This window comes from Micromonospora sp. WMMD956, from assembly GCF_029626125.1.
GTDB classification, from domain to species: Bacteria; Actinomycetota; Actinomycetes; order Mycobacteriales; family Micromonosporaceae; genus Micromonospora; species Micromonospora carbonacea.
In genome coordinates this window covers 363,047-593,732 of sequence record NZ_JARUBI010000005.1, presented here as the reverse complement: position 1 = coordinate 593,732, position 230,686 = coordinate 363,047, and the positions used below count along the sequence as shown (strand labels likewise).

Annotated in this window: 189 protein-coding genes, 1 tRNA gene and 2 pseudogenes (2 of these 192 cut by a window edge); 116 read left to right on the top strand and 76 right to left on the bottom strand. The window is 74.1% G+C overall.

Annotation, left to right across the window (positions count from 1 at the left end):
* The 4 genes from trpB to O7628_RS02760 all read left to right on the top strand — a co-directional run.
* Nucleotides 1-386, top strand: partial view of a tryptophan synthase subunit beta gene (gene trpB, locus O7628_RS02775; protein WP_278128120.1) — the final stretch only. Its footprint begins 850 nt before the window's first position; the window shows 386 of its 1,236 coding nt (coding positions 851-1,236); its start codon lies off the left edge, out of view; it ends in the stop codon at nt 384-386.
* 3 nt (nt 387-389) lie between these two features.
* Entirely contained in the window at nt 390-1,193 is an 804-nt protein-coding gene (trpA, locus tag O7628_RS02770) for a tryptophan synthase subunit alpha (protein WP_278128118.1), read from the top strand.
* Between the two features lie 237 nt (nt 1,194-1,430).
* A complete protein-coding gene (lgt, locus tag O7628_RS02765) occupies nt 1,431-2,558 on the top strand; it encodes a prolipoprotein diacylglyceryl transferase (protein WP_278128116.1) in 1,128 nt (375 codons plus the stop codon).
* Between the two features lie 14 nt (nt 2,559-2,572).
* A complete protein-coding gene (locus O7628_RS02760) occupies nt 2,573-3,760 on the top strand; it encodes an FAD-dependent monooxygenase (protein ID WP_278128115.1) in 1,188 nt (395 codons plus the stop codon).
* Between the two features lie 28 nt (nt 3,761-3,788).
* Here the strand turns inward: O7628_RS02760 and O7628_RS02755 are convergent, their stop codons facing one another.
* On the bottom strand, nt 3,789-4,640 hold the full coding sequence (locus tag O7628_RS02755) for a GNAT family N-acetyltransferase (RefSeq protein ID WP_278128113.1): 852 nt from the start codon (nt 4,638-4,640) through the stop codon (nt 3,789-3,791).
* A 144-nt stretch (nt 4,641-4,784) separates the two neighbouring features.
* Here O7628_RS02755 and gltB point away from each other — a divergent pair, with 144 nt between their 5' ends.
* Nucleotides 4,785-9,449, top strand: a complete 4,665-nt coding sequence (gltB, locus tag O7628_RS02750; protein ID WP_278128111.1) for a glutamate synthase large subunit — start codon at nt 4,785-4,787, stop codon at nt 9,447-9,449.
* Nucleotides 9,442-10,947: a glutamate synthase subunit beta gene (locus O7628_RS02745; RefSeq protein ID WP_278128108.1), complete on the top strand. Its 1,506-nt coding sequence runs from the start codon at nt 9,442-9,444 to the stop codon at nt 10,945-10,947. The genes gltB and O7628_RS02745 overlap by 8 nt, the downstream gene beginning before the upstream one ends.
* A gap of 159 nt (nt 10,948-11,106) precedes the next feature.
* Here O7628_RS02745 and O7628_RS02740 read toward each other — a convergent pair whose 3' ends face one another.
* Entirely contained in the window at nt 11,107-14,034 is a 2,928-nt protein-coding gene (locus O7628_RS02740) for an AAA family ATPase (protein WP_278128106.1), read from the bottom strand.
* Between the two features lie 557 nt (nt 14,035-14,591).
* Between O7628_RS02740 and O7628_RS02735 the strand changes: the two genes are divergently transcribed.
* Nucleotides 14,592-15,479: a hypothetical protein gene (locus O7628_RS02735; protein ID WP_278128105.1), complete on the top strand. Its 888-nt coding sequence runs from the start codon at nt 14,592-14,594 to the stop codon at nt 15,477-15,479.
* Between the two features lie 63 nt (nt 15,480-15,542).
* Here O7628_RS02735 and O7628_RS02730 read toward each other — a convergent pair whose 3' ends face one another.
* Nucleotides 15,543-17,096, bottom strand: coding sequence for a M1 family metallopeptidase (locus tag O7628_RS02730; RefSeq protein WP_278128103.1), 1,554 nt, complete (start codon nt 17,094-17,096; stop codon nt 15,543-15,545).
* 195 nt (nt 17,097-17,291) lie between these two features.
* Between O7628_RS02730 and O7628_RS02725 the strand changes: the two genes are divergently transcribed.
* From O7628_RS02725 to O7628_RS02715, 3 genes are all read left to right on the top strand, one after another.
* Entirely contained in the window at nt 17,292-18,119 is an 828-nt protein-coding gene (locus tag O7628_RS02725; RefSeq protein ID WP_278128101.1) for an SGNH/GDSL hydrolase family protein, read from the top strand.
* Between the two features lie 192 nt (nt 18,120-18,311).
* Nucleotides 18,312-20,858 (top strand): FtsK/SpoIIIE domain-containing protein, encoded by a 2,547-nt coding sequence (locus tag O7628_RS02720; protein WP_278128099.1) that lies wholly within the window; start codon nt 18,312-18,314, stop codon nt 20,856-20,858.
* A 3-nt stretch (nt 20,859-20,861) separates the two neighbouring features.
* Complete coding sequence (locus tag O7628_RS02715; RefSeq protein WP_278128097.1) at nt 20,862-21,725, top strand: hypothetical protein; 864 nt, start codon at nt 20,862-20,864, stop codon at nt 21,723-21,725.
* 32 nt (nt 21,726-21,757) lie between these two features.
* On the opposite strand, the gene O7628_RS02710 is transcribed toward O7628_RS02715, so the two are convergent.
* Nucleotides 21,758-22,714 (bottom strand): FAD-dependent oxidoreductase, encoded by a 957-nt coding sequence (locus tag O7628_RS02710; RefSeq protein ID WP_278128095.1) that lies wholly within the window; start codon nt 22,712-22,714, stop codon nt 21,758-21,760.
* Nucleotides 22,715-22,816: 102 nt separating this feature from the next.
* On the opposite strand from O7628_RS02710, the gene O7628_RS02705 reads away from it, so the two are divergent.
* Nucleotides 22,817-23,701 carry a LysR substrate-binding domain-containing protein gene (locus O7628_RS02705; RefSeq protein ID WP_278128093.1) on the top strand — a complete coding sequence of 295 codons (885 nt, stop codon included), beginning with the start codon at nt 22,817-22,819 and terminating at the stop codon, nt 23,699-23,701.
* Between the two features lie 95 nt (nt 23,702-23,796).
* Entirely contained in the window at nt 23,797-24,225 is a 429-nt protein-coding gene (locus O7628_RS02700; protein ID WP_278128091.1) for a hypothetical protein, read from the top strand.
* Between the two features lie 440 nt (nt 24,226-24,665).
* Here O7628_RS02700 and O7628_RS02695 read toward each other — a convergent pair whose 3' ends face one another.
* Nucleotides 24,666-25,232, bottom strand: a complete 567-nt coding sequence (locus O7628_RS02695; protein WP_278128089.1) for a hypothetical protein — start codon at nt 25,230-25,232, stop codon at nt 24,666-24,668.
* 864 nt (nt 25,233-26,096) lie between these two features.
* On the opposite strand from O7628_RS02695, the gene O7628_RS02690 reads away from it, so the two are divergent.
* A complete protein-coding gene (locus O7628_RS02690) occupies nt 26,097-26,930 on the top strand; it encodes an SAM-dependent methyltransferase (RefSeq protein ID WP_278128087.1) in 834 nt (277 codons plus the stop codon).
* Nucleotides 26,931-27,033: 103 nt separating this feature from the next.
* On the opposite strand, the gene O7628_RS02685 is transcribed toward O7628_RS02690, so the two are convergent.
* Entirely contained in the window at nt 27,034-27,192 is a 159-nt protein-coding gene (locus O7628_RS02685; RefSeq protein WP_278136458.1) for a DNA-binding protein, read from the bottom strand.
* A gap of 33 nt (nt 27,193-27,225) precedes the next feature.
* On the opposite strand from O7628_RS02685, the gene O7628_RS02680 reads away from it, so the two are divergent.
* Together O7628_RS02680 and O7628_RS02675 are read left to right on the top strand one after the other, a co-directional pair.
* A complete protein-coding gene (locus O7628_RS02680) occupies nt 27,226-27,477 on the top strand; it encodes a hypothetical protein (RefSeq protein WP_278136457.1) in 252 nt (83 codons plus the stop codon).
* A complete protein-coding gene (locus tag O7628_RS02675) occupies nt 27,474-27,818 on the top strand; it encodes a hypothetical protein (protein WP_278128085.1) in 345 nt (114 codons plus the stop codon). Before O7628_RS02680 ends, O7628_RS02675 begins: the two co-directional genes overlap by 4 nt.
* On the opposite strand, the gene O7628_RS02670 is transcribed toward O7628_RS02675, so the two are convergent.
* Nucleotides 27,739-28,503: a class I SAM-dependent methyltransferase gene (locus O7628_RS02670; RefSeq protein WP_278128083.1), complete on the bottom strand. Its 765-nt coding sequence runs from the start codon at nt 28,501-28,503 to the stop codon at nt 27,739-27,741. The genes O7628_RS02675 and O7628_RS02670 overlap by 80 nt on opposite strands.
* A gap of 363 nt (nt 28,504-28,866) precedes the next feature.
* Here O7628_RS02670 and O7628_RS02665 point away from each other — a divergent pair, with 363 nt between their 5' ends.
* From O7628_RS02665 to O7628_RS02655, 3 genes are all read left to right on the top strand, one after another.
* Nucleotides 28,867-31,035: a M48 family metalloprotease gene (locus tag O7628_RS02665; protein ID WP_278128081.1), complete on the top strand. Its 2,169-nt coding sequence runs from the start codon at nt 28,867-28,869 to the stop codon at nt 31,033-31,035.
* Nucleotides 31,036-31,049: 14 nt separating this feature from the next.
* Complete coding sequence (locus O7628_RS02660) at nt 31,050-31,493, top strand: hypothetical protein (protein WP_278128080.1); 444 nt, start codon at nt 31,050-31,052, stop codon at nt 31,491-31,493.
* A 241-nt stretch (nt 31,494-31,734) separates the two neighbouring features.
* Complete coding sequence (locus tag O7628_RS02655) at nt 31,735-32,490, top strand: alpha/beta fold hydrolase (RefSeq protein WP_278128078.1); 756 nt, start codon at nt 31,735-31,737, stop codon at nt 32,488-32,490.
* A gap of 38 nt (nt 32,491-32,528) precedes the next feature.
* Here O7628_RS02655 and O7628_RS02650 read toward each other — a convergent pair whose 3' ends face one another.
* The 3 genes from O7628_RS02650 to O7628_RS02640 form a co-directional block, all read right to left on the bottom strand.
* Entirely contained in the window at nt 32,529-33,401 is an 873-nt protein-coding gene (locus O7628_RS02650) for an aldo/keto reductase (RefSeq protein ID WP_278128077.1), read from the bottom strand.
* A gap of 66 nt (nt 33,402-33,467) precedes the next feature.
* Nucleotides 33,468-35,072, bottom strand: a complete 1,605-nt coding sequence (locus tag O7628_RS02645) for a GMC family oxidoreductase N-terminal domain-containing protein (protein ID WP_278128075.1) — start codon at nt 35,070-35,072, stop codon at nt 33,468-33,470.
* A 42-nt stretch (nt 35,073-35,114) separates the two neighbouring features.
* Complete coding sequence (locus tag O7628_RS02640; protein ID WP_278128073.1) at nt 35,115-37,589, bottom strand: GAF domain-containing SpoIIE family protein phosphatase; 2,475 nt, start codon at nt 37,587-37,589, stop codon at nt 35,115-35,117.
* Between the two features lie 175 nt (nt 37,590-37,764).
* Between O7628_RS02640 and O7628_RS02635 the strand changes: the two genes are divergently transcribed.
* From O7628_RS02635 to O7628_RS02625, 3 genes are all read left to right on the top strand, one after another.
* Nucleotides 37,765-38,121, top strand: a complete 357-nt coding sequence (locus O7628_RS02635; RefSeq protein WP_221487087.1) for a YciI family protein — start codon at nt 37,765-37,767, stop codon at nt 38,119-38,121.
* Between the two features lie 287 nt (nt 38,122-38,408).
* Entirely contained in the window at nt 38,409-39,857 is a 1,449-nt protein-coding gene (gene pyk / locus O7628_RS02630; protein WP_074474391.1) for a pyruvate kinase, read from the top strand.
* The gene (locus O7628_RS02625; RefSeq protein ID WP_074474390.1) at nt 39,854-40,738 is read left to right on the top strand and encodes an acyl-CoA thioesterase II; all 885 of its coding nucleotides are present in this window, start codon (nt 39,854-39,856) and stop codon (nt 40,736-40,738) included. The genes pyk and O7628_RS02625 overlap by 4 nt, the downstream gene beginning before the upstream one ends.
* A 27-nt stretch (nt 40,739-40,765) precedes the next feature.
* On the opposite strand, the gene O7628_RS02620 is transcribed toward O7628_RS02625, so the two are convergent.
* Together O7628_RS02620 and O7628_RS02615 are read right to left on the bottom strand one after the other, a co-directional pair.
* On the bottom strand, nt 40,766-42,553 hold the full coding sequence (locus O7628_RS02620) for an extracellular solute-binding protein (protein WP_278128069.1): 1,788 nt from the start codon (nt 42,551-42,553) through the stop codon (nt 40,766-40,768).
* Entirely contained in the window at nt 42,550-43,887 is a 1,338-nt protein-coding gene (locus O7628_RS02615) for a serine/threonine-protein kinase (RefSeq protein WP_278128067.1), read from the bottom strand. Before O7628_RS02615 ends, O7628_RS02620 begins: the two co-directional genes overlap by 4 nt.
* A gap of 233 nt (nt 43,888-44,120) precedes the next feature.
* Here O7628_RS02615 and O7628_RS02610 point away from each other — a divergent pair, with 233 nt between their 5' ends.
* Both O7628_RS02610 and O7628_RS02605 read left to right on the top strand, forming a co-directional pair.
* Nucleotides 44,121-44,591, top strand: a complete 471-nt coding sequence (locus tag O7628_RS02610; protein WP_074474387.1) for an Rrf2 family transcriptional regulator — start codon at nt 44,121-44,123, stop codon at nt 44,589-44,591.
* Between the two features lie 121 nt (nt 44,592-44,712).
* Nucleotides 44,713-45,861 carry a sulfite exporter TauE/SafE family protein gene (locus tag O7628_RS02605; protein ID WP_278128065.1) on the top strand — a complete coding sequence of 383 codons (1,149 nt, stop codon included), beginning with the start codon at nt 44,713-44,715 and terminating at the stop codon, nt 45,859-45,861.
* A gap of 4 nt (nt 45,862-45,865) precedes the next feature.
* On the opposite strand, the gene O7628_RS02600 is transcribed toward O7628_RS02605, so the two are convergent.
* The gene (locus O7628_RS02600; RefSeq protein WP_278128063.1) at nt 45,866-47,284 is read right to left on the bottom strand and encodes a pyridoxal-dependent decarboxylase; all 1,419 of its coding nucleotides are present in this window, start codon (nt 47,282-47,284) and stop codon (nt 45,866-45,868) included.
* Between the two features lie 223 nt (nt 47,285-47,507).
* Between O7628_RS02600 and O7628_RS02595 the strand changes: the two genes are divergently transcribed.
* Nucleotides 47,508-49,790, top strand: coding sequence for a cellulose binding domain-containing protein (locus tag O7628_RS02595; protein WP_278128062.1), 2,283 nt, complete (start codon nt 47,508-47,510; stop codon nt 49,788-49,790).
* Nucleotides 49,791-50,013: 223 nt separating this feature from the next.
* Here O7628_RS02595 and O7628_RS02590 read toward each other — a convergent pair whose 3' ends face one another.
* The 3 genes from O7628_RS02590 to O7628_RS02580 all read right to left on the bottom strand — a co-directional run bounded on the left by O7628_RS02590 (nt 50,014) and on the right by O7628_RS02580 (nt 53,205).
* Nucleotides 50,014-51,024 (bottom strand): LLM class flavin-dependent oxidoreductase, encoded by a 1,011-nt coding sequence (locus tag O7628_RS02590; RefSeq protein WP_278128060.1) that lies wholly within the window; start codon nt 51,022-51,024, stop codon nt 50,014-50,016.
* A complete protein-coding gene (locus tag O7628_RS02585) occupies nt 50,996-52,582 on the bottom strand; it encodes an MFS transporter (protein ID WP_278128059.1) in 1,587 nt (528 codons plus the stop codon). Before O7628_RS02585 ends, O7628_RS02590 begins: the two co-directional genes overlap by 29 nt.
* Before the next feature lie 143 nt (nt 52,583-52,725).
* A complete protein-coding gene (locus O7628_RS02580) occupies nt 52,726-53,205 on the bottom strand; it encodes an Lrp/AsnC family transcriptional regulator (protein WP_074474382.1) in 480 nt (159 codons plus the stop codon).
* Nucleotides 53,206-53,307: 102 nt separating this feature from the next.
* On the opposite strand from O7628_RS02580, the gene O7628_RS02575 reads away from it, so the two are divergent.
* Nucleotides 53,308-54,486, top strand: coding sequence for a PLP-dependent transferase (locus O7628_RS02575; RefSeq protein ID WP_278128056.1), 1,179 nt, complete (start codon nt 53,308-53,310; stop codon nt 54,484-54,486).
* A gap of 46 nt (nt 54,487-54,532) precedes the next feature.
* On the opposite strand, the gene O7628_RS02570 is transcribed toward O7628_RS02575, so the two are convergent.
* Together O7628_RS02570 and O7628_RS02565 are read right to left on the bottom strand one after the other, a co-directional pair.
* Complete coding sequence (locus O7628_RS02570) at nt 54,533-55,282, bottom strand: transcriptional regulator (RefSeq protein WP_278128054.1); 750 nt, start codon at nt 55,280-55,282, stop codon at nt 54,533-54,535.
* 32 nt (nt 55,283-55,314) lie between these two features.
* A tRNA-Leu gene (locus tag O7628_RS02565) sits at nt 55,315-55,391 on the bottom strand.
* A 94-nt stretch (nt 55,392-55,485) separates the two neighbouring features.
* Between O7628_RS02565 and O7628_RS02560 the strand changes: the two genes are divergently transcribed.
* From O7628_RS02560 to polA, 8 genes are all read left to right on the top strand, one after another.
* Nucleotides 55,486-56,106, top strand: a complete 621-nt coding sequence (locus O7628_RS02560) for a response regulator (RefSeq protein WP_074474379.1) — start codon at nt 55,486-55,488, stop codon at nt 56,104-56,106.
* A gap of 87 nt (nt 56,107-56,193) precedes the next feature.
* On the top strand, nt 56,194-57,552 hold the full coding sequence (locus O7628_RS02555; RefSeq protein ID WP_278128053.1) for a hypothetical protein: 1,359 nt from the start codon (nt 56,194-56,196) through the stop codon (nt 57,550-57,552).
* A 264-nt stretch (nt 57,553-57,816) separates the two neighbouring features.
* Nucleotides 57,817-58,986, top strand: coding sequence for a branched-chain amino acid ABC transporter substrate-binding protein (locus O7628_RS02550; protein WP_278128052.1), 1,170 nt, complete (start codon nt 57,817-57,819; stop codon nt 58,984-58,986).
* 94 nt (nt 58,987-59,080) lie between these two features.
* On the top strand, nt 59,081-60,031 hold the full coding sequence (locus O7628_RS02545) for a branched-chain amino acid ABC transporter permease (protein ID WP_278128051.1): 951 nt from the start codon (nt 59,081-59,083) through the stop codon (nt 60,029-60,031).
* Nucleotides 60,028-61,182 carry a branched-chain amino acid ABC transporter permease gene (locus O7628_RS02540; protein WP_278128049.1) on the top strand — a complete coding sequence of 385 codons (1,155 nt, stop codon included), beginning with the start codon at nt 60,028-60,030 and terminating at the stop codon, nt 61,180-61,182. Before O7628_RS02545 ends, O7628_RS02540 begins: the two co-directional genes overlap by 4 nt.
* Nucleotides 61,175-62,095 carry an ABC transporter ATP-binding protein gene (locus O7628_RS02535; RefSeq protein WP_278128047.1) on the top strand — a complete coding sequence of 307 codons (921 nt, stop codon included), beginning with the start codon at nt 61,175-61,177 and terminating at the stop codon, nt 62,093-62,095. The genes O7628_RS02540 and O7628_RS02535 overlap by 8 nt, the downstream gene beginning before the upstream one ends.
* Nucleotides 62,085-62,795: an ABC transporter ATP-binding protein gene (locus O7628_RS02530; protein WP_074474374.1), complete on the top strand. Its 711-nt coding sequence runs from the start codon at nt 62,085-62,087 to the stop codon at nt 62,793-62,795. The genes O7628_RS02535 and O7628_RS02530 overlap by 11 nt, the downstream gene beginning before the upstream one ends.
* 129 nt (nt 62,796-62,924) lie before the next feature.
* Complete coding sequence (gene polA / locus O7628_RS02525) at nt 62,925-65,633, top strand: DNA polymerase I (protein WP_278128046.1); 2,709 nt, start codon at nt 62,925-62,927, stop codon at nt 65,631-65,633.
* Nucleotides 65,634-65,721: 88 nt separating this feature from the next.
* On the opposite strand, the gene O7628_RS02520 is transcribed toward polA, so the two are convergent.
* The 4 genes from O7628_RS02520 to O7628_RS02505 all read right to left on the bottom strand — a co-directional run bounded on the left by O7628_RS02520 (nt 65,722) and on the right by O7628_RS02505 (nt 67,499).
* Entirely contained in the window at nt 65,722-66,072 is a 351-nt protein-coding gene (locus O7628_RS02520) for a DUF3140 domain-containing protein (protein ID WP_278128045.1), read from the bottom strand.
* Nucleotides 66,059-66,280 (bottom strand): DUF2945 domain-containing protein, encoded by a 222-nt coding sequence (locus O7628_RS02515; RefSeq protein ID WP_074474371.1) that lies wholly within the window; start codon nt 66,278-66,280, stop codon nt 66,059-66,061. The genes O7628_RS02520 and O7628_RS02515 overlap by 14 nt, the downstream gene beginning before the upstream one ends.
* A 41-nt stretch (nt 66,281-66,321) precedes the next feature.
* Nucleotides 66,322-66,588 (bottom strand): Uma2 family endonuclease, encoded by a 267-nt coding sequence (locus O7628_RS02510; RefSeq protein ID WP_278128042.1) that lies wholly within the window; start codon nt 66,586-66,588, stop codon nt 66,322-66,324.
* Nucleotides 66,589-66,710: 122 nt separating this feature from the next.
* Nucleotides 66,711-67,499 (bottom strand): class I SAM-dependent methyltransferase, encoded by a 789-nt coding sequence (locus O7628_RS02505; RefSeq protein WP_141723748.1) that lies wholly within the window; start codon nt 67,497-67,499, stop codon nt 66,711-66,713.
* A 430-nt stretch (nt 67,500-67,929) separates the two neighbouring features.
* On the opposite strand from O7628_RS02505, the gene rpsA reads away from it, so the two are divergent.
* Together rpsA and coaE are read left to right on the top strand one after the other, a co-directional pair.
* Complete coding sequence (gene rpsA, locus O7628_RS02500; protein WP_074474370.1) at nt 67,930-69,423, top strand: 30S ribosomal protein S1; 1,494 nt, start codon at nt 67,930-67,932, stop codon at nt 69,421-69,423.
* 672 nt (nt 69,424-70,095) lie between these two features.
* On the top strand, nt 70,096-71,280 hold the full coding sequence (gene coaE / locus O7628_RS02495) for a dephospho-CoA kinase (protein WP_278136186.1): 1,185 nt from the start codon (nt 70,096-70,098) through the stop codon (nt 71,278-71,280).
* Between the two features lie 34 nt (nt 71,281-71,314).
* Here the strand turns inward: coaE and O7628_RS02490 are convergent, their stop codons facing one another.
* A complete protein-coding gene (locus O7628_RS02490) occupies nt 71,315-73,093 on the bottom strand; it encodes a hypothetical protein (protein ID WP_278128039.1) in 1,779 nt (592 codons plus the stop codon).
* A 312-nt stretch (nt 73,094-73,405) separates the two neighbouring features.
* Between O7628_RS02490 and uvrB the strand changes: the two genes are divergently transcribed.
* Nucleotides 73,406-75,514, top strand: coding sequence for an excinuclease ABC subunit UvrB (gene uvrB, locus O7628_RS02485; RefSeq protein ID WP_178065788.1), 2,109 nt, complete (start codon nt 73,406-73,408; stop codon nt 75,512-75,514).
* A gap of 100 nt (nt 75,515-75,614) precedes the next feature.
* Nucleotides 75,615-76,568, top strand: coding sequence for a helix-turn-helix transcriptional regulator (locus O7628_RS02480; RefSeq protein WP_074474366.1), 954 nt, complete (start codon nt 75,615-75,617; stop codon nt 76,566-76,568).
* 367 nt (nt 76,569-76,935) lie between these two features.
* Here O7628_RS02480 and O7628_RS02475 read toward each other — a convergent pair whose 3' ends face one another.
* Nucleotides 76,936-77,229 carry an antibiotic biosynthesis monooxygenase gene (locus tag O7628_RS02475; protein ID WP_278128036.1) on the bottom strand — a complete coding sequence of 98 codons (294 nt, stop codon included), beginning with the start codon at nt 77,227-77,229 and terminating at the stop codon, nt 76,936-76,938.
* A gap of 460 nt (nt 77,230-77,689) precedes the next feature.
* On the opposite strand from O7628_RS02475, the gene O7628_RS02470 reads away from it, so the two are divergent.
* Nucleotides 77,690-78,688 (top strand): TerC family protein, encoded by a 999-nt coding sequence (locus O7628_RS02470; RefSeq protein WP_278128034.1) that lies wholly within the window; start codon nt 77,690-77,692, stop codon nt 78,686-78,688.
* Nucleotides 78,689-78,751: 63 nt separating this feature from the next.
* On the opposite strand, the gene O7628_RS02465 is transcribed toward O7628_RS02470, so the two are convergent.
* Together O7628_RS02465 and O7628_RS02460 are read right to left on the bottom strand one after the other, a co-directional pair.
* Nucleotides 78,752-79,783, bottom strand: a complete 1,032-nt coding sequence (locus O7628_RS02465; protein WP_278128032.1) for an NlpC/P60 family protein — start codon at nt 79,781-79,783, stop codon at nt 78,752-78,754.
* A gap of 32 nt (nt 79,784-79,815) precedes the next feature.
* Nucleotides 79,816-80,910, bottom strand: a complete 1,095-nt coding sequence (locus tag O7628_RS02460; RefSeq protein ID WP_278128031.1) for a dipeptide epimerase — start codon at nt 80,908-80,910, stop codon at nt 79,816-79,818.
* Nucleotides 80,911-80,954: 44 nt separating this feature from the next.
* On the opposite strand from O7628_RS02460, the gene O7628_RS02455 reads away from it, so the two are divergent.
* Nucleotides 80,955-81,752, top strand: coding sequence for a tyrosine-protein phosphatase (locus O7628_RS02455; protein ID WP_278128029.1), 798 nt, complete (start codon nt 80,955-80,957; stop codon nt 81,750-81,752).
* 434 nt (nt 81,753-82,186) lie between these two features.
* On the opposite strand, the gene O7628_RS02450 is transcribed toward O7628_RS02455, so the two are convergent.
* Both O7628_RS02450 and typA read right to left on the bottom strand, forming a co-directional pair.
* On the bottom strand, nt 82,187-83,050 hold the full coding sequence (locus tag O7628_RS02450) for a serine hydrolase (RefSeq protein ID WP_278128027.1): 864 nt from the start codon (nt 83,048-83,050) through the stop codon (nt 82,187-82,189).
* Nucleotides 83,051-83,107: 57 nt separating this feature from the next.
* Entirely contained in the window at nt 83,108-84,976 is a 1,869-nt protein-coding gene (gene typA, locus O7628_RS02445; protein ID WP_074474361.1) for a translational GTPase TypA, read from the bottom strand.
* 137 nt (nt 84,977-85,113) lie between these two features.
* Here typA and O7628_RS02440 point away from each other — a divergent pair, with 137 nt between their 5' ends.
* Complete coding sequence (locus O7628_RS02440; protein ID WP_278128023.1) at nt 85,114-86,532, top strand: DedA family protein; 1,419 nt, start codon at nt 85,114-85,116, stop codon at nt 86,530-86,532.
* 81 nt (nt 86,533-86,613) lie between these two features.
* Here the strand turns inward: O7628_RS02440 and O7628_RS02435 are convergent, their stop codons facing one another.
* Nucleotides 86,614-88,767 (bottom strand): efflux RND transporter permease subunit, encoded by a 2,154-nt coding sequence (locus O7628_RS02435; RefSeq protein ID WP_278128021.1) that lies wholly within the window; start codon nt 88,765-88,767, stop codon nt 86,614-86,616.
* 181 nt (nt 88,768-88,948) lie between these two features.
* Here O7628_RS02435 and O7628_RS02430 point away from each other — a divergent pair, with 181 nt between their 5' ends.
* Entirely contained in the window at nt 88,949-89,464 is a 516-nt protein-coding gene (locus O7628_RS02430) for a MarR family transcriptional regulator (RefSeq protein WP_178067651.1), read from the top strand.
* A 132-nt stretch (nt 89,465-89,596) separates the two neighbouring features.
* Here O7628_RS02430 and O7628_RS02425 read toward each other — a convergent pair whose 3' ends face one another.
* A complete protein-coding gene (locus O7628_RS02425; protein WP_007462771.1) occupies nt 89,597-89,800 on the bottom strand; it encodes a cold-shock protein in 204 nt (67 codons plus the stop codon).
* A gap of 182 nt (nt 89,801-89,982) precedes the next feature.
* Here O7628_RS02425 and O7628_RS02420 point away from each other — a divergent pair, with 182 nt between their 5' ends.
* Both O7628_RS02420 and O7628_RS02415 read left to right on the top strand, forming a co-directional pair.
* Nucleotides 89,983-90,756 (top strand): 50S ribosomal protein L11 methyltransferase, encoded by a 774-nt coding sequence (locus O7628_RS02420; RefSeq protein ID WP_278128000.1) that lies wholly within the window; start codon nt 89,983-89,985, stop codon nt 90,754-90,756.
* A gap of 10 nt (nt 90,757-90,766) precedes the next feature.
* On the top strand, nt 90,767-91,390 hold the full coding sequence (locus O7628_RS02415) for a VTT domain-containing protein (protein ID WP_278127999.1): 624 nt from the start codon (nt 90,767-90,769) through the stop codon (nt 91,388-91,390).
* 27 nt (nt 91,391-91,417) lie between these two features.
* On the opposite strand, the gene O7628_RS02410 is transcribed toward O7628_RS02415, so the two are convergent.
* A complete protein-coding gene (locus O7628_RS02410; RefSeq protein WP_278127997.1) occupies nt 91,418-92,071 on the bottom strand; it encodes an MBL fold metallo-hydrolase in 654 nt (217 codons plus the stop codon).
* 7 nt (nt 92,072-92,078) lie between these two features.
* A complete protein-coding gene (locus tag O7628_RS02405; RefSeq protein ID WP_278127996.1) occupies nt 92,079-92,795 on the bottom strand; it encodes a maleylpyruvate isomerase family mycothiol-dependent enzyme in 717 nt (238 codons plus the stop codon).
* 179 nt (nt 92,796-92,974) lie between these two features.
* Between O7628_RS02405 and rsgA the strand changes: the two genes are divergently transcribed.
* From rsgA to O7628_RS02390, 3 genes are all read left to right on the top strand, one after another.
* Entirely contained in the window at nt 92,975-94,033 is a 1,059-nt protein-coding gene (gene rsgA / locus O7628_RS02400; RefSeq protein WP_278127994.1) for a ribosome small subunit-dependent GTPase A, read from the top strand.
* 283 nt (nt 94,034-94,316) lie between these two features.
* Nucleotides 94,317-97,262, top strand: a complete 2,946-nt coding sequence (uvrA, locus tag O7628_RS02395) for an excinuclease ABC subunit UvrA (RefSeq protein ID WP_074474354.1) — start codon at nt 94,317-94,319, stop codon at nt 97,260-97,262.
* Between the two features lie 217 nt (nt 97,263-97,479).
* Complete coding sequence (locus O7628_RS02390) at nt 97,480-97,950, top strand: Rieske (2Fe-2S) protein (protein ID WP_278127991.1); 471 nt, start codon at nt 97,480-97,482, stop codon at nt 97,948-97,950.
* A 51-nt stretch (nt 97,951-98,001) separates the two neighbouring features.
* Here the strand turns inward: O7628_RS02390 and O7628_RS02385 are convergent, their stop codons facing one another.
* The gene (locus O7628_RS02385; RefSeq protein WP_278127989.1) at nt 98,002-101,247 is read right to left on the bottom strand and encodes a penicillin acylase family protein; all 3,246 of its coding nucleotides are present in this window, start codon (nt 101,245-101,247) and stop codon (nt 98,002-98,004) included.
* Nucleotides 101,248-101,473: 226 nt separating this feature from the next.
* Here O7628_RS02385 and O7628_RS02380 point away from each other — a divergent pair, with 226 nt between their 5' ends.
* From O7628_RS02380 to O7628_RS02370, 3 genes are all read left to right on the top strand, one after another.
* Nucleotides 101,474-102,829 (top strand): jacalin-like lectin, encoded by a 1,356-nt coding sequence (locus O7628_RS02380; RefSeq protein WP_278127987.1) that lies wholly within the window; start codon nt 101,474-101,476, stop codon nt 102,827-102,829.
* Between the two features lie 10 nt (nt 102,830-102,839).
* On the top strand, nt 102,840-104,792 hold the full coding sequence (uvrC, locus tag O7628_RS02375) for an excinuclease ABC subunit UvrC (protein ID WP_278127986.1): 1,953 nt from the start codon (nt 102,840-102,842) through the stop codon (nt 104,790-104,792).
* Between the two features lie 138 nt (nt 104,793-104,930).
* On the top strand, nt 104,931-107,162 hold the full coding sequence (locus O7628_RS02370; RefSeq protein ID WP_278127984.1) for a S8 family serine peptidase: 2,232 nt from the start codon (nt 104,931-104,933) through the stop codon (nt 107,160-107,162).
* A gap of 20 nt (nt 107,163-107,182) precedes the next feature.
* On the opposite strand, the gene O7628_RS02365 is transcribed toward O7628_RS02370, so the two are convergent.
* A complete protein-coding gene (locus tag O7628_RS02365) occupies nt 107,183-107,677 on the bottom strand; it encodes a hypothetical protein (protein ID WP_278127982.1) in 495 nt (164 codons plus the stop codon).
* 139 nt (nt 107,678-107,816) lie between these two features.
* On the opposite strand from O7628_RS02365, the gene O7628_RS02360 reads away from it, so the two are divergent.
* From O7628_RS02360 to O7628_RS02350, 3 genes are all read left to right on the top strand, one after another.
* The gene (locus tag O7628_RS02360) at nt 107,817-108,671 is read left to right on the top strand and encodes a helix-turn-helix transcriptional regulator (protein WP_278127980.1); all 855 of its coding nucleotides are present in this window, start codon (nt 107,817-107,819) and stop codon (nt 108,669-108,671) included.
* A 23-nt stretch (nt 108,672-108,694) separates the two neighbouring features.
* Complete coding sequence (locus O7628_RS02355; protein ID WP_278127979.1) at nt 108,695-108,898, top strand: DUF397 domain-containing protein; 204 nt, start codon at nt 108,695-108,697, stop codon at nt 108,896-108,898.
* Between the two features lie 65 nt (nt 108,899-108,963).
* A complete protein-coding gene (locus O7628_RS02350) occupies nt 108,964-109,863 on the top strand; it encodes an SWIM zinc finger family protein (protein ID WP_278127977.1) in 900 nt (299 codons plus the stop codon).
* A gap of 100 nt (nt 109,864-109,963) precedes the next feature.
* Here O7628_RS02350 and O7628_RS02345 read toward each other — a convergent pair whose 3' ends face one another.
* Nucleotides 109,964-110,956: a hypothetical protein gene (locus tag O7628_RS02345; RefSeq protein WP_278127975.1), complete on the bottom strand. Its 993-nt coding sequence runs from the start codon at nt 110,954-110,956 to the stop codon at nt 109,964-109,966.
* A gap of 522 nt (nt 110,957-111,478) precedes the next feature.
* Here O7628_RS02345 and rapZ point away from each other — a divergent pair.
* The 8 genes from rapZ (at nt 111,479) to O7628_RS02305 (ending at nt 118,638) form a co-directional block, all read left to right on the top strand.
* Entirely contained in the window at nt 111,479-112,432 is a 954-nt protein-coding gene (gene rapZ / locus O7628_RS02340; protein ID WP_278127974.1) for an RNase adapter RapZ, read from the top strand.
* Nucleotides 112,429-113,457, top strand: a complete 1,029-nt coding sequence (yvcK, locus tag O7628_RS02335) for a uridine diphosphate-N-acetylglucosamine-binding protein YvcK (RefSeq protein ID WP_278127972.1) — start codon at nt 112,429-112,431, stop codon at nt 113,455-113,457. Before rapZ ends, yvcK begins: the two co-directional genes overlap by 4 nt.
* Nucleotides 113,458-113,511: 54 nt before the next feature.
* On the top strand, nt 113,512-114,492 hold the full coding sequence (gene whiA / locus O7628_RS02330; protein ID WP_074474344.1) for a DNA-binding protein WhiA: 981 nt from the start codon (nt 113,512-113,514) through the stop codon (nt 114,490-114,492).
* A gap of 315 nt (nt 114,493-114,807) precedes the next feature.
* A complete protein-coding gene (gap, locus tag O7628_RS02325; protein WP_043967506.1) occupies nt 114,808-115,812 on the top strand; it encodes a type I glyceraldehyde-3-phosphate dehydrogenase in 1,005 nt (334 codons plus the stop codon).
* On the top strand, nt 115,809-117,008 hold the full coding sequence (locus O7628_RS02320; protein WP_278127967.1) for a phosphoglycerate kinase: 1,200 nt from the start codon (nt 115,809-115,811) through the stop codon (nt 117,006-117,008). The genes gap and O7628_RS02320 overlap by 4 nt, the downstream gene beginning before the upstream one ends.
* A complete protein-coding gene (gene tpiA / locus O7628_RS02315; protein ID WP_074474342.1) occupies nt 117,008-117,799 on the top strand; it encodes a triose-phosphate isomerase in 792 nt (263 codons plus the stop codon). The genes O7628_RS02320 and tpiA overlap by 1 nt, the downstream gene beginning before the upstream one ends.
* Nucleotides 117,800-117,894: 95 nt before the next feature.
* A complete protein-coding gene (secG, locus tag O7628_RS02310) occupies nt 117,895-118,161 on the top strand; it encodes a preprotein translocase subunit SecG (protein ID WP_043967510.1) in 267 nt (88 codons plus the stop codon).
* Between the two features lie 132 nt (nt 118,162-118,293).
* Nucleotides 118,294-118,638, top strand: coding sequence for an RNA polymerase-binding protein RbpA (locus tag O7628_RS02305; RefSeq protein ID WP_178065764.1), 345 nt, complete (start codon nt 118,294-118,296; stop codon nt 118,636-118,638).
* A gap of 97 nt (nt 118,639-118,735) precedes the next feature.
* Here the strand turns inward: O7628_RS02305 and pgl are convergent, their stop codons facing one another.
* The 6 genes and pseudogenes from pgl to tkt all read right to left on the bottom strand — a co-directional run bounded on the left by pgl (nt 118,736) and on the right by tkt (nt 126,000).
* Entirely contained in the window at nt 118,736-119,506 is a 771-nt protein-coding gene (pgl, locus tag O7628_RS02300) for a 6-phosphogluconolactonase (RefSeq protein ID WP_278127962.1), read from the bottom strand.
* Nucleotides 119,507-119,623: 117 nt separating this feature from the next.
* A complete protein-coding gene (locus tag O7628_RS02295; protein WP_074474339.1) occupies nt 119,624-120,640 on the bottom strand; it encodes a glucose-6-phosphate dehydrogenase assembly protein OpcA in 1,017 nt (338 codons plus the stop codon).
* A 31-nt stretch (nt 120,641-120,671) separates the two neighbouring features.
* Nucleotides 120,672-122,186 carry a glucose-6-phosphate dehydrogenase gene (gene zwf / locus O7628_RS02290; protein WP_074474338.1) on the bottom strand — a complete coding sequence of 505 codons (1,515 nt, stop codon included), beginning with the start codon at nt 122,184-122,186 and terminating at the stop codon, nt 120,672-120,674.
* A 124-nt stretch (nt 122,187-122,310) separates the two neighbouring features.
* A pseudogene (locus tag O7628_RS02285) lies at nt 122,311-122,607 on the bottom strand (glucose-6-phosphate isomerase); the annotation flags it as partial.
* A gap of 58 nt (nt 122,608-122,665) precedes the next feature.
* A complete protein-coding gene (gene tal / locus O7628_RS02280; protein WP_278127960.1) occupies nt 122,666-123,844 on the bottom strand; it encodes a transaldolase in 1,179 nt (392 codons plus the stop codon).
* Nucleotides 123,845-123,861: 17 nt separating this feature from the next.
* Nucleotides 123,862-126,000: a transketolase gene (gene tkt / locus O7628_RS02275; protein ID WP_278127959.1), complete on the bottom strand. Its 2,139-nt coding sequence runs from the start codon at nt 125,998-126,000 to the stop codon at nt 123,862-123,864.
* 264 nt (nt 126,001-126,264) lie between these two features.
* Here tkt and O7628_RS02270 point away from each other — a divergent pair, with 264 nt between their 5' ends.
* From O7628_RS02270 to O7628_RS02260, 3 genes are all read left to right on the top strand, one after another.
* Complete coding sequence (locus tag O7628_RS02270) at nt 126,265-127,224, top strand: heme o synthase (RefSeq protein WP_278127957.1); 960 nt, start codon at nt 126,265-126,267, stop codon at nt 127,222-127,224.
* Between the two features lie 252 nt (nt 127,225-127,476).
* On the top strand, nt 127,477-127,812 hold the full coding sequence (locus O7628_RS02265; RefSeq protein ID WP_278127956.1) for a hypothetical protein: 336 nt from the start codon (nt 127,477-127,479) through the stop codon (nt 127,810-127,812).
* An 8-nt stretch (nt 127,813-127,820) separates the two neighbouring features.
* Nucleotides 127,821-128,738: a hypothetical protein gene (locus O7628_RS02260; RefSeq protein WP_278136185.1), complete on the top strand. Its 918-nt coding sequence runs from the start codon at nt 127,821-127,823 to the stop codon at nt 128,736-128,738.
* Nucleotides 128,739-128,852: 114 nt separating this feature from the next.
* On the opposite strand, the gene O7628_RS02255 is transcribed toward O7628_RS02260, so the two are convergent.
* Nucleotides 128,853-129,803: a COX15/CtaA family protein gene (locus O7628_RS02255; RefSeq protein ID WP_278127955.1), complete on the bottom strand. Its 951-nt coding sequence runs from the start codon at nt 129,801-129,803 to the stop codon at nt 128,853-128,855.
* Nucleotides 129,804-130,042: 239 nt separating this feature from the next.
* Between O7628_RS02255 and O7628_RS02250 the strand changes: the two genes are divergently transcribed.
* The 10 genes from O7628_RS02250 (at nt 130,043) to O7628_RS02205 (ending at nt 138,638) form a co-directional block, all read left to right on the top strand.
* Nucleotides 130,043-130,708, top strand: a complete 666-nt coding sequence (locus tag O7628_RS02250) for an ArsR family transcriptional regulator (protein ID WP_278136184.1) — start codon at nt 130,043-130,045, stop codon at nt 130,706-130,708.
* Entirely contained in the window at nt 130,705-132,135 is a 1,431-nt protein-coding gene (gene sufB, locus O7628_RS02245; protein WP_278127953.1) for a Fe-S cluster assembly protein SufB, read from the top strand. Before O7628_RS02250 ends, sufB begins: the two co-directional genes overlap by 4 nt.
* Before the next feature lie 49 nt (nt 132,136-132,184).
* Entirely contained in the window at nt 132,185-133,384 is a 1,200-nt protein-coding gene (gene sufD, locus O7628_RS02240) for a Fe-S cluster assembly protein SufD (protein WP_278127951.1), read from the top strand.
* Entirely contained in the window at nt 133,384-133,728 is a 345-nt protein-coding gene (locus tag O7628_RS02235) for a non-heme iron oxygenase ferredoxin subunit (protein ID WP_074474329.1), read from the top strand. The genes sufD and O7628_RS02235 overlap by 1 nt, the downstream gene beginning before the upstream one ends.
* A complete protein-coding gene (gene sufC / locus O7628_RS02230) occupies nt 133,728-134,501 on the top strand; it encodes a Fe-S cluster assembly ATPase SufC (protein ID WP_074474328.1) in 774 nt (257 codons plus the stop codon). The genes O7628_RS02235 and sufC overlap by 1 nt, the downstream gene beginning before the upstream one ends.
* 6 nt (nt 134,502-134,507) lie before the next feature.
* Nucleotides 134,508-135,812, top strand: coding sequence for a cysteine desulfurase (locus tag O7628_RS02225; protein WP_074474327.1), 1,305 nt, complete (start codon nt 134,508-134,510; stop codon nt 135,810-135,812).
* Nucleotides 135,812-136,285 (top strand): Fe-S cluster assembly sulfur transfer protein SufU, encoded by a 474-nt coding sequence (gene sufU, locus O7628_RS02220; RefSeq protein ID WP_074474326.1) that lies wholly within the window; start codon nt 135,812-135,814, stop codon nt 136,283-136,285. Before O7628_RS02225 ends, sufU begins: the two co-directional genes overlap by 1 nt.
* On the top strand, nt 136,282-136,725 hold the full coding sequence (locus O7628_RS02215; protein WP_074474325.1) for a metal-sulfur cluster assembly factor: 444 nt from the start codon (nt 136,282-136,284) through the stop codon (nt 136,723-136,725). Before sufU ends, O7628_RS02215 begins: the two co-directional genes overlap by 4 nt.
* A gap of 463 nt (nt 136,726-137,188) precedes the next feature.
* Nucleotides 137,189-137,812 (top strand): LysE family transporter, encoded by a 624-nt coding sequence (locus O7628_RS02210; protein ID WP_278127945.1) that lies wholly within the window; start codon nt 137,189-137,191, stop codon nt 137,810-137,812.
* A 184-nt stretch (nt 137,813-137,996) separates the two neighbouring features.
* Nucleotides 137,997-138,638, top strand: a complete 642-nt coding sequence (locus tag O7628_RS02205; RefSeq protein WP_278127943.1) for an acVLRF1 family peptidyl-tRNA hydrolase — start codon at nt 137,997-137,999, stop codon at nt 138,636-138,638.
* A gap of 121 nt (nt 138,639-138,759) precedes the next feature.
* Here O7628_RS02205 and O7628_RS02200 read toward each other — a convergent pair whose 3' ends face one another.
* Both O7628_RS02200 and O7628_RS02195 read right to left on the bottom strand, forming a co-directional pair.
* The gene (locus O7628_RS02200) at nt 138,760-139,815 is read right to left on the bottom strand and encodes a polysaccharide deacetylase family protein (RefSeq protein ID WP_074474322.1); all 1,056 of its coding nucleotides are present in this window, start codon (nt 139,813-139,815) and stop codon (nt 138,760-138,762) included.
* Between the two features lie 144 nt (nt 139,816-139,959).
* On the bottom strand, nt 139,960-140,877 hold the full coding sequence (locus O7628_RS02195) for a neutral zinc metallopeptidase (RefSeq protein WP_278127941.1): 918 nt from the start codon (nt 140,875-140,877) through the stop codon (nt 139,960-139,962).
* A 243-nt stretch (nt 140,878-141,120) separates the two neighbouring features.
* Here O7628_RS02195 and O7628_RS02190 point away from each other — a divergent pair, with 243 nt between their 5' ends.
* Nucleotides 141,121-142,725, top strand: coding sequence for an ABC-F family ATP-binding cassette domain-containing protein (locus O7628_RS02190; protein WP_074474321.1), 1,605 nt, complete (start codon nt 141,121-141,123; stop codon nt 142,723-142,725).
* Nucleotides 142,726-142,924: 199 nt separating this feature from the next.
* On the opposite strand, the gene O7628_RS02185 is transcribed toward O7628_RS02190, so the two are convergent.
* Nucleotides 142,925-143,527, bottom strand: a complete 603-nt coding sequence (locus O7628_RS02185; RefSeq protein WP_278127938.1) for a cadmium resistance transporter — start codon at nt 143,525-143,527, stop codon at nt 142,925-142,927.
* A 204-nt stretch (nt 143,528-143,731) separates the two neighbouring features.
* On the opposite strand from O7628_RS02185, the gene O7628_RS02180 reads away from it, so the two are divergent.
* The 3 genes from O7628_RS02180 (at nt 143,732) to O7628_RS02170 (ending at nt 146,904) form a co-directional block, all read left to right on the top strand.
* A complete protein-coding gene (locus O7628_RS02180; protein WP_007072022.1) occupies nt 143,732-143,959 on the top strand; it encodes a helix-turn-helix domain-containing protein in 228 nt (75 codons plus the stop codon).
* 46 nt (nt 143,960-144,005) lie between these two features.
* On the top strand, nt 144,006-144,773 hold the full coding sequence (locus O7628_RS02175) for an enoyl-CoA hydratase/isomerase family protein (RefSeq protein WP_278127936.1): 768 nt from the start codon (nt 144,006-144,008) through the stop codon (nt 144,771-144,773).
* 151 nt (nt 144,774-144,924) lie between these two features.
* Entirely contained in the window at nt 144,925-146,904 is a 1,980-nt protein-coding gene (locus O7628_RS02170) for an ABC transporter ATP-binding protein (RefSeq protein ID WP_278127934.1), read from the top strand.
* Between the two features lie 24 nt (nt 146,905-146,928).
* Here the strand turns inward: O7628_RS02170 and mug are convergent, their stop codons facing one another.
* The 6 genes from mug to O7628_RS02140 form a co-directional block, all read right to left on the bottom strand.
* Complete coding sequence (gene mug / locus O7628_RS02165) at nt 146,929-147,504, bottom strand: G/U mismatch-specific DNA glycosylase (protein WP_278127933.1); 576 nt, start codon at nt 147,502-147,504, stop codon at nt 146,929-146,931.
* Nucleotides 147,504-148,265: an SDR family oxidoreductase gene (locus O7628_RS02160; protein ID WP_074474318.1), complete on the bottom strand. Its 762-nt coding sequence runs from the start codon at nt 148,263-148,265 to the stop codon at nt 147,504-147,506. The genes mug and O7628_RS02160 overlap by 1 nt, the downstream gene beginning before the upstream one ends.
* Before the next feature lie 70 nt (nt 148,266-148,335).
* Nucleotides 148,336-148,797, bottom strand: a complete 462-nt coding sequence (locus O7628_RS02155) for a hypothetical protein (protein WP_278136183.1) — start codon at nt 148,795-148,797, stop codon at nt 148,336-148,338.
* Between the two features lie 104 nt (nt 148,798-148,901).
* On the bottom strand, nt 148,902-149,726 hold the full coding sequence (locus O7628_RS02150; RefSeq protein ID WP_278127930.1) for a DUF692 domain-containing protein: 825 nt from the start codon (nt 149,724-149,726) through the stop codon (nt 148,902-148,904).
* Nucleotides 149,723-150,640, bottom strand: coding sequence for a TIGR04222 domain-containing membrane protein (locus O7628_RS02145; protein WP_278127928.1), 918 nt, complete (start codon nt 150,638-150,640; stop codon nt 149,723-149,725). Before O7628_RS02145 ends, O7628_RS02150 begins: the two co-directional genes overlap by 4 nt.
* 64 nt (nt 150,641-150,704) lie before the next feature.
* Nucleotides 150,705-151,277: a TetR/AcrR family transcriptional regulator gene (locus tag O7628_RS02140; protein WP_074474316.1), complete on the bottom strand. Its 573-nt coding sequence runs from the start codon at nt 151,275-151,277 to the stop codon at nt 150,705-150,707.
* 231 nt (nt 151,278-151,508) lie between these two features.
* Here O7628_RS02140 and O7628_RS02135 point away from each other — a divergent pair, with 231 nt between their 5' ends.
* Nucleotides 151,509-152,153 (top strand): HAD family hydrolase, encoded by a 645-nt coding sequence (locus O7628_RS02135; protein WP_278127926.1) that lies wholly within the window; start codon nt 151,509-151,511, stop codon nt 152,151-152,153.
* A gap of 217 nt (nt 152,154-152,370) precedes the next feature.
* Nucleotides 152,371-153,318 carry an RIO1 family regulatory kinase/ATPase gene (locus O7628_RS02130; RefSeq protein WP_278127925.1) on the top strand — a complete coding sequence of 316 codons (948 nt, stop codon included), beginning with the start codon at nt 152,371-152,373 and terminating at the stop codon, nt 153,316-153,318.
* Nucleotides 153,319-153,407: 89 nt separating this feature from the next.
* On the opposite strand, the gene O7628_RS02125 is transcribed toward O7628_RS02130, so the two are convergent.
* Nucleotides 153,408-153,653, bottom strand: a complete 246-nt coding sequence (locus O7628_RS02125; protein WP_178065742.1) for a DUF2630 family protein — start codon at nt 153,651-153,653, stop codon at nt 153,408-153,410.
* Between the two features lie 105 nt (nt 153,654-153,758).
* Between O7628_RS02125 and O7628_RS02120 the strand changes: the two genes are divergently transcribed.
* From O7628_RS02120 to O7628_RS02085, 8 genes are all read left to right on the top strand, one after another.
* Nucleotides 153,759-154,673 carry a GNAT family N-acetyltransferase gene (locus tag O7628_RS02120; protein WP_278127922.1) on the top strand — a complete coding sequence of 305 codons (915 nt, stop codon included), beginning with the start codon at nt 153,759-153,761 and terminating at the stop codon, nt 154,671-154,673.
* 224 nt (nt 154,674-154,897) lie between these two features.
* Nucleotides 154,898-156,214: a cytochrome P450 gene (locus O7628_RS02115; RefSeq protein WP_278136182.1), complete on the top strand. Its 1,317-nt coding sequence runs from the start codon at nt 154,898-154,900 to the stop codon at nt 156,212-156,214.
* Nucleotides 156,211-157,125: a terpene synthase family protein gene (locus O7628_RS02110; RefSeq protein WP_278127920.1), complete on the top strand. Its 915-nt coding sequence runs from the start codon at nt 156,211-156,213 to the stop codon at nt 157,123-157,125. Before O7628_RS02115 ends, O7628_RS02110 begins: the two co-directional genes overlap by 4 nt.
* Before the next feature lie 19 nt (nt 157,126-157,144).
* Nucleotides 157,145-158,830, top strand: a complete 1,686-nt coding sequence (locus O7628_RS02105; RefSeq protein ID WP_278127918.1) for a prenyltransferase/squalene oxidase repeat-containing protein — start codon at nt 157,145-157,147, stop codon at nt 158,828-158,830.
* A 97-nt stretch (nt 158,831-158,927) separates the two neighbouring features.
* Nucleotides 158,928-161,576 (top strand): nitrate- and nitrite sensing domain-containing protein, encoded by a 2,649-nt coding sequence (locus tag O7628_RS02100; protein ID WP_278127916.1) that lies wholly within the window; start codon nt 158,928-158,930, stop codon nt 161,574-161,576.
* Nucleotides 161,577-161,683: 107 nt separating this feature from the next.
* Nucleotides 161,684-162,106 carry a roadblock/LC7 domain-containing protein gene (locus O7628_RS02095; RefSeq protein ID WP_007072006.1) on the top strand — a complete coding sequence of 141 codons (423 nt, stop codon included), beginning with the start codon at nt 161,684-161,686 and terminating at the stop codon, nt 162,104-162,106.
* Nucleotides 162,107-162,111: 5 nt separating this feature from the next.
* On the top strand, nt 162,112-162,498 hold the full coding sequence (locus O7628_RS02090; RefSeq protein ID WP_043967572.1) for a DUF742 domain-containing protein: 387 nt from the start codon (nt 162,112-162,114) through the stop codon (nt 162,496-162,498).
* Nucleotides 162,479-163,087 carry an ATP/GTP-binding protein gene (locus O7628_RS02085; protein ID WP_074474310.1) on the top strand — a complete coding sequence of 203 codons (609 nt, stop codon included), beginning with the start codon at nt 162,479-162,481 and terminating at the stop codon, nt 163,085-163,087. Before O7628_RS02090 ends, O7628_RS02085 begins: the two co-directional genes overlap by 20 nt.
* 62 nt (nt 163,088-163,149) lie before the next feature.
* Here the strand turns inward: O7628_RS02085 and O7628_RS02080 are convergent, their stop codons facing one another.
* A complete protein-coding gene (locus O7628_RS02080) occupies nt 163,150-166,005 on the bottom strand; it encodes an aconitate hydratase (protein WP_278127913.1) in 2,856 nt (951 codons plus the stop codon).
* A gap of 237 nt (nt 166,006-166,242) precedes the next feature.
* Between O7628_RS02080 and O7628_RS02075 the strand changes: the two genes are divergently transcribed.
* Entirely contained in the window at nt 166,243-166,902 is a 660-nt protein-coding gene (locus tag O7628_RS02075) for a DedA family protein (RefSeq protein ID WP_074474308.1), read from the top strand.
* A 76-nt stretch (nt 166,903-166,978) separates the two neighbouring features.
* Here the strand turns inward: O7628_RS02075 and O7628_RS02070 are convergent, their stop codons facing one another.
* Nucleotides 166,979-167,983, bottom strand: a complete 1,005-nt coding sequence (locus O7628_RS02070; RefSeq protein WP_278127910.1) for a glycerophosphodiester phosphodiesterase family protein — start codon at nt 167,981-167,983, stop codon at nt 166,979-166,981.
* A 406-nt stretch (nt 167,984-168,389) separates the two neighbouring features.
* Nucleotides 168,390-168,593, bottom strand: coding sequence for a hypothetical protein (locus tag O7628_RS02065; RefSeq protein WP_278127908.1), 204 nt, complete (start codon nt 168,591-168,593; stop codon nt 168,390-168,392).
* Nucleotides 168,594-168,641: 48 nt separating this feature from the next.
* Here O7628_RS02065 and O7628_RS02060 point away from each other — a divergent pair, with 48 nt between their 5' ends.
* The 4 genes and pseudogenes from O7628_RS02060 (at nt 168,642) to pulA (ending at nt 176,397) form a co-directional block, all read left to right on the top strand.
* The gene (locus O7628_RS02060) at nt 168,642-169,400 is read left to right on the top strand and encodes a hypothetical protein (protein ID WP_278127907.1); all 759 of its coding nucleotides are present in this window, start codon (nt 168,642-168,644) and stop codon (nt 169,398-169,400) included.
* Nucleotides 169,401-169,421: 21 nt separating this feature from the next.
* Nucleotides 169,422-169,739 (top strand): annotated as a pseudogene (locus O7628_RS02055) (hypothetical protein); the annotation flags it as partial.
* A gap of 143 nt (nt 169,740-169,882) precedes the next feature.
* Nucleotides 169,883-170,638, top strand: coding sequence for a cellulose binding domain-containing protein (locus tag O7628_RS02050; RefSeq protein WP_074474301.1), 756 nt, complete (start codon nt 169,883-169,885; stop codon nt 170,636-170,638).
* A 257-nt stretch (nt 170,639-170,895) separates the two neighbouring features.
* Nucleotides 170,896-176,397 (top strand): pullulanase-type alpha-1,6-glucosidase, encoded by a 5,502-nt coding sequence (pulA, locus tag O7628_RS02045; RefSeq protein WP_278127904.1) that lies wholly within the window; start codon nt 170,896-170,898, stop codon nt 176,395-176,397.
* 102 nt (nt 176,398-176,499) lie between these two features.
* On the opposite strand, the gene O7628_RS02040 is transcribed toward pulA, so the two are convergent.
* On the bottom strand, nt 176,500-178,104 hold the full coding sequence (locus O7628_RS02040) for a hypothetical protein (protein WP_278127903.1): 1,605 nt from the start codon (nt 178,102-178,104) through the stop codon (nt 176,500-176,502).
* A gap of 549 nt (nt 178,105-178,653) precedes the next feature.
* Nucleotides 178,654-180,135 (bottom strand): aminopeptidase P family protein, encoded by a 1,482-nt coding sequence (locus O7628_RS02035; protein WP_278127902.1) that lies wholly within the window; start codon nt 180,133-180,135, stop codon nt 178,654-178,656.
* 112 nt (nt 180,136-180,247) lie between these two features.
* Between O7628_RS02035 and asnB the strand changes: the two genes are divergently transcribed.
* The gene (gene asnB, locus O7628_RS02030) at nt 180,248-182,209 is read left to right on the top strand and encodes an asparagine synthase (glutamine-hydrolyzing) (protein ID WP_278127900.1); all 1,962 of its coding nucleotides are present in this window, start codon (nt 180,248-180,250) and stop codon (nt 182,207-182,209) included.
* Nucleotides 182,210-182,336: 127 nt separating this feature from the next.
* Here asnB and O7628_RS02025 read toward each other — a convergent pair whose 3' ends face one another.
* Nucleotides 182,337-183,452, bottom strand: coding sequence for a lytic polysaccharide monooxygenase (locus O7628_RS02025; RefSeq protein ID WP_278127898.1), 1,116 nt, complete (start codon nt 183,450-183,452; stop codon nt 182,337-182,339).
* 360 nt (nt 183,453-183,812) lie between these two features.
* Between O7628_RS02025 and O7628_RS02020 the strand changes: the two genes are divergently transcribed.
* A complete protein-coding gene (locus tag O7628_RS02020; protein ID WP_278127896.1) occupies nt 183,813-184,748 on the top strand; it encodes a carbohydrate kinase in 936 nt (311 codons plus the stop codon).
* A 34-nt stretch (nt 184,749-184,782) separates the two neighbouring features.
* Here O7628_RS02020 and O7628_RS02015 read toward each other — a convergent pair whose 3' ends face one another.
* Both O7628_RS02015 and O7628_RS02010 read right to left on the bottom strand, forming a co-directional pair.
* Entirely contained in the window at nt 184,783-185,613 is an 831-nt protein-coding gene (locus O7628_RS02015) for an MBL fold metallo-hydrolase (RefSeq protein ID WP_278127895.1), read from the bottom strand.
* Nucleotides 185,610-186,035 (bottom strand): hotdog domain-containing protein, encoded by a 426-nt coding sequence (locus O7628_RS02010; protein ID WP_278127893.1) that lies wholly within the window; start codon nt 186,033-186,035, stop codon nt 185,610-185,612. Before O7628_RS02010 ends, O7628_RS02015 begins: the two co-directional genes overlap by 4 nt.
* Before the next feature lie 221 nt (nt 186,036-186,256).
* Here O7628_RS02010 and O7628_RS02005 point away from each other — a divergent pair, with 221 nt between their 5' ends.
* Nucleotides 186,257-187,303, top strand: a complete 1,047-nt coding sequence (locus O7628_RS02005) for a phosphatase PAP2 family protein (RefSeq protein ID WP_278127891.1) — start codon at nt 186,257-186,259, stop codon at nt 187,301-187,303.
* Nucleotides 187,304-187,339: 36 nt separating this feature from the next.
* Here the strand turns inward: O7628_RS02005 and O7628_RS02000 are convergent, their stop codons facing one another.
* The 3 genes from O7628_RS02000 to O7628_RS01990 form a co-directional block, all read right to left on the bottom strand.
* Entirely contained in the window at nt 187,340-188,701 is a 1,362-nt protein-coding gene (locus tag O7628_RS02000; RefSeq protein ID WP_278136181.1) for a PH domain-containing protein, read from the bottom strand.
* A gap of 137 nt (nt 188,702-188,838) precedes the next feature.
* Nucleotides 188,839-189,489, bottom strand: a complete 651-nt coding sequence (locus O7628_RS01995; RefSeq protein ID WP_278127889.1) for a PH domain-containing protein — start codon at nt 189,487-189,489, stop codon at nt 188,839-188,841.
* A gap of 22 nt (nt 189,490-189,511) precedes the next feature.
* A complete protein-coding gene (locus tag O7628_RS01990; RefSeq protein ID WP_278127887.1) occupies nt 189,512-189,742 on the bottom strand; it encodes a hypothetical protein in 231 nt (76 codons plus the stop codon).
* A gap of 246 nt (nt 189,743-189,988) precedes the next feature.
* Here O7628_RS01990 and O7628_RS01985 point away from each other — a divergent pair, with 246 nt between their 5' ends.
* The 7 genes from O7628_RS01985 to O7628_RS01955 all read left to right on the top strand — a co-directional run bounded on the left by O7628_RS01985 (nt 189,989) and on the right by O7628_RS01955 (nt 197,458).
* Nucleotides 189,989-191,107: a MoxR family ATPase gene (locus O7628_RS01985; RefSeq protein ID WP_278127886.1), complete on the top strand. Its 1,119-nt coding sequence runs from the start codon at nt 189,989-189,991 to the stop codon at nt 191,105-191,107.
* Between the two features lie 41 nt (nt 191,108-191,148).
* Complete coding sequence (locus O7628_RS01980; protein WP_256095427.1) at nt 191,149-192,114, top strand: DUF58 domain-containing protein; 966 nt, start codon at nt 191,149-191,151, stop codon at nt 192,112-192,114.
* Nucleotides 192,111-193,061: a VWA domain-containing protein gene (locus O7628_RS01975; RefSeq protein ID WP_043967613.1), complete on the top strand. Its 951-nt coding sequence runs from the start codon at nt 192,111-192,113 to the stop codon at nt 193,059-193,061. Before O7628_RS01980 ends, O7628_RS01975 begins: the two co-directional genes overlap by 4 nt.
* A gap of 853 nt (nt 193,062-193,914) precedes the next feature.
* On the top strand, nt 193,915-194,619 hold the full coding sequence (locus O7628_RS01970) for a beta-ketoacyl-ACP reductase (RefSeq protein ID WP_043967618.1): 705 nt from the start codon (nt 193,915-193,917) through the stop codon (nt 194,617-194,619).
* A gap of 69 nt (nt 194,620-194,688) precedes the next feature.
* Nucleotides 194,689-195,459: an enoyl-ACP reductase FabI gene (gene fabI, locus O7628_RS01965; RefSeq protein WP_278127883.1), complete on the top strand. Its 771-nt coding sequence runs from the start codon at nt 194,689-194,691 to the stop codon at nt 195,457-195,459.
* 134 nt (nt 195,460-195,593) lie between these two features.
* Complete coding sequence (locus O7628_RS01960; RefSeq protein ID WP_178065715.1) at nt 195,594-196,622, top strand: ferrochelatase; 1,029 nt, start codon at nt 195,594-195,596, stop codon at nt 196,620-196,622.
* Nucleotides 196,574-197,458: an HAD-IIA family hydrolase gene (locus O7628_RS01955; RefSeq protein WP_278127880.1), complete on the top strand. Its 885-nt coding sequence runs from the start codon at nt 196,574-196,576 to the stop codon at nt 197,456-197,458. The genes O7628_RS01960 and O7628_RS01955 overlap by 49 nt, the downstream gene beginning before the upstream one ends.
* 21 nt (nt 197,459-197,479) lie before the next feature.
* Here the strand turns inward: O7628_RS01955 and O7628_RS01950 are convergent, their stop codons facing one another.
* Nucleotides 197,480-198,274 carry a hypothetical protein gene (locus O7628_RS01950; RefSeq protein WP_278127878.1) on the bottom strand — a complete coding sequence of 265 codons (795 nt, stop codon included), beginning with the start codon at nt 198,272-198,274 and terminating at the stop codon, nt 197,480-197,482.
* Between the two features lie 209 nt (nt 198,275-198,483).
* On the opposite strand from O7628_RS01950, the gene O7628_RS01945 reads away from it, so the two are divergent.
* Entirely contained in the window at nt 198,484-199,299 is an 816-nt protein-coding gene (locus O7628_RS01945) for a DUF3097 domain-containing protein (RefSeq protein WP_278127876.1), read from the top strand.
* 88 nt (nt 199,300-199,387) lie between these two features.
* On the opposite strand, the gene O7628_RS01940 is transcribed toward O7628_RS01945, so the two are convergent.
* Complete coding sequence (locus O7628_RS01940) at nt 199,388-200,707, bottom strand: serine hydrolase domain-containing protein (protein WP_278127874.1); 1,320 nt, start codon at nt 200,705-200,707, stop codon at nt 199,388-199,390.
* Nucleotides 200,708-200,819: 112 nt separating this feature from the next.
* Here O7628_RS01940 and O7628_RS01935 point away from each other — a divergent pair, with 112 nt between their 5' ends.
* The 3 genes from O7628_RS01935 to O7628_RS01925 all read left to right on the top strand — a co-directional run bounded on the left by O7628_RS01935 (nt 200,820) and on the right by O7628_RS01925 (nt 203,386).
* A complete protein-coding gene (locus O7628_RS01935) occupies nt 200,820-201,290 on the top strand; it encodes an NfeD family protein (protein WP_278127873.1) in 471 nt (156 codons plus the stop codon).
* A 5-nt stretch (nt 201,291-201,295) separates the two neighbouring features.
* The gene (locus tag O7628_RS01930) at nt 201,296-202,402 is read left to right on the top strand and encodes an SPFH domain-containing protein (RefSeq protein ID WP_074474282.1); all 1,107 of its coding nucleotides are present in this window, start codon (nt 201,296-201,298) and stop codon (nt 202,400-202,402) included.
* Nucleotides 202,403-202,561: 159 nt separating this feature from the next.
* Entirely contained in the window at nt 202,562-203,386 is an 825-nt protein-coding gene (locus O7628_RS01925) for a hypothetical protein (RefSeq protein WP_278127870.1), read from the top strand.
* Between the two features lie 19 nt (nt 203,387-203,405).
* On the opposite strand, the gene O7628_RS01920 is transcribed toward O7628_RS01925, so the two are convergent.
* Nucleotides 203,406-205,148 (bottom strand): RICIN domain-containing protein, encoded by a 1,743-nt coding sequence (locus O7628_RS01920; RefSeq protein ID WP_278127868.1) that lies wholly within the window; start codon nt 205,146-205,148, stop codon nt 203,406-203,408.
* Nucleotides 205,149-205,382: 234 nt separating this feature from the next.
* Between O7628_RS01920 and O7628_RS01915 the strand changes: the two genes are divergently transcribed.
* Nucleotides 205,383-207,572, top strand: coding sequence for a transglycosylase domain-containing protein (locus tag O7628_RS01915; RefSeq protein WP_278127867.1), 2,190 nt, complete (start codon nt 205,383-205,385; stop codon nt 207,570-207,572).
* Between the two features lie 89 nt (nt 207,573-207,661).
* Here the strand turns inward: O7628_RS01915 and O7628_RS01910 are convergent, their stop codons facing one another.
* Both O7628_RS01910 and O7628_RS01905 read right to left on the bottom strand, forming a co-directional pair.
* The gene (locus tag O7628_RS01910) at nt 207,662-208,279 is read right to left on the bottom strand and encodes a thymidylate kinase (protein WP_278127866.1); all 618 of its coding nucleotides are present in this window, start codon (nt 208,277-208,279) and stop codon (nt 207,662-207,664) included.
* A gap of 195 nt (nt 208,280-208,474) precedes the next feature.
* Nucleotides 208,475-210,322 carry a thiamine pyrophosphate-requiring protein gene (locus tag O7628_RS01905; RefSeq protein WP_278127864.1) on the bottom strand — a complete coding sequence of 616 codons (1,848 nt, stop codon included), beginning with the start codon at nt 210,320-210,322 and terminating at the stop codon, nt 208,475-208,477.
* Nucleotides 210,323-210,442: 120 nt separating this feature from the next.
* Here O7628_RS01905 and O7628_RS01900 point away from each other — a divergent pair, with 120 nt between their 5' ends.
* The 3 genes from O7628_RS01900 to O7628_RS01890 all read left to right on the top strand — a co-directional run bounded on the left by O7628_RS01900 (nt 210,443) and on the right by O7628_RS01890 (nt 214,650).
* On the top strand, nt 210,443-211,261 hold the full coding sequence (locus O7628_RS01900; RefSeq protein WP_278127861.1) for an RNA methyltransferase: 819 nt from the start codon (nt 210,443-210,445) through the stop codon (nt 211,259-211,261).
* Nucleotides 211,262-211,339: 78 nt separating this feature from the next.
* Nucleotides 211,340-212,791 carry an argininosuccinate synthase gene (gene argG, locus O7628_RS01895; RefSeq protein ID WP_074474275.1) on the top strand — a complete coding sequence of 484 codons (1,452 nt, stop codon included), beginning with the start codon at nt 211,340-211,342 and terminating at the stop codon, nt 212,789-212,791.
* A 77-nt stretch (nt 212,792-212,868) separates the two neighbouring features.
* The gene (locus O7628_RS01890) at nt 212,869-214,650 is read left to right on the top strand and encodes a PucR family transcriptional regulator (RefSeq protein WP_278127858.1); all 1,782 of its coding nucleotides are present in this window, start codon (nt 212,869-212,871) and stop codon (nt 214,648-214,650) included.
* A 13-nt stretch (nt 214,651-214,663) separates the two neighbouring features.
* Here O7628_RS01890 and O7628_RS01885 read toward each other — a convergent pair whose 3' ends face one another.
* Nucleotides 214,664-216,010: a hypothetical protein gene (locus O7628_RS01885; RefSeq protein WP_278127856.1), complete on the bottom strand. Its 1,347-nt coding sequence runs from the start codon at nt 216,008-216,010 to the stop codon at nt 214,664-214,666.
* 87 nt (nt 216,011-216,097) lie between these two features.
* Between O7628_RS01885 and murD the strand changes: the two genes are divergently transcribed.
* A complete protein-coding gene (gene murD, locus O7628_RS01880; protein WP_278127855.1) occupies nt 216,098-217,456 on the top strand; it encodes a UDP-N-acetylmuramoyl-L-alanine--D-glutamate ligase in 1,359 nt (452 codons plus the stop codon).
* On the opposite strand, the gene O7628_RS01875 is transcribed toward murD, so the two are convergent.
* From O7628_RS01875 to O7628_RS01865, 3 genes are all read right to left on the bottom strand, one after another.
* Nucleotides 217,453-217,881, bottom strand: a complete 429-nt coding sequence (locus O7628_RS01875; RefSeq protein ID WP_278127853.1) for a DUF6114 domain-containing protein — start codon at nt 217,879-217,881, stop codon at nt 217,453-217,455. The genes murD and O7628_RS01875 overlap by 4 nt on opposite strands.
* Before the next feature lie 25 nt (nt 217,882-217,906).
* The gene (locus O7628_RS01870; RefSeq protein ID WP_074474272.1) at nt 217,907-218,536 is read right to left on the bottom strand and encodes a DUF6230 family protein; all 630 of its coding nucleotides are present in this window, start codon (nt 218,534-218,536) and stop codon (nt 217,907-217,909) included.
* 235 nt (nt 218,537-218,771) lie between these two features.
* Entirely contained in the window at nt 218,772-219,584 is an 813-nt protein-coding gene (locus O7628_RS01865; RefSeq protein WP_278127852.1) for a TetR/AcrR family transcriptional regulator, read from the bottom strand.
* A gap of 474 nt (nt 219,585-220,058) precedes the next feature.
* On the opposite strand from O7628_RS01865, the gene O7628_RS01860 reads away from it, so the two are divergent.
* Complete coding sequence (locus O7628_RS01860) at nt 220,059-220,730, top strand: Tat pathway signal sequence domain protein (RefSeq protein WP_278127851.1); 672 nt, start codon at nt 220,059-220,061, stop codon at nt 220,728-220,730.
* Between the two features lie 69 nt (nt 220,731-220,799).
* Here the strand turns inward: O7628_RS01860 and O7628_RS01855 are convergent, their stop codons facing one another.
* Entirely contained in the window at nt 220,800-221,846 is a 1,047-nt protein-coding gene (locus O7628_RS01855; RefSeq protein WP_278127850.1) for a hypothetical protein, read from the bottom strand.
* A gap of 69 nt (nt 221,847-221,915) precedes the next feature.
* Here O7628_RS01855 and O7628_RS01850 point away from each other — a divergent pair, with 69 nt between their 5' ends.
* Entirely contained in the window at nt 221,916-222,560 is a 645-nt protein-coding gene (locus O7628_RS01850; RefSeq protein ID WP_278127848.1) for a hypothetical protein, read from the top strand.
* Between the two features lie 40 nt (nt 222,561-222,600).
* Here O7628_RS01850 and O7628_RS01845 read toward each other — a convergent pair whose 3' ends face one another.
* Entirely contained in the window at nt 222,601-223,455 is an 855-nt protein-coding gene (locus O7628_RS01845) for a phytanoyl-CoA dioxygenase family protein (RefSeq protein ID WP_278127847.1), read from the bottom strand.
* Nucleotides 223,456-223,465: 10 nt separating this feature from the next.
* Nucleotides 223,466-226,897, bottom strand: coding sequence for an NB-ARC domain-containing protein (locus tag O7628_RS01840; RefSeq protein ID WP_278127846.1), 3,432 nt, complete (start codon nt 226,895-226,897; stop codon nt 223,466-223,468).
* A gap of 295 nt (nt 226,898-227,192) precedes the next feature.
* Here O7628_RS01840 and O7628_RS01835 point away from each other — a divergent pair, with 295 nt between their 5' ends.
* Complete coding sequence (locus O7628_RS01835; protein WP_278127845.1) at nt 227,193-227,318, top strand: hypothetical protein; 126 nt, start codon at nt 227,193-227,195, stop codon at nt 227,316-227,318.
* Here O7628_RS01835 and O7628_RS01830 read toward each other — a convergent pair.
* On the bottom strand, nt 227,300-227,842 hold the full coding sequence (locus O7628_RS01830) for an NUDIX domain-containing protein (protein ID WP_278127844.1): 543 nt from the start codon (nt 227,840-227,842) through the stop codon (nt 227,300-227,302). The genes O7628_RS01835 and O7628_RS01830 overlap by 19 nt on opposite strands.
* Before the next feature lie 177 nt (nt 227,843-228,019).
* Between O7628_RS01830 and O7628_RS01825 the strand changes: the two genes are divergently transcribed.
* Nucleotides 228,020-229,324: an aminotransferase class III-fold pyridoxal phosphate-dependent enzyme gene (locus O7628_RS01825; RefSeq protein WP_278127843.1), complete on the top strand. Its 1,305-nt coding sequence runs from the start codon at nt 228,020-228,022 to the stop codon at nt 229,322-229,324.
* Nucleotides 229,321-230,686: the 5' portion of a CoA-acylating methylmalonate-semialdehyde dehydrogenase gene (locus O7628_RS01820; RefSeq protein ID WP_278127842.1), read on the top strand. 146 nt of this gene lie beyond the right edge of the window; the window shows 1,366 of its 1,512 coding nt (coding positions 1-1,366); it begins with the start codon at nt 229,321-229,323; the stop codon falls past the right edge of the window. Before O7628_RS01825 ends, O7628_RS01820 begins: the two co-directional genes overlap by 4 nt.

Below are 230,686 nucleotides of genomic sequence, written 5' to 3'. Positions count from 1 at the left end.
GCACCTCCGGGGTGCTGCACGGCGCGCGCACCTACGTGCTCCAGAACGCCGACGGGCAGACCATCGAGTCGCACTCCATCTCGGCCGGTCTGGACTACCCGGGCGTCGGGCCGGAGCACGCGTGGCTGCACGACAGCGGCCGGGCGAGCTACCTGCCGGTGACCGACGCCGAGGCGATGGCCGCGTTCGAGCTGCTCTGCCGCACCGAGGGGATCATCCCGGCGATCGAGAGCGCGCACGCCCTCGCCGGCGCGCGCAAGATCGCCCCGGGGCTCGCCGCCGAGCTGGGCCGGGAGCCGGTCATCCTGGTCAACCTCTCCGGCCGCGGCGACAAGGACGTGCACACCGCCGGCGAATACTTCGGCATCCTCGACAAGGAGCAGTGACTCGTGAGCCGCATCGGGGTCGCGTTCGACAAGGCCCGGGCCGACGGGCGGGCCGTGCTGGTGGGCTGCATGCCGGCCGGCTTCCCGACCGTCGAGGGCAGCATCGCGGCCATGAAGGCGATGGTCTCCGCCGGCGTGGACGTCATCGAGCTGGAGATTCCCTACTCCGACCCGGTGATGGACGGTCCGGTCATCCAGAAGGCCAGCGACATCGCCCTGGCCGGCGGCGTGCGCACCGCCGACGCGCTGCGCATCGTCGAGGCGGTCGCGGCCACCGGCGCGCCGGTGGTCACCATGACCTACTGGAACCCCATCGAGCAGTACGGCGTCGACGCCTTCGCCCGGGACCTCGCGGCGGCCGGCGGCACGGGCCTGATCACCCCCGACCTGATCCCCGACGAGGCCGACGAGTGGCTGGCGGCCTCGGACGCGCACGGCCTGGACCGCACCTTCCTGGTCTCCCCGTCGTCGACGGACGCGCGGCTGCGGATGACCGCGGAGCACTGCCGGGGCTTCGTCTACGCCACCGCCATCATGGGCGTCACCGGCGCCCGGTCGCAGACCTCGGAGGCCGCGCCGATCCTGGTCTCCCGGCTGCGCGAGGTGACCGACCTGCCGGTCGGCGTCGGGCTCGGCGTCGGCACGGGCGCGCAGGCCGGCACCGTCGCCGGGTACGCCGACGGCGTGATCGTCGGCAGCGCCCTGATCCGCTGCCTGCTCGACGCGCCCGACCCGACCGCCGGCCTGACCGCCCTGCGGGCGCTGAGCGCCGAACTGGCCGAGGGCGTCCGCCACCCGCAGCGCTGACCGCCCCGCCCGGCGCTGACCCGCCCCGCCCTCCGCGCCGCCCCGCCTGACCCGCCCCGCCCTTTGCCGCTCCGCGCCGTGCTCCGCCGCCCCGCGCCGCTCCGCCCGGCACCGCTCGCGCGCGCCGTGCGGGGTGAGAAGGGGACCCTTCTCGACCCCAGGCGTTAACAAGGGGCCCTTCCTTGCACCCGGCCCGGGGTGCCGCCGGGGCGGTGGGCGGCGGTAGCGTGTGCAACCGTGACCCTCGTCTCCACGATCCCCCAGGCGGCCCTGCCGAGCCCCAGCACGGCCGTCTGGCAGCTCGGCCCGCTGCCGCTGCGGGCGTACGCGCTCTGCATCATCGCCGGCATCGCGGTGGCCTGCGTGGTGACCGAGCGCCGGCTGCGCCAGCGCGGCGTCGCCCCCGGCGCGGTGCTCGACATCGCCGTCTGGGCGGTGCCGACCGGCATCATCGGCGCCCGGATCTACCACGTGATCACCTCGCCGGAGAAATACTTCGGCGCGGGCGGCGAACCGCTCAAGGCGTTCGCCATCTGGGAGGGCGGCCTCGGCATCTGGGGCGCGGTGGCGGGTGGGGCGCTCGGCGCGTGGCTCGCGGCCCGTCAGCTCGGCATCCCGTTCGCGGTGGTGGCCGACGCGCTCGCCCCGGGGCTGCCGCTCGCGCAGGCCGTCGGCCGGGTGGGCAACTGGTTCAACAACGAGCTCTACGGCGGCCTGACGACCCTGCCGTGGGGGTTGCAGGTGCACGACATGGATCCCCGCAACCCGGGCCACGCCAAGGTCGTCGACGGCGAGCCGGTGCTGCTGCCGGGGCTCTACCATCCGGCGTTCCTCTACGAGGCGCTGTGGAACGTCGGCGTCGCCGCGCTGGTCCTCGTCCTCGACCGGCGGCTGCGCCTGGGCCGGGGGCGGGCGTTCGCGCTCTACGTCATGGGCTACACGGCCGGCCGGTTCTGGATCGAGCTGATGCGCACCGACGAGGCCAACCACATCCTCGGCCTCCGGCTCAACGTCTGGACGGCCGCGCTGGTCTTCGTCGGGGCGCTGGTCTACTTCCTGCGCGTGCGCGGGCCCCGGGAATACCTCGTCCCGCTGGGCGGCCCCGCCCCGGCCCCGGTCCCGACGACCGGGGGCGACGTGTCCCAGGTCGACCTGTCCGAGCGGGAGGCCGGCGCGCGGGCCGCCGCCCCGGCGGGCTACCGGGTGGTGAGCGAGGAGCAGTTCCGCGCGTACGAGGAGACCGGGGCCGTCCCCGACGACCCCACCGCGACCGGCGACGCCGACGGTGGGGCAGCCGGGCCCGACGGGGCGGGCGACGAGGCGGCCGGGGCCACCGGCTCCCGCGCCGCCGACCGCGAGAGCTGAGCGGGAGGGCCGGCATGCGTACCGCGGTGGTGGTCGGCGCCGGCATCGGCGGCCTGGCGGTCGCCGGCGCGCTGGCCCGGTCCGGCTGGCAGGTCACCCTCCTGGAGCGCGCCGACCGGGTCCGCCCGGACCCGACGGCCGTCGTGCTCTGGCCCAACGGGGTACGCGCGCTGCGCGCCCTCGACCTCGGCGCGGGGCTCGACGCGATCGCCACGCCGCTGCCCGACGGCGGCGTACGCCGCCCCGACGGGCAGTGGCTGGTGCAGCCCCGCCCCACCCCGGCCGACCGGATGCCCGTCGTGGTGCACCGGGAGGACCTGCACGACGCCCTGATCGCCGGCCTCGGCGAGCGGGTGGAGCTGCGCACCGGCGTGTCGGTGCGCACGGTGCGGGCCGAGCCGGGCCAGCGCCCGTCGGTCGGCGACGGGCGGCAGCGCTTCGAGGCCGACCTGGTCGTCGCGGCCGACGGCACCGACAGCGAGATCCGCCGACAGCTGGCCCCCGAGTCCCGGGTGGTCAGCTCCGGCTGCGCCGCCTGGCGGGCGGTGATCCCCTGGTACCGCGCGCCCCGGCTGCCGGCCGACGCGCCGGTGGGCGGGGAGACGCTGGGGGCCGGGTACCGCTTCGTGGCCGCCTCGCTGGGCGAGCGCGGCTCGTCGGGCGCGTCGAGCCGGGGCGGCATCTACTGGGTGGCCACCGCCGCGGGCGCGCCCCGCCCGGAGCCGCCGGAGACCCAGCTCACCCTGCTGCGCCGCTGGTACGCCGGCTGGCCCGCGCCGGTCGGCGAGCTGCTCGACGCCACCGACCCGGCCGACCTGGTGCAGCAGGAGATCCGCGAGCTGCGCCCGCTGCCCCGCTCGTACGGCTTCCCGGCCGGGCCGGGCGGGGTGGTGCTGCTCGGCGACGCCGCGCACGCCATGCCCCCGCACCTCGGCCAGGGCGCGTGCCTCGCCTTCGAGGACGCCGCCACCCTCGCCTCGCTGCTGCGCGAGTCGCGCCTGCCGGACGCGGTCGCCGCGTACGACAGGCTGCGCCGGCCCCGCGCGGCGACGGTGGTGCGGCAGACCCGCCGGATGTCGGCGGTGCTCCAGGCGCGGGGCCGGCTCGCCCTGCGGGCGCGCGACGCCGCCCTCGGCGCGATCAGTCCCCGCCTGCTCTCCGGCGCGGCGGCCTCCGCCGCGCAGTGGCGTCCCCCGTCCTGACGGCGCGCCCCCGCCGGCCGGCCCGGCGTCAGATGATCGCGGCGGGCTCGGCGATGCAGGCGGTGCCGATCCGGCGGAAGCCGACCCGCACGTAGACGCGGGCGATGTCCTCGCTGCCGGCGGAGAGAAATACCAGGTCGGTGCCGGCGGCGCGCAGCGCGTGGGCGAGGGCGGCGGTGACCGCCGCGCCGAGCCCCCGGCGGCGGGCGGCCGGCAGGGTCGCCACCCCGGCGATCTCGGCGGTGTCGCCGACCCGCATCGCCATCCCGCTGGCCAGCGCCCCCTCGCCGGGGGCCTCGGCGAGCGCGGACAGCCGCCGGCCGTCGGCGATGCGCGCCCGCTCCTCCTCCAGCGCGGCCACGTCCAGCTCGGTGATCGCCGCGTCCCGCTGCGCCGGGCCGGCGTCGCCCCGGGCGGTGCCCGCGGCGGCGAAGCCCACGACGGCGACCGCCCGGCGGGCGGCCACGTCGGCGGCGAGGCCGGGGGAGGCCGCGTCGAGCAGGCGCACCGGCACGGCGGCGAAGCCGCCCGGGTCGGCCAGGGCGGCCGGGTCGAGGACCATCAGCGGGGCCTCCAGGACGGTCAGCCCGGCCGCGCGGGCCACCGCGAGCAGGTCCGGGTTGCGCTCGTGCACCCACTCGAACGCCTCCGGCAGGCCGAGTTCCCGCTGCCGCTGGCGCACTGCGGTAATGTCGGCCACGGAGGGCGGCCCGGCGGCGTCGAGGCGGGGCCGCGCGTAGAACGGCCATCCCTCCCCTTCCCGGACGAACAGGACGAGGGGGCCGTGCTCCTCCGCGCGGGCCACGTCGCGGGGCACGGCGTCGTAGAACCGCTCCAGCCGGTCGAACGTCACGGTCGTCTCAGCGCGTACGTGATCCACCGCGCGAGACTACCTTCCCAGGATCTGGAAGTGTGATCAATCTGAACTGGCCTTGCGCGCCCACCCCTAACGTAGACTCAATAGACCCATAAGGGCCGACGTCGTCCCGACCATGATCCAACCTGAGTGACGACAGGAGGCCCGGTGGCCTTTCCGTACCCTCTCAGCCAGCAGTCGGCCCCGCCCGCGGCCGGGCTGTACGACCCCGCGCACGAGCACGACGCGTGCGGGGTGGCGTTCGTGGCGGACCTGTACGGCCGGCGCTCCCACTCGGTCGTCGCCAACGGTCTCGGCGCGCTGCTCCGGCTGGACCACCGGGGCGCCCGGGGCGCGGAGCACAACACCGGCGACGGCGCGGGCATCATGATCCAGGTGCCGGACGCGTTCCTGCGCGAGGTCGTCGACTTCCCGTTGCCGCCCGCCGGGGAATACGCCACCGGCCTGGTCTTCCTGCCGACCGACGACGACGCGGAGGCGCGCGCCCGCCGGGTGCTGGAGAAGTACGCCCTGGTCGAGGGCGCCGAGGTCCTCGGCTGGCGGGACGTGCCCACCGACCCGAGCGGCCTCGGCGAGACCGCCCTGGCGGCGATGCCCCGGGTGCGGCAGGTCTTCCTGGCCGCCCGCCGGCTCACCGACACCCCCGCCGGCCCGGCCGGCTCGCCGCTGTCCGGCCTCGACCTGGACCGGGTGGCGTTCTGCGTCCGCAAGCAGGCCGAGCGGGAGACCGCCGAGCGGGGCGTGCCGGCCTACTTCCCGTCGCTGTCCTGCCGGACGATGGTGTTCAAGGGGATGCTCACCCCCGACCAGCTCCCCGAGTTCTTCCCCGACCTGACCGACGGGCGGGTCGACAGCGCCATCGCGCTGGTGCACTCCCGGTTCTCCACCAACACGTTCCCGTCGTGGCCGCTGGCCCACCCGTACCGGATCATCGCCCACAACGGTGAGATCAACACGATCCGCGGCAACCGCAACTGGATGCAGGCCCGCGAGGCGCTGCTGCGCAGCCCGAACCTCCCCGGCAACATCCGCCGGGTCTTCCCCGTGTGCACCCCGGCGGCCTCCGACTCGGCGAACTTCGACGAGGTCCTGGAGCTGCTGCACCTGGCCGGGCGCAGCCTGCCGCACGCCGTGCTCATGATGATCCCCGAGGCGTGGGAGAACGACCCCGGCATGCGCGCCGACAAGCGCGCCTTCTACCGGTTCCACGCCAGCCTCATGGAGCCGTGGGACGGGCCGGCGTCGGTCGCGTTCACCGACGGCGAGGTCGTCGGCGCGGTGCTGGACCGCAACGGGCTGCGCCCGGGGCGCTGGTGGCGCACCGCCGACGGCCTGGTGGTGCTCGGCAGCGAGGCGGGCGTGCTCGACCTCGACCCGGCCACCGTGGTCGCCAAGGGCCGGCTCCAGCCGGGCCGGATGTTCCTGGTCGACACCGTCGCCGGCCGGATCGTCTCCGACGACGAGATCAAGACCGAGCTGGCCGCCGCCCAGCCGTACGCGGAGTGGCTGCACGCCGGGCTGATCGACCTGGGCGACCTGCCGCCGCGCGAGCACATCGTCTACACCCACGACTCGGTGCGCCGCCGCCAGCAGACCTTCGGCTACACCGAGGAGGAGCTGAAGATCCTGCTCGCCCCGATGGCCCGCACCGGGGCCGAGCCGCTCGGCTCGATGGGCACCGACACCCCGATCGCCCCGCTGTCGACCCGGCCGCGGCTGCTCTACGACTACTTCCACCAGCTCTTCGCCCAGGTCACCAACCCGCCGCTGGACGCCATCCGCGAGGAGCTGGTGACCAGCCTCCAGCACACGATCGGCGCGGAGGGCAACCTGCTCGACCCGGGCCCGGCGAGCTGCCGGCAGATCGTGCTGCCCGGCCCGGTGATCGACAACGACGAGCTGGCCAAGATCCTCTCCATCGACGAGGACGGCGACCTGCCCGGCTTCAAGGCCGTGCGGGTCTCCGGGCTCTACCGGGTCCGCGACGGTGGGGCCGGGATCAAGGCGCGGCTCACCGAGATCTGCCGGCACGTCTCCGAGGCGATCGAGGACGGCGTGCGCATCCTGGTGCTGTCCGACCGCGACTCCAACGCCGACCTCGCCCCGATCCCGTCGCTGCTGCTCACCGCCGCCGTGCACCAGCACCTCGTCCGCGAGCAGACCCGCACCCAGGTGGCGCTGGTCGTCGAGTCCGGCGACTGCCGCGAGGTGCACCACGCGGCCGTGCTGATCGGCTACGGCGCCGCGGCCGTCAACCCCTACCTGGCCTTCGAGTCGGTCGAGGACATGATCGCCACCGGCGCCCTGACGGGCGTCGAGCCGGCGAAGGCGGTGCGCAACTACGTCAAGGGGCTCGGCAAGGGCGTCCTGAAGATCATGTCCAAGATGGGCATCTCGACCGTGTCGTCGTACTGCGGGGCGCAGGTGTTCGAGGCCGTCGGCCTGGACGCCCGCCTCGTCGAGCGCTACTTCCGGGGCACCCCCAGCACCATCGGCGGGGTCGACCTGCACGGCGTGCACGCCGAGGTGGCCGCCCGGCACTCGCTGGCCTGGCCGGCGCCGGGCGCGGCGGCGACCGACCGGCTGGAGGTCGGCGGCGAATACCAGTGGCGGCGCGAGGGCGAGCTGCACCTGTTCAACCCGGAGACCGTCTTCCTGCTCCAGCACGCCACCCGCAGCCGCCAGTACGACGTCTTCCGGCAGTACACGGCCAAGGTCGACGAGCTGGCCGCGAAGGCCGGGTCGCTGCGCGGGCTGTTCACCCTGCGCACCGGCGTCCGGCCGCCCGTGCCGCTCGACGAGGTCGAGCCGGCCAGCGAGATCGTCAAGCGGTTCGCCACCGGCGCGATGTCGTACGGGTCGATCTCCGCCGAGGCGCACGAGACCCTGGCCATCGCCATGAACCGCCTCGGCGGCAAGTCCAACACCGGCGAGGGCGGCGAGGACGTCGACCGGCTGCACGACCCGGCCCGCCGCTCGTCGGTCAAGCAGATCGCCAGCGGCCGGTTCGGCGTCACCAGCGAATACCTGGTCAACGCCGACGATCTCCAGATCAAGATGGCGCAGGGCGCGAAGCCCGGCGAGGGCGGGCAGCTGCCCGGCAACAAGGTGTGGCCGTGGATCGCCCGCACCCGCCACGCCACCCCCGGGGTCGGCCTGATCTCCCCGCCGCCGCACCACGACATCTACTCGATCGAGGACCTGGCGCAGCTCGTCCACGACCTCAAGTGCGTCAACCCGGCCGCCCGGGTGCACGTCAAGCTGGTCAGCGAGACCGGCGTCGGCACCGTCGCGGCCGGCGTGGCCAAGCTCAAGGCCGACGTCATCCTCATCTCCGGCCACGACGGCGGCACCGGCGCGTCCCCGCTCAACTCGCTCAAGCACGCCGGCACCCCGTGGGAGCTGGGCCTGGCCGAGGCGCAGCAGACCCTGCTGCTCAACAAGCTGCGCGACCGGGTCACCGTGCAGGTCGACGGCCAGCTCAAGACCGGCCGGGACGTGCTGGTCGCGGCCCTGCTCGGCGCGGAGGAGTTCGGCTTCGCCACCGCCCCGCTCATCGTCGAGGGCTGCGTGATGATGCGCGTCTGCCACCTCGACACCTGCCCCGTCGGCATCGCCACCCAGAACCCGGTGCTGCGCGAGCGGTTCACCGGCCGGCCGGAGTTCGTGGAGAACTTCTTCCTCTTCCTCGCCGAGGAGGTCCGGGGCTACCTCGCCGAGCTGGGCCTGCGCTCGATCGAGGAGGCGATCGGGCAGACCGAGCTGCTCGACGTCGTGCCGGCCATCGACCACTGGAAGGCCCACGGCCTCGACCTCGGCCGCGTCCTGCACCTGCCGGAGCTGCCGGCCGACGCCGCCCGGCGCGGCGTGCGGGCCCAGGAGCACGGCCTGGAGCTGGCGCTGGACAACGAGCTGATCGCCCTCGCCCAGCCGGCGCTGACCGACGGCACGCCCGTGCGGGTCGAGGTGGCGGTGCGCAACGAGCACCGCAGCGTCGGCGCGATGCTCGGCGGCGAGGTCACCCGCCGCCGCGGCGGGGCCGGCCTGCCCGCCGACACCATCGAGTTCCTGCTGCGCGGCACCGCCGGGCAGTCCTTCGGCGCGTTCCTGCCCAGCGGGGTCACCCTGCGGCTGCACGGCGACGCCAACGACTACGTCGGCAAGGGGCTCTCCGGCGGCCGGCTCGTCGTCCGCCCGGACGCCGCCGCGCCGTTCGTCGACGGCGAGGCCGCGCCGGGGGAGCGGGCCGAGGACCAGATCATCGCCGGCAACACCATCCTGTACGGGGCCACGGCCGGCGAGGTATTCCTGCGCGGCCGGGTCGGCGAGCGGTTCGCCGTGCGCAACTCGGGCGCGGTGGCGGTCGTCGAGGGCGTCGGCGACCACGGCTGCGAGTACATGACCGGCGGCACGGTGGTGGTGCTCGGCGAGACCGGGCGCAACTTCGCCGCCGGCATGTCCGGCGGCACCGCGTACGTGTGGCGGCTCGACGAGCGGCGGGTCAACACCGAGCTGGTCGACCTGTCCCCGCTCAGTGACGAGGAGTCCGACCGGCTGCACGAGCTGGTGCACCGGCACTTCGCCGAGACCGGCTCGGCGGTCGCCGAGGCGCTGCTGAAGCGCTGGCCGGAGGCGGTGGAGGAGTTCACCGCGGTGGTGCCCCGGGACTACCGCCGGGTGCTGGAGATCATGCGGGCCGCCGAAGCCGCCGGCCACGACGTCGACGACGCGGTGATGAGCGCGCTGAGCGCGCCGGCCGCGCCGGTGCCGCCCGCCACGCGGGTGGTCGCCCAGGAGGTGGCTCGTGCCTGACCCGAACGGTTTCCTGCGCTACGACCGGCGGCTGCCCGCGCGCCGGCCGGTGCCGGTGCGGATCTCCGACTGGCGGGAGGTGTACCCGCCGGCCGGCGAGACGCTGATCCGCGAGCAGGCCACCCGCTGCATGGACTGCGGCATCCCGTTCTGCCACGACGGCTGCCCGCTGGGCAACCGCATCCCGGACTGGAACGACCTGGTCCGCACCGGCGGCTGGGACGCCGCGGTGGAGTCGCTGCACGCCACCAACAACTTCCCCGAGTTCACCGGCCGGCTCTGCCCGGCGCCCTGCGAGGCCGCGTGCGTGCTCGGCATCGGCGGCGGCCAGCCGGTCACCATCAAGCAGGTCGAGGTGGAGATCGCCGACGCGGCGGCGCGGGCCGGCCTCGCGCCGCGTCCGGCGGCGGCCCCGACCGGCCGGTCGGTCGCCGTGGTCGGCTCCGGACCCGCCGGCCTGGCCGCCGCCCAGCAGCTCGCCCGCGCCGGCCACGCCGTGACGGTGTACGAGCGCGACGACGCGATCGGCGGCCTGCTCCGCTACGGCATCCCCGACTTCAAGCTGGAGAAGCAGCACATCGACCTGCGGCTGGCCCAGCTGGAGGCCGAGGGCGTCCGGTTCCGCACCGGCGTGGACGTCGGCGTCGATGTGACCGCCGAGCAGCTGCGCGAGGCGCACGACGCGGTGCTGCTCGCCTGCGGCGCGTTGCAGGGCCGGGACACCCCGGAGACGCCGGGGCGGGCGCTGCGCGGCGTGCACCAGGCGATGGCGCACCTGGTCGCCGCGAACCGCGTCGTCGCCGCCGCCGGTGAGGGCCGGCCGGCCCTCGCGGTGCTGCCCGACGGCACCCCGATCGACGCCGCCGGCAAGCACGTGGTGATCATCGGCGGCGGCGACACCGCCGCGGACTGCCTCGGCGTGGCCCACCGGCAGGGCGCGGCCGGCGTACACCAGCTCGACCTGTACCCCGAGCCGCCGCACGCCCGCGACGCCGCGCGCGACCCGTGGCCGACCTGGCCGTGGATCCTGCGCAACTACCCGGCGCACGAGGAGGGCGGCGAGCGGGTGTTCGCCGCCGCCGTGCAGGAGTTCGTCGACGACGGCACCGGCCAGGTGCGCGCCGTGCGCATCGCCGAGGTGACCGTCGAAAAGCGTGGCGGCCGGCGGATCGTCACCGCGGTGCCCGGCTCGGAGCGGGAGCTGCCGGCCGACCTGGTGCTGCTGGCGATCGGCTTCGAGGGCACCGAGGAGCAGCCGCTGCTGGCGCAGTTCGGGGTGGCCCGCAACGCCCGGGGCGCGATCGACGCCCGGCCGGACTGGCAGACCGACGCCGACGGCGTCTTCGTCGCCGGGGACATGCACCGGGGCGCGTCGCTGATCGTCTGGGCGATCGCCGAGGGGCGGGCGGCGGCCGCCGCGATCCACTCCTACCTGGGCGGGGTGGGCGAACTGCCCGCCCCGGTCGACCCGGCGCGGCAGCCCCTCGCTGCCCGCTGACGAGTCGCGCTTGTCGGGCCGGGCCCGGGCATCGGCCCGACAAGCGGAGTCTGCCTCAGGCGGTGCCTGTAGAGCTGATGTCGTAAACGAGTCAGGGACGTCGCCCCGACAAGGCGTGCCCGCCGTTCTAACCGGTCGTTTGCTGTAGTCGGATGGTGCCTACCCGGTGCGGTTGCGGAGGAAGATGGCACTGGCATGCACGCGGGTGCGTACCCGCAGCTTGTCGAAGATGTGCGCCACGTGCACGCCGATGGTGCGTTCGCTGATGAACAGCCGCTGGCCGATCTCCTTGTTGGTCAGGCCCTCGGCCACGGCGGCGAGCACCTCGCGTTCCCGGGCCGTCAGCATCGCCAGCTCGTCGTCGGAGGGTTCGGCCCCGGGCACCAGCCGCGCCTCGGCGTCGCCGCCCCGCTCGCCCAGACTCACCCTGGTTCGGGAGGCCAGGGTGCGGATCTCGGTGCTCAGCGGTTCCGCGCCGAGGGCCTGCGCCACCTGGTACGCCTCGCGTAGCAGCCTGCCGGCGGTGGCGGTGCGGCTGCGGCGGGCCAGCAGCGCCTCGGCCTGCCGCAGGCGGGAGTAGGCCGCCGGGTAGGGGTGGTGGCGGCGGTCCCATTCGGTGACCGATCGGGCCCACAGTTGCGGGTCGCTGCCGTCGAGTCGGCTGACTTCGGCCTCGCACAGGGCCAGGAACCCGTCGACGACGTTGCGGACCGGCCGGGCGGCGTGTTCGCTCTTGCGGGCCACCCGCTCGGCGACCTCGCGTAGCCGGCGTACCGCCGTGGTGTCCACCGGGGCGCGGGCGGCGTGCGCCTCGGCCTCGGCGCGCAGCCCGTGCCAGACCAGGGCGGCGAGGATGCCGACGTCGTCGGAGCGGATCTCGGTGAGGCCGCGTTGCACCGCCTGCCGGGCCAGGTCGTGCCGGCCCTGCCACATCGCCAGCTCGGCGCGGAGGGTCAACAGCGGGATGACGTGCCGGGCCCCGCCGCCGGCCAGCACGGTGGCCACGGCCTCCAGGTCGCGGTCGGCGGCGGCGATGTCGCCGTAGCCGACCCAGAGCCGGCAGCGGGCCAGCAGCAGCTCGACGGCGTCCGCGCCGGACGGGCGGTGCCGCAGCGCCGCCGCGACCACCTTCTCCGCCTCCGCCCACTGTCCCACCCGGAACAGCCCGTTGGTGGCGATGGCCAGCAGCCGGGTCTCGTAGGTGCGGCCCAGGCCCAGCTCGGCGACCCGCTCGGCGCCCCGGCGGGCCACCACCACCCCCTCCTCCAGGATGTTCAGCGGCCCGGTCAGCAGTTCCGCCAGGTGCAGGTAGGCGCAGGCCACGTCCTCGGGGCGGCCGGCCCGCTCGGCGGTGTCGAGGGCCTCGCGCATGACGGCCAGCCCGGCGTCCGGGTCCTCCAGGTATGCCTCGCTGAAGCCCAGCGCCATGCTGGCCAGCACCACCTCGGAGACGGACCCCTCCACCTGCGCGGCCAGCTCCAGGGCCTCCCGGGCCCGCTCGCCGGCGTCGGCGTAGCGGCCCAGGTGCAGCAGCAACTCGGCCAGGTGCGCGGCGGCCGTCGCCCGCTCCCGGGGGGTGCAGTCGGCGGCGGCCAGGGCCCGCCGGTACTCCGCCTCGGCGGGCGCGGACCGGCCGGCGGCAGCCAGGTAGCGGGCCCGCCGGATCCGAAGGGTGGCCGTCGGCGGCGCATCCGTCCGATCCGCCAGCTCCTCCAGCAGGGACAGCGCCCGGGCGTGCTCGCCGCAGTGGTGGGCCGCCTCGGCGGCGTGTGCCAACATCATGGCCCGGTCGATGCCTGTGTGGTCGTTGGCGTCGGCCAGTTGCAGGGCCAGCGACCAGTGGCGGTGCGCCTCGGCGTAGCCGTGCAGCCGCTCGGCCTCCTGCGCCGCCGCGACCGCCGCCGGCAACGCCCGCGCCGGCTCCCCCGCCAACCGCCAGTGGTGCGCCAGCCGCGCCTGGTGCAGCTCCGCCGGAGCCGTCGTCAACGCCTCCGCGTAGCGGCGGTGCAGCGCCGAGCGCTCCGCGGGCAGCAGCTCGTGGGCGAGCACCTCCGCCACGAGCCGGTGCCGCAGCCGGTAGCCGTCGTCGTCACCCACCAGGAACCGGTGCGCCACCGCCGCCCGCACCGCCTCGATCAGCTCCCCCTCCGGCAGCCGCGTCACCTCCGCCAACAGCCAGTGCGGCACCGGCTCCACCCCGGCGGCCACCGCGTGCACCACCGCGTGCGCGGCCTGCGGCAACGCGTCCATCCGGGACAGGAACACCTCCCGCAGCGTCTCCGACAGCCCGTCGCGCCCCTCGCGCAGGTCCCGCGCGAGCTCCTCCACCACGAACGGGTTCCCGCCACTGCGCTGCCACAGCGACTCCGCCAACCTTGCGTCCAGCGGCCCGCCCAGCACCGCCGCGGCCAGCTGCTCGGTGCCCGCCCGGTCCAGCGGGGCGAGGTCGACCACCCGCACCGACCGCAGGCGGCGCAGCTCGGTCAGCACCCGCCGCAGCGGATGCGTGCCCTGCAACGACTCCGCCCGCACCGCCGCCAACACCGACAACTGGAGGTCGCCGAGCCCGGCCAGCAGATAGAGCAGCAACTGCCGGGTGCTGCGGTCGACCCACTGCAGATCGTCGAGCACCAGCACCAACGGGCGCCCCTGGGCCACCAGGTGCAACCCCCGGGAAACCCGCTCCACCAGCCCTTCTGCCCGGTCTGGACCCCAGGGCTCCTCGGTGAACAGCTGGAGAAGCCCCCGCACCGCCGACGCAGTTCTCGTGTCCCAGTCGGGCAGCTCCATGTCCAAGCGGCGTAACGCCTGATGCACCGGGTGCATCGGGGATGCGTTGCCGATGTCGAGGCATGCGCCGGTGAGCACGAGCGCGCCCGCAGCGCGAAACCGATTCCCTGCCTCGCGCAGCAGCCGGGTCTTGCCCACCCCGCTCTCGCCCGTGACGAACACCGCCGCCGTCTGCCCCGGACCCGCGCCGTCGAGCAGCACGGACTGTAGCGTCGTGAGGTGATCGGCGCGGCCGACAAGGGACGTGGTGGTGGTGTCGTCGCTGTCCGCCCCGGTGGTGGTCGATCCGTCGATCAACGCGAGCCAGAGCCGATGAAGGCGTTCTTCGTCCTCGGGACGAGGCGACAATGACTTAGCTATCTTTGCCAAAATCTGCCACGAGGGTATGCGCTTGCCACTGATCGCCTCAGCCACCGTCGTGTGGCTCACGTCGCCCAGTTGTCGCGCCAGCGACCTGGCGCTCGGCGCACCGGCGAGCCGGTGAAGGTTGGCCAGTTCACGGGCGAGGGTCTTTTCGGCGGAGCTGCGGCTCTCCTGGGAACTTGCGATCATCTGCCCTCGTTGCGCGTCTACAATCCACTTTGTAGGCTACCTAAGTAGTAATCTTACGTCGCCTGACACGGTCCTCCCAGGTGTTGTCGGCTGATCGACACGCTACGGTTGCCGGCTCGTCCGGCGGGCTCCTTGACGCACTTCGGCACCGATCCGACCACCGTAACAAGACGACCGGCTTTTGATCATGAAGGACACCCGGAGGTTCGAGGATGCTGCGACGCAACCGACCTGCTGCCAGCACCGGCCTCCGGTTGGTCCCTCGCCAGCCAGGAGAGGCGCGGAGGGCACATGGCGCGGTGTTGACCAGCGAGCAGAGCGTCCTGCTCGACGAGGTCTGGCGCTTCCTGACAACCAAGGATCGGTGGCCGACGTTCGCCGAACTGGACCGTCGGCTGTACCGGGAACACGGGCTACAGGCCGATGCGATTCTTCCAGCGCTGCCGTCCGGGCTCGTCCGGGGCGCGAGGGCCAACGGGTCGGCCCCGTTTGTCGATTCCTCGGAGGTGGCCCTCACCACAGCTGGAGTGCATGCGACCGGGCGTGCGCACCGCGAGATCACTCTCTTTCTCGCGGTCGTCCGCTATGCCGCCGACCTGGAGCGCGAGTACGAGCCGCCGCTCGACCGCCCGGAGGATCGGCCCCGGCTGACCTCCGCGGCAGTCGCCCGACAGTTCAACCTGGACGAAGCCGGCTGCGGCGGTCTGCTGCTCCGGGTCGGAGCGATCCTCGCTGCTGAGCGATGGGGATGGAGCGGCTCCTCCGTAAGCGGCAGCACCTGGGCCTTCGAGGTGGACCGGGGGGTCCGTCGCTTCACGGCGGTGCCGGACTTGCAGACGTACTTCCAGCGTCAGGGCGAAGGCGAGCGGGAGTCGAGGCGGGGAGTAGGCCCGTTGCGCCAACCCCCACCCGCTGCCGGGCGCGAGGCGGCAGCTCCGGTGGATCCGACGGGATCGTCGGGCCTGCTGTTGAACGTGCTCGCGGTAGCCCTGACCGCAGCTGGTGTGGCTGTCGCCGGCCTCCAGGTCCACTGGGAACCGATGCGGAGCCTCCTGCTGATCGTGGCGATCACGGCACCCGTGTTGGTGTGGCACCGCTGGCGGATTCGTCGTCGGATCAGCGACGCACTGTTGATCAGCTTCCTCTGCGTGGGTGCGGCGGCACTCGTCGTCTCTTTCGTCATCGCCTGACCAGGCGGGTAGGAAACGGGTGCGGGTGTCGTGGCCAACCGCTGACACCCGCACCCGGTCTTCTCAGTGGGCGAGCAGCTCGTGGGCCTCGTGGACCTTCGCCCACGACTTCGGCTTGACCGGGGCGGCCGGGGCGGCGGCGCGGGCCGCCGAGCCGGCCGCCGTCAGCTCCGGGCGGCCCTTGGTGAACAGCCAGGTCGTGAACAGGGCGTCGAGGTCCTTACCGGAGACCTGCTCGGCGAGGGCCTGGAACTGCGCGATCGTGCCGTTGCCGTGGCGGTGGGCGGCGGTCCACGCCGGCAGGATGCGGAAGAACGCCGCGTCGCCGACGGCCAGCCGGAGCTGGTGCAGGGTCATCGCGCCCCGGTCGTAGACCGCGTCGTCGAAGACGTTGTTCGCGCCCGGGTCGCCCGGCGGCACCTGCCAGAACCCGTCGTCGGCCGGGTAGCTGGCGTAGGTGAAGTCGAACCACTCCTGCGCGGTGCCCTCGCCCTGCTCCTCCGACCAGAGCCACTCGGCGTAGCTGGCGAAGCCCTCGTTGAGCCAGATCTGGCTCCAGTCGGCGACCGAGACCGAGTCGCCGAACCACTGGTGGGCGTTCTCGTGCACGACCACGTAGGTGTTCGACCCGCGCCGCCAGAAGCCCGACCCGTACACCGAGCGGGTCTGCGTCTCCAGGGCGAAGCCGATGCTGTTGGCCGGGGCGGCGACGCCGCCCTGCGCCTCGAACGGGTACGGCCCGAAGATCCCGCTCTCCCAGTCGACGATCTCGGCGGTGCGTTCGATGCTGGCCCGCGCGGCCGGCCCGAGCGAGCCCAGCGTGGTGCTGTACGCGTTGACGACCGGCAGCCCGTTCGGCGCGGTGTCGGTGACGATGTCGTAGTCCCCGATCGCGAGGAACGCCAGGTACGTCGCGCCCGGCGTGGCGCTGCGCCAGCCCCAGCGCGTCCGGTTGCCGGGCTCGGCCAGCGGCGGCCGGGGCTGCACGCCGTTGCTGACGACCTCGACGCCGGTCGGCACGGACACGGAGACGTCCCAGGTGGCCTTGTCGCTGGGGTGGTCGTTGCTCGGGTACCACCACCAGGCCGACTCGGGCTCGTTGACGGCCAGCGCCCCGTCGGTCGTCTTCGTCCAGCCGGTCCAGCCGTCGACGCGGGTCTGCGAGGGCACACCCGCGTACTGCACCACGATGGTCAGGGACTGGCCCGAGACGATCGGGCGGGGCGCGGCGATCACCAGCTCGTGGGCGCCCTCGCGGGCGAAGACGGCCGGGTAGTTGTTGACCTTGACCGACTGGACGCCCAGCACGAAGTCCAGGTTGAACCGGGTGAGGTCCTGGGTGGCCCGGGCGAGGATCGTGGTGGTGCCGGAGAGCTGGTCGGTGGCGGGCTCGTAGCGCAGCCGGATGTCGTAGTGGTCGACGTCGTACCCGCCGTTGCCGTAGTCGGGGAAGTAGCTGTCGCCCAGGCCGGGGCTGCCGGGCCCGGGGGCGGCCGGGGCGGCTGCCGGCCGGCCCCAGCCCGATCGGGCGGCGGCGTGGCCGGGTGTGCCGGCCGCGACCGCGCCGGCGGTGGAGACGGTCAGGGCGGCGATGGCCGCCGCGAGAACGCGTCGCACGGAATGGACTCCCTCCGTCGGGTGTACGCCGGCCAACCTAATCGACAGATGTAAACGGGTGTGTCCCGGTGGGCGGTCCACGCCCTATTCCCTCGATGGAAATGTTTCGATAGCATTACCGACCAGTAACCACCACCCCTGGGCCACGCGCGCGGTTCCGAGGATCCACCACCCCTGCCCCCGCGGAGGTTCCCCATGCCCCACCGCCCGCTGGTCCGCGCCCTGACCGCGCTGACCGCCCTGCTCGCCGCGACCCTCGGCGCGGCGGCCGCCCCTGGCGTCGCCCAGGCCGCCCAGGCCGCGAAACCCGCCCGAGCCGCCGCCGCGGTCAACTACGTGGCGCTGGGCGACTCCTACTCCTCCGGCGTCGGCGCCGGGCCGTACGACCTGTCCACCTGCCTGCGCAGCGACAAGTCGTACGCCCCGCTCTGGGCCGCCGCCCACCAGGTCGCCAGCTTCGCGTTCCCCGCCTGCGGCGGCGCGGTCACCGCCGACGTGATCAACAAGCAGGTGAACGCGCTGAGCGCCAGCACCACCCTGGTCACCATCACCATCGGCGGCAACGACGCCGGCTTCGTCGACGTCATCACGAGCTGCCGGTTCGGCAGCACCAGCACCTGCGAGGGCGCGGTGGACGAGGCCAGGGCGTTCGCCGCCACCGAGCTGCCCGGCCGCCTCGACCGCACCTACGCGGCGATCCGCGCCAAGGCCCCCAACGCCCGGCTCGTGGTGCTCGGCTACCCGCGCCTGTTCGAGACGACCTCCTGCGGCGCGCTGGCGATGAGCGCCTACAAGCGCACCATCATCAACGAGGCCGCCGACCTGCTCGCCTCGATCACCGCCGGCCGGGCCGCCGCGGCCGGGGCCACCTTCGCCGACGCCCGCCCCTACTTCGCCGGGCACGGCGTCTGCGCCGCCGTGCCGTGGATCCACGACGTCACCGGCGTCATCGAGGCGTACCACCCGAAGGCCGACGGCTACCGGCTGGGCTACCTGCCGGCGCTCACCGCCGTCACCGGCTGACCCCGCGCCCTGCGGAGACGGCCGGCGGCCGGCGGGCCCCGCCTCAGGCCCCGCCGCCGGCCCACCACCGGCCCCGCCGGCCGCCCCGGCGGGGCCGGTGCGCGCGCCGTCGCGGCGGACTGTCCCACGCCGCCGCGCGTCCGTTAGGGTTCGCTGGACCAGACGGCCATCGCGCGTGGGGGGCAACAGAGGGTGGGCAGGCTCGCGTCGGCGTACGGTCAGGCGGTCGCCGCCCATCGGCAGGCCCGCGAGCGGCTCGACCGGGCCCGCCGGTCGCTCGGCGCGCCCGGCCCGGCCGCCCCCACCGCCGCCGACGTCGTCGCCCGGCTGGCCGCCGTGGGCGGGCGGCTCGCCGCCCCCGCCCCCGGGGTCACCGCGCTGACCGGCGCGCCCGCCCCGATCCGCGTCGGCGAGGCGACCACCCTGGACGGTGGCTTCCCCGTGCTCGTCCCGCTCGGCGGCGGCTGCCACCTCACCGTCGACGCCGACGCCCGCGACCCGCGCGTCGGCGAGCTGCTGCGCGCGGTGGTGCTGCGGCTGCTCGCCACCGCCCCGCCCGGCACGGTCCGGGTCGCCGGGATCGACACGGTGGCCTTCGGGGCCACCTTCCTGCCGCTGCGCCCGCTGCTCGACGCCGGGGTGCTCGCCCCGACCGCCACCACCGCCGCCGAGGTCGCCGCGCTGCTCGACTCCGCCGAGCGGCACGCCCGGGCCGCCCAGGCGGCCGCCCCGGCCGCCCGCGAGCTGCTGGTGCTGGTCGTCGCCGCCGCGCCCGGCCCCCGCGAGCTGGCCCGGCTCGCCGCGCTCACCCACGCCGGGGCGTCCGCCGCGGTCTGCGTGCTGCTCGCCGGCCACCGCGCCGCCGCCGGCCAGCAGGGCCCCGCCGGCTCCGACGCGCCGCCGCCGGGCGCGGCCACCGCGCTGCGCCTGATGCAGCGGTACGCCCACGTCGGCGACCCGCCCGGGCACCCGTTCAGCGCCGACGGCTCCGGGCTGGCCGCCCCCGTCGTGCTCGACGGCGACCTGCCGCCGGCCACCGTGGCCGCCCTCGCCGCGCACCTCGCCCCCGCCGCCCGCCGCGACACCCCGCCCGCCTTCGCCGACCTGCTGCCGGCCCGCCGCTGGGCGGCGACCAGCGCCGCCGGGCTGTCCACCGTGGTCGGCCGGGCCGGGCGGCAGCCGGTCACCGTCGCCTTCGACGACGCCACCCCGCACTGGCTGGTCGCCGGCCGCACCGGTGCCGGCAAGACGGTGTTCCTGCTCGACGCCCTCTACGGGCTGGCCGCCCGCTACGCCCCCGACCAGCTCCAGCTCTGGCTGCTCGACTTCAAGGAGGGCGTCAGCTTCACCGAGTTCGTGCCCACCGAGCGGGACCCGTCCTGGCTGCCGCACGCCCGCGTCGTCGGCATCGAGAGCGACCGGGAATACGGCCTGGCCGTGCTGCGGGAGCTGCGCCGGGAGCTGAACCGGCGGGCGACCGTCCTCAAGCGGCACGGCGTCACGAAGCTCGCCGACCTGCCCCGCGACGCGGCGGTGCCCCGGATCGTGGCGGTCGTCGACGAGTTCCAGGTGCTGCTCGCCGGCACCGACGCCCTCGCCCGCCAGGCCGTCGACCTGCTGGAGGAGCTGGCCCGCAAGGGCCGCTCGTACGGGGTGCACCTGGTCCTGGCCAGCCAGTCCACCGCCGGCATCGAGTCGCTGTACGGCCGCGCCGAGGCGATCTTCGGGCAGTTCCCGTTGCGGGTGGCCCTGCCGGGCGGCGGGGGAGTGCTCGACGCGCTCAACACCGCCGCCGACGCGCTGCCGATCGGCGCGGCCGTGCTCAACACCGCCGCCGGTGCGGCCGGGGCCGACACCGTGGCCCGCTTCCCCGACGCGTACGCGGCCCGCGCCGAGCTGGCCCGGCTGCGCCACGAGCTGTGGCGCGAGCGGCCGGTCGGCTCCGCCGCGCCCACCGTCTTCCGGGGCTACGATCCGGCGCGGGCCGACGACGATCCGGCCCTCGCCGCCCTGCGCCCCGGCGGCGGGCCCCCGGTCGCCCTGGTGGGCCGCGTCGTCGACGTGGCGAACAGCCCCGCCTCGTTCACCCTCGACGCCACCCCGGGCCGGCACCTGGCCGTGGTCGGCACCTCGACCGTCGGCGCGGAGGTCCTGCGCGCCGCCGCGCTGGGCCTCGGCCGGCAGCACGCCCCCGGCGGGGCCCGGTTCCTGCTCGCCGGGCTGGTCGCCGCCGCCGACCCGGTGGTCGACGGGCTCGCCGCCGCGCTGGCCGCCGCCGGCCACCCGGTGCAGCGGCTCGACCCGGCCGCCCTGCGCGACCGGATCGCCGCCCTCGCCGCCGCCCGGCCCGCCGGTGGCCGCACCTACCTGGTGGTCTTCGGTGCGGACGCGGCCTCGGCCGCCCTCGCCGGCACCGACCCGACCACGTTCCGCTCCGGCCTGGACGACCTGCGCGCCCTGCTGCGCGAGGGCCCCGGCCACGGGGTGCACCTGCTGGGCTGGTGGCGGGGGCTGCGCCGGCTCGCCGACGACCTCGGCGGGACGCACCACCGCGACGACGTCGCCTGCCTGGTCGCGTTGAACGTCCCCGGCGCGGAGCTGGGGCTGCACCTGGGCGAGCACGACCTCGCCTACACCCCGCGTCCCGACCGGGCGCTGCTGGTGGACCGGCACGACCAGCGCACCCGGCTGATCGTGCCGTTCACCGGGCCGGGACACGAGATCGACGAGGAGCGCTGAGCCGTGGCCACCTTCGCCGAGTACGCCGCCCTGGCCCGGCAGCTCGCCGACCAGCGCCGCGAGACCGACCGGGACGCCGTCGCCGCCGACCGCCACCGTTCGGCCCTGCGCGCGACGCTCGACCAGCTCACCCGACGCCTCGACGCCCAGTCCCACCGCCTCGACCAGCTCGGCCGGGCCGCCGGCGTCACCGCCGACCCGCCGGCCGCCCCGGGCGCGCGCCCCGCCTCGCCGACGGTGTCGCCGGCAGGGACCGGGGCGGGGGCGTCCGGGGCGGGGGCGTCCGGCGGGCGGGCCGGTGGGTCGCCGGAACCGGGGACGGCGGGGGCCGGCGGCGCAGCCGCCGCGCCGGGGCGGCCGGGCGTCGGGGCGTACCCCCGGGGTGGGACGACCGGCGCGGTGGTGGCGGTGCCGGCGGCGGCCGGGGTGCCCGCGCCCCGCGCCGGGGGCGTCGACCCGGGCGCGGAGCTGGCCGAGGCGCGGCGGCTGGCCGACGAGGCCGACCGGCTGATCGGCGTCACGGAGACCGTCGGCCGCCGGCCGCCGCTGCTGCCGGCGTGGTCGCCGCTGGCGCGGGCCCTGGCCGTCTACGCGGCGTGCGCGGCTGCCGGCGTCGTGCTGGCGATGGTGCTGCTCGGCGTCGCGGGGGTGGTGGCCAGCCCGGGGGCCGTCTACGTGGCCACCTGCGGCGCGCTGCCCGTGCTCTGCTTCGTCGCCGGCTACCTGGTGCTCGGCCGGTGGGGGCGGCCGGCGCTGGGCGCGGACGGGCCGCCGCCCCGGTTCGTGCCGCTCGGCTTCGTGACCTGCGTGCTGCTCATGCCGCTGGCCTACTGCGGCTACCTGGTGCTGTTCCGCCTGCTGGGCTGAGCCCAGCCCGGGTATCGCCTCGCGCGGGGCGGTCAGCCGGCCAGGGCGAGGCGGGCCACCTCGGCCGCGCACCCCCAGGACAGGGTGACCCCCGCGCCGCCGTGCCCGTACGCGTGCACCAGCCGGCTCCCGGCGGGGCCCGTCGGCTCGACCGCCACCCGGGGACCGCCGTGCCGGGCCGGGCGCAACCCGATCCGCTCGCCGAGCACCGGCGCGCCGGCCAGCTCCGGCACGAGCGCCACGCACCGCCGCCGGATCGCCGCCGCGGTCTCCGGGTCGGGCCCGGTGTCCCACACCCCCGGCTGGTACGTGCCGCCGAGCACCACGTCGTGCCGGCGCGGGTGCACGTAGGTGATCCCGGCCGGGTCGTCCTCGTCGCGTACCGACGTGGTCAGCCCCGGGTTCGCCACCAGCACCAGGTGCCCGCGCACGGGGTGCACGGCGGGGTCGGTGGCGAGCCGGCCGGCGGCCAGCCCGGTCGCGTTGACCACCGTCGGGGCGACGTCGAACGCCTCGGCGAGGTCCCGCACCCGGCGGCGCAGCACCCGCCCCCCGCCGGCGGTGACCCGCCCGGCCAGCCATCCGAGGTACGGCGTCATCTCCACCGCCGGCGCGGTGAACCGCAGCACCGCCGTGTACGGCGGCTCGGCCGGCCCGGCCACCAGGTCCCCGGTGGCCGCCGCCCACCACGGGGGGCCCTGGTAGGGGTGGCGCAGCAGCATCCGCGTCGGCCGGGCCACCACCCCCGGCACGCCCGCCCCCGCCTGGCGGGTCAGCTCCGCGTGGGTCTCGCCCGCCCAGCGCAGCACCCGGGGATCCGCGTCGGTGTGCGTCGGGTACCACACGGCGGCGGCCACCGTCGACACCGTGTCCGCCGGGTCGTCCGCCGCCAGCACGGTCACCCGCGCGCCCCGCTGCTGGAGGGTCACGGCGGCGGTCAACCCGATGATCCCGCCGCCGACCACCACCACGTCCGCCCGCTCCGCCATCGTCCGCTCCTCCTGTCGTCGTTCGGATCGTGGCCGGCCGTCCGGGCGGGTGTCCAAGACGGAACCGGGCGGGCGGCGATAGGCGGCGCTTATGATCCGGGGGTGGACGCCTGGTCGGACCTGCGCCGGCTGCGCTACTTCGCCGTGCTCGCCGAGGAGCTGCACTTCACCCGGGCCGCGGCCCGCCTGCACATCGCCCAACCGGCGCTCAGCCAACAGATCCGCGCCCTGGAACGCCAGCTCGGCGTGGCGCTGGTGCACCGCACCAGCCGGGGCTGCGCGCTGACCGAGGTGGGGCGGCGGGTGGCCGCCGAGACCGTCCGGCTCCTCGCCGACGTCGACGCCGGCGTCGCCCGCATCCGCAGCCTGGTGCAGGGCCGGGGCGGGCGGCTGCGGCTCGCGTACACCCGGTCGGCACGCGGCGGCCCGGTGGACGCGCTGGTGGCCCGGTTCCGCGCCGCCCACCCCGACGTGGAGGTCGCCGCCGAGACCGCCTGGACCGCGCCGAACGTCGCGGGGCTGCTCGCCGGCCGGCTCGACGCGGCGTTCGTCCGCCCGCCGGTCGACGAGCCGGCGCTCGCCTGCCGCACCGTCGACACCGAGGAGCTGCTGCTGGCCCTGCCGGCGGGGCACCCGCTGGCCACCGGCCGCCGCCGGATCACCCGGGCCGAGGTGGTGGACCTGCCGGCCGTCATGTGGTCCCGCGCCAACGGCCCCGGCATGTTCGACCGGACCATCGCCCAGGTCTGGCCGCACGGCGGCTTCCGGCTGGTCCGGCAGGAGCCCGACGACGAGCAGCTGCTGCGCGCGGTGGCGCAGGGCGACGTGGTCGCGGCCGTGCCCGCCGGTCGCGCGCGGGCGTTGAAGGTGCCGGGGGTACGCCTGCGCCGGTTCGCCGCGCCGACCCCCACGGTGGACGTCGCCCTCGCCTGGCACCGCGACACCACCAACCCGGCCGTCCACGCCCTCGTGGCGCTCCTGGACTGATGCTTCGATGGAGACCCTGGACAGTTGCCGTCCGCTGTGGACGATGATTGTCCAAGATTCGGCGTGAGCGCCGGATCGGGCGAGGGGAGGCGTCGATGAGCGGAGACCTGGGCGGGTTCCTGATCGGGTACGTGCCGGCGGGGGTCGACGGAGAGGTGTCCGACTTCGCCAGCGAGTGGGAGGGGGTGCGTTTCCGGACCCGGGTGTGGGAGCGGCAGGTGGCGGAGGGCTGGCGCGTCGACCTGCGGGTGCACGTCCTGCACGGGGGCCGGCTGGGCACGCTCGACGAGTTGCGGGACTTCCTCGCCGACTACCACGAACGGGACGCGGCGACGTGGCCACTCACCGAGTTCACCGAGGGCGGCGTGACCGGCCTCGTCGGCGACGGCGAGGCGTTCCGGCTGGTCGAGCCCGGGGTGGCCGTCGACGTGCGCGCCGACCCGGAGCAGGTGCCCGAGCCGGAGCTGCGGGCCGTGGCAGCGGGGGTCCGACCCGCTGCCACCCCGGAGCGCACCGCAGGCTGATCACTTTCCGTGAGACGTGCGGGGCTGCGGGCGGCGGCGCACGGTGCGTGACTCTTCGTGAGGACCCGCCGACCGTGCAGGACTTCCCGTTCCTCCTTTGCTCTGCACCCACTCGCGCAACACTGCAGTCCAGCTCTGCACATAGCGTTTCGTGGATCAATGCGGGGTCGAGCGACAGGCTACCGCGCGTGACTGTTGCGCATGCGGGTGCAGAGCAAAGGGTTTCGCACGGGGGTGTGGGCGCCGAGCTGCTGTGGTCACATTCCGCAGCGGCCGACGGCCATCCCCGTCCCGACCGTCCGGGGTCGGCTGGTCGCGGGCCGGGATCGTGAGTTGTGAGTCGTGGGCCGCGTGGGTCGTGGGCCGCGTGGGTCGTGAGCGGCGGGTCGTGGCTGCTGGGTGTGGGTCGCGAATGGTGGCCGTGGGGCGGCGCGGCGGGGTCAGCCGGGCAGGTCGGCCAGGCAGGTCAGCCAGAGCTGGTAGCCCGCAGGTGCGCTCCCGGCGGCCTCCCGCGTCAGCCGCAGCTCCTCCAGCGCCCGGTCGGCGTCACCACGTTCCGCCGCCGCGCGGGCCAGGTCGAACCGGTCGGTGACGAAGGCCGACAAGCGCCGGAGGTGGTCCGCCGCCGCCGCGGCCCGGGCCTGCAACTCGTCGGCCGGGCGCTGGCCCGCGTCGCCCTGCCCGGCGGCGGGGAGGCCCACGGCGGTCGGCGTGGGGATCGCGTGGACGCTGTCGTCCTCCCGTTGTGGGGGATGGCCGTGGCGGATCGCGCCGAGCCCGGCCAGGGCCGTCAGGTCGCTGAGCACCTGGTCGCACAGGAGCGCGGCGACCCGGTCGAGGGTGTGCCCCACCTGGTCGGGAGCGCCCTCGGCGAGCTGGCCGTCGAGCTCGGCGGTCAGGCAGGTGAGCTGTTCGGACACCCCGGCCAGGCCCTCCGCCAGGAAGGCGATCTCGTCTTCGAGCCGCTCCAACACCTCGTCGGCGGTGCTGAGAAGGCTGTCCCGCATGGCTCTCCCGGTCGTGTCGGTCCACAGTGATCGCGAAGAATCCTGACTCATCAACGGATGAAGATCGTCGATAGTTCTCGTGAGTTTCTGTCGGATACCCGATACGTCGGCGGTGGGCGAATATGGGCATCTCCTCATATCCTGTCGTGTTCACCGTGGCGGACCACCGCTGCTGGTCTGGTAGGGCGCCGACGCGGAATCGCCCGGCTGCGTCGACGCCCAGGCCGCCATGGTCAAGACGCGCGGCTTCGGCGAGGCGCTGGCCCGCGACCCGGTGCGGCGAACGGGAGCCCGGGCCCAGGTCGCCACGTTCGTGCACCAGGTGCAGGCGCTCGACGCCGACGGGGCACCCTCGTTCCGCACGTCCACTCCGCCGGGCAGGACGAGCAGTCGCCCGCGGCAAGGTCACCTCGACATCACGTGGCTGAAGGGCCTCTCTGGAGGATGCCGCCGCGCCGCTGCCGCCCGAGGTGATCGCCCCCGGGGATCGTCTGGAGTCTCCAGGCGGCGGTGCGCGAGTTCGCCGCCACCGCCCGAAGAACTCGGAGTCCGTGCATCAGGAGTCGACGATGAGTAACGAGGTTCAACTAATCAGTGACGGCGATGGGCTGGCGTCATCGGGGACCCGGGAGCTGTCGAACTCCTCTTCGTCTCTGGGGTCTGCCGGCGAATTACCTCAAACTGCAACGGCTCGGGCGTGCTCTTCGCGCGGAGAAGGTCCGACCGCGAGCGGGGCTGCCGAAAGAATGTCCGCTCAGTCAAATCGATGGCGGACACATCATCGCAATATCTGTGGTTGTCGGACTATCATGTGGCGGGCCGGCGAGCCGGTCCCGCGCCGTGGCAACCTCCGAAGGGGCTCGAATGACGGCAATCGCCAACCGCCTGGATGGGGCGGTAGCTGACGTGGAAAACGCCAATATCGCACGCATTTACGATTACTATCTGGGAGGGCTCTACAACTTCGCCATCGACCGGCAGAAGGCGGAGCGCATCAAGCTGACGCTGCCCAGCGTCGACCTGCTGGCTCGCGGTAACCGGGACTGGCTGCGCCGATCCGTGCGATATCTGGTGGCGCAGGGGGTGGAGCAGTTTATCGACATCGCGGCGGGTCTGCCGACTGCCAACAATACGCACGAGGTGGCGCACGCGCTCAACCCACGCGCGCGGGTAGTTTATGTGGACAACGACCCGTCGGCCGTCGTCCACGGCGAGGAAATTCTGGCGAAGGAGCCGCTCGTCGCCATGGCGGAAGCCGACGGGATGCACCCCGAACAGGTGTGGGCACACCCGGCAGTCCGCGATTTGATCGATTTGTCGCAGCCGGTGGGGATCATCCTGGGTGGGCTGCTCGTGTTCGTACCCGACGAGGATGATCCGAAAGGGCTCGTCGCGGCGTACCGGGAAGCCCTGGCGCCTGGCAGTTACCTCGCGATCTCCCACCTCACGGCCGACACGGTGGACGCGGAAACGAGAGCACAGGTCGACCGAATGGTCGCCGCCTACCAGGCCGGGGTCGGCGCGACCCTCCACGTGCGGGACGAGGCGACGTTCGCGTCCTGGTTCGAAGGTATGGAACTGGTGGATCCGGGGGTGACCCTGATGGCGGACTGGCGTCCGGACCCGGGTCTGGACGTGGATGCCCAGACGCCGTCGCGGCAGCTCGGCTACGGCGCGATGGGCCGGATCGCCGGCTGATCCGTGACTACGCGCTCGTGTTCGGCATGCGCACAGGCCGGGTAGGCGGCGTTGCGGGATGGACCGCGCCCCGCCTGCCCGGCCGGCGTCTGGGCCGGGAGGCTCACTCCGGGGTGTCGTCCTCGGTGGGGCGCGGCTGGCGGTACTTCCTGATCCACTCTTCGACGTCCTCGGCCAGCCACACCTTCATGCCGCGTAGCTCCTGGTAGGGCTTCGGGAAGGTGGGATACCGGGCGAGCTGCTGGAACCGCTGCCGCGACACGCCCAGGCGCTCTGCGATCTCGTAGGGCCCCGAGTGTCCTACAAGGAGTACCTGCTCGCCACCGCCCTGACCCTGGTCTGTCGGCACAAGCCCGTGTGGTCGTGGGTTCGGTGGCGGTACGTCTGCGCGTGCGGCAACGAGCTGCCCTGCCGGCACCGCCACCGCCTGCCGATCAGCCACCGGCACTGGCCGCACGGGCCGGAGCCCGAGGAGGGGGCGGGGGACTGGGGGGCGGACCGGTCCGGGGACGACGGTGCGGGCGGCGGCGCGGGTGGGAAGCCGTGAGCGCGGCGCGTGATGTCGCCGATGACTCAGCTCCCTATGCCCCGACCGAAGCCCTGCTGCGGGCCGGGACGCTGCTGCACGTGGCCCGGGCGGCGAGCCCGCAGTTCGTCCAGCCGATCTTCTTCCGGCTGATCCGCGTGCACGCCGACTGGGTCACCTACCACGACTGGACCTGGCTCGACGGCTACCAGATCGACGCGCGGGGCGACGCGGTCGCGCGCCGCTCGATCTTTGTGCAGCCGGCTGGGCTGCGGGTGCTGGCTAGTCTGCCGGCTCCGGCGGGCGGCGGGCGAGCAGGGAGAACGCGTTCGGCAGCCGCCCGGACCAGGCCGCCGCCGTGATTCCGCCCGGCCGCCAGAACGGTTCGGGGTGTTCGGCCAGGTGGAGCAGCTCCAGCCCGGCGGCGAGCACCGCGCCGACGATTTCCCCCAGGGTCCACTGGAATTCCACCGCCCCGTTTCCCGGGAACGTGTCGTTGACGAAGCAATCACCGAAGTAACTCCGGTCGGCCCGGATCCGGGGCTCGTCGGCGTCCCAGCTCCACAGGGCGGCCGCCGGGTGTGCCTCGTACACGAACAGGTGGCCCGCCGGCCGCAGCAGCCGGGCGACGTCGCGCGCCCAGGCGGCCAGGTCCCGCATCCAGATCAGCGCGCCCTTGCCCGTGTAGACCAGCTCCGCGCAGCCGTCGCGCAGCGGAGCGCCGGGGAGTTCGGCGACCACGTACCGGCAGGCCAGACCCAGGGTGGCGGCACGCCGGTGCGCCGCGCCGGTCGTCACCGCGCTGTAGTCGACCCCGATCACCGTACGCGCGCCGGCCGCGACCAGGGCCACGTCGTCGAGGCCGTGGCCGCTCTGTAGGTGCACCACCACCGGCGCGGCGCGCAGCAGCGGGCGCAGCAGCTCGATCTCGGACGGGTGCAGCGACGTGCCCTCCCGCGCCTCGCGCAGCAGGCCGTCGTGCTCCCGGACGTACTTCCCGGCGGCGGTCTCCCAGGCGGCCCGGTTGCGTCGCACGGCGTCGTCCACGGCGAACAGTGTCGATGTCTCCGCCCAATATGGCGAGCGGTTTTCACCTTCCGTCGGAACTCCATTGTCGGCCGTCCCTGACTCCGGTCACGAACCATTGTCGGTAATCTGCTGGCGAGATCCACTATGGACGGGTAACGTGCTGCGTCGTCGTCGGCTCCCGTTCATGGGATCGGCGGCTCTCATCGCACCTGCGCAATTCCTCCGACGGTCGGCCGAGCCGCCCGTCCGATACGCCGTGCCCTTATCCGTTCCCCCTCGCCACCCGTTCCGCGGTGGCGGTCGAGCCGAGGAGCCGCCGTGCGCGACCCGGACGCTGACCCGCACGTCAGACCTGCCGCAGCCGACACACCGGCTGCGCCCGTGACACCCACCGACCCCGCGCCCGCCGCCGGGGGCGGGGGCCCCTCCGGCCTCGCGCAGCGCTTCGCCGCCCGGCCCCCGGGATACCCGAGCGTGCTGGTCTGGCTGCGCGCCGGGGTGCTGCGCGACTGGCGCGGCGTGCTGGGCGCGTTCCTGGCCACCTGGTTTTACGTGCCCGCCGCGCTGCTCCTCGGGGTGTCGTGCGCGATCGTGGCCGGCGTGGCCGGCATCGTCAACGGGGGCGGCAACCTCGGCGAGGTGCTGCCGGAGCCGGTGCGGGACGCCCCACTCGTCGGCTCGCTGCTCGACGCGTTCCTCGCCCGCTCCGGCGGGGTGCTCGGCAGCTTCGTCGGCGTCGCGTTCGGCTTCCTCGCCGGCTTCCTGTTCGTGCTGGTCTGGCCCTGGCTCGACGCGTTCGACGAGCCGGCGAACCTGTTCACCGGCCTGGCCGGGATGGTGGGCGCCGCCGCGCTGATCGGCGTGCTTTACACCCTGTACCGGATCATGTGGGAGCCGCGCCTGCTGGCCGTCTCGGGCGCGCGCCGGCTCAGCCGCCGCGAGGCCGAACGGCTCCAACCCGTCCTGCACGACTGCGCGCGTGCCCTCGGCCTGCCCACCGTGCCCCGGCTGCTCATCGAGGACGACCCGGTGCTCACCAACGCCCGCGCGTACGCCCGGCACGTGGTCGTCACCACCGGCCTGCTCGACGAGCCGGACGAGAACGTCGCGGCGTTGCTCAGCCACGAGCTGGTGCACTGGCGCACCGGCGACGAGGTGACCAGCGCGTTCGTCCGGGGCGTGGCGCTGCCCCTGGTGCTGCTGCACGCCGTGCCGACGTGGCTGATGCGCACCTTCCCGCATCCGGCGACCAACTTCGTGGTGTTCGTCTTCTTCTGGCCCGTGCTGCTCACCATGAAGTACGTGGTGCTGCCGCTGCACTCGCGCGACGTGCGGGCCGCCGAGTACCGCGCCGACGCGGGCGCGGTGCTCGCCGGCCACGCCCAGGGCCTGCGGGACATGCTGGAGCGGCGCAAGTCGTTCGAGAGCGGGCGCAGCGGCTGGGACGAGGCGGTCTGCGCCACGCATCCGGCGTCCGAGCTGCGGCTGGACCGGCTGGAAGCGCTCACCCCGGCGGCTGCCGACGGCGTCGTCGCCGCCCCGGTGACCGCCGAGGGCCTGTTCGGGCGGCCGGGGGCGGTCGCGTCCCCACGGGCGATGCTGGTGGCCGGCGCGCTGGCCCTGGCCTGCGCCTTCGGCGGCACCCTGCTCGGGGTGACGCAGTGGGCCCTGTTCCGCCCGGCGCAGGCCGTCGACGGCTACTTCTCGGCGTTGGCCGACCACGACGCCCGGGCGGCCCTGGAGCTGGTGACCCCCGACGCGCGGTCGGCGGTCGGCGACGTCGACCGGCTCGCCGCGTTGGTCGAGGCGGAGGGCTACCAGCCGCCCGACGACGTGGATGTGCTCTCGGTCGACCGGGACGGCGACGAGGCGACGGCGAAGGTCGAGTTCACCCTCGCCGGCCAGCGGGTGCCGGCCGAGCTGTCGCTGCGCCGGGAGGAGTCGGCGACGCTGGGCCTGTTCCACGAGTGGCGGCTCACCGGCGGGCCGGTAGCGCTGGGCGTCCCCGGTGGGCAGGCGGGCCTGACGGTCAACGGGGTGCCGGTCGAGACGCCCCCGGAGGGGGACACCCTCGCGCTGCTGCCCGGCGTCTACACGGTCGGCGGGCAGAGCACGGTGCTCGCGGAGACCCCGGCGCAGGCCGTCGCCATCGTCCCCGGGATGGACAGCGCGGGCCAGGTGCGGCTGGAGCCGGTGCTGGCCCCGGGCGCGCGGGAGGCGGCCGAGGCGGAGGTGCGCAGGCACCTGGACGACTGCGCGGCGCAGAAGGTGGCGGCCCCGGAGGGCTGCCCCTTCCGCTACTACAACGGCAGCACGGTGAAGAAGATCGCCTGGAAGATCACCGAGTACCCGCGGATCGCGGTGGAGCTGACCGGCCCCGCCACGGCCCGGGTGTCGACCCCGTACGACGCGCAGGGGTCGGTGCTGGCGACCGGCACCACCGACGGCTACTTCGGGGCCAGCCCGTTCAGCGACGACGACTCGTTCGGCGTCGAGGGCGTCCTGTCGGTGGTCGACGGCAGGATCACGTTCCTGCCCAACGGCGAGTGAAGGAGAGCGACCACGTGACGGAGAGCTCGACGGGGGCGTCGGCCGGGGCGCGGCAGCCGGTGCGGCTGGTGCTGACGCCGCGCGCCGCCCGGCCGCCCCGGGTGCCGCTGCTGAGCTGGATCCACCAGCGCCCCGAGTTCCGCGCCGCCGTGCGCGCCGCCGGGGGCGGGCGCTCCGGCGGGCGGCCCGGGTTCAGTGACGCCGTGATCATCGCGGTGGTGGCGCAGGCGCTGCTGCCGGGGCTGTTCAACCTGTTGCAGAGCTGGGTGGACCAGCAGCGCACCGAGGTGAGCGTCCGGGTGCAGGCGGGGGAGTCCGAGGTGGAGATCCAGGTCAACGGCCGCACGGACGCCACGAAGCTGATCGACCAGGCGACCCGGGCGCTCCGCCAGGCGGCCCAGTCCGGCGAGGCTGCCGGGTCCGGCAAGGCGGCCGGCGAGGTGGGCGCTGGCGGGTAGCCAAGATCATGTCGGGGAGGTGGTGGTATCCACGGGGGATTGATACCGCCACCTCCCCGACACGAAGTCGATCATGAGTTCGGGTCGCCGGAATTCGCGCTGGGCGCGACATTCTGTTACTCACGCGTAACTTTTCATTGACGTGACTGGATTGCCGGCCCCATCATCTTTCCACGATCGATCGGAACGCTCTCGCCTCCACCCGGCCCCCGCCGGGACACCCCCACCAGGAGGTGCAGCCATGCTGCTCCGGAAGATCCTCGTCGCCCTCGCCGCGTCCACCGCCACCGCCGCCGCGCTGGCCGCCCCGTCCCCGGCCGCCGCCCGGGCCGCCGCTGCCGGCAACCCCGTCATCGTCGTCGCCGGGCTCAGCACCCCCGCCCTCGGCTACGAGCCGCTCGCCGCCCGCCTGCGCGCCGACGGCTTCCGGGTGTCGATCTTCCAGCTGCCCGGCCTCGGCCTCGGCGACATCGCCGACTCCGCGCGGGCCTTCGGAACGTACGTCGACCAGGTGCGCGCCAGCACCGGAGCGGCCCGCGTCGACCTCGTCGCCCACTCCGAGGGCGGCCTGGTGTCCCGCTATCTCATCCGCAACCTCGGCGGCGGCACGAAGGTGGGCCGGTACGTCAGCCTCGGCACCCCGCACTACGGCACCTACGTCGCCGACATCGCGAAGTTCCTCGGCCTCGGCAGCTGCCTCGGCATCGTCGCCTGCCAGCAGATGGCGATCGGGTCGAGCTTCCTCACCGCGCTCAACGACGGCGACGACACCCCGGGCGACGTGCGGTGGACGGCCGTGCGCACCCTCCAGGACGAGCTGGTCCGGCCCGTCGACAACGCGACCCTCGCCGACGGGGCGACCAACGTGCTCATCCAGTCGTGGTGCCCGCTGCGGCTCGTCGGGCACCTCGGCCTCGTCCTCGACGGCACGACGTACACCGTCGTGCGGGGCGCGCTGACCGACTCCCCGGTGCGCCCCGACTGCTACGCCCTCTGACTCTGGCCCACGGGCGCCCTCGGGCCCCGCGCGCCGGCTCAGGCCGCCTTCGCGAGGGCCGCGTACTCGTCGTCGGTGAGCTGCACCTGGGCGGCGGCCACGTTCTCCTCCAGGTGCGCCACCGATGACGTACCCGGAATGGGGAGCACGACCGGCGAGCGCCGCAACAGCCAGGCGAGCGCGAGCTGCGCGGGCGTCGCGCCGTGGTCGGTGGAGATCGCGTCCAGCGGGCCGCCCGGCTTCGCCAGGTTGCCGGTGGCGATCGGGAACCACGGGATGAACGCCAGGTCGTTGCGCTCGCAGTGGTCGAGCACGTCCTCCGCGCTGCGGTCGGCCAGGTTGTAGAGGTTCTGCACCGACACGATCGGCGTGATCCGGCGGGCCTGCTCGATCTGCGCGACGGTCACCTCGGACAGCCCGATGTGCCGGATCTTGCCCTCCTGCTTCAGCAGCGCCAGCTCGCCGAGCTGGTCGGCCAGCGGCACCTTCGCGTCGATGCGGTGCAGCTGGTAGAGGCCGATGGCCTCCAGGCCCAGGTGGCGCAGGCTCAGCTCGCACTGCTGGCGCAGGTACTCCGGCCGGCCCACCGGCCGCCAGTCGCCCGGCCCGGAGCGGGTCAGCCCGGCCTTGGTCGCGACGACCAGGTCGTCGGCGTACGGGTGCAACGCCTGCCGGATCAGCAGCTCGGAGACGAACGGCCCGTACGAGTCGGCGGTGTCGATGAACGTTACCCCCAGCTCGTACGCCCGGCGCAGCACCCGCACCGCCTCCTCCGGGTCCCGCGGGTCGCCCCACACGCCCGGCCCGGTGAGCTGCATCGCCCCGTAGCCGAGCCGGTCGACCTGGAGGTCGCCGCCGATCCGGTAGGTGCCGGAGGCCTTCGCGGGCTGCCTGCCAGCGTCGTCACCCATGAGTCGAACCCCAATCCTGTGCGTGTCGTCCGGTCGATTGTGCTCCCGTACCCGGCCCGCCCGGAGTCAGTCGGCCAGGATCAGGTCGGCCGCCCGCCAGGCCAGCGCCATCACCGGCGCGTTGAGGTACCCGGACACCAGCACCGGCAGCACCGAGGCGTCCACCACCCGCAGCGCGTCGACGCCGCGTACCCGCAGCCGGGCGTCGACGACGTGCTCGTCGGAGGGGCCCATGCCGCAGGTGCCGACGGCGTGGTAGCCGCAGTAGCCCAGCGCCAGCGCCGCCTCGACGATCTCCCGGTCGCCGCGCACGGCCGGGCCGGGCACCGTCTCGGCGGCGATCCGCCCGGCGACCGGCGCGGTGGCGAACAGCTCCCGCATCCGGCGGAACGCGTCCACCAGGACCCGCCGGTCGTGCCCGGTGGCGAAGTAGTTGGCCACGATCCGCGGCGGCGTGCCCGGGTCGGCCGAGGAGATGGCCAGGCTGCCCTCGCTGTCGGGCCGGGTGACCGTGCACAGCCCCATCATCCCCGCCTCCGTCTCCAGCTCCAGCGCGTGACCCGGCCGGGGCGGGGCCGCCGAGAACGGCGCGACCAGCAACTGGGCGTCCGGGTGGTCGACGTCCGGGGCGGACCGGATGTGCGCCCCCACGTCGTGCACCGGCAGGCTCAGCGGGCCCCGCCGGGTCAGCGCGTAGCGCAGCGTGGCCAGGCCCTGCCCGAGCAGGCTGCCCAGCATGTGGTTGTAGCCGCCGTCGCCGACCAGCCGGAACTGCACCGGCGCCGACCGGTGCTCGCGCAGGCCGAGGCCCACCCGGGGGCGGTCGAGCAGCACGTCGACGCCGGCCCGGCGCAGCGTGTCGGCGGGCCCGATGCCCGACACCTGCAACAGCTGCGGGCTGGCGATCGCCCCGGCGGCGAGGATCACCTCCGCCGAGGCCGCGTAGTCGACGGTGCGGCCGCCGCTGCCGGCCCGTACGCCGATCGCCCGGCCGCCGTGCACCAGGATCCGCCGCACGGCCGTGCCCACCGCGACGGTCAGGTTCGGCCGGTCCCGCACCGGGTGCAGGAACGCGTCGGCGGCGCTGACCCGGCGGCCGTCGCGGATGGTCGCCGTGACGTACCCGATCCGCTCGTCCTCGGTGGCGTTGAGGTCGTCGGACCGACGCCAGCCGAGCGCCTGACCGGCGGCGATCACGTCCTCGCAGAGCCCGTCGGTGCCGGTCGCCGTCGACAGCCGCAGCGGCCCGCCGGCCCCGCGCGCGGGCGACGCGCCCAGCGGATGGTCCTCCAGCCGGGTGAAGACCGGCAGCATGGTGTCCCACCCCCAGCCGGGGTTGCCGAGGCGTTCCAGGCCGTCCCAGTCGAGGCGGTCGCCCCGGCCGTAGACCATGCCGTTGAGGGAGCTGGACCCGCCGACCAGCCGGCCGCGCTGCCACACCTCCCGCCGCCCCGGCGCCGCCTCGGCCGGGTAGTGCCAGGCGGTGCGCCGGTCGTCCATCAGCCGGCTGAACGCCTTCGGGATGCGCACGAACGGGCTGCGGTCCCACCCGCCGGCCTCGACCAGCAGCACCCGGGTCGCCGGGTCCGCGCTGAGCCGGTTGGCCAGCACGCACCCGGCCGCGCCCGCGCCCACCACGACGTAGTCGAACTCCTCCACGCGATCCCTCACTCACCACCGGTTACGAGAATCCCTCAGAAGGTAGTGGCTTGATCACTGTGGGGGAAAGGGCGTGGGGGAACGGGCGGCCGGGTCGACGTGCCGCAGCACCACCAGCGCCTGGTCGTCCTCGGCTCCGGCCAGCCTGCCCAGCAGCGCGTCGGCGACCGCCTCCACCGGGGCGTCGCGGACCGCGTCGACCACGCCGCACAGCTCCGCGAGCCCCGCGTCGTACGTCCGCCCGCGCCGCTCCACCAGCCCGTCGGTGTACGCCACCAGCAGGTCACCGGGCCGGAACGGCACCGTCGTCACGGCCACCGGCTCCCGCACCATGCCCAGCGGCAGCGAGGCGGCCGTCTCGATCGGCGTCGGCGTCCCGCCGGAACGCGCGAGCACCGGGTGCGGATGGCCGACCCGGGCCACCGCCGCCTCGCCCGCGGCCGGGTCGACGACCATCGCCACGCAGGTGCCGAGGAACCCCGCGCCGATCAGGTCGGTCAGCCGGGGGAAGACCTCGCCCAGCGGCACCCCGAGCCGGATCAGCGTGTTCACGATGGTGCGCAGCTGCGCCATGTCGGCGGCGGCCTCGACCTGGTGGCCGACCACGTCGCCGACGACCACGGCCAGCCGGTCGCCGTCGAGCCGGATCAGGTCGAACCAGTCGCCGCCGAGGTGCATGCCGCTGACCGCAGGCCGGTAGCGGGTGGCGACGTCCAGGGTGGGCGGCGCGGTCCGCGCCGAGGTGCGCAGCCGCCCGGCCAGCCGGGTCACCAGGTCGTGCTCGGCGGCGGCCAGCCGGGTCCGCTCCAGGGTCTGTTCGCACAGGTCGGCGACGGTGTCCAGCAGGGCCAGGTCGCTCTCGCGCAGCGGGCGTCGCCGGGGCCAGCCGAACCCGAGCGCGGCGATCGGCCGGCGCTGGGCGTCGAACAGCGGCAGCGCGACCGTGGTCACCATGCCGTGTGCCCCCGCCGTGTCGGTCCCCTCCGGGAACCGGTCGGCGAACTCGGCCCGGTCGTGGATCACCACCCGCTCCCCGGTGCGCAGCGCGGTGGCCAGCGGACGGGGGTCGTCGACCGTCATCTCGTCGTACGCGGCAAGCAGCCCCGCCGGCACGTCCTCGCCCGCCCACAGCCGCAGCCGCCGCCCCTGGCCGGGCACCGCCAGCCCCGGCAGCCGCGCCCCGAGCACGGCGGGCGCGCCGGCGAGGACGACCCCGATCGCCTCCGTGGTGGAACGGGTGGCGCTGAGCCGCGCGGCGAAGTCCGCCATCAACTGCGCCGAGCCGGTCAGCTCGGCCCGCTGCAACGCCTGGCTGACCAGCCCGGCGACCGCGTCCAGCAGGGTGCGCGGCTCCTCGTCGGCGGCCACCGGGTGCGCCCAGCGCACGTCCACCGCGCCGAGCGCGCCGCCGTCGGCGTAGCGCAGCGGGAGGGCGGTCCCGCCGTCCCCGTCCCTCGTGGCGGCGACGGCGACCGGCGCGTTGTGGCGTACCGCGCGGGCCAGCGGGTCGTCGGCGGCCAGGTCCAGCCGGCCGGGCCCGCCGTCGCCGGCCACCTCCAGCACGACCGCGCCCGGGTCGGCCGTCGCCACGCGCAGCGCGCCGGCCCCGAGCAGCGCCGGGGCGGTGCGGCACACCACGTCCACGATCCCCGCCCGGCCCCGGGCGAAGCTCAGCGCGCCCGCGAGCCGGGCGAACGCCTCCGCCTGACGCAGCGTGCGCCTGCGGTCGTCGACCTCCCGGGCCGCCGGGGCGTCGGCCCGCGGCGCGGAGCCGGCGGGCCGGGGCGACGGCACCGGCCGGCCGCCGACGCCGGGCATGCCCCCGCCGGCCGGTGGCTCCGCGGTGGCCGGCGCGTCGGCGGCGCGGGAGGGGCCCGCCGTGGCCGGCGCGTCCGGGGCGTGCGGGCTCACGGTGACCGCCGTGAGGACCCCGCCGGGCGTGCCCGACTCGTCGATGACCGGGCTGTGGGCGAAGGTGAGCCGCCGCCCGCCGGCGGGGCCGTCGCCGCCCGGCGGCGACCACCGCGCCGGGCGGGTGACGGTCGCCCCCGCCAGGACGTCGCGCAGCACGGGGCCGAGCACGTCCCAGCAGCCCGGCCAGACCTCGGCGCCCGGTCGGCCGAGCGCCGTGGGCCCGGCGTCGCCCAGCAGGGGCAGGCACGCGTCGTTGTGCAGCACCACCAGCTCCCCGCCCCAGCACAGCAGGACGGGAACAGGGGAGCGCAGGCAACTGGCCACGGCGGTGCGCAGGCTCTGTGGCCAGGCGTGCACGGGGCCCAGCGGGGTGGCCGCCCAGTCGTGGCGGGCGACGCGGACGCCCGTCTCGCCGGCGGCGGCGAAGACGGCCCGCCAGTGCGCGTCGTCCGCCCGTCGCTGGGCCGGCTGCCGGCGGCGACGCACGGTCGGGCCCGGGGCATCGTCGGCCCGCTGCGCGTCGTCCGCCCGCTGCGCGTCGTCCGGCGGCGGCCCGGCGGGCGGGGACGTCGTCCCCCCGCGGCCTCCGCTCGCTGCCCCCGGCACCGTTGCCATCCCCTCGGACCGTACCAGCGGGCCCGGCCCGTCACCCCGGGGCGATCCGGCGGCTGCCGCCCGGCAGTTGCGCCGAGCGGCCCCGGCGGCGGGGCGGCGCGTGCGAGGCTGGGTCGGGGCGGGTCCGCGGGCGGGGCGCGGGCCGGCAGCGGGGCAGGGGGACGCCGTGACCGGGATGCCGCAGGTCGACTTCGCGCTCGACACCTACGAGTGCATCGTGCTCTACCCGGGCCCGTCCGGGCGGGCCCTGCCCGACGAGACGGTCCAGCGGTTGCAGGCCGAGCACACCGAGCACATGCGCGCGTTGCAGCGGCGGGGGATCGTCCTGGTCGCCGGCTCGATCGACGGCCCCGGGCGCGAGCCCGACCCGCCGATCGGCTTCGGCCTGGCCCGCACCGGCTCCGTGGACGACGTGCGCAGCGTGATGGAGGCCGACCCGGCGGTGCAGGCGGGGCTCTACGCGGTCGACGTGATGACGTTCCTCTGCCCGGCCGGGTCGGTGGAGTTCCCGCTCGCCCGCATGCAGAGCTGACCGCCCGGCCCGCCGGGGGCCGCTGTCGTGATCGTGACGGCGGTCACCGGCCGCGCGCTGCTAGCGTCGGCCCCGGCGGCGGGGAGCGCGCCCATGGGAGGTGACACCGGGCGGTAGGATTCCCGGCGCGCGGTCGCCGATGCCCGCCGACACACGACGACTCCGGACGATGCCTCCGGTGCGGTTTCGCCCGATTTCCCTGCCCGGGGCGAGACGCGTCGTCGGATCCTGTTCCGAAGTCCGAAAGGGGTCGGCCCGCAGACCGACCCGGAGGAGAGACTAGCCTGATGGGCGTGACACGCCGCGCGAAGATCGTCTGCACCCTTGGCCCCGCCACCTCGTCACCGGAGCGCATCCGGGGGCTCGTCGACGCGGGCATGAACGTGGCGAGACTCAACTTCAGCCACGGCAGCCACGCGGACCACGAGGCGGTCTACCGACTCGTCCGCGAGGCCGCCGACGCCGCCGGCCGGCCGGTGGCCGTGCTCGCCGACCTCCAGGGCCCGAAGATCCGGCTCGGCCGGTTCGCCGACGGCCCGCACGAGTGGCGCACCGGCGACTCGGTCGTGATCACCGGGGACGAGGTCCTCGGCACGAAGGAGCGGGTCTCCTGCACCTACCGCAAGCTGCCGCAGGAGGTGAAGGCCGGCGACCGGCTGCTCATCGACGACGGCCGGGTGGCCGTCGAGGTCAGCGAGGTCGTCGGCAACGACATCCGCTGCCTGGTCACCGAGGGCGGCCCGGTCTCCAACAACAAGGGCGTCTCGCTGCCGAACGTGGCGGTCAGCGTCCCGGCCCTGTCGGACAAGGACGCCGAGGACCTGCGCTTCGCCCTCGGCCTGGGCGTCGACATGATCGCCCTGTCCTTCGTCCGCTCGGCGGAGGACATCAAGCTCGTCCACAACATCATGGACGAGGAGGGCGTCCGCCGCCCGGTGCTGGCCAAGGTCGAGAAGCCGGAGGCGGTCGACCACCTGGAGGCGATCGTCCTGGCCTTCGACGGCGTCATGGTCGCCCGCGGCGACCTCGGCGTCGAGCTGCCGCTGGACCAGGTCCCCCTGGTGCAGAAGCGCGCCGTGCAGCTGTGCCGGGAGAACGCCAAGCCGGTCATCGTGGCCACCCAGATGCTCGACTCCATGATCGAGAATTCGCGGCCGACCCGCGCCGAGGCGTCCGACGTGGCCAACGCGGTGCTCGACGGCGCGGACGCGGTCATGCTCTCCGGCGAGACCAGCGTCGGTAAGTACCCGGTGCTCACGGTCAGCACCATGGCCAAGATCATCACGACGACCGAGGCCGGCTCGATCGGGGTGCCCCGCCTCCAGCACGACCCGCGCACCCACGGCGGGGCGCTCACCGTCGCCGCGTCCTCGATCGCCCGGGCCATCGGCGCGAAGGCCCTCGTCGCCTTCTCGCAGACCGGCGACACCGTCAAGCGGCTCAGCCGGCTGCACTGCGACCTGCCGCTGTGGGCGTTCACCCCGGTGCCCGAGGTGCGCAGCCAGCTCGCCCTCTGCTGGGGCGTCGAGACGTTCCTGATGCCGTTCGTCGAGCACACCGACGACATGTTCCGCCAGGTCGACCAGGCGCTGCTCGGCCTCGACCGGGCCAACCCCGGCGACTACGTGGTCATCGTCGCCGGCAGCCCGCCCGGCACCCCCGGCTCCACCAACACCCTGCGGGTGCACCAGCTCGGCTCGCTGGTCGACGCGGCGTCCGCGCGGGCGTTGCAGTGACCGACGGGGCGACCGTCGGCCAGGCGGCCGTCGACCAGCTGCTGGAGGTCCTCGACCTCGAACACACCGGCGCGATGGCCTTCCGGGGGATGAGTCCCCCGGTCGGCCCGCAACGGGTGTACGGGGGTCAGGTCGCCGGTCAGGCCCTGGTCGCCGCCGGCCGCACGGTCGCCCCCGAACGGTTCGTCCACTCCCTGCACGGCTACTTCGTCCGCCCCGGCGACCCGGCCGAACCGATCACCTACCAGGTGGAGAACGTCCGCGACGGCCGGTCGTTCTCCGTGCGCCGGTCGGTGGCGCTCCAGCACGACAAGCCGATCTTCTTCATGTCGGCGTCGTTCCAGCGGCACGAGGAGGAGGGGCTCGACCACCACGCCCCCACCCCGCCCGACGTGCCGGCCCCCGACGACGTGCCCACCATGAGCGACCGTCTCGCCCGCTACCCCGAGCGGCTCGGCATCTGGGGGCAGATCCCCCGCCCGATCGACGTGCGCTACGTCGGCGAGCCCGGCTGGGTCCGCCCCGGCGACCGCCCCGCCGACCCCCACCAGCGGGTGTGGATGCGCATCGACGGCAAGCTCCCCGACGACCCGCTGCTGCACGCCTGCGCCCTGACGTACGCCTCCGACCTGACCCTGCTGGACTCGGTGCTGTCGGTGCACGGCGAGGTCTGGGGCCCCGGCGGCGTGGTCGGCGCGAGCCTCGACCACGCCCTGTGGTTCCACCGGCCGTTCCGGGCCGACGAGTGGTTCCTCTACGACTGCTGGAGCCCGTCGGCCTCCGGCGCCCGGGGGCTGGCCACCGGCCGGATGTTCACCACCGACGGCCGGCACATCGCCAGCGCCGTGCAGGAGGGCCTGCTGCGCCGCGTCGGCGGCTGAGGCGGCCCCCGCCCGCGGCGCGGCTGGTCAGAAGCTGCTGACCAGCTTCACGAACGCCTCGTCGATCGTCGCCGGGTCGGTGGCGTCGAACGCCTTGCCGGCGCTGGCCCCGGCGATCCGGTCCAGCGCGGCCAGGTCCGACTCCCGGTCGAACGCCACGCAGAAGACCTTCACCGGCCGGTCCGGGTCCAGCTCGATGTCGGCGAGCAGCCGGTCGAGGTCGTTGTCCTTCGGGTACTCGTTCTTGCCGTCGGTGAGCACCACCACCGCGTTGATCCGGTCCGGGTCGTAGTCGGCGAGCAGCCGGCGGTGCGCGGCGCGGACCGTCGCGTACAACGCGGTGTTGCCGCCCACCCGCAGCCCGGTGAGCCGGCGCGCGAACGCGGCCCGGTCGTACGGGCCCAGCCGGACCTCCTCGCTGTACGGCTTCCCCGGCCGCTGCGGCGTCTCCGACGAGAACGACCACAGCGCCACCCGGTCGGCGGAGTTGAGCAGGCCGACGCCCCGGTCGACGGCGGTGGTGGCCACCTGGAACCGGGTGCGGCTGCCCACCTTGGCGTTCATCGAGCCGGAGGTGTCCACGGCGAGCAGGATGTTCGCCTTCTTGCGCAGCGTGCCCCAGCCGCGCAGGATCGCGTCGACCACCTCGGGCGCCGGCGGGTCGAAGTAGGTCAGTTGCCCGTCCGCGCCGCCCCGGACGGCGGCGGTCAGCGCGTCCGACGCCCGCCGCTCGTGGTCGCGGAAGCCGAGGTCGGCGAAGCTGCGCTGCTGCGGGTCGTCCTGGAGGAAGGCCAGGAAGTCCTGGGCCGCCGCCTGCTGCGCCGCGTCCGCCGAGGGCAGCACGACGTACGGGTGGTCGAGGTTGAACGTGCCCTCGCTGGGGTGCACCGCCACCAGCGGCACCCGCGGCTTCCGCCCCGGGGTGGGGCTGAGCTGCCCCTCGTTGTACTGGTAGACCAGCTCCTCCTGCACCACGACCGCGCTCATGTCCCGGGCCCGCGCGTCGCCGGCCGCGCCCAGGCCCGCCCCGCCCAGGTCCGCCTCGGCGAGGTCGCGCAGCAGGTCCACCGAGTCGTCGCTGTAGTGCGACACGTTCGCCTCGATCCGGCGCACGAACTGGGTCACCGCGGGCTTCGCCAGGTCGGCCTTCGTCAGGTCGCTGGAACGCCGCACGGCCGCGTAGTAGGTGGCGATGGTGGCCGCCAGCCCCGACGTGGACAGGTTCGGGTTGTCCTTGCCGAAGGTGAACCGGCCCCACTCGGGCCGCCCGAAGGCCGCCCAGCCGGCGTCGCCGGAGAGCCCGAGGACGTCCGCCCAGCCGAGCTTGCCGCGCTGGCGCACCAGCTCGCCCTTCTCCAGCGGCATCGCGATGACCAGCGGGCTGTTGGCGATCGACGGGTACCGGCCGGGGGTCTGCGCCGCCCGGCCCGCCTGCTCGTCGAGCAGCCGCAGCCGGCCCGTCCACAGCGACGACGTCGGCAGCCACACCTGCGGGGCCGGGACGCCCGGCTGCCGGCCGGACCAGTTCCCGGCCGCCAGGGCCTCCATCGCCTTGCCCGAGTTGAGCCCGTGCACGGTCACCTCGGCGCAGCGCCCGGCGAAGCGCCGGTCGGCGGCGTTGTACCGGGCGGCGAGCTGGGAGACGAGGTCGGCCTTCTCCGTCGAGGAGTTGACCTCCAGCGCCACGCACCCGGAGCGGTCCGGGCCGGTTGCGGGCCGCACGATCACGTACGCCGCGGCGATGACCGCGAGGCCGGCGACGACGGCCACCGAGTACGGCAGCCACGGCCGGGCGGAACGCTGGCCGGCGGTCAAGGGCTCCTCCAGGGGTACGGGTCGGACGGGGGTTGCGGCGGCGCGCCGCCGCCCTCCCCGGGCGGGGCGGCGGCCGGCGGCAGCGCCGTGGCGACGAGCAGGCGCACGCCGTAGACCACGACGAAGGTCACCGCCCCGACGGCGGCGGCGGTGCCCACGGCGGTGGACGCGACGTATGCCACGGCGCCGCCGACCGCGCCGAGGAAGATCGCCGTGGAGACGCCCCACGCGTCGGTGGACTCCCGGCGCAGCCGCCGCGCCCAGCGCTCGGGCCGCGCACCGTACGCCACCGCCGGCCCGTACGCCGCAGCCGTCGGCTCGTGTGTCGTCTGCCCATATGCCGTCGGCTCGTACGCCGTCGGCTCGTACGCCGCCGGGCCGTCCGGCTGCTGGGCCGGCTGCCACGCCGCCGTCGGCGGCGGTTGCCAGGCCGCCGGGGCGGGCGGCGGCGGCTGGCGGGGGACCGGCTGGGTGGCCGCCGCGTCGGTGCCCTGTTGCAGGGCCGCCCGGAGCGGCACCGGCGCGCCACCGTGCCCCAGCAGCCGCAGCAGGACCTGGTCGGCCGGCGGCCGGGCCCGGTGGTCCTTGGCCAGGCACTCGGCGACCAGCTCCGCCAGCGGGCCGGAGAAGCCGGCCAGGTCCGGCGGATCGTGCAGCACCCGGTGCAGCACCGCCGCGACCGCCCCGGTGCCGAACGGCGGGCGGCCCGTCGCGGCGTACGCGATGGTGGCCGCCCAGGCGAACACGTCGCTGGCGGGGCCCACCTCGTCGTCGCGGAACCGCTCCGGCGCCAGGTACGCGGCGGTGCCCATGATCCGGCCGGTCACCGTGGCGGTGACGTCGAGCGCCCGGGCGATGCCGAAGTCGATCACCCGGGGGCCGTCCGCGCCGAGGACCACGTTGTCCGGCTTGAGGTCGCAGTGCACCACGCCGGCCTGGTGGATCGCGGCGAGCGCGGTGGCGGTGCCCACGGCCAGCCGGTGCAGGACGTTGCCGGCGAGCGGGCCCCGCTCCTGGACGTGCCGGTGCAGGGTCGGGCCCTCGATGTACTCGCTCACCACGTAGGGCGGGTCGTCGTCGACGTCGGCGAAGAGGATCTGCGCGGTGCAGAACGGCGCGACCCGGCGGGCGGCGTCGATCTCCTTGGCGAACCGGGCCCGGGCGCGCGGGTCGGGCGGCGCGGAGAGGTCGAGCATCTTGACGGCGACCAGCCGGCCCTGCCGGTCGCGGCCCAGGTAGACCACGCCCTGCCCGCCCGAGCCCAGCCTGCCGAGCAGCTCGTAGGGCCCGGCCCGGCCCGGATCCCGTGGACCGAGCGGAGTGGTCTCCGGCATCGCTGTGGCTGCCCCCATCGCCGCTGGCGGTCCCGACCGCGTGGCGTCCGGGCGGTCGGCGTCGATCCGTCGACACGGGTATGGTGCCACGCCCGCGCCACCGTCGGAGCGGGCCGGTGGGCCGGCGGTCCGCCCCGTGGGACGGCGCGTGGGACGCCCTGGCGGCCCCGGTTCCCCCGTTCGGATGAGGGGCGGCAGCCCGGCCGGGCGGGCGGGCGGCTAACCTGACCGGCATGCGTCTCTCCGCCCGGGTCGACTACGCCCTCCGCGCGGCCGCCGAGCTGGCGGCGGTCGCCGACGGCGGGGGCGCCGTGCGGTCCCGCCCGGTGACCGCCGAGCAGATCGCCAAGTCCCAGGAGATCCCGCCGAAGTTCCTGGAGAGCATCCTGTTGCAGCTGCGCCGGGGCGGCGTCGTGCACGCCCAGCGCGGCCCCGAGGGCGGCTACTGGCTGGCCCGGCCCGCCGCCGAGATCTCGCTCGCCGAGGTGATCCGGGTGATCGACGGGCCGCTGGCGCACGTGCGCGGGCAGCGCCCGGAGCAGCTCGGCTACCGGGGAGCGGCCCGCGCGTTGCAGGACGTGTGGATCGCCCTGCGGGCCAGCGAGCGGCAGATCCTCGAGCTGGTCACCGTCGCCGACGTGGCCAACGGCACCCTGCCCGAGCGGGTCAGCGAGCTGGCGGCCGACCCGGGCGCCTGGAGCTGACCCGCGACCCCACCCGTCGCAAGCGTCCCGACATTTAACCGATAGGGACTTGACCCGAGGCCGTCTCGTGCCGCATTGTCGACCAAGTCGATAGGAGATGCCGAAAAGTCAGGGGGCGCTCGTGCGCAAGCTGTTGGTCCTCGCCCTCGTCGGGCTCGTCGCGCAGTTGGTCGACGGTTCGCTCGGCATGGCGTACGGGTTGACCTCGTCGACCCTGCTGCTGGTGGCCGGGGTCGCCCCGGCCGCGGCGTCGGCGTCGGTGCACCTGGCCGAGATCGGCACCACGCTCGCCGCCGGGGTGGCCCACTGGCGCTTCGGCAACGTCGACTGGCGGGTGGTCGCCCGCATCGCGCTGCCCGGCGCGGTGGGCGCGTTCGCCGGCGCCACCTTCCTCAGCTCGATCTCCACCGAGGCCGCGGCGCCCTGGATGGCCGCGATCCTGTTCACCCTCGGCGCGTACCTGCTGGTGCGCTTCTCCCGGCCGCTGCGCGCCAGCCGCGCCGCCGGGCCGCTGCGCGCCCGCTTCCTCGGCCCGCTCGGCCTGGTCGCCGGCTTCGTCGACGCCACCGGCGGCGGCGGGTGGGGCCCGGTCGCCACCCCGGCGCTGCTGGTCTCCGGCCGGATGGAGCCCCGCAAGGTCATCGGCTCGGTCGACACCTCCGAGTTCGTCGTCGCGGGCGCGGCCAGCGCCGGCTTCCTGATCGGCCTCGGCACCGAGGGCTTCCTGCTGCCGACCGTCGCCGCCCTGCTCATCGGCGGCCTCATCGCCGCCCCGATCGCCGCCTGGCTGGTGCGGATCGTCCCCGCCCAGCTCCTCGGCGCGGTCATCGGCGGCGTCATCGTGCTGACCAACGCCCGCACCCTGGTGCGGGCCGGCGAGCTGCCCGGCGGCGTCCAGTGGACGGTCTACGCGTTGCTGGCCGCCGGCTGGGTCGCCGCCGTCGTGCTGGCCGTCCGCGCGCTGCGCCGCACCCGCCGGGCCCGCGCCACGGTCGCGGCGGCCCTCGCCGACCAGCCCGCCGCCGACCAGCACCCCCTGGCGCAGCCCGTGGCCGACCAGGCCGTCGCTGAGCAGCCCGTCGCCGACCAGTCGACCCCGGCCCCGCTGGCCCCGGCTCCGGCCCCGGCCCAGTCGATCCCGACCCAGCCGGTCCAGTCGATCCCGACCCAGCCGGTCCAGTCGATCCCGACCCAGCCGGTCCCGCCGGCACCGGCCCAGCCGACTCAGCCGACCACCGACCAGCCCGCCGCCGCCCCGGTGGCCGGCTGACGGCTCACCCCGCCGCCGAGGCGATCAGCTCCCAGGCGTCGTCCACGTGGGCCTGCGTGGTCAGCGGCGAGCCGATCGCCAGGCGCAGGGTGAACCGGCCGGCGACCCGGGTGTGGGTGAGGAACACCCGGCCGGTGGCGTTGACCTTCTCCAGCAGCCCGGCGCTCGCCTCGTCGCCGGCGGCGAGCCGGAAGCAGACCAGCGAGAACGGGTGCGGTGCGGCGAGGACGAACCGGTCGTCGGCGCGGACCCGGGCGGCGAACCGGTCGGCGAGCGCCACGTGCGAGCGCACGTGCGCCCGTAGCCCCTCCACCCCGTACCAGCGCAGCACGAACCACAGCTTCAGGGCGCGGAACCGCCGGCCCAGCGGCACCTGCCAGTCCCGGTAGTCGACGACGGCCCCGGAGTCGCTGGCCGCGTTGCGCAGGAACTCGGGCAGCACCGTCAGCGCCGCCACCAGCTCCGCCGAGTCGGCCACCCAGAACGCGTCGCAGTCGAAGCCGGTGAGCAGCCACTTGTGCGGGTCGAAGCAGTACGAGTCGGCGTGCTCCAGGCCGGCGTGCGACCAGCGCAGCTCCGGGCAGACCGCCGCCGCGCCCGCGTACGCGGCGTCGACGTGCAGCCAGACGCCGTACTCCGCGCAGATCGCGCCGATCTGCGGCACGGGGTCGACGGCGGTGGTGGAGGTGGTGCCGATCGTGGCCACCACGATCGCGGGCACGTCGCCGGCCGCGAGGTCGGCCCGGATCGCCGTCCGCAGCGCGTCGGGGTCCATGGCGAGGGTCCCGGGGTCGGCGGCGACTACCCGCACCCCGTCGCGGCCCAGCCCGGCGATGCGGGCCGCCTTCTCGATCGACGAGTGCCCCTCGGTGGACGTGTACGCCCGGTAGCGGCGGTCGACCCCCACCTCCCGCCAGCGGCCCCCGCTGGCCCGGTGCAGCGCGGCGAGGGTGGCCACCAGCGTCGCCGAGGACGCCGAGTCCTGGATCACCCCGCCGCCGGGGCCGGTGGAGCGGAACCGCTCGGGCAGGCCGAGCAGCCCCGCCAGCCAGTCCAGCATCACCGTCTCCAGCTCGGTGCAGGCCGGCGCGGAGGCCCAGAGCATGCCCTGCACGCCGAGCCCCGCGCTGACCAGGTCGCCCAGGACGCTGGGGCCGGAGGTGTTGGCGGGGAAGTAGCCGAAGAAGCCGGGATGCTGCCAGTGGGTCAGCCGGGGCGCGACAAGCGCGTCGAGGTCGGCCAGCAGCGCGGAGACCGGCTCGCCGTGCGCGGTGGGCCCCGCCGGCAGCGCGGCGGCCACCGCGCCGGGCGGGTCCTGCGAGGTCACCGGGCGCTGCCCGAGGGTGGCCCAGTAGTCCGCGATCCAGTCGACCACGGCGTGCCCGGCGCGGCGGAACTCCTCGGGGTCCATGTGCTCAGCCATCCGACGAGTCGACCAACTCGCCCGGGCGGACGCAAGGGACCGGGACGTTGTTGCGGCGGGGAAAGCGGTGTCCTAGCATCCCAGGGGCGCGAGCCGAACCATGGACGTCGATGCGATGTCCGATCACCGCCGCCAGCGCGGCGGACGCGACCCGGCGGCCAAGGGCAGGCTGCCGGGGCCGACGCGTCGCCGTGCCCGCCCGACCTCCCCCGGAGGCACCCCCGTGCACCTGACCGCATCCCGCCGCACCCTCCTGGCCGCCGCCGTCGCGGCCACCACCCTCGCCGCCGGCGCACTCGGCACCGTGGCCGCCTCGGCCGCCGCCGCCGGCTGCCGCGTCGACTACAAGATCAGCAGCCAGTGGGGCGGCGGCTTCGGCGCCGACGTCACCGTCACCAACCTCGGCGACCCGATCAACGGCTGGGCCCTCACCTGGTCCTACACCGCCGGCCAGCAGGTCACCCAGGCGTGGAACGCCACCGTCACCCAGTCCGGCGCGCAGGTCACCGCCCGCGACGCCGGCTACAACGCCGCGCTCGGCACCAACGGCGCCGCGAACTTCGGCTTCAACGCCTCCTGGAACGACAGCAGCAACCCCGTGCCGGCGAGCTTCGCCCTCAACGGCACCACCTGCACGGGCGGCACCGCCCCCACCACCACGCCCCCGACGACCGCCCCGCCGACGACCCCGCCGCCGACGACGCCGCCACCCACCACTCCGCCGCCGACGACCCCGCCCCCCACCGACCCGCCCGCCGGGGCCAAGCAGCTGGAGGACCTCGACCGGGGGCTGATCAGCGTCCGCTCCGGCAGCGGCAACCTCGTCTCCTGGCGGCTGCTGGGCACCGAGACCTCCGGGGTGTCGTTCAACCTCTACCGCGGCTCCACCAAGGTCAACGCCAGCCCGATCACCGGCGCCACCAACTACCTCGACGCCGGGGCGGCGGCCGGCTCCGCGTACACCGTGCGGGCCGTCGTCGGCGGCGCGGAGCAGGCGGCGTCCGCGCCCGCGCTCCAGTTCGCCAACGGCTACCTCGACGTGCCGTTGCAGGTCCCGCCGGGCGGCACCACCCCCGCCGGGGAGGCCTACACCTACTCGGCCAACGACGCCAGCGTCGGCGACCTCGACGGCGACGGCGACTACGAGATCGTCCTCAAGTGGGACCCGTCCAACAGCAAGGACAACTCGCAGTCCGGCTACACCGGCAACGTCTACGTCGACGCGTACACCCTCACCGGCGCCCGGCTGTGGCGCATCGACCTCGGCCGCAACATCCGCGCCGGCGCCCACTACACCCAGTTCCAGGTGTACGACTACGACGGCGACGGCGACGCCGAGGTGGCCATGAAGACCGCCGACGGCACCCGCTCCGGCACCGGCCAGGTCATCGGCTCGTCGTCGGCCGACTACCGCAACTCCAGCGGCTACGTCCTGTCCGGCCCCGAGTTCCTCACCATGTTCGACGGCCGCACCGGCGCCGCGGTGTCCACCGTCAACTACGACCCGCCGCGCGGCACCGTCTCCTCCTGGGGCGACAGCTACGGCAACCGCGTCGACCGGTTCCTCGCCGCCACCGCGTACCTCGACGGCCAGCGTCCCTCGCTGGTCATGGCCCGGGGCTACTACACCCGCGCCGTCGTCGCCGCCTGGGACTTCCGCAACGGCGCCCTCACCAAGCGGTGGACGTTCGACTCCAACTCCTCCGGCAACTCCGCCGCCGCCGGCCAGGGCAACCACAACCTGTCCGTCGCCGACGTCGACGCCGACGGCCGGCAGGAGATCGTCTACGGGGCCGCCACCATCGACGACAACGGCCGCCTGCTGTACTCCACCAACAACGGCCACGGCGACGCCCTGCACGTCGGCGACCTCGACCCGAGCCGCTCCGGCCTGGAGGTCTTCAAGGTCGACGAGGACGGCAGCAAGCCCAGCTCCTACTTCGCCGACGCCCGCACCGGCCAGGTCATCTGGTCCACCCCCGCGTCCGGCGACAACGGCCGCGGCGTCTCCGGCGACATCTGGGCCGGCAGCCCCGGCGCCGAGTCCTGGTCGGCGGCGGTGAGCTACCTGGCCAACACCCGGGGCCAGAACGTCGGCCGCAAGCCGTCGTCGACGAACTTCCTCGCCTGGTGGGACGGCGACCCGGTCCGCGAGCTCCTCGACGCCACGAAGATCGACAAGTACGGCACCTCCGGCGAGACCCGGCTGCTCACCGGCAGCGACGTGGCCGCCAACAACGGCACCAAGGCCACCCCGGCGCTCTCCGGCGACATCCTCGGCGACTGGCGGGAAGAGGTGATCTGGCGCACCGGCGACAGCCGCGCCCTGCGCATCTACAGCACCCCGACCCAGACCAGCACCCGGATCTACACCCTCATGCACGACCCGCAGTACCGCGCCGCGATCGCCTGGCAGAACACGGCCTACAACCAGCCGCCGCACCCGGGATTCTTCATCGGAGACGGCATGGGCAACCCGCCCACGCCCAACATCTACCTGCGCTGACCGCGCTTAGGTAAGGTGGCAGGCACCGGGCCGCAGCCGCGGAATCCGCACAGCTCCGGCCCGGTGCACCACACCGCAGCACCCCCGACCCGTCCCGACCGGGGAGTGCCGTACCACCACCGGAACCAAAGTTACGCGGCGACCGCAACGCACCGGTGACGCCGGTATGAAGATCGTGTTTCGGGCGTTTCCAACCGGGTCCACCCCTACCGGCCCACCGGGTTCACCCCTGCCGGCGCAACCCGCCCGCCACCTTCTCGGCGACCAGCTCGAACGAGCGCACCCGGTCCGCCCCGTCGTACACCATCGACGTCAGCATCAACTCGTCCGCGCCGGTCCGCGCCAACAACTCCGTCAACTGCCGGCCCACCGTCTCCGGCGAGCCCATCGCCTGCCCCTCCCGCCGCTGCACGACGAACTCCCGCTCCGCCGCCGTGTACGGGTACGCCGCCGCCTCCTCCGGCGACGCCAACGGCTGCGGCCGCCCCGAACGCAGCTTCAGGAACGCCAGCGCCGACGGCCCCGCCAGCCACTGCGCCCGCTCGTCGGTCTCCGCGCAGATCGTGTTCACCGCCACCATCGCGTACGGCTGCGACAGCCACCGCGACGGCCGGAAGTGCTGCCGGTACAGCGCCAACGCCGGCAGCGTGTGCTGCGCGCTGAAGTGGTGCGCGAACGAGAACGGCAGCCCCAACAGCCCCGCGAGCTGCGCGCTGAACCCGCTGGAGCCCAGCAGCCACACCTGCGGCTGCTCGCCCCGCCCCGGCGTCGCCACGATCGGGCCCGCGTGCTCGCCGGTGAAGTAGCCCATGAGGTCGGCCAGCTCCCGGGGGAACCCCTCGGCCGACAGGCCCTCCATCGTCCGGCGCAACGCCAGCGCCGTCACCTGGTCGGTCCCCGGCGCCCGGCCGATGCCCAGGTCGATCCGGCCCGGGTGCAGCGCCTCCAACGTGCCGAACTGCTCGGCCACCACCAGCGGCGCGTGGTTGGGCAGCATCACCCCGCCCGAACCCAACCGGATCGTGCTCGTGTGGGCGGCCAGGTGCGCGATCAGCACCGCCGGCGCCGAACTCGCGATCGCCGGCATGTTGTGGTGCTCGGCCACCCAGAACCGCCGGTAGCCCAGCTCCTCGGCCCGCCGGGCCAGCTCGGTGGTGTGCCGCAGGGCCTCGCCGGCCGTGGAGCCGGCGGCGACCGGGGCGACGTCAAGGACTGACAGAGGTACGTCGATCACGGCTGGAACCAACCCCGGCGGCACCCGGATTGTTCCCGCCCGCCCCGCCGCCGCCCGCCCCGCCGCCGTCCGGGAGCCGCCCGCCCGCCCCGCCCCGCAGCAGCCCGAGCACGAGCAGGCCCGCCCCGATGCCCACCCCGGCCGCCACCGCGAAGCTCGCCCGTACCCCGCCCACCGCCGCCGCCCGCGTCGCCCCCGCCAGCAGCTCCCGCCCCTCCGGCGGCACCGACCCCAGCAGGCCCGGGGCCCGCCCACCGGCGACGGCATGGGCGACCCCCGCCGCGTCGGCGACCCCCCGCGCGTGCAGGACGCCCCGCGCCCCCGCCGCGAAGACACTGCCCAGCGCGGCGATGCCGAAGGCGAACCCGAGCTGCCGGCAGGTGTTCACCGCGCCGGCCGCCATCCCGCCCCGCGCCGCCGGCACCAGCGACATCGCCACCGCGCCCAGCGTCGGCGTCGCCAGCCCCACCCCCACGCCGATCACCGCCCCACCCGGCACCAGCACCGGCCAGCCCGCCGCCCCCCGCGCCAGCACCGCCGTCACCGCGCTGCCCACCCCCACGCACAGCAGCCCCACGCCGATCACCAGGCCCGGCCGCCGGCCGTGCAGCGCCCGCCCTGACACCGCCGACACCACGAACGCCACCACCGACATCGGCAGCCCGGTCAGCCCCGCGCCGACCGGCCCCAACCCCAGCACCGACTGCAACCAGATCATCGAGTACGCCAGCGGCGCGAACGCCGCGAACGTCAGCAGCAGCCCCGCCAGCAGCACCGCCACGAACGCCCGGTCCCGCAGCAGCGCCAGGTCGAACAGGGGCTGCCGGACCCGCCGCTCCACCACGGCGAACCCCGCCAGCAGCACCGCCGCCGCGCCCGCCGACACCCACACCACGGCGTCCGACCAGCCCGCCCCGGCCGCGCGGATCAGCGCGTACGTCGCGCAGCCCGCCGCCACGGCGAACACGACCACCCCGCCGACGTCCACCCGCCCACCCGCCGCCGGGCGGCCCGCCGGCAGCGTCCGCGCGCCCAGCCCGAGCGCGACCGCGCTGACCGGCAGGTTCACGAAGAAGATCCAGTGCCACGACACGCCCTCGGTGAGCAGCCCACCCAGCACCGGACCCACCGCCGCCGACGCCCCCGACACCGCGCCCCACACCCCGTAGGCGGTGCCCCGGTCCCGACCCGCGTACGCCCCGTCGAGCAGCGCGAACGTCGTCGCGAACATCGCCGCCGCGCCGAGGCCCTGCGCCGCCCGCGCCGCGACCAGCGCCCCCGCGCCGGGCGCGAGCCCGCACGCCAGCGACGACGACGCGAACACCACCACCCCCGCCAGGTACGTCACCCGGTGTCCGACCCGGTCGGCCACCGCGCCCGCCCCCAGCACCAGCGCCGCCAGGGCCAGCGCGTACGCGTCGACGACCCACTGCACCGCGCCGAACGACGCGTCGAGGTCCCGCACCATGTCCGGCAGCGCGACCGTCACCACCGTCACGTCGACCAGCAGCATGAACGTGCCCAGGCAGACCGCCGTCAGGGGAAACCATCTGCGCATGCCGACACCCGCGTCTCTCCCGGCCCCGCGCGACCGCCGGTGGGCCGGTGCGCCTCACCCCGTACAACGCGGCCGGCCCGGTCACGTCACCGGCCCATCGGCGCACCCGCCCTGGCCCGCCGGCCGTCCCGCCGGTCCCGCACTCAGCCCGCGCCGCGCACCTGCTCGAAGATCAGGCTCGTCTGGGTGTGCTGCACCGCCGGATCCACCGCCAGATGGTCGAGCACGAAGTCCCGCAACGCGTCCCCGGACGCGGCCCGCACGTGCAGCACGTAGTCCTCCGCGCCCGCCACGTGGAACACCGACACCACCCCCGGCAGCCGCACCGAACGGGCCCGGAACGCGTCCACCGCCGCCCGCTCGTGCGCCGTCAACCGCACCGACACCAACGCCTGCAACGGCAGGCCCACCGCCGCCGGGTCCACCTCCGCGTGGAACCCCCGGATCGCCCCGCACTCCCGCAGCGCCCTCGTGCGCGTCAGACAGGTCGACGCGGCCACCCCCACCCGCTCGGCGAGGGCGTTGTTCGGCAGCCGGCCGTCCGCCGCCAGCTCGGTCAGGATCGCGCGGTCGACGTCGTCCAGGGCGGCGAAGGGCCGCACATCATTCGGTGCAACGGGCATCCACCCATCCTGCTCCGAATCACTGCGTAACTGAAGGTCGACTCACAGAATCTTCTGCGGATCTATTGCCTGGATCCGCCACTATGTTCGACGCTTCCGGGCATGCCCAGCGCCGTGGACCCCCGCAACGTCGACACCGCAGCCGTGCACGCCGGCCGCGCCGACCTCGCCGCCCTCGGCGTCCACGCCCCGCCCATCGACCTGTCCACCACCAACCCGCTGCCCTCGGTCGCCACCGGCGGCGAAGCCTACGAACTCCTCGCCACCGGCAACGCCCTCCCACCCGGCGACAGCGCCGTCTACCAGCGGCTCTGGAACCCCACCGTCGCCCGCTTCGAGACCGCCCTCGCCGAGCTCGAAGACACCCCCGCCGCCGTCGCCTTCGCCAGCGGCATGGCCGCCCTCACCGCCACCCTGCTCGCCGCCACCCGCGACGGCAACCGCCACGTCGTCGCCGTCCGCCCCCTCTACGGCGGCACCGACCACGTCCTCGCCACCGGCCTGCTCCACACCGACGTCACCTGGGCCCGCCCCGACCAGGTCGCCGCCGCGATCCGCCCCGACACCGCCCTCGTCGTCGTCGAGACCCCCGCCAACCCCACCCTCGACCTCGTCGACATCGCCGCGCTCGCCACCGCAGCCGGCGACACCCCGCTGCTGGTCGACAACACCGTCGCCACCCCCGTGCTCCAGCGGCCCGCCCGGCACGGCGCCGCCCTCGTCCTGCACAGCGCCACCAAGAGCATCGGCGGCCACGGCGACGTCCTCGCCGGCGTCGTCGCCTGCGACGAGGACTGGGCCGCCCGGCTGCGCCAGGTCCGCGCCCTCACCGGCGCGATCCTGCACCCCCTCGGCGCGTACCTGCTGCACCGCGGCCTGCAGACCCTGCCCCTGCGGGTGCGCGCCCAGTCCGCCGGGGCCGAGAAGCTCGCCGCCTGGCTCGCCCGGCACCCCGCCGTCGCCCGCGTGCACCACCCCGGCCTCGACGACCCCACCGGGCTCGTCGGCCGGCAGATGACCGGCACCGGCAGCCTGCTCGCCTTCGAGGTACGCGGCGGCGCGCCCGCCGCCGCCACCGTCGCCGCCGCCTGCCGGCTGATCACCCACGCCGTCTCCCTCGGCGGCGTCGACACCCTCGTCCAGCACCCCGCCTCGCTCACCCACCGGCCCGTCGCCGGCGACGCCCGGCCCGCCGGCGGGCTGCTGCGCCTCTCCGTCGGCCTGGAGGACCCGGAGGACCTGCGGGCGGACCTGGCGCAGGCGCTCGCCGCGCTCGGCTGACCGCTGCCGCTGCCGCTGCCGGACGCCGACGCCCCGCCCCGGCCGGTCAGGACTTCGGGCCGACGTGCCGGTCCAGCACCGCGACCGCCTCGCGCCGGGCCACGGACAGCGAGTTGGGGCGGTTCATCCGCCAGGCGACGCCGAGCAGGCCCAGCGCCCACTGGCAGAGCCCCATGATGTCGGCGGACTCGTTGCTGAACAGGTAGCGCGGGTAGACGTAGCCCCTGCCGCGCATGGTCACCCGGTTGGTCACCCGGCAGCCGTCGGAGTGGAACAGGCCGCGCGCGAAGTCCCCGGGGCGGGCGGCGACCAGCGCGCGCTGCCAGTCGGCGAGGACGATCGGCCGCTCGTGCTTCTTGCCCGGCCCGTGCTGCGGCAACAGGCACGGCCAGTGCACGCCACTGCTCTCCACCGAGACACACCCGCGTTTGGGGATCCGCTGCACCTTCGCGGCGAGCACGGCGAGCATCGCCTGCTCGCACAGATCGATCAGGCGGGGATAGGCGGCGGTGCAGGCGATGCGGAGAACCGGCGCCTTGCCGGCTATGGCGAGGTGCCCGTCGCCCAGGTAGAGACCGAGCAGGTAGGGGTAGGCGGCGGGGTCTGTCGGATAGCCGACCTCGGGTGAACAGCGGAAGCAACGCTTCGCCGTGCCGACGACGGCCCGCTCGGGACGGTCGACGCACCAGTGCCACACGGTGTTGTAGGGCAACGAGAGGGCCCGGGCCACCGCTCGGATGTTGTAGCCGTTCGCGCGAAGCTCACGGGCCCGAGCCCGCACCTGGGGTGGATGCATGGGACCATGGTCGAACGCCTGTGCGACAGTTTTGGTGCCCCCGGTGGGATTCGAACCCACACTGTATGCAGTTTGAGTGCATCGTCTCTACCGGTTGGACTACAGGGGCCTTCCATGATTCGGCCCTGACAGACTACCCACTACGCTAGGGACGGCGACACCCGGCACGGCGGGTGTCGGGCGCAGACTGGTGGGAGTGGCTCGTGGCCGAGACGCAGACGGATGCCGAGCGCAGGCGGGTGTTGATCGCCGAGGACGAGGCGCTCATCCGGCTCGACCTGGCCGAGATGCTCGTCGAGGAGGGCTACGAGGTCGTCGGGGAGGCCGGCGACGGCGAGACCGCCGTCCGGCTCGCCGAGGAGCTGAAGCCCGATCTGGTGATCCTCGACATCAAGATGCCGATCATGGACGGGCTGGCCGCCGCCGAGCGGATCGCCGGCGCCCGGATCGCCCCGGTGATCATCCTGACCGCGTTCAGCCAGCGGGACCTGGTGGAGCGGGCGCGGGCGGCCGGCGCGATGGCGTACCTCGTGAAGCCCTTCCAGAAGAGCGACCTGGTGCCGGCCGTGGAGATCGCCCTGTCGCGCTACTCGGAGATCGCCGCGTTGGAGGCCGAGGTCGCGGGCCTGACCGACCGGCTGGAGATCCGTAAGACGGTGGAGCGCGCCAAGGGCGCGCTGATGACGACGTACGGCATGACGGAGCCGCAGGCGTTCAAGTGGATCCAGCGCACGGCGATGGACCACCGGATGACCATGAAGGAGGTCGCCGAGCGGATCCTCGCCGAGACGGCCGGCGGCGAGGTCACCCAGCCGGCGTCCTGACGCCCCTCGATCCGTCCGGGGCCGCGGTCGTCGTGGGACGGGCGCGCGGGGTCCCCGGCGTCCCGGTTGATCGATACGATCGGATGCATGCCTCGTCAGCGTCCGCGCCCGGCGTCGGGACCGTCGCGGGCGTTGCGTGTCCTGCTCGGCGTGGCGGCCGGCCTGGCGGTGCTGCTGGCGGGCTGCCGGTCGCCCGAGCGCGCCGCGCCCGCGCCGGGGGGCGGCGCGCCCGCCCCTGAGCCGCCGCGCCCCGACTGGCGGGCGCTGACCCTGCCGACGCCGCCGGGGGCGCCGGGCCGGCTGCTGCTGCGGGACGCGGCGGCGTGCGGCGGGCGCTGGTTCGTGGTGGGCGCGGTCGTCGACGCGGCGGGCGTGACCCGGCCGGCGGCGTGGTCCAGCCCGGTCCCGGCGGGGTCGTCCCCGGCGGCGTCGGCCGCCCCGGGCGGCGCCGGGTTCGCGTGGTCGTCGCTGCGGTTGGCGTCGCGCACCGCGTACGGCGCGGAGAACGTGCTCACGGCGGTCGGCTGCCGTGACGGCCGGCTCGCGGCGGTGGGCGCGAAGAGCGGCGGGGTGCACGGCAATCCCCGGATCAGCACGTGGCGGCAGCTCGCCGACGGCTCGGTGGTGGAGGTGCCGGCCGAGTTCGAGGTGTTCGGCGGCCCCGACGCGGTGAACGTGGGGCGGATCGCGGGCGGCCCGGCGGGGTGGGTGGTCGCGGGCAACCGGGGCACCGGGGCGGCGGCCTGGTCGTCGGCCGACGGGCGGGAGTTCCGGCTGGTCAGCGGCGTCCCCGAGTTAGCGTCGGACGCGGCGGGGCGCACCTGGGCGGCGGACGTGACGGCGGCGGCGTCGGGGTGGGTGCTGGTGGGGTCGGTGCGTGCCCCGGGGCGACCGGGCGGTGACCCGGCGGTGTGGGTGTCGCCGGACGGTGTGGACTGGCGGCGGCTGGTCCTGACGGCCGGGGGCGCGGCGGGTGACCTCCAGCGGGTGGTCCGGGCGGGGGAGCGGCTGGTGGCGGTGGGTCGGCGCGGCGATGCCCTGGCGGCGTGGGTGCGGGACGCGGCGGTCGGTGGCGAGCCGTCCGGCCCGGCGGCCGGCGGCGGGCAGTCGGGCGGCGTGGGGAGCGCCCCGGCGGGGCCGGGCGTGGCGCAGTGGCGGCCGGGCGGGGCGTTGGGGCCGGCGACGGGCGGGGCGGGGCAGGTGGCGGGCCTGGCGGCGGTCGACGGTGGGGTGGTGGCGGTGGTGCTGGCCGCCGCGGGCGCCTCGGCGTGGTTCTCGGCGGACGGCGGGGGGTGGGCGTCGGTGCCGCTGCCGGTGGCGCTGGCGGCGGCGCCGGACCGGTCGGTCGCGGTGGCCGGGGCGGGTGACCGGCTGTTGTTGCTGGTGGACGGCGGTGCCGAGGGGGCGCGGCTGTGGTCGGCGCGGGTGGCGGGCGGGCCCGGCTGAGCGTGCCACCGGTCTGTTTCCGGCGGGTGTCGGATGTCCGATTTCGTCCTTGCGCCGGGGTGTGTGTTACAGCACTTCGGCGGATCTGGCCACTCAACGTAACGGTTAGGTCAACCCCGCTTTCTAGGTCTTACGGCGTGCCCTACCTGTGGGATAACGTCCCGGCCCAGACCGGGTACGCGGTCGGTTCGTCCACCCCCTGCAAGGTCCAATTCGCAAGTCGCGGCGGGTGGTCGGGCCTTCGGACTGAGGAGGGTACGAGCCGTGAGGCAGAAGCTCGCACGGGTGCTGGGTGGCGTGGCCATCAGCGCGCTCGTTATCAGTGGCGCGGCCGCGTGTAAGGCCGACAGTGGCACGGAGGGTGGCAGCGGCGACAAGGCGGCCTGCGACCTCAAGATCGGCTTCTTCGGCCCGCTGACCGGCGACGCCGCGGGTCTCGGTATCCACATGCGCAACGGCACGAAGCTGGCGATCGACCAGTACAACAAGGACAACGCGGACTGCAAGGTCAACCTCGCGGAGTACGACTCGCAGGGTGACCCGGCCAAGGCCCCGGCGCTGGCCCAGCAGGCGGTGGGCGACACCAAGGTCGTCGGCATCATCGGCCCGGCGTTCTCCGGCGAGTCGGAGGTGGCCGACCCGATCTTCGACGAGGCCGGCCTACCGATCATCACCCCGTCGGCGACCCGCCCGAGCCTGAGCACCAAGAGCTGGAAGATCTTCCACCGGGGCGTCGGCAACGACACCTCGCAGGGCCCGGCGGCCGGCCGGTACATCAAGAACGTGCTGAAGGCCGAGAAGGTCTACGTCGTCGACGACCAGTCGGCGTACGGGGCGGGCCTGGTGGACGAGGTCAAGAAGGTCCTCGGCGCGGTCGCGGGCGAGGACAAGGTCCAGGTCAAGCAGACCAACTTCTCCGCGGTCGTCACCAAGATCGTCGGCAGCGGCGCGACGGTGCTGTTCTTCGGTGGCTACTACACCGAGGCGGGCCTGCTGCTCAAGCAGCTCAAGGGCGCCGGCTGGAAGGGCACGATGGTCGCCGGCGACGGCGTCAACGACGCCAACTTCATCAAGGTCGCCGGCCAGCAGGTCGCCGAGGGCACCGTGCTGACCTGCCCCTGCGCCCCGGCCACCGCGGCCAAGGGCTCCTTCGTGACCGACTACAAGGCGGCCTTCGAGAACGCCGAGCCGGGCACCTACGCCGACGTGTCGTACGACATCACCAAGATCTTCCTCGAGGGCATCAAGGCCGGTAAGTCCACCCGGGCCGACCTGCTCGCCTTCGTGAAGGCCTACAACAAGGCGGGCACCGCCACCGGTGTGACGTACAAGTTCGAGTCCAACGGCGAGTTGGACCCGGCCCAGGTGCTGGTCTGGGCGTTCAAGGTCAACGCGGGCCAGGTCGTCCCCGACATCGAGATCCCGAAGGCCTGACCGGTTCGCCGGTCCCGCCAGGGACACAGACGATGCGGCCGGGAGAGTGGTTCCTCCCGGCCGCGTCGTTTGACCGCACAGTTGGAGCCCCCACTTGAACTTCGATGAGCTGTTCGGGAACTTCCCGGCCCTGACCATCACCGGGCTGGAACAGGGCGCGATCTACGCGCTCGTCGCCCTCGGGTACACCCTCGTCTACGGCGTCCTGCGCCTGATCAACTTTGCCCACTCCGAGGTCTTCATGGTCGGTACGTTCACCGCCCTGTGGACCTGGGAGGCCCTCGGCTACGACCAGAACTCCCCCTCGCCCGCCATCGGCCCGCTGATCCTCGCGCTGGTGGCCGGCCTGGTCGTGGCGGCGGTCGCCTCGGCGGCGACCGCGGTGACCGTGGAACTGGTCGCCTACCGGCCGCTGCGCCGCCGCAACGCGCCGCCGCTGGCCTTCCTCATCACCGCGATCGGCGCGTCGTTCGTGCTCGCCGAGTCCTTCGGCATCGGCACCTCCCGGGCGCCGTTCGGCATGCCGACGCTGATCCCCTCCGAGACGGTCTTCACCGTGTTCGGCGCGGCCGTCACCAACGTCCAGCTGCTCATCCTCGGCGTCACGCTGGCGATGATGGTCGGCCTGGACCAGTTCGTGAACCGCAGCCGGCTGGGCCGCGGCATCCGGGCCGTGGCCCAGGACGCGGACACGGCCGCCCTGATGGGCGTGAACAAGAACCGGGTGATCCTGCTGGTCTTCGTGCTCGGCGGCCTGATGGCCGGCGTCGCGGCGCTGCTGTGGAACGTCCGCTACGGCTACACGAAGTTCAACGTGGGCTTCCTGATCGGGCTCAAGGCGTTCGCGGCGGCGGTGCTCGGCGGCATCGGCAACCTGCGCGGCGCGCTGCTCGGCGGCCTGCTGCTCGGGGTGGCGGAGAACTACGCCGCCGGCCTGTTCGGTGGAGACTGGAAGGACTTCACCGGCTTCGTGCTGCTGATCGTGCTGCTGATGTTCCGGCCCACCGGCCTGCTCGGCGAATCTCTCGGGAGGGCGCGCGCATGACCGCCACCGTGGACAAGGGCCGCGCCCCGGCCCTCAAGGGCCGCTGGGCGGCGATGCCGAAGCAGGTGCGCTGGGCCGCGATCGCGGCGCTGATCGTCCTGCTCTACATCCTGCCGAACCGGTGGTTCTACGAGTACCTCGGCTTCCCCATCGGCAGCGAGTACTTCGCCTTCTACACCACCCGCTCGGACTTCGCGGGCGTGCTGTTCGACACCGCCGTGTTCGTGCTGCTGGCCGTCGGGCTCAACGTGGTGGTCGGCTTCGCCGGCCTGCTCGACCTGGGCTACTTCGGCTTCTACGCGCTCGGCGCGTACACGGTGGCGTTGCTGACCTCGCCGGAGAGCCGGCTGGGGACGAACTGGCCGTGGCTGGCGGCGGTGCCGGTCGCGGTCATGGTCGCGATGGTCTCCGGCGTGATCCTCGGCGGCCCGACGCTGCGCCTGCGCGGCGACTACCTGGCCATCGTGACCCTCGGCTTCGCCGAGATGATCCGGCTCTACGCCGCCCGCAACGAGGGCGTGATGCAGGGCCAGCGGGGCATCCCGGCGATCCCGCACCCGCCGGGCACCGGCTCGGACGGCAAGCCGCTGTTCGGGGTGGTCGACGCCCGGCCCTACTACTGGCTGCTGCTGACCCTGATCCTGCTGGTGATCGTGCTGGTGCGGAACCTGGCCAACAGCCGGGTCGGCCGGGCCTGGGTGGCCACCCGCGAGGACGAGGACGCCGCCGAGGTCATGGGCGTGCCGACGTTCAAGTACAAGCTGTGGGCGTTCGCGATCGGGGCGGCGGTGGCCGGCCTCACCGGGGCGGTCTTCGCCGGCAAGCAGACGTTCATCAACTCGGACCAGTTCGTGCTGGAGAGTTCCATCCTGGTGCTCGCGGCGGTCATCCTGGGCGGCGCGGGCAACATCAAGGGCGCGATCGTCGGCGGCGCGGTGACCTGGTACCTGCCGGAGTGGCTGCGCGGCGCCGGCAGCCTGGTCGGGGTGGAGTTCGACGCGGCCGAATACCGCATCCTCGTGTTCGGTGTGGTCATCATCGTCATGATGATCTTCCGTCCGCAGGGCATCGTGCCCAACCGGCGGCGGGCGGCGGAGTTCGCCGACCGGCGGCAGGAGGCGGTTCCGCAGGAGAAGGTGCCCAGTGAGTGATCCGCAGATGAAGAGCGAGCGCGACGCCAGCAGCGAGCGCGACGTCACCGCCGACGGCCGCAGCACGGTCGGCGTGCCGCCGGAGCCCGGCTCCGGCGTGCCGACGGCGGCCAGCCCGGCCGGGCCCGACGCGGCGGGGCGGGAACCGCTGCTGGAGGTCGACGACGTGACGCTGCGCTTCGGCGGCGTCGTCGCCCTCGACAAGGTCAACTTCACCCTCTACAAGGGGGAGATCCTCGGCCTGATCGGCCCGAACGGCGCCGGCAAGACGACCTGCTTCAACGCGATGACGGGCGTCTACCGGCCCACCGAGGGCGAGATCCGGTTCAAGGGGCAGCGCACCAACGGCAAGCGGCGGTCGTGGATCACCAAGGCCGGCATCGCCCGGACGTTCCAGAACATCCGGCTCTTCCCCGAGATGACGGCGCTGGAGAACGTGATGGTGGGCGCGGACGTCCACCACAAGACCAGCGTCATCTCGGCCATGCTGCGGCTGCCGCGGCACTTCCGGGAGGAGCGGGAGGGCCGGGAGAAGGCCCTTGAGCTGCTGCGGTTCGTGGGCATCGAGCGGCGCGCGAACGACCTGGCCCGCAACCTGTCGTACGGCGAGCAGCGCCGCCTGGAGATCGCCCGGGCGCTGGCCACCGATCCCGCCCTGCTCTGCCTGGACGAGCCGGCCGCCGGCTTCACCCCGGCGGAGAAGGAGGAGCTGCTCGGCCTGATCCGCGAGATCCGGGACAAGGGCACGACCGTGCTGCTGATCGAGCACGACATGCGGCTGGTGATGGGCGTGACCGACCGGATCGTCGTGCTGGAGTTCGGCAAGAAGATCGCCGAGGGGCTGCCGGCCGAGGTCCGGGACGACCCGAAGGTGATCGCCGCGTACCTGGGGGTGCCGACCGATGCTGCTTGAGATCAAGGACCTGACCCTGCTCTACGGGCGCATCCAGGCCCTGCACGGGATCAGCCTGGTGGTCAACGAGGGCGAGGTGGTCGCGCTCATCGGCGCCAACGGCGCGGGCAAGACCACCACGATGCGGGCGATCTCCGGGCTGCGCCCGGTGGCCCGGGGCTCGATCGTCTTCGACGGCACCGACGTCACCCGGATGCGGGCCGACCTGCGGGTGACCCGGGGCATCGGGCAGGCACCGGAGGGCCGGGGCGTGTTCCCGGGCATGACGGTGCTGGAGAACCTGGAGATGGGGGCGTACACCCGCCGGGACCGGGCGGAGATCGCCAAGGACATGGCCATGGTGCTGGACCTGTTCCCCCGGCTGGCCGAGCGGCGCAAGCAGGCCGGCGGCACCCTCTCCGGCGGCGAGCAGCAGATGCTGGCCGTGGGGCGGGCGCTGATGGCCCGGCCCCGGCTGCTGCTGCTCGACGAGCCGTCGATGGGTCTCGCGCCGAAGCTGATCCAGCAGATCTTCGAGATCATCACCCGGATCAACGAGCAGGGCACCACGATCCTGCTGGTGGAGCAGAACGCCCAGCAGGCGCTGTCCCGCGCCCACCGGGGCTACGTGCTGGAGACCGGCCGGATCGTCAAGGAGGGCACCGGCCAGGAGCTGCTGCACGACCCGGCGGTCAAGGAGGCGTACCTCGGCGTGGCCTGACCCGCGCCGCCGACGGCCGGTCGTTCCCCTCGTGGGCGGCCGGCCGTCAGCGTTGCCGGCCGTGCCGGGGCTGTCGTCGTCGTGTGCCGCGCGGCGGGGATGTCAGCCGTACGGGCTAGAGTCGCTGCCGTGACAGCTACGACGCCGCGCCTGCTCCTCGTCGACGGACACTCCATGGCATACCGGGCGTTCTTCGCCCTGCCGGTGGAGAACTTCTCCACCACGACGGGGCAGCCGACAAACGCCGTCTACGGCTTCACCTCGATGCTGATCAACGTGCTGCGCGACGAGCAGCCCACCCACATCGTCGTGGCCTTCGACGTCTCCCGGCAGTCCTTCCGCACCGAGAAATACGCGGAATACAAGGCGGGCCGCAGCGAGACCCCGGCCGACTTCAAGGGCCAGGTCAGCCTGGTCAAGGAGGTCCTCGCGGCGCTGCGCGTGCCGGTGGTGGAGAAGGAGGGCTACGAGGCCGACGACGTCATCGCCACCCTCGCCTGCCAGGCCCGCGACCAGGGCATGTCGGTGCTGATCTCCAGCGGCGACCGGGACGCCTTCCAGCTCGTCGACGACCACGTCACCGTGCTCTACCCGCGCAAGGGCGTCTCCGACCTGGCCCGGATGGACGCCGCCGCCATCGAGGCGAAATACGGCGTGGGTCCGCAGCGCTACCGCGACCTGGCGGCGCTGGTCGGCGAAACCAGCGACAACCTGCCCGGCGTGCCGGGCGTCGGCCCGAAGACCGCCGCCAAGTGGATCAACCTCTACGGCGGCCTCGACGGCGTGGTGGCCCGCGCCGACGAGATCAAGGGCAAGGCCGGCGACAGCCTGCGCGAGCGGCTCGCCGACGTGATCCGCAACTACGAGATCAACCGCCTGGTCTCCGACCTGGAGCTGCCGATCCGTCCCGAGGACGCCCGCTGGACCGGCTGGGACCGCGAGGCCGTGCACCAGGTCTTCGACACCCTGGAGTTCCGCATCCTGCGCGACCGCCTCTACCAGTACCTGGAGGCCGTCGAGCCGGAGGCCGAGGCGGGGTTCGACCTGACCGCCGAGCGGCTCACCGAGCCGGGGGCGGTCGTCGCCTGGCTCGACCGGCACGCCCCCGCCGGCACCCAGGTCGGCGTGGCGGTGAAGACCCCGGCCAAGCCGACCGCCCCCCGCGAGCGCTACGAGCCGCAGCTCGACGCCCTGGCCCTCGCGCTGGCCACCGGCCCGGCGGCGTGGCTCGACCCGACGGCGCTGGCCGAGGCCGACGAGCGGGCCCTGGCGGCCTGGCTGGCCGACCCGGCCCGGCCGAAGGTGCTGCACGACAGCAAGCACGCCCGCCTGGCGTTCGCCGCCCGGGGCTGGTCGCTGGCCGGCGTCGCCCGCGACACCGAGCTGGCCGCCTACCTGGCCCGTCCCGACCAGCGCTCCTACGACCTGACCGACCTGGCGCTGCGCTACCTGCACCGCGAGCTGCGGGTCGACGCCCCCGAGACCGGGCAGCTCACCTTCGAGGGCCTCGGCGACGAGGGCGAGGCCGAGCAGAACCTGATGCTCCAGGCGCGGGCCACCCTCGACCTGGCCGACGCGATCGACGCCGAGCTGTCCCGCGACGGCGAGCAGTCCGCCCGGCTGATGGCGGAGGTGGAGCTGCCGCTGTCGGACGTGCTCGCCGCGCTGCAACGGGTCGGCATCGCCGCCGACCTGGACTACCTGCACGAGCTGGAGGCCCACTTCGCGGGCGAGGTGAAGTCCGCCGCGCAGGGCGCGTACGCCGCCGTCGGGCGGGAGTTCAACCTGGGCTCGCCCAAGCAGCTCCAGGAGCTCCTCTTCGGCGAGCTGGGCCTGCCCAAGACCAAGAAGATCAAGACCGGCTACACCACCGACGCCGACGCCCTCCAGTGGCTCTACGCGCAGAATCCGCTGCCCGTGCTGGAGCACCTGCTGCGCCACCGGGACGTGGCGAAGCTGAAGACGACCGTCGACGGCCTGCTCAAGTCGGTCTCCGAGGACGGCCGCATCCACACCACGTTCAAGCAGACCGTGGCGGCCACCGGCCGGCTCTCCTCCACCGACCCCAACCTCCAGAACATCCCGATCCGCACCGAGGAGGGCCGGCGGATCCGCCGCGCCTTCGTCGTGGGGGAGGGGTTCGAGTGCCTGCTCACCGCCGACTACAGCCAGATCGAGATGCGGATCATGGCGCACCTGTCGTCGGACGCCAAGCTGATCGAGGCGTTCAACTCCGGCCACGACTTCCACGCCGCCACCGCCTCGTCGGTGTTCGGGGTGCCGGTCACCGAGGTCACCGCCGACCAGCGTCGCAAGATCAAGGCGATGAACTACGGCCTGGCGTACGGGCTGAGCGCGTTCGGCCTGTCCCAGCAGCTCGGCATCACCGCCGAGGAGGCGCGCGGGCTGATGGACAACTACTTCGCCGGGTTCGGCGGGGTCCGCGACTACCTCCAGGAGGTCGTGGCCCGGGCCCGGCACGACGGCTACACCTCCACCATCCTGGGCCGCCGCCGCTACCTGCCCGACCTGGTCAGCGACAACCGGCAGCGGCGGGACATGGCCGAGCGGATGGCGCTCAACGCCCCCATCCAGGGCTCGGCGGCCGACATCATCAAGGTCGCCATGCTGCGCGTCGACGCCGGGCTGCGCGAGGCGGGGCTGCGCTCGCGGATGCTGCTCCAGGTGCACGACGAGCTGGTCTTCGAGGTCGCCCCCGGCGAGCGCGACGCCCTGGAGGCGCTGGTGCGTGGCCAGATGGGCGGGGCGTACCCGCTGTCGGTGCCGCTGGAGGTCTCCGTCGGCGAGGGCCGGGACTGGAACAGCGCCGACCACTGACCGGCGCGCCCGGCGGCCGTGCCCCGCGTGCCGGGCTGTGCCGGCGGCGTGCCCCGAGGTGGTGTCGGCGGTCGGGGCCGTGACCCGCTCACCGGAGCGGGTCGTGGCCCCAGTTCATCAGCGACCAGCGCCACCTGGTGTCCCGCACGTCGCCCGCGGGGCGCTGCGCCAGGTGCCGGTGCACGTAGCCGATCACCTTGCGCATGTGCCGGTAGTCGGCCTCGGTCAGCTCGGCGCGCCTGCGGCGCAGCAGGTCGACGATCCGCCGGCCGGACGAGTGCCCCACCGACTCGCCGCCCGCAGTGCCCTTCTTCCGCCAGCCGACGTGCTTCGACTCGTCGCTCTCCAGCCACGTCGACAGCTCGCCGGGCCGCATGTTGACCGCCTCGGTGAACTCCCGGTACGTCTCGCCGCGCCGGTCGTCGTCAGTCCCGCTCACGGCGCAGCACCTCCGGCCGGTGCGCGACGTCGCGCCCCGAGTCGTCGTTGCGGATGCGGTACTGCGGCTGCTCGGGGGACGCGTTCACGGTGTGCCCCCGCACGTGGGTGCGCTCGGTGAGCTTCTCCTCGACCACGCCGTGCGCCCGGCCGCTGTGGCTGGCCCAGGACACGTGGTCGCCCGCGCGGAACTCCCTCTGCTCGGCCATGCGCCTGGCTACCCGGGGCGGGTGCGGCGAAACGGGCCGGGTCAGCCGGTGAGCTCGGCGACCGGCAGCTTGATCTCGAACGGCTCGGCCAGCGCGATCAGCTCCGCGTTGTCGGCGACCAGCTCGTACTGCCGCTCGCCGCCGAGGCTGAGCCGGTCGCTGAGCCGGTAGGCGTACACGTGCACCGGGTCCTGCTCGACGCGCCAGTAGAACGGGATGCCGTCCTCCAGCGTGTAGTCGGCACGCTGTTGCCGGATCGGGTCCGGGCACCAGGGGCCAGGTGGTGTCGGGATCGGCTCGGCGCTCACCCGGTCAGGGTGACCCCGCCCGCCGCCCGGGGCGTCGCACCAGCGGTGCGACGCCCCGGCCGACCAGTGTCCCGCCCACCCGCCGGCCGGTCCGCGGCCCGGTGGGTCGGTGGTCCCCAGGTTCAGCCCGCCGGCTTCTCGGCGACGAAGATGGCCGTGCCGGGGAAGAGCCGGCCGCGCAGCGGGCTCCACTGGCCCCAGATCCCCTCGTGCCCCTCGGGCCACTCCGGCTCCACCAGGTCCACCAGCCGGAACCCCGCGCCGACCAGCTCCCGGATCCGGTCGCCGAGGGTGCGGTGCTGCTCGACGTACGTCGCCGCGCCCGTGCGGTCCTGCTCCACGTACGGGGAGCGGTCGAAGTACGAGTGCACCGCCGTGAGCCCGCCCTGCCCCGGGTCGTCCAGGAAGATCCACCGCATCGGGTGGGTCACCGAGAACACCCACCGGCCGCCGGGGCGCAGCACCCGGAACACCTCGCGCATCACCGCCGCCGAGTCGGCCACGAACGGGATCGCCCCGAAGGCCGTGCACGCGGTGTCGAACGCCGCGTCGGCGAAGGGCAACGCGAGCGCGTCGGCCTGCACCAGCGGCACCCGTACGCCGCTGCGCCCGGCCGCGTCCGCCGCGTGCCGCAGCATGCCGGCGGAGAGGTCCAGGGCCACCGGGCGGGCCCCCTGGGTGGCCAGCCACCGGGCGGCGGCGGCCGCCCCCGCGCCCACCTCCAGCACCCGGCGTCCGGCGAGGTCGCCGAGCAGCCGGGCGTCGGCCTCGCGCAGCCCCTCGGGGCACCAGACGAAGTCCACGTCGCCGAGGAACGCGCCGTGTTCGGCCTGGTAGTCGTCGGCGTCGGAGTCCCACCAGCCGCGGCTGGCCCGCCGGGCGTCGGCGTCGGTCACCGGGCGTCGCAGCACCCCCGGCGCCGCGTCCGGCTCGGCGCTCACGGTGAGGTTGGCCAGGTCGTCGGTCACCGCGGCAGTCTAGTGGTGGCCCCGGCTGCCGGCCCGCTGCGGCGCGGCTACCGGTGGGGGCGGGATGGCCGCCGGGTCCCCGCCCGTAAACCCCCGGTTCGGGCACGAAAGGTGCAGTCCGTCGCGAAAGCGGGCTGGATCACTTCTCCCGGGGCTTGCACGCTGTGGTAATGCGCACGGTAGGCTAGACGATGCGCTCGCGGGTCGCGTGCCTCGGCAGGGAGAAGGCGCGCGGTCGCGGAGTTCCAGACGGAGCCACATCAGGACCTCACTAGTGATCTTCTGTGTGCCCGGCGACGGATCCGCTGGCGCGAACAGGTCACCGCGACACCAGCCTGCTGTGACAACCCATCCGACCGGAGCAACCGCCCACATGACGAGCAGCATCGAGGCCCCCTCGAGCGCCACCCGGGTCACCCACGACGATCTCGGTTCCGAGGAGGCTTTCCTCGCCGCGATCGACGAGACCATCAAGTACTTCAACGACGGCGACATTGTCGAAGGCACCGTCGTCAAGGTCGATCGGGACGAGGTCCTGCTCGACATCGGCTACAAGACCGAGGGTGTCATCCCCTCTCGAGAGTTGTCGATCAAGCACGACGTGGACCCCGCCGAGGTCGTCTCGGTCGGTGACCACATCGAGGCCCTGGTCCTCCAGAAGGAGGACAAGGAGGGTCGTCTGATCCTCTCCAAGAAGCGGGCGCAGTACGAGCGGGCCTGGGGCACGATCGAGAAGATCAAGGACGAGGACGGCGTCGTCCGCGGCTCGGTCATCGAGGTGGTCAAGGGTGGTCTCATCCTCGACATCGGGCTGCGCGGCTTCCTGCCCGCGTCCCTGGTCGAGATGCGGCGGGTGCGTGACCTGCAGCCGTACGTCGGCCGCGAGCTCGAAGCCAAGATCATCGAGCTGGACAAGAACCGCAACAACGTGGTCCTGTCCCGCCGGGCCTGGCTGGAGCAGACGCAGTCCGAGGTGCGCACCGAGTTCCTCAACAAGCTGCAGAAGGGCCAGGTCCGCAAGGGCGTCGTGTCCTCGATCGTCAACTTCGGCGCGTTCGTCGACCTGGGCGGCGTGGACGGCCTGGTGCACGTCTCCGAGCTGTCCTGGAAGCACATCGACCACCCGTCCGAGGTCGTCGAGGTCGGCCAGGAGGTCGAGGTCGAGGTCCTGGACGTCGACCTGGACCGCGAGCGGGTCTCGCTGTCGCTGAAGGCGACCCAGGAGGACCCGTGGCGGCAGTTCGCCCGCACCCACGCGATCCAGCAGATCGTGCCGGGTAAGGTCACCAAGCTGGTGCCGTTCGGCGCCTTCGTCCGGGTGGACGACGGCATCGAGGGCCTGGTCCACATCTCCGAGTTGGCCGAGCGCCACGTGGAGATCCCGGAGCAGGTCGTCCAGGTCGGCTCCGAGGTCATGGTCAAGGTCATCGACATCGACCTGGAGCGCCGCCGGATCTCCCTGTCGCTCAAGCAGGCCAACGAGGGCTTCGTCGAGGGCGAGGAGCACTTCGACCCGACCCTCTACGGCATGGCTGCGACGTACGACGCCGAGGGCAACTACATCTACCCGGAGGGCTTCGACCCGGAGACGGGCGAGTGGCTCGAGGGGTACGACAAGCAGCGCGAGACCTGGGAGAACCAGTACGCCGAGGCCCGTCAGCGCTGGGAGGCCCACACCAAGCAGGTGCAGACCTCCCGGGCCGCCGACGCCGAGGCCGCTGCCAACCCGGCTCCGGCCGTGTCGACCAGCGGCACCACCACCTCGACCAGCACGGCCCCGAGCCGGCAGGCCGAGGAGCCGGCCGGCACCCTGGCCACCGACGAGGCGCTCGCCGCGCTGCGGGAGAAGCTCGCCGGCGGCAAGTGACCCCGTGACGACTCCCCGCCGGGCGCGTTTGACGACGCCCCCGGTCCGGAGCCGCCGCTGACGACGACGGGCCCTGTCCCCGCGATCCGGTTCCACCGGGCCGCCGGGGCGGGGCCCGTCGCCGTTTCGGCCTACCTTCCCGCGCCCGGTCTCCGCCCTCCCTCGTCTGCGCGGCCGGCCCTCCGTCTTCCGACCTACCCTCGCCGCCTGCCTGGACACTTGCCCGCCTTGTCTGGCTGGCCGGCTCTTTGCCGCCCGCGCCCCTTGCCACCCTTCCACCCGGCCCGTCCGCTCTGCCGCCCGTTCGCTCTGCCGCCCGTTCGCTTTGTGGCCCGGCAAGATCGTGCTCGATCGTGGATCGAGTGGCCTCGCTCCTGGCCGGAGCCCACTCGATCCGCGATCGAGTGCTGACGCCGACCAGCAGAGAAGCTGACGAGAGGAGACGCCGACCAGAGGTGGCGCTGATCGGAGGCGGCGACGGCCAGCAGCGTCCGAGCAGGCCAGGCCCGCCCGGCCCAGAGGCTGTCCACGCGGCCCAGCATCGACCGACCGGCCCAGCCGCCCGAGCAGGCGGCCCAGCGTCCGACCGCCCGGTCCAGCGTCCGAACGGGCGTGAGCTGGCCCGTCCCGGCCGGTCTGGCGGTGCGGGCGTCGATCCGGTTGACTGTTGCGGTGCTGATGGTGGGACTGACCGGCGGGATCGGCTCCGGCAAGAGCGCCGTCGCGGCCCGGCTGGCCGCGCTCGGCGCGGTGGTGATCGACGCCGACCGGATCGCCCGCGAGGTGGTCGCCCCGGGCAGCGAAGGGCTCAGAGAGGTCGTGGCCGCCTTCGGCGACCGGGTCGTCGGCCCCGACGGGGCCCTGGACCGGGCCGCGCTGGGCGGGCTGGTCTTCGCCGACGAGGCGGCCCGCCGCCGGCTGGAGGCGATCACCCACCCCCGGGTCCGCGCGCGGACCGCCGAGCTGGCCGCCGCGGCGGCGCCCGACGCCGTGGTGGTCAACGACGTGCCGCTCCTGGTCGAGGTCGGGCTCGCGCCGACGTACCACCTGGTGGTCGTGGTGCAGACGGAGGTGGCCGTGCGGCTGGCCCGGCTGGCGCGTGACCGGGGGATGAGCCGGGCGGAGGCCGAGCGGCGGATCGCCGCGCAGGCCGACGACGCGCGCCGGGACGCGGCCGCGGACGTGGTCCTGCGCAACGACGCCACCCTCGACGAGCTGCACGTCCAAGTGGACGGGCTGTGGCGGGACCGGCTGCTGCCGTACGAGGAGAACGTCCGGCTCCGCCGGGCGGCCGAACCCGACGGGACCGCCCTGACCGGCCCCGACCCGACCTGGCCGCAGCAGTACGCCCGGCTGGCCGCCCGGCTCCGGCACGCGCTCGCCCCGGCCGATCCGCGGATCGACCACGTCGGCTCGACGGCCGTCGCCGGCCTCGCCGCCCGGGACGTCGTCGACATCCAGGTGACCGTGCCGAGTCTCGCGGAGGCGGACGGCGCGCTCGCCGAGCGGCTCGCTGCGGCCGGCTTCCCGCGTGTGCCCGGCCAGTGGTGGGACAGCCCCCGCCCGGCGGGCAGCGGCCGCTGGGAGAAGCGGCTGCACGGCAACGCCGACCCGGGCCGCCCGGTGCGCCTGCACCTGCGGCCGGAGGGCTCGCCCGGCTGGCGGTACGCGCTGCTGATGCGCGACCACCTGCGCGCCGACCCCGCCCGGCGGGCGGCGTACCTGACGCTCAAGGGTGACCTGGCGGCCAGCGCGCCGGCCGGGGGGTCCCCCAACGCCACGGCGCGCGACCCGTGGTTCGACGAGGAACACCACCGGGCCGAGGAGTGGGCCGCGCGCACCGGCTGGCGGCCCTGAGCCCGCTGCCGGCCACGGACCGGTCCCGCCGAGGTCAGCGCGGGGCGCGCGCCGGGGCCACCGGCGGCAGCGCCGGCACGGCCTCCGGCGACAGGTCGAGCTGGGCGTACGTGCCGAGCCGGGTGCGTAGCTCCAGCCGGCGCAGCAGCCCGGACCGGTCGATCCAGTAGCGCAGCGGGCCGCGCCCCGCGTCCACCTCGATCACGTCGACGGCCCGGTCGGCGAGGCGGTCCCCGCGGATCCGGCTCGCCGGGCGGGCCGTCCGTTCCGTCGCCGCGCCGGCGCGCAGCGCGGCGGCCAGCAGCAGGTCGATGTCGTCCGCGTCGTCCGCGTCGGGTGGGCGGTGGTGCCAGGCGTACCCGGTGCGCGGCGGCGGCAGCGGCGGCGGGGCGGCCGGGTCGCCGGTGGCGGCGGCGGACCAGATCCCGGCGGCGTCGTAGCGGCGCAGCGTCCGGCCGGGCCACGCGCCGGTGCCGCCGACCGACAGGTACGCCGCCCGGGCCGTCCAGTCGAGCCAGCCGGTGCCGCGCACGGCCCGGCCCGGGGCCACGGGCGCGGTGAGCGTGGCGGCGGCGCCGCCCTGGGCCCGCAGCCGGGTGGCCACCCGGGCCAGCCGGTCCTCCTCGGCGCCGGTGAGCGCCCGGGGCAGCCCCGCGCGGCCACCGAGCGCGGCCACCGGCCACAGCACCGGCCGGTTGGCATGCTGCAACTCCAGCGTCACCGGCACGCCGCCCCGCAGGCGTCCCTCCAGCCGGTGCAGCCGGGCGTCCCGGTCGACCCACCAGCGGGCGGCCCCGTCGAGCGCCGACCCGGCCGGCGGACGGACCGCGGCCGGCAGGCTGATCGCGGGCCCGGGCCAGGCCCCGGCCGGACCCGACGCGCCCGGGGTCGACGCCGCCGGCCCCGACCCGGCCGGCGTGCTCCGTCCCGGTCTCCCCGGCGCGCCCTGCCGCGCCGTCGTCGGGGCGCTCCGTCGCCCGGTCGTCGGTGTCGCGCTTCCCGGCACCGGCCCGGGGGGCGTCGGACCGGGCAGGCGGGACTGGAAGACGTCCACCGGCAGCCCGCCGGCCTCGGCCGGGGCCAGCCACCGGGCGTCGTCGGCCGGGAAGTCCCCGGCCGGCTCGGGCCGGGGCGCGGCGAGCGCGAGGAGCAGGTCGACCGCGGGGCGGAGGGGCCGGGCGGCGGCCACGTCGCCCACCCGCCAGCCGTCGGCCGGCGGCACCAGGGGCGGATACGCCGGGGCGGGCACCGCCGTCGGGTCGGGCCGGGTCAGCAGCAGCCCCGGGACCGCCTGGACCAGCCCGCGGTCCCGGCCGGCCCCGGGCCCGCCCACGTCCAGGTAGGCCAGGGGCCGGGACCAGTCGACCCAGCCCACGACGTCGGTGCGGGCGCCGGCCTCGCCGAGGGTCAGGCGCACGCCGGAGCGGACGTCCCGGTGGTTGGTGACCCGCACCGCGGCGAGGCGCTCCGCCTCCGCCGGGGTCAGCGGCCGGGACGGCTCCGGTGCCGCAGGCACCCAGGTCAGCAGCCCGACGACCAGGGCCGCCGCCGCGGCGGCGGCGACCACCCCCAGCACGACCACGGCGGTGCGTCGCCGCCCGGCGGGCCCGTCCCCGTCCCCGCCGCCGCGTCCGCCCCTGCCCCGGCTCCCGCGGCCCGGCCGGGCGCGGTGCGCGGCGGGACCCCGGTCGCCGCGCCGGCCCCGGACGGGTGCGACGACGAGCGGGAGCGTCGCCGTGGACCGGGCCGGACCCTCGGCGGGCGGGTGCGTCGGCCGGGCGGGCCGGGGCGTCGGCCCGGGGGAGTTCTCCACGCGAGGATGAACGTGCGGCGTGCGGGACAGGTGACGCCCGCCGGTTGCGTGGGGCGCTCGCGGCGGCCGGTCTGCGCCTGCGCGCGACCACGTCGGGTGCGCACGCCGAGTGATGTCCCAGGTGCTGCGACCCCTGTGCCGGGGGCGTGTCGGCCGTCGAGGGCCGAGCCGCCGGCCCGGACGGCCGCCGCGAGCGGCCTACGGCCATACCCTAGCGCGGTGAAATCCGCCACACAATGCGAATATCGAAGCCGATCACGGACCGACGGTAGTCGTGCCGCGCTGTCGGACCCCGGGCGTACGGTGGGTGTCATGGCGCTCGACATTCCCCGGCTCGACGGCCGTTTCCAGGTCGTCAGCGAGTTCCAGCCGGCCGGCGACCAGCCGGCCGCCATCGACGACCTGGAGCGCCGGGTGCGGCGCGGCGACCGCAACACCGTGCTGCTCGGCGCGACCGGCACGGGCAAGAGCGCCACGACGGCCTGGCTCGTCGAGCGGCTGCAGCGGCCCACCCTGGTGCTGGCCCCCAACAAGACGCTCTGCGCGCAGCTGGCGAAGGAGTTCGGCGAGCTGCTGCCGCACAACGCGGTGGAATACTTCGTCTCCTACTACGACTACTACCAGCCCGAGGCCTACATCCCGCAGACCGACACCTACATCGAGAAGGACTCCTCGATCAACGAGGAGGTCGAGCGGCTGCGGCACTCGGCGACGATGTCGCTGCTGACCCGCCGGGACGTGGTGGTGGTGGCCACCGTCTCGGCGATCTACGGCCTGGGCACCCCGGAGGAATACCTCGACCGCGCCGTCCGGGTCGCCGTCGGGCAGGAGCTCGACCGCGACCAGTTGCTGCGCCGCCTCGTCGACATCCAGTACACCCGCAACGACATGGCGTTCCAGCGGGGCACGTTCCGGGTCCGCGGCGACACGTTGGAGATCATCCCGGCGTACGAGGAGCTCGCCGTCCGGGTCGAGCTGTTCGGCGACGAGGTGGAGAAGCTCTACTACCTCAACCCGCTGACCGGCGACGTGGTCCGCGAGGTCGACAGCCTGATGATCTTCCCGGCCACCCACTACGCCGCCGGCCCGGAGCGGATGGAGCGGGCCACCCGCGACATCGAGGCGGAGCTGGCCGAGCGCCTCGCCGAGCTGGAGCGGCAGGGCAAGCTGCTGGAGGCCCAGCGGCTGCGGATGCGCACCACCTACGACCTGGAGATGATGCGGCAGGTCGGCTTCTGCTCCGGCATCGAGAACTACTCGATGCACATCGACGGCCGGCTGCCGGGCAGCCCGCCGCACTGTCTGCTCGACTACTTCCCCGACGACTTCCTCACCGTCATCGACGAGTCGCACGTGACGATCCCGCAGATCGGCGGCATGTACGAGGGCGACGCCTCCCGCAAACGGATGCTCATCGACCACGGCTTCCGGCTGCCCAGCGCCGCCGACAACCGGCCGCTGCGCTTCGACGAGTTCCTGGAGCGCGTGGGGCAGCTGGTCTTCCTCTCCGCCACCCCGGGCTCCTGGGAGCTGGAGCAGGCCCAGGGCGAGTTCGTCGAGCAGGTGATCCGCCCGACGGGCCTGATCGACCCCGAGGTGGTGGTGAAGCCCACCAAGGGGCAGATCGACGACCTGATGCACGAGATCAAGCTGCGCACCGAGCGCGACGAGCGGGTCCTGGTCACCACGCTGACCAAGAAGATGGCCGAGGACCTCTCCGACTACCTGCTGGAGAACGGCATCCGGGTGCGCTATCTGCACTCCGAGGTCGACACGCTGCGCCGGGTGGAGCTGCTGCGCGAGCTGCGCAAGGGCGAATACGACGTGCTGGTCGGCATCAACCTGCTCCGCGAGGGCCTGGACCTGCCCGAGGTGTCCCTCGTGGCGATCCTCGACGCGGACAAGGAGGGCTTCCTGCGCAGCGGCCGGTCGCTGATCCAGACCATCGGCCGGGCGGCGCGAAACGTCTCCGGCCAGGTGCACATGTACGCCGACAAGATCACCCCGTCGATGGCGGAGGCGATCGGGGAGACCAACCGACGCCGGGCCAAGCAGGTGGCCCACAACGAGGCGCACGGGATCAGCCCCGAGCCGCTGCGCAAGAAGATCCACGACATTCTCGACGACATCTACCGGGAGGCGGAGGACACCGAGAGCTCCCGGGTCGGCGGCGCGGCGCGGCAACTGTCGCGGGGCAAGGCGCCGGTCAAGGAGACCCGCAGCCGCAGCCGGGCCGGCGCGGCCGGTCCGTCGCGGGAGGGGATGGCCCGGGCCGATCTCGCCCAGCTCATCCAGGAGCTCAACGACCAGATGCTGGCCGCCGCCCGGGAGTTGCAGTTCGAGCTGGCCGCCCGCATCCGCGACGAGGTCGCCGACCTGAAGAAGGAGCTGCGGGGGATGGACGCGGCGGGCGTGAAGTGACCGTCGGGCCGCTCCGCGGCGTCGGATGTCGTCGCCGTAAGCAAGCGAGGTATTGCAGCGAGTGATCGATCTGCGTACTCTCCGTCCTGGGGAGGCGGGGATGCCGTTGCCAACGAGTCCGGTGATTCGACGGGCGCGACTCGGAGCCGAGTTGCGCCAACTGCGCAGGCGGGAGGAGCTGACGCTGGAGCAGGTCTGTGACCGGCTGGGTTGGGCGTCCACCTCGAAGCTGTCCCGCATCGAGCTGGGGCAGAGTCGGCCGGATCTCGCCGACGTGCTCGACCTGCTGGACGTCTACCGGGTCGGGCCCGACGAGCGCGACGCGCTGATCGTCATCGCCCGGGACGCGGCGACGGGCCGCGGCTGGTGGAAGACGCTCGGCGGGATGGGGGAGCGGCAGCGGGCCTACGCCGAGTTGGAGGCCGGCGCCGCCACCGTGGTGGAATACCAGCCCGCCGTCGTGCCGGGGCTGTTGCAGACCCCGGCGTACGCGCGGCTGCGGCTCGGAGTCGCCCGGCTGCTGCACCCCGAGGTGGACGTGGAGGCCGACGTGCGGGCCCGGCTCGTCCGGCAGGAGGTGCTGCACCGGCCGGAGCCGCCCCGCTACACGGCGCTGCTGGAGCTCGCGGCCTGTGACCCGGGCGGCGTGCCCGACGGCATCTGGCGCGAGCAGCTGCGGCACCTGGTCCACCTGGCGGGCCGGCCGAACGTGACCATTCGGGTGGTCCCGCCGGGGGCGACGGCCGGGGGCGCGCATCCGCTGACCCCGTTCACCCGCTACTCGTTCCCCGACCCGGCCGACCCGCGCACGGTGATGCTGGAAGCCCTGACCACCGACGTGCGGCTGGTTTCCCCGGCGGACCTCGGCTGGTACGACGCGGTGATCGACCGGCTGCTCGACGCCGCGCTCCCGGCGGCGGAGACGGCGGCGCTGTTGGGCCGGCTGGCCGACGACCCGTCGTTGCCGGCCGCGGTCGATCTCGGCGGTCAGCCGTCGGTGCGGTCCCGGCCGGAGGGCGCGGCGCTGCCCCGGCCCCGCCAGCCGCAGGACTGACGGCGCGGCCCTGGCGGGTCGGCCCGCCGTGTCGCGCCGGGCCCGTTCTCCGGCGGCGGGTGGGCCTGCCGGCGTCGGTGCCGCGTGACCGGCCTCCTGCGCCACTCACCGACCCGGCGCAGCGCGCGAAGCCGCCCCGGAGCCGGTGACCCGCCCGGTGCCGCCCGCGCGGCCACCGGGCCCGGCGACCCCGAGCCCGCCGGGGCCGGCGGCCGCGCGCGAGCGCACGGTAGCCGGGGGGTGTGACACTTCCGCCGGGGCGTGGCCAAGGCCGGGCGGCGTGGGCGAGGGCGTCGGCGCAGGCGGGGCGGGGACCGGTCGGCCGCGGCGGCGACGCCGGGGCGTCGGCTCAGGCAGGGACGTCGGCTTAGGCGGGGACGTCGACGAAGTGCTCGACCAGCGGCGGGCCGGCGAAGTGGGGGCCGATCAGCGCCCGCCACTGAGCGAACCGCTCGGTCTCGCGGAAGTTCTCCTCGTGGGCGGCCACGGAGTCCCACTCGACCAGCAGGACGAACCGCGTCGGCGACTCCACGCCGCGGGTCATCCGGACGGAACGGCAGCCGGGCGTGCCGGCCAGGATCTCGTGCCCCCGCGCGTACGCGGCGGCGAAGTCGTCCTCGTGTCCGGGTGTCACGTCGATGAGCGCAACCTCAAGCACCATGCCGAGAGCCTCGCACGACGCCGGCCGGGCCCGGGCCGCCGGGGTGGCCGTGTCCACCGCAGGGACGGAGACTCACGCCGGCAATGATGCGAGCTGGCCTCCTAGGACGCTCTACGCGTGGTGAGGGACCAACGTAGAGAAGGGCCAGAGGGAGGCGAGGTCGGTGGAGAGATCCGTCACTGGACGCCCGCTGAGAGCCCCGGCACAAAAGCAGGAGATGCGCTCCCGCCTCGCCATGGTGAAGAATGGGCGCGAAGGAGGGGAGTATTCCCCCGCGACGGAGTCGTCAGCACGGTCGACCGCCCCCGGGTGGCGCGACCCGGCTCCGTAGGTTGTCGGCCCGCTCGCGGGTCGGCGACGGAAGAGACCTCCGACAGTCACCAGTGTCCGCGTCGCCACACCCACCCGCCCCGGCGGGCGTACGGTGTGCCCGACGCCGTGTGTCTGCCGGAGGATGGGATTGAACGTGTCCGGATTGGTGTGGGCGGGGACCCTCGTCGCACTGACTGCGGTTCTCGTCGTCGACCTGCTGATCATCGGCCGGCGACCACACGAGCCGAGCGTCCGTGAGTCGAGCCTGTGGGTCAGCTTCTACGTCGGGCTGGCCCTGCTCTTCGGCGCCGGGTTGTGGATCTTCTCCGGTCCCGGGGTGGCCGGTGAGTTCTACACCGGCTGGCTCACCGAGTACAGCCTCTCGGTGGACAACCTGTTCGTCTTCGTGATCATTATGGCCCGGTTCGGGGTGCCCCGGCAGTACCAGCAGAAGGTGCTGCTGATCGGCATCGTGCTGGCGCTGCTCATGCGCGGTGGCTTCATCGCCGCCGGTGCGGCCCTGATCTCCCAGTTCTCCTGGGTCTTCTACATCTTCGGCGCGTTCCTCATCTACACGGCGGTCAACCTGGCCCGGCAGGGCGAGCCGGACGAGGACGAGTTCAGCGAGAACCTGCTGATCCGGTGGAGCCGCAAGGCGCTGCCGATCTCCCGGGACTACGACGGCGCGAAGATGACCACGCACGAGGCCGGCCGGCGGCTGTTCACCCCGATGCTGATCGTCATGATCGCCATCGGCACCACCGACCTGATCTTCGCGCTGGACTCGATCCCGGCGATCTTCGGCATCACCCAGGAGCCGTACCTGGTCTTCACCGCGAACGTCTTCGCGTTGATGGGCCTGCGCCAGCTCTACTTCCTGCTCGGCGGGCTGCTGGACCGGCTGATCTACCTCAGCTACGGCCTGGCGGTGGTGCTCGGCTTCATCGGCGTCAAGCTGGTGCTGGAGGCCCTGGCCGACAACCATCTGCCGTTCGTCAACGGCGGCGACCCGGTGGCCTGGGCCCCGCACATCCCGATCTGGCTGTCCCTGACGGTCATCCTCGGCACCCTCGCGGTGGCGACCGTGGCCAGCCTGATCAAGTCGGCCCGCGACCGGCGGCGCGAGCTGGCGTCGGCGCGCGGCTGACCCGACCACGCGGGCAGGGGCGCTTCCGGCACCGGGAGCGCCCCTTCCGCCGTCCCGGGCGGCTCAGACGCGGTGCGCGCCGACCAGGGTGGCCGTCCGCTCGGCCGGCATCGCCTCCTCCAGGACGCGGCGGCGTCGGTAGCAGGCGTGCAGCATGCGCCGGCCGCCGTCCGGGGCGGCGCTGACGAATCCGATGTGGTGGATCCGCCGGCCGGGGCGGGCGAAGAAGTAGAGGTCGCCGACGCGTTCGGTGCCCAGGGGCAGCGGGGTGGTCGCGCCGGCCTGGTCGGCGGCGTCGCGGGGCAGCACCACCCCGAACCGCCGCCAGGCCAGGTGCACCAGGCCGGAGCAGTCGATCCCGTACGCCGACACCCCGCCCCATACGTAGGCCACGTCGCGCAGCCGGGCGGCGACGGCCAGCACCTCCGCCGGGGACGGGGGCGCGGCGGGCGCCGGCACGAGGTGCGCGTCGGGCAGCCAGAGCGGCCGGTCGTGGCCGGGGGCGCGCACCGGCCGCCAGCCGTCCGCCGGGGGGCCGGCCGGGGTCAGCCGGGTGCCGAGGACGACCCCGGCCACGACCGGCTCGCCGGCCGGGGCGGCGCGCAGGGCGGTGAGCGTCGCGTCGACGACCCAGGGGACGGCCGGGGCGACCAGGTGCGCCGGGGCGTCGGCCGGGTCGGGCGCGGCGTCGGCCGGGGAGCGGGCGGCGTCGGCCGGCGGGGTCGCGGCGTCGGCCGGGCGCGGGGCGAGCTGGGCGGCCGGGAGCCAGCCGGGGTAGCCGCGCGGGTCGAGCCGGGCCGCCGGTTGCTCGACGGCCACGACGTGCGCCCAGCCGTCGGGGCGCAGGGCGGTGACCAGCACCCGTTCGCCGAGCAGGAGCTGACTCAGCACGCACTCGCCGACCTGCTGGTCGGCGTCCATGCCGGAGATCCAGGCGGCGACATCGGCGGGCGCGTCGAGGGCGGGGCGGTCGACGGGGCGCACCGCCTCGGGGCAGGACCAGAGGGTCGCGACCGCGACCCGGACGACGGCCTCGCGGCCCGGTTGCAGCTCCACGTCCACCCCCAGTTCACGGCTTCCCCGCCGCGCCCTCACGACAGCGACCCTAGGAAAGAAAGCGCCACCCATCAACCATCCGGTTGAATCTTTGCTTCAACGGAGGTGATGCCGAGGCCGGGCGCGTCCGGCAGCACCACGGTCGCGCCGTCGTACCGGATGCCGCCCCGCACCGGCGACCAGGCCAGCCACCAGGCGGCGTCGAGGTCGGAGACGGCGCTGGTGCCGTGGGCGGCGACCAGGCTGGCCGCCGCGCCGAGCCCCACCTGACTCTCCATCATCGAGCCGACGACGGTGCCGATCCCGTGCTCGGCGGCCAGGTCCAGCAGCGTGCGGGCGGCGTGCAGGCCACCGCACTTGGCCAGCTTGACGTTGACCATGTCGGCGGCGCGTCGGCGGATCACCTCGACCAGGTCGCGCACGCCGAACACCGACTCGTCGGCCAGGACCGGCAGGCCCACCCGGTCACTGACCCAGGCCAGCCCGTCGAGGTCCCAGCGCGACACCGGCTGCTCCACCAGCTCGACGCCGAGGCCGGCGTCCTCGATGCCGCGAATCACCCGGACCGCCTCGCGGGGGGTCCAACCCTGATTGGCGTCGAGCCGGATGCGCACGTCGGGGCCGACGGCCGCCCGCACCGCCCGGACCCGCTCCAGGTCGCCCGCCGCGTCGGTGCCGACCTTCAGCTTGAGCACGGAGAACCCCTCGCCGCGCCGCTGCCGGGCCGCGGCGGCCAGGTCGGTGGCGTCGCCCGCGGCGAGGGTGACGTCCGTGGGCACGCGCCGGGCCGTGCCGCCGAGCAACCGCACCAGGGGTACGCCGAGCCGGCGCGCGGCCAGGTCGTGCAGCGCGGTGTCCACCGCCGCCTTGGCGGCCTCGTTGCCGGCCACCGCCCGGCGCACCTCGGCGCACCGGGCCACGAGGTCGTCGGCGTCCCGGCCGATCAGCCCCGGGGTGAGCATCTCCTGCACGCACGCCTCGGCCCCGGCCAGCGACGCCCCGGTCACCTGCCACACCTGCGGGGCCTCGCCGAAGCCGGACCGTCCGTCGTCGTCGACGAGTTCCACGATCAGCGTGTCGGTGGTGGTGGTGCGGCGCAGCGCGGTGACGAACGGGGTGTGCAGGGGCGCGGAAAGCCGGTGGGTGCGTACCGCGGTGATCGTCATGTGCGGCACCCTATACGCGACCCGGCGACGACAGGGGAGGCCGAATGGGCGGGCGGGACTGGGAGCTGGTGGGGGCGCCGAACGCGCGCGACCTCGGCGGCATGGTGGGGCTCGACGGCCGCCGGGTGCGGGCCGGCCGGCTGATCCGCACCCCGGCGCTGGGCCGGCTGACCGACGAGGACCTGCCGGTGCTGGGGATGATCGCCCCGGCCTGCGTGGTCGACCTGCGCGACGACTCGGAGATCGCGACGGCCCCGCCGGACCGGCTGCCCGGCGCGCCCCGGGTGGTGCGCCTGCCGGTGTACGACCCGGCGCATCCGGTCTTCACGGCCGTGTCGGAGGTGCTGCTCGGGCACGACCTGCGCGCGGAGACGGCGCTGGCCCTCCAGGGCACCCCGGCGGCGATGGCGGAGATCTACCGGTGGTTCGTCACCGGCGGGGCGGCCCGGGCCGGCTTCGGCGGGGCGGCCCGGCTGGCCGCCGACGCGGGCAACCTGCCGCTGCTGTTCCACTGCTCGGCCGGCAAGGACCGCACCGGCTGGCTGTCGGTCGTGCTGCTCACCGCGCTGGGGGTGGACGAGGCGGCGATCCGGGCGGACTACCTGCGGACCAACGCGCAGACGGAGAGCCTCAAGGAGGTCGTCCTGGCCGCGATGCGGGCCCGTCAGCCGGACCTGGCGGAGGCGGCGATCCGGCCGCTGATGGAGGTACGCGGGGAGTACCTGGACGCCGCGTACGCGGAGGTCCGGCGGGTGCACGGCTCGTTCGACGCGTACCTGCGCGACGGGCTGGGGCTGACGGGGGCGCACCTGGCGGCGCTGCGGGACAACCTGCTGGACTGAACCCCGCCACTGCCGGGCGCCCGGCCCGGCCGCCGTGCCCGGCCCGCCGTTCGCTGGTCACGTGCGGTGACGGCTGCGGGAGGCGAGACCGATCGCGGCCAATCTTCACTCTTCGTCAGGTTGCTGCGACCCGAACAGACCTCATGCGCTCCCTTTGCTCTGCACCCATCGACGCAACATGTCGTTGAGCTGGGGAGATCCCGGTGCGGAGGCGGCGGGCGGGGGCGGCGGTCCGATGCGCTGCGTGACTGCTGCGTCCGTGGGTGCAGAGCAAAGGGAGCGCGGCAGGTCGTCTCGACGTGCCGCGGCGTTGCCCAGAGTTACCTGCCGACGCCGTGCCCGGCCCTCGGCTAGGTGCCGCGACCGGCCCTCGGCTCGGTGCCGTGCCCGGCCACCGGGCCCGGCTCGGCCCGGCACCGGGCCGAGCCGAGCCCTCAGGCCGCTGCGGCCGGGCGCAGGTCGTGGCGGGCCGCCCAGACCCGGGCGGAGATGTCGGCGAGGAGCCGGCAGGCGTCCCCGTCCGCCGCGCCGCCGGCGGGGTCGCCGGTGGTGCAGACGACCAGCGAGTACGGCGGGGCGTCGGCCGGGTAGACCACGCCGGCGCCGTGCCGCACGCCGCGTACCCAGCCGTTCTTGTGGGCGATGCGGACGCCGTCGGGCAGGCCGGCGGCGAGGTCCTCGCGGAACTCCTGGGCGAACAGGACGTCCAGCATGGCGGCGCAGCCGGCGGGGGAGGCGAGCGGGCCGGGCCGGGTCGCCCCGGCGGCCAGCCCGCCGAGCAGGGCGGCCAGGTCGGCGGCGGTGACCAGGTTGGTGATGCCGGCCTCGCGGGCGGCGAAGTCCTCGATGCCGCGCCCGGTGACGCTGTGCCGGGCGCCGGCGGCCGCCCACGCCTCGGCGACGGCGGGCAGGCCGACGTGGCGCAGGCAGAGGTTGGTGGCCAGGTTGCTGGAGCGCACGATCATCCGCTCGGCCAGCCAGCGCAGGGGCGCGTGCCCGCCCTCCCGCTCCCAGACGGACCCGTCGTTGTCGTAGTGCCGGGCGCACGCGAACCGGGGGGCTTCGGGCCGGGCGGAGTCGAACTCGTTGCGCACCTCGACGGGGGCGTCGAGGTCGAGCGTGCCGGCCTCGGCGGCCCGGTGCAGGGCCAGCAGCACGGCGACCTTCATGGTGCTGGCCGCGTAATGGGTGGCGTCGGGCTGCCGGGTCCAGGTCGCCGGGGCGTCGACCCGGCCCGCGTACGCCGACACGGTGCCCGGCAGGGCGTCCAGGCGGGCGTCGAGCTCGTCCCAGATCATGCGGGTGACGGTAGCCGATCCGGCCCCCGGTCGTCCGGGGGCCGGATCGGCAGGGGGTCAGCCGGCGTGCTTGCGGCGGGCCGTGGCGCGGGCGCGCTGGGTCTGGTCGAGCACGACCTTGCGGATGCGGACCGCGGCGGGGGTCACCTCGACGCACTCGTCCTCGCGGCAGAACTCCAGGGCCTGCTCCAGCGACAGCTTGCGCGGCGGGATCAGCTTCTCGGTCTCGTCGGAGGTCGAGGCTCGCATGTTGGTGAGCTTCTTCTCCTTGGTGATGTTGACGTCCATGTCGTCGGAGCGGGAGTTCTCCCCGACGATCATGCCCTCGTACACCTCGGTGCCGGGCTCGACGAAGAGCTGGCCGCGCTCCTGGAGGTTGGTCATCGCGAACGCGGTGACGGCACCGGCCCGGTCGGCGACCAGCGAGCCGTTGTTGCGGGTACGCAGCTCGCCGAACCACGGCTCGTAGGACTCGAAGACGTGGTGCAGGATGCCGGTGCCCCGGGTCTCGGTGAGGAACTCGGTGCGGAAGCCGATCAGGCCGCGCGCCGGGACCAGCCACTCCATCCGGATCCAGCCGGTGCCGTGGTTGACCAGCTGCTCCATCCGGCCCTTGCGGGTGGCCAGGAGCTGCGTGATCGCGCCCAGGTAGTCGTCGGGGGCGTCGATGGTGAGCCGCTCGACCGGCTCGCAGGTCTTGCCGTCGATCTCCCGGGTGACGACCTGCGGCTTGCCGACGGTCAGCTCGTAGGACTCGCGGCGCATCTGCTCGACGAGGATCGCCAGGGCCAGCTCGCCGCGCCCCTGCACCTCCCAGGCGTCGGGGCGCTCGGTGGGCAGCACCCGCAGCGACACGTTGCCGACCAGCTCCTTGTCGAGGCGGTCCTTGACCATCCGGGCGGTGACCTTGGCGCCCTTGACCCGGCCGACCAGCGGCGAGGTGTTGGTGCCGATGGTCATCGAGATGGCCGGCTCGTCGACGGTGATCAGCGGCAGCGCGATCGGGTTCTCGGCGTCGGCCAGCGTCTCGCCGATCATGATCTCGGGGATCCCGGCGACGGCGATGATGTCGCCGGGGCCGGCCGAGTCGGCGGGCTTGCGCTCCAGGCCCTCGGTCATCAGCAGCTCGGAGATGCGGACCCGCTGGGTGCTGCCGTCGGTGCGGCACCAGGCGACGGTCTGGCCCTTGGCGATGGTGCCCTGCCGCACCCGGCACAGCGCCAGCCGGCCGAGGAACGGCGACGCGTCGAGGTTGGTCACGTGGGCCTGCAACGGCGCGTCCTGCTCGTAGGCGGGCGGCGGGATGGTGTCGAGCAGGGCGCGGAACAGCGGCTCCAGGCTGGTGCTGTCCTGCGGGACGGAGCCGTCGGCGGGCTGGGTGAGGGAGGCGATGCCGTCGCGGGCGCAGGCGTAGACGATCGGGAAGTCGATCTGCTCCTCGTCGGCGTCCAGGTCGAGGAAGAGCTCGTAGGTGTCGTCCACGACCTCCTTGATCCGGGCGTCGGGGCGGTCCACCTTGTTGATCACCAGGATGATCGGCATCCGGGCGCGCAGCGCCTTGCGCAGCACGAAGCGGGTCTGCGGCAGCGGGCCCTCGCTGGCGTCGACCAGCAGCACCACGCCGTCGACCATGGTGAGGCCGCGCTCGACCTCGCCGCCGAAGTCGGCGTGGCCCGGGGTGTCGATGATGTTGATGGTGACCGGCTCCGACCCGTCCGCCGGCAGGTAGCGCACGCCGGTGTTCTTGGCCAGGATGGTGATGCCCTTCTCCCTTTCGAGGTCCATCGAGTCCATCACCCGCTCGGTCGTCTCGCCGCGCGCGCCGTAGGCGCCGGCCTGCCGCAACATGGCATCGACCAGGGTGGTCTTGCCGTGGTCGACGTGAGCGATGATGGCGACGTTGCGGAGGTCGGTGCGAAGCTGCATGGGCTCCATCCTCCCGCCTGCGCGGATCAGGTGCCGAGTCGGGGTCGCCCCCCGGCTGCCGGCCGGATCCGGCGGCTGTGCGGCTGTCGGTGCCCGTGGCCCGGCTGTCATGCTGGCCGCGTGAGCCGGGGGCCGTCGTGCACGATCTGCTGAACTCGGTGCAGGGCCTGCCGCCCCTGCTGGTCTACCTGGTCGCCGCGGCGATCGTGGCCGGCGAGACGGCGGTGATCGTCGGGCTGCTGGTGCCGGGCGAGGCGACGCTGCTGCTGGTCGGCTTCCTCACGTACACCGGCGCGCTGCGGCTCGGCCCCGCCCTGCTGGTGATGATTCTCGCAGCCGTGACCGGGGACGCGTTGGCGTTCCGCGCGGGTCGTCGCTACGGTCCCCGGCTGCGCGCGTCCGGGTTCGGGGCGCGGGTGGGCCCGCACCGGTGGCGACGCGCCGACGCGCTGCTGGAACGCCTTGGCGGGCGGGGGGTCCTCACCGCCCGCTGGGTGGCGTTCGCGCGTACCCTCGCGCCCCGCCTGGCGGGGGCGGCCGGCATGCCGTACCGCCGGTTCGCGCCGTGGAACCTCGCCGGTGTGGTGACCTGGGTGGGCGGGTCGGTGCTGGCGGGCAACCTGGCCGGGGAGTCGTACGAGACGGTGTCCCGGCTGCTGGGTAGGGCCACCGGCGCGGTGCTGGTGCTGCTCGGCGGGGTGCTCGCCGTGGCGCTGGTGGGCCGCTGGCTGGGCCGCCACCCAGACCCGGCGCGGGCGCTGCTGGCCCGGGCGGCGGCGCTGCCGCCGCTGCGCTGGCTCTCCGCCCGGTACGGGGTGCTGTTCTTCCTGCTGACGATGCGCGTCGGCCCCGGCTGGACGCTGCTGATCAACCTGGCCGTGGGGCTGGTGCTGCTGTTCGTGGCCGGCGTGGCGATCGCCTGGCTGCTCGGGGCGGCGATGCGGTGGAGCGGGCTGGCGGTGGTCGACGACGTGATCGCCGGCTGGTTCGCCGACCGGCGTACCCCCGGCGCGGCGGAGGTCGCGGCGACCGTGGTCTCCGTGTCGCGGGGGTCGGTGCTGATCGCGCTGGTGGCGGTGGTGGCCGCCGGCCGGTCCTGGCGGCAGCGCCGACGCCCGGGGCGCGGCGGGTCGCCCCGGCGGGCCGATCCGCTCGACGTGCTGGGCACCGTCGGCGCGTTCCTGCCGCTGGTGGTGCTCGCCGTGGTCGCCGAGGTGGTGGCGCCGGGCCGGCTCGCCTCGGGCGAGGAGGGCGTGCTGTTCGGGACGCAGAACGCCGTGCTGGCGGCGAGCCTGTGCACGCTGGCCTGGCTGCTGTCGCGGGGGTCGCCCTGGCCGGTGGCGGTGGCCGCGTGGACGGCCGCCGTGGCCGGGGTGGCCGCGATCGCCGGCGCGCGGCTCTACCTGGGTCAGGGCACCGCCAGCAGCACGGTCACGTCGGTGCTGCTCGGGCTGGCCTGGACCGCGCTGTTCATGGTCGCCTGGGCGACGCGGGCCCGGGCGGTCGGCGCGGTCGGCCCGGCCGACGGGCGGGCCGACCCGGGGCCGCCGGGGTGAGCGGCGGGACCGGTTCGCCCGGCCGGGACCGGCGCGCGGGCGGCGGCGGTGGTCCCGTCCCCGCCGCCGCCCGCGCGGTCCTCAGCTCCGGGTCGCCGCCGGCTCGGCCCCGTCGTGGCCGGCGTGCGTCGGCTCGCCGGCCGGCGGCGCGGCGTCGGCGGCCGGCGGGATCCGGCCGGGCCACCAGAAGCGGTCGCCGAGCAGGAACGCCAGCGCCGGCACGAGGACCGTGCGCACCAGCAGCGTGTCGAGCAGCACGCCGATGCAGACGATGACCCCGATCTGGGTCAGCAGGATCAGCGGCAGCACGCCGAGGACGGCGAAGACCGCCGCGAGCAGCACCCCCGCGCTGGTGATCACGCCGCCGGTGACGCGTAGCGCCGAGAGCATGCCGTCGCGGGTGCCGGTGCGGCGGGCGTCCTCGCGGGCCCGGGTCACGAGGAAGATGTTGTAGTCGACGCCGAGGGCCACGAGGAAGACGAAGGCGAGCAGCAGGACGCCGCTGTCGAGCGCCGGGAACCCGAGGACGAGGTCGAACAGCAGCCACGCCGCGCCGAGGCTGGCGAAGAACGAGACGACGACGGTGAGCACGAGCAGGGCCGGGGCGAGCAGGCCGCGCAACAGCAGCACGAGGACCGCGGCGACGAGCAGCAGGATGATCGGCAGGATCAGCCGCAGGTCCCTGCCGTCGGCCTCCTTCGAGTCGTACGTGGCGGCGACCGTGCCGCCGACGACGGCGCCCTCGAACCGGTCGACGCCGTCGACGGCGGGCGGGGCGGAGCCGGGCACCGCGGCGACGGCGGCGCGCAGCGCCTCGATCGCCCGGTCCGAGGCGGCGCTGCCCGGCTCGGCCTCCAGCACCACGTCGACCTGGGCGACGGCGGTGCCCGCGTCCCCCGGCCGGGCGGAGGCGACCCCGGGGACGGCGGTGGCGGCCGCCACTATGGCCTGCGCCGCGGTCGGGGTGGTCAGGACGGCGACCGGCTGCGTGGTGCCGGCGGGGAAGGCCCGGGCGAGGGTCTCCGCGCCGCCGACGGCCTCGGGCTTGACCCGGAACTGCTCGGTCTCCGACAGGCCCGTGCGGATGCCGAGCCCACCGAGGGCGAGGCCGGCGAGCAGCAGCGTCGCGAGCACCGCGACCGGCAGCGGGCGGCGGACGACGGCGACGCCGAGCCGGCCCCACAGCCGGCCCTCGCGCGCGGCGCCGCCGACCCGGGGCACGAACGGCCAGAACAGCCCCCGGCCGAAGAGCACCAGCACGGCGGGGAGGACGAACAGCGCCGACAGCATGGCGAACACGACGCCGGTGGCGCAGGCCACGGCGAGGGCCCGGTTGTTCTCCTGCTCCGACAGCAGCAGGGTGAGCACGCCGAGCACGACGGTGCCGCCGCTGGCGAGGATGGGTTCGGCGGTGCGGCGCAGGGCGGCGCGCATCGCGGCGAAGCGGTCGGCCTCGCGGCGCAGCTCCTCCCGGTAGCGGGCGATGAGCAGCAGGGCGTAGTCGGTGGCGGCGCCGAAGACGAGGACGCTGGCGATGCCGGTGACCGCGCCCTGCTGGAGGTGGATGCCGAGGGCCGGGACGATGGTGTCGACGGCCCGCAGCGTGAGCTGTTCGGTGGCGGCGACGACGACGAGCGGCACGATCCACAGGAACGGGCTGCGGTAGGTGACGAGCAGCAGCAGCGCCACGACGCCCGCGGTGACGGCGAGCAGCGTGACGTCCGCGCCCTCGAAGACCTGCGTGAGGTCGGCGGTGAACGCGGGTGCGCCGGTGACCTGCGCGGCGAGGCCGGTGGGCAGGCCGTCGAGGGCCGCGCGGAGGTCGGCCACCGCGGCGGCGACGGCCTCCTGGCCGTCGGCGGTGGACATCGGCACGGCGAGCAGGGCCACGGTGCCGTCGGGTGAGGTCTGCGGCGGGCCGACCCGGCCGCCGACGGCGAACCGGCCCAGCTCGCCGGCGCGGGCGGTGACCGCCGCGCGGTCGGGCTCGGTGAGCGGGCCGCCGTCGGTGCGGCTGACGACGACGATCGCGGGTTGCACGTCGCGGGAGGGCAGCTCGTCCTGGAGCCGTTCGACCTGGGTCGACTGCCACTGCACGGACAGGCCGGTGGTCGAGACCGAGGCGGGGTTGTCGGGCTTCGGGAGCCCGAAGATGGCCGCGCCGAGGACGATCGCGGCGGCCACGGTGAGCCAGGCGGCGAGCCGGCCGCGGGCGACGCGGGTGAACACAGACATCGGGTTCCCTCGTGGTTGTCGGGGTGGGCGCGGGGCGCCGGTAGCGGGCTCGGCCGGCGGGTTCGAAGGGCCCGAATGTCGCGCCTGCCGAGTATCTTGATAGGCGAGATTATCGACAGCTCGACTATGCTGCAACCGGCAGGCACGGGGGGAGGGAAGCGGCGTCGTGGCAACGCACGGCATGTACCGGCGACGGGAGACCCGGCGCGAGCAGCTCGTCGCCGACATCACCAACGACCTGCGGCGCTACTCGACGGACGCCCAGCACGTCGGGCACGCCTTCGCCGCCCTGCACGGCCTCAACGGCACCGACCTGCACGCCCTCATCGCCGTCATGGACGCCGAGCTCGCCGGCGCGCCGATCACCCCGGGCCGCCTGGGGGAGAAGCTCAACCTGTCCTCCGGCTCGGTGACCGCGCTGATCGACCGGCTGGAGCGCGCCGGGCACGTCCGCCGGGACCGCGACACCGGCGACCGCCGCAAGGTCTTCCTGCGCTACGCCGACCCGGGCGCCGCGCTGGCCATGGAGTTCTTCCAGCCGCTCGGCCGCCGCACCGACGCCGCGATGGCCGACTTCGGCGACGACGAGCTGGAAGTGGTGCGCCGCTTCCTGACGGCCATGGTGGCCACCATGCGGGAGCACCTCGACCAGGTCCGGGCCACCCGCCCGGAGCCGCCGCGCCGCGCGCCGCGCTGACCCGTCGGCCGCGGACGGGGCCCGGAAACGGAAACGCCCGCCGCGCGGCGGACGTACGCCGGGCGCGGCGGGCGCGGGTGCGCTGCGGCGACGGCCGGGATCGTCGACCCGACCGCCGCCACCGGCACGGAGCTACATCGGGCGGACGTTGTCCGCCTGCGGGCCCTTCTGCCCCTGGGTCACCTCGAACTCGACCTTCTGGCCCTCGTTGAGTTCCCGGTAGCCGCTCGACGCGATGGCCGAGTAGTGGACGAACACGTCCGGACCTCCGCCGTCCTGCTCGATGAAGCCGAAGCCCTTTTCCGAGTTGAACCACTTGACCGTGCCGGTAGCCATGCATCTCTCCCTGTTCAAAGCGGGTGACCACCGACCGCCGGTCGATGATCGCCCTGTACCTCCCCGAGAGTAACCGGCAAAACCCGGATCTGCTGGGCGAAGTGCCGCAGGGCGTACCCGAAAATGCCCGCGCCCCGGGCGCAGCCCTGGGAAAACCCGCCCGGCGGGGCCCCGCCTGCGGCATGCTTGCCCCGATGACAAGTCCCGCAGCCGCCGCGCTGGCCGTGCTGGAGCGGGAGATCGACGTGCCCGGCGAGGGGCTGGACCGCCTGCGGCTCGTCGCCACCCCCTTCGTGCCCGAGGTGCGGCTGCACCTCGCCGAGGACGCCATCGTCTGGTGGGCCCGGATGGAGGCCGCCGCCGGCCACGCCCTGCCGCCGCCGTACTGGGCCTCGGCCTGGGCCGGCGGCCAGGCCCTGGCCCGGCACCTGCTCGACCACCCCGAGCTGGCCGCCGGCCGCCGGGTGCTCGACCTGGCCGCCGGCTCGGGCCTCGTCGCCATCGCCGCCGCGCTCGCCGGCGCAGCCCGGGTCGTGGCCAACGACATCGACCCGTACGCCGTCGCGGCGGTCACCGTCAACGCCCGCGCCAACCGGGTCGCCGTCGCCGCCGTGGGCGGGGACCTGCTCGACTCCGACGGGCCGGACGCGGACCTGCTCGTCGCCGGGGACGCCTTCTACGACCGGGAACTGGCCGAGCGGATGCTGCCGTTCCTGCGCCGGGCCGTGGCCCGGGGCGCCCGGGTGCTGGTGGGCGACCCCGGCCGGGGCCACCTGCCCCGGGACCTGCTGGACGCGGTGGCCAGCTACCGGGTGCCCACCACCGAGCCGGCCGTCGACTCCCCGGTGCGCCGGGTGGAGGTGCTGCGGCCCCGGGCCGGCGGGGCCGACCCCGAGGCGGGATCAGGGTCGGCTAGGGGATCAAACCCGATGCCGGACGTGGCGGACCGGCCGTAGCGTACGGACCATGGCGGAATGGACGCACCAGGTCGGGGAGCTGCCCACCATCCTGTTGGCGGGGGTGCTCGGGGTGGTGATGCTCCTCGACGCCGTGCCGCTGGTGGGGGTGCTGGTCCCCGGCGACGTCGCGGTCCTCGCCGCGGTCGGCGTCGGGCGGCCGGCCACCGCCGCGAGCACCGTCGCCGCCGTGGTCGCCGGTTGCGTGGCCGGCTGGTCGCTGAGCTTCCTCGTCGGCCGGCGCTACGGCGACCGGCTGCGGCACAGCCGCGTCGGCGGCTGGATCGGGGAGTCCCGCTGGGCGGCGGCCGAGTCCGTCCTGCGCCGGGGCGGGGGCCGGATGGTGCTGGTCGCGCCGTTCCTGCCGGTGTTCAACGCGCTGCTGCCGCTGGCCGCGGGCGGCCTGCGGATGTCGTACCGCAGGTTCCTGGCCTGCGCGAGCCTCGGCGCCGCGCTCTGGGCCGGCCTCTACGTGGCCCTCGGCACGCTGTCCCGCTCGCTGGCCGCGCTGCTGCCGATGGAGGTCTCGCCGCTGCTGGTCACCATGGCGGTGGGCCTGCTGCTGGCCGGCGTCGTGCTGCTCGTCACCCGGCGCGGGCTGCGCGCCGCCGTCCCCGCCGCCCCGGTGGCCTGAGCCCCGGGCGGGCGACGCCGCCGCCGGTCACCAGCCGCGGGCCCGCCACTGCGGCAGCGACGGGCGCTCCGCGCCGAGGGTGCTGTCCCGGCCGTGCCCCGGGTAGAACCAGGTCTCGTCGGGCAGCCGGTCGAACAACCGGTGCTCGACGTCGTCGACGAGCTGACCGAAGCGCTGCGGGTCCCGGTCGGTGTTGCCGACCCCACCCGGGAAGAGGCTGTCGCCGGTGAACAGGTGCGGGACGCCCGCCGGGTCGCGGTAGAGCAGGGCGATCGACCCCGGCGTGTGCCCCCGCAGGTGGATCACCTCCAGCTCGCGGCCGCCGACGGCCACCGTGTCGCCGTCGGCCAGCGGCTGCGCCGGGATGGGCAGGCCGGCGGCGTCGTCGGCGTGCACCAGCGCCCGCGCGCCGGTCTTCGCGACGACCTCCTCCAGCGCGACCCAGTGGTCCATGTGCTGGTGGGTGGTGACCACGGTGGCCAGGCCGGCGTCACCGACCAGCTCCAGCAGCCGGGGGGCCTCGTTGGCCGCGTCGATCAGCAGCTGCTCGCCGGTGTCGTGGCACCGCAGCAGGTAGGCGTTGTTGTCCATCGGCCCCACCGACACCTTGGTGATGGTGAGCCCGTCGAGCTCACGTACGGCCGGCGCGCCGCCGGGGCTGACGTCTCCGCTGTAGGTCATGCGCTGGTCACATCCATTCCGGTGGGGTCGGCAGGGGACCGTCGGGGGTGACGGCGAGCGTGTCGGCGCCGCCGCGGCCGATCAGCCAGGCGGCAAGCCCGTGGGCGGGACCGGTGACGGTGGGCGCGCCGTCGGGGTCGCCGACGGCCACCTCGTGACTGCTGCCGTCGAAGCGCAGCACCAGCGCCGGCGCGTCGTCCCGGCTGGAGAGGCCGGAGGTGACCTCATGCAGCAGCCGCTGGGCGAACGCCTCCGGCCAGTCGGCCGGCGCGTAGCCGGCGGCCAGGTCGACGTGGTGCACCTCGACCTCCCGCAGCCGCCCCCAGACCAGCATGGCCGCCGGCGCCGGGCCGCGCCGGGTCTCCACGGTCGCCGCCCACGCCGGCACGGGCATCGCGGCGACGGCCTCGGCGAACCGCTCCGCCGAGCGGCGCAGGTCGTCCAGGAGGGCGGCGGGCGGGCGGGCCGCGCCGGTGGCGATGTCGGCGGCGCGGGCCGCGGTGCTGGCGTACATCGGGATCCGCTCGCCGGTGCGCGCGGAGGTGAGCAGGTTGACGAACCCGTCGGCGTTGCGGGCCAGGTGGGTCAGCACGTGCGCCCGGGTCCAGCCGGGCAGCAGCGACGGCGCGGCGACGTCCGCGTCGTCGAGGGCGGCGGCGGTGCGCAGCAGCCGGGTCGTGGCGTCGTCGAGGTCACCGGTCAGCAGCAGCGGGTCCGCGGTCACGCTCCGAACCCTAGCCGCCCGCGGCCCCGGCGTCGCCGTGGAAATCGCTTTCGGCGCGTCGGCCCGGCCCCTACCGTCGGTGCTGCACCGCGACACCGGGGACGTGGAGGAGGTGGTGCCCATGCCGGTCGTAGCACGCGTGTCGCCCCACCGTATCCACCGACCCTGAAGGGGTTGCCATGTCCATCGATCTGACCGCCCTCGGCTGGGACGCCGACCGGGCGGCCCACGCCCACGCCCATGTCCGCGCCGGCCGGCGGCCGGGCCGGGTGGCCCGCGTCGACCGGGGCGTGTGCACCGTGCTCGACGCGGACGGCCCGCTCCGCGCCACCCTCGGCGCGGCGGTGCTCGCCGACGCGGCCCGCGACCTGACCCGGCTGCCCTGCGCCGGCGACTGGGTGCTGCTGCGCACCTGGCCCGACGGGCCGGTCACCGTCGAGTCCGTGCTGCCCCGGCGCACCGCGCTGGTGCGCCGCACCGCCGGCAAGGACGCCAGCGGGCAGGTGCTCGCCGCCAACCTCGACGCGGCGGCCGTCGTCGAGCCGGTGCACCCCGAGCCGGACGTCGCCCGCATCGAGCGGCTGCTGTCCCTGGCCCACGAGTCGGGCGCGACGCCGCTGGTGGTGCTCACCAAGGCCGACCTCGCCGCCGACCCGGGGGCGATCGCCCGGCAGCTCGCCGGCGTCGCCCCGGGGGTGCCGGTGCTGCCGGTCAGCGCCGAGCGCGGCGACGGCCTCGACGCGCTGCGCCCGCACGTCGCGCCGGGCCGCACCCTCGCCCTGCTCGGCCCGTCCGGGGCCGGCAAGTCGAGCCTGGTCAACGCCCTGGCCGGGGCGGTGGTGATGCCGACCCAGGCGATCCGCCGGGTCGACGGCAAGGGCCGGCACACCACCACCTGGCGGGCGCTGGTGGCGGTGCCGGGCGGCGGCGCGGTGCTGGACACCCCGGGGGTACGCGCGGTCGGCCTGCTCGACGGCGCGGCGGGCCTGGACCGGGCCTTCGCCGACATCGCCGCGCTGGCGGCGGGCTGCCGGTACGGCGACTGCGCGCACGACGCCGAGCCGGGCTGCGCGGTCCGCGACGCGCTGGCCGCCGGGGAGTTGGCCGTCCGGCGCTACGACAGCTGGCGGCGGTTGCAGCGGGAGGTCGCCTTCGAGAGCCGGCGTCGGGAGACCCGGCTGGCCGCCGAGCGCCGGGGCGGCTGGCGCGGCGGGCGGCGGCGCACGGCCCGGCCGTGACTGTCGGTGTCGGTGGGGTGGCGCGGAGCTGATCGCGGCGGCGGTCGGCCGTCGGGGTGCCGCGCCGGGGGGAAGGCGGCGGGCCGGGGCCCGTGACGCGGCCCGGCGCGACCGTGTTGAGCTGGGGGAATGTGCGGGCGCGGAAAGTTGTCGTACCTCGGGGCTAGAGTTGCCGAGGCGCTTCTTCTGCGCCCGCACGACCGTTCGGGGCCGTCCCGGAAGCCTCCCGGCCGCCCCGAGCGCCCAGATCCTCCTCGCCTTCTTCACCGGGAGTACACGGACAGTGGCCGACCGACTGATCATCCGTGGCGCGCGCGAGCACAACCTGCGTGACGTCAGTCTCGACCTGCCCCGGGACGCCCTGATCGTCTTCACCGGGCTCTCCGGGTCCGGCAAGTCGAGCCTGGCCTTCGACACCATCTTCGCCGAGGGGCAGCGCCGCTACGTCGAGTCGCTGTCGTCGTACGCCCGGCAGTTCCTCGGCCAGATGGACAAGCCGGACGTCGACTTCATCGAGGGCCTCAGCCCCGCCGTCTCCATCGACCAGAAGTCCACCTCGCGCAACCCGCGCTCGACCGTCGGCACCATCACCGAGGTCTACGACTACCTGCGGCTGCTCTACGCCCGCGTCGGCGAGCCGCACTGCCCGGTCTGCGGCGAGCGGATCTCCCGGCAGAGCCCGCAGCAGATCGTCGACCGGGTCCTCGCCATGGCCGAGGGCACCCGGTTCATGGTGCTCGCCCCGGTGGTGCGCGGCCGCAAGGGCGAGTACGTCGACCTCTTCGCCGAGCTCCAGGGCAAGGGCTACGCGCGGGCCCGGGTCGACGGCGTGGTGCACCCGCTGACCGAGCCGCCGAAGCTCAAGAAGCAGGAGAAACACACCATCGAGGTGGTGATCGACCGGCTCACCGTCAAGCCGGGCGCCAAGCAGCGGCTGACCGACTCGGTCGAGGCGGCGCTCGGCCTCTCCGGCGGGCTGGTCCTGCTCGACTTCGTCGACCTCGCCGAGGACGACCCCGACCGGGAGCGCCGCTACTCCGAGCACCTGGCCTGCCCCAATGACCACCCCCTCGCGATCGAGGACCTGGAGCCCCGGGTCTTCTCGTTCAACGCCCCCTACGGCGCGTGCCCCGAGTGCACCGGCCTGGGCACCAAGAAGGAGGTCGACCCGGAGCTGGTCGTCCCCGACCCGGAGCGCACCCTGCGCGAGGGCGCGATCCAGCCCTGGTCGTCCGGGCACAACCTGGAATATTTCCTGCGCCTGCTGGAGGCGCTGGGCGAGGCCGAGCACTTCGACGTCGACACCCCGTGGCGGGCCCTGCCGGCGCGGGCGCAGAAGACGATCCTGCACGGCTCCGGGGACCAGGTGCACGTGCGCTACCGCAACAAGTTCGGCCGCGAGCGCTCCTACTACACCGGCTTCGAGGGCGTGGTGCAGTGGATCGAGCGGCGGCACACCGACACCGAGAGCGAGTGGTCGCGGGAGAAGTACGAGGGCTACATGCGCGACGTGCCCTGCGCGGCCTGCGGCGGCGCGCGGCTCAAGCCCGAGGTCCTCGCGGTCACCCTGGCCGGCAAGAGCATCGCCGAGGTGTGCAACCTGTCGGTGGGCGAGTGCGCCGAGCTGCTGGCCGGCATCGAGCTGACCGACCGGCAGAAGATGATCGCCGAGCGGGTGCTCAAGGAGATCAACGCCCGGCTGCGGTTCCTGCTCGACGTCGGGCTCGACTACCTCTCCCTGGACCGCCCGGCCGGCACGCTGTCCGGCGGCGAGGCACAGCGCATCCGGCTGGCCACCCAGATCGGCTCCGGCCTGGTCGGCGTGCTCTACGTGCTCGACGAGCCGTCCATCGGCCTGCACCAGCGCGACAACCACCGGCTCATCGAGACGCTGGTGCGGCTGCGCGGGCTGGGCAACACCCTGATCGTCGTCGAGCACGACGAGGACACCATCCGCACCGCCGACTGGATCGTCGACATCGGGCCGGGCGCGGGCGAGCACGGCGGGCGCATCGTGCACTCCGGGTCGGTGCCGGACCTGCTGGCCAACCCGGAGTCGGTGACCGGGGCGTACCTGTCGGGGCGGCGGGAGATCCCAACGCCGAAGGGCCGCCGGCCGCAGACCCCGGGCCGGGAGCTGGTGGTGCACGGCGCGCGGGAGCACAACCTGCGCAACCTGACCGTGTCGTTCCCGCTGGGCCAGCTCATCGCGGTCACCGGGGTCAGCGGCTCGGGCAAGTCGACGCTGGTCAACGACATCCTGCACGCGGTGCTGGCCAACCAGATCAACGGCGCGCGGCACGTGCCGGGCCGGCACACCCGGGTCAGCGGTCTGGAGCACGTGGACAAGGTCGTCGGCGTCGACCAGTCGCCGATCGGCCGCACGCCCCGGTCCAACCCGGCGACGTACACCGGGGTCTGGGACCACGTCCGCAAGCTGTTCGCCGAGACCACCGAGGCCAAGGTCCGGGGCTACGGTCCGGGCCGGTTCTCGTTCAACGTCAAGGGCGGCCGGTGCGAGGCGTGCTCCGGCGACGGCACCATCAAGATCGAGATGAACTTCCTGCCCGACGTCTACGTCCCGTGCGAGGTGTGCAAGGGGGCCCGGTACAACCGGGAGACCCTGGAGGTGCACTACAAGGGCAAGACGGTCTCCGACGTGCTGGAGATGCCGATCGAGGAGGCGGCGGAGTTCTTCTCCGCGATCCCGGCCATCCACCGGCACCTGAAGACGCTCGTCGACGTCGGCCTGGGCTACGTCCGGCTGGGCCAGCCCGCGCCGACGCTCTCCGGCGGCGAGGCGCAGCGGGTCAAGCTCGCCTCCGAGTTGCAGAAGCGCTCCACCGGCCGGACGGTCTACGTGCTGGACGAGCCGACCACCGGCCTGCACTTCGAGGACATCCGCAAGTTGCTGATGGTGCTGGAGGGGCTGGTCGACAAGGGCAACACGGTGATCACCATCGAGCACAACCTCGACGTGATCAAGACGGCCGACTGGCTGATCGACATGGGGCCCGAGGGCGGCCACCGGGGCGGCACGGTGCTGGCCACCGGCACCCCCGAGGAGGTCGCCGAGGTGCCCGAGAGCCACACCGGCCGGTTCCTGCGCCCGGTGCTCGGGCTCGACGGGGAGGCCCGGGGCGCGAAGGCGGCCACCGGGCGGGCCGCGAAGGCCAACGGCGCCCCGGCCCGCCCCCGGGCCCGCAAGGTCGCGGCTGCGGCCCGCTGAGGCGACCGCGCACGGCGAGGGGCGTCCCGGAGGACTCGGGACGCCCCTCGCGCGTCGTCGCCGCCCCGCTCCGCCCGCCCTCCGCCCGGCCCGCTCGGCGGCCCCCACCAAACGATCACTGTGGTCAATTTGTTGAACCTTCAGGCACAGTGATCCGTGGACCCCACCGAGGCCCGGGCACCCCTTCCGGACCGGGCAGTCGACAGAGAGGCCAGACATGAGTGACGAGCAGGTGCAGACCGGGCCGGCCACGCAGACGCGGCGCGCCCTCCTCGCCGGCGCCGGCGCGCTGGGCGCGGCGGTCGTCCTGTCGGCGTGCGGCGGCGACGACTCCGACGACTCCGCCGGCGGTGACTCCGCCCCGAGCGGCGGCGCGGCGGCGACCGGCGGCACCGGCGACTCCGGCGCGCTGGCCAGCACCGCCGACGTCCCGGTCGGCGGCGGCCTGATCCTGGCCGCGAAGGGCGTGGTGATCACCCAGCCGGAGGCCGGCACGTTCAAGGGCTTCGACCCGATCTGCACCCACCAGGGCTGCCCGGTGTCGAACGTCGACGGCGGCACCATCAACTGCACCTGCCACATGAGCAAGTTCTCCATCACCGACGGCTCGGTGACGTCGGGCCCGGCGACGACGGCCCTCGCGGCCAAGGAGCTGAAGGTCGACGGCGACCAGATCACCCTCGCCTGAACCGGCGGCGGCCGGCCCGGGTCACCCCGGACCGGCCGCCGCCGTCGCCCGTCAGCGGGCGTAGACCGACATCTCCCACAGCGAGAAGCCGTAGGTCGTGGCCCGGGTCAGGCCCCGCATCCGCACGTACCGCGCGGTCTCGACCGGAAACGCGACCACGTCGGTGCCGCCGTCGCCGGCCGTGGTGGACCACGCCGTGCGCCAGGTCGTGCCGTCGGTGGAGACCTCGATCCGGTACGACTTCGCGTACGCCGACTCCCAGGCCAGCGCCACCCGGCCCACCGGCCGGGCCGAGCCCAGGTCGACCGTCAACGTCTGGTCGTCGGCCCAGGAGCTGGCCCACCGGGTGCCCAGGTCGCCGTCGACGGCCTTGCTGGCGGCGTAGCCGAGCTGGGCGCTCGACGCGGTCACCGCCTTCCCGGCGGCGAGGTTCGACACGTCGTCGCCGCGCCGGGCCGGGAACGACACCACCTGCTGGTAGGTGGGCCGGTTCTGCCAGGCGATCGGGGCGTGCTTGATCCCGCCCAGCGGCGACTGCACGATCGTGTCGGCGCACCACTGGTCGCCGGCCGCGCAGGTGCTGTCGCCCGGGTAGGTGGTGGTGGCCGGCGTCGCGGCGGCGGCCTTCAGCGTGTCGAGCAGGACCTGCCGGCAGCCGGCGAGGGCGCCGCCGCCGCAGTAGCTGCGGCCGAGGCCCCCGGCGACCGGGTCGCCGAGGACCGCCCGCAGGTCCTTGTCGACGTACCCCCACCAGCCGTACTGGAACGACGAGCCCTTGTGCGCCTGGGCCTCGTTGGCGGACGTGGGCAGGGTCGACTTGTCGCCCTGCTGCTGCCCGGAGGGGGACTCGTTGATCTGGATGGCGTTGATCAGCGCCTGGTAGAGGTCGGGGCCGAGCTGGTCGCGGAACATGCCCCGCACCAGCAGCGGCCACCAGGCGTCGAAGGTGCGGATGGCGTCGGCGTGCTGGTAGACCTTCGAGCCCTTGGCCGTCTCCACCCGCAGCGCGCCGGCCTGCCGCCACGCCTTCAGCTTCGCGATCTCGGCGGCCAGGGCGGTGTCGCCGACGGGCTGGCTCTCCAGCACCCGGATCAGCTCGTCGAGCACCTCGACCCCGCGCAGGTCGGTCACGCCGGCCTGTTCGACGAGGCTGGTCAGCGTGGCCCGGTCGTACTTCTTCCCGGCGGCGATGCCGGCCTTGAGCGGCTTGTCCAGCAGGTCGCCCCGGTGCACCGCGCCGAAGCTGAAGTTGCCGTCGGCCCCGCCGAAGTCCTTGGCCTGCTTGTTGTTCCAGCTGACGTAGTAGTCCTGGTCCACCGAGTTCGGGTGCGCGGAGCGCGGCGCGTAGCTGGCGGTGTTCGTGTCGGGCTGGAAGCCCTGCCACTCGTACGCGGGCTCGGCCTTCATCGGCAGGTTCGGGTTGGACCCGGCGGCCCGCAGCGGGTTGAGCCCGGAGTTGAAGTACGCCGACTGGGTGGAGTTGACGTAGAACCAGTTGAACGCGTACTCGACGTTGCCCGCCGAGGCGAGGAAGGCGTCGGCGGTGCCCATCTCCGTCGGGTCGTTGAACATCTGGAAGCCGATCGCGGAGTCCGCCTCGTGCCGGTAGGTGGAGCGGAGGTGGGTGAACGCGTGCGGCTTGCCGCCGACGGTGCCGCGCCAGGCGACCAGGCCGAGCTTCGTGCGCCAGGCCACCAGCTTGTACGAGCCGGCGGGCGTGGTGTCGGCCGCCGTGGGCTTCCACTTGTTGGTGTGCGCGAGCTGCTCCATCGCCACGCACTGCCCCCGGAAGAGGTAGCGGTCGCTGGCCAGCGTCGGCGCGCTGCCGTCGGTGGTGCACAGCGGCACCGCGTACGTGTCGGTGATGTCGTGGATCGACGAGGTGGCGCTCCAGGCGTAGTCCTGGCCCCGGCCGAGCAGCACGTAGAGGTTGAGGCCGGCGAACGCCGCGCCCCGGGCGCTGATGCCGGGGCCCTGCAACTCCTGGATCATCAGCAGCTGGGGGGAGAAGTAGCCGGTCTGCGGCCCGAACACCGCCACCGGGTGCCCGGTCGCGGAGTTGGCGGCGGAGACCACGGCCGCGTTGGACATGCCCCGGTGGGCCGGGTCGATGGTCAGCCCGGACAGCGCGGCGGCCAGCTCCGAGCCGCTGCTGCCGGTGGCCCGGCTGGCGGCGGAGCCGGTCGGGTCGGTGAAGATCGGCTCGACCTTGGCCGTGCCGGCGTCGGGCAGCGCCACGCTCGCCGCGTCGGGGGAGGCGGAACCGTAGGGGAAGCTCTGCCCGTCGTGCAGGGTCAGCACCGTCTCCGGGTCGTTCTGGTTGCGGAAGCCGGCCCACACCTTGTCGCCCTCGGTCGGGCCGTACTTGGCGCGGGCGGCGATGCGGACCAGCGCGGACTGCATCTCGGTGCCGCCACCGCCGCCGAACAGGCCGCCGACGACGCCGGCGATGGCGATCAGGTCGGTCATCGTGAACGGCTCCGGGCCGCCCTCGTTGGTGATCGCGTCGAGGTGCCCGGTGAGGACGTACTCGCCGGGGCAGTTGCGGTTGGCCATGCACACGCCGATGTAGGCGTTGACGCCCGCGATGTACTCCTGGACGTCGGCGTAGAGCTGCTCGCCGCGCGGGCCCTTGGCGCGCAGCGCCTCGACCTGCGCCGCCAGGTCCGCCTCGGTGTACGGCGAGTTGCGCCAGACGCTCTGCTCCAGCTCCCGGTTGCTGGGCGCCCCGCCGGCGAACGGGGTGAGGGTTCCCCGGCCCACGTGGCGCATCAGGTCCATGGTGAACAGCCGGTCCTCGGCGCCGGCGTAGCCGGCCCCGTACATGGTGCCGCCCCGGGTGGTGCCGGTGACGTGCGGGACGCCGGTGGCCCGGTCCCGCACGATCCGCACGTCGGCGCGGGGCGAGTAGTCCCGCTCGACCTGCCCGGACGGCACTCCGAAGGAGGCGTCGTTGAAGAAGGAGCCGATCTGCTCGGGGCGCAGCCCGGCGTAGCCGTAGACGAGGTCGGCGTACTTGCCGAGCTGGTCGGCGGAGTGCCGGGGCAGCGTGCCGAGGGTCTGGTTGGCCAGGATCTCGACGAGGGTGGCGCTGCCGTTCTGGCCGGGCGGCACGATGTCGCCGCACTCGCCGAGGCAGTAGTCGTTGGCGGCGAAGGTGCTGGTGAGGCCGGGTGCCTTCGCGGCGGCGCTCGCGGGCGTCGGGGTCGGGGCGGGCGCGGCGACGAGCAGGGCGGCGACGCCGACGGCGGCGGTCGCGCCGGCCAGCAGGCGACGCGGGGCGGTGGGACGGGGCATGGTGATCCTCCGAGGGGTGGGGATCATGACGGGGGTGACGATCATTACATGAAGAACATTCAGTTACCGGATGGTAGGCGTCTCGCCGCGAGATTGGAAGACGTCGATCGGCATGTCGCGCGCCGGTTACCCGCGAGTATTGAACCGGCCGCCTTCCTTGGATAACCTTCGATCCCCCGGGCTGGTGCCGGCCACACCGGACCCCACTGTCTGGAAGGGACGTCGGATGAGACCCACCCGCCTGCTCGCGTCCGTGACGCTGCTGGCCGCCCTGCTGCCCCCGGCCGCGCCGGCCGCCGCCGCGCCCGCCGCCGGGGCCGCCGCCGGGGCCGCCCCCGCGCCCGCCGCCGCCTCGGGCGGCTTCTCGGTGCTCACCTACAACGTCGCCGGCCTGCCCGAGCCGCTGTCGGGCGGCAGCCCGGCGATCAACACCCGGCCCATCGGCGAGCGGGTCAACGCCTACGACATCGTGCACGTGCAGGAGGACTTCAACTACCACGCCGACCTGTACGCCACCGACCGGCACCCGTACCGCACCGCCACCAGCGGGGGCGTGCCCTTCGGTGACGGCCTCAACACGATGTCCAACTACCCGGTGTCGGACTTCGTCCGGGTGCGCTGGGACGACTGCCACGGCACCGACTGCCTCACCCCGAAGGGCTTCAGCCGGTCCCGGATCCGGCTCGCCGAGGGCGTCTACGTCGACTTCTACGACGTGCACACCAACGCCGGCAGCGACGAGCCGGACCTGGCCGCCCGCCGGTCCAACATCGACCAGCTCTCCGCGTACGTGCAGGCGAACTCCGCCGGCAACGCCGTGATCGTGGCCGGCGACCTCAACGTCCGCTACACCCGCACCGGCGACAACATCCGCGACCTCGTGGCCGCCAACGGCCTCACCGACGTGTGGGTGCAGCAGGAGCGCGGCGGGGTGCCCCCGGCCGCCGGCAGCCCCGCGCTGACCTGCGACCCGGCCAACGTCACCAACGCCTGCGAGGTCGTCGACAAGATCCTCTACCGGGGCAACCGGCTGATCGACCTCGACCTCGTGCGCTACCGCAACGAGCACGCCGCGTTCCTCGACCCGGCCGGCGCGCCGCTGTCCGACCACTACCCGCACGCCGCCTGGTTCTCCTGGACCCTCGCCGACGGGCTGCGGGCCAGCGACACCTGGGGCGGCCCGCACGGCACCCCGTTCACCGACCTCGACGCCGTCGGCGCCCCGGTCACCGGCGTCTCGCTGCGCGCCGGCTCCCGGCTCGACCAGATCGGCGTGCGCCTCGCCGACGGCGCGAGCCTCACCCACGGCGGCACGGGCGGCACCCCGGCCACGCTGACCCTGGCCGACGGCGAGTATGTCGACCGGGTCACCCTCACCCAGGGCAAGAAGGACGGCCGGACCCGGATCTTCTCCGTCCGGCTCACCACCAACCTCGGCCGCGCCCTCGCCGGGGGCGCCCCGACCGCCGACGCGGTGACCTTCACCGCCCCGCCCGGCGGCCGGCTCGCCGGGTTCTTCGGCCGCAGCGGCAGCGAGGTGGACCAGCTCGGCGTGCTCTGGAGTGTCGGGGCGGGCGGCTAGTCTTCGGAGCGTGGCTGACCCCTCGACCTACCGCCCCGCACCCGGCACCATCCCCGAGGCCCCGGGGGTCTACCGGTTCCGCGACGGCACCGGCCGGGTGATCTACGTCGGCAAGGCGAAGAACCTGCGCAGCAGGCTCAACTCCTACTTCGCCGACCTGTGGGGGCTGCACCAGCGCACCCAGCAGATGGTCACCACGGCCGAGTCGGTCGACTGGGTCACCGTGGGCACCGAGGTCGAGGCCCTCCAGCTCGAATACACCTGGATCAAGCAGTACGACCCCCGGTTCAACGTCCGCTACCGCGACGACAAGTCGTATCCGTACCTCGCCGTCACCCTCGACGAGGAGTTCCCCCGGCTCCAGGTGATGCGCGGGGCCAAACGCAAGGGCGTGCGCTACTTCGGGCCCTACTCGCACGCCTGGGCGATCCGCGAGACGCTCGACCTGCTGCTGCGGGTCTTCCCGGCGCGGACCTGCTCGGCCGGCGTGTTCAAGCGGGCCGGGCAGGTCGGCCGCCCCTGCCTGCTGGGCTACATCGGCAAGTGCTCCGCCCCGTGCGTCGGCAGCGTCACGGCCGAGGAACACCGGGGGATCGTCGACGGCTTCTGCGAGTTCATGGCCGGGCGCACCGACACCATGGTCCGCCGGCTCGAACGCGAGATGACCGAGGCCAGCGAGGCGCTGGAGTTCGAGAAGGCCGCCCGGCTGCGCGACGACGTCGCGGCGCTGCGCCGGGCCATGGAGAAGCAGACGGTGGTGCTCGGTGACGGCACCGACGCCGACGTGGTCGCGTTCGCCGACGACCCCCTGGAGGCCGCCGTCCAGGTCTTCCACGTCCGCGACGGCCGGGTGCGCGGCCAGCGCGGCTGGGTGGTGGAGAAGACCGAGGACCTGAGCGCCGGCGACCTGGTGCACCACTTCTGCACTCAGGTCTACGGCGGCGAGCAGGGCGAGGCCGACGTGCCCCGCGAGCTGCTGGTGCCCGCCCTGCCCGCCGACGCCGACGCGCTCGCCGACTGGCTGACCGGCCGCCGGGGCAGCCGGGTGTCGCTGCGGGTGCCGCAGCGCGGCGACAAGCGCTCCCTGCTGGAGACGGTGGAGCGCAACGCGAAGGACGCCCTGGCCCGGCACAAGCTCAAGCGCGGCAGCGACCTGACCACCCGGGGCAAGGCCCTCGACGAGATCAGCGACGCGCTGGGCATGCGCACCTCGCCGCTGCGCATCGAGTGCTACGACGTCTCCCAGATCCAGGGCACCGACGTGGTCGCCAGCATGGTCGTCTTCGAGGACGGCCTGCCCCGCAAGAGCGAATACCGCCGGTTCATCGTGCGGGGGGCCACCGACGACCTGTCCGCCATGTCGGAGGTGCTGCGCCGCCGCTTCGCCCGCTACCTCGAGGCCCGCGCCGAGACCGGCGAGCTGGGGGAGGAGACCGCCGCCGACCCCGACCGGCCGGGCATCGACCCGACGACGGGCCGGCCGCGCCGGTTCGCGTACCCCCCGCAGTTGGTCGTGGTCGACGGCGGCGCGCCGCAGGTCGCGGCGGCGGCCCAGGCCCTCGCGGAGCTGGGCGTCGACGACGTGGCGTTGTGCGGGCTGGCCAAGCGGCTGGAGGAGGTGTGGCTGCCCGACGACGAGTTCCCGGTCATCCTGCCGCGCACCTCCGAGGGGCTCTACCTGCTGCAACGCGTGCGCGACGAGGCGCACCGGTTCGCCATCACCTTCCACCGGGAGCGCCGCTCCAAGCGGATGACGGAGTCGGCGCTCGACTCGGTGCCCGGCCTCGGCGAGGTGCGGCGCAAGGCCCTGCTGCGCCACTTCGGCTCGCTCAAGCGGCTCGCGGCGGCCTCGACCGAGGAGATCACCGAGGTGCCCGGCGTCGGCCGGCGCACCGCCGAGGCGATCACCGCCGCCCTCAACCCGGCGGCGGACGCCCGGCCCGCCGCGGCCGACGGCAATTAGCGTCCGACGCAAATATTTGACTTTCATCTATGGCGTCGAGGGTGTTCGTGTGTCCATGATGTCGGCGGTACGGCCGTCCGCGCGTCCGACGCGTGACGGGCCGTGGCCGTGTCGCGCACGTCGTCTGGGGAGGCAACCATGACACCGGCAGGACGCCGCAGGACCTCCCTGCTCGGCACCGTGGCCGCAGCGGCCATGCTGGCCCTCACCGCGGCCGCCCCGGCGATCGCCGCCCCGGCCGAGGGCGAGGTCGTCGCCGTCAACGGCCCGGACGCCGTGGCCGGCTCCTACGTCGTCGTGCTGCGGGATGCCGCCGTCCCGGCCGACGCCGTGCCCGCCACCGCCCGCCGCCTCGCCTCCCGGCAGGGCGGCCACGTGGGCCTGGTCTACCGGCACGCCCTGCGCGGCTTCGAGGCCCGGCTGTCCGAGCGGGGCGCCCGCCGGCTCGCCGCCGACCCGGCCGTGGCCTCGGTGACGCAGAACCGCACCGTGTCCGCGTCCGACGTGCAGACCCCGACCGCGTCCTGGGGCCTCGACCGGATCGACCAGCGCGCGCTGCCGCTCGACAACTCGTTCACCTACCCCCGCGCCACGGCGGCCGTGCGGGCCTACGTGATCGACTCGGGCATCAACCTCACCCACGGCGAGTTCGCCGGGCGGGCGGTGTCCGGCTGGGACTTCATGGACAACGACGCCGACGCCACCGACTGCCAGGGCCACGGCACCCACGTGGCCGGCACGCTCGGCGGGTCCACCTTCGGGGTGGCCAAGCACGTGCAACTGGTCGCCGTGCGCGTGCTGAGCTGCACCGGCGGCGCCTGGGCCTCGCAGGTCATCGCCGGGGTCGACTGGGTCACCGGCGACCACGACCCCGGAGAGCTGGCCGTGGCCAACATGAGCCTCGGCGGCGCGGCGTACGCGCCCATGGTCGAGGCCGTGCGGCGGTCCATCGCCGACGGCGTCACCTACGCGGTGGCCGCGGGCAACGAGAACGGCGCCGACGCCTGCACGACCACTCCGGCCTCCGTGCCGGAGGCGATCACCGTGGCCGCCACCGGGGCCACCGACGCGCGCGCCTCGTTCTCCAACGTCGGCACCTGTGTGGACCTGTTCGCGCCGGGCGTCGACATCACCTCGGCCTACATCGGCGGCACCGCCACCACCCGCACGGCCTCGGGGACGTCGATGGCCAGCCCGCACGTCGCCGGGGCCGCCGCGCTGATCCTGGCCGAGCACCCGACCTACACGCCGGCCCAGGTGACGCAGGCGCTCCTGGCCGACGCCACCGTCGGGGCGGTGACCGACGCGGGCGTCGGCACGCCGAACCGGCTGCTGCACGTCGACCCCACCACCCCGGCCAACGACTTCACCCTGACCGCCACTCCGGCCAACGTCACCGTCACCGCCGGCGGCACGGTCACCACCACGATCGCCGGCAGCGTCACCAGGGGCGCGTCCCAGCCGGTCGCGCTGGCCGCGCGGGGCGTGCCGGCGGGCGTCACGGCCACGTTCCAGTCCGCCAGCATCTCCTCGAACGGCGGCACCACGCTCACGTTCGGCGCCGCGTCGACGGCGCTGGCCGGCACGTACACCGTCACGGTGATCGGCACCGGGACCGCCGCGACCCGCGCGGTGGCCGTCCAGCTGCGCATCGACGACCCGGCCGCCTGCGTCCGCTCCGACGGCACCGACCGGGCGATCACCGACTTCCAGAACCTCTACGCCCCGATTACCGTCACCGGTTGCGCCGGCAACGCCGCCCGCAACAGCACGGTGGAGGTGCACATCGAGCACGCCGTCATCGGGGAGCTCGACGTGCGGCTGATCTCGCCCCGGGGCACCTGGTACTTCCTCATGGACCACACCGGCGGCGACAGCGACCGCATCGACTACACGTTCACCTACGACCTGTCGGCCGAGCCGGCGAACGGCACCTGGAACCTGTACGTCAGCGACAACCTGGCCCAGGGCACCGGGTTCCTCGACTCGTGGAAGATCAACCTGGCGGGCGCGAACCTGCCCGCGCCCGCGTGCGGCGGGGTCGCCACCGCCGACGTGCGGATCCCCGCCTCCGGCACGGTCGAGTCGCCGATCAGCGTCGCCGACTGCGGCCGGGCCCCGTCGACCACCAGCTACGTCGAGGTCAGCATCGCGCACCAGTTCGGCCGTGACCTCCAGATCTCCCTCGTCGCGCCGGGCGGGCAGGTGGTGCTGCTCAAGGAGAGCCTCGTGGGGTCGTACAAGGCGAACGCCCGCGAGGCCTACATCGCCGACCTGTCGGGCAAGCCGACCCGTGGCACCTGGAAGCTGCGGGTCGAGAACGTCGCCGGCTACGAGGGCCTCATCGAGGGCTGGAAGCTGACCCTCTGACGGCGCTTCAACAATGGCTGTCAGTCGCCGTCGCCCCAGCACAGCCCGCCGATGCCGGCCGCGCTGTGGAAGCCGGGGTGCCCGGTGACGTCCAGGCAGACCTCGCCGTCGGGGCCGGTCCGGCCGCAGAACACCGGCTCGACGTGGTTCCAGGCGTCGGCCCGGGACAGCAGCGCGGCGCTCGCGGGCAGCTCGGGGCGCAGGATCGTCAGGCCCTCCGTGTAGACGACGGCCTGGTCGCGGGCCTCCCGCAGGTCGGGTGCCGGGTAGGACAGGTGCAGCGTCCACCGGCGGTGCGTCTCGTACGCCCCGGCGGGCGGCCGGTTGCGCCCCGAGCCCCGCTCGCGGTCCGTCGTGTAGCGGTTGACCAGGGAATTGACGTACGACGAGAGGACGTCCGGCTTCGTCAGCGCGTGCGCGACGGCGGCCCGGACCCGCTCGGACACGTCGAGCATGGCCGCCAGGTCACGATGAAAGTCGGACTCGGGCCACTGCGACGCTTGATTGTCAGTCATCACTACCTCCGGATTCCGGCGAGCGTTTCCGAGCACTGAGCGTGCACCATGGCATGCGATCTTGCAACGTAGCAATGGGCGGTGTTAGATAGCATCATCTGGTCCCATATCCCCAGCCGTGCTCCTGCGGAGGTCTGCTATGGCATCGACTGCAAGCCCGACGATTCGTGCGCGTCGACTGCGTCGTGAGCTGCGACGCCTGCGCGCCCAGCAAGGGCTGACCGTCGATGAGGTTGCTCGCTCGGTGGGCTGGCATCGGGCGAAGGTGATCCGAATCGAGCAGGGGCATAGCGGGATTGCCTCGGACGGGTTGCGGAAGCTTCTGGACCTCTACGAGGCGTCTCCCGAGGAACGGGATGCGTTGGCCAGTCTTGCGCGCCAGGCGCGGCAGAAGGGCTGGTGGAGCGCGTACGGCGATGTCCTACCCGACGACTACGTGGGGTTCGAGGCGGAGGCGACAGCGATCAGCACGTTCCAGAGCCTCTACATCCCCGGGCTGTTGCAGACGGAGGAGTACGCGCGGGCGATCATCCACGCAGGGCGGACCACCGCCAACAAGGAGGAAGTTGATCGGGTCATCGCGGCGCGTCAAGCTCGGAAGGTCCTGCTCACGCGGGACGTGCCGCCGAAGCTCTGGGTCATTCTGGACGAGGCTGCGGTTCGGCGGGCCGTTGGCGGCGTCAGGGTCATGCGTGCTCAACTCGCGCGCATTGTCGAGGCATGCCAGCTGCCGACGGTTGAGGTGCAGGTGCTGCCCTTCGCTGCGGGCGCGCACGCTTCGATGGGTGGTGCCTTCACCATCCTTGACTACGCGGAGGCGGCGCTCGACCCGACCATCGTCTACGTGGACAACGACACCAACACACTCCTGCTGGAGGAGGATCAGCAGGTATCGCGATATAGACTCGTCTTCGACCACCTGCGTGCGAAGGCGCTTGACCCTGACCAGTCTGCTGATTTCCTCGTCAGGATCTCCGCCGAGCTTCAAGACTGAGTCTTGGCCTGAGGAGCACTGCGATGACCTCGTCTGACCTTACGAACGTGACGTGGCGTAAGAGTACGCGTAGCAGTGCGAATGGGTCTGATTGTGTCGAGGTGGCCGAACTCTCCTCCGCGTTGGCGGTGCGGGACTCCAAGGACCCGGGCGGCCCTGCACTCCGCTTCGACCGGGACGCCTGGTCGTCGTTCGTCGTCGGTCTGCGGCGCGGCCTGCGCGGCTGATCCCTCGCGGAGTCGGTCGTCGCCCCGATGCCGGCGGCATCACCCACGCCCGGTTAGATGACCGGATGGCGGTGAGCATCGACATCGAAGCCCTGCGGGACGCGGCCGGTCCCGTGGCCTGCGCAGCGGCGGACACGTTGCGGGCAGCCGGTCAGCCGGCGGAGTTCGCGCCGGCCGGCGGGGGAGCATCCGGCGTGATCAGGGAGACCGGGCAGCCGCCGTTTGAGGTCTGGGTGGGGATCACGGCGGACGGCTTCACCGCCGAGTGCGACTGCCCGGACGGCGCGGGGCTGTGCGCGCACGCGGTGGCCCTCACCCTCGCTGCCCTGGACGAAGGTCTCGCCTGGTCCTCGGCGGCCACGCCACCGTCGGCCCTGGCGGTCGACCCCCGGGTCGCTGGGCTGGTCGAAATCGCACGGAACATCCCCGCCCGACGGCTGGCGTTGCTGGTCGCCGAGTGGGCGGCTGCGGATCGTGTGCTGGAGAGCAGGTTGCGGGCGCAGGCCGGCCAGCTCGCGTCCCTCACCGCCGCCGAGCTGAACGACATCCGTCGAATGATCGACAACCTGGCCCATGAGGCGACCAGCGGTGACCGTTGGGATCTGCACGACGTGGAGAAGGCTGGCCGGGCGATCGTCGAAGAGGTCGAGGTGCTTGCCCAACGACCGCCGACCGAGGAGACGCTGCTGTTGGTCGAGCGGGCCGCCCGCGCGTGGGACGGGCTCTCCGGCTACCTGCATGACGCCTGGGAGACGTACGAGGAAGAACCGGCCGAGATCGGCGGCGCGCTACGGGCGGTCCACGTCCAGCTCTGCGAGCAGGTTCAGCCGGACCCCGACGAACTCGCCGCCCGGCTCGCCGAGATCATCGAGTCGGCCGAGGTCGACTCCTGTCTCGATGAGCCGTGGGACTATGTCGCGGTGCTCGGTCGCCAGCGCGTCAAGGCGCTGGGGCAGCTCCGCTGACGGCCGGCATGCCTGCGCTGCTGCTGGCGCCGCCGTGCGTGCTTGTTAGGAAGGGCCCCCTATACAACAGAATGCGTTAACAAGGGGCCCTTCCTTGCACTCAGGCCCAGGGGGCGAGTGGGTACCAGGGGATGATCTCGCGGCGGGCGAGCAGCCGGACGTCCCAGTAGAGGAACGTGAACGCGCCGGCGACGATGAACGCGACCGCCGTCAGCACCGCCAGCCGGCTCGGCCGCTCGGCGAACCACCGTTGCAGTCGGGAGCCGGCGAGCCAGGCCAGCAGGAGGAACAGCACCGCCATGATGACGATGTTGCCGAGGGACTGGAGCGTGAACGCCGCCGCACCGTACAACGGGTTGCCGCTCTCGGCGGCGTCGCGGAACATCTGCCGGAACAGCGGGAAGGGCCGCCCGATCAGGAAGCCGGCGATCAGCGCGCCCATGAAGACCATGGGCGCGTTGGGGAACCGGCGGGCGATCCGGGCGAACGGGTCCGCGACGATGCCGAGCGAGGCCAGGCCGAGGTAGACCATCACCAGGCCGATCAGGCCGAAGACGACCATCGACTGGATGCTGCGCGGCGACAGGCCGCCGGGGGTGGTCGGGGCCGTGGAGAACTGCGGCATGGCGGTGCCGACGAGGCCGACGATCGCACCGTACGTCGCCGACACCGCGATCATCCCGACCGACATCCAGCCCAGCGGCTTCAGCGGCTGGGCGAACCGGTGCAGGCGGCTCCCGGCCGCGGTGCCGGTGAGCGGGGCGATGGCGCCGAAGGCGGCGATGTTGCAGGCGGTGAACGTGCCCGCGATGCCGGAGACGAAGGCGAACACGATGCCCGCCGCGATGCCCTGGATGGGCGTCTCCTTGGCGTCGTGGCCCAGCAGCGTGTTGGCGACGTTGTCGCCGATGGTCTGGTCGACGAACTCCGCCGACCAGACCACGGTCAGCAGGAAGCCGCCGAGCACGCTGAGCAGGACGATCAGTGCCCGCCGGCGGGGAAAGTGCCCGTTGACGAAGGTGGACGTTCCCGCGCCTGCGCTGTCGGGTTGGAGGTCCACGGGGGGTCGGGGAGAACGATGGGTCTGCGTCACGCTGCGCTCCTCATGCCGAGGGGGACGAGACCCCGGCGGGGGCGCGTCGGCGACGCCGACGACGACGCCCGGACCGGGAGGCCGGCACCGCCGGCCGGGTGGACATCGCCCGCCACCGATATCCATCGAGTTGGGTCGATGTCCAACCGCAGTATGGCGTCGGGTCGGCCGACCGACTTCTCCGATCGTGCCCAATCCCCCCCACTCCCACTGCCCGCCCCGCGCCGTCCACGTTCCCGGGATCTTGCACTTGGGGCCCGGGCGAAAAGGGCGTATGGGGCGGATCGGGGGCCGCAAGTGCAAGATCGCGGGGGCGGGTCGGCTGGGCAGGTCGGCGGGGCAGGTCGGGGGGGCAGGCAGGCGGCGGGAGGTGGCGGGAGCGCGGAGCGGCGGGGGAACAGCGGGAGGGGGCGAGGGGTGGCGGGGCGGGGTGGTTGCCGGGGTTCGGGGGGCGGGCGGGATAGAGTTCTAGGTCGGCCACCGCGGTCAGGTCGGCCGTGCGTCATCCGTGGGGAGTGGGCAGTGAACGAGGCGCGGACGCCCGAGGTTCCGGCCGGCGACGGCCCGACAGCGGCGGCGGGGGCGGCCACGGACACGCTGCCCGTGGCCGCGGAGGCGGAGACCACCCTGGTGGTGGTGACCGGCGTGTCCGGCGGCGGGCGCAGCACGGTGGCCCGGGCACTGGAGAACGTCGGCTACTACGTCGTCGACAACCTGCCCCAGGCGCTCATGCTCGACATGGCCGAGCTGGCCGTCAAGGCCGGCGGCGCCGCCCGGCGCACGGCGATGGTGCTGGACGTGCGCTCCCGCGCCTTCTCCACGGACCTGGCCGGGGCGATCCGGGAGCTGAAGGACCGGGGCTTCTCCCCGCGCGTGGTCTTCGTCGACGCCGACGACGAGGTGTTGATCCGCCGGTTCGAGAGCGTCCGGCGCTCGCACCCGTTGCAGGGCGACGGGCGGCTGGCCGACGGCATCGCCGTGGAGCGGGGCCTGCTGGAGGAGGCCCGCGACCAGGCCGACGTGATCATCGACACCAGCCACCTGAACGTCAACCAGCTCCGCCGCCGGATCGAGGAGCTGTTCGGCGGCGAGGACGCCCGCCGGCTGCGGATCACCGTGCTCTCCTTCGGCTTCAAGTACGGCCTCCCGCCGGACGCCGACTTCGTCCTCGACGCCCGGTTCCTGCCGAATCCGTACTGGGTGCCCGAGCTGCGGGAGCACACCGGGCGGGAGGGGGCGGTCAGCGCGTACGTGCTGGGCCAGGAGGGCGCGGACGCCTTCGTCGGGACGTACGCGGACCTGGTCAACGCCACCACCGCCGGGTTCGAGCGGGAGGGCAAGCGGTACCTGACCGTGGCGGTCGGCTGCACCGGCGGCAAGCACCGCAGCGTGGCCATCGCCGAGGAGCTGGCCGCCCGGCTGCGCCACGCCGGGCTGGCGGCCAACGCGCAACACCGCGACCTGGGACGGGAATGACGCCGCCGGCGGAGCCCCCGGGAGCGGGCGGCGGGCGGGGCGACGGGCGGCGTACCCGGGTGGTCGCCTTCGGCGGCGGGCACGGCCTGTCGGTGTCCCTGCGGGCGCTGCGCCGGTGCGTGCCGGAGCTGGACCTGGACATCACCGCCGTGGTCACCGTCGGCGACGACGGCGGCTCCAGTGGCCGGCTGCGCGCCCGCCGGGGCGGCCTGCCCCCGGGTGACCTGCGGCAGGCGCTGGTGGCCCTCGCCGGGGACCACCCGGCCACCCGGCGCACCGCCGGGCTGTTCCAGCACCGCTTCGCCGACACCCCCGGCGACCCGGTCGGCACCGACGACGGGCTGGCCGGGCACGCCGTGGGCAACCTTGTGCTCTGCGGGCTGATCGAGCTGCTCGGCGACCCGGTGGCCGCCCTGGAGCACGCCGGGGCGATGCTCGGCGCGGTGGGCCGGGTGCTGCCGATGTCGCGCCAGCCGGTCGGCATCGAGGCGCGGGTGCGCGGGGCCGACCCGGCGTACCCCGACGAGGTGCGCAGAGTGCGCGGCCAGCACCAGGTGGCGGTGACCGGGGGGCGGGTGGAGTCGTTGCGGTTGACCCCGACGACCCCGGCGGCCTGCGCGGAGGCGGTGGCGGCGACGGCCGAGGCCGACTGGTTGATCTTCGGGCCGGGTAGCTGGTACACCAGCGTGCTGCCGCACCTGCTGGTGCCGGGGCTGGCGGCGGCGATCGTGGCGAGCCCGGCCCGGCGGCTGGTCACGCTCAACCTCGCGGCGGAGAAGGAGACCCTCGGGCTCTCCCTCGCCGACCACCTGGCCACCCTGCGGCACTATCTGCCCGAGTTGGCGGTGGACCTGGTGCTGGCGGACTCCAAGGCGGTGGGCGATCCCGCGCCGGTCGAACGTGCGGCAGAATCGCTGGGTGCCCGGCTGGTCCTCGCCCCGGTCGCCGTCACCGACGGCGAACCCCGTCACGATCCGGCCGCCCTGGGTGCCGCCCTGGTGCCTGTCCTGGGCGCCGATCGTTAAGCACGTACGTAATCTCCGGCGACACGCCGGAACCGGTCCGTGAGGGGGCGCACAATGGCGATGACGGCTGCGGTCAAGGACGAGCTGAGCCGGGTCGACGTGCCCAAGCCCTGCTGCCGGCGGGCGGAGATGGCGGCGCTGCTGCGTTTCGCCGGCGGGCTGCACATCGTCTCCGGCCGGGTGGTGGTCGAGGCCGAGTTGGACACCGGGGCGGTGGCCCGGCGGCTGCGCCGGGAGATCGCGGAGGTCTACGGCTACTCCAGCGAGATCCACGTGCTCGCCTCCGGCGGGCTGCGCAAGGGCAGCCACTTCATCGTCCGGGTGGTCAAGGACGGCGAGGCCCTGGCCCGGCAGACCGGGCTGCTGGACGTGCGGGGCCGCCCGGTGCGGGGCCTGCCGCCGCACGTGGTGGCCGCGAACGTCTGCTGCGCGGTCTCCGCGTGGCGGGGGGCGTTCATGGCGCACGGCTCGCTGACGGAGCCCGGCCGCTCCAGCGCGCTGGAGATCACCTGCCCGGGCCCGGAGTCGGCGCTGGCGCTGGTCGGCGCGGCCCGGCGCATCGGCATCACCGCGAAGAACCGCGAGGTGCGCGGGGTGGACCGGGTGGTGGTCAAGGACGGCGACGCCATCGCGGCGCTGCTCACCCGCATAGGAGCACATTCCAGCGTGCTGGCCTGGGAGGAGCGCCGGGTGCGCCGCGAGGTGCGGGCCACCGCCAACCGGCTGGCCAACTTCGACGACGCCAACCTGCGCCGCTCGGCGCGGGCGGCCGTGGCCGCCGCCGCCCGGGTGACGCGGGCGCTGGAGATCCTCGCCGAGGACGCGCCGAACCACCTCACCTCCGCCGGCCGGCTGCGCCTGGAGCACCGGCAGGCGTCCCTGGAGGAGTTGGGCGCGCTCGCCGACCCGCCGCTGACCAAGGACGCGATCGCCGGCCGGATCCGCCGATTGCTGGCCCTGGCCGACAAGCGGGCCCGCGACCTGGGCATCCCGGATACGGAAGCGGCCGTCACGCCCGACATGCTCGTGGTCTGATAGGACGGTGGCGGTGGGCGGGCGGCGGGCCCGTCCCGCCGCGCGTCGACCGGGGCGCGCGCCGGCCCCGGGAGCGCGCAGCGGATCACCACCCGGCGCACCGCGCCGCCACGCGCTCGGATAGGGTCGTTGCGTACGGCAAGGGGGCCGGCACCGGCACTCTCGCCGTGCACACCGCCTCGGGCGGTCAGGTTCTCTCGGGCCGCGGCGGGGTGGCCGACACGAACTGTCAACGGCCGACTCCAACGGTCGGCGCACACCACTTCGCCGGTCCGATTCCACGCCGGCGGATAAGAACGCGAGGAGATGGGACCTGTGACCATCCGGGTTGGCATCAACGGCTTCGGCCGCATCGGCCGTAACTTCTTCCGGGCCGTGCTGGCGTCCGGCGCGGACATCGAGGTCGTGGCCGTCAACGACCTGACCGACAACGCGACGCTCGCCCACCTGCTCAAGTACGACAGCATCCTGGGTCGCCTCCCGCACGAGGTCAAGGCGACGGCCGACGAGATCACCGTCGGTGGCAAGACCATCAAGGCGTTCGCCGAGCGCGACCCGGCGAAGCTGGCGTGGGGCGAGGTCGGGGCCGACGTGGTCATCGAGTCGACCGGCTTCTTCACCGACGGCACCAAGGCGAAGGCGCACGTCGACGGCGGGGCCAAGAAGGTCATCATCTCCGCCCCGGCGAAGAACGAGGACGTCACGGTCGTCATGGGCGTCAACCACGACCAGTACGACCCGGCCAAGCACACGATCATCTCGAACGCCTCCTGCACCACCAACTGCCTCGCCCCGATGGCGAAGGTGCTGCACGACACGTTCGGCATCACCAAGGGTCTGATGACCACCATCCACGCGTACACCCAGGACCAGAACCTCCAGGACGCGCCGCACAAGGACCTGCGCCGCGCCCGGGCCGCCGCGCTGAACATCGTCCCGACCTCCACGGGCGCCGCGAAGGCCATCGGCCTGGTGCTGCCGGAGCTGAAGGGCAAGCTCGACGGGTACGCGCTGCGGGTGCCGATCCCCACCGGCTCGGCCACCGACCTCACCGTCGAGGTGGGCCGGGAGACCTCGGTCGACGAGGTCAACGCCGCGCTGAAGGCCGCCGCCGAGGGCCCGCTCAAGGGCGTCCTGGTCTACAACGAGGACCCGATCGTCTCCGCCGACATCGTCACCGACCCGGCGTCGTGCATCTTCGACGCGCCGCTGACCAAGGTCATCGGCAACCAGGTCAAGGTCGTCGGCTGGTACGACAACGAGTGGGGCTACTCGAACCGCCTGGTGGACCTGGTCAAGCTGGTGGGTCAGTCGCTGTGACCATCCGCAACCTCGACGACCTGCTCGCCGAGGGGGTGTCGGGTCGGCGCGTGCTCGTGCGCGCCGACCTGAACGTCCCGCTCGACAAGCAGACCGGGAAGATCACGGACGACGGCCGCATCCGCGCGGTGCTGCCGACGTTGACCGCCCTGACCGGGGCGGGCGCGAAGGTCGTGGTCTTCTCGCACCTGGGCCGCCCGAAGGGCGCGCCCGACCCGCAGTTCAGCCTGCGTCCGGTCGCGGCCCGCCTCGGCGAGCTGCTCGGCGCGCAGGTGCGGTTCGCCGAGGACACCGTCGGCGAGTCCGCCCGGTCCACGGTCGATGCGCTCGCCGACGGCGAGGTCGCGCTGCTGGAGAACCTGCGCTTCAACAAGGGCGAGACCAGCAAGGACGATGCGGAGCGGGGCGCGTTCGCCGACCAGCTCGCCGCCCTCGGCGAGGCGTACGTCGACGACGCGTTCGGCGCGGTGCACCGCAAGCACGCCAGCGTCTTCGACGTGCCGGCCCGGCTGCCGCACGTCGCGGGCCGCCTGGTGCTGCGCGAGGTGGAGGTGCTGGCCAAGCTGACCGGCGAGCCGGAGCGCCCGTACGTGGTGGTGCTCGGCGGCTCGAAGGTCTCCGACAAGCTCGCGGTGATCGAGGCGCTGCTGCCGAAGGTCGACCGGCTGCTCATCGGCGGCGGGATGTGCTTCACCTTCCTCAAGGCCCAGGGCCACGAGGTGGGCACCTCGCTGCTGGAGGAGGAGATGGTCGAGACCTGCCGCAACCTCCTGGAGCGCGCCGAGGGCAAGATCCTGCTCCCGGTCGACGTGGTGGCGGCGGACGCCTTCGCCCCCGACGCGGCGCACGACACGGTCCGCGCGGACGCCATCCCGAGTCACCGGCTCGGGCTGGACATCGGTCCGGAGACGGTGGCTGGCTTCGCCGCCGCGCTCGCCGACGCGAAGACGATCTTCTGGAACGGCCCGATGGGCGTGTTCGAGATGGCGGCGTTCGCGAACGGCACCCGGGGCGTGGCCGAGGCGATCACCAAGGCCGACGCGTTCAGCGTGGTCGGCGGCGGCGACAGCGCGGCGGCGGTCCGCGCGCTGGGGCTCGACGATTCGTCGTTCGGGCACATCTCCACCGGCGGCGGCGCGTCGCTGGAATACCTGGAGGGCAAGACCCTCCCCGGCATCGCGGCGCTGGAGGACTGATGGCGGCGATCACCCGCCGGCCGCTGATGGCCGGCAACTGGAAGATGAACCTCAACCACCTCGAGGCCAACCTGCTGGTGCAGAAGCTGGCCGCGAGCCTCACCGCGCAGCAGCTCACCGACGTCGAGTGCGTCGTGCTGCCGCCCTTCACCGACCTGCGCACCGTGCAGACCGCGATCGAGGGCGACAAGCTGCTCATCGGCTACGGCGGGCAGGACCTGTCGCCGTACCCGTCGGGGGCGTACACCGGGGACATCTCCGGGGCGATGCTGGCGAAGCTCGGCTGCACCTACGTGGTGGTCGGCCACTCCGAGCGGCGGCAGTACCACCACGAGGACGACGCGCTGGTCAACGACAAGGTGACCGCCGCGCTGGCCCACGGGCTCACCCCGATCCTGTGCATCGGCGAGGGCCTGGAGGTGCGCGAGCAGCTGCGGCACGTGCCGCACTGCTGCGACCAGCTCGACGGCGCGCTGCGGGGGCTCACCCCGGAGCAGGTCACCAAGGTCGTCGTGGCGTACGAGCCGGTGTGGGCGATCGGGACGGGCAAGACCGCCACCCCGGAGGACGCCCAGGAGGTGTGCGGTGAGGTGCGCAAGCGCCTCGTCGAGACCTACGACCAGGCGACCGCCGACCAGGTGCGCATCCTCTACGGCGGGTCGGTGAAGTCCTCGAACGTGGCCTCGATCATGGCCCAGCCGGACGTGGACGGGGCCCTGGTGGGCGGCGCGAGCCTCGACGGCGAGGAATTCGCCAAGATCTGCCGGTTCCCGGAGCACATCAGCCGCTGAAGGCTCGCTATCCTTGACTCCGCCCGTCCACCGGCCGGTGCCGCAGTGCCCGACCTGTCCGGGCGAGGATCGCTACGAGAGGACTGACCCCAGCCATGCCGATCTGGTTCGCATACACGTTGATCGTGTTGCTGACGATCACGAGCATCATGCTCACCATGCTGATCCTGCTGCACCGCGGCAAGGGCGGCGGTATGTCGAGCATGTTCGGCGGCGGGGTCAGCTCCAGCCTTGCCGGCTCCTCCGTGGCCGAGAAGAACCTCGACCGCTACACGGTCCTGGTGGGCATCGTCTGGTTCGCCTGCATCGTCGGGCTGGGGCTCTGGTTGCGCCTCCAGGTCGGCAGCGGCAGCGGGGCCTGAGAGCGAGCCCGCGAGTCGTACAATCTGCGCGCGGTCCGTCACCGACGGACCGCGCGCAGTTGTTTCTGTGCTGCACCGCGTCGCCGCCGCCCGCCTGCGCGGCGGTCCCCTCCGACGACAGGAGCGAGCAGCGTGACGAGTGGCAACGTCATCCGGGGCACCCGGGTCGGGTCAGGGCCGGAACGCCTCGGCGAGCGGCACGTGCCCGCCCCGCGTCGGCCGGTCAGCTACTGGTGCCGCAACGACCACCGGGTCGACGTGCCCATCGCGGCCGACGCGGCGCCGCCGACGCTGTGGGACTGCCCGCGCTGCGGGCTCCCCGCCGGTCAGGACCCGGCGGACCCGCCGGGCCGGGCCCGCCCCGAGCCCTACAAGACCCACCTGGCGTACGTGAAGGAGCGGCGCACCCCCGAGCAGGGGGAGGCGCTGCTGGCGGAGGCCCTGGCCGCCCTGCGCCGCCGCCGGGGCGGCTCCTGAGCGGGGCCCCACCGCCCGGCCGGTTGCCGGGCCGGGAGCGTTAAGAAGGGCCCCCTGCTATGCAAAATGCGTTAACAGGGGGCCCTTCCTTACCGCGTCAGCGGAGGCTGCGCAGGCGCGGCGGCACCTCGGCCGCCGCCGCCCGGTCCAGCAGCCACAGGGTGCGGCTGACGCCCTGCGCCCCGGCCACCGGGAGCTGCACCGGGCCGGCCCCGGCCAGCGCCATGCCCACCGCGCGGGCCTTGTCCGCGCCGCTGGCGACCAGCCAGACCTCCTCGGCCGTGTTGATCGTCGGCAGGGTCAGCGTGGTGCGCACCGGCGGCGGCTTGGGGCTGCCCCGTACGGCGCTCACCGGCCGCGTGTCGTGGTGCACCGGGTGCTCGGGGAAGACCGACGCGACGTGCCCGTCCTCGCCCACCCCCAGCATCAGCACGTCGAAGTGGGGGAGCGCGGCGTGCCCCGGGCGGGCCGCGCGGGCCAGCTCGGCCGCGTATTCGGCCGCCCCGGCCTCCGGGTCGTCGCCGGTCGGGCCGTCGGACGCGGGCATCGGGTGCACCCGCGCCGGGTCCAGCGGCAGCGCGTCCAGCAGCGCCGCGCGGGCCTGCGTCTCGTTGCGCTCCGGGTCGCCGGCGGGCAGGAACCGCTCGTCGCCCCACCAGACGTCGACGCGGGACCAGTCGACCGCGTCCCGGGCCGGCAACGCGGCCACCGCGCGGTAGACGGCCGCCGCGATCCGCCCGCCGGTCAGCACCATCGACGCCTGGCCCCGCTCGGCCTGCGCATCGAGCAGCCGCACCACCAGCCGGGCCGCCACCGCCTGCGCCAGCAGGTCGGCATCGGCGTGCACGGCGACACTCGCCTCACTCATCTATGTGCCTTCGCCTCCCGACCGCCCTCGCGGTCCGTCGTGCCCTCGGGCCACCCGGCCCTCCGTCGCGTCGGCGGCGGCCCGGGCCGACCGCCGTGGTCGACCCGGGCCACCCCGTCACTCGTTGGTGCTCGTGCCGGCGTGGGCGCTGATCCCCGCCTCGGCCCGCTTCGCCGTCGCCGGGTCCTTCCAGACGTGCACCCGCTGGGCGGGCCGCTGCTGCAACCCCCGGAGGCCGGCCATCGCCCCCAGCGCCTCGGCGTAGACCTGGTCGGCGTCCAGCCGGCGCAGCTCCTCGGCCAGCTCGTCGCCGAGCGGCCGGCGGGTCAGCGGCAGCTGCCGGTCGTCCTGCCCGGTGCGCCGGAAGGTCGCCACGCTGTCGTCCCGGGTGAGGGTCAGCTCGTCGCCGTTGGCGCAGCTGAGCTGCACCTCGCGCATCCTGGGCGCCTCCGGCGCGGGCTCCCAGCGCGGGGCGATGCCGAGCCGGCTGGTCAGCCAGCCGCACATCAGCGCCGCCGTCGGGTCGGTCGGCGGGGCCACCACCCGGGCCTCGGTCACCCGCGCCTCGGTGGTGTCGAACGCCCCGGCGACCAGCGTGCGCCACGGGGTGATCCGGGTCCACGCCAGGTCCGTGTCGCCCGGCGCGTAGTCGCGGGCCCGCTGGCGCAGCGCCGCGATCGGGTCGTCGGCCTGCGCCGAGTCGGTGATCCGCCGGTCGGCGACGACGCCCAGGAAGTCCGTCGCGATCTCGGCCGGCGGCTCGCCGTGCCACCACGTCACCACGGGCACGTCCGGCACCAGCAGCGGCATCACCACCGACTCGGCGTGCAGCGCCAGCCGGCCGTACATCCGGGTGACCACGGCCTCGCACGGGCCGAGCCGCCCGCCGACGACGATCTCCGCGTCGAGGCGGTTGCGGTCCCGCTCGATGTCGGAGCGGACCACCACGAGCAGCCGGCACGGGTGGGCGGCGGCGGCGATGGTCGCCGCCGCCTCCGCCTCGCGGACCCGCTTCTCGTCGACCACCACGATCAGGGTGAGTGCCATGCCGCTGGCCACCCCGCCCGCGCTGCGCCGCTCGGCGGCGAGCGCCTTGACCACCTCGTTGCCGGTGGTGTCCCACAGCCCGATCAATGGAGCCTCCTGGTCTGCTCGCTGTGCTCGCTCACGCTCTGCGCCACGCCCGGCCCTCGCGGGCCAGCATCTCGTCGGCGGCGCGCGGACCCCACTCGCCGGACCGGTACGGCTCCGGCTTCGTGCCCTCCCAGGCGTGCTCCAGCGGGTCCACCACCGCCCAGCTCTGCTCGACCTCGGCGGCGTCCGGGAAGAGGGTACGGTCGCCGATCAGCACGTCCAGCACCAGCCGCTCGTACGCCTCGGGGCTGGACTCGGTGAACGCCTCGCCGTACTGGAAGTCCATCGCGATGTCGCGGACCTCCATCGTGGTGCCCGGCACCTTGGAGCCGAACTTGAGCACCACGCCCTCGTCGGGCTGCACCCGGATGACGAGCTGGTTGGGGCCGAGGGACTCCATGTCGGCCTGGTTGAACGGCAGGTGCGGGGCCTTCTTGAACATGATGGCGACCTCGGTGACCCGCCGGGGCAGCCGCTTGCCGGCCCGGATGTAGAACGGCACCCCGGCCCAGCGCCGGTTCTGGATGCCCAGCTCCACCGCCACGTACGTCTCGGTGGTCGAGTCGGCCGGCACGCCGTCCTCGTCGAGGTAGCCGACGGCCCGCTGGCCGCCCACCCAGCCGGGCAGGTACTGGCCGCGCACGGTGCCCCGCGAGACGTCCTTCGGCAGGGTGATCGCCTTGAGCACCTTCAGCTTCTCGGCGCGGATCTCGTCGGCGTCGAAGCTGGTCGGCTCCTCCATCGCGACCAGCGCGAGGAGCTGGAGCAGGTGGTTCTGGAGCACGTCGCGGGCCGTGCCGACCGAGTCGTAGAAGCCCGCCCGGCTGCCGATGCCGACGTCCTCGGCCATGGTGATCTGCACCGAGTCGACGTACTTGGAGTTCCACAGCGGCTCGAACAGGCTGTTGGCGAACCGCAGGGCCAGGATGTTCTGGACGGTCTCCTTGCCCAGGTAGTGGTCGATCCGGAAGACGTCCTGCCGGGTGAAGACGTCGTCGACGAGGTCGTTGAGCTCCTTGGCCGACGGCAGGTCGTGCCCGAACGGCTTCTCCACCACCACCCGACGCCAGCCGCCGCACTTCTCGTTGTCGGCCATCCCGGTGCGGGCGAGCTGCTTGAGCACCACGGGGAACGCCGCCGGGGGGATCGAGAAGTAGAACGCCGCGTTGCCGTGGATGCCGTGGCTCTCGCGCAGGTTGTTCAGGGTCTGGGCGAGCTTGTCGAAGGCGGCGTCGTCGTCGAACGAGCCGCCGACGAACTTGATGTTGCCGGCCAGCCGGCCCCAGACCTCCTCCCGCCACGGTGTCCGGGCGTGCTCCTTCGCCGCGTCGTGGGCCAGCGACTCGAAGTCGCCGTCGCACCAGTCGCGCCGGGCGAAGCCCAGCACCACGAAGCCGGGCGGCAGCAGCCCCCGGTTCGCCAGGTCGTAGACCGCCGGCAGCAGCTTCTTCCGCGCCAGGTCACCGGTCACCCCGAAGATCACCAGAGCGCAGGGCTCCGGGATCCGCGGCAGCCGCCGGTCCTGCGGGTCGCGCAGCGGGTTCACCGGATCACCTCCGGACCCACCAGGGTCACCTCGGTCCGCGACTGCGGGGCTCGCAAGACCGGCCCACTCCTCGCACGCACGGTGCCTCCTAGCTCCGCTGGTTCCACATCGTCCATCGTCACGCTCACAGTTGCCGGGCCGCGGCGAGCAGCTGGGCCACCCCCGCCGACCGGTCGGTCAGGTGCAGCCGCAGCACCGGGCGGCCCCGGCGGGCCAGGGCCCACCGAACGCCGGTGGCCTGTGCGGCCTGGAGCCTCCCGGGGGAGTACGGCTTTCCGGGCACCGGCAGATCATCCCCGACCGTACCGGTCAACTGAAGGAAACTCCCTACCTGTGGACCACCCTTGTGGTACTGGCCGGTGGCGTGCAGGTAGCGCGGCCCTCAACCGAGCGTCACCGGACGGGCGGTCGCCCCGGCGACGGGTCGACGGCGCGGGACGCCCCGGGGCGGTGCCCCGGGGCGTCGCCACGACCGTCTGTCACGCGTTGCCACCCACCTGCTGTGCCTTGTCCGCGTTGCCCTTGGCGGCCTGGCCGGGCCGCCCGGTGCCCTGGCCCGCCGCGGCGAGCGACTTGCGCACCCCGTCGAGCAGCTCCTGCCAGCTCGCCTCGAACTTCTCCACGCCCTCGCGCTCCAGGACGCCGATCACGTCGGACATGTCGACGCCGACCGACCCCAGGTCGGTGAAGACCTGGCGGGCCGCGTCGTACGCGCCGGTGACGGTGTCCCCGCGCGTCTCGCCGTGGTCGGCGTACGCGTGGATCACCGACTCCGGCATCGTGTTCACCGTGCCGGGGGCGATCAGCTCCTCGACGTAGATGACGTCCCGGTAGTCCGGGTTCTTCGTCGAGGTGGACGCCCACAGCGGGCGCTGCGGGTGCGCCCCGGCGTCGGCGAGGGCCTGCCACCGGTCGGAGGAGAACACCTCGCTGTAGCGCTCGTAGGCGAGCTGGGCGTTGGCCACGGCGGCCTTGCCGCGCAGCGCCTTCGCCTGCTCGGAGCCGATCTTCTCCAGCCGCTTGTCGACCTCGCTGTCCACCCGGGAGACGAAGAACGACGCCACCGAGCCGATCTTCGACAGGTCGTGGCCGTTGGCCTTCGCCTGCTCCAGGCCGGCGAGGAACGCCTCCATCACCTGCGAGTAGCGGTCCAGGCCGAAGATCAGCGTGACGTTGACGCTGATCCCCTCGGCCAGGGTCGCGGTGATCGCCGGCAGGCCCGCCTCGGTGGCCGGGATCTTGATGTAGAGGTTGGGCCGGTCGACCAGCCACCACAGGGCCTTGGCCTCGGCGACCGTCTTCTCCGTCTCGTGCGCCAGCCGCGGGTCCACCTCGATGGAGACCCGGCCGTCGACGCCCTGGCTGCCGTCGTACGACGGGCGCATCACGTCGCACGCCCACCGCACGTCGTACGTGGTGAGCATGCGCACCGCCTCCTCCACCTCCACCCCACGGGTGGCGAGGTCGCGCAGCTGCCCGTCGTAGGTGTCGGCGTCGGCGAGCGCCTTCGCGAAGATCGTCGGGTTGGTGGTCACCCCGGCCACGTGCTGCTCCCGGCGGAGCTGGTCCAGCCCGCCGGAGCTCAGCCGCACCCGGGAGAGGTCGTCGAGCCAGACCGCCACCCCGGCGGCGGTGAGTTCGCTGAGCCTGTCCGTCATGTCGTCCTCGCTCCCCTTCAGTTGCCGGTCGTGAAACCGGTGATGTCGCCCACCCGGGTGAGCGCCGCGTGCGCGGCGGCCACGATCCGGTCGGGGGTGAAGCCGAACTGCTCGAAGAGCACGGTGTGCGGGGCGCTCGCGCCGTAGTGCTCGATGCTGACGCTCTCGCCGGAGTCGCCGACGATGCCGCGCCAGGACATCGCGATGCCCGCCTCCACGCTCACCCGGGCCTTCACCCCGCGCGGCAGGACCGACTCGCGGTACGCCTCGTCCTGCTCGTAGAACCACTCCTGGCACGGCATCGACACCACCCGGGTGGGGGTGCCGTCGGCCTCCAGCCGCTCCCGGGCGGTGAGGCAGAGCTGCACCTCCGAGCCGGTGCCGATGATGATCACCTGCGGCTTGCCGTTGGACGCCTCGGCCAGCACGTAGCCGCCCTTGGCGACGCCCTCGGCGCCGGCCAGGGTCGACCGGTCCAGCGTCGGCAGGGCCTGCCGGCTCAGCGCCAGCGCGGTCGGCCGGTCGGTGTGCTCCAGGGCCTGCCGCCACGCCCACGCGGTCTCGTTGGCGTCGGCCGGGCGGACCACGTCCAGGCCGGGGATGGCGCGCAGCGCGGTCAGGTGCTCCACCGGCTGGTGGGTCGGGCCGTCCTCGCCGAGGCCGATCGAGTCGTGCGTCCAGACGTAGACCACCGGCAGCTTCATCAGCGCGGCGAGCCGCACCGACGGGCGCATGTAGTCGCTGAACACCAGGAACGTGCCGCCGTACGGGCGGGTCCCGCCGTGCAGGGCGATGCCGTTGAGGATCGCGCCCATCGCGTGCTCGCGGATGCCGAAGTGCAGCGTCCGGCCGTACTCGTGGCCCGGGAAGTCCTTGGTGGCGTGCACCGCCGGGACGAACGAAGGCTCGCCCTTCATGGTGGTGTTGTTGCTCTCGGCCAGGTCGGCCGAGCCGCCCCACAGCTCCGGCAGCACCGGGGCGAGGGCCTCCAGCACCTTGCCGGACGCGGCCCGGGTGGCCACGCCCTTGGCGTCGGCCGGGAACGTCGGCAGCGCCTCGGTCCAGCCCTCCGGCAGCGCCCGCTGCGCCATCCGGTCCCACAGCGCCTTGCGCTCCGGGTTGGCCTCGGCCCAGCCCGCGTACGTCCGCTCCCACTCCTGCTGCGCCGCCGCGCCGCGCTCCAGGACCCGGCGGGCGTGCCCGAGGACGTCCTCGTCGACCTGGAAGCTCTGCGCCGGGTCGAAGCCGAGCAGCTCCTTGGTGGCGGCCACCTCGCTCGCGCCGAGCGCCGAGCCGTGGATCTTGCCGGTGTTCTTCTTGTTGGGCGCGGGCCAGCCGATGATGGTGCGCAGCGCGACGAAGGAGGGTCGGCCGGTCTCGGCCCTCGCCGCCAGCAGCGCCCGGTGCAGCGCCTCGACGTCCTCGTGGTAGTCGCCCTGGTCGGCGTCGCCGGCGCGCCAGTCGACGGTCTGCACGTGCCAGCCGTACGCCTCGTAGCGGGCCGCGACGTCCTCGCTCTTGGCGATGCGGGTGTCGTCCTCGATCGAGATCTCGTTGTCGTCGTAGATCACGCAGAGGTTGCCGAGCTGCTGGTGCCCGGCGAGGGCGCTGGCCTCGTGGGTGATGCCCTCCTCGATGTCGCCGTCGGAGGCGATGCACCACACGTCGTGGTCGAAGACCGACGCGCCCGGCTCGGTCTCCGGGTCGAACAGGCCGCGCTCGCGGCGGGCCGCCATGGCCATGCCGACCGCGTTGCCGAGGCCCTGGCCGAGCGGGCCGGTGGTGGTCTCCACGCCCGGGGTGTGCCCGTGCTCGGGGTGGCCCGGGGTGAGCGAGCCCCACTGCCGCAGCGACTTGAGGTCGTCCAGGGCCAGCGGGTAGCCGGAGAGGAAGAGCTGGATGTAGAGGGTCAGGCTGGAGTGGCCGGCGGAGAGCACGAACCTGTCCCGGCCCGGCCAGTTGGGGTCGGCCGGGTTGTGCCGCATCACGCGGTTGAACAGCAGGTAGGCCGCGGGCGCGAGGCTCATCGCGGTGCCCGGGTGACCGTTGCCGGACTTCTCCACGGCGTCCATGGCCAGCACGCGGACGAGGTCCACGGCCCGGCGGTCGAGGTCGGACCAGTTGAGTGCGGGTTGCTCAGGTCGGTTGGCAGCCACGATGTGTCGTACTCCTCGGCAGTTGGGCGGAACCCTCTCGGATGACCCTATCGAGCGGGGGTAAACCCCCGCCCCGGGATCTGTGCATGCTCTTCTTTACGCGGTTGGGCGTTTCCGCCGTTCAACCGGGGGTGTGACGGTCCGCACCGTGGTCGGGTCGCGCGGGCAGCGAAAACGACGACGCGTAGTGTGTGGGGACGGTGTGTGGGCCCGACGGGTCCGACCGACCCGACTCCCCCTGCCGACGCCGGAAGGTGGCAATCCGTGAGCACGATCACCGAGCGCCCCGTCAGCAACTCTGCCGGGCAGCCGCCGGTGCGCACGGTGCCAGGCGCCCCGGTGGCGCCCCGGCGGGACGTCCGGGCGGTGGTCTCGGCGTACGTCTCGCTGACCAAGCCGCGCATCGTCGAGCTGCTGCTGGTGACCACCGTCCCGGCGATGATGCTCGCCGAGGGCGGGCTGCCGTCGCTGTGGCTGATGGCGGTGGTCCTGGTGGGCGGCTCGCTCGCCGCCGGTGCGGCCAGCGTCCTCAACTGCTACATCGACCGCGACATCGACCAGCTCATGCGGCGCACCAAGCGGCGTCCGCTGCCGACGCACACGGTGTCGCCGCGCAGCGCGCTGGTCTTCGGCCTGGTGCTCGCGGTGGTCTCGGTGACGCTGATGGCGGTGTTCACCAACCTGCTGGCCGCCGGGCTGACCCTGGCCGCGATCGCCTACTACGACCTGGTCTACACGCTGTGGCTGAAGCGGACCACGCCGCAGAACACCTTCTGGGGTGGCGCGTGCGGGGCCGCGCCGGTGCTGATCGGCTGGGCCGCGGTGACCGGCTCGCTGGCCCCGGCGGCGTGGGCGCTGTTCGCGGTGGTCTTCTTCTGGCAGATGCCGCACTTCTATCCGCTCGCGATGAAATACAAGGCGGACTACGCCCGCGCCGGCATCCCGATGCTGCCGGTGGTGGCCTCGGCCCGCCGGGTCAACGCCGAGATCATCGGCTTCGCCTGGCTGACGCTGCTCTCCTCGCTGGCCGTCTGGCCGCTGGGGATGAGCGCGATCTACGGCGTGACCGCGCTGCTGTCGGGCGGGGTCTTCGTCTACGAGGCGCACCGGCTGTGCCGGCAGGTGGCCGCCGGCGGCGCGGTCCGGCCGATGCGGCTGTTCCACTGGTCGTACGTCTACCTCACCATCCTGTTCGCGGCCGTCGCCGTCGACGCGCTCGTCTGAGCCGTCGATCCGGCGTCTGAGCCGCCACCGATCCGGCGGCTGAGCCATCGATCCGGGGCGACATTCCCGACTTGGGGCGGGCGCGCGCGACTTGTGACGACCGTGTAACTTTGGCAGGCCGCTTTGGCGCACCGAGTCCCCATATAACCGGGCAAAACACCTGTGGTTCTCCTTAAACCACAGGGTAATCGGCATCACAAATAGTTCATGGTTCTCGCACGTCCGGATGGAACTCTGCTTAGGCTTCGCGTCATGGCAGAAGGTTCCGATACGACGCTGGCGGCTCAGCAGACCGTCGCCGACCAGACCCCTGACGGCCTGGTCGCGGGCATCAAGTCGTTCGCCGCCGGGCACGGCGGGGCGAAGGCCGTCATCGAGTACGTCGGCAAGCGCGGCGCGCGCATCGTCCTCGTCGGCTCCGACGGGGTCTGGGGCGACCAGTTCGCGGACGACACCGGCGTCGCGCGCGAGGCGTGCGCCAAGGCGGGGGTCACCGTCGAGAACGCCTGGGAGCGCGAGCTGATGGACCAGATGCGCCCGAGCAACGACCTCTGGCGGTCGATGGCCCGGCGCACGATGGCCCGTTGACCGACAACTTGACCGACCACCACCAGCCGACCCGGGGGGAACCCCGGGTCGCCCTCGTCACCTGCGCCGACCTGCCCGACCTGGAGCCCGACGACCGGCTGCTGCTGGCCCCGCTGGCCGCCCGGGGGATCGCGGCCACCGTCGCCGCCTGGGACGACCCGGCGGTCGACTGGGCCGCGTACGACCTGGTCGTGCTCCGCTCGCCGTGGGACTACGCGCTGCGCCGCGACGAGTTCGTCGCCTGGGCCGACACCGTGCCCCGGCTGGTCAACCCCGCCGACGTGGTGCGCTGGAACACCGACAAGCGCTACCTCGACGAGCTGGCGGCGGCCCACGTGCCCACGGTGCCGACCGGCTGGGTGACCCCGGGGCAGCCCTGGACTCCGCCCGCCACCGGCGGCGAGTACGTGATCAAGCCGGCGGTCAGCGCCGGCAGCCAGGACACCGGCCGCTACGACCTCGCCGACCCGGAGCACCGCGAGCTGGCCCTGGCCCACCTGCGCCGCCTGTCGGACGCGGGTCGGGTCGCCATGGTCCAGCCGTACCTCGCGGCGGTGGACACCGCCGGGGAGACGGCCCTACTGTTCCTCGCCGGCCCCGACGGGCTCGTCTTCAGCCACGCGATCCGCAAGGGCCCGATGCTCACCGGCCCCGACCTCGGCCCCGACGGGCTCTACAAGGCCGAGGAGATCACCCCCCGCACGGCCACCCCCGCGCAGCTCGCCGTCGCCGAGCGGGTGCTCGCGGCGGTCCCCGGCGGCACGCGGCGGCTGCTCTACGCCCGGGTGGACCTGATCCCCGGCCCGGACGGTGCGCCCGTCCTGGTCGAGCTGGAGCTGACCGAGCCGTCGCTGTTCCTCGGGTACGCCGACGGGGCCCCCGAGCGGCTCGCCGACGCCGTCGTCACCCACCTCGCCCGCCCCTGACCGCCCCGGCGATCTTGCACTTTCGGCCCCGGATCTGGGCGCGATGCCCCTTTCGTCGGGGCCTCAACTGCAAGATCGCCGGGGTGGGAGGGCCGTAGGGGAGAGGTGGGGGTTTCAGGCGTGGATCGGGGCGGGGGCCTCGGCCGGCGGCGTCGCGGCCGCCCGGTCCGCCTGGACCGGCCGGCGCTCCCGGGTCGACCACTGCACGGCGAGGGTGGCCAGCAGGACCAGGCACGAGCCGAGCATGTGCGCGCCGACCAGCACGGCGGGCAGGTGGGTGAAGTACTGCACGAAGCCGATCACGCCCTGCCCCAGCTCCACGGCGACCAGCACGACGGCGGCGCGTTCCGCCCGGCGCGCGCCGACCGCGCGGAACGCGAAGACCAGCGCCACGGACAGCCCGACCAGCAGGAACACCCCGTCGGCGTGCACCTGCGAGATCGCCTCCGGGTCGAGGCCGTTGCGGGCCGCGCCGTGGTCGCCCGCGTGCGGGCCGCTGCCGGTGACCCAGGTGCCGATCACCAGCACCGCGGCGCTCACGACGGTGGTGACCAGCGCCAGCGTGCGCAGCGGCCCCGGCACGGTGGGCGTCGCGGGGCCGTCCGGCTCGCCGACGCGCCGCCAGAGCGCGTACGCGGCCGCGATCACCACCATCGAGGCGAGGAAGTGCAGCCCCACCACCCACGGGTTGAGGTTGGTCAGCACGGTGATCCCACCGATCACCGCCTGCAACGGGATGCCGAACAGCACCGCCACCGCGAGCGGCAGCAGCTCCCGCCGCCGTGCGCCGTGCAGCAGCACCCCCACCACCACCGCGAGGGCGATGAGGCCCACGGCGAAGGTGAGCAGCCGGTTGCCGAACTCGATCACCCCGTGCACGCCCATCTCCTGCGTCGTCGTGTACGACGCGTCGGTGCACCGGGGCCAGGTGGGGCAGCCGAGGCCGGAGGCGGTCAGCCGGACCGCCCCGCCGGTGACCACGATGGCCACGTTCGCGATGATCGAGGCGAGCGCGAGGCGGCGCAGCAGGGTGGCGGAGACCGGGAACCGGACGGATCGCTTCACGGAGCGAATCCTACGCACCGTAGTGGAACCCGACCGGGTGACTCCGACGCTCCGGTGGCTCGGATCACCGGCACCCCGGTTTGCGGCCCCCCGGCGAATTACGTAACGTGGGCGTTGTGAAAAACGCGGCGGCGCTCTCCGGGCAGCCGGCGACCGGTCCGGTCGCCGGTGCGTCCGCGTCCGCCCGCCCGGCGCCCGCCGCGCCCGCGTCCGGTTCGCCCGGTTCCGCCGCGGCCGACCTGTCGACCCGGGACCGGGTCACCCAGCTCCTGCTGGAGCGCGGGGCGACCACCGCCGGGCAGCTCGGCTCGGTGCTGGGCCTGAGCCCGGCCGCGATCCGCCGGCACCTCGACGCGATGCTCGCCGACGGCGACGTGCTCGCCCGCGAGCAGACCGTCCGGGGCAGCCGGGGGCGGGGTCGCCCGGCGAAGGTCTTCGTGCTGACCGACGCGGCCCGGGGCCGCTGCGGCACCCACCACTACGACAACATCGCCACCGCCGCGCTGCGCTGGATCTCCCGCAACGGCGGCTCGACCGCGGTGGAGGCGTTCGCCGCCGAGCAGGTCGCCGCCCTGGAGGACCGCTGTCGCGCCGCCATGGAGGACGCCGGCGACGATCCCCTGGCGCGGGCCGAGGCGCTCGCCGGGGCGCTGACCGCCGAGGGCTACGCTGCCAACGCGTCCACGATCGCCTCCGGCGGCCAGCTCTGCCAGCACCACTGCCCGGTGGCACACGTGGCCGCCGAGTTCCCCCAGCTGTGCGAGGCCGAGACGGCGGTCATCTCCCGTCTGGTCGGCACCCACGTGCAGCGCCTCGCCACCATCGCGCACGGCGACGGGGTGTGCACCACGCACATCCCCGCGCAGTCCCGTAACACCGTCACCACTGTGAGGACAGATAGATGACCGAGCAGATCGTTCAGCCCCTGACCCAGGAGGAGCAGCTCGCCGCCCTCGGTCGCTACGAGTACGGCTGGGCCGACCCCGACGTCGCCGGGGCCTCCGCCCAGCGCGGCCTCAGCGAGGCGGTGGTGCGGGACATCTCGGCGAAGAAGAACGAGCCCGCCTGGATGCTCGACCTGCGCCTGAAGGGCCTGCGGCTGTTCGGCCGCAAGCCGATGCCGGCGTGGGGGGCCGACCTCACCGGGATCGACTTCGACAACATCAAGTACTTCGTCCGCTCCACGGAGAAGCAGGCCACCAGCTGGGAGGACCTGCCCGAGGACATCAAGAACACCTACGACCGGCTGGGCATCCCCGAGGCGGAGAAGCAGCGGCTGGTCGCCGGCGTCGCGGCGCAGTACGAGTCCGAGGTCGTCTACCACAAGATCCGCGAGGACCTGGAGGAGCAGGGCGTCGTCTTCCTCGACACCGACACCGCCCTCAAGGAGCACGAGGACATCTTCAAGGAATACTTCGGCACCGTGATCCCGGTCGGCGACAACAAGTTCGCCGCGCTGAACACGTCCGTGTGGTCCGGCGGCTCGTTCATCTACGTGCCGAAGGGCGTGCACGTGGAGATCCCGCTGCAGGCGTACTTCCGGATCAACACCGAGAACATGGGCCAGTTCGAGCGGACCCTGATCATCGTCGACGAGGGCGCGTACGTGCACTACGTCGAGGGCTGCACCGCGCCGCTCTACTCGTCCGACTCGCTGCACAGCGCGGTCGTCGAGATCATCGTCAAGAAGAACGCGCGCTGCCGCTACACGACCATCCAGAACTGGTCGAACAACGTCTACAACCTGGTCACCAAGCGCGCCGTGTGCCACGAGGGCGCGACGATGGAGTGGGTCGACGGCAACATCGGCTCCAAGGTCACCATGAAGTACCCGGCGGTCTACATGACCGGCGAGCACGCCAAGGGCGAGGTGCTCTCGGTGGCCATGGCCGGCGAGGGCCAGCACCAGGACGCGGGCGCGAAGATGGTGCACGCCGCCCCGCACACCTCCTCGACCATCGTGTCGAAGTCGATCGCCCGGGGCGGCGGCCGCACGTCCTACCGGGGCCTGGTGCAGGTGCTGGAGGGCTCGCACAGCAGCCGCAGCACGGTCAAGTGCGACGCGCTGCTGGTCGACACCATCTCCCGCTCCGACACCTACCCGTACGTCGACATCCGCGAGGACGACGTGTCGATGGGGCACGAGGCGACCGTCTCCAAGATCAGCGACGACCAGCTCTTCTACCTGATGAGCCGGGGCCTGAGCGAGGACGAGGCGATGGCGATGATCGTCCGTGGCTTCATCGAGCCGATCGCCAAGGAACTCCCGATGGAGTACGCCCTGGAGCTCAACCGCCTGATCGAGCTCCAGATGGAGGGCGCGGTCGGCTGACGCCGCCGCCCAGCCAGACACCGTCGCCTCAGCACAGACCAAGGAAGAGATGACTACCCAGGCTTCCGCGCCGCCCAGCACCAAGTCGCAGGCGCTCCGCTCGTACGACGTCGCCGACTTCCCGGCCCTCACGGGCCTGGAGGAGGAGTGGCGCTTCACCCCGCTCAAGCGCCTGCGCGGCCTCGTCGACGGCGACGCGCAGGCCGCCACCGGCGTCGTCCGGCACGAGCACGGCGACCTGCCGGCCGGGGTCACCGTGTCCCGGGCCGGCGCCGACGACCCCCGGGTGGGCAGCGTGCTCACCCCGGTCGACCGGGTCAGCGCCCTGGCGTACGGCGGTGCCGGGCAGGCGTTGCTGGTCGAGGTGGCCCGCGAGGCGGTCGTCGCCGAGCCGGTGCGCCTGCGGGTGGTCGGCGACTCCGCCGAGGGGCTCGCGTTCGGGCACACCTTCGTCGAGGTGGGCCGGTTCGCCGAGGTGACCCTGGTGCTGGAGCACGCCGGCTCGGCCACGCTGGCCGACAACGTCGAGGTGTCGGTGGCCGACGGCGCGAAGCTGACCCTGGTCACCGTGGCCGACTGGGCCGCCGACGCCGTGCAGGCCCAGCACCTGAAGATCCGGCTGGGCCGGGACGCCAAGGCCGTGCACGTGCAGGTCACCCTCGGCGGCGACCTGGTCCGGCAGTACACCTCGGTGGAGTACACGGGCCGGGGCGGCGAGGCCGAGCTGTACGGGCTCTACTTCGCCGACGGCGGTCAGCACCTGGAGCACCGCCAGCTCGTCGACCACAACGTGCCCGACTGCCGCAGCTACGTCGGCTACCGGGGCGCGTTGCAGGGCGCCGACGCGCACACCGTCTGGGTGGGCGACGTGCTGATCGGCGCCGGGGCGACCGGCACCGAGACGTACGAGATCAACCGCAACCTGCTGCTCAGCGACGGCGCCCGGGCCGACTCGGTGCCCAACCTGGAGATCGAGACGGGCGAGATCGCCGGTGCCGGGCACGCGAGCGCGACCGGCCGGTTCGACGACGAGCAGCTGTTCTACCTGATGGCGCGCGGCATCCCGGAGAGCGAGGCCCGCCGCCTCGTGGTCCGCGGCTTCTTCGCCGAGATGATCAACAAGATCCCCGTCGAGGAGCTGCGCGACCGGCTCGGCGACGCCATCGAGGCCCGGCTGGCGAGCGGGAGGATTGAGCTTGCGAGCCCCGCACTCGCGAGCGAAGACGTCGCTGCGAAGGCGGGGTCCTGATGATCAGGATCTGCGCGGCCGACGACGTGCCGGAGGGCACCGTGGTCAGCGCCGACGTCGACGGCACCCCGATCGCGCTGGTGCACGGCACCGACGGCGAGTTCTATGCCGCCTACGACGAGTGCTCGCACGCCGCCGTGGCCCTCTCCGAGGGCGAGGTCGAGGGCTGCACGCTGGAGTGCTGGCTGCACGGCTCCCGGTTCGACCTGCGCACGGGCGAGCCCACCGGGCTGCCCGCCACCGAGCCCGTTCCCGTCTACGCCGTCGAGGTCCGCGACGGCGACATCTACCTTCCCGTGGGCGCCGACGGCCGCCCGACGCCGAGCAATGGAGTGACCCGATAATGAGCACCCTGGAGATCCGCGACCTGAAGGTGTCGGTCAAGCTGCCCGAGGGTGAGCTCAAGCCGATCCTGTCCGGCGTCGACCTGACCGTGCGGTCGGGGGAGACCCACGCGATCATGGGCCCCAACGGCTCCGGCAAGTCCACCCTGGCCTACTCGATCGCCGGCCACCCGAAGTACGAGATCACCGGCGGCTCGGTGACCCTCGACGGCGTCGACGTGCTGGCCATGTCCGTCGACGAGCGGGCCCGCGCCGGCCTCTTCCTGGCCATGCAGTACCCGGTCGAGGTGCCCGGCGTGTCGGTGGCCAACTTCCTGCGTACCGCCAAGACCGCGATCGACGGCGAGGCGCCGAAGCTGCGCACCTGGGGCGGCGAGCTGCGCGGCGCGATGCAGCGCCTCCAGATGGACCCGGCCTTCGCCCAGCGCAACGTCAACGAGGGCTTCTCCGGCGGCGAGAAGAAGCGGCACGAGATCGTGCAGCTGGAGCTGCTCAAGCCGAAGGTGGCGATCCTCGACGAGACCGACTCCGGCCTCGACGTCGACGCGCTGCGCGTGGTCAGCGAGGGGGTCAACCGGGTCCGCGACACCGGGGACACCGGCCTGCTGCTGATCACCCACTACACCCGCATCCTGCGCTACATCAAGCCCGACTTCGTGCACGTCTTCGTCGCCGGCCGGATCGTCGAGCAGGGCGGCCCGGAGCTGGCCGACAAGCTCGAGGACGAGGGCTACGAGCGGTACGTCGCCGGGGCCGGCGCGGCGCGGGCCTGACCGACGATGTCCTCCCTGACCATCCCGGCCGGCATGCCGCAGTTCGACGACGTGCCGCGCTTCGACGTGGCGGCGGTGCGCGCCGACTTCCCGATCCTCGACCGGGAGGTCAACGGGCACCCGCTGGTCTACCTCGACAGCGCGAACACCTCGCACAAGCCGCGGCAGGTGCTCGACGTGCTCGCCGAGCACTACGCGCGGCACAACGCCAACGTGTCGCGCTCGGTGCACACCCTGGGCACCGAGGCGACCGAGGCGTACGAGGGGGCCCGGGCCAAGATCGCCCGGTTCGTCAACGCGCCCAGCGTGGACGAGGTGGTGTTCACCAAGAACTCGACCGAGGCGATCAACCTCGTCGCGTACGCGTTCTCGAACGCCTCGCTGCGCGCCGACGCCGACCCCCGGTTCCGGCTGGGCCCCGGCGACGAGATCGTGATCTCCGAGATGGAGCACCACTCCAACATCGTCCCGTGGCAGCTCCTCGCGGAGCGCACCGGCGCGACCCTGCGCTGGTTCCCGGTCACCGACGCCGGCCGGCTCGACGAGTCCGGCCTGGACGACCTGGTCACCGAACGGACGAAGATCGTCTCGCTGGTGCACATGTCGAACATCCTCGGCACCGTCAACGCCACCGCCCGGATCACCGCCCGGGTCCGCGAGGTCGGCGCGCTGCTGCTGCTGGACTGCTCGCAGTCCGTGCCGCACCTGCCCATCGACGTGGTCGACCTCGACGCCGACTTCGTCGTCTTCACCGGGCACAAGATGTGCGGCCCGACCGGCATCGGGGTGCTGTGGGGCCGGGGCGAGCTGCTGGCGGCCATGCCCCCGGTCATGGGCGGCGGCTCGATGATCGAAACGGTCACCATGGCCCGGTCGACGTTCGCCGCGCCGCCGGCCCGGTTCGAGGCGGGCACCCCGCCGATCGCCGAGGCGGTGGCGCTCGGCGCGGCGGTGGACTACCTGACCGGCCTCGACATGCGGGCCGTCCAGTGGCACGAGAAGGAGCTGACGGCGTACGCGCTGGACGCCCTCGCCACCGTGCCCGGCCTGCGGATCTTCGGGCCGACCGTGCCGGTGGGCCGGGGCGGGACGATCTCGTTCGCGCTCGGCGACATCCACCCGCACGACGTGGGGCAGGTGCTCGACTCGCTCGGCGTGCAGGTGCGCGTCGGGCACCACTGCGCCAAGCCGGTGTGCACCCGGTTCGGCGTGCCGGCCATGACGCGGGCCTCGTTCTACCTCTACACCACCACGGGCGAGATCGACGCCCTGGTGGGTGGCCTGGAACAGGTGCGGAAGGTGTTCGACTGATGCAGCTCGACCAGCTCTACCAGGAGATCATCCTGGACCACTACAAGCGCCCCCACGGTCGTGGCCTGCGCGACGCCGACGACCCGGCCGACCGGGTCGCCGAGGCGCACCACGTCAACCCGACCTGCGGCGACGAGGTGACCGTCCGGGTCGCCACCGACGGCGTCGTGCTGCACGACGTCTCGTACGACGGCATGGGCTGTTCGATCAGCCAGGCGTCGGCGAGCGTGCTGCACGAGCTGCTGCGCGGCCGGGAGGCGGGGGAGGCGTTCGCCGTGCACGAGGCGTTCGTCGAGTTGATGTCCGGCCGTGGCCAGGTCACGCCGGACGAGGACGTGCTCGGTGACGGGGTGGCGTTCGCGGGTGTCGCGCGCTACCCCGCCCGGGTCAAGTGCGCGCTGCTGCCGTGGATGGCGTTCAAGGACGCCGCGGCACGCGCCGGGGTGGGCGCGAGCCCGGAGGTGAAGGCATGAGTTCTGACCAGACCGCCGGCGCGCCGCAGGACGGCGCGGTGGCGACCGACGCCGCGGTCCCGGCCGCCGGGGGCACCGCCCCGCCGGCCGCCGAGGCCGCCCCCGCCGCCGGCGGGAAGGCCGCCGTCGCCGACGTCGAGGAGGCGATGAAGGACGTCGTCGACCCCGAGCTGGGCATCAACGTGGTCGACCTCGGCCTGGTCTACGGCGTGCACGTGGACGACGACAACGTGGCCACCCTGGACATGACGCTGACCTCGGCGGCCTGCCCGCTGACCGACGTGATCGAGGACCAGGCCCGGCAGGCGCTGACCACCGGCCCCGGCGGCGGGCTGGTGAACGACATCCGGATCAACTGGGTCTGGCTGCCGCCGTGGGGCCCTGACAAGATCACCGACGAGGGGCGCGACCAGCTCCGCTCCCTCGGTTTCAACGTCTGACACCTCCCGTCGAGGGCGTTCCCCCGGATTCCCGTGGAGCGGGTTCCGTCGAGCGTGGCCCTGCGGGCTTCCGTCGAGCGCGGCATCCGTTCCCGGGTGCCGCGCTCGGCCGTGCCTGGCCGCTTTCGGGCGCGCTTGGCCGCGCTCGGCCGTGCCTGGCCGCTTTCGGGCGCGCTTGGCCGCGCTCGGCCGTGCCTGGCCGCGCTCGGCCGTGGCTTCCCCAAGATCGTGCTCGATCGCGGATCGAGTGGTCTGCGATCGCGCCCGAGGCCACTCGATCCAGGATCGAGCGCGACCGGGCCCTCTCGGCCCGCGATAATCCGCTGGTCAGGCAAGCGGTCGGGGCGCACCATGGGCGGGTGATCAAGACGTGCCGGATGATGCCCGCCCCTGCCCCGACGGCCGTGGCCGCCTGGCGACAGCGGGCGGTGCCGCCGGCCGCCACGGTCGCGCCCCGCCCGTCGTGACGGGGGCGTTCCTGGCCGGTCTCGCGGCCGGCTACGGCGTCGCCGTGCCCGTCGGCGCGATCGCCGTGCTGATCATGGGGCTCAGCGCGCGGACCTCGTTCCGGGTCGGCGCCGCCGCCGCCCTCGGGGTGGCCACCGCCGACGGCGTCTACGCGGCCGTGGCCACCCTGGGCGGGGCGGCGGTCGCCGGCCTGGTCGCCCCGGTCGCCGGGCCGCTGCGGCTGGTGGCGGCGGCGGTGCTGTTCGCCCTGGCGGTGCGGGGCGCGTGGCAGGCGTGGCATCCCGCTCCGGTGCGTGCGGCGGGTCGGCGGCGTGGCCTGGAGAGCCCCGGTCGGGCCTTCGCCGGCCTGCTGGCGCTGACCATGCTCAACCCGGCGACCGTCGTCTACTTCGCCGCGCTCGTGCTCGCCCGCAACGACGGCCACCGGGTCGGCCCGGCGGCGGCGGTCGCCTTCGTGGCCGGCGCCTTCCTCGCCTCGGCGAGCTGGCAGCTGCTGGTCGCCGGCGGGGGCAGCATGGTCGGCCGGGCCCTCGCCGGCCCGCGCGGTCGCCGGATCACCGGCCTGGTGTCCAGCGCGATCATCGCCGCGCTGGCCGTCGCCGTCCTGCTGACCGGCTGACCGGCTGACCGCCGGTTGTGCCGCGTCCCCGCCGTCGCGCCGCGTCCCCGCCGGTTGCGTCGGCTGCGCCGGCCTGGTGCTGCGGACCTTGGAACGTTGTCGTTCCGCCCAGGAGACAACAACCGTCCAAGGTCCGGGGCGGGCGGGGCGGCCGGCCGGTCGCCGGTGCCGTAGGTTCGGGGCCATGAGCAGCAGACCGGCGGCCGGCGGCGGGCGCTGGGTCGAGGTGACGCCGGCCCGCGTCGACCGCTGGGTCGACGGCTTCGCCGACCGGCACGGCCCGCCCACCGAGACGACGCAGGAGTACGGCCTGCTGCTCACCGCCCCGGACGGGGCCACCGCCGCGCTGCACGCCCCGCCGGGCGCGCCGCCCGGGGCCGACGTGCCCGCCTTCGTGGCCGCCGCCCGCGCGCCGCGCCGGATCGGTCTGCTGCTCGCCCGCAAGGGCGCGGTGGCCGTCGGCGTCGCCGAGGGGGAGAAGCTGGTCGTGTCGAAGGTGGACACCCGCTACGTGCAGGGCCGCACCGCCGCCGGCGGGTGGTCCCAGCAGCGGTTCGCCCGGCGGCGGGACAACCAGGCGAAGGCGGCCCTCGGCGACGCGGCCGAGCTGGCCGTGCGGCTGCTGCTGCCCGAGGCCGCGCACCTCGCCGCCGTGGTCTGCGGTGGGGACCGGCGGGCGGTGGACACGGTGCTGGCCGACCGGCGGCTCGCCCCGCTCGCCGAGCGGCGCGCCGACCGCCTCCTCGACGTCCCCGAGCCCCGCCTCGCGGTGCTGGTCGACGCGGTCGCCGCCGCCCGCGCCGTCCGGATCCTGGTCCGGGGGTAAGGAAGGGCACCCTGTTAACGCTTTCGGTATAGGAAGGGGCCCCTGCAATCCGGCTGGTCTCGGCGCGGAAAGGGCTCCCCGCCCGGTCCACCGTGACCGGCCCGGGCGGGGAGCCGCGGGGTCAACCGGCGGTGCAGGACCGGATCTGGGGCCGGGCGCTGCTGTTGCCGTTCGTCATCGTGGTGAAGCCGAAGGTGTTGCCGCTGCCGTTGGAGCGCATCGTCATCACGTAGCCGGTGCTGTCCCAGCTGGGGGTGCCGTTCCAGGTGGTGCTGATGCGCTGCGGCGCGGTCACCGCCACGACCACCGTCCAGGTGCTGGCCCCCTGGACCGTCACCGAGGTGTTGTACCGGTCGCCCCAGACGTTGGGGAACGTCGCCGTCGCGGTGCATCCGCCGCCCGGGGGCGGGGTGGTCGGGGACCCGGTGGGCGGCGCGGTGGTCGGCGGCGGGGTGCCGTCCGGGGCCACCGCCCGGCCGGTGCTCGGGGAGATCATGCCCGGGCAGAGGCCGCGGCTGTTCAGGTTGGCCATGATCTGCGGGATCGCGTCGCGGGTGTTCTGGATGCCGTCGTGCATCAGGATCACCTGGCCGGCCTGGAGCCGGCTGGCGTTGGAGACGATCTGGCTGACGCTGGCACCGTTCCAGTCCTGGGAGTCGACGTCCCAGATCACCTGGCGCAGGCCGAGCGACGAGGCGACCGACTGGAGGGTCGAGTTGGTCTCCCCGTAGGGCGGGCGGAACAGTTGGGGCCGGACGCCGGTCGCCGACTGGATCGCCGAGTTGGTCTGCGAGAGGTCCGACTGCATCTGGCTCTGGCTCATCGACGTCATGTGCGCGTGGTTCCAGCTGTGGTTGGCGACCCACATGCCGGCGTCGACCTGGGCCCGTGCGGCGGACGGGTTGCCCTGCACGTTCTGCCCGACGTTGAACATGGTGGCCCGGACGTTGTTGGCCCGGAGCACGGACAGCAGGGCACCGGTGCTGCCGGTCGGCCCGTCGTCGAAGGTGAGGCCGACGTAGCCGTTGCAGGCTGCGGCGCTGGACGGGGTGGCGGCGACCGCGAGACCGGTCGCTGCGAGCGCCACGGCGGCGGTGGCGAGCACCGCCAGTCGGCGGGCGTGGCGTGCTGCTCGGGGTGGGGACGGGCGGCGGGGGCCGCTGATGCTGGCGAACATGCGCAGGTCCTCCCGGGGACGGTGACGTTCGACGATGCCCGACATCAACAGCCATGGATGGATGTCGTGGTGGCTCGGAGTATTGCAGCGGCATTTCGAGCCGGTCAACGAATTCCGGAAGTTTTCGGAAACTTTTCGAATGGGTCAGGCGCCGCTGCCGAAGGTGTCGCACTGCTTCGGGTCGCCGGTCTCGTACCCCTTGGTGAACCACTGCCGGCGCTGCTCGGAGGTGCCGTGGGTGAACTCGTCCGGGTTGACCGGGCGGCCCGAGCGCTGCTGGATGGCGTCGTCGCCGATCTTCTCGGCGGTGTCGATGGCCTGCTGGATGTCCTGCTCCGAGATGCTCTTGAAGATCTTCTGGCCCTGCTCGTCGGCGGTGCCGGTGGCGTTCTTGGCCCACGCGCCCGCGTAGCAGTCGGCCTGGAGCTCCAGCTTCACCGACAGCGCGTTGGCGTTGCCCGGGTCGCGCTGCTGCTGGCGGCGCATCTGCGCCTCGGTGCCGAGCAGGTCCTGCACGTGGTGGCCGTACTCGTGGGCGAGCACGTACGGCTGGGCGAACTCGCCCTGCGCCCCGAGCTGGTCGGCGAGCAGGTTGTAGAAGGTCAGGTCGATGTAGACCAGGTCGTCGGCCGGGCAGTAGAACGGGCCGACGCCGGAGTCGGCCTGGCCGCAGGCGGTGTTGACGCCCTGGCTGAAGAAGACGGTCTTCGACGGCTGGTACTGCTCGCCGAAGGTCTCCGGCAGCGCCGTGCGCCAGTATGCCTGGATCGAGTTGACGTACAGGGTGTTGCGGCAGTCGAGCTGCTTGAGGGCGTCGTCGGCGGAGCACTTCTGCTCCAGCGAGGTGTTGTCGCCCTGCCCGGACCCGCCGCCGTCGAAGGCCGCGTTCAGGCCGAACCCGCCGCCGACGAGGGCGACCAGCACGGCGACGACGATGCCGACGATGCCGCCGCGTCCGCCGCCGATCGGGATCGGGATCCCGCCCAGCCCACCGCCCCCGCCGGACCCCCGCCGGTCGTCCACCTGGCTGGTGTCGATCCGCGCGTTCTCGTTCAGCTCCATGTTGACCCCGATCACCGATTCGTCACGTGTGGTGGTTGCGGTGCCGGACCGGGTCCGGACGACGCCTCCGTACCCGATGATCTTGACCGGTAATCCGGGCAACGCACATCGGGCGGCCCGGTACACTTGCCCCGTGCTGCGCTGCGAAGGCTGAACCGCCCCGCGCCGACGGGAACATCGACCCGCCGGCGCTTTCGCGTGCCCTGAGTCAGCCCTTCCAGACCCCGAGAGCGAGTCCTTGACATGATCACTGCCACCGGCCTGGAGCTGCGCGCCGGCGCCCGGATCCTGCTGTCCGACACCACGCTGCGGGTGCAGCCGGGCGACCGCATCGGCCTGGTCGGCCGCAACGGCGCCGGCAAGACCACCACGCTGAAGGTGCTCGCGGGGGAGGGGCAGCCCTACGCCGGGCAGATCGACCGGCGCAGCGCCATCGGCTACCTCCCGCAGGACCCGCGCACGGGCGACCTGGAGGTCACCGGCCGCGACCGGGTGCTCTCCGCCCGGGGGCTGGACGTGCTGATGGCCCAGATGAAGGAGGTCGAGGCCCGGCTCGCCGAGAACGCCGACGACAAGCTGGTCCGCCGCTACGGCGCGCTCGAAGACCAGTTCGCCGCCCTCGGTGGGTACGCGGCCGAGGCCGAGGCCGCCCGCATCTGCGCCAACCTCGGCCTGCCCGACCGGGCCCTCGCCCAGACCATCGGCACCCTCTCCGGCGGCCAGCGCCGCCGCGTCGAGCTGGCCCGGATCCTGTTCCGCGACGCGGGCGAGAACGGCGGCGGCATCCTGCTGCTCGACGAGCCCACCAACCACCTCGACGCCGACTCGATCACCTGGCTGCGCGGGTTCCTCGCCAACCACAAGGGCGGGCTGATCGTGATCTCCCACGACGGCTCGCTGCTGGAGTCGGTGGTCAACAAGGTCTGGTTCCTCGACGCCACCCGCTCGGTGGTCGACGTCTACAACCTGGGCTGGAAGGCGTACCTGGAGGCGCGGGAGACCGACGAGCGCCGCCGCCGCCGGGAGCGGGCCAACGCCGAGAAGAAGGCCGGCGCGCTCATGGCCCAGGCCGACAAGATGCGGGCCAAGGCCACCAAGACCGTCGCCGCGCAGAACATGGCCCGCCGGGCCGAGAAGCTGATCTCCGGGCTGGAGGAGGTCCGGGTCTCCGACAAGGTGGCCAAGGTCCGCTTCCCGAACCCGGCGCCGTGCGGCAAGACGCCGCTCACGGCGACCGGCCTGTCCAAGTCGTACGGGTCGCTGGAGATCTTCACCGACGTCAACGTGGCGGTGGACCGGGGGTCCCGGGTGGCCATCCTCGGCCTCAACGGCGCGGGTAAGACCACCCTGCTGCGGATGCTCGGCGGCCTGCTGGAGCCGGACACCGGCGAGGTGCACGCCGGGCACGGGCTGCGGCTGGGCTACTACGCCCAGGAACACGAGACCCTGGACGTGGAGCGGACGGTGCTGGAGAACATGCGGGCCGCCGCGATCGAGCAGACCGACACCGAGCTGCGCAAGATCCTCGGCGCGTTCCTCTTCTCCGGCGAGGACGTCGACAAGCCGGCCGGCGTGCTCTCGGGTGGCGAGAAGACCCGGCTGGCCCTGTCCACCCTGGTCTGCTCCGGCGCCAACGTGCTGCTGCTCGACGAGCCGACCAACAACCTCGACCCGGTCAGCCGGGAGCAGGTGCTCGACGCGATCGCCCGCTATCCGGGGGCGATCGTCCTGGTCACCCACGACCCGGGCGCGGTGCTGGCGCTCAAGCCGGACCGGGCGATCCTGCTCCCCGACGGCGACGAGGACGCCTGGAGCGACGACCTGCTCGAACTGGTCGAGCTGGCCTGACCGGCCGTCGGGCCCGGCTGCCGCCCGGGAGGCGGGACGCCCGTCGGCGCGAACGGGCACGGCCGCTGGCCACCCGCGGGCCGCCCCGGAAGCCGGCGACCCGGGCGGGCGACCGTGGGGGCAGTGGGCGAAATGGGAATTTCCGCGTCTTTTGCGGTGTGCCGTCACTCTCTGCACCGTCCGCGCACCCGCGACGGGCTCAGCCGAGCGCGTCGGCGAGCCGGGCGAGCACTCCGGAGGTGGCCAGGATGAACGCGCCGATCACGATGAAGACGGCCGGAACCAGCCAGTGTCCGACCCGGCCGACCCACCGCACCACGGCCGGGTGGCCGCCGAGGCCGGCGGCGACGGCGCACCAGAGCCCGACCAGCGCCGCGAACACCACCAGCCAGACCAGGGCGTCGGCGGGGGCGAGGGAGCGGAACACCGGCACGTAGACGGCGATGTTGTCGGCGCCGTTGGCGATGGTCACCCCGGCCACGCCGAGCAGCCCGCCCACCACGGCGGGCGGCCCGTCGTCGTCGGAGCGGGCCAGCAGGGCGCGCACGCCGAGCGCGACCGGCAGCAGTCCGAGCAGCCCGGTCCACGGGTCGGGCACCACGAGCAGCCCGGCGGCGGCGACCGCGGCGGCGGCGACCAGTGCGCCGATGCCCAGGTACTGCCCGGCGACGATGTGCCCGGGGCGGGGGTGACCGGTGCCCCGGGCCGCCACGAACAGCACGGTCAGCACCACGACGTCGTCGAGGTTGGTGGCGGCGAACACCAGCGCCGCGCCGGTGGCGGTCGCGATCAGGTCGGTCACGCCAGGCAGGGTACGGCTGCCGCGCCCGCCGCCCCGGCCCGCCCGAACGGGGTACGACGACCGGCGGCCGTCACCCTATCGGGTAGCTGACAATGCATAGCGTGTCGGTTGGCGAATAGTTGATATCTGGCGCATGATCGTTCGAGACGGTCTAATAGGTGGGACCGTATCCGTAGCGCACAGTCTGGGACGTGAGGAATCAGCATGGCAGCCACTGGCACAGCCACCAGCACTGAGAAAGGTCGCCGGATCGTCGGAGCCGAGCGTCAGACGCTCGCCAAGGACCTGGTAAAGCGGTACACCGGCGGAGAGAGCATCCGGGCGCTCGCGGCCTCCACCGGCCGCTCCTACGGGTTCATCCACCGGGTGCTCACCGAGTCCGGCGTGCAGCTGCGTCAGCGCGGCGGCGCCCGGCGTCGCAAGAAGGCGTGACCCGCCCACCGACGTCGTCCATCAGCGCCGTCCCCCGGGCCGCCCGGTGACCCCTGGCGCGGTCGGGGTACGACTCGACTGCGACGGGCCGGTGGCGACGGTGACGTTGTGCCGGCCCGACGTGCTCAACGCGCAGACCCCGGCGATGTGGCGCGCGATGAGCGACTTCTCCCGTGACCTGCCCGGTGACGTACGCGTCGTCGTGGTGCGCGGCGAGGGGCGGGCCTTCTCCGCCGGTCTCGACCTGTCCGTGGCCGGCGCGTCCGGCCCCGGCTCGTTCGCCGAGCTGGCGACCCTGCCCGAGCAGGAGTGCGCCGACCGGATCGCCGGCTTCCAGGCCGGCTTCACCTGGCTGCACCGGCCCGACGTGGTCTCGGTGGCCGCCGTGCAGGGCCACGCCATCGGCGCCGGATTCCAGCTCGCGCTCGCCTGTGACCTGCGGGTGCTGGCGGCCGACGCCAAGCTCTCCATGGCCGAGGTGACCCTCGGCCTCGTTCCCGACCTGGCCGGCACGAAGCGCCTGGTCGAGCTGGTCGGCTATGCCCGCGCCCTGGAGATCTGCGCCACCGGCCGACGGATGGACGCCGTCGAGGCCGACCGGCTGGGCCTCGCCACGCTGGTGGTGCCCGCCACCGAGCTGGACGCCACGGTGCGCGACCTGGCCGCCGGGCTGCTCGCCCACCCCCGGGACGCGGTGGTGGAGATCAAGGCGCTGCTCGCGGGTGCCGCCGGCCGCTCCCACGCCGAGCAGCAGCGGGCCGAGCGCGAGGCGCAGACCCGCCGGCTCCGCGATCTCGCCGGCCGGGGCGAGTAGCCGGCTGTCGGCCCGGGGCCGGCCCGGGCCGCCCCGTGGGGCGACCGGTAAGGGCTTTCCGGGAAGAACCGGCTTACGGCCAAGGTTGTCGTAGCCGTCGGGACAATCGACCTGACGGCACGAGCCGACCACGACCCGGAGGTGACGCGTGATGTCCGACGGTGGCATGGGCGGCTGGAGCATGATCCGGTCGATGCGCAACCAGGACGAGGTCTCCGCCCACCGGCTCAGCCGGGGCACCGCCCGGCGGATCGTCGAGTTCGCCCGGCCCTACCGGCGCGACATCGTCGTCTTCCTGGTCACGGTGGTGGTCGCCGCGGTGATCGGCGTGGCGACCCCGGTGCTCGCCGGTGACGTGATCAACGCGATCAGCCGGGGCGGCGCGGAGGCCGGGTCGACCGTGGTCCGCCTCGCGCTGGTCATCGCCGCCCTCGCCGTCGCCGACGCGCTGCTCTCGCTGGTCCAGCGGTGGTATTCGGCGCGCATCGGCGAGGGCATCATCCTCGACCTGCGCACCCGGGTCTACGACCACGTGCAGCGGATGCCGTTGCAGTTCTTCACCCGCACCCAGACCGGCGCGCTGGTCAGCCGGCTCAACAACGACGTGATGGGCGCGCAGCGGGCGTTCACCTCCACCCTCTCCGGGGTGGTCAGCAACGTCATCCAGCTCGTGCTCACCGCCGGGGTGATGCTCACCCTCTCGTGGCAGATCACCGTGCTGTCGCTGATCCTGCTGCCGATCTTCATCGTCCCGGCCCGCCGGGTCGGCCGGCGGCTGGCCGACATCACCCGCGAGTCGTACAACCTCAACGCCAACATGAACGCCACGATGACCGAGCGGTTCGGGGTCGCCGGGGCGCTGCTGGTCAAGCTGTTCGGCGCACCCGAGGTGGAGGCGCGCCGGTTCGCCGGCCGGGCCGAGCGGGTCCGCGACATCGGCATCCAGTCCGCGATGTACTCGCGGACGTTCTTCGTGGCGATGCTGCTGGTCGCGTCCCTGGCCCAGGCGCTGACCTACGGCCTCGGCGGCTGGCTCGCGGTCACCGGCAGCGTCAGCGCCGGCACCGTGGTCACCCTGGCCCTGCTGCTCACCCGGCTCTACGGCCCGCTGACCGCGCTGTCCAACGTCCGGGTGGACGTGATGAGCGCGCTGGTCTCCTTCGACCGGGTCTTCGAGGTGCTCGACCTGCGCCCCGGCATCGCCGAGAAGCCGGACGCCGTCGCCGTGCCACGCGGCAACGGCCGGGTGGAGTTCCGCGACGTGCGGTTCCGCTACCCCGCCGCCGCCGAGGTGTCCCTCGCCTCGCTGGAGGAGGTCACCACCCTCGACCGCACCGTCACCGAGCCGGTGCTGCGGGGGGTCTCGTTCGCCGTCGAGCCGGGGCAGATGATCGCCCTGGTCGGGCCGTCCGGTGCGGGCAAGTCCACCCTGTCCATGCTGATCCCGCGGGTCTACGACGTCACCGACGGCCAGGTGCTCGTCGGGGGTGTCGACGTGCGCGACGCCACGCTCGCCTCCCTGCGCGACGAGATCGGCGTGGTCACCCAGGACTCCCACCTGTTCCACGAGACGATCGCCGAGAACCTGCGCTACGCCAAGCCGGACGCCACCGACGACGAGATCTGGGCGGCCCTCGCCGGCGCGCAGGTCGCCGACCTGGTGCGGTCCCTGCCCGACGGGCTCGACACGACCGTCGGCGAGCGGGGCTACCGCTTCTCCGGCGGCGAGAAGCAGCGCATCGCGATCGCCCGGCTGCTGCTCAAGGCCCCGTCGATCGTGATCCTCGACGAGGCGACCGCGCACCTGGACTCGGAGAGCGAGGCGGCGGTGCAGCGGGCCCTGGCGGTGGCGCTGACGGGGCGTACGGCGCTGGTCATCGCGCACCGGCTCTCCACCGTCCGCGAGGCCGACCAGATCCTCGTCCTCGACGAGGGGCGGATCGTCGAGCGGGGCCGGCACGAGGAGCTGGTCGCCGTCGGCGGCCTCTACGCCGAGCTGTACCGGACCCAGTTCGCGGTCGCCGACTCGCCCACCCCGTACGTGGACGCGACCGGCCCCGAGACCGTGATTACCATGCCGATGGGGCCCTACGTCGCCGACGAGGCGCTGCCCCCGGCCGCCGCGAACTGATCCGGCGGCCGGCGCGCACGCCGGTCAGGCGGGCGTGGCGGTGGCGGCGCGCAGCTCGCCGAACGCCGCGCCCAGCGTCTCGGCGGTGAAGTGGGCGTTGAGCCCGCTCGGGTTGGGCAGCACCCACAGCCGGGCGTCGCCGAGCAGCTCCGGCTGCGGCCCGAAGGCCGCCTTCGGCCGGCCGAACCCGATCCGGTACGCGGTCACCCCGACCACCGCCACCCACGCCGGCCGGTGCCGGCGCACCTTCGCCGTCAGGATCCGCGCGCCCTCGACCAGCTCCGCTGGGGTCAGCTCGTCGGCGCGGGCGCTGGCCCGCGCCACCATGTTGGTGATGCCCAGCCCGTACCCGGGCAGCGCGTCCTGCTCGCTCGGGTGCAGCTGGCGGGGGGTGAAGCCGCCGCGGTGCAGGGCCGGCCAGAACCGGTTGCCCGGCCGGGCGAAGTGCCAGCCGGTGGCCGCCGACCACAGCCCTGGGTTGATCCCGACGAAGAGCACGGTCAGCCCCGGCCCGGTGACGTCCGGGATGGTCCGCTCCGCCGCCGCGGCCAGCTCCGCGCGCGTCGGCCGACGCTGACGGTCCGCCTTCGCGGTAGCCATCACAGGCCGCGCAGCGCGCCGCCGTCGACCGGGAGGGTGATCCCGGTCAGGTAGCCGGCGGCGGGGGAGAGGACGAACGCGGCGACCCGGCCGAACTCGGCGGGCTCGCCGATGCGCCGCAACGGGATGCCCGCCTCGGCCTCGGCCCGGGCCCGCTCGGGGTCGCCGGAGGCGGCCAGGAGCTGCCGGTTGCGGTCGGTCATGATCCGGCCCGGGAGCAGCCCGAGCACCCGCACGCCGCGCGGGCCGTACTCGTCGGCCATGTCCTTGGCCACCCCGGCCAGGCCGGGGCGCAGCCCGTTGGAGATGCCCAGCCCGGCCAGCGGGCTGCGGGCCGAGGTGGACAGGACCAGCCCGATCGCGCCGCCGTCGGTCAGCGCCTCGGCGACCGTGCGGGCGGTGCGGACGGTGCCGAGGAAGACGGTCTCGAAGGACTCCCGCCACTGCGCGTCGGTCGTCCCCGCCGCGGTGCCCGGCGGCGGCCCGCCGACGGAGACCAGCGCGCCGTCGAGCCGGCCGAACTGCTCCCGGGCGGCGGCGACCAGCCGCTGGGGGGTGGCCGGGTCGCTCAGGTCGCCGGCCAGCCCGATCGCCCGTTCGGGGCCGCCGAGCCGCCGTACCGCCTCGGCCACCTGCTCGGGGGCCCGGGCAGAGACGACCACCCGCGCCCCGTCGGCGACGAGGCACTCGGCGGTGGCGAAGCCCAACCCCCGGGAGGCCCCGGTCAGCACGTACACCCGGTCGGTGAGTCCCAGATCCATGCGCCGATCCTGCCGTACGCCGGGGGGAGCGGCCACCGGTGGGCCGGGCGCTTGCCGGTGAACCGGGCGGTTAACGGCGGGCCGGGCGCAGCAGGCGTACCCGGCCGACGAGCCGCACCGCGACGGCGCCGCCGGCACGGGCCAGGGCCGGCAGGCGGCGCGGTCGCGGCGGCGTCGCGCCGTCGTAGCGGCTGGCCGCCTCCCGCACCGCCAGCTCCTCCGCGCCCAGCGGCGGCAGCTCGCCCCGGCGGTGCAGCTCGCGGGCCAGGTCCCAGCCGTCGCGCAGCGAGCCGTTGGTGGGGCGGCCGTCGGCCCAGCCGGCGAACGTCGCCGGCCAGGCGTCGCCGAGGCCGGCGGCGAGCAGCGGCCAGTGCCGGGCCACGTCGCCGGCCCGCTTGCGCAGCAGGGCGCGCCGGGCGGCGTCGACGGGGGCCGGGGCGAACCCGGGCGGCAGCGGCCCGCCCGCGACCAGCGCCGCCACCAGCTCCGCCTGGCGGGCGGCCAGGTCGCCGCCGCCCCCGGGCGCGCTCATGTCACCGCCGGAACCGGGCGTGCTCGCGCCGCCGCCGGCACGGAGTGTGCTCATGTCACCGCCGGCACCGGGCGCGCCCGCCTCACCATCGGCCCCCGGCGCGCTCACGTCACCGCCGGGTGTCCGGACGCCGCGGCGATCGCGTCCAGCTCGGCCCGCAGCGCCGGCGCGGGCGGCCAGCGGCCGTCGCGTTCCAGCAGCAGCGCGGGCGGGCGGTGCCGGGCGCACAGCTCGCCGATCAGGTCGAGCACGGCCGGTGGCACCGGGTCGGTGTGCGTGTCGTGGTAGAAGCCGCCCTGCTCGGCGCCCCCGGCGACGTGCACGTAGGCCACCCGGTCCAGCGGCAGCCGGTCCAGCAGGGCGAGCGGGTCGGTGCCCCGGTTGCGGGCGTTGGCGTGCACGTTGGCGACGTCCAGCAGCAGCGTCGCGCCGGTCGCGTCGAGGATCTCGGTGAGGAAGTCCGCCTCGTCCAGCTCGTCGTCGGGCCAGTCGAACAGCGCCGCGATCGGCTCCAGGGCCAGCGGCACCGGCAGGTCGGCCTGGGCCCGGCGCACGTTGGCCACCACCGCGGCCACGGCCTCCCGGCTGCGCGGCAGCGGCAGCAGGTGCCCGGCCTCCAGGCCGCCGGCCCGCACGAACGCGATGTGCTCGCTGACCAGCGGCGCGCCGACCAGCTCGGCCACCCGTGCGAGGTGGGCCACCCGGGCCGGGTCGACCGGCTCCGCGCCGCCGAGGGAGAGCTTCACCCCGTGCGGTACGACGGTGACGCCGCGCTCGACAAGCGTGACGAGGCCGGGCGGCGGCGGCCCGTGCGGGGCGACGGCCTCGGCCACCACCTCGACGAACCGCAGCCCCGGCAGCTCGGCCACGAACCCGGCGATCTCGGGCCGCCAGCCGATGCCGACGCCGGTGGGACCCGCGCCGGTCATCCGCCGCAGCCCCCGCCGCCGCAGCCCCCGCCCCCGCCGCAGGAGCTGCCCCCGCTGCACGAGCTGCTGCTGCCCGACGAGCCGCCCCCGCCGACCCAGGAGCTGCCGGTGCCGGCCAGCGCCTGCCGCTGGATCTCGGCCTGCTCGGCGAAGCCCGGATCCATGGCCCACAGCGTGGCGGTGCCGAACAGGGCGACGCCCATCGCCGCGCCGGCCGCCCCGTAGGTCGCGTACGCCGGGCCGGCGGCGGGGGCGAGGTGCACGTTCTTGCGGCGCAGCTCGTGCAGGGCGCGGTCGGCGGCGCGGGTCCGCCGCGGCACGCGGGCGATCAGCGCGGAGGCGATAGCCAGGGGGATCACGGCGACCACCAGGAAACCGACCGGACGGTTGTTGGACAGCCCGGCGACGATCCGGAACAGGCCGAGCACGACGAGGCCGAACAGCAGGTACGACCCGCGCCGGGCCGCGTGGCGCTGGGCGGCGGTCAGCGCCAGGCCCTGCTGCTCCAGGCCCTGACGCAGTTGGTCGAGGGCCTGCGCGACCCAGCGGTCGCGGCCCAGCTCGCGGGCGTACAGACCCTGGTTGGCGGCGTGGTGGACCGCCCGGTCCAGGGGGGTGACCCCCGCCGGCAGGGGGCCGCCGACGGCGAGCCGCCGGTCGGCGCGGACGCCGACGACGCCGGTGCCGCGCAGGCCGCCCAGCGAAGTCCAGACCGCGAGCTGGTCGCCCCCGTTGAGGTAGGCCACCTGCTGGGGGCCGAGCTTGCGCTTGCGGACGTTCGGAGGGCCGGCGAGGACCCGCTGCCGGTGGAGGATCGCGCCGATCACGACGACGAGGCCGGCCAACAGGTAGAAACCGAGGAAGGTGGGTCCGGGGATGCCCCAGGTGTCACCGGGCGCCGCGAGGACTCTCATGCTGCTGCTCCTGTCGCGCGAGGGGGTCGCGGGCCCATTGTGGGGCAGGCCCGCCACGCGGCCGTCAACGGCGGCGCACGGCCTCCTCGACCAGGTCGAGCACCGGGCCGAGGTCGCCGGCCGGGCGACCCATCGCCAGGTGCAGCACCAGGCCGTCGTAGGCGAGTTCGAGGAACCGGGCCAGCACGTCGATGGGCACGTCCTCGCGGAGCACCCCGGCGTCCCGCTGCCTTGCCAGCCGGTCCCGGGTGGCCTCGGCGATGGCGGCGGAGCGTTCCGCCCAGCGGCGCGCGAACGCCGGGTCGGTGCGCAGCCGCCGCGAGACCTCCAGCTGACTGCCCAGCCAGCCGGTCGTGTCGGGGGAGACGGCGCGGGCGAGCAGGTCCCGCATCACCTGGACCAGGCCGTTGCGGGCGACCGTCTCCACCATGGCCGCCGCGTCGTCCTCGGCGACGGCGAGGAACAGCGAGTCCTTGTCCCGGAAGTGGTGGAAGATCGCGCCCCGGGACAGGCCGGTGGCCTCCTCCAGCCGTCGCACCGTGGCGCCCTCGTAGCCGTGCCGGGCGAAACAGGCCCGCGCCGCGGCGAGGATCTCCTGCCGGCGGGCGTCGAGCTGGTCCTGACTTACTCTGGGCACGGCACGATCGTGTCAGGTGGCCCGCCGGCATGCAAACCGTACGTACGGCTTGTAACGTGCCGGCAACGTGCCCCGCCCCCGGGCCGCGAACTCCGATCCGGCGCTGGCCACGAGCGGTGTCGGCGGGGCCCCGATGGGTGATCGGCCGACGGGTGGCCGGCTACCATCGCCCGGTGACGCCGTGCCTGCCGGCCCTGTCGGCCGGCGGCCCGTCTCCCTTAAGGTGCCCGAGTGCCGCTGCTCCTGCTGGATCTGGACAACACCCTGCTCGACCGGGCCGGGTCGTTCCGTGCCTGGGGTGAGCGCTTCCTGGACGGCATCGGCGCGCCGGCCACCGACATCGACTGGCTGGTGTCGATCGACGCCGACGGACTGACCGACCGGTGGGACGTGGCGGACGCGATCCGCGACCGGTACGGGCTGCTCATCTCCTCGCTGGACCTGGTGGAGGAACTGCACGACGGGGTGGTGGCCAACACCCGGCTCGACCCGCTGGTGGCCTGCGCCCTGCGGATCGCCGACGACGCCGGCTGGGTGCCGGTGGTGGTGAGCAACGGCAGCGTCCGCCAGCAGGACGCGAAGATCCGCCGCACCGGCCTGGACCGGTACGTGGCCGACTGGGTGATCTCCGAGGAGGCCGGGGTCAGCAAGCCCAACCCGAGGATCTTCGCGCTGGCGGCCCGGCGGGTCCGGATGCCGCTGCGCGGCGCGTGGGTGGTGGGGGACAGCCCGGAGGCCGACATCGGCGGGGCGGCCGCCGTGGGCCTGCCCAGCGTCTGGCTGCACCGGGGCCGCCCCTGGACGGACACCCGCTTCGCCCCCACCTTCACCGTCGACGGCCTCATCGCCGCCGTAGCCACCGTCCTCGCCGCCTGACCCCGCCCCCGACCGGAGCCCCTGCCCCCGGCGCGGGACGGGCGGGGTGGGAGCGGGGGTTAATCGGTTGCCGGGGGCTGGGGGTGTGGTTCAGCATGGTGCCGCGCATCGGGCGTAGCCGGGTGGTCCCGGTCGAGGAGGGGAGGTCGGTCATGGCCGTCTTCGCAGGGATCTTCCACCTGCCTACACCAGCCTCGATCAAGGGATCACCAGCACAGTGCGTGACGACGACTTCCCGGCGCGCGGGCGCCATGGCCGCGGCAAGAGCCGCTTCGACGACGACGAACCCCACTTCCTGAAGCGTGGCCGGCCCGCCGAGCCGGTCCTGACCGACCCGGACCCGGAGGCGGGCCCGGACGACGACGCCCCCGGCGGCGACGCCTGGTCCACCTGGGACCAGGCCGTGCACGGCCCCGAGCCGCACCCCGGCTGGCTGGTCACCGAGCTGGCCGCCCGGGACACCGACCTCGGGGTGCTCAAGACCGGCAAGGAGGCGGACGTCCACCTGCTCCGCCGGGCCGTGCCGGACACCGACCGGTCCTGCCTGCTGGCGGTCAAGCGCTACCGCGACGCCCAGCACCGGCTGTTCCACCGCGACGCCGGCTACCTAGAGGGCCGCCGGGTGCGCCGTTCCCGGGAGAACCGGGCGATGGCCGGGCGCACCGCCTTCGGCCGGCAGATGATCGCCGGGCAGTGGGCCGCCGCCGAGTTCGCCGCCCTCTCCCGGCTCTGGGAGATCGGCGCCGAGCACGGCCGGATCGCCGTGCCGTACCCCGTGCAGCTGCTCGGCACCGAGCTGATGCTGGAGTTCGTCGGCGACCCCGACGAGGGGCTGGCCGCGCCGCGGCTGGCCCAGTGCCGGCCCGAGCCGGCCGAGCTGCGCTCGCTGTGGGAGCAACTGGTCGACGCCCTGGTGGTGCTCGCCCGGGCCGGCTTCGCCCACGGCGACCTGTCGCCGTACAACCTGCTGGTGCACGCGGGGCGGCTGGTCATGATCGACCTGCCGCAGGTGGTCGACGTGGTGGCCAACCCGCAGGGCCCCGAGTTCCTGGCCCGCGACGTGCGGGTGGTGGGGGCCTGGTTCACCTCGCGCGGCCTGCCGGCCGGCGACACCGACCCGGCGGCGCTGACCGCGCTGCTGCTGCGCGAGGCCGGCATCCGCTGAGCCACCCGCGTGGGTGCCGGGCCCGGCACCCACGCCGGGGCGGGAGCCTGGGGCCGGGGGCGGTCGGCGACAGCCGGCCGCCCCCGCCGTCACTGGAGGTAGCGCTCCACCTCCGGGACCGGGCGTACGCCCTGGGCCTCGGGGTCGCCGTGGGCCTGGCGGGCGGCCCGCCGCCGGCGCAGCAGGTCCCAGCACTGGTCCAGGGACTCCTCCAACGCGCGCAGCCGGTCCTGCTCGTCGGCGGTGCCGGACTCCTTCGTCTGCGCGGCCGCGCGGAGCCGGTGCTCCTCGTCGACCAGTTCGGAGATCCGGTTCAGGATGGTCTTGTCGTCCATGCCCCTGAGCCTGGCACAGCGGGTCGGGTCGCGCCCGCTTCTCCCGCGCGTCGGGCCGGCGGACGGGGTCGCGGACGCCGGAACGCTGCGGTAGGTTGCCACGCGATGACGCCGACCGTGCGGCCGTTCGCCGACGCCGATGCCGACGCCGTGTCCGGGGTGTTGCGGGCGGGGCTGCCGCACCTGCTGGCCACGCCGGAGCTGCTGCGCTGGCAGGTCGCCCGGGCGCAGACCCCCGAGCGGTTCGGCGCGCTGGTGGCCGAGGTCGACGGGGTGCCGGTCGGGGTGGCCCGCACCGGGCTGCTGCACGAGAGCGCGGAGCCGGGGCGGGGCTTCGTCAACCTGACGGTGCGGCCCGACCGACGCGGCCGGGGCGCGGGTTCGGCCCTGCTCGCCGCCGCCGAACAGCGGCTCGTGGGGCTCGGCGCGACCACGGCGTACGCGATGGTCGACGACACCCCGGCGGACCTGGCCTTCGCCGAGCGGCACGGCTACCGGCGGGGCCGGCGGTCCCTGCTGCTGCGGTGCGACCTGTCCGTGCCGCCGCCGCCCCCGGCCCCCGGGCCCGGAGTGCGGCTGCTCGCCGCCGCCGACCTGCCCGACCCGCGCGCGCTCTACGCGGCCGACCTGGACGTCTCGCGCGACGAGCCGGGCGAGGTCGGCATGGACGAGATCGCGTACGCGGACTGGCTGGCGGCCTACTGGCACCGCCCGGACCTGGACCGGGAGCTGACCACGGTGGCCGTGGCGGACGGCGAGGTGGTCGCGTTCACGGTGGGGCTGACCGACGGCCGCCACGACCACCGGTGCGGGATGACCGGCACCCGTCGGCCGCATCGCCGGCGGGGCCTGGCCCGACTGGTCAAGCAGGCCGCCCTGCGGCGGGCGGCGGCGGCCGGGTTCCGGCACTCGGTGACCGTGAACGACGCCGGCAACGCGGCGATGCTCGGCCTCAACGAGACGCTCGGTTACCGGCCGGTTGCGGCACAGTGGCGCTACCGGCGGGATCTGCCCAGCTAGCAGGCCCGCGGCGGGTCCCTTGTGGCGCGGGGAATTTCGCCCGCGAAAATTATTCCTCTCTCCCCTGGAGAAGTTGACCTGCTCAATGGCATGCTCGGGCGGGACCGTTACTTTCCACGGTCGTTCCGCGACGCACAGTTGACCAGGGGAGTGCACCACACGTGGTAACCCCACACCCGGCCCCCACCAGTGCTCGGCGGGCGAGATCCGTTCCGCTCCGGCACATCGCGCCCGGCCTGCTCCGCGACCCCGTCCGCGCCCTCGTCGGGTTCGGCGAGCGGGCCGGCGGCGAGGTGGTCCGGCTCAACGTCGGCGCGTTCCGGCCCTACCTGGTGACCGATCCCGACCACGTGCAGCAGGTGCTGGGCGACCGCGCCGACAACTTCGGCCGGGCCGGCGACGGCGCGTTCTGGGGCCCGCTGCGCCGGCTGTTCGGCGACGGCATCCTCGGCGACGGTCCCGTGTGGTCGGACAGCCGGCGCATCCTCCAGCCGCTGTTCACCGCCCGGCGGGTCGAGTCGGTGCTGCCCCGGCTGGCCGCCACGATCGTCGACGCGGTCGCCGAGCTGGACGCGCCGGCCCGCGCCGGCCGACCCGTCGACATCGGTGCCGAGCAGGCCCGGATCGTGTGCCGGGCCGTCATGGAGACGTTCTTCGGCGACCGGATCTCGGCCGCCGACGCGCTGCGCGTCATCCAGGCCCAGGACGCGATCGCCACCTCGGTGATCCCCCGGGTGCTGGTGCCGTTCGCCCCGCTCGCGCTGCCGATGCCCGGCGACCGGGCGTTCCGCGACGCCGCCCGGCGCATCGACGAGGTGCTGACGCCGGCCGTCCGGGCGGCGCGGGGCAGCGACGGCGACGACGTCATCGCGACGCTGTGGCGGGGCAGCACCGCCGACGGCCGGCCGCTGGACGAGCGGCAGGTCCGCAACGACACCGTCGCCATGGTCGCCGTGACCACCGAGACCACCGTCAACGTGCTGACCTGGCTCTGGCCGCACCTGGCACGTGCGCCCCGGGTCGCAGCCCGGTTGCAGGAGGAGATCGACTCGGTGGCGGGCGGCCACCCGGTCGGCCCCGAGCACCTGCCGCGGCTGCGCTACACCCGGATGGTGCTCGACGAGCTGGTCCGGCTCTACCCGGTGGGCTGGCTGGCGCCCCGGCAGGTGCTGCGGCCGACGGTGCTCGGCGGCGTGCGCCTGCCGGCCGGCGCGACGCTGCTGGTCAGCCCGCTGGTCACCCAGCGGCTCGCCCGCCACTGGGACGACCCCGACGCCTTCGACCCGGACCGGTTCACCCCGGAGCGGGCCCGGTCCCGGCACCGCTACGCGTACTTCCCCTTCGGCGGCGGCCCGCACCAGTGCCTGGGGATGCACCTGTTCCATCTGGAGGCGCAGCTCATCGTGGCGAACCTGTTGGCCCGCTACCGGCTGCGGGTGCGCAGCCCCCGGCTGCCCGCCGTGCGGCTCGCCGCCGCGCTGCGCCCGCGCGACCGCGTGGAGCTGGACGTGCTCCCCGCCCACGCCGGGATCGTCGCGTGAACGTCGTCACGCCACCGTCCACGGTGCTGCCCGACCAGCTCTCCGTCGCCGCCGAGCAGGGCCGCATCTGCGCGCTCGCCGCGCAGGGGCAGCGCGACCTGCAACGGCACGCGGACCGCTACCCGGACCTCTTCGCCGGCCGGGCCTTCGACGCCACGCTGTTCAGCAGCATCGCCCTGGCCATCGCCTTCGGCGCGCCCTGGTGCACGGCCGAGCAGCTGCGGGTGACCAACCGGATGGTGCTCTGGGGCTTCGCCCTCGACTGGCGGATCGACTGTCTGGCGACGTCCCGGGCGGACGTCGACCGAGTGGTCGCCGGGGCCCTCGCGGTCGCCGAGGGGGCCAGCCCCGACGCCGACGACCCGCTCGGCCGCCTGCTCGCCGGGCTCCGCGACGACCTCGCGGCGGTCCCCGCCTTCGCCGAGTTGGGCGACGCCTGGCGCGCGGCGGTGCGCCGCACCGTGACGGCGATGGCCCGGGAGTGGGACTGGAAGACCGCCCGGGACCGCGACGGCGCGCCGCTGCCCGGCTTCACCGAATACCTCGCCAACGCCGACAATCTCGCCTGCACCGTGGTGAACGTCGCGCACTGGATCTCCACGGGCGACGCGGAGACCCACCGGCGGCTGGACCGGCTGGTGACCGTCAGCGACGAGGTGCAGCGGGTGCTCCGGCTCGTCAACGACCTCGCCACCTACGAGCGGGACCTCGAATGGGGCGACCTGAACGCGCTACTGCTGGTCGACGACCGCGCCGAGGTCGACCAGCGGATCGTGGAGCTGGTCGAGCGGTGCACCGAGCTGCTGGCCCCGCTGTCGGGCGGCTGCCCGCTCCAGGCGGCGTACCTGGCCCGGCAGATCGGGTTCAGCAGCGGCTTCTACCGCTCCGCCGACTTCTGGGGGTCGCGGTGACGATCTGCCGGGGGCAGCGGTGACGCTCGTCCGGCAGCGGACGGCCGCCTGCGGCCGGGCCGACCGGCCGACCCGTGACCCGGAGTCCGCCGCGGACGCCCGCGAGCTGGTCGCCGCGATGACCCTCACCCCGGGCGGGCAGTCCTCCGCCTCGGTCTACGAGACGGCGCGCCTGGTCAGCCTCGCGCCGTGGCTGACGCACCACGCCGAGCGGGTCGCGTACCTGCTCGCGGGCCAGCGCCCCGACGGCGGGTGGGGCGGCCCGCAGGGGTACGCCCTGGTGCCGACGCTGAGCGCCACCGAGGCGCTGCTGACCGCGCTGCGCCGGGGCGACGCCGACGGGCTCGCGGGTGCCCGGGCCGCCGAGCGGCTGGGCCGGGCCGTCGACGGCGGGCTGCGCATCCTCCACCGGTGGCTCGCCGGCCCGACCCCGTTCTCCGCGCCCGACCTGCCGGCCGCCGACCTGACGGTCCCGTCGCTGGTCGGCGCGGTCGCCGCGCACCTCGACGCGGTGCGCGCCGACCCGCCGCCCGGCCTCGCCGCCTGGCGCGACGCCGGCCCGCTGCCCCTGCCGTCGGGGCTGGACGGCACCCGGCTCGGCCGGGTCCGCGCGCTGGTCGCCTCCGGTGGCCCGCTGCCGGTGAAGCTGCTGCACGCCCTGGAGGTGGCCGGGCCGGCGGCCCGGCGGGCCGCCGGGGTGACCCCGGTGGGGCCCGGCACCGTGGGCGCGTCCCCGGCGGCGACGGCCGCCTGGCTCGGCGGGCCCGGTCCGGGGCCCGACGCCGCCGCCGCGGTGTCCTACCTGGAGGACGTCGCCCGCCAGCAGGGCGGCCCGGTGCCGTGCGCGACCGGGATCACCGTCTTCGAACGGGCCTGGTCGCTGAGCACCCTGAGCCGGGCGGGCCTGACGCCGCCCGTGCCGCCCCGGCTGCTCGCCGGGCTCGCGGCCACCGTCGGCCCCGCCGGCACCGCCACCGCGCCCGGCCTGCCCGCCGACGCCGACACCACGGCGGTGACCCTCTACGCGCTGGCCCGCCTCGGCCGCCCGGTCGACCCGGCGAGCCTCTGGGGGTACGACACGGGCGAGCACTTCTGCACCTGGCCGGGGGAGGACGGCGCGTCGGTCACCACCAACGCCCACGTGCTCGACGCGTTCGGCTGGCACCTGGCCCACCACGCGCCGGCCGACGCCCGGCTCACCGCCGTGACGCGGCGGCTCACCCGCTGGCTCACCGACCGGCAGTCGTCCGACGGGGCGTGGACCGACCGCTGGCACGCCTCGCCGTTCTACGCCACGAGCTGCGTGGTGCTCGCCCTCGCCGGCCACGGCCGGGGCGCGGCGGCCGTGGGCGCGGTGAGCCGGGCCGCCGACTGGGTGCTCGCCGGGCAGCGCGCCGACGGCTCCTGGGGACGGTGGGGCGGCACCGTCGAGGAGACCGCCTACGCGGTGCAGGTCCTGCGCGCCGCCCGGTCCGCCGCGCCGGCCGGCGTCGAGGCGGCGTTGGGGCGGGCGCGACGCTACCTGTCCACCATGGAGGGCCGCGACGGCGCGCCCGCGCTCTGGCACGACAAGGACCTCTACCGCCCCGTCCTGATCGTCCGCGCCACCGTCGCCGCGGCCCGTCATCTCCTCCGCGCCGGGGCCTCCGGTGACGCCTGCACCGGGCCCGGGTACGGCAGGGCCCCCCTGATCAGTGCCGCTTGAGTGAACAAACCGACACTGCTAGCGTGCGCGCGTGGTCGACGGTGTACCGGCCACACGCGCTCCGGCAGCCCCCCGAACAGCCGGCCAGGACGGTGTGATGCGTTCCCGCAGTACGAATCTCCGTACGAAAATCGTCGCTCTGCTGGTGTCGCTCGTCGCGCTCTGGGCCTTCGCGGCATGGGTGACCCTGCGGGACGGCGCCAACCTGCTCGGGGTGCAGGCGCTCAACGAGTCGGTGTCCGAGCCGAGCGAGGCGCTGGTGCTCCAGCTCCAGCGGGAACGGAAACTGTCGCTGGCCTACCTGGGGCGGCCGGACGAGCCGCGTCGGGAGGCGCTCGGGGCGGAACGGCGGCGCACGGACGAGCTGGCGTCGACGTTCCGCGAGTCGTCCACCAGCTGGCGCGCCACCGTCGCCGCCAGCGACACGCTGGAGCAGCGCCTCGACGCGGCGTACGGGCAGTTGTCCCGGCTGGGCGAGACCCGCTCGGGGGTGGACGCCCGCAGCGTCGACCGGTCGTCGACCCTCGCCGCGTACGGGCAGGTGGTCCGGTCCATCTTCGACGTCTACTCGGCCCTCGGCCTCCTCGACGACCAGCAGGTCGGCGAGGACACCACCGCCCTGATCGAGCTCAACCGCGCCCGTGAGCTGCTGTCCCAGGAGGACGCCATGCTCACCGGCGCGCTCTCGGCGGGGCGGATGACCACGGTGGAGCGGTCCCAGCTCGCCCAGCTCATCGGCGCGCAGCGGTTCGCGGCCGACCTGGCGGTGAGCCGGCTGCCCGCCGCCGACCGGGAACGCTACGACGCGATGGTCGGCAGCGAGGCGTTCGAGAAGCTGCGCGACCTGGAGGACAGCATCCTGGAGGGCCGGGGCGTCGACCCCCGGCTGGGCTTCGAGGCCGCCGACTGGGACGCGGCGGTGGCGCCCGCGCTGGCCAAGTGGAGCGAGGTCGTGATCGCCGGCGGCGACGACGTGGTCGAGCGGGCCACCCCGGTCGCCGTCACGGTGATCATCCGCCTGGTGCTCGCCACGGGCCTGGGCCTGCTCGCCGTCGTCGCGTCGATCATCGTGTCGATCACCACCGCCCGGGCGCTGCTGCGGCAGTTGGAGCGGCTGCGCGACGCGGCGTTCACCCTGGCCAACGACCGCCTGCCCAGCGTGGTGGAGCGGCTCGGTCACGGCGAGGACGTCGACGTCGCCCGGGAGGCCCCGCCGCTGGAGTTCGGCGACGACGAGGTCGGCCAGGTGGGCAAGGCGTTCAACGCGGTCCAGGAGACCGCGCTGCGCACCGCCGTCGAGCAGGCGGAGCTGCGCCGCAACGTCCGCGAGGTCTTCCTCAGCCTGGCCCGGCGCACGCAGGCGCTGGTGCACCGCCAGCTCACCCTGCTCGACGCGATGGAGCGCCGCGAGCAGGACGCCGAGGAGCTGGAGGACCTGTTCCGGGTCGACCACCTGGCCACCCGGATGCGGCGCAACGCCGAGAACCTGATCGTGCTCTCCGGCTCCACGCCGGGCCGGGCCTGGCGGCGCAACGTCCCGATGGTCGACGTGGTCCGCGGCGCGGTCGCCGAGGTGGAGGACTACACCCGGGTCAACGTGTTGCCGCTGGGCGACGTCTCGCTGGCGGGCCGGGCGGTCGGCGACATCATCCACCTGCTGGCCGAGCTGATCGAGAACGGCCTGTCGTTCTCGCCGCCGCACACCACGGTGGAGGTGCGCGGTCAGGCGGTGGCCAACGGGTTCGTCATCGAGATCGAGGACCGGGGCCTCGGCATGAGCGAGGAGGACCTCGCCGCCGCGAACCACCGCATCGTGGACCGCTCCGAGCTCAACCTGGCCAACGCCGCCCGGCTCGGCCTGTACGTCGTCAGCCGCCTCACCGACCGGCACGGCGTGCGGGTGCGGCTGAAGGAGTCGGCGTACGGGGGCACCACCGCGGTCGTGCTGATCCCGGCGGAGCTGGTGACCGGCTCCGACGGGGACGGCGGCCCCGGGCGCACCGGCCGGACCGATCCGAGCACGCCGGTCGTGCCGGCCCGGCCGGGCCCGTCGGGCGACCGGCCGGCGGCCCGCCCGGCCACGCCGGTGGCCCTGGCGGAGGCCCCGACGGCCCCGCCCGCCGAGCCGCCCGTCGCGGACGACGGCACGCCGGGCCTGCCCACCCGCGCGCGGCCCCGCACCGACCCAACTCCCGCGACGACTCATCCCACGCCGCCCGTCCCGCCGGCACCGGCCGTCCCGGGCGGGGAGACCGAGCTGCCGGTACGCCCCCGGCGTCCCGCCGGGCTGTCGGCGCTGGACGCGCCGACCGTGCCGACCGGCCTGCCGATCACCGCGCCCCGGCCCGCGAGCGGTGGCGCGGCACCGGGCTCCACCGCGGAGCGGGCGGAGCCGGCCGGCGGGCCCGACGGGGCCACCGTGGACGGCGAGACCACGCCCGAGGCCCCGGCCCCCGCCCCGGCGTCCACGCCGGTGCAGCGGACCGGCTCCGGGCTGCCGGTGCGCGTGCGCCAGGCCAACATCGTGCCGGAGCTGCGCGAGGATCCGGCCGCGCAGCCCGACGACGAGGAGGACACGGTCCGGGTGCCGGAGCAGGTCCTCAAGATGATGAGTTCCTACCAGCGCGGCACCCGACGGGGCCGCACCGACGCGGCCCGCCTGCTCGGTGGGGCCGGCGGCGCGGACCCCGCCGGCGGTGCCGCCGACGGGCACCCGCGACCTGAGGACGAGCACGAGGCGACCTGAGGACGGCGCGACGATCTGAGAGCGGCGCGGACGACCCGCGCCCGTGGCGGGACGGCAGGTCCCAGACGACAAACGGCGACACCAGCCGGGGGAGAAGAGGACGACGAGTGGGGCAGAAGACGGCTTCGAGCGCCGATCTGACGTGGTTGCTGGACGATCTGGTCGGCCGGGTGAAGCAGGCCGAGCACGCGGTCGCGCTCTCCACAGACGGCCTGCTCATGGCCTCGTCACAGGGCCTGAGCCGGGACGACGGGGAGCACCTCGCCGCGATGGCGGCCGGCATCCAGAGCCTGGCCCGGGGCGCGGGCAAGCGGTTCGGCGGCGGCCAGGTGCAGCAGACGATCATCGAGATGCAGTCGTCGTTCCTGTTCGTCACCGCCGCCGGCCGCAACGCGTGCCTCGCGGTGCTGGCCTCCGAGGACGCCGACGTCGGCCTCATCGCGTACGAGATGGCCATGCTGGTGACCCGGGTCGGCAAGTACGTGGCCTCCCCGACCCGGCTTCCCGAGCAGCCGGTCGGCGAGAAGTAGCCGCGATGACGGTCCCGGGGGAGTCCACGGAGGAACGGTGGGTCGACGACCATGCCGGGCCGGTGGTCCGACCGTACGCGGTGACCGGTGGCCGGGCGCGCCCGGTCACCGGCACGTTCGACCTGATCTCCCTGGTGACGGCCACCCGCTCGGAGGTGTCGCCGGAGGTCGGGCTGGGCCCGGAACACCTGGCCATCGTCGCGCTCTGCCAGCGGATCCAGTCCGTTGCGGAGGTCGCCGCCCACCTGGACCTGCCGGTGGGTACGATCCGGGTTCTGCTCGGCGACCTGATGGCGCGCGACCTCGTGCAGGTACGCGAGCCGCGGACGACTGCGGGCCTTCCCGACGACAGCATCTTCGAGGCGGTTATCAATGGACTACGGGCCCTCTGAGCGGCCGGCGGGAGCCGTGCCGCTGCCCACCGCGATCAAGATCCTGGTCGCGGGCGGCTTCGGCGTCGGCAAGACCACGATGGTCGGTGCGGTCAGCGAGACCCGGCCGTTGCGGACGGAGGAGGTGCTGACGGAGACCGGGGTCGGCATCGACGACCTGTCCGGGGTGGAGGGCAAGACGACCACCACCGTCGCGATGGACTTCGGCCGGATCACGATCAGCGACGACCTGGTGCTCTACCTGTTCGGCACCCCGGGGCAGGACCGGTTCTGGTTCGTCTGGGACGAGCTGGCGCTCGGCGCGCTCGGCGCGGTGGTGCTCGCCGACACCCGACGGCTGGCCGACTGCTTCCCGTCGATCGACTACTTCGAGGGGCGCGGCACCCCGTTCGTGGTCGCGGTGAACTGCTTCGAGGGCGCCCGCCGCTACCGGCTCGACGAGGTGCAGGCCGCGCTCAACCTCGACCCGGGGGTGCCGGTGCTGCTCTGCGACGCGCGGCAGCGGGAGTCGAGCAAGGAGGTGCTCATCACGCTGATGGAGCACGCGCTGAAGATCCGGGAGTCCCGCCGTCGGGCCGCCGGCAACTGACCGCACGCAAGGAAGGGCCCCTTGTTAACAGACGCCTGTTAACAAGGGGCCCTTCCTTGCGCTCAGCTGGCGATCATGCGGCGCAGGACGTACTGGAGGATGCCGCCGTGGCGGTAGTAGTCCGCCTCGCCGGGGGTGTCGATGCGGACCACCGCGTCGAACTCGACGCCGGTGTCGGTGCTGACCTTCACCGTGCGCGGGGTCTCGCCGTCGTTCAGCGCGGTCACCCCGCTGATCGAGAACGTCTCCGTGCCGGTCAGGCCCAGCGACTCGGCGGTGGTGTCCACCGGGAACTGCAACGGCAGGACGCCCATGCCGATCAGGTTCGACCGGTGGATCCGCTCGTACGACTCGGCGACGACCGCCTTCACGCCGAGCAGCATGGTGCCCTTGGCCGCCCAGTCCCGCGACGAGCCCGAACCGTATTCCTTGCCGGCCAGGATGACCAGCGGGACGCCCGCCTCCTGGTAGGCGGTGGAGGCGTCGTAGATGGTGGTCTGCTCGCCGGTCAGGTGGTTGACCGTGAAGCCGCCCTCCACGCCCGGCACGAGCTGGTTGCGCAGCCGGATGTTGGCGAAGGTGCCCCGGATCATCACCTCGTGGTTGCCCCGGCGCGAGCCGTACGAGTTGAACTCGTGGCGCGGCACGCCGTGCTCGGCGAGGTACTTCCCGGCGGGGGAGTCGGCCTTGATCGAGCCGGCGGGGGAGATGTGGTCGGTGGTGACCGAGTCGCCCAGCTTGGCCAGCACCCGCGCGCCGGCGATGTCCTGCACCGGGGCCGGCTCCTGCTGCATGCCCTCGAAGTACGGGGGCTTGCGCACGTAGGTGCTCTCGCCCTCCCAGGCGAACGTGTCGCCCGTCGGGGTCGGCAGCGACTGCCACCGCTCGTCACCGGCGAACACGTCGGCGTACGCGGCGCTGAAGCCGGTCGCGCCGATCGCCTGGGCGATGACGTCCTGGATCTCGGCGCTGTTGGGCCAGATGTCGCGCAGGTAGACGGGCTCGCCCGCGCTGTCCTCGCCGATCGGCTCGTTGGCCAGGTCGATGTCCATCGTGCCGGCCAGCGCGTACGCCACCACCAGCGGCGGGGACGCCAGGTAGTTCATCTTGACGTCCGGGTTGATCCGGCCCTCGAAGTTGCGGTTGCCGGAGAGCACCGAGACGACGGCGAGGTCGCCCTCGTTCACGGCGGCGGAGACCTCCTCCGGCAGCGGGCCGGAGTTGCCGATGCAGGTGGTGCAGCCGTAGCCGACCAGGTTGAAGCCGAGCTTCTCCAGGTAGGGGGTGAGGCCGGCGCGGTCGTAGTAGTCCATGACGACCTTCGAGCCCGGCGCGAGGGTGGTCTTCACCCACGGCTTGCGGGCCAGGCCCTTGTCGACGGCGTTGCGGGCCAGCAGCGCCGCCCCGATCATCACCTGCGGGTTGGAGGTGTTGGTGCAGGAGGTGATCGCGGCGATCACCACCGCGCCGTGGTCGAGCTCGTACTCCACGCCGTCGGCGCCGGTGACGCGCACCGGGTTGCTGGCCCGGCCGCCCGCGCCCACGGCGGCGGTGACCAGGTCGCGCGGCGCGTCGGCCGGGTCGTTGACCCCGTTGGCCGGGGCGTCGCTGGCCGGGAAGGACTCGGCGGACGCCTCGTCGGCCGGGCCGGCGACGCCGAGCGGCTTCTCCTGCTGCGGCACGCCGGGCGTGCGGCCGGCGTCGCCGCCGGTGGCGTCGGCGGCCACGTAGTCGGTCAGCGCCGAGCGGAACAGCGTCTTGGCGCTGCCCAGCGGCACCCGGTCCTGCGGGCGCTTCGGCCCGGCCAGGGACGGCTCGATGGTGCCCAGGTCCAGCTCCAGGCGCTCCGAGTAGTCCGGCTCGGCGGCCGGGTCGTGCCAGAGGCCCTGCTCCTTGGCGTACGCCTCGACGAGCGCCACCTGCTGCGGGTCGCGCCCGGTCAGCTCCAGGTAGCGGACGGTCTCGGCGTCGATCGGGAAGATCGCCACGGTGGAGCCGTACTCCGGCGACATGTTGCCGATGGTGGCCCGGTTGGCCAGCGGCACGGCGCTCACGCCGGGGCCGTAGAACTCGACGAACTTGCCGACGACGCCGTGCTTGCGCAGCATCTCGGTGATGGTGAGCACCAGGTCGGTGGCGGTGGTGCCGGCCGGCATCTCGCCGTGCAGCTTGAAGCCGACGACCCGGGGGATCAGCATGCTGACCGGCTGGCCGAGCATCGCGGCCTCGGCCTCGATGCCGCCGACGCCCCAGCCCAGCACGCCCAGGCCGTTGACCATTGTGGTGTGCGAGTCGGTGCCGACCACGGTGTCCGGGTACGCCTGGCCGCCGCGCTCCATGATCGTGCGGGCCAGGTACTCGATGTTGACCTGGTGCACGATGCCGGTGCCCGGGGGGACGACCTTGAACTCGTTGAACGCGGTCTGGCCCCAGCGCAGGAACTGGTAGCGCTCCTTGTTGCGCTCGTACTCCAGCTCGACGTTGCGCTCGAAGGCGTCCTCACGGCCGAACAGGTCGGCGATGACGGAGTGGTCGATGACCAGCTCGGCGGGCGCGAGGGGGTTGACCTTGGTGGCGTCGCCGCCGAGTTCGCGGACCGCCTCGCGCATGGTGGCCAGGTCGACCACGCAGGGTACGCCCGTGAAGTCCTGCATCAGCACCCGCGCCGGGGTGAACTGGATCTCTACGCTCGGGTCGGCGGCCGCGTCCCAGCCGCCGAGCTGGCGGATGTGGTCGGCGGTGATGTTCGCGCCGTCCTCGGTCCGCAGCAGGTTCTCCAGCAGGATCTTCAGGCTGTAGGGGAGCCGTTCGTGCCCCTCCACCTTACTGATCTTGAAAATCTCGTAGCTCGCGTCTCCGACGCGTAGCTGGGTCTTCGCACCGAAGGTGTCGAGGCTCGCCACGTCGTACTCCTTCACACCAGCGACCGTGAGTAGTCCTGAGCAGTCTGTCGCACCGGCCAGGGCGACGCCCCGGTTAGGTGACACTTACCGCGATTCCCGTTTCAACAAAACCGTACGTCCGTCTTGCTAGTCGCGCAACCTGACGCCAGGCTTCGGGACGCGCCCGCGCCCGCCCGGGTGGCCCGACGGCGAGGGGCCGCCCCGTCCCGGCGGCCCGGGTAGGGTTCGAGGCCGGACCTGAAGGGATGCTCCGTGGTCGACGTACAGCACTGGCTGACCGCGCTGCCCCCGGTCGCGGTCTATCTGATCGTCGCCGGGGTGATCGGCGTGGAGAGCATGGGCGTCCCGCTGCCCGGCGAGATCGTCCTGGTCAGCTCCGCCCTGCTCGCCGCCACCGGCGTCGTGCAACCCGAGTGGGTGGCCGCCGCCGCGGCGTTCGGCGCGATCGTCGGCGACTCCATCGGGTACGCGGTCGGCCGCCGGGGCGGGCGGCCCCTGCTCGCCCGGCTGGGCCGGCGCTTCCCGAAACACCTCGGCCCCGCCCAGCTCGCCCGCGCCGAGCAGAGCTTCGCCCGGCACGGCGTGTGGGCCGTCTTCTTCGGCCGGTTCGTGGCGTTGCTGCGCATCCTCGCCGGCCCCCTGGCCGGCGCGCTGCACGTGCCGTACCGGCGGTTCCTGCTGGCCAACGCGGCCGGCGGCCTGGTCTGGGCCTTCGGCACCACCTACCTGCTCTACAGCGTCGGCCGGGCCGCCGAGCACTGGCTCAAGGACATCTCCTGGGCCGGGCTGGTCCTCGCCGTGCTCGCCGGCCTGGGCAGCACCTGGTGGCTGCGCCGGCGGGCCCGCCGGCTGGAGCAGGCGGACGCGTCCGGCGAGGCCGAGCCGGTCGGCGCGACCACCGGCGACCGCTGACCCGGCCGGCGGCCGGCCACCGGCCCGGCGGGGGCGCGGCCCCGGTTCACCGGCCCAACAGGGGCGCGGCCCCGGCTCACCGGCCCAGCAGGGGCGCGACCACGTCGATGCGGTTGGTCCAGACGCCGCCTGCCCAGCCCGCCGGGATCGTGGGAACGTCGTCCGGGTCGTCGAAGCCCTCCGAGAACTCACCCGACCCGTTGACCAGGACCACCCGCGTGTCCGCCTCCCGCATCCGGGCGACGAACCGGTTCGGCCAGCCCCACATCAGCCGCCCGTAGCGCTGCGGCAGGTGCAGCTGCCGGTGGCGGCAGGCGTCGGGGACGTGCCCCGTCCAGCCGCCCGCCAGGTACGGCACGAGGCAGTCCTGCATGATCTTCTTCGAGGTGACCCGGACGTCGGGCAGCCGGGCGGCGAACGCGGCCACCGCCACGTCGCCCCCGTACACGGTGAGGGCGCGCCGCCGCTGCTGCGGCAGGGTCGCCAAGAGGTCGGCCAGCGCCTCGCCCTCGGCGGCCCGCTCGACCTTCAGGTGGATCAGGAGCTCCCGGTCGGGGAACTCGGCCAGCACCTCGTCGGCCGTCGGGAGCAGCCCGGTCCCCGCTCCCCGGAACGGGAACGTCCGCCCGCCGTCGCTGGTGTAGCCGTAGCCAAGGTCGAGCCCGCGCAGCTCGGCGAGGGTGTGGTCGGCGATCGTCCCGGTGCCGTCGGTGCGGCACTGCAACGTGGCGTCGTGGAAGACCGCCAGGCGGCCGTCGCGGGTGACCTGCACGTCGAACTCCACCTGGTCGGCCCCCGCCGCGAACGCCGCCCGCATCGACGCGAGCGTGTTCTCCAGGTAAGGGTGCTGCGGCGGGTGGATGCGCTCGGCGGTGCAGGTGTCGTTGGCGACGCCCGCCAGGTCGAACGTCTGGGCCAGCCCCCGGTGCGCCAGCAGGAAAGGCCGGTCCGCTGAGGCGCCGGCCAGCGTGGAGCTGTTGCCGACGTACAGGCCGGCGGTGGCCAGCAGCACGACGGCCAGCGTGACCCCGAGCCGGCGTCGCCACCGTCGCCCCCGGCCCGGCCGCTCGCCCCCGGGCACGCCGTCACTAGCGGTGGATCCCGTTCCCCGTTCGGTCACCGCAGCAGCCTGCCAGCGCCCCCCGGCCCCCGGCAACCGCCCCACCCAACGGTCGCCGCCCCCCTCCCGCCCCTCCCCGGCGCGCCGATCTTGCACTTGGGGCCCCGTGCCTGGGCGCCTTATCCCTTTTGCCGGGGCCGAAACTGCAAGATCGGCGCGGTGAGGCAGGCCGGTCCCACGAGGTCGTGCTCGATCCTGGATCGAGTGGCCTCCCACTCCGGGCGTTGCCACTCTTTCCCTGATCGAGCGTGACCTTGCTCCGCCGGCCCGCCGGGCCCGCAGGCCGGCAGGCCCGCTGGTCAGGGCGGTCCGTGGGTCAGGGCGGTCCGTGGGTCGGGGCGGGCCGTCGGTCAGGGCGGGCCGTGGGTCAGGCCGGCTGGTCGGCGGGCGGGGTGCCGATCTCGCCGGTGGCGGTGGCCTCCGCGTGCCGGTCGCGCAGCCGGGCCCGGATCTCCTCCGGGGTGTACGCCCGTCGCCGCCGTTCGGCGCGGGCCACGACCACGCCGGTGGCGGCGACACCCGCGAGACCGGCCAGCCCGAGCCACTTCCACCACTGCATCCGTTGCCGCATGCGCCTAGGGTAGACGTTCATGAGCGAGCAGAACGGCGGGGTGACGGCATGAGCATCGGCCTGGACGAGGCCGTGGAGCTGACCCGCACCGGTGACGTGTGGGTGTTCCGGGGCCGCAGCGTGCCCGACCGCGCCATCCAGCTCACCACCAACAGCCCGGTCAACCACGTGGGCATGGCGGTGGTCCTGGACGATCTGCCGCCGCTGATGTGGCACGCCGAGCTGGGCCGGTCGCTGCGGGACATGTGGACCGGCACCCACCATCGCGGGGTGCAGTTGCACGACCTGCGGGACGCGGTCTGCGTCTGGGCCAACCGGTACGGCCAGCGGGCCTGGCTGCGCCAGCTCGAACCGTCGGCCGACGCGACGATGGAGCAGGCGGTGCTGCGCACCGTCGCCCGCCTCGACGGCACGCCGTTCCCGTCGACCGCCCAGCTCGCCTGGAGGTGGGCGCGGGGCCGGGTGCCGCAGGTGCGGCTGCCACTGCCCCTGCCCGGCCGGCGCGACCGGGCGGCCGACCTGTCGGAGCAGCGGGGAGCCGACCAGGCGCAGCGGGCAGTCGACCAGCCGGACCGGGGAGCCGCGCAGGCGGAGCGGGCGGGCGGGGTCGCGGTGCGGGACCGGGCGCTGGAGACGGCATACTGCGCCGAGGTCGTCGCGGTGACGTACGAGGCCATGGGCCTGCTGCCGGCGGGCCGCCGGCCGAACTGGTACGACCCGGGCCGGTTCTGGAGCGGCGACGACCTGGGGCTGACCGGTGGGGCGCAGCTCGGTGCCGAGATCGAGGTGCGGATCCCGCCACGGTGAACGACCGGGGCGGCGCGCTGCGACGTGGCGGCGGTGGCCGCCTGCCACGCCCTGCCGGGACTGGTCGTCGCCGACACCTACAGTTTCTCGTTCGCGTCCCCGGCGGCGGTGGCGCTGTCGTTCGTCGGCGCGGCCCCGGCCTACCGGGAGCGTGAGCTGGTGGCGGCGCACGCCGTGATCGTGGACGTGCAGCCGGTGTCGGCGCTGCTGACCGAGGTCGCCGTCGAGTGGGAGTTCCTGGACGGCCGGGGCCGGCGCGTTCCGGGCGAGCGGTACCGTTACCTGCTGAGGAGTACCGACGACGGCCCGGCCATCTGTACGGTGATCCGCACCGCCTGACCGCGTCGCGGCGACCTTCGGGTGCCCGCGGCATCGCCGGAACCGGGCTCACTGGACTGTTAGGACGGTTCAGTGGGCTCCGGCCCTTTCCGACATTGCCGATGATCGCTACGCTCTCCCGGCGGGACCGATGAGGGAGGGACATGTCGGGCACACGTCGCGCGCAACCCACCCCCGGGGCCAACGCCGCCATCGCCAGTTCGCCCTGGATCGTGGTCTCGGTCGGGGTGGTGGTGATGGTCGTGCTGCTGTTCGTGGCGCTCGGCACGTACCGCAGCCGGGGTCCCGTCGGTGAGGCGTTCCCGGCTCCCGAGTGGACGATGCCGCTGCCGACGCTGCCGCCGACGGTGAGCCGGTCGGTGACCGAGCCGCCCGCGCCGGTCGTGCCGGGCCTCTCCCCGCGTGCGACCCTGTCGCCCAGCGGGGCGCAGCCTGCCGGGCGACCCGTGGCGACGACCCCGGTCGGCGGGGGCGGCGCCGCGACGTTGCCGGTGGGGGAGGCCGCGCCGCCGGCCGCCCCGCCCGCGCCCGAACCCGAGCCGCCGGCCCCGACCACCCCGGCCAGGCCGCCCGCGTCGCCGTCGGTCAGCGGCGCGTACCGGGTGATGAACTCCTACGACGGGGCGTTCATCGGCGAGGTCCTGGTGCGCAACGGGTCCCGGTCCGCGCAGGACTGGACGGTCCGGATGACCTTCCCCGGCGCCCACCTGGTGACCGCGTGGATCGAGGGCGCGCCGCAGGGCCGGATCAGCCGCTCGGGCGACACCTGGACCTTCACCAGCGGCGTCGACCTGGGTGCGGGCGCGTCGGTGCCGCTGCGGTTCCACTTCGACCAGACGCGGGCCACCCGGCCGACGACCTGCACCGTCGACGGGGCCGGCTGCTCCGGCCTGCGCTGACGGCCCGCTCCGTGCCCCCGCCGTCGGCGCCGACGGGCACCCGGCGGGACCTGCTCGCCGATCTCGTCACCGGCCGTGGCCGGCTCGTTCCTGCGCCGTAGGCGCGCGTCCGCCGTCCCCGGGGGATGGGCGGGCGCGCCGTCGTCCGCAGGTGCTTGCAAGATGACTGCTTTGTTGCGACTCCGTTTGCAAGGTATTGCAGAACGTTTCGGCAAGGGCTAGCGTGCGGGCCAATCACGACCAGAGGAAGGCCGTCGATGACACCCCCGCCGATGTCCCGTAAGGCGATGCTCGCCTTGGTCTCCACCCTCACCCTCGCCCTCGTCGGCACCCCCGTCGCCGTGCGCCAGCTCGGCGGCGACGCCGCCGACGGCGGCACCCGCACCGACGCCCTCGCCGCCGCCGGCGCGACGCAGTGGCGCGCCGAACCCTCCGCCGATGCCCTGCTCGCCGCAGGCTCCGACGATGCCCGGGCCGAGCAGTTCTACTTCGTCCTACCCGACCGGTTCGCCAACGGCGACCCGCGCAACGACCCCGGCGGCCTCACCGGCGACCGGCTGACCACCGGCCTCGACCCCACCGACAAGGGCTTCTACCACGGCGGAGACCTCAAGGGCGTCATCGACAAGCTCGACTACATCCAGGGGCTCGGCACGACGGCCATCTGGCTCGCCCCGGTCTTCAAGAACCGGCCCGTGCAGGGCGCGGGCGACGACGTCTCCGCCGGCTACCACGGCTACTGGATCACCGACTTCACCCAGGTCGACCCGCACTTCGGCACCAACGAGGAGCTGAAGAAGCTGGTGCAGCTCTCGCACCGGCGGGGCATCAAGGTCTACCTCGACGTCATCGTCAACCACACCGCCGACGTCATCAAGTACGCCGAGGACAAGTACGCCTACATCGACAAGAGGACCGCGCCCTACACCGACGCGCAGGGGCGCGCCTTCGACGACCGCAACTACGCCGACGGAACCCGGGGCTTCCCCGAGGTGGACGCCGACTCGTTCCCGTACACCCCGACCTTCGACAGCCCGGCCGACGCGAAGGTGAAGGTCCCGGCGTGGCTCAACGACGCCACCATGTACCACAACCGGGGCGACTCGACCTTCGCCGGCGAGAACAGCGAGTACGGCGACTTCTTCGGCCTCGACGACCTGTGGACCGAGCGCCCCGAGGTCGTCGCCGGCCTCACCAAGGTCTACGGCGACTGGATCGGCGCGACCGGCGTCGACGGGTTCCGGCTCGACACCGTCAAGCACGCCAACCTGGAGTTCTGGCCGCAGTTCAGCCGGGGCATCGCGCGGGCCGCCGAGAAGGCCGGCAAGAAGGACTTCTTCATGTTCGGCGAGGTCTACAGCGCCGACCCGGAGATCACCTCCACGTACGTGCGGCGCGGCGGCCTGCCCGCCACCCTCGACTTCGCCTTCCAGGAGGCCGCGCGCGGCTACACCGCCGCCGGTGGTTCCGCGAAGGCCCTCGCCGACGTGTACGCCCGCGACGACCTGTACGCCGCCCGCGACACCGACGCCAACCGGCTGACCACCTTCCTCGGCAACCACGACATGGGCCGGATCGGTTCGTTCATCGCCGCGGCCGGCGGGGACGATGCCGCGCAGCTGCGCCGCGCCACCCTCGCCCACGAGCTGATGTTCCTCACCCGGGGGCAGCCGGTGGTCTACTCCGGCGACGAGCAGGGCTTCACCGGCCCCGGCGGCGACAAGGACGCCCGGCAGGACATGTTCGCCTCGAAGACGGCCGACTACCTCGACGACGACCTGATCGGCACCGACCGCACCCACGCCGCCGACCAGTACGACCCGACGCACCCGCTCTACCGCACCATCGCCGGGCTGGGCGCGCTGCGCCAGGCCCACCCGGCGCTGCGCGACGGCGTGCAGGTCACCCGGTACGCCGCCGACGGCCCCGGCGTCTTCGCGTTCTCCCGCGTCGACCCCCGCCAGCGCGTCGAGTACGTCGTCGCCGTCAACAACGCCGACACCGCGCAGACCGTCACCGTGGACACCTGGTCGCCCGGCACCGCCTTCGCCGGCATTTACGGCGGCACCGGCACCTCGACCGCCGGGGCGGACGGCAGGCTCACCGTCACCGTGCCGGCCATGTCCGCCGTGGTCCACCGGGCCGCCAGGGCCATCCCGCAGGCCGCCGCGAAGCCGACGATCACCGTCACCGCCCCCGCCCCGGGCACGCCCGTCGCCACCCGGGCCGCCGTCACCGCCCAGGTCACCGGCGATCCCCTCGCCACCGTCACCGTCGCCGCCCGGGTCGCCGGCGGCCGGTGGACCCTGCTGGGCAGCGCGCACACCGCCCCGTACACCGTGCACCACGACCTGACCGGCCTGGCCGGCGGCACGAAGGTCGAGTACAAGGCCGTCGTCCGCGACGGCCGGGGCCGCGTCGCCGCCACCCGCTCCACCGCCACGGTCGGCACCCCCGCCCAGAGCGCGTCGCGGGACTGGGTGGTGGTGCACTACCAGCGCCCGGCCGGCGGCTACGCCGACTGGGGCCTGTACGCGTGGGGCGACATCGACCCCGCGTACGTCACCGAGTGGCCCAAGGGGCAGCCGTTCGCGGGCGAGGACTCGTACGGCCGGTTCGCCTGGGTGAAGCTGAAGCCCGGCGCGGAGTCCGTCGGGTTCCTCGTGGTGGACTCCGCCGGCAACAAGGACGTCGCCACCGACCGCACCGTCGACGTGACGCAGACCGGCGAGGTGTGGGTGAAGCAGGGCGACGCCGCGGTCTATCCGAGCCGGCAGGCCGCCACCGGCGAGCCCGACCCGCCCGTCGCCGAGGACACCGCGCTGATCCACTACCGCCGCGCCGACGACAACTACGACGGCTGGGGCCTGCACCTGTGGGACGGGGCCGCCAACCCCACCGACTGGTCCAGCCCGCTGAAGCCGGAGAAGGTCGACTCCTTCGGCGCGGTCTTCCGGGTGCCGCTGGCCGCCGGGGCGACCGGCCTGAGCTACATCGTGCACAACGGCGACACCAAGGACCTGCCGGACGACCAGCGGCTCGACTTCGCCACCGCCGGGCGGGAGGTGTGGCTGCTCGCCGCCACGCCGGGCCGGCTACTGCCGACGACCTCGTCCGGGGTATCCAGGGACGTGGACATCACCAAGCAGCGGGCGCAGTGGATCGACCGGTCCACCGTCGCCTGGCAGACTCCCGACACCGACGGCCGGACGTACGCCCTGGTCACCGCCCCTTCCGGCGGGCTGAGCGTCGTCGACGGGGAGCTGTCCGGGACGTACACCTCGCTGCCGCTGCGGGCGCAGCGCAACGGGCTCACCGAGGCCCAGCGCGCGCGGTTCCCGCACCTGTGGGCGCACCGCGCCTTCACCCTCGACCGGGGTGACCTGGCGAAGGTGCCGGCGGCGCTGCGCGGGCAGCTCGTGGTCACCGAGCGGGACGCCGAGGGGAAGCTGCTCGGCGCGACCGGCGTGCAGGTCCCGGGCGTGCTCGACGACGTGTACGCCGCCGCGACCGCCGCCAGGCTCGGCCCCACCTTCGCCGGCCGGGTGCCCACCCTGTCGGTCTGGGCGCCCACCGCCCGGTCGGTGGCGCTGGAGCTCTCGGACGCCCCGACCGCCGCGCCACGGGTCGTGGCGATGCGCCGCGACGACCGCACCGGCGTGTGGTCCGTGCGCGGTGAGCCGGGCTGGACCGGCAAGTACTACCGGTACCGGGTGTCCGCGTGGCAGCCGGCCGCGCAGCGGGTCGTCACCGCGTCGGTGACCGACCCGTACTCGGTGGCCCTCGCGCCGGACTCCACGCACAGCCAGCTCGTCGACCTGGCCGACCCGGCCCTGGCCCCGGCCGGCTGGGCTGGCCTGCGCAAGCCGGCGGCCGTGCCCCCGGCGAAGGCGCAGATCCAGGAGGTCTCCGTGCGGGACTTCTCCGTCGCCGACGTCACCGTGCCGGCCGAGCGGCGCGGCACCTACCTGGCGTTCACCGACCCGGGCACGACCGGCATGAAGCACCTGCGGTCGCTCGCCGACGCCGGCGTCGACTACCTGCACCTGCTGCCCGCGTTCGACTTCGCCACCATCCCCGAGCGGCGGGCCGACCAGCGGCAGCCGGCGTGCGACCTGGCTGCGCTCCCGGCCGACTCCGACGAGCAGCAGAAGTGCGTCGCGGCCGTCGCCGACACCGACGGCTACAACTGGGGGTACGACCCGCTGCACTACACCGTGCCGGAGGGCGGCTACGCCGTCGACCCGGCCGGGGCGGCGCGCACCGCCGAGTTCCGCCGGATGGTCGCCGGGATCAACGGCGCGGGCCTGCGGGTCGTCATGGACGTCGTCTACAACCACACCTCGGCCGCCGGCACCGACGCGAAGTCGGTGCTCGACCAGGTGGTGCCGGGCTACTACCACCGGCTGCTCGACGACGGGGCCGTCGCCACCTCCACGTGCTGCGCCAACACCGCACCCGAGCACGCCATGATGGGCAAGCTCGTGGTCGACTCGCTGGTCACCTGGGCCAAGGCGTACAAGGTGGACGGCTTCCGGTTCGACCTGATGGGCCACCACCCGAAGGCCAACATCCTGGCCGTGCGCGCCGCCCTGGACCAGCTCACCGTCGCCCGCGACGGCGTCGACGGGAAGAAGATCCTGCTCTACGGCGAGGGCTGGAACTTCGGCGAGGTCGCCGACGACGCCCGGTTCACGCAGGCCACCCAGGCCAACATGGCCGGCACCGGGATCGGCACGTTCAACGACCGGCTGCGCGACGCGGTGCGCGGCGGCGGCCCGTTCGACGCCAACCCGCGCGTGCAGGGCTTCGCCTCCGGCCTGTTCACCGACCCCAACGGCGACCCGGTCAACGGCTCGGCCGCCGAGCAGAAGGCCCGGCTGCTGCACGCCCACGACCTGATCAAGGTGGGGCTCACCGGCAACCTGCGCGGCTACCGGTTCACCGACTCGTCGGGCAGGCAGGTCACCGGCGGCCAGGTCGACTACAACGGCTCGCCGGCCGGCTACACGGCCGCGCCCGGCGAGGCGGTCACCTACGTCGACGCGCACGACAACGAGATCCTGTACGACGCGCTGGCGTACAAGCTGCCGCAGGCCACCTCGGCGACCGACCGGGCCCGGATGCAGGTGCTCGCCCTGAGCACGGTGGCGCTGGGGCAGGGGACCGGGTTCGTGACGGCCGGCTCGGAGCGGCTGCGGTCGAAGTCGCTGGACCGCAACTCCTACAACTCCGGCGACTGGTTCAACCAGATCCGCTGGGACTGCGCCCAGGGCAACGGGTTCGGCGCGGGCCTGCCCCCGGCGCAGGACAACCAGGACAAGTGGCCGTACGCGAAGCCGCTGCTGGCCGATCCGAAGCTGGTGCCGGACTGCGCGGCGATCGACCTGGCCGACGCCCGGTACGCGGAGCTGCTGCGGGTGCGCGAGTCGTCGCCGGTGTTCGGGCTGGACACCGCCGAGCAGGTGCAGAAGCGGGTCGCGTTCCCGCTGTCCGGCGTCGGTGAGACGCCGGGCGTGCTCACCATGACCCTCGACGCCCGGGGGCTCGGCGGGGCGTGGCGGTCGGTGACCGTCGTGTTCAACGCGACCCCGCAGGCGGCGCAGCAGACCGTGACCGGGCTGCGCGGGTCGGACGTGGCGCTGCACCCGGTGCTGCGGGCCTCGGCCGATCCGGTGCTGCGCACCGCCTCGTTCGACCGGGGCAGCGGGACGTTCACGGTGCCGGCGCGCAGCGTGGCGGTCTTCGTGCAGCGCTGACCCGGGGCGTACGGGGCCGGCCCCGCCGAGCGCGACTTGAGGTCGCGCCCGGCGGGGCCGGCTTCTTTGTTGCGGTGGAGCGGTTGCTCCGTGGCGGCCCGGTCAGCCCTGGCAGTTGGTGATGGCGGTGCCGCCGCAGTTGTTCGGGTTGTTGCGGAACACCAGCGTCTTGACGTCGATGCTGGCGGTGCCCGCGTTGAAGATGCCGCCGCCGGTGGCGCCGGCCTGGTTCTCGGTGATCACGCTGCGCTGGACGACGAGCGTCCCGCCGGCGGCGTTGTTGATGCCGCCGCCGTTGTTGGCGGCCTGGTTGCGCAGCACCACGCTGTCGGACATCGTGAGGACGCCGCCGTTGTTGATGGCCCCGCCGTTGGTGCCGGCGACGTTGCCGAAGAACGTGGTGCCGTTGTAGCGCTCCACCTTCTTCTCGTACTCCGCGCCGTCGCCGCCGGGCTGGAGGCCGTCGGGCTGCGGCTCGGCCATTCCGCCCTTGCCGCCCTTGTCCTCGCTGCTCTTGGCCCTGGTGCCATGGTCCGGGGCACTCCCGCCGCGGTACTGCTCGGCCAGCTCGGACGTCCACTTGTCGTCGCCCGGCAGGATCGTGGTGGTGGAGCCGCCGAGGGTGTAGAGCCCGCCACCCGCGCCGAGCGTCGTGTTCTCCACGAACTTGACGTCGCGCAACTGCACGTTGCCCCCGGTGACGGCGATGCCGCCGCCGTTGGTCAGCGCGACGTTGAGCCGGAAGGTGCTGTCGGCGACGTCGGCGGAGCCGCCGGCCACCAGGAGACCGCCGCCGCTGCCGGCGGTCTGGTTGCCGACGAAGGTGCTCTTGCGGATGGTCACCGCACCCGCGGTGCTGGCGATCGCGCCACCACCGGACACGGGCGGTTGGGTGTTCGTGCCGCTGGCCTTGTTCGCCTCGAAGTGGGAGTCGTGCACCGTCAGCGTGCCGCTGTTGAAGACCGCGCCCCCACTGTTCCCCGCGTTGTTGAGGGTGAACTTGGTGTCCTTCAGCACGGTGGTGCCCAGGTTGGTGATCGCCCCACCGTTGACCCCGGCGGTGGCGGCGTTGTTCTGGGTCAGCTTCACGCCCTTCAGCTCGGCCCGGCCGCCGGCCTGCACCAGCATGGCCCCGCCGCCGGGGGCGGTGACGACCAGACCGTTGCGCAGCGTGACGTCACTCAGCCGCAGGTTGCCGCCGGCGTTGACCTGGAAGATGCGGAACAGGGTCGGCGGCGCGCTCGCCAGGTCCCAGGCCCGCTCCAGGACCGAGTGCTCCCCCAGGATCGTGATGTCGGTGGTGATCGGCGGCAGCGCGTTGCTGCCGGTCGCCGTCGCGGTGCCGGTGCGCAGCTCGTACGTGCAGCCACGGGCCAGCTTCAGGGTGCCCCCCAGGTTCTGGTTGGCCCGGTTGATGGCGGCGAACAGGGCGGTGACGTCGCACGGCACGGAGGCGACGTGCCGCTCGCCCTCTCCGGGGCGGCCACCCTCGTGCCCCTCCCAGCCCTCGCCCCGGCCCGAACCGTCCTTCTGGCTCTGGTGTCCGCCGGAGTCGTCGAGGCGGGTGACCGCGCTGGCGGTGGTGGCGGCCATCATGCCCAGGCCGACCACGCCCGCCATGCCGGCGATGCCGGTGGCGAGCCACTTCTTGCGGCGGTTCCTCGGCACCGGGTTGGCGGTGCCGCTCTGCTTAAGGTGATTGGACATCGGAGCTCTCTGCCCTCTCCTTGCATCAGACAAGGCCGCTTCGCCGTGGCGTGGCGTCCTTGGCTACAAATCGGTTGTAGCTACTGAAAATCACCGTAGGAGAGCTTTCTTCGCTTCGTGGGCTTATCCGAGGAAAGCCCACGTTTGAGAACCCATGCCTCAAGCCGGATCAGACGGGACTCGGAGCGCGCGGCGCGCGGCGCTGGAGGAAGGGCCTGCGGCTCTGGCGCGGTGGCTGCCGCGCCGGCCATCGGGCGGCCGGTGGTAGACGTCGGGGCCTGTGCCCGGACTCGTCGTCCAGCGCAGGCCCCGCGCTATGTGGATCAGTCGAGCACCGGAGCCGGTGCCGACGTGGCTCGCCGGTTCGTGCCGACGACTGCAATCAGTGGATGGACTTCGGTGACAACTCGGTGGATGGAACGACGCCGACGGGAGCCGGCCGCTGAACCCACCTTAACGGTCGAACCAGCCTCGGCCGGACTTATCTGAAGAAAACCCGTGTTCGACGTCTTGTCGCCCGTCACCGGGACGAGCGGGACGCTGTCGCCGTCAGCCGGGCAGGCGGGGGCCCGCCTCCCGCTGCTCGGCCAGCCAGGTCTCCACCTCGTCGGCCCGGCGCGGCAGCCCCGCCGACAGGTTGACCGCGCCGGTCGCCGTGACCAGCACGTCGTCCTCGATCCGGATGCCGATGCCGCGCAGCTCCTCCGGGACCAGGTCGTCCTCGGGCTGGAAGTAGAGCCCCGGCTCCACGGTGAGCACGTAGCCCTCGCCCAGGGTGCCGTCGCGGTACGTCTCCTTACGGGCGTTCGAGCAGTCGTGCACGTCGATGCCGAGCATGTGCCCGAAGCCGTGCAGCGTCCAGCGGCGGTAGACCGTCGACTTCTCGTCCATCGCCTCGTCCACGCTCACCGGCAGCAGACCCAGCTCGTGCAGCCCCTCGGCGAGCACCCGCATGCAGGTGCGGTGCACGTCCTTGAACGCCACCCCCGGCCGGACCGCGTCGATGCCGGCCTGCTGCGAGGCGTACACGATGTCGTAGACCTGGCGTTGCAGCGGGGTGAACCGGCCGCCGACCGGCAGCACCCGGGTGACGTCGGCGGTGTAGAGGTTGCGGTTCTCCACCCCCATGTCCATCAGCAGCAGCTCGCCCGGCCGGGTGGTGCCGTGGTTGTGCACCCAGTGCAGGATCGTGGCGTGCTCGCCGGCCCCGACGATCGAGCCGTAGCCGACGTCGTTGCCGTCGTGCCGGGCACGCAGCGCGAAGATGCCCTCCAGCAGCCGCTCCGAGACGCCCCGGTCGGCCGGCAGCACCCGGGCCACGTCCTCGAAGCCCCGCACGGTGGCGTCGATCGCGTCCTGGAGCTGGGCGATCTCCCACTCGTCCTTGACCAGCTTCAGCTCGGAGATCGCGATGGCCAGCTCCCGGTCGCGGGCCGGCTGGCCCTCCTCGCGGGGCCCGTCGTAGGGGCGCACGGCCGCGTCGACGCGGGCGTCGAAGCCGCGCAGCACCCGCGTGCGCCCCGGGGCCAGGTCGGCCAGCGCCGCGTCCAGCTCGGCCAGGTCGGCCGTGGGCAGGCCCAGCTCGGTCGACTTCTCCGCGAGGGTGTGCCGCCGGCCCACCCACAGCTCGCCGTGCCGGCTGCGGAAGAACTCGTCGTTGTCCCGCGAGGAGCGGGGCCGCACGTAGAGCACGGCGTCGTGCCCCGAGCCGTTCGGGCGCAGCACGAGCACACTGTCGGGGTCGGGGTCGCCGGTCAGGTACGCGAAGTCGCTGCCCGGCCGGAACCGGTACTCGGTGTCGTTGGCGCGCGTCTTCTCCCCGCCGGTGGGGATGACCAGCGTCTCGCCGGGGAAGGCCGCGGAGAGCGCGGCCCGCCGCTTGGCGTGGTTGGGCACCTCCACCCGGGGGCCGACTGGCAGGGTGGTGTCCCGCCAGCCCTGGCGCATGAACGACAGGAACGCCTCCGGGAAATCCGGGTCGTGCGACTCGGTGCCGTCCGCCGGCTGGCCGTCCGTCCGGTCCTCGCTCATGATCCGCTCCCTCCGCCTCGTCGCTGGTCCAGACGGTACCCCGGCGCAGGCGCGAGCGGAGACCCTGCGGTGCCCGCGACGGTCGCCCGCGCCGCGTGGAAAGATGACCACCATGTGCGGACTTCTGGCCTTCTTCAGCGCTAACGGCAACGCCGCCGCCCACCGCGACCACATCGCGGGGGCGTTGGAATGCCTGCACCACCGCGGACCGGACGAGACCGGGGTCGAGGTGGTCGGCGACGCGGGCGGCCAGTACGCCGACGGGGTCTTCGCGCACAAGCGCCTGGCGATCATCGACGTGGCGTCCAGCCACGAGCCGTTGCCCTACGCGGGCGGGCGCTACCTGCTGACCTTCAACGGCGAGATCTACAACTACATCGAGCTGCGCGAGGAGCTGGTGCGCAACTTCGGCGCGCAGTTCGCCACCGCGGGCGACGGCGAGGTGATCGTCGCCGGCTACCACTACTGGGGCGAGCAGGTGCTCACCCGGCTGCGCGGCATGTTCGCCTTCGTCATCTGGGACCGGCAGGAGCGCCGGGCGTTCGGCGCGCGCGACAACTTCGGCATCAAGCCGCTGCACTACCTGGAGACCGCCGACGGGCTCTACCTCGCCTCCGAGAAGAAGGCGCTGCTGCCGTTCGCCCAGTCGGCGTACGCCGGGGACGCCGGCATCGACACCGCCAACCTCAGCCACTACCTGACCCTCCAGTACGTCCCGGAGCCCGGCACCCTGCACCAGGGGATCAGCCGGATCGGGTCGGGGGAGTACCTCACCTGGACCCCGGGCGGCCGGATCGACGTGCGCCGGTGGTACCGCCCGGTGTTCCGGCCCACCCCGGTCAGCGACGAGTCCCGGCTCTACCACCAGATCCGGGAGACGCTGCGGGAGAGCGTCCGGATGCACATGCGCTCGGACGTGCCGGTCGGCTCCTTCCTGTCCAGCGGCATCGACTCCACCGCCGTGGTGGCCCTGGCCCGCGAGTTCAACCCGCACATCCTCACCTTCACCGTCGGCTACGACGTCCCCGGCTACTCGGAGATCGACGTCGCCCAGGACTCGGCCCGGCACCTCGACGTGACCACGATCCCGACCAAGATCGGGCCGCAGGACATGATCGACGCGCTGCCGAAGATCGTCTGGCACCTCGACGACCCGGTGGCCGACCCGGCACTCGTGCCGCTCTACTTCGTGGCGAAGAAGGCCGCCGAGCACGTCACCGTGGTCCTCTCCGGCGAGGGCGCCGACGAGTTCTTCGGCGGCTACACCATCTACCGCGAGCCGCTGTCGCTCGGCACGGTCAACGGCCTGCCCGGCGGGGTGCAGAAGGGGCTGCGCGCGGTCTCCAAGGCCATCCCGCAGGGGGTCAAGGGCAAGAGCTTCCTGGAGCGCGGCACCACCCCGATCGAGCAGCGCTACTACGGCAACGCCCGGATGTTCACCGAGGAGGAGAAGCAGCACCTGCTGCGCCGCTACGACCCCTCGGTGCGCTACACCGACGTCACCGCCCCGATCTACGCCGAGTGCACCGAGCTCGACGACGTCACCAAGATGCAGTACGTCGACCTCTACACCTGGCTGCGCGGCGACATCCTGGTCAAGGCCGACCGGATCTCGATGGCGCACTCGCTGGAGGTCCGGGTGCCGTTCCTCGACAAGGAGGTGTTCGACGTGGCGGCCACCATCCCGGTGGACCTGAAGCTCCCGCCGCGCTCCGACGCCACCAAGTACGCCATGCGCCAGGCCCTCCAGGGCGTCGTGCCGCCGGCCATCGTCAACCGCAAGAAGCTGGGCTTCCCCACCCCGACGCGGGTCTGGCTGCGCGGCGAGATGTACGAGTGGGCCCGCTGGGTGCTGTCGAACTCCGGCGCGGGCGACCTGATCGACCTGTCGTACGCGATGCGGCTGCTGGAGGAGCACAAGCGGGAGGAGGCCGACCACTCCCGCAAGGTGTGGACGGTGCTGATCTTCTGCATCTGGCACGCGATCTTCGTGGCCAAGACGCTCGACCCGGGCATCCAGCGCAACCAGTCGGCGCTGCTGACGAAGCCGGTCGTCGGCTCCATGGTCCGCTGAGCCCGGCGCGCCCCGCGCCCCGCTGAGCGGGGTGGGCGGGGGCCGGCACGCCAAAGGGCCCCCGCCGTTTCGGCGGGGGCCCTTTCCGCTCACCGCGCGCCGGCTCGGCCGACGCGCGGGCGCGGGGTCACACGCGGGAGCAGCTCACCGTCGGCAGCGAGCTCGTGCCGCCGGCGACGAAGCCGAAGGTGGTCGTCCCCTCCGGCGCGACCGTCCCGTTGTAGGGGCTGTTGGTGACCGTCACCGTCGAGCCCGACGTGGTGTACGTGCCGTTCCACAGGCTGTGGATCGTCTGGCCCGTCGACCAGGCCAGGGTCGCCTTCCAGCCGGCGAACGGCGTCGAGCCGTGGTTCATGATGGCCACCTCGCCCTGGAACCCGCCGGACCAGGAGCTGACCACCTTGTAGGTCGCCATGCAGTCACCGCCGGCCGGCGGCGTCGTCGGGGCGGGGGTGGTGGGCGCCGGCGTCGTCGGAGCCGGCGTGGTGGGGGCGGGGGTGGTCGGCGCCGGGGTGGTCGGGTTCGGGGTGCCGCCCTGGCCGATGCCGGTCACCTGGCCGTTGCCGCCGTCGAAGGTCACGTCCGAGCAGCCGAAGAAGTTCTCCTGGCTGTCCGAGCGGACCCAGCGCGAGTAGATGATGTGCTGGCCGCTCTTGCCCGAGGGCAGGTTGCCGCTGAAGTAGTAGTGCCCGTCGTTGGTGCCCGGCCCACCGCTCTGCGGCGGGTTGGTCACCGTGAGGAAGGGCTGCTCCTCCAGGTCGCTCCAGGCCAGGGGCCGGTTCGGGCTCCAGCTGTCCTTCGTCACGTAGAAGTAGAAGGTGCCCGGGTGGTGGGCCCAGTTGCTGTACGTGAAGTTGAACCGGGCACCGGCCGTCAGGTGGGTCAGCGGCCAGTCGCTGCGGGCGGCGTCGTAGCCGCTGAAGCCGGTGTTGCCGCCGCTGCACAGCTTGCCGTCGGGGATGTAGCCGACGGTGCGGCCGCCGGCGTCCGAGCGCAGCACGCTGAACCAGTTGTACAGCGAGTTGGCCCCGTTCTGGGCGACCGCGGCCGAGCAGGCCGGGTTGTTCGGCTTGATCTCACCGGTGGGGGCGAGGCCGTCCTTCCAGCACAGGTAGGTGCGGGCGCCGGGGGTCATCGACGCGCCGTGTGCTTCTGCCGGGTCGGGGCTGGCCACCACGGTGGCGGCACCCGCGGCGAGGGTTGCGGCCGCGATGAGCAGCGCGGCCGTGCGGGAACGGGTCACGGGGTTCTCCTGACTCGCGGAACGACCGCACCGGCCGTTCCGCTGGGACGAGCGGATGTCACGATCGCGGTGCCGCGCCCATGCCCGTGGGCCGACGGCGCGCGTCACCGACGGTCCGCCTCGGCGGACCGGTGTGCCCCTCGCGCTGGCTCTCTCCCGGCGCCGGCGGACGCGACAGCCCCTCGCATCGACCGGCAGCGTCATCTCACCACGCCGAAGCCGACCGCCGCAATAGTTGACTGTCGATGATATCCGGGTCCCGCCCGGTCCGCGGCCCCGCCAGGTGGGGGTTCGGTGCCGGCGTCGCCGCCAGGTAGGAAAGGATCGGGGTACGACAGCGGAGGCGACGGAAGGGCCACGATGGGATACGCGGTGGTGCTCGGCGAGGCACTGATCGACCTGCTCGACGGGGAGTGCGACGGGCAGCCCGTCTTCCGGCAGGCGATCGGCGGCGGCCCGCTCAACGTCGCCGTCGGGGTGGCCCGCCTCGGCGGGTCGGTGCAGTTCGTCGGCTCGCTCGGCGACGACGCGCTCGCCGACCGGATCCGCGCCTTCCTGACCGACGCGGGCGTCGGGCTGGCCGGCGCGGTCACCGTGCCCGCCGCGACCGCCCTGGCGGTGGCCACCCACTCCGGCGCGGAGCCGGACTTCCGCTTCTACGGCGAGCCGCCGTCGTACGGGCTGCTCACCGCCGACGCCCTGGACGTGGACCTGGTCGGGGCGGCGGACGTGCTCTACTGCGGCTCGATCGTGCTGCTGTCGCCGACCGTCCTGGCCGCCGCGCGCCGCGCCTGGTCCGTCGCGGGCGGGCTGCGGGTGTTCGACCCGAACGTCCGGCCCCGGCTGCTCGACGGCCCGGCCGCGCTGGCCGCCCTGCGCCAGACGGTCGCGGAGTTCGCCGCCTCCGCCCACCTCGTCAAGCTCAGCGCCGCCGACGCGGAGCTGCTCTATCCCGGCGAGCCGGTCGAGGGGGTCGCGGCGTACCTGCGGGAGCTGGGGGCGGGCACCGTCGTGGTCACCCTCGGCGCGGACGGCGCGCTGGTCGCCGCCGCCACCGCCGATCCGGTACGCGTGCCCGCGCCGAAGGTGCACGCGGTCGACGCGACGGGCGCGGGTGACTCGGTGATGGGCGCGCTCGTCGCCGGGTTGCTGGCCGACGGGGAGCCCACCGACCCCGCCGACTGGCACCGCCGGGTCGCGTTCGCGCTGCGCGTGGCCGGCCTGGTCTGCGAGTCGGCGGGCGGCGCGGTGGCCATGCCCACCCGCGCCGAGGTCCTGGCCCGCTTCCCCGGTTGACCCGGCGGGGCGGCCCGCGCCGGCGGGCGGAACGTCAGCCGGCGCCGTCCAGTTCGGCGTAGCCGCGGCGGGCCGCGGTGAGGGCGGCGCGGGCGCCGAAGGGCGCCTCGGCGGCCACCCGCTCCGGCGGTGCCCCGCCGGTGTGGCCGGCCCGGATCAGCCAGGACAGCTCGGCCAACTGCCCGTGCTGGGCCCGGACGAACTCCGGGTCGACCAGCTCGCCGTGCCCCGGCACGACCACCGTGCCCGGGGTGGTGAGCCGGAGCACCTCGGCCAGCGCGTCCGGCCACTGCAACGGATACGACTCCTCGAAGGCCGGCGGGCCGCTCTGCTCCACGAGGTCCCCGGCGACCAGCACGTCCGCGTCCGGCACGTGCACCACCAGGTCGGCGTCGGTGTGCCCGTGACCCGGGTGGCGCAGCACCACCCGCCGGCCGCCCACGTCCAGCACCGTCTCCGCCCGCACGACGTGGGTCGGGGCCAGCAGCCGGGTGCCGGCCAGCTCGGCGGCCAGCTCCGGCCGGGCGGCGCGCATCTCCTCGTACGCGGCCCGGCGCAGCTCGTCGGGGCGGTCCCGCAGCGCCACGGCGGCGGCCTCGTGCGCGTAGACCGGTCGGGCCGGGTCGCCGGCGACGACGGCGTTGCCGAAGCAGTGGTCGAAGTGGTGGTGGGTGTTCACGATCGTCCACGGGTGCGGGGTGACCGCCCGGGCGGCGGCGACCAGCCCGGCGGCCTGCCCGGCGGTGGAGAGGGTGTCCACCACCAGCGCCGCGTCGTCGCCGACGACCAGCGTGACGTTGACGTCGAGCAGCGGCTCGCGCAGCACGTACACCCGGTCGGCGACCTCGACGAACCGCGCCGTCACGGCGTGCCCGCCCCGGCCGGCGCGCCGGTGGCCCGCGCGACGAAGCGCCGCCGGTCGACCAGCACCCGCTCCACCCGCCCCCGCGCCACGTCCCGGCCGGCGTCGTCGGTGACCGTCACCTCGAAGCCCAGCCGCCGCCCGTCGACGTCCGTGAGCCGCGCCTGCGCCACCACCGTCCGCCCGACCGGCGTGGCGGCGAGGTGGTCCAGCTCGACCCGCGTCCCGACCGTCGTGCCGCCGGGCGGCAGCGCCCCGGCGGTCGCCGCGACCGTGGCCGCCTCGGCCAGCGCGACCACCCGGGGGGTGGCCAGCACCTCGACGTCGCCGGAGCCGGCGGCGAGCGCGGTGTCGGCGTCGGTGACGGTCAGCTCGGCGCGGGCGGACCGGCCCGGCGCGAGGGAGTGCTCCGACTGCTCCTGCATGGCCACAGCCTAGGTGGTCGGCGTCCGCCGTTCCGGTCGCCGCCACGCACGGGGCGGGGCCGTCGCCCGCGCCACGGGGAGGGCCGCCGCCCGCGCCACGAGCCGTCGGGGGCGTCGTCTCGGCGGCGGGCGGGGCCGCCGTCCGCGTATCGGGCGAGGTCCGCCGTCGACCGGCGAGGCCGCCGTCGGCGGGAAGGCCGCCGCCGCTAACCTGGACGGCGATGGCCGTCGTGACTGACCCCCAGCCCCCCGCCCCCACCGGACCACCGGAGCCCTCCGACGGCGGTCGTCGCCGCGTGGTCGCCATGGCGGCCTGGGCGGTCGCCTTCGTGGCCGGCTGGCTCGTCATCGGCCTGCCCACCGACCCGGCGTACGCGTTCCTGTGGATCTGGGCGGCCACCATCGCCTGGAACTCCCGCCGCCCGTGGCGCAGCCACCTGCGCTTCGCCCGCGACTGGGTGCCCGTGGTGCTGCTGCTCGCCGTCTACAACCTGTCCCGGGGGTTCGCCGACAACGGGGCCACCCCGCACGCGATGGAGCTGATCGTCGCCGACCGGTTCATGTTCGGCTGGGCCACCGGCGGCCAGGTGCCGACGATCTGGTTGCAGGAGCACCTCTACCGTCCCGAGGTGCGCTGGTGGGACGTGGTGGCGAGCTGGGTGTACTTCTCGCACTTCGTGGTGGCGCTCGCCGCCGCCGCCGTGCTCTGGATGCGCAACCGGCACCGCTGGGCGGCGTTCATGCGCCGCTGGGGGTTCCTGTGCGCGTCGGGGCTGGTCACCTACTTCCTCTACCCGGCGGCCCCGCCCTGGTGGGCGGCGCAGAACGGCCTGCTCACCGAGGTGGCCCGGATCTCCACCCGGGGCTGGAAGGCGTTCGGCATGCACGGGGCCGGCAACCTGCTCAACGCCGGGCAGATCGCGTCCAACCCGGTGGCCGCGATGCCGTCGCTGCACACCGCGTTCGCCCTCTTCGTGGTGGTGTTCTTCCTCCGCTCGGCCCGCCGCCGCTGGTGGCCGCTGCTGCTGGCGTACCCGCTGGCGATGACGTTCACCCTGGTCTACTCCGGCGAGCACTACGTCATCGACGTGCTCGTCGGCTGGGCGTACGTGGGGCTGACCTTCCTGGCCGTCGGCCTGGGGGAGCGCTGGTGGGCGGCGCGCCGGTCCCGCCGTACCCCCGATGGGGAGCGGGCCGACGGCGGGCCGGGCGGCGCGGAGCCGGCCGACCCGGTCGCCGACCCGTCGGTGGTGCCGGCGACCCGCTGAGCCGCGTTTCCGCAGCCGGCCCGGCCGGGTTGCGGCTCAGCGGGCGCGGTGGGCGGCGTGCGCCCGGGCCGTCAGCTCCGCCGCCAGCCACCACGCCTCGTCGAGGTCGCGGTCGAGGGCGGCGGCGCCCGCGCCGCCGGCCGTGTCCGCGTGCACGGTGGCCAACCGCAGCCGCCGCTGCGCCGGGCCCTGGGTCACCCGCACGCTCTGGATCCGGGCGTACGGCACGACGGTGAGCTGCCGGGTGAGCAGGCCGGACCGGGCGGCGAAGACCCGCTCGTCGAGCCCCGCGCCGACCGCGCGCCAGCCCAGCGGGCGCAGCCACCGGGCCCGGGTCGGCGGGAGGCCGGTCGCCAGCCCGCCCAGCCGCACCCCCGGCAGCACCTCGGCGACGATCCGTTCGCCCGTGCCCTGGTCGCCCACCGGCAGCAGCCGATCCGGCCGGTTGCGGTCGTCGGCCTCGCCGCCGGAGTAGCCGGCGACCTCCAGGCGCAGCCGCAGCCAGCCCTTGGCCCGCCAGAGCAGCGGCCAGGTCACCCCGACGGTCTGCACCCGGTTGAGCGGCACCGTCTGCGCCCGGGTCTCCAGCAGGCCGTTGCGGACCCGCAGGGTGCCCTCGTCGCGGGCCAGCCGGAAGTTCCAGTCGTCGAGCACCCGGCGGATCGGTTGCAGCAGCACGCCGGCCATCGCGGTGACCGTGCTCGCCACCGCGATGAACGACCACGAGCCCTCGGAGAGGAACTGCGCCACGACGAAGGCCACGCCGAAGGGGAGCAGGAACGCCTGCGGGGTGAGCAGTTGGCTGACCAGCAGGTCCCGGTTGGCCACGGCGTGCAGGGCGCGCCCCGGCGGCACGGGCGTGACCGCCGGCCCGGCCGGGGCGGACGGCTGCGGCGCGGCCGCCCCCGGGTGCGGCGCGGGGCCGGCGAGCGCGAGCAGCCGCTGCCGCAGGGCGGCGGCCTCGGCCACCCCGAGGTAGGCCAGCGGCGCCTCGGTCTTGCCGCCGCCGACCACCTCCAGCCGCAGCTCGGCGAGGCCGGTGAGCTGGGCGAGCAGCGGGCGGACCACCTCGACGGCCTGGAGCCGCTCCAGCGGGATGGCCCGGGTGCGCCGCCACAGTAGCCCCTCGTACACGCGCAGCTCCCGGCCGACCACGTGGTAGCCGGTGTTGTACCAGCTCACCACCGCCAGCACCGTCGCGCCGAGGGCGAGCACGGTCGCCATCGCCGCGAACCAGCCGAAGCCGACCCGCGACAGTGTCGACCAGGACAGGCCCGCGATGACCACGACCAGCGACTTGGCCCCGTGCAGGGCCGGGCTCAGCGGGTGCAGCCGCCGCCGTGGCTCCGCGCCGCCGCCGTCGGGGTGGCCGTGCGGCGTCGGCGGCGCGGGGGGCATCGGCTGGTGGTCGTGCGGCGGGCCGGCGGCCGGATGGTCGGGGCGGGGCGCCGGCGGCACCTCGGCGGCGGGGCCGTCGGGGTGGGGCGCCGGCGGCGTGTCGGTGGCCGGGCGGGGCAGCTCGGGGCCGGGGCGGGTCACAGGCCCTCCGCGCGGTCCTCGCCGAGGGCGGTGAGCCGGTCGCGCAGCCGGGCCGCCTCCGCCGGGCGCAGGCCCGGCACGCGGGCGTCGCTGGCCGCCGCGGCCGTGTGCAGCTGCACCGTCGCCAGGTCGAACGCCCGCTCCAGGGGCCCCGCGCTGACGTCGACGAACTGCATCCGCGAGTACGGCACGATGGACAACCGGCGGACCAGCAGCCCGTGCCGGACGAGCAGGTCGTTCTCCCGCTCGGCGTAGCCCCAGGCGTGCACCGCCCGGACGATCGTGACGACCCGCCACGCCCCGGCCAGCACGACCGCGCCGATCCCCGCCCCGAACAGCCAGTGCCCGCTCACCGCCCAGCCGACCGCCAGCGTCAGCAGCGCCACCCCGAGCAGCGCCGCCAGGCGCAGCAGCTCGACCCAGATCAGGTCGGTGGAGACCGACTGCCAGCGCACCGTCGCCGGCCACGGCTCCAGGGGCCCGGGCGGGTGTGCCGCCTGCGGCCCGAAGGCCGGGTGACCCGCCGCGGCGGGCGGGCCGGGCGAGGGCTCGGTGGGGGGTGGCCCGACCGGGTACGCGGCCGGGGGCGGGCCGGGCGGGGGCCCGGAGGGGTGCGGCGGGGGGCCGCCTAGGGGCTCGCCGGTCACCGGGGACGTCCGCTGCGCGCGCTCACCCGTCGAGCGTAGGCGATCCGGCCAGTGGCGCGACCTCCCGGAGGAAGCCCCGCGCATCGAGGAAGCCGCCGAGCGAGGCCCGGTGGTCGGCGCAGGCGAGCCAGGTCTTGCGCCGCTCGGCGGTGTGCAGGCGGGGATTGTTCCAGCGCAACGCCCACTCCGCCGGGGCGCGGCAACCGCGCGCCGAACAGATCGGCGCGTCGCCGGTGGAAGGGGGGAGGCTCATCCGGGCCAGTCTAGGAGCGCCGGGCGGGAGATTGAGCGCCGGGCGGCCACGGGGGGAGCCGCCCGGCGACGGGGTGAATGGTACACACGCCGGACCCCCTGCTGTAAACCCGTGACCGGCGATTCGGAACCCGGGGACGGCGTGGCGAAAATCGGCTTCTCCCCGCCTCGGCACTCAGCCGGGCATGCGAGTCTTGATACGCACCACGCACCACGCCGCGACGATCGACAATGCTGTGGAGGACCGGTGGCCCAGCCGACCACGCCCGACGCCCCGACGCCGAACGGCAGCGCGCCGCCCCCGCCCCCGCCCCCGTCCGCCGCGCCGCCGACGAGCACCCCCGCGCAGGACGCGACGCTGCTGGAGAAGGCGCTGTTCGAGATCAAGCGGGTGATCGTCGGGCAGGACCGGATGGTCGAGCGGATGTTCGTCGCGCTGCTCGCCCGGGGGCACTGCCTGCTGGAGGGGGTCCCCGGGGTGGCGAAGACCCTGGCCGTGGAGACCCTCGCCCGGGTGGTCGGCGGGTCCTTCGCCCGGGTGCAGTTCACCCCGGACCTGGTCCCCGCCGACATCATGGGCACCCGGATCTACCGGCAGTCCAGCGAGAAGTTCGACGTCGAGCTGGGGCCGGTCTTCGTCAACTTCCTGCTCGCCGACGAGATCAACCGCGCCCCGGCGAAGGTGCAGTCCGCCCTGCTGGAGGTCATGAGCGAGCGGCAGGTGTCGATCGGCGGCCAGACCCACCCGGTGCCCGACCCGTTTCTCGTGATGGCCACGCAGAACCCGATCGAGCAGGAGGGCGTCTACCCGCTGCCCGAGGCGCAGCGGGACCGCTTCCTCATGAAGATCGTCGTCGGCTATCCGACCGACGCCGAGGAGCGGGAGATCGTCTACCGGATGGGCGTGGCCCCGCCGGAGCCGGCGCGGGTCTTCGACACCGCCGACCTGATCGCCCTGCAACGCAAGGCCGACCAGGTCTTCGTGCACAACGCGCTTGTCGACTACGCGGTGCGGCTGGTGCTGGCCACGCGTACCCCCGCGGAGCACGGCATGCCCGACGTCGCGCAACTGATCCAGTACGGCGCCAGCCCCCGCGCCTCGCTCGGCCTGGTCCGGGCGACCCGGGCGCTGGCCCTGCTGCGCGGCCGCGACTACGCCCTGCCGCAGGACGTGCAGGACATCGCGCCCGACATCCTGCGGCACCGGCTGGTGCTCAGCTACGACGCGCTCGCCGACGACGTGCCGGCCGACCACGTCGTGCACCGGGTGATGTCGACGATCCCGCTGCCGTCGGTGGCCCCGCGCCAGCAGGCCACCCCGGGCGGCGCGCCGCCGGCCGCCGGGTGGCCCGGGCAGCGGCCGTGACCCCAGCCGACCCCCACCCCTCACCGGGTACGCGAAGCCCGATCTCGCCCGCCGCCGCGCCCCGCAGCGAGGCGGTGCTGTCCCGGCTCCAGCTGCTGGTCACCCGCAAGCTCGACGGCCTGCTTCAGGGCGACTACGCCGGCCTGCTGCCCGGCCCCGGCAGCGAGGCGGGGGAGTCGCGCGAGTACCGCCCCGGCGACGACGTGCGCCGGATGGACTGGCCGGTGACCGCCCGCACGACGATGCCGCACGTGCGGCGCACGGTGGCCGACCGGGAGCTGGAGACGTGGCTCGCCGTGGACCTCTCGGCGAGCCTCGACTTCGGCACCGGCCGGTGGCTCAAGCGGGACGTGGTGGTGGCCGCCGCCGCCGCGCTGGCCCACCTGACCGTGCGCGGCGGCAACCGGATCGGGGCGGTGGTCGGCAGCGGTGGCGACCCGCAGGCCCCGGCCGGCCGTCGGCGCGGCGCGACGCCCCCGCCCGGCCCGGGGCGGCTGGTGCGGCTGCCCGCCCGGGGCGGGCGTCGGGAGACGCAGGGCCTGCTGCGGGCGATCGCCGGCACCGAGATCCGCCCCGGGCGCAGCGACCTGGGCGCGCTCGTCGACGCGCTGAACCGGCCGCCCCGCCGCCGCGGCGTCGCGGTGGTGATCTCCGACTTCCTCGCGCCGCCGCAGCAGTGGGCGCGTCCGCTGCGTAAGCTGCGGGTCCGGCACGACGTGCTGGCGATCGAGGTGGTCGACCCGCGCGAGCTGGAACTGCCCGACGTGGGGGTGCTGCCGGTGGTCGACCCGGAGACCGGCGAGCTGCACGAGGTGCAGACCGCCGACCCCCGGCTGCGCCGCCGGTACGCCGACGCCGCGACCGCCCAGCGGGCGGAGATCTCCGCGCAGCTGCGCGGGGCCGGCGCGGCCCACCTGCGACTCCGCACCGACACCGACTGGCTGCTCGACATGGTGCGCTTCGTCGCCGCGCAGCGGCACGCCCGCACCCGGGGGACGACACGATGATCCGTTTTCTGCAACCGTGGTGGCTGCTGGCCGTGCTGCCGGCGCTCGCCCTCGCCGCGCTGTACGTGTGGCGGCAGCGCCGCCGCCGGGCGTACGCGATGCGGTTCACCAACGTGGACCTGCTGCGCACCCTCGCGCCGAAGGGGCTGGGCTGGCGGCGGCACGTGCCGGCGGTGGCGTTCCTGCTCTGCCTGCTGGTGCTCGCCACGGCGCTGGCCCGGCCGGCGATCGACACCCGGGAGCCGCTGGAGCGGGCCACCGTCATGCTGGCGATCGACGTGTCGCTGTCCATGCAGGCCGACGACGTCGCGCCGAACCGGCTGGAGGCCGCCCAGGAGGCGGCCAAGCAGTTCGTCGGCGAGCTGCCGCAGACCTACAACCTGGGTCTCGTCTCGTTCGCGAAGGCGGCCAACGTGCTGGTGCCGCCCACGAAGGACCGGGACGCGGTGACCGCCGCGATCGACGGGCTGGTGCTGGCCGAGGCGACCGCCACCGGCGAGGCGGTGTTCACCTGCCTGGAGGCGATCCGGTCGGTGCCGGCCGACGGCGCGGCGGGCATCCCGCCGGCCCGGATCGTGCTGCTCTCCGACGGGTTCCGCACCTCGGGGCGGTCGGTGGAGGAGGCGGCCGCGGCCGCGCAGGCGGCCAACGTGCCGGTCTCCACCATCGCGTTCGGCACCGACGACGGGCAGGTCGACATCGGCGGCCAGTTGCAGCGGGTCCCGGTGGACCGGATGGCGCTGGCCGAGCTCGCCGAGACGACCGAGGGCTACTTCTACGAGGCCGCCTCGGTCAGCGAGCTGAAGCAGGTCTATCAGGACATGGGCAGCTCGATCGGGTTCCGCACCGAGCCGCGCGAGATCACCCAGTGGTACGCGGGCCTGGCCCTGCTGCTGGCGCTGTGCGCGGGCGCCACCAGCCTGCTCTGGACGTCCCGGCTGATCTGAGGCCGGGCGGGCGATGGTCCGCACGGGCGGCCCCGACGCGACCGCCGCGCCGGGGCCGCCGGCCGGTGCTGGGCGGCCCTGAGCGCGGTGGCCCGGTGCGCGGTGGTCTGGTGCGCGGCTGCCCGGTTCGGCGGCGACCTGCGTGCGCGGTCACCGCCGCCGGGCGGGGTCTCCGTGCCGGCGCGGTCAGTGGCCGGCGCTGGCCAGCACGAAGACGACGGCCACCCAGACGGCGGCGAGGGTGAAGCCCAGCGGTGCGACGTAACGGCTCATGGGAAGGCTCCGGTGGCGACTGGACGGTCCACGTTGCGTGGTGGACCGCGAGGGAGGACTGGGCGCGCACACGAAGTCGTGACCGGGGTGCCCCCTCCCCGTCCTGGGCGGACGGCGCTGCCCGGTCGCCACCTTCGGCCGAGGGCCGAAGGCGCCATCCTCGGCTTTCGGCCGAGGGGCGGGCGGTGCGGAAGGAGCGGAGCTGGGTCAGCTCACCTGCTGAGTCGTGGCTCAGCGGGGCTGACGTTCGGCCCGGCCACGACTGGGAGGATCGCTATCTCGCACAGCGATCACCTCCTGCGGTCGGCCTGGCCGGGAACGCGAATCATCGTACATGCGGCCACGGCATGCCCCGCACTCGGTCGGACGGCCGGCGGATCCCGGAAACCGTTCCCCCGCAAGGGCTGCGGCCGCCCGTCGGCCCGCCGCTGTTAAGCGGGGCACCTTCTACCTCGAAAAGCGTTAACAGGGGGCCCTTCCTTGCGCCAGGTCCGCGTGGCGCGGGGGTGCGTTAGCGCTTACCTGCCGGTAACGCCTAGGCTCCGGACCGACGTGGATCAGCTGAGCAAGAGGGGGACCCGTGGCCCGTACCGTGCTGGTGACCGGCGGCAACCGGGGGATCGGCCTGGCCATCGCGCAGGCGTTCGCCAAGCAGGGTGACCGGGTGGCGATCACGCACCGTAGCGGCGACGCGCCCGAGGGGCTGTTCGGCGTCGTCTGCGACGTGACCGACTCCGCCTCCGTCGACGCGGCCTTCACCGCCGTCGAGGCCGAGCTGGGCCCGGTGGAGGTGCTGGTCGCCAACGCCGGCATCACCGACGACACGCTGATCATGCGCATGTCGGAGGAGCAGTTCACCCGGGTCCTGGACACCAACCTCACCGGCGCGTTCCGCTGCGCCAGCCGGGCGTCCAAGAAGATGCTCCGCGCCCGGTGGGGCCGCATGATCTTCATCTCCTCGGTCGTCGGCCTCTACGGCGGCCCCGGGCAGGTCAACTACGCGGCGAGCAAGGCCGGCCTGGTCGGCGTGGCCCGCTCGATCACCCGGGAGCTGGGCGGGCGCAACATCACCGCCAACGTCGTCGCGCCCGGCTTCATCGACACCGACATGACCGCCGCCCTGCCCGAGGAGCGGCGGGCGGAGTACGTGAAGGCCATCCCGGCCGGCCGGCTCGCCGCGCCCGAGGAGGTGGCCGCGGTGGTCACCTGGCTGGCCTCGGACGCCGCCGGCTACGTCACCGGCGCCGTGATCCCGGTCGACGGCGGCCTCGGCATGGGCCACTGACCGGTCCCGCCCGGGTCGGCGACGCCGCCACCGCGCCCAGCGCACGAATCCCAACGGAGGAACTCGCACATGTCCGGACTGCTGGCCGGTAAGCGGCTGCTGGTCACCGGCGTCATCACCGACGCCTCGATCGCCTTCTCCGTGGCGAAGATCGCCCAGGAGAACGGCGCGCAGGTCGTGCTCACCGGCTTCGGCCGGCTCTCCCTGGTCGAGCGGATCGCCCGGCGGCTGCCCGAGCCGGCCCCGGTGATCGAGCTGGACGTGACCAATCCCGAGCACCTCGCCGGCCTCGCCGACAAGGTCCGGGAGCACGTCGACGGCCTCGACGGCGTGGTGCACTCGATCGGGTTCGCGCCGCAGAGCTGTCTCGGCGGCGGCTTCCTCGACGCGCCGTGGGAGGACGTGGCCACCGCCCTGCACGTCTCGACGTACTCCTACAAGTCGCTGGCCATGGCAGCGCTGCCGCTGATGTCGCCGGGCGGCGCGGTGGTCGGGCTCACCTTCGACGCCACCAAGGCGTGGCCGGTCTACGACTGGATGGGCGTGGCCAAGGCCGGGCTGGAGTCGGCGTCGCGCTACCTGGCGCTGCACCTGGGCAAGCAGGGCATCCGCAGCAACCTGGTCGCCGCCGGGCCGCTGCGCACCATGGCCGCGAAGTCGATCCCCGGCTTCGTGCAGTTCGAGGACGCCTGGTCCGACCGGGCGCCGCTGGGCTGGGACCTCACCGACCAGGCGCCGGCGGCGCGCGCCTGCCTGGCCCTGCTGTCGGACTGGTTCCCGGCGACCACCGGCGAGATCGTCCACGTCGACGGCGGCTACCACGCCCTCGGCGCCGCCTGAGGCGAAGGAAGGGCCCCCTGTTAACGCATTCGGTATAGCAGGGGTCCCTTCTTAACGCCGGAGACCGGGGGACCTTACCGCCGGGACCAGGGGGCGTCGCAGGGCCGTCGCCGGGCGCGGGGAAGAATGGGCCCATGGCGTACGACGCGTTGGTGCTGGTCTCCTTCGGTGGCCCCGAGCGGCCCGAGGACGTGCTGCCCTTCCTCCAGAACGTGACGCGGGGCCGGGGCGTGCCCCCGGAGCGGCTGGCGGAGGTCGCCGAGCACTACCTGCACTTCGGCGGGGTCTCCCCGATCAACCAGCAGTGCCGCGACCTGCTCGCGGCGATCCGGGCGGACTTCGCCGCGCACGGCGTCGACCTGCCCGTCTACTGGGGCAACCGCAACTGGGACCCGATGCTCGCCGACACCGTGGCGCGGATGCGCGACGACGGCGTCACCCGGGCCCTGGCGTTCGTGACCAGCGCGTACGGCGGCTACTCGTCCTGCCGGCAATACCAGGAGGACATCGCCGCCGCCCGGGCCGCCGTCGGCCCCGACGCCCCGGTGATCGAGAAGCTGCGCCAGTTCTGGGACCATCCCGGCTTCGTCGAGCCGCACGCCGACGCGGTGCGCGCGGCGCTGGGCCAGCTCGACCCGGCGAAGCGGGCCACCACCCGGCTGGTGTTCACCGCCCACTCGATCCCCACCGCGGCGGCCGCGAACGCCGGCCCGCACGGCGGCCGGTACGAGGCGCAGCTCGCCGAGACCGCCCGCCTGGTGCACGCGTCCGCCGCGCCCGACCTGCCGTACGACCTGGTGTGGCAGAGCCGGTCGGGCCCGCCGCACGTGCCGTGGCTGGAGCCGGACGTCAACGACCACCTCGCCGCCCTCGCCGAGGCCGGGACGACCGGCGTGGTGGTGAGCCCGGTCGGGTTCGTCTCGGACCACCTGGAGGTGGTCTGGGACCTCGACACCGAGGCGCTGGAGACCGCCAAGCGGCTCGGGCTGGAGTTCGCCCGGGCCGGCACCCCGGGCACCGACCCGCGCTTCGTGGCGATGGTGCGCGAGCTGGTCGCCGAGCGCACGGAGCCCGGCGGCGAGCGGCTGCGCCGCCGCCTCGGCGCGCTGCCGCTGTGGGACACCTGCCCCACGGTGTGCTGCGTGCCGGCGCGCCGCCCCTGACCCCCGGGTCCGCCCGGTCCTGCCCCGCCACCCGACACACCCCCTGGGACGACGAGATGCACGAACGCAAGCCGGTGCAGAGCTGGCTGACAGACATGGACGGCGTGCTGGTGCACGAGGGCCAGCCGGTGCCCGGCGCACCGGAGTTCATCAACAAGCTGCGCTCCTCCGGCAAGCCGTTCCTGATCCTGACCAACAACTCGATCTACACGCCGCGCGACCTCCAGGCCCGGCTGACCCGGATGGGCTTCGAGGTGCCCGAGCACGCGCTGTGGACGGCGGCGCTGGCCACCGCCCAGTTCCTCGCCGACCAGCGGCCGGGCGGCACCGCGTACGCGATCGGGGAGGCCGGGCTGACCACCGCCCTGCACGCCGTCGGGTACGTGCTGACCGACTTCGCCCCGGACTACGTGGTGCTGGGGGAGACCCGCACGTACAGCTTCGAGGCGATCACCAAGGCGGTCCGCCTGATCAACGACGGGGCCCGGTTCATCTGCACCAACCCGGACGTGACCGGCCCGTCGGTGGAGGGGGCGCTGCCGGCGGCCGGCTCGGTCGCGGCGATGATCTCGAAGGCGACCGGGGTCGAGCCGTACTTCGTCGGCAAGCCGAACCCGATGATGATGCGGTCGGCGCTGAACACCATCAACGCCCACTCCGAGTCGACCGCGATGATCGGCGACCGGATGGACACCGACGTCCTGTGCGGCCTGGAGGCGGGGCTGGAGACGATCCTCGTGCTGACCGGGATCAGCACCCGCACGGAGGCCGAGCGGTACCCGTACCGGCCGTCGCGGATCGTCGGCTCGGTGGCGGACCTGATGGACGAGATCTGACCCCACCCGGGGGCCCGACGGTCAGGGGCGCAGCGGGGCGTTGCAGGCGGCGACGAGGGCCTGCCGGCAGGCGGTGGTGAGCGGGCGCAGCGCCGCGTCGCGCTGCTGGGCCTCGTGGTTGTTGACCGCGCCGCCGGGCGCGCTGTGCCCGGCCAGCGCCAGCACCCGGTCGAGCACGGCGGCGCGGGCGAACAGTCGGCGCGCCCGCGGATCGAAGCCCGGCGGCAGGTCGGTGGTGCCGTCGGGGCGGCGCAGCGCCTCCAGCGCCCCGGCCAGCTCGGGCCGCCACTGGGCGACGTCGAGCCGGGTCAGCGCGGCGGTGGTCTCGGCGAGCGCGGTGGCCAGCTCGGCCTCGGCCTCGGCGGCGCCGGGCGAGCCGAGCGAGGCGGCGGGGGCGTCGGCGGGCAGCGGATAGCACCGCCACAGCACCGTCTCCCACGTCATCCCCGAGCCGGAGGTGTGCGTGCGGACCTCCGGGATCACCCCGATCGGCCCGGCGACGACCGCCTCGCCGGCGAGCAGCGCGGCGCCGCTGAACTCCCCCGGCCCGGGCAGCCCCCGGGGATCGCCCGGCACGGGCAGCACCAGCCGGATCTCGTCCGGCGAGAGCTTCGCCAGGGCGGGCAGCGCGTCGCGCAGCGGGACGTCGGTCCAGGTGCCGGGGGCGTCGGCGACGAGGTGCTCCTCGTCGCCGGCGATCTCCTCGGCGACCTCGTCGTACGGCACGAGCCCGGCGCGCCACGCGCGTATCCAGGCAACGAACCGGCTCGACCGGCGCGGCGCGACCGTGACCGCGCCCGTTGCGGGGAGGGACATGCAAGAGAGGGTACGTGGTGTGCGCCGTCCGTGTCTCGACTGCCGCTCGCCCGGCGTCGGCTGCCCCCGCCTACCCGCTACCGCCCGACCCGTCCCGCCGCCGTCGGGTCCGTCCGGTTCCGCTGCCCACCGCCATGGTCGGCGCGCCCCGCTGCATGATCGGCGCGGCTGCCGCGCGGCCGGGCGCGGCGGGGGCTAGCGTGGCGGGCATGGTGGGGCGCTACGGCGAGGACGTGTTGGCGGGCGACTGGCGGCGGCGCAGGGTCGTCCCCGAGGTGGACGCGGAGGCCGACCTCGTGGTCGAGGACGCCGACTCCGGGTTCTGCGGCGCGGTCGTCGGCTTCGAGTCCGGCGCGGTGGTGCTGGAGGACCGGCACGGCCGGCGGCGCAACTTCCCGCTGCTGCCGGCCGCGTTCCTGCTCGACGGGCAGCCGGTGACGCTGCGCCGCCCGGCCCGGTCGCCGGTGCCGGCCGCCCGGCGGCGCACCGCGTCGGGCTCGATCGCCGTGGCCGGCGTGCGGGCGCAGGTCGCCAAGGCCAGCCGGATCTGGGTCGAGGGCGTGCACGACGCCGCCCTGGTGGAGCGGATCTGGGGCGACGACCTGCGGATCGAGGGCGTGGTGGTGGAGCCGCTGGACGGCATCGACGACCTGGAGTCGCGGGTCCGCGACTTCGGGCCGGGGCCGACCCGGCGGCTCGGGGTGCTCGTCGACCACCTGGTGCCCGGCTCCAAGGAGAGCCGGATCGTGGCCCGGGTGACGTCTGCGCACGTGCTGGTCACCGGGCACCCCTACGTCGACGTGTGGCAGGCGGTGAAGCCGGCCGCGCTGGGCATCGCGGCGTGGCCGGTGGTGCCGCCGGGGCGGCCGTGGAAGGAGGGCGTCTGCGCCGCCTTCGGGGTGGCGTCGCCGGCCGAGATGTGGCGGCGCGTCCTGTCCCGGGTGGACAGCTTCGCCGACGTGGAGACCCCGCTGATCAACGCGATGGAACGCCTGATCGACTTCGTCACCGAACCGTCGGCCTGAGGCCAAGGCCACCGGCCCTTCGGCCTGAGCCCGCCCCTCGGCCTGAGCCCGCCCGTCGGCCGGGGCGGGCCCGGGCCGGTGCGCCGGGTCAGGGCTCCTCGTCGGGGGTGCGGGTGAGCAGGAACGTGGCCACGTCGAGGGCGACCGGCCGGCCCGCGTCGTCGCGGACCACGGTGAGCAGCTCGCCGTCCTGCTCGCCCGAGCGGCCCCGCCAGCGGTCCGGCCCCTCCGGGGTGAACCGCAGCACCGGCTCGTTCTCCGGCGGGCTGGCCCACAGGTCGCCGGTGGCCGGGTCGGCGCGGAACTCGAACTCCCCGCCCATCCACCACCAGCGGCCGGTCAGCTCCGCCACGTCGGCCGGGGGCGGGGCGTCGGCCGGCAGCCACGGCGCGACGGGCTCGGGCAGCGCGTCCAGCACGGTGGTCAGCACCTCCCGGGCGAGCGCGCCGAGGTGGCCGACGCGCAGCCCGTACGAGTTGGCGAAGCCGACCACGGCGGTGCGGGCGGGCCGGTGCACGGCGAGCGTGGCGACGTAGCCGGGCATGGAGCCGCCGTGCCCGACGTGCACCCGCTCGCCCACCCGGTACAGCTCCAGCCCGAGGCCGTGCCCGCTGGTCCAGCCCTGCGGGTCGCTCATCGTCACCGTCGCGCACATCTCGGTGAGCGTGTCCGGGTGCAGCAGCGCCGGGTCGGGGTCGGCCAGGAACGCCGCCCAGCGGCCGAGGTCGGTGACGGTGGACCAGAGCTGCCCCGCCGGCGCCATCGCCCCGGTGTCGGTACGCGGCTCCTCGCGCAGCGTGTCGTGCCACGGGTGCACCACGTACCCCCGGGCGAACGGCTCGACGGGGTCGTAGCAGGTGCGGGTCATGCCCAGCGGCTCCAGCAGCCGCGCCCGCAGCAGGTCGCGCCAGGGCGTGCCGGTGACCGCCTCCAGCGCGCCGCCGAGCAGCCCGTACGCCAGGTTGGAGTAGTGGTAGACCCGGTGCGGCGGGTAGGCGATCTTGTGCCCGTCCACCCCGGCCAGCACGGCCGCCAGGTCGCCGACGTCGACCCGTTCCCACCACGCCCCGTCGGGCTCGCGTTGCAGGCCGCTGGCGTGGCCGAGGAGCTGGCGCAGGGTGAGCCGGCCGACGCCGGTGCCCGGCAGGTGCCGCTCCAGGGGGTCGTCGAGGGCGAGCGCGCCGGCGTCACGCTGCTGCATGATCAGCACGGCGGTCATGGTCTTGGTGATCGAGCCGAGCCGGTACTGCCGGTCGGCGTCGGGGCGGGGCCGCTCCCCGGCGGCGGCGAGGTGGGCCAGTTCGCCGTCGCGCACCACGCCGAGCACGAGCGAGGGGGCGCGCCCCTCGGACTGGGCGCGGGCGACCCGGGCGTCGACGCGGCGGGCGGTCTCCGGTGGCAGCGACACGTGTTCCTCCAGCTCTCGGGGTGGTTCCGCCGGGGCCTCGCGGGGGTGGTCCCGCCGAGCCTACTGATCTTGCCGACGGGCCGCGCGTGCTTTGACGTGTCACCCTTGGGGGGTGGACGCGGTGTTCTGGGTCGTACTGGGCGTGGTGTTGGCGGTCGCCGAGATCTTCACGACGACGCTGTTTCTGATCATGTTCGCGGTCGGCGCGTTCGCCGCCGCGGGCGCGGCGGCCCTGGGCGCCCCGACCGCCGTGCAGGCTGTGGTCTTCGCGGTGGTGTCCGCGCTCACGGTGGCCGTGGCGCGGCCGGCGATCCGCCGGCACGCCCGCTCCACGTCCGACGGCGCCGAGCCGATCGGCCTGGCGGCGATCGAGGGCTCCACCGCGCTGGTGCTCGAACAGGTCGACACCGGGCAGGGCCTCGTCAAGATCGATGGCGAGCTGTGGAGCGCCCGGTCGTACGACGCGACGCAGAGCTTCGCCCCCGGCCGACGGGTACGGGTGATCAAGGTCCAGGGCGCGACGGCCCTGGTGTGGGATGACGACGTTTCCACCTCGGGCGAGCTGCCCGAAGCGAGAGGGTGAAGGGTATGGAGTTTGTGTCGGTGCTGTTGATCGCCGTGGCGTTGATCGCCATGGTGACCCTGATCAAGGCGGTGCGGATCGTGCCGCAGCAGCGCCAGGACGTGGTGGAGCGGCTCGGCCGGTACAAGCGCACCCTCAACCCGGGCCTGAACCTGCTGGTGCCGTTCATCGACGCGGTGCGCACCAAGGTCGACATGCGGGAGCAGGTGGTCAGCTTCCCGCCCCAGCCGGTGATCACCTCCGACAACCTGGTGGTCTCGATCGACACGGTGCTCTACTTCAAGGTCGTCGACTCGGTCCGGGCCACGTACGAGATCTCGAACTTCCTCCAGGCCATCGAGCAGCTCACCGTCACCACGCTGCGTAACGTGATCGGCTCGCTGGACCTGGAGCGGGCGCTGACCAGCCGGGAGGAGATCAACCGGCACCTGTCGGGCGTGCTGGACGAGACGACCGGCCGGTGGGGCATCAAGGTCACCCGGGTGGAGATCAAGGCGATCGAGCCGCCGCCGAGCATCCGCGACTCGATGGAGAAGCAGATGCGCGCCGAGCGGGACCGCCGTGCCGCGATCCTGAACGCCGAGGGGCACAAGCAGTCGCAGATCCTCACGGCCGAGGGCGAGAAGCAGGCGGCGGTCCTGCGCGCCGACGGTGACCGGCAGGCCCGCATCCTCCAGGCGGAGGGCCAGGCGAAGGCGATCCGCACGGTCTTCGACGCGATCCACCAGGCCAACCCGAGCCAGAAGGTGCTCGCCTACCAATACCTCCAGGCCCTCCCGCAGATCGCCAACGGCACGGCGAACAAGGTCTGGATCGTCCCGGCCGAGCTGACCAAGGCCCTGGAGGGGATGGGCGGCGCGCTGGGCGGGCTGAGCCAGATGGTCGGCGACGCGCCGTCACCGGAGGCCGCCGACGGGGCGAGCGCCGTGGAGCGCGAGGCCGCCGAGGCCGCGCAGGCGGCGGCCGCCGCCGCCCGGCAGATCCACGACGAGGTACGCGTCGCCGAGGCGCAGGCCACCGGCGGCACCGCCCCGCAGGGCCTGCCGGCCCCGGAGCCGGTCTCCCCGGCCAGCCTGCTGACCGACCCGGCCGACCAGCGCGAGCGGGGCTGACCTCCGGCGGTCGTCGCGCCCGCCCGGCGGGCGGGAATGCGAATAATCCTCATGTGGCGCTCCGGTGCCTGACACGATCGGTCCGACAGGACGGGTCGTGACCAGGACCGGGGCGCCGCGGCGCGTCCCGCCCCGCCGACGAGCGCAGCGAGGTGTCGCATGAAGGATCCGCTGGACAAGTTCCTCTCCCCGCCGCCGGTGCCCGGCGCGCACGATCCCGCCGGCCCGCTCGGCACCCGCCGCACCGGCGGCGGGTTCGGCGTGCTGCCGTTCGTCACCGAGCCGGGACCGGCCGCCCCCGCCACCAACGCCACCTGGGCCTGGTCGCTGCGCCGCTTCGGTCGCGCGTCGGTCTGGCTCCTGCCGGCGTACGCGCTGCTCTACGGCGCCGTCGCGCTGGCCAGCGACGGCGGCGTCGGCAACGACCCGTACCCGGCCGACGGGGGGCAGCTCTACCTCGTCGGCTGGGTCGCCGCCGTCTGGCTCGGCCTGCTGGCCCTGCTGGCCCTGACCGGGCTGCTCGCCGCCACCCGCAGCCGCCGGGTGGCCGCCGCGGGCCTGCTGGCCAGCATCGCCGGCACCGTGCTCATGCTGCCCTTCGCCGGGCTGGCCGAGCAGGCCCCCGTCTTCGGCACCACCGCCCGCACCCTGGTCCTGGTCGGGGCCACCTGCTACACGGTCGGGTGGTTCCTCACCGGGTGGGCGGTGGCCCGCTCGGGCATGTTCAGCCTCGGCGACGGCACGATGATGATGATCGCCGCCCCGCTGCTGGGCATCGGCGGCGCGCTGGTCGGCTCGGTGCAGACCTTCGGGGCGGTCTTCGTGCTGGTCGCGGGGATCGGGATCGGCTACCGGTCCGGCCGCCTCGTGCCCGCCGCCATCGCCCGGGACGCGGCCAGCGCCAGCGTCGCGACCGCGACCGGCCCGGCGGGCGGCCCAGCCCCCGGCACCGGGTCGGCCGGCGGCCCGCTCGCCGCCGGCTGACCGGTCGTCGGCTGCCGGGCTAGCGCCAGTTCCACCGCTGGTTGTCGGCGGAGCCGCAGGTCCACAGGACGATCTTCGTGCCGTTGGCCGTGGCGGCGCCCGTCGCGTCGACGCACAGGCCGGACTGCGCGCCCCGGATCGTCCCGTCGGCGTTGACGGTCCACTGCTGGTTGGCCTGGCCGTTGCAGTCCCAGATCACCACCCGCGTGCCGTTGGCGGTGCCCGCGTTGTACGCGTCCAGGCACTTGTTGCCGTAGACCCTGAGCTGCCGGGCGGAGGTGTACGTCCAGGTCTGGTTGCTCGCGCCGGTGCAGTCCCACAGCTGGGCCTGGGTGCCGTTGGTGGTGGCGAAGTTGTTGACGTCCAGGCAGCGGCCGGACTGCCGGCCGACCAGCCCCCCGGTGCGGGTGCCGCCGCCGGTGTCCTCGGTGCCGCTGACGACGAGCAGCACGGCCTCGCGGGCGGGGACGCTCGTGGCGTAGCTGGTCGTCCGGGCGCCCAGGTCGGTGGCGGTCCACACGTTGCGTACGCTCGCGGTGCCGCCCAGCCCGAGGTCGGCGAAGCGGGCCGTGACGGTGGCGGCCGACCCGGTGCGGTTGAGCAGCAGGACCGCCCGCTGGCCGCTGGTCGCGAGCACCTTGCTGTAGACCTGGAGCCCGGCGGAGTCCTCGGCGACCTTGACGCCCTGCCGGCTCAGCGGGTCCTGGTCGATGGCGATGACCTCCCGGTTGCCGAGGATGGCCCGGGTCTCGGCGGACATGGTGGCCAGGTTGTTGCCGGCGAGCAGCGGGGCGCCGGAGATCGCCCACAGGCCCAGGTGGGTGCGGTTCTGGGCCGCGTTGAACCCCGGCATCCCGGCGATCAGCATGTCCGGGTCGTTGTAGTGGCCGACGCTCTGCGCGGCGGGGTGCTGGGCGGAGTCGAAGTTGGCCAGCACGCGGTCCATGGACGCCTGCTGGCCGTAGTAGATGATGTCCCCGCTGGTGCGCCACATGGTGGACATGCCGGGCGCCCAGTCCCAGGGGCTCTGCACGCCCCAGTTGCAGACCGACAGCACCATCGGGCGGCCGGTCTGCGCGGTGGCGCGGGCGATGGAGTCGCTGATGGCCTGGTAGGTGGTCCGGGGGTTGAGCCCCTCGGCGGAGCCGCCGCACCAGTCGACCTTGACGAAGTCGAAGCCCCACTGGGAGAACGCGAGGAAGTCCTGGTCGTAGTGCCCCTCGCTGCCGGAGCCGGGGGCGGCCGGTCGGCCGGTCGGGTAGTAGTAGCCGCAGCCGTCGCGGCCGGCGTCGGTGTAGATGCCCGCCTTCAGGCCCTTGCTGTGGATGTAGTCGGCGATGGCCTTCATCCCGCCGGGCCACTCGGTGGTGTCGACGGTGATGTTGCCGGCGGCGTCCCGGGTGCCCTGCCACCAGCCCTCGTCGATGTTGACGTACTCGTAGCCGGCGTCCTTGAGGCCGCTGGAGACGAGGCTGTCGACCTGCGTCTTGATCACGTTGTAGTCGATCTTCGCGGCGAAGGTGTTCCACGACGCCCAGCCCATCGGCGGCCTGGTGACCACCTGGTTCGCGGCGGTCGCCGTCGGCGTCTCGTCCGCGGCCTCCGCCGACGTCGTGCCCGCCGCGGCGACCTCCGCCGGGGCTGCGGTGGCGGGCGTGCCCGCCCCGGCCGCGCCCGCGAGCGCCGCGACCAACGCGAGGGCCACGGCCGTCGCGCCGCGCCTGACCGGTGCCGTGCCGGCCGGCCCTGGAGCTGCTCTCATCTGGCCTTCCCTTCCGTTTCGGGGAGGTTGCTGCGCTCACCTGCCGGCAACCCGATTCATTGTTAGCGCTAACATTGTCGGAAGTCAATCTGTTGAGCCGCTCGGGCCGGAGTCGGACAGGGGTGTCGAGCAGGGGCGATGCGCGCCCAGAACGCCGGCGTCCGCCGGTGAAATAGCCGACAACCCGCCGCCGGGGGTGGTCGGATCGCGGCTTTCGTGGCAACCCTTGGCTGCATGCCGCCACCCCGGTCGCCGCTGTCGCGGCTGCTCACCGTGCTGCTCGCCGGACTGCTCGCCGGCCTCGCGCTGGCCGCCGCCGCGCTGCCGGCCAACCTGCTGCTCGGCTACGCCGCCACGTCGGCCGTCGGGTCCTACGCGGCGCTGCCCGAGGCGCTGCGCACCCCGAGCACCCCGCAGCGGTCGTACCTGTACGCCAACGACGGCAAGACGCTGATCACCACGTTCTACGACGTCAACCGCACCGACGTGCCGCTGGCCGAGATCGCCCCGGTGATGCGCGAGGCCATCGTCGCCGCCGAGGACCGGCGCTTCTACTCCCACGGCGGCACCGACCTGCGCGGCATCGCCCGCGCCCTGGTCGCCAACGTCACCGGCGGCGGCACCGAGCAGGGCGGCTCCACGCTGACCATGCAGTACGTGCGCAACGTGCTCAAGACCGACCCGGACCGCACCGCCGAGGAGCGGGCCGCGGCCACCGAGCAGACCGTCGGGCGCAAGCTCCAGGAGATCAGGTACGCCACGGCGCTGGAACAGCGGCTCAGCAAGGACGAGATCCTCAACCGCTACCTCAACATCGCCTACTTCGGCTCCGGCGCGTACGGCATCGCGGCGGCCAGCCAGCGCTACTTCGCCAAGTCCCCGGCCGAGCTGACCCTGCCCGAGGCGGCCCTGCTCGCCGGCCTGGTGCAGTCGCCCGACGCGTACAGCCCGATCGACGGCGACGCCGACGCGGCCCTGTCCCGGCGGGCGTACGTGCTCGACGCGATGGCCGCGACCGGCAAGATCACCGCCGGGCAGGCCGCCGCCGCGCAGGCCGAGGAGTTGACCCTGCGCCCCACCCAGCAGCCCAACGGCTGCACCGCCGTCGCCGAGGGCCACGACGACTGGGGCTTCTTCTGCGACTACCTGCGCCAGTGGTGGCTCACCCAGCCCGCGTTCGGCGAGACCGTGGCCGAGCGGGAGCAGGCGCTGCGCCGGGGCGGTTACACCGTCGTCACCTCCCTGGACCCGAAGCTCCAGCAGACCGCGCAGGAGCAGGCCACGGCCGTCTACGGGTACGACGACAAGCGGGCCCTGCCCATCGCGGCCGTGCAGCCCGGCACCGGCCGGGTGCTCGCCATGGCGGTCAACCGGCATTACAGCCTCGACGCCAACCCCGACGGGCAGACCAACCACCCCAACACCGTCAACCCGCTGATCTCCGGCGGCGGCAGCGTCGACGGGTACCAGGCGGGGTCGACGTTCAAGCTGTTCACCATGCTCGCCGCGCTGGAGAACGGCAGGCAGCTCGCCACCGGCTTCGACGCGCCCAGCCGGCTGCCCACCCGGTACGCCGCCGAGGGCGAGGCCAGCTGCGGCGGGAAGTGGTGCCCCGCCAACGCCAACCCGCAGTGGATGGACGGCTACCGCACCATGTGGGACGGCTTCGGCCGCTCCGTGAACACGTACTTCGTGTGGCTGTCGGAGCAGGTCGGCCCCGCGAAGGTGGTGGAGATGGCCCAGCGCCTCGGCATCACCTTCCGCGCCGAGGCCGACGCCGAGTTCGCCCGCGACAACGCCGCCGACTGGGGGTCGTTCACCCTCGGCGTGGCCGCCACCACCCCCCTCGACCTCGCCAACGCCTACGCCACCGTGGCCGCCGAGGGGACGTACTGCACGCCGTTGCCCGTGGTGTCGGTGACCGCCGCCGACGGCGACAAGGTCGACGTCGGCGAGCCGTCCTGCCGCCGGGTGCTCGACGCCGACGTGGCCCGCGCGGCCACCGACGCGGCCCGCTGCCCCGTCGGCCAGCAGACCACCTACGGCCAGTGCGACGGCGGCACCGCCACCGCCGTGGACACGATCGTCGGGCGTCCCGTCGCCGGCAAGACCGGCAGCTCGGAGCAGGCCGCCACCGAGACGTTCGTCGGCTTCACCCCGCAGGTCGCCGTCGCCGGCATCGCCGCCAACCCCGACGACCCGGGCGACGCGGTCGGCTCGGCCGTGCAGGCGAAGGTCATCGCCGCCGTGGCCCGGACGATCCGCGCCGCCGTGGACGGCCAGCCGGTGCGCGACTTCACCCCGCCCAGCCGCGAGCTGGCCGGCGAGGTGCACCGCCCCGCCCCGCAGCCGACGCCCCCGCCCAGCCGGCCGGAGACCGTGCCGCCGGATGCGCTGCGCTGGCTCAACCGCGGCCGCGGCTGAGGCGCAAGGAAGGGCCCCTGCTTAACGCATTCGGTAGAGCAGGGGCCCCTTCTTAACAAGTCGCCGTGGCGCCGGAGCCGGTGGCTGTGTCAGCCCGGCGCGGCCTGTCCGCCGAGCAGCGGCGTGACGGCCCGGTCCAGCGCGGCGGCCACCTCGTCGGGGTCGCCGTCGCCGGGCACCACGACGAACCCGCCGAACTCCGGCAGCGCCCGGTAGGCGGCGTCCAGCGCGCGCAGGTGCGTCAGCTCCTCGGTGTCGATGCCCCGCGCCAGCACCCGCCGCTGCGCGACCTCCGGCGCGACGGCCAGGAAGCAGACCACCGTCGGCGCGGGGAACACCCGGTAGGCCGCGCGCACCGCCCGCCGGCCACGGTCGCCCCGGGCCCGCATGATCACATGCTGGCAGTACGTCCACCGGTCCAGCACCGCCGTGCGCCCGGTCGCCCACGACCAGAGCAGGGCGCGGGTCATGGCGGCCGCGCGCACCGTCGCCTCGACGACCGGATAGAGGGTACGGCCGAACAGCGCCACCCCGTCCGGCCGCCCGACCGAGCGGGCCAGCCTGTTCCACAGCGGCCGGCCGCCGGCGTTCTCGAAGTACGTGGCCGGGACGCCCCGCGCAGTCAGCCGTCGCGCCAGCGCCCGCGCCTGGGTGGTCTTGCCCGAGCCGTCGACGCCGACGAGCGCGATCAGCACCGGGCGTCCCATGGCCCGCCACCCTACCCACGGCCCGCCACCCGCCCCGCCCCCCGGCGGCCCGTGCCCCCCCGGCGGCCCGTGCCCCCCGGCGGCCCGTGCCCCCCGGCGGCCCTGGCGGCCCCGGCGGCCCGGCGGCCCCGGCCGCCCGGGCGTGCAAGAAGGGGACCCTTCTCTACCGGATGCGTTAAGTAGGGGCCCTTCCTTTCACCGCAGGCGGGGGCGCCAGGTGGAGACGGCGGCGGGCAGGCCGCGCCGGACGATGCCCGCCCGGTCGGGGTCGCGCAGCACCGCCGCCGCCGTCTTGCGCGCCTGCGCGGCGGTGAAGTGCGGCGGCAGCATCAGCTCGGCCGGGTCCACCATCGCGTTGATCACCGTCGGGCGGTCGGCGGCCAGGGCGCGCCGCCAGGCGTCCGGCACCTGGTCGGGGGAGTCGACCAGGATGCCGTGCAGGCCGAGCACCTCCGCCCACCGGTGGTACGCCACGTCGGGCAGGTCCTGGCTGGCCGGGAACATCGGGGTGCCCTCGCCGGAGCGCTGCTCCCAGCTCACGAACGCGAGGTCCTGGTTGTTGAGCACCAGCACCACGAACCGGGGGTCCGGCCAGCTCCGCCAGTGCTTCGCCACGGTGATCAGCTCGTTGACGCCGTTCATCTGCATCGCCCCGTCGCCGAGCAGGGCGACCAGCGGCCGGTCCGGGTGGGCGAGCTTCGCGGCGATCCCGTACGGCATGGCCCCGCCCATCGACAGCAGGGTGCCCGAGAGGCTGGCCAGCATCCCGGGGCGCAGCCGCAGGTGCCGGGCGTACCAGGCGGTGCAGGTGCCGCAGTCCACCGCGAGCATGACGTCGCCGGGGAGCTGGTCGTCCAGCGCCGCGAACAGCGCCTGCGGGTTCACCGGGTCGGCGGCCTGGCCGGCGATCTCCCGCTGGGCGCGGTGCCAGCCGGCGGTGGCGTCGGCGATGCGCTGCCGCCAGGTGGTCGGGGCGGCGCCGGGGCCCAGCTCGCGCAGCAGCGCCCGCAGGGTGGGGCCGGCGTCGCCGGTGAGGTTGACCTCGGTGGGGTAGCGCAGCCCGAGCCGGCTGCCGTCGACGTCGATCTGCACGCCCCGGGCCTGCCCCTGCGGCGGGTAGAACTCCGAGTACGGCATGTTGCTGCCGACGATCAGCAGCCGGTCGCAGTCGCGCATGAGCTGCCAGCTCGGCCGGGTGCCGAGCAGCCCGATCGCGCCGGTGACCCACGGCTCGCGGTGGTCCACGGCGGTGAAGCCGAGCAGGGCGGTGGCCACCCCCGCGCCGAGTCGGTCGGCGACCTGCCGCACCTCGGCCTCCGCGCCCAGGGCGCCCTGGCCGACCAGCATCGCCACCCGCTCGCCGCCGCGCAGCACCTCCGCCGCCCGGCGCACGTCCGCCTCGGGCGGCACGGTTGTGGCGCTGCTCGGCACGGCGGAGGTGTGGTAGTAGCCGTGCGCGTGCGGCGGGTCCGGCACGGCCGGCTCGTCCTGCACGTCGGAGGGGAGCACCAGCGCGGTGACTGTGCGCCGGGCCAGCGCCGTCCGGCAGGCCCGGTCCACCAGGTGCCGCACCTGCGACGGGTCGTCGAGCTGGGCCAGGAACGCCGAGGCGACGTCCTTGTAGAGGGCGAGCAGGTCGACCTCCTGGTAGTAGCCGCCGCCCTCGGCGGTCAGCGCGGTGTGCCCCACCAGGGCCACCACCGGCTGGTGGTCGAGCTTCGCGTCGTACAGGCCGTTGAGCAGGTGGATCGCGCCGGGCCCGCTGGTGGCCAGGGCGCAGCCGAGCGGCCCGCCGCCGTACTTGACGTGCGCCGACGCGGCGAAGCCGGCGGTCTCCTCGTGGCGCACCTGGACGAACTCCGCCCGGTCGCCGGCGCGTTGCAGCGCCGAGGTCATCCCGTTGACGCCGTCGCCGGGGTAGCCGAAGTAGCGGCGCACGCCCCACTGGGCCAGCCGGGCCACGATGTGGTCGGCGACGGTGGCGTTCCTGGGCAGCCCGCCCCGTCCGTCCGGTGCCGGCTCGCCGGCCTGGTTCGCGCCCATCCGTGGGTCCCTCCGGTCGCGTCCGCTGTCCCGGAGCACCGTTCCCCGCCGTACGCGGGGAAAACGCCGACCGGGCGACCGGCGCTCGGGGCCGGTGGCCCGGTCCGGCAGAATCGCCGGATGCCCGTGCAGCAGATCACCGACCCCGACGACGAGCGGATCGCCGACTACCGCGCCCTCACCGACGTGGAGCTGCGCACCCGGTGGGAGCCGCCGCACGGCCTGTTCATCGCCGAGGGGGAGCTGGTGCTGCGCCGGGCGCTGCGGGCCGGCTATCCGGCCCGGTCGTTCCTGGTGGACGCCAAGCGGGCCGACCAGCTCGCCGACCTCGACACCGGCGACGCCCCGGTCTACGCGGCCACCCCGGACGTGCTGGAGAAGGCCACCGGCTTCCACGTGCACCGGGGGGTGCTCGCCTCGTTCCACCGCAGGCCGCTGCCGGACGTCGCCGGGGTGCTCGCCGCCGCGCGGCGGGTGGCGATCCTGGAGGACGTCAACAACCACACCAACCTCGGCGCGATCTTCCGGGGGGCCGCCGCGCTCGGCGTCGACGCGGTGCTGCTGTCGCCCACCTGCGCCGACCCGCTCTACCGGCGCAGCGTGCGGGTCAGCATGGGCGAGGTCTTCGCGGTGCCGTACGCCAAGTTCGCGCGCTGGCCGGACGGCCTGGACCAGGTGCGCCAGGCGGGCTTCACGGTGCTGGCCCTGACGCCGGCGGTGGACGCGGTGCCGATCCAGCGGCTGACCCCCGCGCAGCGCGCGCGGGCGGCGCTGCTGCTGGGCGCGGAGGGGCCCGGCCTCACGGCGGCGGCCCAGGCCGCCAGCGACGTGCGGGTGGTCGTCCCGATGCGGCGCGGGGTGGACTCGTTGAACGTGGCCGCCGCGGCGGCGGTGGCGTTCTGGGAGCTGGGCCGCGACGACCCGCCGTTGCGCGGGTAGCCGCGGGCGGGGAGTGACGCCCGTCGCGTCGGGCGCGTCCGCTTGCATGACCATGCGGCGTGATGAATAATCTTCCCCGTGTCCAAGGTTCTCACCTCCCTGCCCATCGGCGAACGTGTCGGCATCGCCTTCTCCGGCGGCCTCGACACCTCGGTCGCGGTCGCGTGGATGCGCGACAAGGGCGCCGTCCCCTGCGCCTACACGGCCGACATCGGCCAGTACGACGAGCCCGACATCGCCTCGGTGCCCGGCCGCGCGCTCAGCTACGGCGCCGAGGTCGCCCGGCTGGTCGACTGCCGCGCCGCCCTCGTCGAGGAGGGCCTGGCGGCGCTGACCTGCGGCGCGTTCCACATCCGCTCGGGCGGGCGGGCCTACTTCAACACCACGCCGCTGGGCCGGGCCGTGACCGGGACCCTGCTGGTGCGGGCCATGATCTCCGACGACGTGCAGATCTGGGGCGACGGCTCGACGTTCAAGGGCAACGACATCGAGCGGTTCTACCGCTACGGCCTGCTGGCCAACCCGCAGCTGCGCATCTACAAGCCGTGGCTCGACACCGACTTCGTCACCGAGCTGGGTGGGCGCAAGGAGATGTCGGAGTGGCTGCTGGAGCGCGGCCTGCCGTACCGGGACAGCACCGAGAAGGCCTACTCCACCGACGCCAACATCTGGGGCGCCACGCACGAGGCCAAGACCCTCGAACACCTCGACACCGGCATCGAGACGGTCGAGCCGATCATGGGCGTGAAGTTCTGGGACCCGTCCGTGGAGATCCCCGCCGAGGACGTCACGATCGGCTTCGACCAGGGCCGCCCGGTGACCATCAACGGCAAGGAGTTCGGCAGCCCCGTCGACCTGGTGCTGGAGGCCAACGCCATCGGCGGCCGGCACGGCCTGGGCATGTCCGACCAGATCGAGAACCGGATCATCGAGGCCAAGAGCCGGGGCATCTACGAGGCCCCCGGCATGGCGCTGCTGCACGCCGCGTACGAGCGGCTGGTCAACGCCATCCACAACGAGGACACCCTGGCCAACTACCACAACGAGGGCCGCCGCCTCGGCCGGCTCATGTACGAGGGGCGCTGGCTGGACCCGCAGGCGCTGATGCTGCGCGAGTCGTTGCAGCGCTGGGTCGGCGCGGCGGTCACCGGCGAGGTGACCCTGCGGCTGCGCCGGGGCGAGGACTACTCGATCCTCGACACCACCGGCCCGGCGTTCAGCTACCATCCCGACAAGCTGTCGATGGAGCGCACCGAGGACTCGGCCTTCGGCCCGTCGGACCGCATCGGCCAGCTCACCATGCGCAACCTGGACATCGCCGACTCGCGGGCGAAGCTGGAGCAGTACGCCTCCCTCGGCCTGGTCGGCGGCGCGGCCCCGCAGCGGATGATCGGCGCGGCGCAGGCGGCCTCGACGGGGCTGATCGGCGCGATGCCGCAGGGCGGCGCGGAGGCCATCGCCTCCCGGGGCGTCCCCTCCGCCGACGACGCCGCGCTCGACCGCGCCGCGATGGAGCTCGGCGTCGACTGACGGGCCACGGCGGCCCGGCGCCCGAGCCACCCGGCGAGGGCGGCGGCCTGTTCAGGATCGGAGTCACGGACGGTAGCGTGTCGCGCGTGTTCCCTACCGTCCGTGAGATCCTCGCGCTCGACCCCATCCGCCACGGCGCGCCCCGCCTGGTGGCCGGGGAGGCCGGCCTGGACCGGCCGGTGCGCTGGGTGCACGTGGCGGAGGTGCCCGACATCGCGTCCCTGCTGCGCGGCGGCGAGCTGGTGCTCACCACCGGCATCGGGCTGCCCGGCGAGGACGCCGGGCTGCGCGCGTTCATCGGCGAGCTGGCCGACGTCGGGGTCTCCGGCCTCGTCGTGGAGCTGGGCCGCCGGTACGTCAGCGGCGTCCCCCGGGTGATGGCCGCCGCCGCGGCCCGGCGCGGGCTGCCCCTGGTCGAGCTGCGCCGGGCCACCCCGTTCGTGCGGGTCACTGAGGCCGTGCACGCGCTGATCGTCGACGCCCAGCTCACCGAGCTGCGGGCGACCGAGGAGATCCACCAGCGGTTCACCGAGCTGTCGGTCGAGGGCGCCGGCCCGGCCGAGGTGGTCCGGCAGGCCGCCGAGCTGTCCGGCTGCCCGGTGGTGCTGGAGAACCTGTCGCGGCAGGTGCTCGCCTACGACCCGGCGGGGCAGAGCGCCGAGCTGCTGCTGGACGGCTGGGAGCAGCACTCCCGGCGGATCAGCCCGCCCGGGCGGACCGCGTACGACACCGACCGGGGCTGGCTGGTCACCACCGTCGGGGCCCGGGGGCAGGACTGGGGCCGGCTGCTGCTGCGCTGGCCGGGCGGCGGCGAGCTGGCCGCCCCCGCGCCGCTGCCCGACCCGGCGGCGGAGCCCGCCGACGTCGCGCCGCGGCCGGTCACCCCGCCGACGCGGCTGACGATCCTCGTCGAGCGGGCCGCCTCCACGCTCGCGCTGGGGCGGCTGATCCGGCGCGACGCCGAGGGGCTGGAGCGGCAGATCCACCGTACGCTGCTCACCGCCCTGCTGGACCACTCCCGCCCGGTGGACGAGGTGGCCCTGCGCGCCCGGGCCCTGGGGGTGGTGCTGGACCGTCGGCACCTGGTCGGCGTGGTGGTGCGCTGGCGCACCGACGACCCGGCCGCCGACGGGGCCCCGCCGGAGGAGCCCGGCCCGGCGGACCCGGAGGCGGGGCCGGCCCGGCTGCGCGACCTGTCCGAGGCGGTCGGGCAGGCCCTGCGCGAGGCGAAGCTGACGGGGCTGAGCAGCGCCGTCGACGACCAGGCCGTCGGGGTGCTGCTCGCCCTGTCCGACCCGGCGGCCGAGGACCGGGCGCTGGCCGCGTTCGCCGCCGCGCTGCGCCGCAACCGGGTCGACGCCGCCGGGTCGAGGGCCGCCGAGCCCGCCCCGGCGCGGGCCACCGGGGCGGGCGCGGTGATCGTCGCCGCCGGCTCCGGGGTGGGCAGCCTCCGGGAGGCGCGCCGTTCGCTGGTGGAGGCGCGGCAGGTCGCCGACGCGGCCCGCCGGGACCGCCGGGACCTGCCGGTCTTCCGGCTGCCGCACGTCGGGCTGGCCGGCCTGCTGCACCTGCTGCGCGACGAGCCGCGCCTCCAGACGTTCGTCGAGCGCGAGCTGGGCGCCCTGCTGGCGTACGACGCCCGGCACCCCCGCGAGCAGCTGCTGGGCACCCTGCGGGCCTACCTGGAGCAGGGGCGCAACAAGTCGGCGGCGGCGGCCGCCGCGCACCTGTCCCGGCCGGCGTTCTACGAGCGGCTGGCCCGCATCGCCCGGATCCTCGACGCCGACCTCGACTCGGTGGAGGCGTGCCTGTCGCTGCACGTGGCCCTGCTGGCCCTGGACGCCGTCCGCACCCCCTGAGCCGCCGGCCGGCTCAGCCGGGCGAGAGGGCCTTCGCGTAGGCGGGCGGGACGAAGTGCGGGCCGCCGGGGGTGAAGACGTCCGAGGCGGCCGCCGCCGACCAGGCCGTCTCCGGCACCGCGTCGACCAGGGCGCGCACGACCGGCGCGTCGCGCCACTGCTCCTGCTCGGCGAGGATGCTCAACGCCACCACCGACTCCTCGACCTCGCCGACGCACTCGAACGGCTTGTGCCCGTCCACGCCGAGCAGCTCCCGGTAGCCGGGGAGCTGGGACCCGTCGGCCAGCAGGTCGCCGCCGAAGATCCGCACGACCCGCTCGCGTGGCATGAACGGCGCCATGGCCAGGAACACGAACCGGCACTTCGGGCAGTCGCGGCACCAGCGTTCGCTCGCGTCGCGCAGCTTGAACGCGGCGTTGCAGCTCGTCACCACGTCGTCGTACCGGTCGATCTCGGCGAAGAGCCGGGCGATGTGCAGCTCGGACAGCGGGCGCAGCAGCGAGAAGTACGGCTCGGTGAGCCCGGCGTGCTCGGCCAGCGCCGCCCGCAGCAGCCCCTCGGCCTCCACGCCCTTGGACCACTGGTGGTTGATCTCGTGGCCGTTCCAGACCAGGTTCGGGTCGGACGCGGACCGCTCGTTGGACATCACCACCGGGCCGAGCCCGCCCAGCACGGCCGTGGCGACCGCGATCAGCGAGTTGATGGCGGTTACCGGGATGTGCCCGTTGCGGGCCCCGGCGGCGTTGAGGTCGAACAGCACCGGGTCGATGCGCCGCCGGGCCGCGAGGGCGGCCAGCCCGGACGCCTCGTCGACCGCGACGATGACGTGGTTCGGGTTGACCGAGAACGGCACCGGGTCGAGGCCGGCGCGGCGCAGCGCCTCCAGGGTGACGATGGAGTCCTTGCCGCCGCCGACGGCCGACAGGGGGCGCAGGTCAGAGTTGTCGTACGCGCGCGCGGGCGGCACCGAGCCCGCCGGGACCTCGGGGACCAGCTCCAGCACGTGCGGGAGCTGGTTGCGGTAGGCGTACTCGGCGAGGCCCTTGGTGTAGACGGCCGTGACCAGCGCGGCGGCGGCCCCGCCCAGCGGCGTCGGCAGCACCAGCCGGCGGGGCGCGGCGGTCTTGTAGTAGCTGACGCCGGCGACCACGTGCAGCAGCTCCAGGACCCGGCCGAGGGTGGCCACCGTGGCGTCGGAGGGCGGCTGCGCGGGCAGCGGGAGGGTGATCGCCTCGGTGAACCGCTGCTCGCCGCCGGGGCCGGTGAGGGCGTAGTCGAACAACGCCTCGCCGGTGGCGAGGTCGATCGAGTAGGACGGGAAGGTGAAGGCGTCCATCCGCCGGAGCTGCTCGTTGGGCACACGCCATACTAGGCCCTGGTTCGTCCGGCCGTGCCCGGCTGCGGGCGACCGGCCCGCCGACGTGCCCCACCGTGGAGGAGATCACCCGTGCGCCTGTCTGACCTGCGCGGACGTACCGTCGCCGTCTGGGGCACCGGCCGGGAGGGCCGGGCTGCGGTGATCGCGATCGCCGCGCACGGCCCGGCGGGCCTGGTCGCGGTCGACGACAGCGGCAACTTCCTGGCCCTGCCGTGGGAGGGGCCGCTGGCCGAGGCGGCCCCGCTGGTCACCGGCGAGGACGGCTTCGCCCGGCTGGCCGCGGCCGAGGTGGTGGTCCGCTCGCCCGGGGTGCCGAACACCCACCCGTGGCTGGTGGAGCTGCGCCGCCGGGGGGTCACGGTCACCCAGGGCAGCGCGCTGTGGATGGCCGACCATGCCCGGCGGACCGTCGGGGTGACCGGCAGCAAGGGCAAGTCGACCACGTCCAGCCTGATCAGCCACCTGCTCACCGCGGTCGACCGGCCGAACGTCTTCGGCGGCAACATCGGGGTGCCGCTGCTCGACCTGCCCGACGCCGACCTGTACGTGCTGGAGCTGTCCAGCTACCAGTGCGCCGACCTGACCGACTCGCCGCGCGTCGCGGTGGTCACCGCGCTCTTCCCCGAGCACCTGGACGCGCACGGCGGCGAGCGGGAATATTACCGGGACAAGCTCAACCTGCTGGCGCACGGGCCGCAGACGATCGTGGTCAACGGGGCCGACCCGAGGCTCGCCGCCGAGCTGGGCGACCGGCCGGCCGTGCGCGCCGGCGCCCCGGACACCACGCACGTGGCCCCGGGCCCGGACGGCACGCCCTGGTTCCACCTCGGCGACCGGCCGCTGTTCGCACGCGGGGTGCTGCCCCTGGTCGGCCGGCACAACGAGGGCAACCTCTGCGTCGCCCTCGCCGTGCTCGACGCGCTCGGCGTGGACGTGGCGGCCCGCGCCGACACCCTCGCGGTGGCGGTCGCCGGCTTCCAGGGCCTCGCCCACCGGCTCACCGAGATCGCCGACCCGTCCGGGCTCACCTTCGTCGACGACACCCTGGCCACCAGCCCGTACGCGGCGATGCACGCCATCGACGCGTACGAGGGGCGGCCGTTGACGGTGATCGTCGGCGGCACCGACCGGGGGCTGGACTACGCCCCGCTGCGCGAGCACCTGGCCGAGCGGGAGATCACCGTGCTCGGCATCCCCGACAGCGGGGAGCGGATCGTGGCCGCGCTGGCCGGGCTGCCGAAGGTGCGGGCCGAGGTGGTGGCCGACCTGGTGGCCGCCGTGGGTCGGGCCCGGGAGGTGACCCCGGCCGGTGGGGTGGTGCTGCTCTCGCCGGCCGCGCCCAGCTACGGCCGGTTCCGCAACTTCGAGCACCGGTCCGAGGTCTTCGCCGAGGCGGTCCGCGACACCGCCACCCACCCGGTCCGCTAGCCGCTGCGGGCGGGCTCGGCCGGGCGGCGGCCCGCCCCGGCCGGCGTCCAGGCGAACGCGAGGCAGCCGCCGACCAGCGCGAGCAGCATCCCGACGAAGAAGCCGCCCAGGTTGGACGTGAGCCAGGAGACCAGAGCGAGCACCAGGGAGACCAGCGCGTAGAAGAGCCGCTGCGGCGGGTGGGCCAGCAGCAGCACGCCGCACAGCAGCAGGATGACCGGCACCAGGTAGCCGGCCAGCCCCTGCGGCCCGACGTGCAGGATCACCGGCAGCGGCGCGCGCAGGGTGGCGAGGATCTCGACGCCGCCGAGGGCGACGAGCAGGCCGCCCCAGAAGGGACGGCTGCGCCGCCAGGCCCGCCACCGCCCGGCCCCGCCGGAGGCCGACCTCCCGGCGGCCCGGGGCGTCGCGTCACCGTCAGCCATGGGCGTCGCGTCACCCTCGGTCATCTCAGCAGCCTTCGGAGGAGAAGCTCATCCGCAGGTTCGGCAGGGTGAACACCGCGGCCGTGGTGGCGTAGTTGTTCTGCCTCAGCCCCGTGATGGTCACCTTGTCGGCCTGCTGGCCGAAGACGCCCGGGTTGCCGCGCACCCCGGGGACCTTGTCCAGCGTGCTGGCGTCCTGGCCGATGTCGATCGACTGGAACGACGCGTTGCCGGAGATCTCGTCGGAGTCGACGACCATGGTGCGGGCGGTCACCGGCTTGCTGCCGGTGCCGGCGGTGAGCTTCATGTACATGCCGCCGAGGTTGATGCTCTGGCACAGGTTGGTCAGCTCGGCCCTGTCGATCGCCGAGACGAGCACGACGACCTGGCCGCCGGTGTCGCCCTGGTTGGGACTGTCCTCGATCATCTGGTCGAGCGTGGCGAACTGCTCGAACCCGGTCCCGTCGAGCTTGTCGGCGGTGACGACGAAGGGCATTCCGGAGATCGCGAACTGCGCGCCGAGCACTCCCTGCGCGGTGAGCAGCACCATTCCGGCGGCGCCTGCCCCGGCGACGGCCAGGCTGGCCGCGAACCGCCGCCAGCGCACGCCGCCGGAGGGCGGGACCGGCTCGGTGGATACGGTGTCGTCCGACATGACGGCTCCTCTTCGAGATCGATTCGTCCGCGCCGGTGCGGGGGCCGTGGCGCGGAGCGGGGCGATGATCTGAATTGGTTCGCGTGCGGCGTGTCGAGTCCGTCGCAGAGCGAAGTTACCGCTGAGTAAAGGGCCGGTCAAGATTGATGCCCAATGGAGTCGGTCGATCTGCGAAAAATTGCCGATAGTGAGAAACCGCGACGGTTTCTGACCGCCGCGGGAGCCGTCGGCGCGCTCAGCCGTCCCCCCGGGCGGGGCGCGCCGGGTCGACCGCGCAGGGGGCCGTGACGCCCGGGACGCCCGCGTCGGTCGCCCGCGCCGCCCGGCCGCCGGCCGTGGGGCCGAGGAACGGGGCGGTCATCGCGTACGTCAGGACCGGCAGCAGCCGGGGCAGCTCTGCCGTGCGGCCCTGGCTCACCCGCAGGCGCAGGGTGCCGTAGATGCCGGCGACCACCGTGGTCACCAGCAGGTCGTCCTCCTCGGCCGACAGCGGGGACCGGGGCCGGGCGGGCTGGAAGAACCGGTGGAACCGCGACAGCAGCAGGTCCCGCTCGGCGCGGGCCGCCGGGCCGGCGGCGTCGATCTCCACGAGCGCCATCCGGGCGAACGCGGGCACGCTCGCCAGCACCTCCAGCAGCATCCGCAGGGCGGCCCGGGCGGCGGCGGTCCAGTCCGGCCCCGCCCCGGCGTACGCGTCGTCCATCAGGCGCAGCAAGACCGCCGTGCCGTGCCGGTAGGTGGCCAGGAAGGCGTCCTCCTTGCCGGCGAAGAGCGCGTAGAAGGCGGGGCGGGTCACGCCGGCCGCGCCGCAGATGTCGGTGACCCGGGCGTTGTCGTAGCCCTTGGCCGCCACCTCGTGCACGAGCCCGTCGAAGAGCCGGTCGCGCTGGGTCGCCGCGACCTCCTCGGCCGACTGGCGGCGCGGGCCGCGCTTGATCGCCCGCTCGGGGTCGCGCCCGGGCCGGGCCCCCGGCAGGGGCGGGGCGGCGGGCTCGGCCGACGGGGGTGCGGACCCGGTTGCCGGGTGGGGCGCCGGCGACATTGACATCGACCTCCATGAATCGACGATTGACTTTGCGACCCTCCGGGGTTTATAACTTCACCACGTTGGGTTCCGGTCGGGTCACTGATGGTCATCTTCGCCGGATGGCCGCACCGAGCAGCGCCGAAGGAGGGCTCGATGGTCGCCATTATCGCCGACCGCGCGGGTGCCCCCAAGGCCGGAAGGGTGCGGGTGACGCGGCTGCGCCGCAGTGCCCCACCCGGCGCCGGCCGCTGACCGGCCGGATCCCGAGGGTCGCCCCGCCGGGCCACCGGTGACCGACCCGCACACCCCGCCCCGCCGCCGCCCGGCGGCACCCGTCCCCCGCCGCCGCCGACCGTCCACCGGCGGCGGGCCCACGGCCACGGCGTGTCTCCGTGGCCACCTCCGCGGCCGCCCGGCCGCGCCCGGCCCGCCGGGCGCGGCGACCCGCCGGTCCGGCCGCCGCCGTCGCACCACCACCCGTCGAAAGGACCCACCATGCCCAGGTACGGACGCGCCGCCGTCGGCCTCGCCGCCGTCGCGCTGCTCGGCTCCCTCGTCGCGGCGGCCCCCGCCTCCGCCGCCGGCCCGGCCGCCCTCGCCAACACGGTGCTCACCACCGGCAGCGCCGGCGGGACCGCCGTCGCGGTGGGCGACACCCTCCAGGCCAGCCTCAAGACCGGGACCACCGCCAACTTCTACTCGTCGGCCACCGGCACGACCGGCGTCAAGTGCGCCGCGTCCACCTTCACCGCCAAGGCGGTCACCAACCCGGTCGCCCCGGGCACCGCCACCGAGAGCCTCACCGGGCAGACCTTCACCAGCTGCACCAGCAACGTGGTCGGCACCCTCGGGGTCAACAGCGTGACGGTCGACAACCTGCCCTACGCCGTCACCGTCACCAGCGCCGGCGCGGTCACCCTCACCGGGTCGATCCAGAGCACCGTCTCGCTGCGCACCCTGCTGGGCAACGTCACCTGCGTCTACAAGGCCAACGGCGGCGTCGTGCGGGGGACGGCGTCCAACGCCACCACCTCCATCGCCTTCGTCAACCAGCCGTTCACCAAGTCCTCCGGGCCGGGCACCTGCTTCTCCTCGGCGTACTTCAGCGCGACGTACGCCCCGGTCCGGGACACCACCCAGGGCGGCGCGACGGTCTACGTGAACTGACCCCGCGCCGGCCCGGCCGGCGGCCGATCTCCCCGTCGGACGCCGGCCGGGCCCTCGGTCCCCGGCCGCTCAGCGGGCCGCTCGACCGGTCGTGACGGCGGCGTGCAGGGCCCGCATCGACCGGATCGCCGAGCGGATCTCTTGGAGGTAGCGCCCCGGCGTCGGGGCCGGCTCGGGCAGCCGCGCCAGGTCGGGCAGGGCCGGGTCGACGCCGACGGTCTCGATCCCGCACCCGTACGGCACGGCGAGCGTGCGCAACGCGTCGCAGTGCTGGAACGGCACGTAGACCGGCGCGGTGACCACCAGCACCGGATCGCCCGGCGCGAGCCGGACGTGCTCGGCCCAGAACCGCTGCGTGTCGGCGGTGTGCGCCCGCCGCCGCCCGGGATCGCCGGACGGGGCGGCGAGCACCCGCACCGGGGGCGACCCCGCCGGCCGCCAGGTGCGCGAGGACCACGAGCGGTGTGGGTCCCCGGCGTCCACGCCGTCCGCCTCGGCCGGCCCGGCCACCCCGAACGCGCCCCGCACCGCCGCGTCGAGGGCGTCCACCTCGGTGTCGCCGGCCGTGACGCCCGCGTCGGCCAGTGTCCGGCGCTCCGCCACCGACAGCGGTCGGAAACTGCCCAGCACGGCCACCTCGCCGGCCACCGCCGTGCCCGAGCGCACCAGGTGCGCGGCGTACGCCACCCGGCGCAGGCAGGCGTGCGCGAGCCCGCCGAGGACGACCAGGTGCGCGTACGCCCGGCGGGCCGGCGGGACCGGGCGGACCAGGCCCAGCGCGGACGCCGCGGCGAGCACCTGCCCCGCCGTGCGGGGATCGAACGCGGGCTCGGCGGCCTCGGGGCGTTCCCGGCCGCCCCGGAAGTCCCAGTGCCGGGCGGAGAAGTCGTCCAGCCAGGCCAGCGCCGCCGCCAGATCGCCGGAGAGCGGGTCGCCGGAGATCGGGTCGCGGGGGAGCCGGTCGCCGGAGGCCGGATCGCCCGGGGGCCCGTCGCCGCCGAACCGCGCGACGAGGTCCCGCAGCGGCGGCGAGGTCACCCAGACGCGGATCTCTTCGACCAGATCGGGCACGCGGACCCTGGAAGTGGAGGGCAGCGCCAGGGGTACGTCAGCCACCGTTGGATCTTACCGTCGAGCAGCGGACGGCCCCTTTTTTCCTGCGGTTTCCAGCGAGATAATGACGTAGTGATTCCCGTGATCGCGTTCGTCGGAATGCCGGGCGTCGGCAAGTCGACCATCCTCGCTGAAGTTGCCGCGAGGCTGGCTGTGTCATGGGCGCCGGTGGCATGGTCGATCGACGACGTGTTGAGGATCCAGTGCCCAGAGGGCGGGGCGGAGTTCTCTGGCCAACCCCTTTATGTTCGCGACGGAATGCACTTCTTGATGCACGACGACTGGCGGCCGGGCCAGATGCTACGTGCCACCAGAGGCCTGGTGACGTTGGCGCGGGCCAGCGTACGCCGTGATCTGTTCTTGCGCCCGCCCATCCTTCTGCTTGAGCTTCCCCTGACGGAGCTGGCGACCTTCCGCGCCGCTGTCGCCGACGAGCCGGACCTGTCGGGGCTGGTGGCCGTCCTGACGAGTGGCAGGGCAGTGCGATGGAACCGAAACGCGCAGCGAGACGAACGACATCGGCTTCCTCATTCGGTCCTTGATTACTTCGAACGAGAGATCCGTGCCGTGGACGTATCCCGCGAGTACGCGTTGTTGCGCGCCGCAGGCTGGACTGTCGTAAGCCAGCAGACCGACCAGCCCCCCGCCGCGCTCGCCGAGCGGCTGGTCGACGTCGCCCAGGCGGCGCTCTGGGCCGACAGCGATACGGGCGAATGACAGATGTGGGCACCAGGAGGGTGAGCCCACGGTGACCTATCTACAGCTCGTACGGGGTCATGTGGCCGAGATAGTTTGTGGTGGCCCACTCACAGTCCAGGTCCACCACGTGTACGGCGAGCGCGTCGCGAGGTCGCGTACCGTCCGAGCCGGCGCTGCCGTGAAGGACGAGGCCGTCGACAGCGACGGCATCGCCCGGGTCGCACGGGATCAGGGTGAGGGCATCCAGGCCGTGCCGCGTCCGGGGATCCGCAGCGGGTTCCGGCAGCCGGACCAGTCGCGCCTCGTCGGCGTGGCGCACCAGACGATGGGTCGGGCCCGGAACGGGCCCGCAATGGTCCACGAGGAGACCGCCGTTGGTTCGGTCGGCGCGATCCAGGGCGATCCAGAACACCTGGACTGACGGCGGGTCGGTCCAGAGATACGTGTGGTCCAGGTGCGGTGGTAGCGGTTCGGAGTGCACCGACTTGCGGACGAACATGGTTTCGATGACGGCCGGGCGGTGGCGGCCGGTCACGCGGCTCCACTCTCCCAACCCGCTGCCGTCGAGCCAGTCACGTACCGCGCCGGGAAACGCGTGCAGGCCGTGCCCCACCCGGGCCACCGCTTCCGTGTACTGTTCGATGCCCACTCGACCCGCCCATTCCAGGGCGCAGGGCTCATGGAACACGGTGGCGGAACGTCCAGAATCCAGGAAGAGCGGGTTCCGGTCGTGCGAGCCGTCGACCTTGTCGAACGCGGCGATCTTCTGATCGGCCGAATGTGCCGAGCGGATCAGCGAGTACAGCTCGGACTTCAGCCGCCTGACGATGTCTGCCGGCACCAGACCGGGAAGCCGGGCAGACCCGTGCCGCGCGTACTCGTCGGCGAAAGCCCGGGTGGTTGCATGCGTCATGCTTTCCTCCTCACCAGCCGTCAATGACATAGACCCCCGCAGCCCCGCCCACCACGAGTTCGTCGTGATCGGCCCGCCAGAGGGCGCAGTACAGGGGCTGTTCGAAGGCGAGCGCCATCTCAGGCGATTCATGGGCCAGGACATTGATCCGTACCGTGTGGTCGTCCGAGACGCTCGCTACCCTCCTGCCGTCCGGACTGACAGCGACCTGACCCACCCAGTCGTCGTGGGTGCCGACAACTCTGCGATCGAGCAGAGTGCTGCTGTCAACCGTCAGATGGCGCACCACGCCGTCGTCTCCTCCGGTAACGATGCTGTGTCCATCGGAGGAGACGTCGATGCACAGAGCCGGGCCACGATGAGCCGACACCTGGGACAACAACTGTCCGTCCAGTCTGTGGAGGCAGACGTCACCGCTCTCATGCACCGACACCAGAAGGTCGGTGCCGGGCAGCAAACGTGCCTCGTACACCGATCCGTGACCAGTGCCGATCTGGCGCGTCGGCCGCAACTCGCCGTCAATCCAGCGCAGCAGGTATATCTGGCCGTCGTGGCACGATGTCACGACGATGCCGCGTTCCGGCACCTGCTGGACCCGTCGGACGCCCCGTTTGGAGAGTTTCCTGATATCGCGGACGTTCCAGGAAGCGCTCTGCGGCGCTATGTGCAACAGTTCCCCGCTGTCGGTCCCCGCCAGCAGGGCACCCGACGGGCCGACCGCCAGCCCTCTTACTCCGCTGCTCATCTCCACCTGATCGACTACCGCATGGTCGGGGCGGCTACCGAGACGAATCAGGCGACTCGCAGTGGTGCCGACGTAGAGCAGATCACTGTTGACGTCTGTTGAGATGGCGAAGACCCACTCGTTCCGGCCCTCGTGGCGGACGACCTCTCGGCCGTTCGTCAGATCCCAGAGCCGCACCGTGCCGTCATCGGATCCGGAGACGGCCAGCGCGGTGGCTCGGGTGGTAAGACAACACATCACCCAACTGGTGTGCCCCACCAGGTTGTGCCGCGCCGGTTGCCCGCGTACCGGCCAGAGCGAGAGCAAGTTGTCATGGGCCCCGGCGGTCAACACCGCCGATCCGTCGCCCGTGAAAGCGACGTCCCTGATGACGCAGCCGTGCTCACCGATGACGCGTGAGTCGCCCCGATTTCCGTCGGCGGACCAGAGTCGGACCGTGCCGTCATCGGATACCGAGGCGATCTGAAGGCCGTCGGGTGATACCGCGACGCCCCTGACCCGTGCGGTATGGCCGCGTAGCACGCCGCGAGCAGCGGCGTCCATGCTGTTCCATTGCCGCACCGTGCCGTCGTCCGAGGCGGAAACGAACCAGCGTCCGTCGGGCGCGACTGCCAGGGCTCTGACGCGGTCCGTATGACCGTGGAACGTGTTGAACAGCAATCCTGTCTTGAGGTCCCAGCGCCGGATCGTCGTGTCGTCGGAGGCCGAGACCACCCAGTTTCCATCCGGGGAGACCGCGAGGGCGCGAACCTCTCCACGGTGGCCAGCGAGAATGGCCTCCGGCGCATGGCTGCCGTCACGGAAAAGGCGGATCAGACCATCATCGCTGCCCACGGCGATGCCGTCGGGGATGAAGGTGCATGCCCGTGTCCACCCACCGGGCAGTCGCAGGATCCAGCGCGGTTGCAGCAGCGAGGTGTCCAACACCGCCACGATTCCCTCGCTGGTGGTGACGAGTACCTCCGTCTCCGCGACGTTGAGCGAGCAGCCGAGAATGCTGCCCTGTAGGCGCTGCGGTCGGTCTCCGTTGCCGAGAGCGAACACCTGTCGATAGCGCAGACCGCGCGCGCCGCCACGACCTTCGTCGAGGAACGACCGGACCGAGGCGGTGGCCGAGGCCCGGTCACGCAGGTGGCGCATGCTCGCGGTGAGCCGGGCTACCCGGTGGGTGCGCCAGTCGTCCACGTCGCTGACCAGCGCGAGGTCGGCCAAGACGGCGCCGACCCCGGCCGCCATGGCCTTCGCTCCCACATACTCTGGATCGGTGACGATGGCGGTGAGTCGGGAGGGGGAGAGGAACGCGCGGAGGTGCCAGACCAGGTTGTCTCGCAGGTAGGCGTGGGTCTCGACGGCATCGGCCAGCCGCGTGCGGTCGAAGTCGTCACTGTCCAGGGTGAGACCGACGAGACTACGGACGAACGTGCGGTGCAGTGTTGCCTGCTCTGCGGGGCCGAGGTCGTGCCGGAGGTGGTCCAGCAGGATATCGTGCACGTTCACCAGGTAGTCGTCCCCCTCGAACCGTAGCTCCGAGATCAGGGACCGACTTCGATACTGGTCGACTATGGTAAAAGCCTCGTGTAGCGGGACCTTCCACACGTGGGCCAGCATCCGAAGCGGCACAGCCTGGTCGCTGCGAAACAGAGCGAGGTGCCGCAGCCTGTCGGCATGGTGTGGCGGAAGCCGCTCGATGCTCCAGTTGAGCAGAGAACGTGCGGTCGGCCCGTCTCCGGCCCCCAGCACTGACTCCACGAGGCCGTCGAAGTCCGACGCGCGCGCCACCCGGTGCAGCAGGTCGTCGACGGCGTCCTCGGGTGGTCGCCCTGCCTGGATCTCCTGGCGCAACTGACCGCTGACGAGACCGAGCAGGAACGGCCGGGCCCGCATCACCGCGCTGACTCTGGTGCAATCCAGATCCTGGAGAGCGGGCGCGGCGCTCTTGAGCATCAGAGCTCCCAGCTCGGTCGGGGGCCCGACCAGTACGTGTTGCTCTACGTCCGCGTTGAGCAGCGTGCCGTCCCGGGTCGTGATCAATACGGCTGCGGCCGTGGCGACGAAGCGGAGTATCTCCGGCCACTCCTGCTGCCAGATGTCGTCGAAGGCAAGCAGATGGTGCCGATCGGCGAGGCGGCCAGCGAGGAATTGGGCGGCGAGGACCGGGTCGGTGACTTCGGGCCTCACGCCGGAGGCCAGGAAGGTGACCTCGTTCAGCCGTTGGGCGAGATCTGGGGCGGCGAGATCCCGCCCGATACCGAGCCAGTAGACGTGTTCACCGAACGTCTCGGTCAGTCGCGGCTCCCGTATCACCTGTTGCGCCAGGGCGCTCTTGCCGTATCCGGCGGGGCCTACCAGGGCGACCAGACCCTGGCTTCTGAGACGTGCGACGGTCGCCTCGAACACGGAGGGGTAGAGGACGATGGGCGAGGGCGGCTTGGGGCCGGGTAGCCGCAAGCGAGGTGCCGGGGTCGTCTCTCGTCCGCTGCCGCGGGCAGCCGAGCGGGCCCGCCGATAGAGGTGCAGCCCGCGGCTCACGTCGTCCTCCCCGCCGCCGAGGGCCGTCACCAGGAGCTGGAGTTGCGTCTCGTCGGCGGGAAGTGTGCCGTTGGTGCCGCGCAGTAGGCCACTCACGCGGGAGCGCGATGACAAGCGCATCGCCCTGGCGATGACCGCCAAGCTCTTGGTGCCGTTGGCCTCGTGCACCTGGTCTAGATGCTCCAGGAGATCCCGGTGTGGTCCGGATGTTGGCCAGGATGTTCGGTCGATGCGCTTGCCAGCGCTGTGCAATGTGTCCTCCCCGGGTGGTCAACACCCGCTGTTCGTCCTCGCCGCGCAGGCCGTTGCCGTCACGTCGTTGGTACGCCCTGCCCAAGGGTGTTCGTTCGACTGATCCAGTGAGGCGACACAGCGCCGTACACCCGGCTCCACAGTGCTGCCCCGATGCTCGACACCAGGAGGAGCTGGCCAGCTCAGCGGTTCGGAAGACGAGGAGTCGCCAATGGAGAAGGTGTCGCTCTGCCTGAGCATCGCTGTGGACGCGGTGAACCTGCTGACGGCCGTGATGCTGCTGGTGACCGAGGTGCGAAACCGGCGACACGGGGGTGATCAGCGCGGCGGGTGCTGAGCATTCCGGGTGATCGGTCGATCACCGCTCGGAGACGGGGCCTCGGTAGGCAGTGGTGCAGCCGAGGTCCCGTCTTCACCGGACTCCCGAGCGTGGCTCGCGGCGGCTTGGATGACGGCAGGGAGTTCCGGTGGAACATCCAGGGTGGCCACCTCGTCGACGGGTACCCACGCGTACTCGCTCAACTCTCCCGGCTCGATGACTGGAGTCCCGCCGACGGGCCGACAGATATACACCATGTCCACCTGTCGTCGCGTCTGCGGGGGAAGACCGGCGTTGAAGGCCAGCATGAGGAACGGTGCTGGCAACACCTTGACCGATTCATGCTGGATGAGGGGTTGCCGAAGCAGGTCTATCTCGATGCCCAGCTCCTCCCGGATCTCGCGGCGTAGGCCGTCCACGGGGTCCTCGTCGTTCTCGAGATGGCCACCAGGATAGATCCATTTGCCCAGTCTGCGATGGTTGACAAGCAGAACCTGGTTGGCCCTGAGAATGATTGCCGAGACCGAGAAGCTGTGGATCACACTCGACCCCCGATCTCCTTGCGGCGGGCTCACATCGTATGGCAGTGGGCTTCGGGAAGCTGTCGTCATTACGACGTGTCAGGGTGGATAGGGCCCTGCGCTACACGATGGCTGTTGTTCCCAAGGTGGGGTGGTGGGAGCGTGCGGTGACCGCCAACGCGCTGGAGGGTGCGACGAATGACCGACGACCTGCTGGCCCGGCACCGGGCCGTGCTGCCGTCCTGGATGCCGCTCTACTACGCCGAGCCGATCGAGCTGGTCTCCGGCGCCGGTCGCCGGGTCACCGATGCGCAGGGCCGCACCTACCTGGACTTCTTCGGCGGCGTGCTGACCAACATGATCGGCTACGACATCCCCGAGATCCGCGAGGCGGTGCAGCGGCAGCTCGCCACGGGCCTCGTGCACACCTCGACGCTCTACCTGATCCGCCAGCAGGTCGAGCTGGCCGAGAAGATCGCCCGGCACTCCGGCATCCCCGACGCCCGGGTCTTCTTCACCAACTCCGGCACCGAGGCCAACGAGGCCGCCCTGCTGGCCGCCACCAACCACCGCCGCTCCCACCAGATCCTCGCCGTGCGCAACAGCTACCACGGGCGCACCTACGCGACGATGGGCGTCACCGGCAACCGGGGCTGGTCGGCCAGCGCCCTCAACCCGCTCCAGGTGGCCTGGCTGCACTCGGGCGAGCGGCTGCGCGGCCTGCTGTCCCGCCTCGACCCCGCCGACCGCCTCGACGCGGCGGTCGAGGACCTGCGCGAGGTCCTCGCCACCCAGACCGCCGGCGACGTGGCCTGCCTGATCGCCGAGCCGGTCCAGGGCGTCGGCGGCTTCGTGCACGGCCCCGACGGGCTCCTCGCCGCCTGGCAGAAGGTCCTCGACGAGCACGGCATCCTGCTGATCTCCGACGAGGTGCAGACCGGCTGGGGGCGCACCGGCGAGCACTTCTGGGGCTACCAGGCGCACGGCGTCACCCCGGACCTGCTCACCTTCGCCAAGGGCATCGGCAACGGCTTCGCCCTCGCCGGGGTCGTCGGCCGGGCCGAGGTCATGGAGTCGGTGCCGGCGATCAGCTTCTCCACCTTCGGCGGCAACCCGCTCGCCACGGCCGCCGGCAACGCCGTCCTGGACTACCTGCTCGACCACGACCTCCAGGCCAACGCCGCCCGCGTCGGCGCGATCCTCGTCGACGGGCTGCGGGCCGCCGTGGCCGACCTCGACTGCGTCGCCGAGGTACGCGGCAAGGGGCTGATGCTCGGCGTCGAGTTCGTCCATCCGGGCACCGTCGAGCCCGACGCGGCCCTGACCACCCGCGTCTTCGAGGCGTGCCGGGCCGGCGGGCTGCTCGTCGGCAAGGGCGGCCTCTACGGCAACGTGCTGCGGATGGGCCCGCCGCTGACCCTCACCGAGGAGGAGGCCCGCGAGGGGCTGGCCATCCTGGTCGACGCCGTCCGCTCCTGCGCAGACGGCGAGGTGGCGGCGTGACGTCCGGGGCGGGCGGCGGTGACCTCATCGGGCACTTCGTCGACGGCAAGCGGGTCGACGGCACGTCCGGCCGGCGCGGGGACGTGTTCGACCCGGCCACGGGGCGACGTACCGGGCAGGTGGCGCTGGCCTCCGCCGCGGACGTGGCGGACGCGGTCGCCGCCGCCGGCCGCGCCGCGCGGGCCTGGCGCGACGCCTCCCTGGCGAAGCGCACGGCCGTGCTGTTCGCGTTCCGCGAGCTGGTCAACGCCCGCCGCGACCGGCTCGCCGAGGTGATCACCGCCGAGCACGGCAAGGTGCTCGCCGACGCCGCGGGGGAGGTGCAGCGCGGCCTGGAGGTCGTCGAGTACGCCTGCGGCATCCCCTCGGCCCTGCGCGGCGGGTTCAGCGAGAACGTGTCCACCGAGGTCGACTCGTACAGCCTGCGCCAGCCGCTCGGGGTGGTGGCGGTGATCTCCCCGTTCAACTTCCCGGTGATGGTGCCGCTGTGGTTCGTCCCGGTCGCGGTGGCCTGCGGCAACGCGGTGGTGCTCAAGCCCAGCGAGAAGGACCCGAGCGCGGCGCTGCTGCTGGCCGAGTGGTTCGCCGAGGCCGGCCTGCCCGACGGGGTGCTCAACGTGGTCAACGGCGACGCCGAGGCGGTCGACGCGCTGCTCGACCACCCGGGGGTGCAGGCGGTGTCGTTCGTCGGCTCCACCCCCGTCGCCCGGCACGTGCACCAGCGCGGCACCGCCGCCGGCAAGCGGGTGCAGGCCCTCGGCGGGGCGAAGAACCACATGGTGGTGCTCCCCGACGCCGACCTGGACCTGGCCGCCGACGCGGCGGTCAACGCGGGCTTCGGCTCGGCGGGGGAGCGGTGCATGGCGATCTCCGCGCTGGTCGCGGTGGAGCCGGTCGCCGACGCCCTGGTCGCCCGGATCGCCGAGCGGATGGGCCGGCTGCGCACCGGCGACGGCCGGCGCGGCTGCGACATGGGTCCCCTGGTCACCGCCGCGCACGCCGCCCGGGTCCGCGCGTACGTCGACGCCGGGGTGGCCGCCGGGGCGGTGCCCGTGGTCGACGGGCGCGACGTCGTCCCGGACGGTGACCCGGACGGCTTCTGGCTGGGCCCGACCCTGTTCGACCGGGTCACCCCGGACATGTCGATCTACACCGACGAGATCTTCGGGCCGGTGCTCGGCGTGCTGCGGGTCGGCTCGTACGACGAGGCGGTGGACCTCGTGAACGCCAACCCGTACGGCAACGGCACGGCGATCTTCACCAACGACGGCGGGGCGGCCCGGCGCTACCAGCACGAGGTGGAGGCCGGCATGGTCGGCATCAACGTGCCGATCCCGGTGCCGATGGCGTACTACTCGTTCG

Bases quoted from the DNA above. Each gene is read 5' to 3' on its own strand.
- O7628_RS02760 (WP_278128115.1), top strand. From the start codon at position 2,573: ATGCGTACCGCGGTGGTGGTCGGCGCCGGCATCGGCGGCCTGGCGGTC.
- O7628_RS02725 (WP_278128101.1), top strand. From the start codon at position 17,292: ATGCCCCACCGCCCGCTGGTCCGCGCCCTGACCGCGCTGACCGCCCTG.
- O7628_RS02710 (WP_278128095.1), bottom strand. From the start codon at position 22,714: ATGGCGGAGCGGGCGGACGTGGTGGTGGTCGGCGGCGGGATCATCGGG.
- O7628_RS02700 (WP_278128091.1), top strand. From the start codon at position 23,797: ATGAGCGGAGACCTGGGCGGGTTCCTGATCGGGTACGTGCCGGCGGGG.
- O7628_RS02695 (WP_278128089.1), bottom strand. From the start codon at position 25,232: ATGCGGGACAGCCTTCTCAGCACCGCCGACGAGGTGTTGGAGCGGCTC.
- O7628_RS02690 (WP_278128087.1), top strand. From the start codon at position 26,097: ATGACGGCAATCGCCAACCGCCTGGATGGGGCGGTAGCTGACGTGGAA.
- O7628_RS02655 (WP_278128078.1), top strand. From the start codon at position 31,735: ATGCTGCTCCGGAAGATCCTCGTCGCCCTCGCCGCGTCCACCGCCACC.
- O7628_RS02650 (WP_278128077.1), bottom strand. From the start codon at position 33,401: ATGGGTGACGACGCTGGCAGGCAGCCCGCGAAGGCCTCCGGCACCTAC.
- O7628_RS02640 (WP_278128073.1), bottom strand. From the start codon at position 37,589: ATGGCAACGGTGCCGGGGGCAGCGAGCGGAGGCCGCGGGGGGACGACG.
- O7628_RS02635 (WP_221487087.1), top strand. From the start codon at position 37,765: ATGCCGCAGGTCGACTTCGCGCTCGACACCTACGAGTGCATCGTGCTC.
- pyk (WP_074474391.1), top strand. From the start codon at position 38,409: ATGGGCGTGACACGCCGCGCGAAGATCGTCTGCACCCTTGGCCCCGCC.
- O7628_RS02615 (WP_278128067.1), bottom strand. From the start codon at position 43,887: ATGCCGGAGACCACTCCGCTCGGTCCACGGGATCCGGGCCGGGCCGGG.
- O7628_RS02610 (WP_074474387.1), top strand. From the start codon at position 44,121: ATGCGTCTCTCCGCCCGGGTCGACTACGCCCTCCGCGCGGCCGCCGAG.
- O7628_RS02600 (WP_278128063.1), bottom strand. From the start codon at position 47,284: ATGGCTGAGCACATGGACCCCGAGGAGTTCCGCCGCGCCGGGCACGCC.
- O7628_RS02585 (WP_278128059.1), bottom strand. From the start codon at position 52,582: ATGCGCAGATGGTTTCCCCTGACGGCGGTCTGCCTGGGCACGTTCATG.
- O7628_RS02580 (WP_074474382.1), bottom strand. From the start codon at position 53,205: ATGCCCGTTGCACCGAATGATGTGCGGCCCTTCGCCGCCCTGGACGAC.
- O7628_RS02575 (WP_278128056.1), top strand. From the start codon at position 53,308: ATGCCCAGCGCCGTGGACCCCCGCAACGTCGACACCGCAGCCGTGCAC.
- O7628_RS02570 (WP_278128054.1), bottom strand. From the start codon at position 55,282: ATGCATCCACCCCAGGTGCGGGCTCGGGCCCGTGAGCTTCGCGCGAAC.
- O7628_RS02555 (WP_278128053.1), top strand. From the start codon at position 56,194: ATGCCTCGTCAGCGTCCGCGCCCGGCGTCGGGACCGTCGCGGGCGTTG.
- O7628_RS02540 (WP_278128049.1), top strand. From the start codon at position 60,028: ATGACCGCCACCGTGGACAAGGGCCGCGCCCCGGCCCTCAAGGGCCGC.
- O7628_RS02530 (WP_074474374.1), top strand. From the start codon at position 62,085: ATGCTGCTTGAGATCAAGGACCTGACCCTGCTCTACGGGCGCATCCAG.
- O7628_RS02515 (WP_074474371.1), bottom strand. From the start codon at position 66,280: ATGGCCGAGCAGAGGGAGTTCCGCGCGGGCGACCACGTGTCCTGGGCC.
- rpsA (WP_074474370.1), top strand. From the start codon at position 67,930: ATGACGAGCAGCATCGAGGCCCCCTCGAGCGCCACCCGGGTCACCCAC.
- uvrB (WP_178065788.1), top strand. From the start codon at position 73,406: ATGGCGCTCGACATTCCCCGGCTCGACGGCCGTTTCCAGGTCGTCAGC.
- O7628_RS02480 (WP_074474366.1), top strand. From the start codon at position 75,615: ATGCCGTTGCCAACGAGTCCGGTGATTCGACGGGCGCGACTCGGAGCC.
- O7628_RS02475 (WP_278128036.1), bottom strand. From the start codon at position 77,229: ATGGTGCTTGAGGTTGCGCTCATCGACGTGACACCCGGACACGAGGAC.
- O7628_RS02460 (WP_278128031.1), bottom strand. From the start codon at position 80,910: ATGACGATCACCGCGGTACGCACCCACCGGCTTTCCGCGCCCCTGCAC.
- O7628_RS02455 (WP_278128029.1), top strand. From the start codon at position 80,955: ATGGGCGGGCGGGACTGGGAGCTGGTGGGGGCGCCGAACGCGCGCGAC.
- O7628_RS02450 (WP_278128027.1), bottom strand. From the start codon at position 83,050: ATGATCTGGGACGAGCTCGACGCCCGCCTGGACGCCCTGCCGGGCACC.
- typA (WP_074474361.1), bottom strand. From the start codon at position 84,976: ATGCAGCTTCGCACCGACCTCCGCAACGTCGCCATCATCGCTCACGTC.
- O7628_RS02435 (WP_278128021.1), bottom strand. From the start codon at position 88,767: ATGTCTGTGTTCACCCGCGTCGCCCGCGGCCGGCTCGCCGCCTGGCTC.
- O7628_RS02430 (WP_178067651.1), top strand. From the start codon at position 88,949: ATGTACCGGCGACGGGAGACCCGGCGCGAGCAGCTCGTCGCCGACATC.
- O7628_RS02425 (WP_007462771.1), bottom strand. From the start codon at position 89,800: ATGGCTACCGGCACGGTCAAGTGGTTCAACTCGGAAAAGGGCTTCGGC.
- O7628_RS02420 (WP_278128000.1), top strand. From the start codon at position 89,983: ATGCTTGCCCCGATGACAAGTCCCGCAGCCGCCGCGCTGGCCGTGCTG.
- O7628_RS02415 (WP_278127999.1), top strand. From the start codon at position 90,767: ATGGCGGAATGGACGCACCAGGTCGGGGAGCTGCCCACCATCCTGTTG.
- O7628_RS02410 (WP_278127997.1), bottom strand. From the start codon at position 92,071: ATGACCTACAGCGGAGACGTCAGCCCCGGCGGCGCGCCGGCCGTACGT.
- rsgA (WP_278127994.1), top strand. From the start codon at position 92,975: ATGTCCATCGATCTGACCGCCCTCGGCTGGGACGCCGACCGGGCGGCC.
- O7628_RS02390 (WP_278127991.1), top strand. From the start codon at position 97,480: ATGAGTGACGAGCAGGTGCAGACCGGGCCGGCCACGCAGACGCGGCGC.
- O7628_RS02385 (WP_278127989.1), bottom strand. From the start codon at position 101,247: ATGCCCCGTCCCACCGCCCCGCGTCGCCTGCTGGCCGGCGCGACCGCC.
- O7628_RS02380 (WP_278127987.1), top strand. From the start codon at position 101,474: ATGAGACCCACCCGCCTGCTCGCGTCCGTGACGCTGCTGGCCGCCCTG.
- O7628_RS02370 (WP_278127984.1), top strand. From the start codon at position 104,931: ATGACACCGGCAGGACGCCGCAGGACCTCCCTGCTCGGCACCGTGGCC.
- O7628_RS02365 (WP_278127982.1), bottom strand. From the start codon at position 107,677: ATGACTGACAATCAAGCGTCGCAGTGGCCCGAGTCCGACTTTCATCGT.
- O7628_RS02360 (WP_278127980.1), top strand. From the start codon at position 107,817: ATGGCATCGACTGCAAGCCCGACGATTCGTGCGCGTCGACTGCGTCGT.
- O7628_RS02355 (WP_278127979.1), top strand. From the start codon at position 108,695: ATGACCTCGTCTGACCTTACGAACGTGACGTGGCGTAAGAGTACGCGT.
- O7628_RS02350 (WP_278127977.1), top strand. From the start codon at position 108,964: ATGGCGGTGAGCATCGACATCGAAGCCCTGCGGGACGCGGCCGGTCCC.
- yvcK (WP_278127972.1), top strand. From the start codon at position 112,429: ATGACGCCGCCGGCGGAGCCCCCGGGAGCGGGCGGCGGGCGGGGCGAC.
- whiA (WP_074474344.1), top strand. From the start codon at position 113,512: ATGGCGATGACGGCTGCGGTCAAGGACGAGCTGAGCCGGGTCGACGTG.
- tpiA (WP_074474342.1), top strand. From the start codon at position 117,008: ATGGCGGCGATCACCCGCCGGCCGCTGATGGCCGGCAACTGGAAGATG.
- secG (WP_043967510.1), top strand. From the start codon at position 117,895: ATGCCGATCTGGTTCGCATACACGTTGATCGTGTTGCTGACGATCACG.
- pgl (WP_278127962.1), bottom strand. From the start codon at position 119,506: ATGAGTGAGGCGAGTGTCGCCGTGCACGCCGATGCCGACCTGCTGGCG.
- tal (WP_278127960.1), bottom strand. From the start codon at position 123,844: ATGACGGACAGGCTCAGCGAACTCACCGCCGCCGGGGTGGCGGTCTGG.
- O7628_RS02265 (WP_278127956.1), top strand. From the start codon at position 127,477: ATGGCAGAAGGTTCCGATACGACGCTGGCGGCTCAGCAGACCGTCGCC.
- sufB (WP_278127953.1), top strand. From the start codon at position 130,705: ATGACCGAGCAGATCGTTCAGCCCCTGACCCAGGAGGAGCAGCTCGCC.
- sufD (WP_278127951.1), top strand. From the start codon at position 132,185: ATGACTACCCAGGCTTCCGCGCCGCCCAGCACCAAGTCGCAGGCGCTC.
- O7628_RS02235 (WP_074474329.1), top strand. From the start codon at position 133,384: ATGATCAGGATCTGCGCGGCCGACGACGTGCCGGAGGGCACCGTGGTC.
- sufC (WP_074474328.1), top strand. From the start codon at position 133,728: ATGAGCACCCTGGAGATCCGCGACCTGAAGGTGTCGGTCAAGCTGCCC.
- O7628_RS02225 (WP_074474327.1), top strand. From the start codon at position 134,508: ATGTCCTCCCTGACCATCCCGGCCGGCATGCCGCAGTTCGACGACGTG.
- sufU (WP_074474326.1), top strand. From the start codon at position 135,812: ATGCAGCTCGACCAGCTCTACCAGGAGATCATCCTGGACCACTACAAG.
- O7628_RS02215 (WP_074474325.1), top strand. From the start codon at position 136,282: ATGAGTTCTGACCAGACCGCCGGCGCGCCGCAGGACGGCGCGGTGGCG.
- O7628_RS02205 (WP_278127943.1), top strand. From the start codon at position 137,997: ATGAGCAGCAGACCGGCGGCCGGCGGCGGGCGCTGGGTCGAGGTGACG.
- O7628_RS02200 (WP_074474322.1), bottom strand. From the start codon at position 139,815: ATGTTCGCCAGCATCAGCGGCCCCCGCCGCCCGTCCCCACCCCGAGCA.
- O7628_RS02195 (WP_278127941.1), bottom strand. From the start codon at position 140,877: ATGGAGCTGAACGAGAACGCGCGGATCGACACCAGCCAGGTGGACGAC.
- O7628_RS02190 (WP_074474321.1), top strand. From the start codon at position 141,121: ATGATCACTGCCACCGGCCTGGAGCTGCGCGCCGGCGCCCGGATCCTG.
- O7628_RS02180 (WP_007072022.1), top strand. From the start codon at position 143,732: ATGGCAGCCACTGGCACAGCCACCAGCACTGAGAAAGGTCGCCGGATC.
- O7628_RS02170 (WP_278127934.1), top strand. From the start codon at position 144,925: ATGTCCGACGGTGGCATGGGCGGCTGGAGCATGATCCGGTCGATGCGC.
- mug (WP_278127933.1), bottom strand. From the start codon at position 147,504: ATGGCTACCGCGAAGGCGGACCGTCAGCGTCGGCCGACGCGCGCGGAG.
- O7628_RS02160 (WP_074474318.1), bottom strand. From the start codon at position 148,265: ATGGATCTGGGACTCACCGACCGGGTGTACGTGCTGACCGGGGCCTCC.
- O7628_RS02155 (WP_278136183.1), bottom strand. From the start codon at position 148,797: ATGAGCGCGCCCGGGGGCGGCGGCGACCTGGCCGCCCGCCAGGCGGAG.
- O7628_RS02150 (WP_278127930.1), bottom strand. From the start codon at position 149,726: ATGACCGGCGCGGGTCCCACCGGCGTCGGCATCGGCTGGCGGCCCGAG.
- O7628_RS02145 (WP_278127928.1), bottom strand. From the start codon at position 150,640: ATGAGAGTCCTCGCGGCGCCCGGTGACACCTGGGGCATCCCCGGACCC.
- O7628_RS02125 (WP_178065742.1), bottom strand. From the start codon at position 153,653: ATGGACGACAAGACCATCCTGAACCGGATCTCCGAACTGGTCGACGAG.
- O7628_RS02120 (WP_278127922.1), top strand. From the start codon at position 153,759: ATGACGCCGACCGTGCGGCCGTTCGCCGACGCCGATGCCGACGCCGTG.
- O7628_RS02100 (WP_278127916.1), top strand. From the start codon at position 158,928: ATGCGTTCCCGCAGTACGAATCTCCGTACGAAAATCGTCGCTCTGCTG.
- O7628_RS02090 (WP_043967572.1), top strand. From the start codon at position 162,112: ATGACGGTCCCGGGGGAGTCCACGGAGGAACGGTGGGTCGACGACCAT.
- O7628_RS02085 (WP_074474310.1), top strand. From the start codon at position 162,479: ATGGACTACGGGCCCTCTGAGCGGCCGGCGGGAGCCGTGCCGCTGCCC.
- O7628_RS02065 (WP_278127908.1), bottom strand. From the start codon at position 168,593: ATGCGGCAACGGATGCAGTGGTGGAAGTGGCTCGGGCTGGCCGGTCTC.
- O7628_RS02060 (WP_278127907.1), top strand. From the start codon at position 168,642: ATGAGCATCGGCCTGGACGAGGCCGTGGAGCTGACCCGCACCGGTGAC.
- O7628_RS02050 (WP_074474301.1), top strand. From the start codon at position 169,883: ATGTCGGGCACACGTCGCGCGCAACCCACCCCCGGGGCCAACGCCGCC.
- pulA (WP_278127904.1), top strand. From the start codon at position 170,896: ATGACACCCCCGCCGATGTCCCGTAAGGCGATGCTCGCCTTGGTCTCC.
- O7628_RS02040 (WP_278127903.1), bottom strand. From the start codon at position 178,104: ATGTCCAATCACCTTAAGCAGAGCGGCACCGCCAACCCGGTGCCGAGG.
- O7628_RS02035 (WP_278127902.1), bottom strand. From the start codon at position 180,135: ATGAGCGAGGACCGGACGGACGGCCAGCCGGCGGACGGCACCGAGTCG.
- asnB (WP_278127900.1), top strand. From the start codon at position 180,248: ATGTGCGGACTTCTGGCCTTCTTCAGCGCTAACGGCAACGCCGCCGCC.
- O7628_RS02020 (WP_278127896.1), top strand. From the start codon at position 183,813: ATGGGATACGCGGTGGTGCTCGGCGAGGCACTGATCGACCTGCTCGAC.
- O7628_RS02010 (WP_278127893.1), bottom strand. From the start codon at position 186,035: ATGCAGGAGCAGTCGGAGCACTCCCTCGCGCCGGGCCGGTCCGCCCGC.
- O7628_RS02005 (WP_278127891.1), top strand. From the start codon at position 186,257: ATGGCCGTCGTGACTGACCCCCAGCCCCCCGCCCCCACCGGACCACCG.
- O7628_RS02000 (WP_278136181.1), bottom strand. From the start codon at position 188,701: ATGCCCCCCGCGCCGCCGACGCCGCACGGCCACCCCGACGGCGGCGGC.
- O7628_RS01990 (WP_278127887.1), bottom strand. From the start codon at position 189,742: ATGAGCCTCCCCCCTTCCACCGGCGACGCGCCGATCTGTTCGGCGCGC.
- O7628_RS01975 (WP_043967613.1), top strand. From the start codon at position 192,111: ATGATCCGTTTTCTGCAACCGTGGTGGCTGCTGGCCGTGCTGCCGGCG.
- fabI (WP_278127883.1), top strand. From the start codon at position 194,689: ATGTCCGGACTGCTGGCCGGTAAGCGGCTGCTGGTCACCGGCGTCATC.
- O7628_RS01960 (WP_178065715.1), top strand. From the start codon at position 195,594: ATGGCGTACGACGCGTTGGTGCTGGTCTCCTTCGGTGGCCCCGAGCGG.
- O7628_RS01950 (WP_278127878.1), bottom strand. From the start codon at position 198,274: ATGTCCCTCCCCGCAACGGGCGCGGTCACGGTCGCGCCGCGCCGGTCG.
- O7628_RS01945 (WP_278127876.1), top strand. From the start codon at position 198,484: ATGGTGGGGCGCTACGGCGAGGACGTGTTGGCGGGCGACTGGCGGCGG.
- O7628_RS01930 (WP_074474282.1), top strand. From the start codon at position 201,296: ATGGAGTTTGTGTCGGTGCTGTTGATCGCCGTGGCGTTGATCGCCATG.
- O7628_RS01925 (WP_278127870.1), top strand. From the start codon at position 202,562: ATGAAGGATCCGCTGGACAAGTTCCTCTCCCCGCCGCCGGTGCCCGGC.
- O7628_RS01920 (WP_278127868.1), bottom strand. From the start codon at position 205,148: ATGAGAGCAGCTCCAGGGCCGGCCGGCACGGCACCGGTCAGGCGCGGC.
- O7628_RS01915 (WP_278127867.1), top strand. From the start codon at position 205,383: ATGCCGCCACCCCGGTCGCCGCTGTCGCGGCTGCTCACCGTGCTGCTC.
- O7628_RS01910 (WP_278127866.1), bottom strand. From the start codon at position 208,279: ATGGGACGCCCGGTGCTGATCGCGCTCGTCGGCGTCGACGGCTCGGGC.
- O7628_RS01905 (WP_278127864.1), bottom strand. From the start codon at position 210,322: ATGGGCGCGAACCAGGCCGGCGAGCCGGCACCGGACGGACGGGGCGGG.
- O7628_RS01900 (WP_278127861.1), top strand. From the start codon at position 210,443: ATGCCCGTGCAGCAGATCACCGACCCCGACGACGAGCGGATCGCCGAC.
- O7628_RS01875 (WP_278127853.1), bottom strand. From the start codon at position 217,881: ATGGCTGACGGTGACGCGACGCCCCGGGCCGCCGGGAGGTCGGCCTCC.
- O7628_RS01870 (WP_074474272.1), bottom strand. From the start codon at position 218,536: ATGTCGGACGACACCGTATCCACCGAGCCGGTCCCGCCCTCCGGCGGC.
- O7628_RS01865 (WP_278127852.1), bottom strand. From the start codon at position 219,584: ATGTCAATGTCGCCGGCGCCCCACCCGGCAACCGGGTCCGCACCCCCG.
- O7628_RS01860 (WP_278127851.1), top strand. From the start codon at position 220,059: ATGCCCAGGTACGGACGCGCCGCCGTCGGCCTCGCCGCCGTCGCGCTG.
- O7628_RS01845 (WP_278127847.1), bottom strand. From the start codon at position 223,455: ATGACGCATGCAACCACCCGGGCTTTCGCCGACGAGTACGCGCGGCAC.
- O7628_RS01835 (WP_278127845.1), top strand. From the start codon at position 227,193: ATGGAGAAGGTGTCGCTCTGCCTGAGCATCGCTGTGGACGCGGTGAAC.
- O7628_RS01825 (WP_278127843.1), top strand. From the start codon at position 228,020: ATGACCGACGACCTGCTGGCCCGGCACCGGGCCGTGCTGCCGTCCTGG.